The sequence below is a fragment of the Roseivivax marinus genome, assembly GCF_900109705.1.
Lineage (GTDB): Bacteria > Pseudomonadota > Alphaproteobacteria > Rhodobacterales > Rhodobacteraceae > Roseivivax > Roseivivax marinus.
In genome coordinates this window covers 57,672-285,352 of record NZ_FOAI01000003.1, presented here as the reverse complement: position 1 = coordinate 285,352, position 227,681 = coordinate 57,672, and the positions used below count along the sequence as shown (strand labels likewise).

Here is a 227,681-nt window from a genome sequence, read left to right as displayed (position 1 = left end):
CGCCTTGCGGAACTTCACCGGCTCGCGGTCGAAGAGGCCGGGATCGGTCAGCAATTCGTTGAGCTTGGCGATCTCGGCCTCGAGCCGCGCGATCACCTTGGGCAGCTCCTCCAGCCGGTGCTTCTCGGTGAAGCTGAGGCTCGGCTGCGCGGCCTTGCGCGGCTTGGCCGGGGCGGCATCGCCGCCCTGCCCGTTCGCCGCTCCACCCTTCTTCGCGGACTTGCCCTTCGGCTCGGCCGCACCGGTTCCGCTGCCGAAACCGCCCCGGTCGGGGCGCTGGCTGCGGTAGTCCGACCAGCCGCCGGGATAGACCGTGGCCTCGCCATCGCCTTCCATCGCAACGGTGGTCGTCGCCACGCGGTCGAGGAAGTCGCGGTCGTGGCTCACCAGCAGCACGGTGCCGTCGTAGTCGCCGATCAGGTCCTGCAGAAGGTCCAGCGTCTCGATATCGAGGTCGTTGGTCGGCTCGTCGAGGATCAGGAGGTTCGACTCGCGCGCCATGATCTTGGCCAGCAGCAACCGCGCCTTCTCGCCGCCCGAGAGCGATCCCACCGGCGCTCGGGCGCGGCGCTCGTCGAAGAGAAAATCCTTGAGGTAGGCGACCACGTGGCGCGGCTCTCCCCGCACCAGCACCTGGTCGGCCTTGCCCGAGACGCGCATGTCGGGATCGCCGGTCAGGCTGTCCCAGAGGCTCATGTCGGGATCGAGCTGTGCGCGGGTCTGGTCGAAGAGCGCGGGCATCAGGTTGGTGCCCGGTGTCACGGTGCCGGCATCCGGCTCGGTCTGACCGATCAGCATGTTGATGAGCGTCGTCTTGCCCACGCCGTTGGGGCCCACGAAGGCCACCCGATCGCCACGCAGGACCCGCAGCGAGAAGTTCTTCACGATGGTCTTGCCGGCGAAGGACTTGGCGAGCCCCTCGGCCTCGATCACCTTCTTGCCCGAGGCCGGTCCGCCCGACAGCTCCATCGCCGCGGTGCCCTGGCGACGGATCATGTTGGCGCGCTCGGCCCGCAGGTCCTGCAGCGCGCGGACGCGGCCCTGGTTGCGCTTGCGGCGCGCCGAGATGCCCTCGACCGCCCAGCGGGCCTCGGACTTGATCTTGCGATCGAGCTTGTGGCGCTGCTGGTCCTCTTCCTCCCAGACCTTGTCGCGCCACGCCTCGAAATGCTCGAAGCCCTGCTCTTGCCGGCGCACGGCCCCGCGGTCGATCCAGAGGGTCGCGCGGGTCAGTTCGGACAGGAACCGGCGGTCGTGGCTGATCAGGACGAAGGCCTTGCGGGTGGACTTGAGCTCGCGCTCGAGCCAGCCGATCGCCTCGATGTCGAGGTGGTTTGTCGGCTCGTCGAGCAGCATCAGCTCGGGGTCTTCGGCCATCAGCCGCGCCAGCGCCGCCCGGCGCCGTTCACCGCCGGAGGCGACCTCGGTCGCGCGGGCCGGGTCGAACTTGAGCCCCTCGGCCACCGCCTCGACCTTGTAGGCCTCGGCCGGGTCGAGCCGCGCGCCGGCGAAGTCGCCGAGCGTGGCGAAACCCGAAAGGTCGGGATCCTGCTCCATGTAGCCGACGGCCGCGCCGGGCGGGACCACGCGGTCGCCGCGGTCGGTTTCCACGAGGCCGGCCATGACCTTCATCAGGGTGGACTTGCCCGACCCGTTACGCCCCACCAGCGCCACCCGGTCTCCGGGTTGCACGATGAGGGACAGGTCGTCGAAGACGGGCTCGCCACCGAAGGTCAGCGAGATGTCGGAAAGCTGGAGAAGCGGGGGCTGTGCCATGCCGGAGCCGCTACCGCGCGCCCGGCGAAGCGTCAACGGGGCGCGTGCGGCTCAGGCCGCCACCGCGCGCAGAAGACGCTTGCGGGCGGGCGGGATGCGGCCGATTTCGACGCCGGTGAAGACATGCAGGGTGCCCATGTCGCGGTCGACGACCGCGTGGTCGCTGACCCAGCCGCCCATCATCAGGTAGGTCCGCAGCAGGGGCGGCATCGCCAGCATCGCCTTCTTCGCGTCCGGCCGCCGGCGAAGCCGCTGGGCAAAGCGCACAACGTCCGGCGCCTTGATCCGGGGCAGCCAGCGTGCGGGGCCGAGATGCCGCGCCTTCAGCATGGCGAGCGCGTCGCCGTGCACGGCCCAATCCGTCCCGGCAAAGGAGGCGCAGCCGAACAGCAGTTCCACGCCCGCGCGGTCCACGTAGTCGGTTATCGCCCCCCACGCGACGCGCAGAACATCCGGATCGTGCACCTCAGGATGGATGCAGAAGCGCCCGAGTTCCAGCATCGGGCCATCGAACGCCTCGAGCGCGGACAGCTCGTAGAACTGCGCGGCATAGGACCGGCCGATCTCGCGCCCGCCCGCCAGCGGAAGAAGACGGAAACAGGCCACCAAACTGCCGGTTTTCCGTATCTCGACCAGAACGTGCACGCAGACAGGATCGAAGGCGTCCACGTCGCGGCCGTCCTCGTCCCCGCGAAAGCACAGGTGCCGCAGCCGCTGCGCGCGGGCCACGTCCTCCGGGTCAGCGGCCACGCGCACCCGGTACCGTCCCTTGGTGAGGTGAAGCATCCCCGTGCCCCGGTGGTCGATCCCAGCTTGCGCGCCACGGATGACCGGCGCGCACCCCAGGACGATGACAGCGCCACGGGAGGGCGCGCAAGACCGGACGTCACGCGCCCGGCCGGGATCAGTTGGAGAGCAGGTCCGAGGCCTGAAGCCGTCCGATGTTGCCGAACAGGCGGCGGATGAAGCCGATGTCGCCGCCGGCATTGTCGGTAACGCGTCGCGTCAGTGGCACGACGCGGCCATCCTCGAGGTCGTAACGCTCGATCCCGCGGACCACGCCGCCGTCGGTGAACGAGATCGCCACGACCTCCCGGTCGACGACTTGCGGCGCGCGCCAGGCAAACCGCGACATGGTACTGGAGATGTAGTAGTAGCCGCTGTCGTTCAGCACGCCCGCGGACGACGGCACGCCGATCACTTCGGTGACGGTGTCGCGAGTGTCGATGCCGGGAACGATCCGAGCGAGATCCTCCTCCGGCGGAACGTAGCCGTGGTTGCTCACCTGCGGCGCACAGCCTGCGAGAACCGCCGACATTGCGAGCCCGATAAGAAGGACACGTCCCTTGGCGCCCTTACGCTCTGCCCTGCCCCACATGCTCGGTCCCTTGTTTTCCGCCGTTCCGGACTTTTATTGCGGATATACAAGCTCTGCACCACGTTCAAGTGAAGGAAACCCGACCCGCATGTCCCCGACCGACACCGGCGCCTCCGCCGGACCGTTCCGCACCGCCGACCTTTCGCAGACCAAAGCGACCCGCTTCGCCCTGTCGCCGGACGCCTCCGCGCGCGCCGCGCTGGCCGAGGAACTCGGCGTCTCGTCGATCCGCAAGCTCGTGTTCGACGGCGAAATCCGGCCCGCGGGCAAGAACGGCTTCACGCTCGAGGGCACGCTCGGCGCCACGGTGGTGCAGCCCTGCGCGGTGACGCTGGCGCCGGTCACGACACGAATCGACAGCAAGGTGGTGCGCCGGTTCCGTCCCGAAGAACGGCTCGAGAGCTTCGAGGCCGGCTCCGAGGTCGAAATGCCTGAGGACGACACGGTCGAGCCGCTGGGCGCATCTATCGACCCCGCCGCCGTGATGGCCGAGGCGCTGTCGCTCGAGATCCCCGACTATCCGCGCGCCGAGGATGCGGACGAGGGCGACGGCGACGCCGAAACGCGCCCGGCCGGGGCCGAGCCGATCCGCGACAACGACCTCAAGCCCTTCGCGGGTCTCGCGGGCCTGCGCGACAAGCTCGCCGGCGGCGGCGAGGACAGCGGGTCGGGCAGCGCGTAGGCGCCGCGCCGCCGGGGCGCTCGCGCAAGCGGGGCAATTCCGGTTGCTATTTGCAATTTCGCGCGTATGTTCGCGCCCTCACGAGAGATTCAGGGTTGTCACCGCCCCTCTCCCCGCACTATGTGCGCGGTGATTTCCGACATTTATCGGGTGTGCGTTCCGCCGCGTGCGGGGCCGCGCCCGCCACAGACAAGCACCGAGGTTGAGACATGGCCGTCCAACAGAACAAAGTATCGAAGTCGCGCCGCAACAACCGCCGGGCCCATGACGGGCTGGTGGCCGCGAACCGCAACGAGTGCGACAACTGCGGCGAGCTCAAGCGCCCGCACCACATCTGCCCGTCCTGCGGCCACTACGCCGAGCGCGAAGTGATCGCCAAGGCCGACGAGATCGACCTGGACGACGACGCCGCCTGATTTTCCGACGCGCGGGAAGGCCCCCTTCCATGAGCTCTGAGGCGGAGACACCCAAGGCGGGCCACGCGCCGATCGTCATTTCGGTCGACGCCATGGGCGGCGACCGGGGTCCTGCCCCGGTGATCGCGGGCATCGCGCAGTCGGCAAAGAAGAACCCGGACATCCGCTTCATCCTTCACGGGGATGCGGACGAATTGAAGCGTCTGGCCGCCAAGCGGCTGAACGCGCGCCACCTCGACGGGCGGTGCGAGTTCCGGGACGCGTCCGGCGTCGTCAAGATGGACGACAAGCCCAGCCAGGTGATGCGCCGAGGGCAGGACACGTCGATGTGGTCCGCGCTCGAGTCGGTGCGCAACAAGGAGGCCACCGTCGCGGTCTCCTGTGGCAACACGGGCGCGCTCATGGCGCTGTCGATGGTGCGCCTGCGAAAACTGCCCGGCGTCAACCGCCCGGCCATCGCGGTGCTCTGGCCCTCGCGCAATCCGCAGAATTTCAACGTCATGCTGGACGTCGGCGCCGACATCCGCGCCGATGCCGAGGACCTTCTGCAATACGCGCTGATGGGCGCCTCCTACGCCCGCAACGGTCTTGCGCTGACTCGTCCGCGCGTCGGCCTTCTCAATGTCGGCACCGAAGAGCACAAGGGCCGCGCCGAGATGCAGGCGGCGCACGCGCTAATGGAATCTGCCTCGGGCAACGCGAACTTCGAGTTCGTGGGCTTCGTCGAGGGCGGCGACATCCCCGGCGATCGTTGCGACGTGATCGTCACCGACGGTTTCACCGGCAACGTCGCGCTCAAGACCGGCGAAGGCACGGCCAAGCTGATCGGCGATTTGCTGCGCGAGGCGTTCAAGTATTCGCCGCTGTCGCGCTTCGCCTCGGTTCTTGCCCTGACCTCGCTGCGGCGCTTGCAGAAGCGCATCGATCCGCGCCGCGTCAATGGCGGTGTGTTCCTCGGCCTCAACGGCACCGTCGTGAAGTCGCACGGCTCCGCCGACGCCACCGGGATCTCCGCCGCGGTCAAGCTTGCCTTCCGCCTCGCGCAGTCCGGATTCTCGGATCGCCTCGCCGAGCGGGTTGCATCCGCCGCCGAACAGGCGCACGACATCACGGACACGACCGGGCCGGCGACGGACGCCGCGCCGAGGGACGGGACCAACGCATGACGACACGCGCCGTGGTCGCAGGATGCGGCCATTACCTGCCGGAGAAGGTGGTCGAGAACGCCGAGTTCGAGGCCACGCTCGACACCACCGACGAATGGATTCGCGCCCGCTCGGGAATCGAGCGGCGCCATTTCGCGGCCGAGGGCCAGACCACCTCGGACATGGCGGCACGCGCCGCCCGCGCCGCGCTGGCCGATGCCGGCTGGGAGGCAACGGACCTCGACGCGCTGATCGTCGCGACATCGACCGCCGACCTTACCTTCCCGTCCGCCGCGACCATGGTGCAGGCCGAGATCGGCATGACCAAGGGCTTCGCCTTCGACGTGCAGGCCGTCTGCGCAGGCTTTGTCTACGCGCTGGCCAATGCTAACGCGCTGATCGCATCGGGCCAGGCGCGCAAGGTGCTGGTGATCGGCGCCGAGACCTTCAGCCGGATCATGGACTGGAGCGATCGCTCGACCTGCGTGCTGTTCGGCGACGGCGCCGGCGCGCTGCTGCTCGAGGCGCAGGACGGCGCGGGCACGTCCGACGACCGCGGTATCCTTGCCACCGACCTCAACTCGGACGGACGCCACCGCGATATCCTCTACGTCGATGGCGGCGTCTCGACGCAATCCACGGGCCACCTGCGCATGAAGGGCCGCGAGGTCTTCCGCCATGCGGTCGAGAAGCTCGCCGAGACCGCCGAGGCCACGCTCGAGAAGGCCGGGGTCACCGCGGACGATATCGACTGGGTGGTTCCGCACCAGGCCAACATCCGCATCATCCAGGGCACCGCGAAGAAGCTCGGCCTCGGGATGGATCGCGTCGTCGTCACCGTTCAGGACCACGGCAATACCTCGGCCGCGTCGATTCCGCTGGCGCTGTCCGTGGGCCGCGACAACGGCCAGATCAAGCAGGGCGACCTGATCGTCACCGAGGCCATCGGCGGCGGTCTCGCCTGGGGTGCTGTTCTGCTGCGCTGGTAGCGGCGGGACTTCGCCTCTCGTGTCGCGCGAGGCGTGTTTCCCAAGCCGTTGATATTGACTCTGAAAACCCGGGGCTTCATCGTTCACGCAAACGGGAGGACCGGATGGGCGAAAAAACTCTCACGCGCATGGACTTGAGCGAGGCCGTCTTCCGCGAAGTCGGCCTGTCGCGCAACGAAAGCGCCGACCTCGTCGAGGCGGTGCTCGGGCATATGTCCGACGCGCTGGTCGACGGCGAACAGGTCAAGATTTCGTCCTTCGGGACTTTCTCGGTGCGCGACAAGGCCGCGCGTGTCGGGCGCAATCCGAAGACCGGCGAAGAGGTCCCGATCCAGCCGCGCCGGGTGCTGACCTTCCGTCCTTCGCACCTGATGAAAGAACGCGTCGCGGCCGGCAACAAGGCCTGATCGCGGCATGGCGAAGTCCCCCGACGCGTTCCGCACCATCAGCGAGGTGGCCGAGTGGCTCGGCACTCCGGCCCACGTGCTGCGATTCTGGGAAAGCAAGTTCACTCAGGTGAAGCCGGTGAAGCGCGCCGGCGGGCGGCGCTACTACCGCCCCTCGGACATGGAACTCCTCGGCGGTATCAAGAAGCTGCTGCACGACGACGGCATGACCATCAAGGGCGTGCAGAAGATGCTGGCCGAGCGCGGCGTCCGCGCGGTGTCCGCTTATTCTCAGCCAGTGGACGCCGAGACGCTCGAGGGCACCGCGGCCGCGCCGGAAGACGCCTACGCCGAGACGGGGATCGAGGGCGCGCCTCCCGAGATGGACGCCAGCTTTGCCGAGGTCGAGCAGGAGCCGCAGGAAGCGACGATCCTGCCCTTCCACTCCCGTGATCCCGAGGCGCGCCCGTCCACGGAGGACGAGGCGGTCGAGGTCCACTCCGCGCAGGCTTCGCCCGACGCGCCGGCCGAAGCGCCCCAACCTGACGAGATCGCCGCGACGGGCGCACACGAGGAAGACGGCGTCTCGGCTGACGCTAGCCCAAGGCCCGCAGACGGTCCGCCGGACGAGGCGGGCGCCCGGACGGATCAGGACCCCGGGACCGAGGCTGCCGCCGCCGAGGGCCATGACAACGGCCAACAGGGGGAGCTATTCCCGCTCGAACAAGGCCCTGTGCCCGACTTCCTGTCGATGCCCCTCGCCGACCGCCTGAGCCAGCCCCACCGCATCCTGCATGTGCCGGGCGCGGCTCCGGAGGCGACTGCGGGCGCGGGCGAACAGGACGGAGCGGCGGACGAAGAGCTCCTTGGCGGAAAAGACCTTGCAACCTCGGACGCAGCCCCGCCCGAGGACGCGCCGGAGGTGTCCGACGGCGATCCGCAGGAGATCGGCCCGGACGAAACGGAAGCTCCCTTCGCCCTGTCCGAAGGCCCTGACGCGGACCCTGCGACGCAGGAAGAGGCTGTCCCTGCGCCAGAGCCCGACGTAGACACCGCCCAGACGGACGGCATGGACGCGGCGGATCCCGGCCTCGACGAGGCACCGGCCGAGGCGCTCGCACACGACGATCCCACCCACGACCCCGAATCTGACAACGCGATGCCGGAACCACTTGTCTCGGACGAGACAGGCACGGGTCTGTCGTCGCCCGACGCAAGCGAGGACGACGACGCTCCGTCCGAGGGCGAGCGCCGGGGCTACGGAGCGACGGAGGACGCCACGGACGCGGACGCGCCCGAGGAGGCTACGGACGCCGCCACCGCCGACGAGACGGAAGAGACCGCCGAAGCCCGGGCCGGCGTGGACGCAGCGGACGAAATGGAGGACGGGATCGATCCGACCACCGATGCGGCCGGGTCCGAAGAAAGAGAAGAGGCCGCCAGCCCCGTACCGTCGGATACAGAGGACCACGCAACTGGCGAAGACCCCGCGGCCACACCAGCCGCCGCGGCCATTGCCGCCACGCTCGCGGACGAGGTGGAGGACACCGAGCCTGCGCCCGGCATCCTTTCGCGCGTGGCAGCCCTGCACCGGATCGACCCCGATACCGCCGCGCGGATCCGGCCTCTCGTGGCGCAGCTGCGGGACCGGCTCGAGGCGTGATGACGTGAGGGCCGACGCACGCTTTTTTCGCGTTGCGGGGGGTTGCTCCCGCGCGCGGGTCATGTATGACACGCGACACCAAGTCGGGCTATGGCGCAGCCTGGTAGCGCGTCCGTCTGGGGGACGGAAGGTCGCAGGTTCGAGTCCTGCTAGCCCGACCAAATTCTCCCCCGCCCGCCGGTCCGGCCCCCTTGTTCGGGAAGCCACGTGATGACCGGCGTATTCGCCTCGCAGCAGATCGAAACCCTTCTCCGCGACGGCGGCCTTGCGGCCGACGCGCCGATGGTCGAGGGACAGGTGCAGCCCGCCAGCGTGGACCTGCGGCTGGGGCCCGTTGCGCACCGCGTCCGCGCCTCGTTCCTCGCGGGCGAAGAGCGCAGCGTCGCCGACCGGATCGCCGAGTTCGAGATGCACCGGATCGACCTGTCGGACGGCGCGGTGCTGGAGAAGGGCTGCGTCTACGTCGTCCCTCTGATGGAGCGCCTCGCCCTGCCCGACGGCGTGCAGGCCGTGGCCAATGCCAAATCCTCGACCGGACGGCTCGACCTGCTGACACGCGCCATTGCAGATGGCGGGACCGAGTTCGACCGCATCCCCGCAGGCTATCGCGGTCCGCTTTACGCCGAGATCTGCCCGCGCTCGTTCTCGGTGCTGGTCCGGCCGGGGATGCGTCTGAACCAGATCAGGTTCCGCCGGGGCCGCGCCGTCCTCGACGACGACGCACTCTCCGCGCTTCACGAGGCCGAAACACTGGTCACCGGCGGCCCGGCCCTGATCCGCGACGGGCTGGGGTTCTCGGTGGACCTCGAACCCGGCCCCGATGGGCTCGTGGGCTACCGTGCGAAGCCCCATACCGGCGTCATCGACCTCGATCGCATCGGCCAGTACGACCCCGCCGAGTTCTGGGAGGCGATCCGGACTTCGGACCGGCGCATCATCCTCGACCCCGACGCTTTCTACATCCTCGTCAGCCGCGAGGCGGTGCATATCCCGCCCGCCTACGCCGCCGAAATGGCCCCATACCTTGCCATGGTGGGCGAGTTCCGGGTGCACTACGCCGGTTTCTTCGATCCGGGCTTCGGCCACGGCGCCGCCGGGGGCACCGGGTCACGCGGCGTGCTGGAAGTGCGCTGCCACGAGGCGCCTTTCGTCCTGGAACACGGGCAGATCGTCGGCCGACTGGTGTACGAGCGCATGGAAGAACCGCCCCGGACCCTCTACGGCGCGGACATCGCGTCGAACTATCAGGGCCAGGGATTGAAACTTTCGAAACATTTCCGGGGCTAACCGGACGATCTTCACTGCGGATGGCGCGGGAACCTGCCCGTTCGGGCGGACATCGGCGGAAGTGCGCCCATGACCGCGATGGCAACCGGAACGAATTGATATCGCCGCGGCTTGTCCAGCCATGCAGCGGCAGGCGGAGGAGCCTGTCGCGCCAGATTGGACAAGGAAGATCGAAATGCTTCGCAAGACCATGCTTCTCGGCACCGCCGTCGCCGCCATCACCGCAACGCCCCTGCTGGCACAGATGAGCGCGTCCACCACGACCGACCTGAACTTCCGCGCAGGCCCCGGTCCGCAGTATGCAGCGCAGGGCGTGATCCCCGCCGAAACCGCCGTCGATGTGGCAGGCTGCCTCGAGAACGGCGAGTGGTGCCAGGTCTCCTATGATGGCACCACCGGCTGGGCCTATTCGGCCTACCTGACCACGCCGGTCGAGAACGAGCCGGTCGTCCTCTACGAGGCGCCGTCGACCGTCGAGATCGAGACGGTGACCTACGAGGAACCGGCCGGTGAGCAAGCCGCCGAAGGCGCCGTGGGCGCAGGCTGGGGTGCCGCCGCAGGGTCGCTGCTGGTGGGTGGTCCCGCCGCCGTCGCCGCAGGCGCGATCGTTGGTGCGGCAACTGCGGCGGGCCCGGACGTCCCCGAACCGACCGTCACCTACGTGCGCGAGAACCCGGTCGAGCCCGTCTACCTGAACGGCGAAGTCGCAGTGGGCGCGGGCATCCCGCAGGACGTCGAGATCTACTCGGTGCCCGAGGCCCAGTACCAGTACCTCAACGTGAACGAGCAGTACGTGGTCGTGGATCCGGAGACCCGCCGCATCGTGCAGGTCGTGCGCTGATCGGCTGACGCGAAGACAGGAACGGGGCCGTGGGTGGAGACACCCGCGGCCCTTTTTCGTTGCGTGGAGACGTCGCCCCGCAGGCCGCGGTCAGAGCCGCGTCATCCGCCGGGCTGCGCGGGTCGCCTGTTTGGCCTGCCGCCGCGCCTGTCGGGCCTGCTGCGCCTGACGCCGCTCTTCGGGCGTCATGGGGCCGTTGCGCTTGGCCTTCCCGCCGAACGCCTTGTCGATGCCGGCATTCACTCCGCGCGACACCAGTTTCCGCATGACCATGCGGACGACCATATTGATGAGGCTGTTCGCGTTCATGCCGCGTCTCCTGTCTGCTCGGGGACCGACGCTAGCCGCGAAACGTGCGGAAAGTTTGGCCTCAATCCTCGAAAAGTTCGCTCTGGCCGGTATCGGGTGCTTCTTCGGCGTCCACGTCGCCCTCGCCCGCGCCGGGCTGGCCCACGGGCGGACGACTCTCCAGCAGGCCGGCCGCGCGCAGCTCCTTGAGCCCCGGCAGGTCGCGCGCGCTTTCCAGTCCGAAGTGATCCAGGAACGCCTCGGTCACGACGAAAGTCACCGGGCGTCCGGGAGTCATCTTGCGGCGCCCGAAGCGTATCCACTCCATCTCGAGCAACTGGTCCACCGTGCCACGGCTGACCGACACGCCGCGGATCTCCTCGATCTCGGCGCGGGTGACGGGCTGGTGGTAGGCGATGATCGCCAGCGTCTCGATTGCCGCGCGCGACAGCTTGCGCGTCTCGACGGTTTCCTCGCGCATGAGAAAGCCCATGTCCGGGGCCGTCCGCAGCGCCCAGGAATCGCCCACCCGGACGACCTGCACGCCACGACCCTCGTAGCGGCGGCGCAGGTGGACAAGCGCCTCGGCGGCGTCGCAGCCTTGCGGCATCCGCGCGGCCATCTGCGCGGCGGTCAACGGCTCGGCCGAGGCGAAGAGCATGGCCTCGACCATGCGCTCCTGCTCGGCCATCACCGGCGCATCGAAAAGCGTCTCACGCGGCGGGGCGGCGGGCGTGTCCTGCGGTGAGCCCTCGGAGCCGGGCGAAGGAGCGCCAGTCTCGGCAGAAGGCTCCGCCCCCGCATCCCCGAGGGCGCGGTCCCCTCCTGTTTCCGGGCCGTCCGGGTCCTTGTCCTCTCGGTCGTGCCCGGTCACGAGGGCCGCTCCGTGCGCCGGATCTGGATCGGTGCGAAGGTGTCGGACTGGCGGATGTGCACGTGCCCCTCCTTCACGAGTTCCAGAGAGGCCGCGAAGGTTGCCGCCGTCGCCGAACGCCGCTTGACCGGGTCGTCGTGCCAGCCGTCGGGCAGGTAGGACACGATGTCGGTCCACGTGCCCGCGAAGCCGATCATCCCGCGCATCCGCTCCAGCGCCTGCTCCATCGTGAACACGCGGTCGCGGTCCATCACGAAGGGGCGGAACTCGTCACGGGTGCGGATCCGGGCGTACCCCTGCATGAGGTCCAGAAGCGTCGCGGTGTAGCGCACGGACTTCGTGCGCTCGATATGCTCGGGCAACCCGCGCGGAAACACGTCGCGGCCCAGCCGGTCGCGCGCCATGAGTTGCGCGGCACGGTCTCGCATGGCCTGCAGCCGTTCGAGCTGGAACGCGAGGTGCGCGGCCATGTCTTCGCCCGTCGGGCCCTCGTCCTCGGGATCCGGGGGCAGCAGAAGACGCGATTTGAGGAAGGCCAGCCACGCCGCCATCACGAGATAGTCGGCGGCCAGCTCGATCCGCAGCTCCTTGGCCTTCTCGACGAAGGTCAGGTATTGCCGGGCGAGTTGCAGGACGGAGATCCGGCGCAGATCCACCTTCTGCGTCCGCGATAACGTAAGCAGAAGGTCCAGCGGCCCCTCGAACCCGTCGACGTCCACGATCAGCGCCTCGGCCTCGAGCCGTTCGGCCACGCTCATGTGCGCCACGGCCGCGTCGCGGTCGTCGTCGGTCCGGCTCTCGTCGCTCATCAGGCCGCGTCCCGCGGCAACGCCTCGAGCTCGGCGGCCAGCTCTTCGATGTCGGCGTCGGGGGGCGTGCGTCGGGATGCGAGAGCCGCCTCGGCCCGGCGCTGCGCGATATCGGACATCTCGCCCGCGCGGCGCATCAGTGCCAGCATCTCGGTCATCTCGCCGTTGCAGTGCAGGACGACATCGCAGCCCGCATCGAGGCTCGCGCGGCCGCGCTCGGCCACGGTGCCAGACAGCGCCTCCATCGAGATGTCGTCGGTCATCAAGAGTCCACCGAAGCCGATATCCTCGCGGATCAGGTGGATCATCCCCTCGGACACCGTCGCCGGCGCGTCGTCGATGGCGCGGTAGACGAGGTGCGCGGTCATCCCAAGCGCCATGTCCGCGAACGGCCGGAAGGCGGCGAAGTCCACCGCGTCGAGCGCCTCGCGCCCGGCCTCGATGACCGGGAGGTCAAGGTGGCTGTCCAGCCGCGCGCGGCCGTGTCCGGGGATGTGCTTGATCACGGGCAGAACGCCGCCCTCGTCGAGGCCGCGCGCCACGGCCTGCCCGATGGCGACGACACGGTCGACGCTCTCGCCGTAGCAGCGGTTGCGAAGGAACCTGTGGGTCCCGGGCTCGGCCACGTCCAGCATGGGCGCGCAGTTGCCGTCGATCCCGAGATCACGCAGTTCCGCGGCGATGATGCGGTAGCGCAGGTACATCGCCTGCTCGGCCTGGTCGCCATAGGCGCGAACATGGTCGAGCGGCGCAGGCCAGTCGCGGGCCAGGGGCGGGCGAAGCCGCTGCACGCGTCCGCCCTCCTGATCGATGAAGATCGGCGCCTCGTGTCCGGCGGCCTCGCGCAGCTCGTCGCAGAGGGCGCGCACCTGATCGGCGTTCTCGATATTGCGGGCGAACAGGATGAAACCGAACGGCGTCACGTCCCGGAAGAACAGCTTTTCCGCGCCCGACAGGCGCGTCCCGGCGCAGCCGAGTATGGCAGCGCCGAACCGGGTCACCGGGTCACCAGCGGGATGCAGTCGGCGTTTTCGGCCACGAAGGCCGCGCAGAAGCGGCGAGCGTCCGAGAGGTCCTCGAAGCCATGAGCACGCAGACGGTAGAAGGTCTTGCCGCCCGAGGACGCCTTCTCGATCACGCGGGCATGGCCGTCGAGGAAGTCGCCGAAGCGCGCGGCGAGACGGTTCCATTCGGAGCGCGCGGTCTCGACGCTGTCATAGGCGCCGAGTTGGACCAGACGGGTGCCCGCGGCGACCGAGTCGGCGTCCAATTCCTCGACCTCGGCGGGTTTCAGAGGTTCGGGCGGGGCAGCCGCGGCGACGCGACGGGCCAGCGCGGCTGGGCGCGGCGCGGGACGCAGCGACACCGAGACACCGGGCACGCTGGCGGGAATGATGCGCGCCTCGGCCACGGTCGCGACGGCCTTGATCGGCGCGGTCTCCTCCGGCATCGCCACGCCAAGCGCGGCCAGCGCGCTGCGGACCTCGGGCGGCGTGTCGTCCAGGTCGTCGCCGGCGGGCGCCAGCGGTGCAACCCCGGCCGACAGACGGTCGGCCAGCTGATGGATCGCTTCGGTCGGGTTCTCCGCATCGCCCGTCAGTTCGGCCAGTGTCGGCAGCGGCGCGGTTTCGGAAGCCTCCGCCATCGCCTGTGTCGGGACGTCCGGCACGACATCGGCAAAGGCCACATCCTCGTCGGTCAACGCATCATCGACGGGCGCGAGGCGGAGCGTATCCGCGGGCGCAGCCGCGATGCCGAGCCCGGCCACGTCGTTGACCGACAGCCCGAGATGCGCCGCCGGCTGACCGCCAGGCTGTTCCGGCGCGATCCGCATCGGGCCTTCGGCGGCACGAACCACCGGAATGCCGCTCATGTCGCGCATGATAAGCTTGGTGCCCCAGACGCCCACGCCGACCATCAGCGCGATCGACGCGGCTGCGCCGGCATAGTTGGTCCAGCGCGCGACGGAGCGCCCCGCAGTTTGCATGAAGCTCGGCCCGTCCGCCGGGCCGGGAGAGTAGGTATCCGCCATCGCTGCCTCTTGCCGGCCGGGCCGGGCACGAGGGTGCGCGGCCGCCGGTTCACTGCCTCTGCTCAAGGCCCCGGCGGCGTGCGCGTCTCTGTCAGCGCATTTCTTCCATCGGGGTTACGCCAAGGATACCCAAGCCGGCCGAAATGACAACCGACACCGCCCGCGCCAGCGCGATTTTCGACTGGCTGTGCTTCGGGTCGTCCTCCTGCAGGAAACGCAGCGTCGGCTCGTCGTTGCCGCGGTTCCACAGCGCATGCAGATCCGATGCCAGATCGTAGAGGAAAAAGGCCACGCGGTGCGGCTCGTGCCCCTTCGCGGCGATCTCGACCAGACGCGGCCACTCGGCCAGTTTCTTCGCGACAGCCAGCTCGGCCTCGTGGGTCAGACCCGAGAGGTCCGCTGCGGCAAGTACGGGATCCTCCACGTCGATCCCGGCCTCGCGGGCCTTGCGCAGAACCGAGTGCACCCGCGCGTGGGCGTACTGCACGTAGAAGACCGGGTTTTCCTTCGACTGCTCCAGCACCTTGTCGAAGTCGAAATCGAGCGGCGCGTCGTTCTTGCGCGTCAGCATCACGAAGCGGGTCACGTCCGGGCCCACCTGGTCGACCACGTCGCGAAGCGTGATGAACGTGCCCGCGCGCTTGGACATCTTGAACGGCTCACCGTTCTTGTAAAGCTTCACCAGCTGGCAAAGCTTGATGTCGAGCGGCACGCGGCCCTCGGACAGCGCCGAAACCGCCGCCTTCATCCGCTTGACGTAGCCGCCGTGATCGGCGCCGAAGACGTCGATCAGGTGGTCGTAACCGCGGCCGATCTTGTCCCAGTGATAGGCGATATCGGGGGCAAAGTAGGTCCACGCGCCATCCGACTTCATGATCGGCCGGTCGACGTCGTCGCCATGCGCGGTCGACCGGAAGAGCGTCTGCTCGCGCGGTTCCCAGTCCTCGGGCGTCTTGCCCTTGGGCGGCTCGAGCGTGCCGCGGTAGATCAGGTCACGCCCCCGAAGCGTCTCGATCGCCTCCTCGATCCGGCCCGTGCCGTAGAGCGACTTTTCCGAGAAGAACTCGTCCATCTCGACGCCGAGAAGCCGCAGGTCCTCGCGGATCAGGTCCATCATCTTCTCGGTGGCGAAGGCGCGCGCCTTGTCGAGCCAGACGTCCTCGGGCTGGTCGACCCAGGCGTCGCCGACCTCGTCCTTCAGGGCTTCGCCGACCTCGATCAGGTACTCGCCGGGATAGGTTCCGTCGGCGAACTCCACCTCGTGCCCATGCGCCTCGAGGTAGCGCAGGTAGACCGACCGCGCGAGCACGTCGACCTGAGCGCCACCGTCGTTGATGTAATATTCCCGCGTCACCTCGTGGCCGGCGTAATCCAGCAGCGATGCCAGCGCGTCGCCGAAGACCGCGCCGCGGGTGTGGCCCACGTGCAGCGGCCCGGTCGGGTTGGCCGAGACATACTCCACGTTCACCTTGCGGCCGGCCCCCATGGCCGACCGGCCGTAGTCGGCGCCCTCGGTCAGCACGGTGCGCGCCACCTCCTGCCAGACCGCCGTGGCGAGCCGCAGGTTGATGAAGCCCGGACCGGCGACCTCGGCGCTTTCGATGCGCGGGTCCTCGGCCAGACGGGGCGCCAGCGCCTCTGCGATATCGCGCGGCTTGCGGCCGGCGGGCTTGGCCAGCACCATCGCGGCGTTGGTCGCCATGTCGCCATGCAGCGGGTCTCGCGGCGGCTCGACCGTCACCGGCCCGAGGTCGAGCCCCTCGGGCAGCGTGCCGTCCGCCTGCAGATCCCCGATCGCCCGTGTCACGAGCGTGCCGATGTCGGTGAAGAGGTTCATCCCGGTGTCCTGTTGCCTGATCGCGCGCGGTCTAGCCCTGCCCCGGTCCGGGGTCAATCGACGCGGTGGCCTCGGACCGGGGGCCTACGCCGAGGCGCGCCGCTCCTTTCGCGCCGGGGCCAGGGCGATCAAGTGGACGCCCTCGCCCTTCTCGACGTCATCCTCAGGACCGACGAAGCGCAGGCCACCGGCCTCGGAATACTGGCCGAGCGGCACCGCGTCCGGGTGCTCCGCGCGCCAGGCATCAAGGTCGAACTGCTCGGACAACCGCGTCGTGCGCACCTCCCAACCTTCGGCCAGCCGCGCCTCGACCTGGTAGAAGGTTTCGTCGGGGCCGATGGGACGGCCGCCCAGGGTTGCGGGCAGCGCGTGGCGGCGCGAGCTGTCGCGCGAACGGCGCAGCTGGTAGACCTTCTCTCGTCCGAACTCGGGGGCGAGGTCGGTGGTCACAAGCGTGTTGTAGGCGTCGTTGTCGCTGGCGGCGATAACCATCTCGTAGCGCACGAGGTCGAGCCTGTGCTCGGCTTCCTCGGACAGCACGTCGCCGAAGAACGTCTCGATCCCCGCCTCCCGGGCGCGCCGCAGGTGGGCGTGGTTCGGATCGGCGATCATCACCGGCAGGTCGAGCTTGTCGAGAGCGCGCGCCAGCGCCAGCGAGAACGCGGAGCCGCCGACGATCAGCACGCCCGGCCGCGTCGCCGCCGTGAGTTTCAGCGCGCGGGCCAGGGGACCGAGGGCGAAGCCGTGCAGCACCACCGTCGCGCCCACGAGCGCGAAGGCGAGCGGCGCGATGCGGGCACCGTCCGCGACGCCGATCTCGGCCAGCCGTTCGCCGAAAAGACCCGCGACCGCGACCAGCACAACCCCGCGCGGGCCGGTCAGCGCCACCAGCAACCGTTCGGCCCAGGGCACCGGGGAGCCGATCAGGGACACGAGCACCGCCAGCGGTCGGGCGATCAGCACGACGGCCGCGACGAACAGCACCGCGCGCCAGTCGAGCGCGGCCAGCGTGGCGCGGTCCATGTTGGCGGCGAGCAGGATGAAGACGCCCGACACCAGCAGCACGGTCGCGTGCTCCTTGAAGCGGCGCAGCTCGACATAGGACGGCAGCTCGACGTTCGCGATCCAGAGCCCCATGAGCGTGACCGCCAGCAGGCCGGACTCATGCAGGACCGAGTCCGAGACCGCGAAGACCAGCAGGACCGACCCGAACAGCACCGGCACCTTCATGTATTCCGGCACACGTCCCGTGGCGAAGGCCCGCGCGAGGCCCCAGCCCGCCGCGAGCCCCAGTGCCGAGGCCACGCCGATCCCGATCGCGAAGTCGAGCGCCGCGTGCCCTGCCCCTGCGGACGTGTTCAGCACAAGCACGACCTCGAAGGCCAGCACCGCCGCCAGGGCGCCGACCGGATCGTTGACGATCGCCTCCCATTGCAGAAGCGCGGCGGGACGGCGCCTGAGCCGCGCCTGCCTCAGAAGCGGCGCGATCACCGTGGGGCCGGTGACGATCATGATGCCGCCGAAGACCGAGGACGTCGCCCAGTCGAGCCCGGCCACGTAGTGCAGCGCCGCCGCGGACGCCGCCCATCCGAGTGGCGCGCCGATAATCACCAGGCGTCGCACGCCGGCGGCCGCATCGGCAAGGCTGCGGACGTTCAGGCTCAGACCTCCCTCGAACAGGATGATGGCCACCGCGATGGCGACAAGCGGCTGCAGAAGGTCCCCGAAATCACGTGACGGATCCAGAAGGCCGAGGCCCGGACCGACGGCAAGGCCCGCCGCCAGCATCAGCACGATGGCCGGCATACGCAGCCGCCACGCCAGCCACTGGGAGCCGACGCCAAGCGCGCCGACGAGCGCGAATCCGAGAACGGGGTCGAGGCCGGTGGCCGCGGCAGTCGCCATGCGCGGGGATCCTTTCTGGGCTGGGCGAGAACGCTTACAGCCGGTCTAGCACCCCGACGGCAAAAGGCGAGGGTCGGGGTCGCGAACGTGTGCGTGCCGTGGGATCGGCGCCCCGCGCCGGGGGCGCTCAGGTCGCGTCTGCCAGCACGTCGCGGCCGGTGAGCCGGGCGTGGCTCTGAAGTGCGAAGCGGTCGGTCATGCCGGCGATGTAGTCGGCGACATGGCGCGCGATGGCGGTCTCGTCCGCCGCCTCGGCGATATCGGCCTGCCAGCGATCGGGCATGAGATCGGGGCGCGCAAGGTAGATCGGGAAAAGCTCTTCGACCGCCTGCGTGACCTGCGCGCGCTGCGCCATGACGCTGGGCGCGCGATACATCCGTCCGAACAGAAAGGCGCGGACCTCGCGCAGGTCCTCGAACATCCCGTCCGAGAACACGATGACCGGCCGCCCGAGATGTCGCACCGCCGCCGCGCTGTCCGGCGACGCGGCCTCGAGGCGGGCGCGCGACGTGTCGATCACGTCCGAGACCATCGCGCCGAAGACGCGTCGCAAGGCTTCGTGCCGCCGGCGCGACCGGTCCAGCCCCGGATACAGCCGGTCGACCTCGGCATAGGCCGGACCGACGATGGGCAGCGCGGCGATGTCGTCCTCGGTGAAAAGGCCCGCCCGCAAACCATCGTGCAAATCGTGGTTGTTGTAGGCGATGTCGTCGGACAAAGCGGCCACCTGCGCCTCTGCCCCGGCATGCGTGCCGAGTTCGAGGTCGTGCCGGGCGTCGTATTCCGCCAGGGCGTAGGGCAGATCGCCCTCGACCGGGCCATTGTGCTTGGCGATCCCCTCGAGCGTCTCCCACGTCAGGTTCAGTCCGTCGAACTCGGCGTAGTGGCGCTCCAGCCTGGTGACGATCCGCACGGTCTGTGCGTTATGATCGAACCCGCCGTAGGGCGCCATCAGCGCGTCGAGGGCGTCCTCGCCGGTATGGCCGAAGGGCGTGTGGCCGAGGTCGTGCGCCAGCGCCACCGCCTCGGTCAGGTCGGTGTCGAGCCCGAGCGCGTTGGCGATCGTGCGCGCCACCTGCGCGACCTCGATGGAATGGGTCAGGCGCGTGCGGAAGAAGTCGCCCTCATGCTCGACGAAGACCTGCGTCTTGTGCTTGAGCCGGCGAAACGCCGAGGCGTGGATGATGCGGTCGCGGTCGCGCTGGAAACACGAGCGGAAGGCGCTTTCCTCTTCCGGAAACAGCCGCCCGCGCGATTGCGCGGGATTGCTCGCATACGCGGCCTTGCCCAATGGATGTCCCTTCCGCCTCTGCGCCCGTCTTGTGGGGCGTCGCTGCGGCCCATATATTGCAGGCAATCCGCGATGGAAACTGGTTCCGGGGGTCCTCCTATGCAACTGCCACCGAAAGTCACCGACCGCGCCTTCGCCCGTCTCAACGAGATCGGCGCAGCGAAGGACGGACGTGCCCTGCGCGTCGCCGTCGAGGGCGGCGGATGCTCGGGCTTCCAGTACGACATCCGCCTGGATGCCCCCGAGGATGGCGATCTGGTCCTCGAAGGCCAGGGCGAGAAGGTCGTCGTGGACGAGGTGTCCCTGCCCTTCCTCGAGAACGCCGTCATCGACTTCACCGAAGAGCTGATCGGCGCGCGCTTCGTGATCGAGAACCCCAACGTCGCCAGCGCGTGCGGCTGCGGCACCAGCTTCGCGATGTAAGACTGCACCGGGCGCTTGCGCCCGGCTCGCGTCGCGTCATACGTTCCGGGCGGCCACGACATCCGGAGACGCGGCGATGCTGAATTTCCTGAAATTCGTACGTCGCGGCGGCGCCAACGCAGCACCGGGCGCGGCGCCCGTGGCGCCTGCCCTTGCGCGCGTGCCCGATGGCCTCACCGTCGAAAACGACGTGCTGATCGGCGCCAATGACCGGCTCTACATCTATCAGGGCGCCCACAAGATCTGGGACCAGGCGCGGGGCGCCCGACCGATCCCACAAGAGGCGATCGACGCCTTCGATGCGAACCTCCGGAGCAGGCGCGCGGCCTGCGAGGGGCGCAAGATCCCGTGGTGCCATCTTCTCGCTCCCGACAAACAGACGGTCGCCCACGCGGACTACCCTCTCGACGAGGTACACAGCGTCGGGCGAACCATCGACGCGAGCGCGCGGGACTGCCTGTGGCCGGCTGATCATCTCGGGGCGGACGACTACTACCTCACCGACAGCCACTGGTGCCCCTCGGGTCAGGTCATCGTCGCGGGCCTGCTGCTGGAGCGCTGGGGCCTCGACCGCGCGGTTCTCGACGCGCGCGACCTGCCGGGTCGTATGAAGATCCGCGGGTTTCACGGCGACCTCGGCGTCAAGCTCGACCCCAAGCGCAAGGAGCGGGTGGCAATGCTGCCGCCCAACCCGAAGATCAGCCGCGCCTCGAACGGGATCGAGAAAACCGGAAACGAAGGCATTGTCGAGGTTCTGACCAACCGGGACCCGTGCGTCCGCCAGACGCTGCTGGCCTTCGGTGACTCGTTTACCCGCGTGATGCTGCCGGTGCTGTCCGAGATCTTCGAGGTCGTCGTCTTCTGCCGCACACGCTACCTGCACCCGGAGGTGCTGGACATGGTGCGACCGGACGTCTGTTTGACGCAGAACCTCGAACGCTACTTTGCCACCACCGACGCCGACGAGAATGCCGTCCCGTTCTTTATGGTGCCCCACCACAAGGGCCGCAGCCCGGCCTATACGCCCGAGTCGCTCGACATCGTGACCGCGGCGTTCTCGCATGGCAGCCCGCGCCACGCGGCGCTGCTGGAGCGGTTGCGCTGAGGCCCCTTTCGGGCGGCGCGCGGGTGCCCTAGAACCGGGGCGCACCCGCCGCCCGCATCCCGTCCCAGCCCCGGAAAGGCCCGCCCATGAAGATCGCGACCTTCAACATCAACGGCGTCAAGGCGCGGATCGCGACGCTCCTGGACTGGCTCGACCGGTCCGAGGCCGACGCCGTGCTGCTGCAGGAGATCAAGTCCGTCGACGAGGCCTTCCCCCGCGCCGAGATCGAGGATCGCGGCTGGAATGTGGAGACCCACGGCCAGAAGGGCTTCAACGGCGTGGCGATCCTGTCGCGCAGCCCGCTCGAGGACGTCACGCGTGGCCTGCCGGGCGACGACGGCGATGAACAGGCCCGCTGGATCGAGGGCACGCTGGTGGGCGAAACCCACGCGGTGCGGCTCTGCGGGCTCTACCTGCCGAACGGGAACCCGGTCGAGTTCGACGCGGGCGGGCGCCCGGAACGGACCGGCAAGTACGGCTACAAGCTCGACTGGATGGACCGTCTGCACGCCCGCGCCGCGGCGCTGATGGCGGCCGAGGCGCCGGCGGTTCTGGCCGGTGACTACAACGTGATCCCGCAAGCCGAAGACGCGGCCAAGCCTGCACAGTGGGAGACGGACGCGCTTTTCCTGCCGGACACGCGGATGGCGTTCCGGCGCATCCTCAATCTGGGCTTCACCGAGGCGTTCCGCGCCCGGCATCGCGGTCCCGGCCATTACACGTTCTGGGACTACCAGGCGGGGGCGTGGGACAAGAACAACGGCATCCGCATCGACCACGCGCTGCTGACGCCCGAGGCAGCGGATCTGCTGCGCGACGTGGGGATCGACCGCGAGGAACGCGGCCGCGAGAAGCCGTCGGATCACGTGCCGCTCTGGATCGACCTCGCGGCCTGAGCCTACCCTACGACCGGCCCGCCCGGCCCGCGCCGGTCCCTTGTGCGGGGCCCGCGCATTCCTTACATTTCCCAACAATACCGGAACGGAGCAGCACTACATGGCCATCGAGGCGCAAGAGATCGAGACCCTCATCCGCGACGCCTTTCCCGACGCGAAGATCACCATCACCGACCTTGCCGGCGACGGGAACCACTACGCCGCCGAGGTCATCGACGAGAGCTTCCGCGGGAAGAACCGCGTCCAGCAGCAGCGTGCGGTCTACGCGGCGCTCGAGGGCAAGATGGACGGCTCGCAGGGCGAGCTGCACGCGCTTGCTTTGACCACGAAGGTCCCGGAATGAGCTTGGTTCTCGTCCTGACGGCAGGTCTCGCCGGGATCGCGGGCCTTGCCGCCGCCCTGCCCCGGCCCGAGCGCGCGACAGCCGCGGCCCCGGCCCGCCAACCGCGATCGTCGCGCCGCTGACGCGGCCCCGGCGACAGATTCGACATTCAGAAAGGCTCTGACGACATGACCACCACCGACGCACAGACCCAGATCGAAGAAACCGTGAAGGCCAACGACGTGGTGCTCTTCATGAAGGGCACCAAGACCATGCCGCAGTGCGGGTTCTCCAGCCGCGTCGCGGGCGTCCTGAACTACATGGGCGTGGAATATGCCGACGTGAACGTGCTGTCCGACGACGGCATCCGCCAGGGCATCAAGGATTATTCCGACTGGCCGACGATCCCGCAGCTCTATGTGAAGGGCGAATTCGTCGGTGGCTGCGACATCATCACCGAGATGACGCTCTCGGGCGAGTTGGACCAGCTGTTCGAGCAGAACGGCGTGACCTTCGACAAGGACGCGGCCGACAAGATCCGTCAGGCCAACGGCTGAGACGTCCCTGCGTCGCGCGGCCCCTCGGGCGCGCGCGACGTCGCGGTTTTACGGCGTTCCGCATGCACGGTGCGCCGGACCGGCATCGACGGCGGCGGTCCGCAACGCGGCCCCACCTCTACCCTCACCCCTGCTTTTCCTTGCAATCCGAGTAGATCACCGTCTCCTCGCCGGTCGCACCGTCGCGCCAGAAAAGCTGTGCGGTGTCGCCCTTGCTCCACCAGATGTAGTGCGAGCCGTCCGACGGCCATCCGTAGCGCGCGCCGGACCCGCTGCGTTCGACCTCCAGCGTGACAAGCGCGCCTTCCACCGACAGGATCGCAATCGCCGGCTCCACGCCATTCACGTAGACCACGGGGATCTCGACGCCGCGCTCGCAGGCATAGCGCGCGGATTGCCAGTCCCGAGCCACGGCCGGCTCTGCCGCGAGCAGGCAAAGCGCCGCCGCGGAGCCAGCCAAGACCCTCATTTCCCGGCCTTTTCCTCGACCTCTTCGGCCAGTGCCTCGGCGCGGGCGGCAAGCTCGGCCATGGTATCGGCAACGCCTGCGGGCAGGACTGGCACCTCGATGCGTTCGGGTTCGGGCGCCTCGGGAGAGGGCGCGTTCTGAAGCCGCGCGATCTCGTCCAGAAGCGCGGCCTCCCGGGCCTCGGCGGCCTTGGCGCGGTCCTCGAGACCGGCGGTCTTGTCGGCCAGCATCAGCCCCGCCATCAACAGCATCCGCGCCTCGGGCACCCGTCCCATTTGGTCCACGAGAACCGAAGCCTCGGTGTCGAGCATGGCAGCGGCGGAGAGCAGGAACTCCTCCTCGCCCTCCTGGCAGGCGACGGCGAAGGTGCGGCCCCCGATATTGACGTCGACTTCGGGCATCAGGCGCCCTCCTCTTCGGTCTGGCGGCGATCCTCGGCCTCGGTCAGGAGCGGCTCGAGCGCGGCAATCAGCGCGGCATTCTCGGCGAGGTCGGCGGCGCGCGCGGCGCGAATGCTTTCCAGTTCGGCCAGCATCGCCTTGTTGACGAGATGCGGCTCGCCGATCTGCTCGGCCAGCGCGCCGGTCAGTTCCTCGTTGGTGGCGCGCAGCTGGTCGTTGGCGCGCCGAAGTCGGCCAAGCTCGGCATCAAGCTGGGACAAAGCCTCGCGGCTCGCCGCGACCTGCTCGCGCAGCTCGGCCACCTGTCGCTCCTGCTTGTCGCGGATGCCGCGCACACGCTCTTCGAGCTGCGCGTTGGCGAGCCGCTCTTCTTCAAGCGCCTCGGTCAGGCGGGCGATCTCGCCGGTATCCGCGGCCGGCGCCTCAGGCTCCGGGGCCGCCTCCGGCGCGGTCTGCGGGCGGTCGAGCGCCTCGACACCCCGCGATATCCGCTCGAGCGCGGTGCCGATCCGGCTGTGCAAAGCGTCGATGTCGGTCATCGGTCCAGTCCCTTCTGCCCGCCGTGGCGGCCGTTCTTTCGCCGAACGCCACCCGACGCGTCATGGCGGGGCGGCGCTCGAATCGCGCCCCTGCGGCATGGCCCGGCAGCGTGGTCCGATGCAAGTCAGTCCGCCGTGGGCTGTCAAGGCATTAAGGCGCACGCTTGATCTTCGGCCCCGGCTTGGTAAGAGCGGGAGCAACGCCCGCACCTTCGCGCAAAGGACGACCCCTTGGTGGATATCGAGACGCTTCGCACCCGCAATCCCGATCACTGGATGGCCGCCGCGGCGATCCGGACCCTGACGCTCGACGCCGTGGCCGCGGCCAATTCGGGCCATTCCGGAATGCCCATGGGCATGGCCGACGTGGCGACCGTGCTCTATTCCAAGCACCTGAAATACGACGCGAGCGCACCGGACTGGCCCGACCGGGACCGGTTCATCCTGTCGGCGGGCCACGGGTCGATGCTGATCTATTCGCTGCTCTACCTCACCGGCGATCCCGAGATCACCCTCGACGAGATCAAGAACTTCCGGCAACTCGGCTCCCGGACGGCGGGTCACCCCGAGAACTTCCTCGCCCGCGGGATCGAGACCACGACCGGCCCCCTGGGCCAGGGCCTTGCCATGTCGGTGGGCTTCGCCATCGCCGAGGAGTCGCTGCGCGCGCGCTTCGGCAAGAAGCTGGTGGATCACAACACCTACGTCATCGCCGGTGACGGCTGCCTGATGGAGGGCGTGAGCCAGGAGGCGATCACGCTGGCCGGACGCCAGCAGCTCGGCAAGCTGGTGGTCTTCTGGGACAACAACCAGATCACCATCGACGGCAAGGTCGACATCGCGGACCGCACCGATCAGCCCAAGCGCTTCGAGGCTGCCGGCTGGCACGTGCAGGAGATCGACGGCCACGACCCCGAGGCCATCGACGCGGCGATCGCGGCGGCCAAGGCCGATCCGCGCCCGTCGATGATCGCCTGTGCGACGCACATCGCGCTCGGTCACGCGGCGCAGGACACGTCCAAGGGCCACGGCGCGCTGACCGACGGTCAGCAGCTGATCGACGCCAAGGAGCTCTACGGCTGGACCTCCGGCCCGTTCGAGGTGCCCGACGACGTGAAGTCGGCCTGGGAAGGCTGGGGCAAGCGCGGCGCCGGGGAGCACTCGGCATGGCAGGAGCGGCTTTCCGCCGCCTCGGCTTCGCGGCAGGCCGAGTTCCGCCGCACGCTCGAGGGCAGCACGCCCAAGAAGCTGTCGGCGACGATCAAGGCGCTGAAGAAGCAGACCTCTGAAAGCGCCCCCAAGGTCGCCACCCGCAAGGCATCCGAAAACGTGCTCGAGGTGCTGAACCCGATCCTGCCCGAAACCATCGGAGGCTCGGCGGACCTGACGGGGTCGAACAACACCAAGACGCCCGATCTCGGGGTGTTCGACATCGAGGACCGCAAGGGCCGCTACGTCTACTACGGCATCCGCGAGCACGGCATGGCCGCCGCGATGAACGGCATGGCGCTGCACGGCGGCATCCGGCCCTACGGCGGCACGTTCATGTGTTTCACCGACTATGCCCGGCCCGCCATGCGCCTTGCCGCGCTCCAGAAGGTGCCGACCGTGTTCGTGATGACCCATGACAGCATCGGTCTCGGCGAGGACGGCCCGACCCACCAGCCGGTCGAGCACCTCGCGATCAGCCGCGCGACGCCGAACACTCTGGTGTTCCGCCCCGCCGACACCATCGAGACCGCCGAGGCGTGGGAGCTGGCGCTGACCCAGTCGAGCCGCCCGTCGGTGCTGTCGCTGACCCGCCAGGGCCTCCCGACCGTTCGCACCGACCACAAGACCCGGAACCTCACCGCGCAGGGCGCATACGTCCTTGCCGAGGCCGAGGGCAAACGGCAGGCGATCCTGCTCGCCACCGGCTCAGAAGTGTCGCTGGCGCTGTCGGCGCGAGAGATGCTGCAAGCCGAGGGCATCGGCACCCGCGTCGTCTCGATGCCCTGCTGGGAGCTCTTCGAGGAGCAGGACGAGGCCTACCGCAAGCGGGTGCTGCCCGGCGGCCCCGTCCGCGTGGCGGTCGAGGCCGCGGCGCGCATGGGCTGGGACCGCTGGCTGTGTGGCGAGCGCGGCCGCGCGCAGAAGTCCGGTTTCGTCGGCATGGAGGGCTTCGGTGCCTCCGCTCCCGCCGAGGTCCTCTTCGAGCACTTCGGCATCACCGCCGAAGCCGTGGCGGGACGCGTGAAGGCCCTGCTGTGAGCCGGAACGCCTCCCCGTCCCTGCCCTCGCGGATCGTGTCGCGCCTGCGCGGCGCGAAGCGCCGGCTGTCGCCGCCGGACACGTCGCGCTACAAGCTCGTGGCGCCCACCGGCGGCGCGGGCGAAGGCAGCTTCGCCTTTCAACGCACGCTGATGACGGTCCGGCCCGACCTGATCGAGGAACGCCGCGGTTCGGAAACGCTGATCGTCTGCGGCGCCGCGCGCGGGATGACCTCGGCAGCGGCCCACGCGCTGTTCGAGCTGGACATGTTCCTGGGTGAGCGGCTTCAGAAGCACAACTTCGAGGACGTGGACCTGCGCCAGGCCATGCCCTCGAAAGAGCTCATGCGCGGCCCGCTGGCCGACCGCGCCGACTTTTGCCGGATCGTCGAAGAGCGCAACGCCAGATATGACCGCTGGGGCTTCAAGATTCCCCACGCGGTCGATCACCTGCCCGAGCTGACATCGACCCTGCGCAACCCGGTGGTGCTGCTGTGCGTGCGCAACCCCATCGGCACAGCGAAGTCGGTCGCGCAACGGTCCGAGACCGATTACGGCGGTCTCGAACGCCTGGTGCACTCTTCTCTCGCCTGGGTGCCGGCGTTGCAGTTCCTGCTGGCGGACCGCGGCGTGCCCGCGCTGATCGCCGACATGGACATCGTGCGCCGCCGGCCCGTGGCCTTCGTGCGCGACCTTGCCGAAACCTTCGGCCTCGACGGCGACATCGAGGGCATCGGCGCGCAGCTGTCCAAGCGCGGCTACAAGCTGACCGAGGCCAAACCCGGCATGGAGTTCGTCAGCCTCTCCGAGGTCTGACCCCCGCTCGGTCCACCCCGGCCTGACGACCATGTGATCGACAGGCCGGGGTGCGCCCTACCTCTCCCTCAGCACATCCAGAGGGAGACCACCATGCGATCCAGAGCGATCCTGATGGCCGGCGTCGCGGCGCTGTCCGCCGCCGCCTGCGCCCAAGCCCAGACATTCGAGCGCGGCACAAAGAACGCCGATTTCGAACCGGCCTTCGACAACCAGACCCGCGCTCCCCTTGTTGACAGCGACGTGTCGATGACCGTCGAGACGCTGGCCGACGGCCTCGTCCACCCCTGGGGGATCGAGGTTCTGCCCGACGACGCGGGCTACCTCGTCACCGAACGCCCCGGACGACTGCGCGTGGTCGCCCGAGACGGCACCCTGTCCGAGCCGATCTCGGGCGCGCCGGAGGTCGTCGCGCAGGGACAGGGCGGGCTTCTCGACGTGGCGCTCGCCCCCGATTTCGCCGAGAGTCGCCGCATCTACCTGTCCTACGCCAAGCCGGTGGACGATGGCCTCTCGGCCACCGCGGCAGCATATGCGACGCTGTCCGAGGACATGACAGCGCTCGAGAACCTCACAGACATCTTCGTGCAGGAACCGGGCTCGTCGGTCACCAAGCACTACGGCAGCCGGGTGGTCTTCGACGGCGAAGGCCATGTCTACGTCACCACGGGCGAGCATTCCTCGGACCGCACCCGCGTCTACGCGCAGGACCTCGACAAGACCTACGGCAAGGTCGTGCGCGTGACGCCCGAAGGCGAGACGCCGGAGGGCAACCCGTTCGCCGGGCAGGAAGACGCCATCGACACGATCTGGAGCTACGGGCACCGCAACGTGCAGGGAGCGACCATGCGCGACGGCCAGCTCTGGACGATCGAGCACGGCCCCCGCGGCGGCGACGAGCTGAACATGGTGGAGCCGGGTCTGAACTACGGATGGCCCGTGATCTCCTACGGCATCCGATACGGCGGCGGCGACATCGGCTCGGGCGAAGCCGTGCGCGAGGGCATGGAACAGCCGGTCTATTACTGGGACCCGGTGATCGCGCCCGGCGGAATGCTATCATACGACGGCAGCGCGTTCTCCGACTGGCAGGGCGATCTGCTGATCGGCTCGCTCTATCCCGGCGGCATCGTGCGCCTGTCGCTGGAAAACGACCGGGTGACCGAGGAAGAGCGGATGCACATGGACCTCGGCCGCGTCCGGGACGTGGAGGTCGACAGCGACGGTGGCCTCCTGGCGATCACCGATTACGAAGACGGCCGACTGGTGAAGATCACACCTGCAGAGTCGAGCTGACCGCTGGCCGGACGCCGGCCCCGGACGTGACAAGGCCTCGCCACCTCGGCGGGGCCTTTCGCGTTTCGATCAGACGCTTTGCTCGGCTCTGATCGCAAGCTGGACGTCCCTACCTCAGTGACCGCCGCTGTCGGCGGCTTTCTTGCCCCCGAAGACCGATGTCCAGAGCGGGCCGATAACCTTGCTGGCGAGCGGGATCAGGGCGAACCCCAGCGCCACGCCGAGGATGCCGTCGCAGGTGGCGGTCACGATCCACTCTACCGCGCCGTGCAGACCCTCCGGGAAGCCATGCGCCACCGACACCGCGATCTGGTGCACGATCTCTTCGGGCGCGTGCCAGCCGAGCTGTGCGAGCCCGTGGACGATGATCTGACCACCCACCCACAGCATCGCCGCGGTGCCGACCACCGAGAGGATCTTCATCACGATGGGCATGGCCTTCACGATCCCGCGCCCCAGACCGCGCCCGACCCCGGTCGCACCGTTCTCGGCCAGCCACAGGCCGATGTCGTCCATCTTCACCAGAAGCGCGACGGAGCCGTAGATCGCCACGGTGATGAGCACCGCCACCGCCGCCAATGTGCCCGCTTCCATCCAGAATCCCTGCTCGGGGATCGCGGACAGGGCGATGGTCATGATCTCGGCCGAGAGGATGAAGTCCGTCTTGATCGCGCCCTGCACCTTCTGCTCTTCCAGGTGCTGGTCGCTGAGCGCCTGCTTCTCGGGATCGGGCTTGTGATCTTCCTTGTGAAAGAACGCGTGGTGCAGCTTCTCGGCGCCCTCGAAACAGAGGTATGCCCCGCCCAGCATCAGAAGCGGCGGGATCGCCCACGGCGCGAAGGCCGAGAGCGCCAGCCCGACGGGCAGCAGGAAGACCATCTTGTTGAACAGCGAGCCGCGCGCGATCTTGGCGATGATCGGCAGCTCGCGCGCCGGAGGGAAGCCGGTCACGTATTTCGGCGTCACCGCCGCGTCGTCGATCATGGCGCCCGCGGCCTTGGAGCTGGCCTTGACCGCCCCCGCCGCCACGTCGTCCACAGATGCCGCTGCGACCTTGGCGATGGCCGCCACGTCGTCGAGTAGTGCGAGAAGTCCGCTCATCCTGCCCCTCCTTCGGGTCGCGGGCACGGTAGCCCGCTTCAGCCCCCGCGCAAGTCCCCAAGCCGGTAGCGCCCCGCCCCGTGCGCGGCAAGGCACAGGCAGCCGCCGGCGATGGCCCAGTTCTTGACGAAGATGCTCATCTGCCACGGGTCCGAGGGGATCAGGTGAAAGACGCTCGTCGCGGCGCAATACCCCGCCAGCATCGCGGCGGCGCTGCGGACCCGCCACCCCGCGATCAGCGCGAGCGCGGCCCCGAGGTTGAACGCCGCGGCGGGCCAGATCAGGACGCCCGGCAAGCCTCGATCGGTCAGCAGGGTCATGGCGGGCACGGGGTCCGCGACCTTCTGCACGAAGCCAGCGAGAAACAGCAGCGCGATCAGAACGCGCCCGACAAGGACGGCAAGGTCGGACATGGGCGATTCTCTCCCGGCCGGAAGGGCCGTCCGTTCGTTAGCGCAAACCGCGCCCCGGGGTTAGCGCCACCATGCGAGCGGTGTGAAAGTTTATCGCTAACATCATGAAGATATTGCCGAATTCGCTTTGCGCTGCGGCGCGGCGCGGGCTACCCGGTATCCAACCGCATACGAAACAAGAGGGACAGGTCATGACCGTCACGCTCGGGATCAACGGCTTCGGACGCATCGGCCGCTGCACGCTCGCCCACATCGCGGAAAGCGCGCGCAACGATGTCCAGGTCGTCAAGATCAACGCCACCGGCCCGATCGAGACGAATGCCCACCTGCTGCGCTACGACAGCATCCACGGCCGCTTTGGTGGCGATGTCCGCGTCGACGGCGACACGCTCGACCTCGGGCGCGGCCCGATGCAGGTGTCCTCGACCTACGACCCGCAGGAACTCGACTGGAGCGGTTGCGACGTGGTCCTGGAATGCACGGGCAAGTTCAACGACGGCCACCGCGCCGACGTGCACCTCGGCCGCGGCGCCCGCAAGGTGCTGATCTCGGCGCCCGCGAAGAACGTGGACCGCACCGTGGTCTACGGCGTGAACCACCGCGAGATGCTGGCCGAGGAGCGGATGATCTCCAACGGCTCGTGCACCACCAACTGCCTTGCGCCGCTGGCCAAGGTGCTGGACGAGGCGATCGGCATCGAGGGCGGGATCATGACCACGATTCACTCCTATACCGGCGACCAGCCGACGCTCGACCGCCGCCACGACGATCTCTACCGCGCCCGCGCGGCGGCGATGGCGATGATCCCCACCTCGACCGGCGCTGCGAAGGCCATCGGCGAGGTGCTGCCCGGGCTCGCCGGCAAGCTCGACGGCTCGGCGATTCGGGTGCCCACGCCCAATGTCTCGGCGGTGGACCTGACCTTCGAGGCCGGCCGCGACGTGACCGTTGAGGACGTGAACGAGGTGGTGCGCGAGGCGGCTGCCGGCCGCATGGGCGCGGTTCTCGCCTACGATCCCGAGCCCAAGGTCTCGGTCGACTTCAACCATACCACGGCCAGTTCGATCTTCGCGCCCGACCAGACCAAGGTCATCGGCCGCCGCCTCGTACGCGTGCTGGCATGGTACGACAACGAATGGGGCTTCTCGGCCCGCATGGCCGACGTCGCCAGCGCCATGGGCCGCCTGCTGCACTGACGGCCTCACGGTCGGGTGCGACGTGGCGCGCGCCCGACCGCGATCCTTCCAAGGCGTGCCGTCACTGCCCCAAGGCCAGCGCGTGCCAGCCCTTCTTCTCGTGCCAAGTACTCCGGGAGCGCGAGGGCAGCGCCCTCGCTCCGACCTCGCCGCCGGCAAGCCCCGGCTCAGTAGGTCGACAGCACCGGCCGCGCGCCGGTCTCGCGGGCGCGCTTGAAGGCGAAGACATCGCCGCGGGCGGCCCAGTCGTAGTCGGGATCCTCCGTCACCGGCGACCAGAATAGACGGCCACCCCAGCGCCACGGGTCGAGGATGATGCCCGACGTCCATGGCGCACCGGCGCGGGTGACGATCACGGTGGAGTGCTCGATCCGCAGGGCCTGATCGGCGTTGGCGATGGCGCGGTGGAGTTCCAGTCCAGGGGTGTCGAGCGTCTCGAGCCGCGCCTCGAGGTCATCCGCCCACTGGTAGCACAGACCACGAGGGCGCGTGCCGCTGTTCACCTTCATGTTGTGGATGATCGGCGGATCGGTGATCTGGTAGCTCTCGGCCAGTTGCAGCGGGTAGAGATAGGCCGTGCGTGCCGTCGCGGCGGCCTCTTCCGGGTCCACGTCCGCGCCCAGCGACAGGATCGCCTGCTCGAGCGCGGCGATCTCGGACGAGGTCGGCTCGGGCGGGCCGTTCTCGTAGCTCGGACCGCAGGCGGACAGCGCCGCGGCTCCCGTCACCATCACGAGCACCGCGCAGATCCGTCTCCAAGCCCGTCCCATGTCCGCTCGCCCCTTGTCTTTCGCGTGATTGCGATCAGAGCTAGCGCTGCGCCGTGCCGGTGTCGAGGCACCCGGTCGACGCCATCGCCGGGCGTGTCTAGGGTGCCCCGGACCACCCGGCCCGGAGGTATCCAGATGCGCCTGTTCCGCTCTTTCGCCGCCCTCGCGCTTGCCGCGGGGATCATCGCGGCGGCACCGCCACTCCAAGCGCAGGACCGCGCAGCGGTCGAGCGTCAATTCCGCGGCTGGCTGGAGGACACGGTCTGGCCGCGCGCCGACGCCGAGGGCGTGTCGCGCGGGACCTTCACGGACGCGACGGCAGGCATCACGCTCGACTGGGACCTGCCGGACCTCGTGCCGCCGGGATCGGCGCCGGCCGTGCCCGAGCGGCAACGCCAGTCCGAATTCGGGGCTCCGGCGCGCTATTTCACCCCGGGAGGCCTGTCCGCCGCAACCTCGGTCGGGCGCGAGATGGCGCGCCGCCATGCCGGTGCGCTCTCTGCGGCCGAACGGGCGACAGGCGTGCCGGGCCACATCGTCCTGGGCATCTGGGGCCGCGAGAGCGGTTACGGGCGCGCGTCGATCCCCCACGACGTGTTCCGCGTGCTCGGAACCAAGGGCTTCATGTCGACCCGCGCCGACTACTTCACCGACGAGCTGGTCGCCGCCCTGCGCATCGCCGAGGCCGGCCACGCCCCGGAAGGCGCGATGAAGTCGAGCTGGGCCGGGGCGCTCGGCCAGCCGCAATTCATGCCCACGAGCTTTCTCGAGCACGCCGCGGACGGCGACGGCGACGGGCGCGCGGACATCTGGCGGTCGGATGCCGACACGATCGCCTCGATCGCCGCCTACCTCGCGCATCACGGTTGGGTTGCGGGCCGAGACTGGGGCTTCGAGGTAGAGGTGCCGGCCTCGGTCTCCTGCGCGCTGGAAGGCCCGGACCAGGGCCGACCGATCCGCGAATGGGCCGACATGGGGGTCGCCCGCGTGTCGGGCCGCGCCTTTCCCGATCATGAACTGGCGGGCGAAGGCTACCTGATGATGCCGGCCGGACGGCTCGGACCCGCGTTCGTGGTCACGCCGAATTTCTACGTCCTCAAAGACTACAACATGAGCGATCTCTACGCGCTTTTCGTGGGCCACGTGGGCGACAGGATCGCCTACGGCTCGGGCAACTTCTCGGAGGATTGGCAGGACGTGGGGCGGATGCTGCGCTCGGACGTGGCGGACATCCAGAGCGGGCTCGTGGCGCAAGGGCACGACGTGGGCGGCGTCGACGGGCTGGCCGGGTTCAAGACCCGCCGTTCCATCGGGCGCTGGCAGGAGGCGCGCGGCGAACGGGCGACCTGCTTCCCGGCGCCCGGCATGGCCGAGGCGCTGCGCTGAGCGCCAGTCCGACGCTGACAACAACCGAAGCCGACAGATGACCCGGCGCGGCGTGCATGGTGCGCGTGTCCGAAGGTCGGCTGGCGCAAGACGCGCCCGGATCGTCGCCTCGCAGAGAGCCCCGGTCCGCACAGTTGGCCACCACAGACGTGCGGCCGGCGCTTGATGAGCCGGCGCATTTGCCTCCGACACGGCGACTTTCTCCCCCCTCTGTGACCATGTCACCGTCGATCTCACCCGCGCGCGCTATACAGAGGCCATAGCGATTCCCGCGGAGGATGAGATGACACGCAACATGGGACGTCTTGATCGTGGCGCGCGGCTCGTGGCCGCCGTCGTTCTCGCCTGGCTGGCCTTCGCGCTGCCGGTCCTCGCGGCCGGCGCGCTGCACTGGTTGGTGCTCGTCGTCGCGGCGGTGCTCGCGCTGACCGCGCTTCTGGGCAACTGCCCCCTCTATTCCGTGGCAGGTCTGCGCACCTGCCGCGACTGCTGAGCCCCGGAGGAGACCGCATCATGTCCGACACCAGACTTCACCCCGAGGTCACCGGCTTCTTCGATCCGGCGACCAACACGATCAGCTACGTGGTCAAGGACCCCGGCAGTGACGCCTGCGCCATCGTCGATTCGGTGATGGACATTGACTACGCCGCCGGCCGCATCTCCTACGACCATGCCGACGAGATCATCGCCTACATCCGCGACAAGGGCCTGAGCGTCGAGTGGCTGATCGAAACGCATGTCCACGCCGATCACCTTTCGGCCGCGCCCTATATCCAGGGCAAGTTGGGCGGCAAGCTCGGCATCGGGCGCAACATCACCGTGGTGCAGGACACCTTCGGCAAGGTGTTCAACGAGGGCACGGAGTTCCAGCGCGACGGCTCGCAGTTCGATCGGCTCTTCGACGACGGCGACACCTACAGCGTCGGCGCCATGGAGTGCCGCGCCATCCATACGCCGGGCCACACCCCGGCCTGCATGACCCATGTCATGGGCGATGCGGCCTTTGTCGGCGACACGCTGTTCATGCCCGATGGCGGTTCGGCGCGCGCGGATTTCCCCGGCGGCGACGCGGGCCAGCTTTACGACTCGATCCAGAAGGTGCTGGCCCTGCCGGACGAGACCCGGCTGTTCATGTGCCACGACTACGGCCCCAATGGCCGCGACATCCGGTGGGAGACCACCGTCGCCGACGAGAAGGCCCACAACATCCACGTGGGCGGCGGCAAGACCAAGGAAGAGTTCGTGAAGTTCCGCACCGAGCGGGACGCGCAGCTCGACATGCCGAAGCTCATCATCCCGTCGCTTCAGGTGAACATGCGCGGCGGAGAGCTGCCGCCCGCGGACGAGGACGGCAAGCGCTTCCTCAAGGTTCCGCTGAACGGTCTCTGACGTTCCCGCTTCCGTGACCACGGGCGGCCCTGCGATGCGGGGCCGCCCTTGCCCCACATCGTGCTGCCCCGGGAGGAGCGCCATGGACATCCGCAAGATCGACGACCGGCTGTCGGTCAGTCCCCAGATCACGGCCGACGACGTGACCGCGCTGGCCGCCGAGGGCTATCGCGCGATCATCTGCAACCGCCCCGACGGCGAAGGCTCCGACCAGCCCTCGTTCGAGGAGATCGAGCGCGCCGCGCACGAGAACGGCATGGAGGCGCGCTACATCCCCGTCACCTCCGGCATGGTCGAGGACGGTCACGCCCGCGCCTTCGACGCGGCGCTGCGCGAATTGCCGGGCCCGGTGCTGGCCTATTGCCGCTCGGGCACCCGTTCGGCGACACTGTGGTCCTTGGCCGAGGCCGAGGACCGCCCCCTGCCCGAGATCCTCGCGAAGACAAGGGCCGCGGGCTACGACATGTCCGGCGTCGCGCGCCGCATCGCCAATGGCGGCAAGACGCCCACCGACACCGGCGACGCGCACTACAAGGTGGTGATCGTCGGCGCGGGCGCAGGCGGTATCGCCGTCGCGGCCAGCCTCAAGGCGCGCAAGCCCGGTCTCGAAATCGCGGTGATCGACCCCGCCGACATCCACTACTACCAGCCCGGCTGGACCATGGTCGGCGGCGGCATCTTCGAGGCCTCCGACACCGCCAAGACAATGGGCAGCCTGATCCCCCGCGGCGTGCACTGGATCAAGGCCGCCGTCGCTGCCTTCGAGCCCGACCGCAACGCCGTCATCCTCGACGGCTGCCGGGTGGTGACCTACGACCGGATGATCGTCTGCCCGGGTCTCAAGCTCGACTGGCACAAGGTCGAAGGCCTGGTCGAGACGCTGGGCCGGAATGGCGTGACGTCGAATTACCGTTACGACCTGGCGCCTTACACGTGGGAGCTCGTGCAGCGCACGACCTCCGGCTCCGCGATCTTCACCCAGCCGCCCATGCCCATCAAGTGCGCCGGCGCGCCGCAGAAGGCGATGTATCTCTCGGCCGATCAATGGAACCGGACCGGGCGTCTAAAGAACATCGACATCCACTTCTGCAATGCCGGCGGCGTCCTCTTCGGCGTGAAGGACTACGTGCCCGCGCTCATGGAGTACGTGCGGAAATACGATGCCACCCTCGACTTCTTCCACAATCTCGTGGCGGTGGACGGCCCCGCGAAGACGGCGACCTTCGAGGTCACGGAGCCCGATGCGGAGCCACGCCGCGTGGAGATGGAGTTCGAGATGCTGCACGTCTGCCCGCCGCAGACGGCGCCGGACTTCATCCGTGTCTCGCCGCTGGCCGATGCCGCGGGCTGGGTCGATGTCGACCAGTCCACCCTGCGCCACAAGAGCTACGACAATATCTGGGCGCTCGGCGACGTGATGAACGCCCCGAACGCCAAGACCGCCGCGGCCGCGCGCAAGCAGGCGCCCACGGTGGCCGAGAACGTGATCGCCGACATTCGGGGCGTCGCGCCGAAGGCGCAATACGACGGCTACGGCTCGTGCCCGCTGACGGTCGAGCGCGGCAAGATCGTCTTGGCCGAATTCGGATACGGTGGCACCCTGAAGCCGTCCTTCCCGAAGTGGCTCATCGACGGCACCAAACCCACCCGCGCCGCATGGCTCCTGAAGGAAAGAATGCTGCCGCCGATCTACTGGCAGGCGATGCTGCGCGGCCGGGAATGGATGGCAAAGCCCGAGCCGCTGAAGGTCGCGGCGGAGTGACACTGGACTGTCGGGCCGCGGCGCCCGACGCTCCCACGCCCCACGGAGACCCCCATGATCCGCTTTCTTTCGATCCCGGTCCTCGGCCTCGGCCTTGCCGGCGCCGCCCCGGCGCAGGACGCGTCGCCCTATGCCGGTCAGGACACGCGCGCCATCGCCGGGCTGTCGGAGGAGCGGACCGAGGGCCTGCGCACGGGCGCCGGTCTCGGCTATGCCCGCGCGGCCGAACTGAACGGCTGGCCGGGGCCGCTGCACGTGCTCGAACTGGCGGATGAGCTGTCGCTCGACGCGCGGACGCGCGACGCGGTCGAGGCGATCCGGCAGGACATGCTCGCCGTCGTCCGGCCCCTCGGCGAGGCACTGATCGCCGCCGAGGCCGACCTCGACGCGCTGTTCTCGGGCGACACTGCCCCTTCGCCGGACGACGTCACGCGGGCCACCGCGCGCATCGGCGCCGTCGAAGGCGATCTCCGAGCAGCCCACCTCGCCGCGCATCTGCACACGGCGCCCCTGCTCGACCGGCACCAGACCATGCTCTACGCCCGGGCGCGGGGCTACGAGACCGACCATTCCGGGCCGGGCCACCAGCACGGCCAGTGAGGATCACCTGAATGCCCCGCACCCTCAGCCGCTACCTGCCCATCCTCGACTGGGGACGGCGCTACGACCGCTCGGCGCTGACCAACGACATGATCGCGGCGGTGATCGTGACGATCATGCTGATCCCGCAATCGCTGGCCTACGCGCTGCTCGCGGGCCTGCCGCCCGAGGCCGGCATCTACGCCTCGATCGCGCCGATCCTGCTTTACGCGATCTTCGGGACCTCGCGCGCGCTGGCCGTGGGTCCGGTCGCGGTGGTGTCGCTTCTCACCGCCTCGGCGGTGGGCCAGGTCGCCGAACAGGGCACGGCGGGATATGCGGTCGCGGCCCTGACGCTGGCCGGACTCTCGGGCGGGTTCCTCGTCCTTCTGGGCGTCTTCCGGCTGGGCTTTCTGGCGAACTTCCTCAGTCACCCGGTGATCGCGGGCTTCATCACGGCCTCGGGGATCCTGATCGCCACCAGCCAGCTCAAGCATATCCTCGGCGTCGAGGCGCACGGTCACACGCTGATCGAGATGGTGGGATCGCTGCTGTCGCACCTGGGCGGGATCAACCCGATCACCGTGGTCATCGGCGTCGCCGCGACCGCTTTCCTGTTCTGGGTCCGGCGCGGGCTCAAGCCGCTGCTGCGCCGCATGGGTGCGGGGCCGCTCGCAGCCGACATCGCGACCAAGGCCGGGCCCGTGGCGGCGGTCGTGGTGACCACGCTGGCGGTCTGGGCCCTCGGACTGGCCGACCGGGGCGTGGCCGTCGTGGGTTCGGTGCCGCAGGCGCTGCCGCCGCTGACCATGCCGGGCCTCTCGGCCGACCTTGTCCGGCAGTTGCTGATCCCGGCAATCCTGATCTCGGTGATCGGCTTCGTGGAGTCGATCTCGGTCGCGCAGACGCTGGCCGCCAAGAAGCGCCAGCGCATCGATCCCGACCAGGAACTTATCGGCCTCGGCGCCGCAAACCTCGGCGCGGCCTTCACCGGCGGCTATCCCGTCACCGGCGGGTTCGCGCGCTCGGTGGTGAACTTCGACGCGGGCGCCGAAACGCCCGCCGCCGGCGCCTTCACCGCGGCAGGCCTCGCCATCGCCGCAGTGGCGTTGACGCCGCTGGTCTACTACCTGCCGAACGCCACGCTGGCGGCGACCATCGTGGTCGCGGTCCTGAGCCTCGTCGACCTGTCGATCCTGCAAAAGACCTGGAGCTATTCCCGCGCCGACTTCGCCGCGGTCGCCGCCACGATCCTGCTGACCCTGACCATGGGTGTCGAGATCGGCGTCGCCTCCGGCGTGATCCTGTCGGTCCTGCTGCACCTCTGGACCACCTCGCGCCCACACGTGGCCGAGGTCGGGCTGGTGCCCGGCACGCACCACTTCCGCAACATCGACCGCCACGATGTCCACACCGATCCGCGCGTCCTGACGCTGCGCATCGACGAAAGCCTCTACTTCGTCAACGCGCGCTTCCTCGAGGACCTGGTGCAGGACCGCGTGACCGAAGGCTGCGAGGTGCAGCACGTGGTCCTGATGTGCTCCGCGGTGAACGCCATAGACTACTCCGCGCTCGAGAGCCTCGAGGCGGTGAACCATCGGCTGGCCGACATGAACGTCGGCCTGCACCTCTCGGAAGTGAAGGGACCGGTGATGGACCGGCTCAAGACGACGCACTTCCTCGACCAGTTGAACGGGCGCGTGTTCCTGTCGCAATACGACGCCTGGACAGCACTGGCGCAGCGGCCCGACCGGGCCGACGCCGCAGAATGAACCGGAGACTACCTGCATGAGCATCCCCCATTCCGTCAGCCCCTCGCGCGGCCCCGGCAGCCCGAAGGTCGTCGGCTTCTACGACAAGGCCAGCGGCAGCTGCCAGTACATCTGCATCGACGAGGCGACGTCCAGATGCGCGCTGATCGACGTGGTGCTCGACTTCAACCCGGCCCGTGCGCGCACCTCGACCGAAAGCGCCGACTGGGCGCTGGACTGGATCGCGCGGGAAGGTCTCACGCTCGAGTGGATCCTCGACACCCATCCCCATGCCGACCACATGATGGCGTCCTCCTACCTCAAGGAGAAGACCGGCGTGCAGACCGCCATCGGCGAGAAGGTGCGCGAGATCGCGGGCCTCTGGCGCGACTTCTACCACGAACCTGACGCCTTCGATGTGGATTCCGACTTCGACCGTCTCTTCGCCAAGGGCGACACGTTCCGCATCGGCGATCTCGACGCGACAGTCCTGCTGTCCCCGGGTCACACCTTGGGGTCGATCACCTACGTGGTGGGCGATGCGATCTTCGCGCACGACACCTTCATGCAGCCCGACAGCGGCACGGCCCGGGCGGACTTCCCCGGCGGATCGGCGGCGATGCTCTACGACTCGCTGATGGAGATTCTGTCCTACCCCGACGAGCACCGCATCTTCATCGGCCACGACTACGGTGCCGAGGGCCGCGACGATCCCGCCTGGGAAAGCACCGTGGCCGAGCAGAAGGCCCACAACACCCATCTCGGCGGCGGCGTGTCGAAGGAGAAATACGTCGAAGTGCGCGAGGCCCGCGACGCCACCCTGAACCTGCCCGACCGGATGCTGCACGCCCTTCAGGTCAACCTGCGCGGCGGCCGCCTGCCCGCTCCCGAGGCGGACGGCAACAGCTACTTCAAGATTCCCGCAAACCGCTTCTGAGCGGGCGGCCCGGCCTCGCCCGCCTTGGGCGGGGCCTGTTATCCTGACGGCACAAGAAGAAGGAGGAGATTCGACATGCCCGACATTCGGCGCAGGACGGTTTTGACATGGCTCGGCGCGGCGGCGGGGTGTGCCTCCGTTGGCGGCATTGCCACGGCGGTGGTGGCCGAGACCACGATCGGCAGCGGCACGCTGCGAACGGTCTCTGACGGGCACCTGGTGCTGCCCGAGAGCTTCGTGATCGGCGACCTGCCCGCGGACGAGGCGCGCGCGATCCTCGAAGCGGCGGGGATCGAGCCGGGCGCGGCCCGGGCACCGTGCAACCTGACGCTCTGGACCTCGGGCGACCGCCGCGTGCTGTTCGACGCGGGCTCGGGCGCGGGTTTCATGCCGACCGCCGGCGAGATCACGGCAGGCCTCGACGCCCTCGGCCTCGCGCCGGACGACATCACCGACCTGGTCTTTACCCATGGCCATCCCGACCACCTCTGGGGCGCGCTCGACGATTTCGACGAACCGCTCTTCGCGAATGCCCGCCACGTCATGGCCGAGACCGAGGCCGCCTACTGGACCGATCCGGCGACGGTCGATGCGCTTGGCGAGGCGCGCCAGAGCTTTGCCGTCGGCGCCGCGCGACGGATCGAGACGCTGGGCGATCGGCTGGAGCGGGTGGCGGAGGACGCCGAAGTGATGCCGGGCCTGCGCCTCCTGCCGCTGCCGGGCCACACGCCGGGCCATGTGGGCGCGCGGATCACGGACGGCGACGCCTCGGCGCTGGTCGTCGGCGACGCCATCGGCAACGGCCACCTCGCGCTGGCGCGGCCCGATTGGCCGAGCCCCGCGGACCACGACCCGGAGCGCGGGATCGAGACACGCACCACCCTGCTCGCGGAACTGGCCGATAGCGGCGAGACCTTCGTGGGCTTCCACCTGCCGGACGGCGGCCTCGGAACGGTTTCGCGCGACGGCGAGGCCTACCGCTTTTCCCCGCTCTGAACGGACACGCGGACCGCGGCCAGCGCGGTCAGCCACCACCCTGCCGGCGCGGGCTCAGCTGCCGCCCGCCTCGGCGACGATGGTGGACAGCAGGTCCTCGACCTGCTGCATGGCGCCGTCGGGATAGGACCGGTGCAGGATCATGACCGCGCCGTCGCGCTCGGTCACGGCGATGCTGTAGGGACAGTGCACCACGTTCAGGGGATCCGCCTCCATCACCTCACGGCTCACCACCGCCGAGCAGAACTGGAATATGTCGGCCCCGGTGAAGAGCTCCTGCGCGCTGCCCACGTCTTCGCCGGTGCGAGCCAGCATGTCGCCCACGTGGCTGACGGAGTCGATCACGAGACCCTGGTTCACGATGGCGTTCTCGACGGCGAAGGTCGCGTCGTCGAACGAGCCCTCGAAGTCGTATGTGATCGCGTCCTGCGCGGCGAGAGGCGCGGCCAGCCCCAGCGCGAGGCAGGTCGCGGCGGCTGCGATACGAACGGACATGGCGTATTTCCTTTCTGCTGTTGGCTCCCGGGATCCCGACCGCCGGCAAGGGCGCGGCCGCTCCCCTTCTTATTGGCCTCGATATCCCCGCCGGAGGCAGACGGGCCGTTCGGTTCGGACATGTGGCTGGCCCGCGGGCGCGGACGGCGCGATCCGGCGCCGCGGGACCACGCCTCAGCCGAACATGTCCGCCGTGATCGCGGCATACCAGCCAAGGCTTTCCTGGTAGGTCTGCGCGCGGGTCTCTGCGTCCTCCCCGGGCTGGCTGATGAAGCTGTCGATGGAGGCGATCTTTTCCTCGGTCGCCTCGTAGGTTGCGCCGACCTTCACGCCGTCCTCGGGCGCGATGAGCGACCAGCAGGTGTTCGAGAACCGCGCCGGGAAGACACGGGCGTCGGTGAGAGCGCCGAGCACGGCGTTAGCGCAGACCTTGGCCTGGCTGTTGGCGGCGAAGCCAGATTTCGGCATGTCGCCTTGCGCCGCGGAGTCGCCGAGGATGTGCACGTCTGGATCCGTCTTCGAAGAGAGGTCGTCCGCGTTCACCGGGGCCCAGTCGCCATCGGTCAGGCCGGCGGCGTGCACGATATGCCCGGCCTGCTGCGCCGGGATCACGTTGCAGACGTCCACGCTCTCGACCTGACCGTCGATGTCGATGGTCATCTCTGCGGGATTGACCGACACGTTGGTGCCCCCGAAATCCGGACCGATCCGCTCGATCATGCCGCCGTAGTGCGCCTGCCAGCCCTCCTCGAACAGGGCCTGCTTGGAGTAGCCCTCCTTGGGATCGACGATGAGGATCTTGGCCGAGGGGTTCACCTCGCTCAGCGTGTGGGCGACCATCGAGACCCGTTCGTAAGGGCCCGGCGGACAGCGATAGGGGTTGGGCGGCGTGACGATCGCGAAGGTGCCGCCCTCGGGCATCGCCATCACCTGCGCCTTCAGAAGCTGCGCCTGCGTGCCGCCCTTGTAGGCGTGCGGCATGGCGGTCTGCGCGGTCACGTCCCAGCCGGGAACCGCACCCTCCTTGAAGTCGATGCCGGGCGAGAGGATCAGCTTGTCGTAGGGGATCGATCCGCCCGAGGCGAGCGAGACGGTTCTGGCGTCGCGGTCGACGCCCACGGCCCAGTCGTGCACGACGTTGATGCCATACTCGGCGGCCAGCGTGCCGTAATCGTGGCCCAAGCTGTCCATCTCGCGCAGACCGCCGAGATAGAGGTTCGAGAAGAAGCAGGTGTAGTAGCGGCGCGTCGGCTCGATCAGCGTGACGCTCACCGCGCCCTGCGATCCCTTGGCGATGTAGCGCGCCGCCGTGGCGCCCCCGGCGCCGCCGCCGACCACCACGACGCGCGGGACGCCCTGCGCCATCACCATCGGCGCGGAAAGCGCCGCCGCGCCGGCGGCGAGCCCGCCGATCACCGTCCGTCTGTCGAAAGTCATGGCCGTCCCTCCCTGAAGCGCGAGGCGTCAGTCGGCCTCGCCCAAAAATGCGGCCAGCGCGGCGATCTCCTCATCGCCGAGCCTGCGCGCGATCGTCTCCATGACCTGATGCTGCCGTGCGCCGCGCCGGTAGTCCACCAGAGCCGCCACGATGGTACCGGTCGGCAGATCACGGATGCGAGGAATCCCCTCGGCGGCCGCATCGGCGTGACAGCTTGTGCAGTCCGACGCGAGGTAGGCGCCGTAGCCAAGGTCGGGTTCGAGGGCGAGGATGCCGGCGATCTCGTCGCCGCCGGGCGTCATGGCCGCCTCTGCATGGGACGTCTCGGCCCGCGCTCCCGCACCACCGGCCGCCATAGCCAGCGCCGCGAGAGCGAGGAGCCCGGCGCGCGTCACTCGGCGCCCTCGGCTTCGATGTAGGCGGTGACCGCCTCGATGTCCGCGTCGTCCTTGAGACCGGCAAAGGACATCTTGGTGCCAGTGTAGGTGCCGCGCGGGTCGGCGAGGAACTCGGCAAGATGCTCCGCCGTCCAGACCTCGCCCGCGTCGTGGGCCTTCTCGAAGGTGTTGGAATAGCTGAAGCCCTCCGCGCTGCCCACTGTCCGCCCGAGCAGACCGTTGAGCTGCGGGCCCACGCGGTTCGAGGCATCTGCGCCGACCTGGTGGCAGGCCTGGCACTTGCGGAACACCTTGGCGCCGTCCTCGATCAGGGCGGGATCGGCGGCGACGATCCGGATGTCTTCCGGCGCATCCTCGGTCTCGGAAGTCGAAGCGCTTTCGGGCGCGGCGCCGCCGGAGGCAGTCTGCGCGGTCTCGGTCTGTTGCTCCTCCGCCGGGGCCGCGTCGTTCGCAGAGGCCTCGTCCGACGCAGCGTGGTCGCCGCCGTCCATCGCCTCTTCCGGCGCCGCAGCCTCGTTCGGGGCGTTTTCGGCATCGTCGCCGCCCTCGGGAGTCACGTCGAGAACGCGGGCCCGCATGGTGATCTTCACGTCCTCCTTGCAGTTCTCCATGCACACCTCGCGAGAGAACTCGGGCAGCTCGGTCTCGGCGCGATCGTCCATGTAGAAGGCCCCGGCATTCGGCATCTCGACCTCGGCGAAGCTGTCGGAAGACAGGACGAAATCATCCTCCACGATCTCGTTGAGGTAAAGGATGTAGGCGGTGATCGCGTAGACCTCGTCATCCGACAGCGACTGCGCATTGCCGAAGGGCATGGCGCGGTGCACGTAGTCCCACACCGTCGAAAGATAGGGCCAGTACGAGCCCACGGTCTTCACCGGGTCATTGCTCGTCAGCGTTCCCGTGCCGAGCGCGAGCTGCGGCCAGCGGCCCGCCCCCTCGCCGAAATCGCCGTGACACATGGCGCACTGCGCGACGAAAAGTTCCTCGCCGGTCCAGACGTCGCCCTCGCCCCGGGGCAGGCCCTGCCCGTCGGGCCGGATATCGATGTCCCAGGCCGCGATTTCCTCGTCGAGGGCCGGACGGCCGAGGCCGTATCCTCCCTCGTGCGAGGATGCCGCGGCCGCGGACCCGTCGGCCTCGGCGGACGCCGTGTGCATCTCGGCCTCGGGTGCGGCGTCACCGGCGTCGGCGCGCGACGTGGCGGCCGCGTCGTCCATCCGCGCCGCATCGGCGGCCCCGTTCGGAGTCGCGGCCTCCTGCGCGTTCGCGGCCGGGACGATCTCGAACCCACCGCGGGCGGGGGCGGGCAGGTCCACGACGAACTGGTCGGCGAGGATGTAGGCACCGGCCAGTGTCGCCGCGATCCCGCCAAGTGTTGGCACGAGCGGATTAAGAGGAGACTTCGACATTCTCGGCGACCCCCTGTTCGTTGACGGCCCAGGTCTGGATGCCGTTGTTGTGGTAGATCGAGTTCTCGCCCCGGATCTCGCGCAGCATGTCCTTGGTTGGCTGCACGTAGCCCGTGGAGTCGTGCGCGCGGGACTGCAACAGCAGCGGCCGGCCGTCCCAGTCGAACTCGTGGTAGAAGCGGTGCATCGACTTGTCGAAGCTCGGGCCCGACATGCGTGCCTGCACCCAGCTGTTGCCGCCGTCGAGTGTCACGTCCACGCGCGGGATGGTGCCCCGGCCCGACCACGCCACGCCCGACAGCACCATGCGACCCGGCCCGTGGGTGATCGGCGCCTGCGGGCTGGGATTGGTGATGACGGACTTGGCGTCCATCTCCCAAGTGAAGCGGCGGGCCTGCCCGTCGGGGAAGAGGTCGGTGTATTTCGACGTCTCCTCTCGGTGATGCCACGGCTGATCGCCGACCTCGATCCGGCGCAGCCACTTCACCCACATGTTGCCTTCCCAGCCCGGCACCACGAGGCGCACCGGGTAACCCTGCTCGGGGCGCAGCATCTCGCCGTTCATCTTGAACGCCACGAGACAATCGTCGAGCGCCTTCTCCATCGGGATCGAGCGGGTCATGGCGGAGGCGTCCGCGCCCTCGGCCAGAAGCCAGGTGCCCGCGGTCTTCACGCCCGCTTCCTCGAGCAGCAGGCGCAGTGGCACGCCGGTATACATGACGTTGTGGATCATGCCGTGAGTGAACTGGCAGCCGTTGAGCTGCGCGCCGCGCCACTCCATGCCGCTGTTCGCCGCGCATTCGAGGAAGTGGATCCGGTTCTCACGCGGGAAGCGCATGAGATCCTGCAGATCGAAGACCAACGGCGTATCGACAAGGCCGTTGATCATCAGCCGGTACTCGGCCGGATCGACTTCGGCGACGCCGCCGTGGTGGCGCTCGAAGCACAGGCCGTTCGGTGTGATGATCCCGTCCAGTTCGTGCAGCGGCGTGAAGTTCACCGAAGAGGTCGCATCGGCGGTCAGCCACGGCACGTTGCGGCGCACCACGTGGGCCTCGTACTGCGACGGCATCCCGTAGGGCGCGGCATCGACGCCTTCGCCCAGATATTGCTGCCAGGGAGGCAGCTCGGTGATCGCGGGATCGGGCGTCTGCGCCATCGCGCGCCCGCCCACGGCCGCACCGGCCCCGGCCAGCGCCGCGCCGCGCAGGAAATTGCGTCGGGACGTATCGGTCATCCTCGGGTCCTCCGTCTCACGGCCGCACGTAGGCGTAGCCGTCTTCCTGAAGTTCGATCAGCCGCACCACGCCCGAGGGCACGATTTGCGCCTCGTCGAGCAGCTGGGGCTTCTGGCCGGTCTTCTTCTCCATTCCGGCCATCGTGTTCGCGCATGCCGAGAAGGTCAGGTCGCCGGCCTCCAGCGACATGGTCGAGATGCGGGCGGCGACCGGGCTGCCGGCGGTCAGCATCGTGAGACCGGGGCCGTAGGTGACGACCTCGACGGTCACCTCGTCACCCTGCTCGGCGTAGTAGCTTTGCAGGTTGGCCACGTTGTTCAGCGCCATGTTCATCACGTGCAGATCGCTCGCGTCGACGTGGACCGCGACCTTGTGGGTCTCGCCCTCGGCCGACGCCACCGTGCCCATCGCCACGAGAGCGCATGCCGCGAAAAGTCTCCGTGCCTGTTTCATCCCGCCACCACGTCCACACTCTGGTTGGGGTCGATGCTGACCGTGCCCTGCCGACGGATGTGGTTCTCGACCACCTCCCAGATCGGCGGCCCCTCGGTGCCCTCGTTGACGCTGGCCCAGCCGGCGACGACGTAAGTCTTCGACGGATCGATGGCTTCGCCCGTGCTGAGCAGGGTCATCTCGGTGATCCGCTCGCCCTGAGCCTTGGCCACGTCGATGCGGTAGCCCATACCGCCCACGCGGACCATGTCGCCGCCCTGCTGATAGTAGGGGTCGGGATTGAAGAGGTTGTCGGCCACGTCCTCCATGACCGTGTGGAGGAATTCTCCGGTCATCTCCGTACGGTAGGCCTCCGGGTAGCTCATGGCGGTGACGTTGAAGACGTCCTCGCGGGTGATCTCCTGGCCGGGGATCATCGAGGCGCCCCAGCGAAAGCCCGGCGACAGCGCGATGTCGGCCTCGCGCTCCGCGATGAGCGCGTTGCAGATCAGGTCATCCCAGGTGCCGTTGAAGTTGCCCCTACGGAACAGAAGCGAGTCGGTGGTGCCCAGCACCTCGGACATCTCGTCGGCGAAGGGGGCGCGGGTCTCATTGACCAGCGCGGCCATGTCGGCGTCGGGTTCGATCACGTCCGAGAAGATCGGGATCAGCCGGTGCTCGATCCCCTTCACACCACTCGCGTCCACGTCAAGATCGACCCGGCTGACGAACTTGCCGTGGCTGCCCGAGGCGATCAGGGCGGTCTTGCCGACCATCACCGGCTCGGGGATCGCGTCGTGGGTGTGTCCGGTCAGGATCACGTCGATGCCGGGAATGTCCTCGGCAAGTTTGCGGTCCACGTCGAAGCCGTTGTGGGACAGCAGGACCACCGCCTCCGCGCCCTGATCCCGGGCGGATTGCACGACCTCGGCCATGCGCTCCTGCCGGATGCCGAAGGACAGCTCGGGGAACATCCAGCCGGGGTTGGCGATGGGCATGTAGGGAAAGGCCTGCCCGATCACGGCGATCCTGGCGCCGCCGCGCTCGAACATCTTCATCGGTTCGAAGGCCGGCTCGTCCCACTCCGCGTCGAAGATGTTGGCGCCGAGGAAGGCTGGGTCGAGCTCTCCCTCGACGATCTCGCGCACCCGCTCGGAGCCCAGCGTGAATTCCCAGTGCGAGGTCATCGCCTCGGTGCCGAGCGCGTTGAACAGGCGCACCATGTCGGCACCCTCGGTCCGGAGCGCGGGCAGCGAACCCTGCCAGGTGTCGCCGCCGTCCAGCACCAGCGCGTCGGGGCGGTCGGCCTTGATCGCCTTGACCACGGTGGCGATGCGGTCGAGGCCGCCCATCCGGCCGTACGCCCGGGCGAGCGACACGAAGTCCTCGCTGGTCAGCGCATAGTCGCGGGGGCTGCCGTCCTTGATCCCGAACGCCTTGCGGAAGGCCGCGCCGGTGATGTGGGGCGGAAGACCGGTCACCGCGCCGACGCCGAGGTTGATCTCGGGCTCACGGAAATAGATCGGCTGTGTCTGCGCGTGGATGTCGGTGATGTGGATGAGCGAGACGGTGCCGCTGCCCGGCCCGCCGATCAGGTCGTCCTGCGTCAGGCTCTGCTGCGCGGCGAGCCGCGCCCAGTTGCCGAAGCCCGAGGCGCCTACGAGCGCCGAGGCGGCAAGTCCGGCCTGGAGGAAGTGGCGGCGTGCGATCATCGGTGTATCACAATCATATCTGTGAATGGGTTTCGGACGAAAAGGCCCCCGCGCACCGCACGGAGGCCTCTTTTCGGTTCAGTTGCGAACGGCGGGGCCTTCGACAGACAGACCGTTGCCGCGCGACGCTACGTAAAGCTCCAGCGCCACGAACTCGGGCGAGCCCGGAGAGAACGTCTCGGCCCGGGTGTCGCGCACGCAGCCCTTGAAGCGGCCCTGCACCGAGTTGAGCTTGGCATTCTTCAGGCGATAGGTCGGGAAGCCGTTGATCTGGCCCTGGCTCAGGTGGTCGGCCCGGATCATGTTGTCGTAGTTGTCCTCGTGGCAGTTCGCGCACGAAAGCTCCAACTGACCATACCGGGTGTAGTAGATCTCCTTGCCCTTCTCCCACGTCTCGGCAGCCGGCCCGTCGATGGCGACGTTCACCGCCTCGCCGCGCGACACGAAGGACATGAGCGCGGACATGTCGATCATCTCGCCGCTGTCGTAGCCCCAGGCCTCGGCGCCCGCCCGTTCGGTGATGCACTCGTTGATCTGCATCTCGATGGTCTGGACCGCCCCGGCGTCCGCGTCCCACTTGGGGTAGACCGCGCGCACGCCCGCGAGTTCCTCGGGGCTCTCGTGGCAGCCCGCGCAGCTCTCGCCGTTGCCGAGATCGGCCGAAAACGCCTCGCGCGCCGCTTCGACCCCGAGAGTGCCGGGATTGTCGAAGTCGTCCATCTGCATGGTCTGCGTCTCGGGCGACCGGAAGGTCCAGCCGGACCGGATCGTCGACATGTTCTCGAGATGCGCGGGCGCATCCGCCTCGGTGACGATCTCGATTTCGCCGTTGATGACGAGCTCTCGGTCGGCGGCATCGTCCTGCGCGGTCACGATCGCCGGCGCACAGAACATCAGTGCTGCGGCGGCGCACCCGCCCAGCCATACGGACTTCGACATCGGTAGCTCCTCCCTTTGCTGCCGTCGAACGGGCTCAGCCCACGGTGATCTCTTGCGAATCCTCGTAGACGGAGCCGTCGTCGTCGTACCAGGTGAAGCTCATGGTCCCGCTCTCGGGGATCTTCGCCTGGAACTCGAAATACGGGTTGGTCGAGATGGCGGGCTCCATCTTGACGTCCACCACGGTCTCGCCGTTGAACTCCGCCACGAAGCGGTTGATGATCGACCGCGGGATGGTGTTGCCCTCGGAATCCTTGCGTTGACCGGATTCCATCTGGTGGCTGATGAGCGTCTTGATCGTCACCACTTCGCCGGCCGAGGCGGACGAGGGGACGCGGACGCGGGGTTTCACATTCTCTGCCATTGTCTCTCTCCTCTGGTCCGGATCAGCCGCCGCAGCCGCCGATGGTGACCTTCACTTCCTGGCGCGCCTCGACGAACGAGCCGTCCGACATCTTGGCGATGGCGATCACGTCCTGCGTGCCCGCAAGACGGATCCGCGTGGACGCGGTGTGCGCGCCGGCCATCGGGCCGAAGTTGAAGGTCGCGACGTCCGGGTTGGGATTGCCGGCGGCGAGGATCAGGACCGACTCGGCGCCCGGGGCGTCGATCTCGATCGGCACCGTGTTGCCGTTCTCTGCGATCTCGGGGGCCGTCAGGGTCAGGTCGCCCTGGCCGAGTTCCGCGCCACCGGTGAACGCGGCGATGGCATCCTCGGTCGCGGCGGTGGCGATCTTGGGCAAAACGAAGCTGGCGGCGAAGGCGCCGAGGCCGAGGGCCAGCGTCTCTCTTCGGGACAAAGTCATCGGAGCGTGCTCCTCTCTGGGTGTCATTCGGGATAGGTGTCGAGCGTCATCAGGAAGGCCACCACGTCCTCGACGTCCTGCGCCGTGAGCAGCGGATCGAGTTCGCCCTGCGCGGCCTTGCCGGTGTAGCCGTCACCCGGCCGCTCGTAGGGGCCGGTCTTGTAGAAGGACGGCATGATGGTCCCCGGGAACGTTTTCTTGGCGTCGGCCACGATGCCGCGGATCTGCGCCTCGTCCCAGCGCTCGCCCACACCGTCGAGGGACGGCCCGACCTCGCCGTGAAACGGCAGGTCGTTCAGAGCGGTCACCTGGTGGCAGGCGATGCAGTTGCCCGCGCCCTTGTTCATCAGGGCGGCGCCGTTCTCGACATCGCCGGGGGTGCCGCTCAGCGACTCCGCGATTCCGCCGACGTCAGTGAAGTTCACCGCGTCCGGAGCCACGGCCTCCGCCGCCCACAGCGGTGCGGCGGCAATGAGTGCGGCGATCGCCGCGCCGACAGCGCGTCGTTCAATGCGAGTCATGTCTCCTCCCTTCGGGCCTCCCTGCCCTTGTGTCCTAGCGTAGACGCGGGGTTCGCGCGTTGGCAACCATCAATATCACGTCTGTGAATATATTTATTCGTTGACTCCCGCCTCCTCGAGCTTGCGCGCGTGATACTTCTGGAACGGCTCGTCGGTCTCGTAGACGTGGTCGGTCACGAACGTCATCAGGTTGTGCGTGGTGTTCTTGCTGAAGGCGCCGGGCATGGTGGCGACGGCGGCCTCGGCGGCGGTGGCATCCTCGGCGACCTCCTCGGGCAGGAACATCATCGTCGGCGTGAAGAGCAGACCCCAGCGCTTCGATATTTCCTTCTCGGGCATGGTCTCACCGTCGAAATCGGTCACCTCGATGTCGCCGAACATGTTGATCTGGAGCACGAAGAAATCCTCGCGAATGGCCTGTTCGACGTTCGGCGCTGTGAACACCTCTTCGTGCATCTTGCGGCAGTAGGAACAGCCGCGCTGCTCGACGAGGATCAACAGGCGCTTGCCCTCGGCATTCGCCTCCGCGAGGTCCTCGCGCAGGTCGAGGAAGGTCTCCCGCAGCCAGTCGGGTTTGTGCAGGCCGTCGTCGCCCATGGGCACCTCGGCAAAAGCGGGGACCGTGAGCGCGGCGGCCGCGGCGAGACTCAGGAACAGGCGTCGGATCATCGGAAGGCTCCTTCTGGTGAGGTCAGCCGTAGCGCGAGAACACCGGGAAGGTCTCGAGCATCCACTGGGCGATGAGGTTGACTGAATTGGTGGCGATGAGCAGGCCGAAGACAACAAGCATCCCGCCGGTGACCTTCTCGACCGTGCCGAGATGCCGCCGGAAGCGTGCCATGAACCGCTGGAACGGCCCGACGAAGGCGGCGGCCAGGACGAAGGGCGCGGTCATTCCGATGCCGTAGGCAAGGAGAAGCCACGCCCCCTGTCCGGCCGTCTCGGTGCCCGCGGCGGTGAAGAGGATCGCTGCCAGCACGGGGCCGACGCACGGCGTCCAGCCAAAGGCGAAGGCCAGTCCCAGCACGAAGGCCATGGGCAGCGACAGCGCGGTGACGTCGCCGGGTTCGGCCCGGAACTGGCGGTAGAGCACGCCGATCCGAAGCACGCCCAGGAAGTGCAGCCCCATCACGATGATAAGCGCCGCCGCGATCCAGCGCAGCACGTCGAACCACTGCCGCACGAACTGGCCCGCGAACGAGGCCGAGGCGCCGAGCGCGACGAACACCACGATGATCCCGAGCGAGAACAGGATCGCCGGCAGGAAGGCCGGGCGCGCGGCCGCGGCTGTCCCCGACGACGCGCCGCTTTCGGCGCGTTCGGCCCCGGCGCCCGCGAGGTAGCCGATGTAGAACGGCACAATAGGCAGTATGCAGGGCGACAGGAACGACAGCAGGCCGGCCAGCGCGGCCCCGCCGAGCGTGACTTCGAACAATTCGCGACTCCTCCCCTTGCCGCGTCGATATCAAAACATTATTATCTGTGAATTAGATTGGGTCAATCGGACGCTTCGACTTTTGGGACGCACCACCTTTGCCATCATCGCAAGCCTCGTACTCGGGGCCGCCTGCCTGCCGCGCGACGCGGCGGCCGAAGTGCGACTCGTGATGGTGGAGGAAGAGGGCTGCATGTGGTGCGCCCGCTGGGAGGCCGAGGTCGGCGACGCCTACCCCAAGACCGACGCCGGGCGTGCTGCGCCGATCCGGCGGGTCGACATCACCCGGCCCATCCCCGATGACCTAGACCTCGTCTCGCCTCCACGGCTGACGCCCACCTTCATCCTCGTGGAGGACGGGACTGAACACGCGCGCATCGAAGGCTATCCCGGAGAGGATTTCTTCTGGCCGATGGTCGAACGCATGTTGACAGAGGCCGACCTCTGGGGTCCAGACCAACAGGATGCCGGCCGTCCCGCGACCGTGGACGCCGATCCATGAACACGCCGAACGTCCCCGAGAGCGCGGAGAACGGACCCATCGCCTCGACCAGCCCCCTGCCCCGCTTCGATGCGGACATGCCCGACGCCGACCTCGAGCGGATGATGACGCAGGCCCGCGAGGCCGCCGACTTCCTCAAGACGCTCGGTCACGAGGGCCGTCTGATGATCCTGTGCCACCTCGCCACGGGCGAGAAGTCCGTGGGCGAGCTCGAGCGCATCCTGTCGGCGCGGCAGGCGGCGGTATCGCAGCAGCTCACCCGGCTGCGTCTCGAGGGGCTGGTCCAGCCCCGGCGCGAGGGCAAGACGATCTACTACAGCTTGACCGACGACAAACCCCGCCGAATGATGGAGACGGTCTACGAGCTGTTCTGCAAGGACGACGACGGCTGAGACCGCGCCCGGAGGCGCCGACCGCGTGCGGCGCGCCCCGTCCGGGCAGGGAGGAGACATGCTGGACCTGATGTCGGGCGACGCCGCGAGCGTCGTCGTCGGCGCATTCGGTGGCCTGCTTCTGGGCCTCTCGGCGCGGCTCGGCCGCTTCTGCACGCTGGGCGCGCTCGAGGATTTTCACCTGGCCGGAGACGCGACGCGCCTGCGGATGTGGGGCGTGGCGCTGGGCGCCTCGATCCTCGCGTTGCACCTCGCCGCGGCCCTGGGCTGGGCCGACCCGACCGCGTCGGTCTACCTCGCGCAACGCGCCGACCTCGCCGCGGCAGCCATCGGCGGACTGACCTTCGGGATCGGCATGGCGTTGGCCGGCAACTGCGGCCTCGGCGCGCTGGCGCGGCTCGGCGGCGGTGAAATGCGCTCCTTCGTGATCGTCATCGTGATGGGCCTTGCGGCGCTGGCCACCCTGTCCGGCCCGCTCAGTCCGCTGCGCGTGGCACTGTTCCCGCCGGTGCTCGCCGACAGCCCGCAGGGCATCGCCCACGGCATCGGCGCTCTCCTGTCGATCCCCGCGTCCGTCGTCGGGATCGTGTCGGGCGGCCTGCTTCTGCTCGTGGCGCTGCGCGGCGCGTCCCGACGTGCGCTCTGGGGTCTGCCCGTCGCCTTCGCCATCGTCTCGGGGTTCGTCGGCACGACCTACCTCGCGGCGACAAGTTTCGACGCGGTGCCGGTGCGCTCGCACACGTTCTCGGCGCCCTTGGGCGAAACGATGGTCTGGCTCATGCTGTCCAGCGGCGTGCCCCCGGGCTTCGGCGTGGGGTCCGTCTTCGGCGTTCTCGGCGGCGCATGGATCGGCAGCCGCGTGCGCGGCGTCTTCCGCTGGGAGGCGTGCGACGACCACCGCGAGCTGCGCCGCCAGATCGGGGGCGCCGCACTGATGGGCGTGGGCGCGGTGCTGGCGGTGGGGTGCAGCATCGGCCAGGGGCTCTCGGCCTTCGCGCTGCTTGCCTACACCGCCCCGGTCGCGTTGGGCGGCATCTGGATCGGAGGCGCGATCGGCCTCAAGCTGATGATCGAGGGCCGCGCGGCGTTCTTCCGGGTGTGACACCGGGCCCCGGGTTCGGCGGCCCCTGCCCCTTTGCCAGCGCCGCACGCGGATTGTATCCCTGTCCCGAACCAACGACGGAGACCAGACGCCCATGACCACGGCCCCCGCCACGACGAGCTGGATCGACAGGTTTCCGGGTCTGAGCCAACTGCCCTCCGACCTGCGCGCGGACCTCGTGGCCGGAAGCTCGGTGGTCGAGGTGCCCGCAGGCACCCAGATCTTCGCACCGGGCCAGACGCCGGACAACCTTCTGCTGCTGCTCGACGGCACGGTCCGCGTGCAGCAGAAGTCCGAGACCGGCCGCGAGGTCTTTCTCTATCGCGTTCACGCGGGCGAAAGCTGCGTGCTGACAACAGCCTGCATGCTGGCGTTCGAGGACTACGCGGCCGACGGTATCGCCGAGACGGACGTGACCGCGGTCGCCATCCCCCGCGCCACCTTCGACGACATGGCCGCACGTTCCACCGTTTTCCGACAGTTCATTTTCACCGCCTACTCCCGGCGGATCACAGATCTTTTCACCCTGATCGACGACATCGTCTTCCAGCGCATGGACGTGCGGCTGGCGGCCAAGCTGCTGCAGCTGTCGGCCGACGGCGATGTGGTGCACGCCACCCACCAGACGCTGGCCAACGAGCTTGGCACGGCGCGCGAGGTGATCTCGCGCACGCTGGCCGAGTTCCACCGCCGCGGCTGGGTCGAGCAGGCCCGCGGTGAAGTCCGCCTGACCGGACGCGAGGGCCTGTCGCGGCTGGCCCGCTCGGCAGGCGAAGCCTGACCACGACCGCGCGCACCGACGACCGTCCGCGTCCGGCGCCCTAGCCCTTGGGTGCGACCGGCTCGACCGGTCCGCCGGCCTCGCGCCATGCGGTGAAGCCGCCGCCAACATGCGCCGCGCGGGCCAATCCCATCCGCCCCGCCACCTGCGTCGCCAATGCCGAGCGCCAGCCCGACGCGCAGTAGAAGACGAAGCGCGCGTCGCGGTCGAAGATGTCACGGTGATAGGGGCTATCGGGGTCGATCCAGAACTCCAGCATCCCGCGCGGGCAGTGGAACGCGCCGGGCACCCGGCCCTCGCGCTCCAGCTCGCGGCGGTCGCGCAGGTCCACGAAGACCACGTCCTCGGCGCTGGTCAGCGCCACGGCCTCCGCCGCAGGAACGGTCTCGATCTCGTCCTCGGCTGCCGCGACCAACTCGCGGCTGGTCATGCGGTCGCCTTCCCTGATGGTCATTGTCGTAGTCCCCGTGGTTCTGCGTCGTCCCGACCCTCGCACCACGCGCGGCACAAGGCCAGCACCAGCGGAGGCCCCGCGGACCGTGTTAGAGACCGAGCCCCGCGCGGAACCGCGCCATCTCGGCCGGAGTGGGCGCCGCGCCGGCAAATGTCTTCACGTAGTCGGCCACGCGGGTCAGGCGTTCCTCGCGCGTCTCGCGCACCTGCATCGAGATGTAGCCGATCTGCACGAGGTAGACGGTGCGCGCCCGCACGTCTGCCTCGTCGGACGGAATGCCGAACCGCTCGAACATCGCCCTGATCGCGTCGAGTCGCCGAGCGTCCGCCCGGTTCACCCGCGTCATCACCGCGTCCGAGCCGTGTGCCCAGCCACGCACTGCCAGCTCGAAGCGCGGCTCGAAGCGGGCCTCGTCGATGAAGAGGGCGATCACGTTGAGCACCGCCTCCGACACCGTCTCGGCATAGGCTTCCGTGGCCGCCACGAGGGCGTCGGTGTTCTGCACATCCCAAAGGTCCAGCAGGGCGTCGAGAATCGCCGCGCGGTCGCGGAAGAACCAGTAGAACGACGTGCGCGACAACCCGAGCCCCGCGGCGAGCGGCTGGATGCGCACCGCGCCGAGGCCGCCGTCGAGGAACGCCGCCTTGGCCGCGGCGAGCCAGACGTCGCGGGATCCGCGCCAGCCGCTGTCTGCGGAAGGGCCGGAGGGGCCGTCTGTTCCGGATGTGCTCATGCGGCGTTTCCTAGGCCAGCCCGGGCGCCTCCGCAACGGGAATATACATCGGTGAACTCAAACTTGACACAGATGAACATTCTGCCACGACTGGTTCCATCACCGCCCCCCGAGTCGAGGCCCGCGCCATGTCCAACGATCCCCTCTTCCAGCCGTACCAGCTCAAGCACCTGACGCTGAAGAACCGGCTGATGATCTCGAGCCACGAGCCGGCCTATCCCGAGGACGGGATGCCCAAGGACCGTTACCGCGCCTACCACGTGGAGCGGGCGCGCGCGGGCGTCGCGCTGACCATGACGGCCGGGTCCGCGGCGGTGTCCCGCGACAGCCCGCCGGTGTTCAACAACATCCTGGCCTGGAAGGACGAGGTCGTGGGCTGGATGAAGAAGCTCACCGACGAGTGCCACGACCACGGCTGCGCGGTGATGATCCAGCTCACCCACCTCGGCCGCCGCACCCGATGGGACAAGGCAGACTGGCTGCCCGCAGTCTCGGCCGGACATGAACGCGAGCCCGCCCACCGCGCCTTTCCCAAGAAGGCCGAGGACTGGGACGTGGCGCGCATCGTCGGCGACTACGTGGACGCGGCCGAGCGCATGAAGGCCGCCGGCCTCGACGGGATAGAGCTGCAGGCCTACGGCCACCTCATGGACCAGTTCTGGTCGCCGCTGACCAACGACATGGATGGCCGCTACGGTGGCAGCCTCGACAACCGGCTGCGTTTCACCTTCGAGGTGCTCGAGGGCATCCGGGCCCGCTGCGGTGAGGATTTCCTCGTGGGCGTGCGCTACACCGGCGACGAGGACCTGCCCGGCGGACTGACCGCCGAGGACGGCATGGAGATCTCGCGCCGCCTGAAAGACAGCGGTCTGGTGGATTTCCTCAACGTGATCCGCGGCCATATCGATACCGACGCGGGTCTGACCGACGTGATCCCGGTCCAGGGCATGCGCAGCGCTCCGCATCTCGACTTCGCCGGAGAGATCCGCAAGGCGACCCAGTTCCCCACCTTCCACGCCGCCAAGATCCAGGACGTCGCCACGGCGCGCCACGCCATCGCGTCGGGCAAGCTCGACATGGTGGGGATGACCCGCGCGCACATGGCCGATCCGCACATCGTCGCCAAGATCATGCGCGGCGACGAGGACCGCATCCGTCCTTGCGTCGGCGCGAACTACTGCCTCGACCGCATCTACCAGGGCGGCATGGCGCTGTGCATCCACAACCCGGCCACGGGCCGCGAGTTGGAGCAGCCGCAGGAGGTTCAGCCGGGCGAGACGCGTCGCAAGGTAGTGGTCGTGGGCGCCGGCCCGGCGGGCCTCGAGGCCGCGCGGGTCGCGGCAGCGCGGGGCCACGACGTGACGGTGTTCGAGGCGGCGGCCCAGCCCGGCGGGCAAATCCGCCTGACCGCGCGCAGCCCGCGCCGGTCCGAGATGATGCAGATCGTCCAGTGGCGCGAGGCCGAGTGCGCCCGCATGGGCGTCACCTTCCGCTTCAACACCTATGCCGACGCCGAGACGGTGATGGCCGAGGCGCCCGAGGTTGTGATCGTTGCCACCGGCGGAATGCCCCACACCGAGATCCTGACCGACGGTGACGACCTCGTGGTGTCCGCATGGGACATCCTGTCGGGCGACGCGCAGCCCGGCCGCGACGTGCTGATCTACGACGACGCCGGCGACTACCCTGCCCTTCAGGCCGCAGAGGCCATCGCCGCCACCGGCGCGAAGGTCGAGGTGGTGTGCCGCGACCGCACCATCGCCGCCGAGGTCATGTCGATGTCGCTGACGCCGGCGCTTCGCGCTCTCCAGGCGCAGGACGTGACATTCACCGTGACATGGCGCCTCGACCGTGTGGCCCGCGAGGGCAACGGCCTCGTGGCCACGCTCGGCAGCGATTACGGCGGGGTGAGCCGCACGCGCAATGTCGACCAGGTGGTGGTGAATCACGGCACGCGGCCGCTCGACGAGCTTTACTTCGATCTGCGCGCCGGTGCTTCGAACGAGGGCGAGGTCGACTACGAGGCGCTGATCGAGGGACGCCCGCAGGAGATCGTGCGCAATCCCGAGGGCACCTACCAACTGTTCCGGATCGGCGACGCCGTGGCGGCGCGCAACACGCACGCCGCGATCTACGACGCGCTGCGTCTGGTCAAGGCGGTTTGAGCGCGGCGCGCCGTCAGGACGCCGACAAAGATCCAGCGTAGCCCGTGCGGCCTTCCGCCAGCGAAGCGGCCTGTGCCTCGGTCAGGCCCAGCACCCGCGCCATAAGGGCGGACTCGGCGTTCAGTCGGTCGGCGACGATGCGTTTCGCCCGATCCGGCGCCCCGGCGCGGGCGTGGCCGCGCGCTTCTGCGATCGTTCTCCACCGCGACAACAGGAGATGAAGGAGCAGGTCGACCGCCGGCCCCGTTTCGGCATCCGACATGGAGAATGTCCCCTCTGCCGCCCCCGCCCGCACCAATGCGACGAGCGCCGGGCGCAGATGCTCGATGGCGTTCTCCTGCAGTCGCCCGAAAAACGGATCGTTGCCGCGCTGCGCTGCGATCCGGGCGATCTGATCGAGGGTTTCGGCGCGCGCCGACTCCCAGTCGAGGCCTGCGGTCACGAACGCAGTGAAGCGCTTCAGCGCGTCCCCCTCCGTGGTGTCCAGCGCCCGCACCGCGGAGTCGAGGCCGGACGCGGCCAAATCGCGTATCACCGCCTCCATCACCGCGTCCTTCGAAGAGAAATGGTGATAGAAGCCCCCCTTCGAGATCTCGGCCGCGTCCACGATCCCGGAGACCGTGACCGTGTCCCAGCCGTGCCCGGCCATGAGTTCCGTCGCAGCGGCAAGGATCGCCGAGCGCCGCGCCTCGGGCGGCATGCGTCGTCTGAGGCTCATCTGTCGTCCACCTCGCATCATCGCGAGGCCCCCTTGATTACCGACCGGTGGTCGGTATGTAACCCCAGAGCCGCGGCCGCAAGCGATGACGGGAACACGAATTCATGAACGACCACAGCGATGCGGGCGGAACGCCCCGCCATCTGAGCTTCGAGACCGACCGGGGCGCCTCTCGCTCGATCTGGATCGCAGCCGGTCTCGTCTTGGCCATCGTGCTGTGGATGGGAAGCGGCTTCGTTCTGCCTTCGGAAGATCCCGAACCGGTGCAGCAGACCGAGGCAGAGCCGCCCGCGGTCGTCGTCCGCGAGACCACTGCCGAACCGGTGACCCTGCGGTTCTCGGCCGAAGGACAGGCCCTGCCCGAGCGTGACACCGTGCTGAGCGCCGAGGCCAGCGGCACGGTCGCCGCCCTACCGGTCGCGCGCGGCGATACCGTGGAGGCCGGCGATGTGGTCGCGCGGCTCTCGGCGGCGCAGGCGGACGCGACCCTCGCGCAAGCCGAGGAAGAGCGCACCCGCGCGCAGCGTGAACTGGACAACGCCCGCCAGCTTCTCGAACGCGGCGCCGGCACCGTGGACCGGGTGTCCGAGGCTCAGGCCACGCTGGCGGCCGCCGAGGCGCAGGTCGCCACCGCCGAGCAGGCGCTCGACAACCTCGTTGTCACCGCGCCCTTCCCCGGACGCATCGAGAGCCTGCCGATCAACGACGGCGAGTACCTCGCCATCGGCGACGAGGTCGCGCGGCTCGTGGACAATTCCCCCCTGACCGTCGCGATCCAGGTGCCGCAGCAGTCGCTTGCGCGGATCCGGACCGGGCAACCCGCCACGGTCGACTTCATCACCGGTCAGACCCGCGAAGGCGAGGTCACCTTCGTCGGAACGGCCGCGGTCAGCGAGACGCGCACCTTCCTCGTGGAGATCGAGGTTCCGAACGAGGACGGCGAGATCCCCGCGGGCATCTCCGCGGAGGTCACGATCCCGACCGGCGAGCGGCAGGCGCATTTTGTCCGGCCCTCCATCATCTCGCTGGACCCCGACGGCGCGCTCGGGATCAAGACGGTCGAGGACGGCCGCGTGAAATTCCAGCCGGTCGAGATCGTCTCCACCGCCATCGACGGCGTCTGGGTCACGGGGCTCGAGGACACCGCGACTATCATCACGGTGGGTCAGGGCTTTGTCCGCGACGGCGAGGCGGTGCGCGCCCAGCCGCAGGAGGAGGCCGGCGGCGCTCTGGCCGCGGCCCCCGGCGACGAGGCGATGCCGGCCGCCGCGGAGGCCACGGAATGAACACCCTCATCGACGCTGCCTTTTCGCGCAGCCGCGCGGTGATGATCCTCTTCGCGATGATCCTCACCTTCGGCGCCATTTCCTACGTGTCGATCCCGAAGGAGGCCAATCCCGAAGTCCCCCTGCCGCTGGTCTACGTCTCGACCGGTCTCGAGGGGATCAGCCCGACGGACGCCGAGCGGCTTTTGCTCGAGCCGATGGAGGCCGAGTTCGGCGCCATCGAGGGGCTCGACCAGATGTCGTCCGAGGCGACCGAGGGCTTCGCCAGCGTCCAGCTCGAGTTCACCGCCGGCGACGATGTGGACGAGGCGCTCGACAAGGTGCGAGAGGCCGCCGACCGGGTGCAGCCCGACCTGCCCGAGGACGCCGACGAACTGACCGTCACCGAGATCAACACCGCGCTTTTCCCCATCGTGACCGCGGTGCTGTCGGGTCCCGTGCCCGAGCGCACGCTCAACGACCTTGCCGAGCAGGTTCAGGACGAGGTGGAGGCCCTGCCCGGCGTGCTCGAGGTCGAGATCGGCGGCGCGCGCGAGGAGTTCCTCGAGGTGCTGATCGACCCCACGGTGTTCCAGACCTACAACCTCGGTTTCGACGAGCTCATCAATCAGCTTCAGCGCAATAACCGCCTGATCGCCGCGGGCGCGATCGAAACCGGCGGCGGGCGCATCGTGCTCAAGGTCCCCGGCCTGATCCAGGACCTAGAGGACGTGATGGCGATGCCGGTCAAGGTCGACGGCCAGACCGTCGTGACATTCGAGGATGTGGCGACTGTTCGGCGCACCTTCGAGGATCCGTCGGGCTTCGCGCGGATCGACGGCCAGCCGGCACTGGCGCTGGAGGTCACGAAACGCTCGGGCGCCAACATCATCGACACCGTCGCCGCCGCCCGCGCGGCCATCGAGGAAATGCGCGTCGACTGGCCCGACAGCGTCGATGTCACCTATCTTCAGGACCAGTCCGAGCAGGTGAAGACGCTCCTCTCGGACCTCGAGGCCAACGTGATCGCGGCTATCGCGCTGGTGATGATCGTGATCGTCTTCGCGCTGGGTTTGCGGTCCGCGATCCTCGTGGGCCTGTCGATACCGGGGGCGTTCCTGGCCGGCGTCGCGCTCCTGTGGGTCATGGGCAACACGATGAACATCGTCGTGCTGTTCGCGCTGATCCTCGTGGTGGGGATGCTGGTGGACGGCGCCATCGTGACGGTGGAGCTGGCCGACCGCCGCCTGCAGGAGGGCGCCCGTGCACGCGCGGCCTATGCCGAGGCCGCCAAGCGCATGGCGTGGCCGATCATCGCCTCGACCGCGACGACCCTGTCCGTGTTCTTCCCGCTGCTCTTCTGGACGGGGACCATCGGCGAGTTCATGAAGTTCCTGCCGCTGACGGTGATCCTCACGCTGATCGCGTCGCTCTTCATGGCGCTGATCTTCATCCCCGTCATCGGCGGCCTGATCGGCAAGGTGCAGCCTCAGACCGCCTCCGCCAAGGCCGCGCTTCATGCCGCCGAGGCGGGCGATCCGCGCGACATCCGGGGCGCCACCGGCATCTACGTGCGGATGCTGGAACGCGCGATCCTTCGGCCCGGCACGACTGTCCTGCTGGCCGTCGCGCTGCTGCTCGGCAGTTTCGCGATCTACGGACAGTTCGGCCGCGGCGTGTCGTTCTTCCCCTCGGTCGAGCCCGAGTTCATGCAGGTTCAGGTGCGCGCCCGCGACAACCTCTCGATCTACGAGCGCGACGACCTCGTGCGGCAGGTCGAACGGCGCCTGATCGGCCGAGACGGCGTCGAAAGCGTCTACGCCCGAACGCTCATGGGCGCGGGCCAGCAGGACGAGGACGTGATCGGGACCATCCAGCTCGATCTCGTGGACTGGCAGGACCGCCCGCCCGCGGCCGAGATCGGCGACGAGATCCGACAGGACATGGCCGGGATCGGCGGAATCGACGTGCAGGTGCAGACCGACTCGGGCGGACCGGCCTCGGGCAAACCCGTTAACCTGCGGGTGTCGGCCCGCGATCCCGAGGCGCAGGCTGCCGCAACCGAGCAGGTGCTGACGGTGATGGACCGCGTGGGCGGCTTTACCGACGTCACCGACACCCGCGCCCTGCCCGGCGTCGAGGTCGCGATCAACGTCGACCGCGCACAGGCCGCGCGGTTCGGCGCGGACGTGAGCCTTCTGGGCCAGGCGCTGCAGCTCCTCACGCAGGGCATCACGGTCACCAACTACCGCCCCTCGGACGCGGACGGAGAGCTCGACATCCGCGTGCGCTTCCCCAGCGACGACCGGACGTTGGCGGAACTGGGCAACCTGCGGGTGCCCACCGAGGCCGGACTGGTGCCGATCTCGAACTTCGTGTCCTTCGATCCCGAGGAGCGCGTGGGCGTCATCCGCCGCGTCGACGAGCAGCGCGTGACCACCATCGAGGCAAACGTCGCGCAGGGCGCGCTGGTGGCCGATCAGATCTCGGCATTGCAGGCCGCGCTCGCCGGCACCGAACTGCCCGGAGGCGCCAGCGTGACCTTCGCCGGCGAGACCGAGGACCAGCAGGAAAGCATGGTCTTTCTGGGCAGCGCCTTCGCCGCGGCCATCGTGCTGATGGCGGTGATCCTGATCGTGCAGTTCAACAGCTTCTACCAGGCCTTCGTGGTCATGACGGCCATCGTCTTCTCCATCGCGGGCGTGCTTCTGGGACTGATCGTCACCGGCCGTCCCTTCGGGATCGTCATGGGTGGCGTGGGGGTGATCGCGCTCGCCGGGATCGTGGTGAACAACAACATCGTTCTGATCGATACCTACAACGAGCTGCGCGCGCAGGGCCTTTCCCCTCTGGAGGCCGCGCTTCGCACCGGGGCGCAGCGCCTGCGCCCGGTGGTGCTGACGACAGTGACGACGGCGCTGGGGCTTCTGCCGATGGTGATCGGGCTCAACATCAACTTCTTCACCCGAACGATCCTCTACGGCGCGCCGTCCACGCAATACTGGACCGAGCTGTCGAGCGCGATCGCCGGCGGCCTACTGGTGGCCACGCTGCTGACGCTGCTGGTCACGCCCGCCATGTTGATGCTGCGTGACCGGCGTTTGCCGAGGGCCGAGCGCAAGGCGGCAAAGCGCGGGAAGAGTGAGGCGGCGGCCTGAAACGGCCACCGCGCCCCTCGGGATGCGCGGTCAGCGGCCGGTCACACCCTCGATCCCGCGCGGCGGCGAAGGGCGCGTGACGAGGTGCGGGCGGCGCTTTTCGTAGAACGCGTTGCCCCCCGTGCTGAGCACGTAATGCATGTTGTTGTAGCCGGCGTTGTACGTCGCCGCGTGGAAGAACCGCGCGTTCTGGACCATCGGATGCCGTTCGCCGCGCAGGACAGCCCGCGCGGAGCTGCGCGCCAGCTCCGAGCCACCGCCGTCCATGCTGCGACGCAGGACGCCCGGGGCGAACTGGTTGCGCTGGCCGACGACGCCGCAGACCGTATCGGGGAAATCGTCGGACTCGACGCGGTTCATCACCACGCTGCCCACGGCGACCATGCCGTCGCGGCTCGACCGGATCGACTCGAAATACATGGCCCGCGCCATGCAATCGACCTCGCTGTGTTGCAGAAGCGGGATCCGCACGCGCTCGCGCTGCCCCCCACAGGCCGCGAGCGACGCCATGAGCGCCGCCGCCGCGACCAGTTTCACTGTCCTGACTGTCATCGACGGTATATCCCGCTTTCTTGCCTCGGCCGAAGATTAACCCCACCGGCCCCGACCCCGCAACGGCGCCGGTTGCCGCAGCGGTGACGCAACGGCGGCCGGGCGCTCATGCGCGCCGACCTGCGGCGTTGGCACCGCGCGGGTAAACCGTTCAGGAAGCATCGCAGGTCCCCGCGTTGGTTGCTTGAAACGAAAACGGCAGGCGCCTCGTCGGAGGTCCTGCCGTTGGTCGCAAGTCGCGCGTCACACCGCCGTCGCCGGTGCGCTCGGGGGGAGACGCACCGGCTCGGGCCGCATCAACTGCAGCCGGAGGTCCCGCCGCAGGTGTTGCACTTCATGCAGGTGCCATTGCGCACCAGCGTGTAGTTGCCGCATTCACCGCAAGGATCGCCCTCGAAGCCCTGCATGCGGGCCTTGGTGGCCGCGTCCACGCCGGTCTTGGCCTTGGACTTGACCGCCACGGTGGTCTCGGCCTCGCCGACGACAGCCGAAAGCGCGGAGGAAGAGCTGTCGGGCTGCGCGAAGCTGACGGTCTGGTTGCCGCCCTGCAGCACCACCAGCTCCTGCGGGAGGCGCTTGCGCAGGTAGCCCGACGAGCTGATCTGCTTGAGCACCTCGAGCGACTTCGACGCGGTGGTCTCGGACAGCTCGCGGACGTTCGACACGCCCTCCTCTTCGCCGCGGCCGAGGTCGTCGAACGTGGCGCCCTGCGGCTTCACGTGCGCCAGGTCGGTGCGGTCGAGGTAGGACACCGCCAGCTCGCGGAAGATGTAGTCGAGGATCGACGTCGCGTTCTTGATCGAGTCGTTGCCCTGAACCATGCCCGCGGGCTCGAACTTCGTGAAGGTGAAGGCGTCGACGAACTCTTCCAGCGGCACGCCGTACTGGAGGCCCACCGACACCGCGATGGCGAAGTTGTTCATCATCGCCCGGAAGCCCGCACCTTCCTTGTGCATGTCGATGAAGATCTCGCCGAGGCTGCCGTCACCGTATTCGCCGGTCCGCAGGTAGACCTTGTGACCGCCGACGATGGCCTTCTGCGTGTAGCCCTTGCGACGCTCGGGCATCTTCTCGCGGCCGCGGGCGACCTCCTTGATCACCACCTTCTCGACGATCTTCTCGGCCAGCACTGCCGCCTTTTCCTGGGCCGAGCCGGTCTCGAGCACTTCGGCGGCCTCGTCGTCATCCTCGACGAGGGCGGCGGCCAGCGGCTGGCTCAGCTTGGAGCCGTCGCGGTAGAGCGCGTTCGCCTTGGTGCCGAGCGACCAAGACAGCTCGTAGGCCTTCTGGCAGTCCTCGATGGTGGCGTCGTTGGGCATGTTGATCGTCTTAGAGATCGCGCCCGAGATGAAGCTCTGCGCCGCCGCCATCATGTGGATGTGGCTTTCGACCGACAGGTAGCGCGTGCCCTTCTTGCCGCAGGGATTGGCGCAGTCGAAGATCGCGTAGTGCTCCTGCTTCAGGTGCGGCGCGCCCTCCAGCGTCATGGTCCCGCAGACGTGGTCGTTCGCCGCGTCGATGTCCGCCTTCGAGAAGCCCAGGTGCCGCAGCAGATCGAAGGTCGGGTCGGTCAGCTTCTCGGCCGGGATGCCGAGGACGTTGGTGCAGAACTCCTCGCCCAGCGTCCACTGGTTGAAGACGAAGCGGATGTCGAAGGCCGAGGCCAGCGCGCCTTCCACCTTCTCGATCTGCGCCGGTCCGAAGCCGTGGCCGATCAGGGCGGTGTGGTTGATCCCCGGCGCGTTGCCAAGCGAGCCGTGGCCGACCGCGTAGGAGACGATCTCCTCGATCTGGTTCGACGGGTAGCCGAGCTTTTCCAGCGCCGCAGGGACCGACTGGTTGATGATCTTGAAGTAGCCGCCGCCGGCGAGCTTCTTGAACTTGACCAGCGCGAAGTCGGGCTCGATGCCGGTGGTGTCGCAGTCCATGACAAGGCCGATCGTGCCGGTGGGCGCGATGACCGAGGTCTGGGCGTTGCGGTAGCCGTGCTGCTCGCCGAGACGCAGTGCCTCGTCCCACGACGACTGCGCCAGTTCGACAAGGCGCGCGTCGGGGCAGCCGGCGTGATCGAGAGCGACCGGCTTGACCGCCAGCTTCTCATAGCCGTCGGTCTTGCCCTGCGCCGCGGTGCGGTGGTTGCGGATGACGCGGAGCATGTGCTCGCGGTTGCGCTCGTAGCCCGAGAACGCGCCCAGCTCGCCGGCGATCTCGGCCGAGGTGGCGTAGGCCACGCCGGTCATGATCGCGGTCAGCGCGCCGCAGAGCGCCCGGCCCTCGCGGCTGTCGTAGCTGTAGCCCATGTTCATCAGCAGGCCGCCGATGTTGGCGTAGCCGAGGCCCAGCGTGCGGAAGTCATAGGAAAGCTGCGCGATCTCCTTCGAGGGGAACTGCGCCATCGTCACCGAGATCTCGAGCGTCAGCGTCCAGAGACGGGTGGCGTGCATGTAGCTTTCCGCGTCGAACACGCCGTCCTTCAGGAAGGTCAGCAGGTTCATCGACGCGAGGTTGCACGCCGTGTCGTCGAGAAACATGTACTCCGAGCACGGGTTCGAGCCGCGGATCTCGCCGTCTTCGGGGCACGTGTGCCAGGCGTTGACGGTGTCGTGGAACTGGATGCCCGGATCGGCGCAGGCCCACGCGGCGTGACCCACCTGTTCCCACAGGTCGCGCGCCTTGATGGTCTTGGCGACCGTGCCGTCGGTGCGGCGGATCAGCTCCCAGTCGGCGTCATCCTTCACGGCCTGCAGGAAGCCGTCTGTGACGCGGATCGAGTTGTTTGAATTCTGGCCCGAAACCGAGGCGTAGGCTTCGCTGTCCCAGTCGGTGTTGTAGGTCGGGAACTCGATCGAGGCGTAGCCCTGGCGTGCGTAGTCCAGCACGCGCTTGACGTAGGTCTCGGGGATCTGGCCGCGCTTGGCGGCGCGCACGGCATCCTTGAGCGCGGGGTTGCTCTTGGGGTCATAGGCGTCGTCCTCGGCGCCGTCCCAGGACCGGATCGCGGCGAAGATGCCGTTGAGCATCTGCTCGTGCATCTTGGAGCCCGCGACGATGGACGCGACCTTCTGCTCCTCGCGGACCTTCCAGTTGATGAAGTCCTCGATGTCGGGGTGGTCGGCGTCGCAGATCACCATCTTGGCCGCGCGGCGCGTGGTGCCGCCCGACTTGATGGCGCCCGCGGCGCGGTCCCCGATCTTGAGGAAGCCCATGAGACCCGACGAACGGCCGCCGCCCGACAGCGACTCGCCCTCGGCGCGCAGCGACGAGAAGTTGGTGCCGGTGCCCGAGCCGTACTTGAACAGGCGCGCCTCGCGGACCCACAGGTCCATGATGCCGCCGTCGCTGACGAGGTCGTCCTTCACCGACTGGATGAAGCAGGCATGCGGCTGCGGGTGCTCGTAAGCGGACTTCGAGCGGGTCAGCTTGCCGGTCTTGTGGTCGACGTAGTAGTGGCCCTGGCCGGGTCCGTCGATGCCGTAGGCCCAGTGCAGACCGGTGTTGAACCACTGCGGCGAGTTCGGCGCGGCGGTCTGGCTGGCCAGCATGTGCCGCATCTCGTCGTAGTAGGCGCGCGCGTCCTCCTCGGTCGAGAAGTAGCCGCCCTTCCAGCCCCAGTAAGCCCAGGCGCCGGCGAGACGGTCGAAGACCTGCTTGGCCGATGTCTCGCCGCTTTTCTCGGTGTCGGCCGACGCCGGGACCGAGCGCCACAGGAACTCGGGCACGTCCTTCTCGGCCACGCGCTTGAGGGCGACGGGGACGCCGGCCTTGCGGAAGTACTTCTGTGCGATCACGTCGGAGGCCACCTGGCTCCACCGCGCGGGCACCTCGACGTCATCCAGCCGGAACACGATCGTGCCGTCGGGATTGCGGATTTCCGACGCGGTGGTGACGAAGTCGATCCCCGCATAGGCGTCCTGTCCGGCCGTGGTGTAATGACGTTCGATCTTCATGTGCCCCGTATCCCTCTTCTGACTGTCTGCGCGTTTGTCCCCACCGCGTCCGGACACGCCTCCAGGGTCCGCCGCACCCTGAGGACGGCGACGATCGGTCGGACCGGTCTGGCTGTCATGCCCGCGGGGCCATACCACATCTAGTGGATCGCTCCGGCGGCCAGCACAAACTGCCGCGACTCGCGGGCGATCGTCAACGAGTATTTCGCTATATTTGGTGTTGACTGCGCGAAGGGCCACACTCCCTGCCCGCAGGCTTTGAGTCTTGCACAAGTCCCCACCCACGGGGTTGCGGGGAAACCCGGCGAAATACGCGGTTTTCCACAGGGCTATCCCCGGGTCTGCAAGAGCTTCAGGGACGGATCGGTCAAGCGCCGAACCATGCCTGAAATGGAGGCACACAAGCTTAGCACCGGCCCGCGCGTGCCCGACTCAGGTGCTGGTGAGTCCAGATGTGGTAGCGGGGTCACGCCTGCGCGCCCGAGATCGGATGTCAGGCGTCCGTGGTCAGCGCCTCGATCCGGCGGCGTAGCGCGCGGATGTCAGGCACCGCGTCGCGCAGGCCGTTGCGTCGAGCATAGGTCTCGAGGTCGGCCAGAACCTCGCTCACCCACGCATGTTCGCGGGCCACTTGAGGGACGGCGGGATCTTCGGTGTCTTGCGTCATCGCCCCTAAACACGATGCGGGCCGCGCCGTGGTTTCAGCGGTGATGAAGGACGTTACGTCAGCCGGCCAGTGTCACGCAGAGCGCAGGAAGCGCTGCTTCGGAGGCGGCATCTGCGCTGCCTGCGCCTCTTCCTCCTTGCGCCGTGCCCGGGCCAGCTCGCGATTGCGGTTCAGCGTCTCGGTCTGAAGCAGTGTCAGAGCGTGCGACAGTTGCTCGGCCTCCTGGGAACTCACGCGGTCCGACGGATAGCTGACGATACCGTGCGCCAGGTCGTCGACTCCACGGGCAAGGCCCGCGATGCACCGCGTGAGAAGGAAATTCACAAGGTAGACGATGCCCAGCATGCCACCCACGATCGCCAGTCCCAGCACGACGCCCCAACCCGGTTGGGTCGCATCGATCAGCGCCGGCGACCGTTCGGGCACACGCACGATCAGGTCCCAGCCCAGAGACGGATTGTTCGGTCCAGAGAAGTTGGGAACCAGTGCCGAGACGAACCCGTCGCCCGAAATCCCGTCGACCACGAGCCCGCGCTCCATCCGTAGCCGTTTTGTCATGATCTCGCGATCGGTCAGTGGCGAGGCGTGGTTGGGCAAATGACGGGACACCACGCTGTTCTGGGCGTCCACGACAAAGGCGTCGATTCCCAGCGTATCGGCGGCATCGGCGACGTAGCGCTCCACCCAGTCCGTGCTGATGCGGTAAACGACAACGCCGAGCGGCTCTCCCGCAGCGTCCAGAACCGGCGTGGAGAGGTTCACGAACCCTTCGGCCTCGGCGTCGTCGGGCCGGTAGACGGTTCCGGCATTCGGGCCGCGCAGGCCTTCGCGGAACCAGCGCCGACCGGAGACATCGTCACCTTCGCGCATGCCCCCTGCCCCGGCGATCACCACACCGTCCCGCCCGGCAATCCCTGCCCAGGCGACACTGGAGCTTGCGTCCAGCACCGCGTCGGCAAAGCTGCGTGCCGAGGCATAGTCGGTCGGGTCGATCTTGGCGGCAACGGCGCGAAGGCTTTCCCATTCACGATCGATCGCCTTCGAGAAGGTCAGCGCAACGGCCCGGGCGGTCTTGAGAGCGTGATCTTCCTGGATGCGGTTCCCCAGATCATCGACGTGGCGGTGGCTTCCGACGAACACCGCGACCGCGACGATTGCCAGGAAAAGACCGTTCCAGAAGGTGAGTGCCAGTGAGAGTCGAGGTAACCGCCGCCGTGTCATCGCCGTCCCTTTCCGGGATTTGTTCTATTTGGTTAATATTGGCCAAGAGAGGCGACAATTTGACAGGCGTAAACAATTTCTGCGGGTCAGCGACGGTAGCCGGAAGAAGGCCAGTCACCACGTGTGAGTCGCCTGCAAAATCTTGCTTTTCCGACCTGACGCGCCCAAACATCCCTCGAACCCGATGTCCCCGCTTGAGGTGGCTCATTACCTTCGAGTTCGAGAATGCGACAGTTTCGCGGCGAACCGTGCCGCCGGACGCCGACATTTCTCGCGCCGCGCCGGAAACCGTGGCGCGGTGCCCGAATAGTGAGGAAAAGCAATCATCTAGGAGGGATGGTCGGGGCGAGAGGATTCGAACCTCCGACCTACGGTACCCAAAACCGTCGCGCTACCAGGCTGCGCTACGCCCCGACACCGGCCCCTTTAGCGGCGCCGGCCGGGTTTGAAAAGGGCCGTTTCAGCCTTCGGGCGTGACGTCGTCGCAGGCCCACGCGGCGTCCGAGATGGCCGGGTGCTGCATCTGCGCGCCGGGCGCGATCCCCAGCGTCTCGGCCATGCCGCCGTTGATCTCGAGCACGTACTGGATGCCGTCGCCGCCCGGAATGCCGGTCAGGTCGCCGGGCACCGCCTCGGCATGGACCCGCTGCACCACGCCGCGGGCATCGGCGAAAACCATGTCGAGCGGGATCAGCGTGTTCTTCATCCAGAACGCCACCGGCTGCGGCCGGTCGTAGACGAAGAGCATCCCAGCGAAGCGCGGCATCTCCTCGACGAACATCAGGCCCTGCGCCCGCTCCTCGACGGTGTCGGCCACGTCCACTTGAAAAGCCACGTTGCCGAAATCACCACGCAGAGCGATGCGGTCGGCCGCGCACTCGGCCGCGACGGGTCCTGCCAACATCAGCGCGGCCAAGGCAGCCCCCGTGCGGATCACTCCGAAACCGCGGTTTCCCATGCGCTCACCTCCGTCGCCATGCGGCCGCGCTTGCCGTCGACCACCCGGATCGCCAATGCCTCACCGGGCTGCAGGTCCGCAAGTCCGGAGCGCCGCAACACCTCGATGTGAACGAACACGTCCTCGCGCCGGCCGAACACGTTGGCGAACCCGAAACCCTTCACCTTGTCGAACCACTTGACCCTTGCGGCCTCCAGCGGCGCGGCGGCCAGAATGTCGTCATCGATCTCGTCGACGTCGCTCAGGGGTTGGGAAGAGCTTTCTTCGGGCGGCGCGATCGACAGGATCTGCACGGCCTGCTTGCCGCGCTCCGTGCTCTGCACGGCGATGTCGATGCGGGCCCCGTCCGTGACCGAGTTCTGGCCGAAATTCCGCAGCACGTTGGCATGGAGCAGGATGTCCGGCCCACCGGCATCCGCCACGACGAACCCGAATCCCTTTCCGGGGTCGAACCATTTCACCGTTCCGGTGATCGTCCGCTGGTCATCGAAATTAAGATCGTGTTTCACGCGCCGTTCACCAATTACGAAACAACAGGTCACGACACGAATTTGGACACATTCAAAGATGGGCGCAATACACTTATTTACGATAAGCGTTCATCGGCAGAATTACGTGAATGCCCTCAAGGATTCAGCCGCTGAATCGCCCATTCGGCCCCTGTACCGTCCCGCCGCCACCGGAACCGGTCGTGCAGGCGAAACGCGCCGTCGGCCCAGAACTCGATCTCGGTCGGCACGATTCGAATGCCGCCCCAGAACGGCGGCCGCGGCGGGTTCGGCCCCAGCCGCGCGGTCACCGTCGCGACCTCGGCCATGAGCGCCGTGCGGCTGTCCAGCGGCTCCGACTGGCGCGACGCCCACGCCCCGAGCCGGCTCTTGAGCGAGCGGCTCTTGAAATAGGCATCGGCCTTCTCGCCCTCCTCGCGCTCGGTGAGCCCGCGCACCCGGATCTGGCGCCGGAGCGATTTCCAGTGCAGCACGAAGGCGGCCTTGCCGGCGGCCTCGATCTCGCGCGCCTTGGCGCTGCCGTAGTTCGTGTAGAACACGAAGGCCCCGTCCTCGATGTCTTTCAGAAGCACCATCCGCGCGTTTGGCAGACCATCCGGGTCCACCGTCGACAGCGCGATGGCGTTGGGGTCGTTGGGCTCGGACGCCTCGGCCTCGGCCAGCCAGGCCCGCGCGATCTCGAAGGGGTCGTCGCCCGCGAAAATGCCGCCGCGTTCGCTCATGGTCTTCCTGCTCCGGTCTCCGCGCCGCACCGGGCGGCGCCCTTGATGGTCGCACATCCATGTCCTAAAGGACGAGCACTGGAAAGTCGGTCGGAGATTGCGGATGTCAAACGAACTCATGGCGGGGAAACGCGGTCTCATCATGGGGCTGGCCAACGACAAGTCGATCGCCTGGGGCATCGCCAAGGCCTGCGCCGATGCCGGCGCGGAGCTCGCCTTCTCCTACCAGGGTGACGCCCTTAAGAAGCGCGTGGCGCCGCTGGCCGAAAGCCTCGGCTCCGAGATCGTTCTGCCCTGCGACGTGGGCGACTGGGATTCCATCGACGCGCTTTTCGAAGGGCTGCGGGAGAAATGGGACCGGCTCGACTTCATCGTCCATGCCATCGGCTATTCCGACAAGTCCGAGCTGCGCGGTCGCTACGTCGACACCTCGCGGCAGAACTTCCTGTCGACGATGGACATTTCCGTCTACTCGTTCACCGCCGTGACCAAGCGTGCGGCCGAGATGATGACCGAGGGCGGCTCGGCGCTGACCCTGACATACTACGGCGCCGAGCGCGTGATGCCGCACTACAACGTCATGGGCGTCGCCAAGGCCGCGCTCGAGGCGTCGGTGCGCTACATGGCCGAGGACCTCGGCCGCGACGGCATTCGCGTCAACGCGATCTCCGCCGGCCCGATCAAGACGCTCGCCGCCTCGGGCATCGGCGACTTCCGCTACATCATGAAGTGGAACGAACTGAACTCGCCCATGCGCCGCAACGTGACCACCGAAGATGTCGGCAAGTCCGCGCTCTACCTGCTGTCGGACCTCGGCTCCGGCGTCACCGGCGAGACCCACCACGTCGACGCGGGCTATCACATCGTCGGCATGAAGGCGCCTGACGCCCCCGACATCGAAAAGGCCTGACGGGGGCGGCGCTGGCATGGACTGGCCCCACCTTCTCGCGTTCAACCTGACGCTGCTGGCGGCGATGGCGAGCCCCTGCCCGGCGCTCTTGCTTGCCCTGCGCACGGCGCTCGTCTCCGGCCCGCGGGCCGGGATCGCGACCGGGCTGGGCCTCGGCACGATGGCGGCCGCCTGGACCGCCGCCGCACTTCTGGGGCTCGACGCGCTCTTCGCGCTGGTCCCCTGGGCTTATGTCGTGATGAAGGTCGCGGGCGCGCTGTACCTGCTGTGGCTGGCGCGGACGATGTGGCGCGATGCGCGCCGCCCGCTCGAGGCCTCGGGCACGGTGCCGGCCCGGGCCTTCCGCACGGGTCTGCTGGTGAACCTCGCCAATCCGAAATCCGTTCTCTTCGCCGCTTCGGTCCTGCTGGTGATCTTCCCGCAGGGCCTGACCGGGTGGGAAAAGGTCGTGATCGTGGCCAACCACCTCGCGGTCGAATGGACGGTCTACGCCGCCGTCGCGCTCGGTCTGGCCACCGGCCCCGCCCGCGACGGCTACCTCGCGCTCAAGCCCGCTCTCGACCGCGTCGCCGCGGCGATCCTCGGCGCGCTCGGGCTCCGACTTCTGATCGACAGGTAAGAACACACATGGACCGACTGCCGCACGAGAAGGGATTTCACGTCAGCTGGGACCAGCTGCACCGCGACGCACGCGCGCTGGCCTGGCGCCTGCAGGGCCACGGGCCGGCCGATGGCGGCTGGAAGGCCGTGGTCGCGATCACCCGCGGCGGCATGGCGCCCGCGATGATCGTCAGCCGCGAACTCGATATCCGCACCGTCGATACGATCTCGGTGAAATCCTACAATCACCAGACCCAGGCGGAGCCGCGCATCATCAAGTCCCCCGACGCCGAAGTGGTGGGCGACGGCACCGGCATCCTGATCGTCGACGACCTCGTGGACACCGGCAAGACGCTCGAAGTTGTGCGCGCCGCGATGCCGAACGCCCATGTCGCCACCGTCTACGCCAAGCCCCAGGGCAAGCCGCAGGTCGACACCTTCGTGACCGAGGTCAGCCAGGACACCTGGATCTTCTTCCCGTGGGACATGGCGCTGCAATACGTCAAACCCTACCACGGCGCCGACGACTGAGCCGCGGCCCGGCCGCCCCTTCTTCTCGTCGCGAAATACTCCGGGGTCCGGGGCAGCGCCCCGGTCCTCTCCTCTCCAACCGGAGAAACGCCATGACCAGCCGCACCGCCACCACCTTCGCCCCGCCCGTGATGGAGGCGCGCCGCTGGCTTGAGGGCGTCACCTTCCCGCCCGAGCGGCCGCTCCTGAACGTGAGCCAGGCCGCGCCGGTGGACCCGCCCCCGCCGGAACTGCGCGCGGCGATGGCCGAGGCGCTGAACGACCCCGCCACGCACCTCTACGGCCCCGTGCTCGGCCACCCCGAGCTGCGCGCCGCACTGGCCGAGGCGTTCACCGCCGGCTACGGCGGGGCCGTGGCGTCGGAGAACGTGGCGATCACGGCGGGCTGCAATCAGGCCTTCGCGGCAGTGGTCGCGGCGCTTTGCACCGAGGGCGACGAGGTGCTGCTGCCGGTGCCGTGGTACTTCAATCACAAGATGTGGCTCGACATGTCGGGCGTCCGCGCGGTGCCGCTCGGCACCGGGGCCGACCTGGTTCCCGACGCCGAGGCCGCCCGCGCTCTCGTCACGCCCCGCACCCGCGCGATCGCGCTGGTCTCGCCCAACAATCCCGGCGGAGTCGAATATCCCGCCGCCACGCTCGCGGCCTTCCGCGATCTCGCCCGCGAGACCGGGCTGCGGCTGATCGTTGACGAGACCTACCGGGACTTCGACAGCCGCGACGGCGCGCCGCACGACCTTTTGGCGGGCGGCGTGGACGAGACGCTGGTGCAACTCTACTCGTTTTCCAAGGCCTATCGCCTGACGGGCCACCGCGTCGGCGCCATCGTCGCGGACACGCGCCTTCTGGCCGAGACCGAGAAGTTTCTCGACACCGTCGCGATCTGCGCGCCGCAGCTGGGCCAGCTTGCCGCGCTGCACGGGCTGCGCCATCTGGGGTCCTGGGTGGCCGGCGAACGGGCCGAGATCCTGGCGCGCCGGGCGGCGATCGAGGCGCAGATGCCGGTACTGGAGGCGCGCGGCTGGCGGTTGATGGGCGTGGGCGCGTATTTCGCCTATCTCGCGCACCCGTTCGACATCGCCTCCGACGCCCTAGCCCGCGACCTAGTGCGCGAGGCCGGGGTCCTGCTGCTGCCGGGCACGATGTTCCGTCCCGAGGGCGATCCCGCCGGCGCCCGCGAGGTCCGCATCGCCTTCGCGAACGTGGACGCGGACCAGATCGCCACGCTCTTCGCGCGCCTCGCGGCGTTCGAGCGGCCCCTTGCGAGCCCCCCTGACAGCCACTAGACAGCGCCGGACCGACTTATCCGAGACAGCGGCAGAGGGGAACGCGCGGACATGGCACTCAAGGCCAAGGGCCTCTCCAAGGTCTTCATGTGGGGCCTCATGGGCCTCCTCTTCCTGGGTCTGATCGGCTTCGGCGCGACCAGCTTCACCGGCTCCTCCGGGTCGGTGGCTTCGGTGGGCGACACCGAGGTCGAGGCGCAGGATTATGCCCGCGCGCTGCAGAACCAGATCAGCCGCATCCAGCAGCAGAACGGCCAGGCGGTGTCGATTTCGGACCTGCGCAATGCAGGCGTCGATCGGCAGGTGCTGGCGCAATTGGTGACCGAAACGTCGCTCGACTGGGAAGCCGACCGCATCGGCCTGTCCGTGGGCGACGAGGTGCTGGCCGACCAGCTCGCCCAGATCGGCGCGTTCCAGGGCCCCGACGGGCAGTTCGACCGCGAGGCCTACCGCTTTGCGCTGCAGAACTCCGGTCTTTCAGAGGGCGAATTCGAGGAAGACCTGCGCGCCGAAACCGCGCGCTCGCTCCTTCAGGGCGGGATCGTCGCCGGGCCCCGGATGCCGCAATCCTACGTCGACACCATCGTTGCCTACGCCGCCGAGACACGCGACGTCACCTTCGCGAGCCTCGACCGCTCGGACCTCGACCAGGAGGTGCCGGAGCCGTCCGAGGAGGACCTCCAGACCTATTACGACGAGAACATCGACCGGTATACGCGCCCCGAAACCAAGCGCGTCACCTATGCCTGGGTGACCCCCGACATGCTGGTCGACACCGTCGAGATTTCCGAGGATCGCCTGCGCGCCGCCTACGAGGAGCGCGAGAGCGAATTCAACATGCCGGAGCGTCGCCTTGTCGAGCGACTGGTCTTTTCGTCCGAGGACGCCGCACAGGACGCCGCGGGCCGGATCGAGGCCGGCGAAACCGACTTCGAGACGCTCGTGGAGGCACGCGGGCTGGACCTCGCCGATACCGATCTCGGCGTGGTGTCGCGCGACGATCTCGGTGACGCGGCCGACGCGGTGTTCTCGGTGGGCACCGGCGAGGTCGCGGGCCCCGCACCCTCGTCGCTTGGCCCCGCGCTCTTCCGCGTGAATGCGCAGCTTTCGGCCCAGTCCACTTCTTTCGAGGAGGCCAAGCCCGCCCTCCGGGACAGCCTGGTTCTGGACGAATCGCGCCGCGCGATCCAGGCCAACGCGTCGGACTTCGACGACCGCCTCGTCGGCGGCGCAACGCTCGAGGATCTGGCCTCGGAGACCGACATGGAACTCGGCGAGGTCGATTATGCCGGCCAGAACGGCGACGGCATCACCTCTTACCCGGCGTTCGGCGAAGCCATCGCGAGCATGGCCCCCGGCGAATATCCCGAAATCATCGAGCTCGGCGACGGCGGCGTGTTCGCGGCGCGTGTCGACGAGGTTCTCCCCGAGGCGCCCCGCCCGCTCGACGAGGTGCGCGACCAGGTCCGCACGGGCTGGCAGCGCGCCCGCGTGACCGAGCTCTTGCAGGGCCGCGCCGAGGAGCTCGCCGATGCAATCCGCGGCGGTCAGAACTTCGAGGCCGCGGGTCTCACGCCAAGCTCGCTTGACGCGGTCGCGCGCTCGACCACCGTGGACGGCCTGCCCGAGGGCGCCGTGGCCGAGGTCTTTGAGATGGAAGAGGGCGATGTCGCCGTTCTGCCCGGACTTGGCCGGGTCGCAATCGTCCAGCTCGACCGCGTGGTCGATGCCGACATGGAGAGTGACGAGGCTGCCGCGATCGCCAATCGCCTGCGCAACCAGGCGGCGGAGGACATCGCCGCCGGTCTGTTCGAGGCCTTCGTGACCGACATCCAGTCGCGCGCCGGTGTCCAGGTGGACGAGCAGGCGCTCAACGCCGTCGCGACGCAGTTGCAGTAAGATGGCCGCGCTCGTCCCCGCCTTCGATGCCTTCGCCGAGCGCCACGCGCGCGGCGAGAACCAGGTTGTCTATGCCCGGCTCGCCGCCGATCTGGACACGCCGGTGTCTCTGATGCTCAAGCTCGCAGGCGGCGCGGCCAACGCTTTCGTGCTCGAGTCGGTCACCGGCGGCGAGGTGCGCGGGCGCTACTCGATCGTCGGGATGAAGCCGGACCTGATCTGGGAATGCCGGGGCCGGACGAGCCGCGTGAACCGCGCAGCCCGCTTCGATCCCGACGCGTGGGACGACCAGGGCAACGATCCCCTTTCGGCCCTGCGCGCCCTGATCGCCGAAAGCCGCATCGACCTGCCCGACGATCTGCCGCAATCGGCGGCGGGCCTGTTCGGCTATCTCGGCTACGACATGATCCGGCTGGTCGAGCGTCTGCCCGAGCCAAACGCCGACCCGCTGGAGCTGCCCGACGCGGTGATGCTGCGGCCTTCGGTGGTGGCCGTGCTCGACGGCGTGAAGGGCGAGGTGACGGTTGTGGCACCCGCCTGGGCCGCGGACGGACTGTCGGCCCGGGCTGCCTACGCTCAGGCGGCAGAGCGGGTCATGGACGCGGTGCGCGACCTCGAACGCGCCATGCCGCAGGCCAGCCGCAACCTCGGTGAGGCGCGCGAGGCGGCGCCGCCGGTGTCGAACTTCACGCCAGAGGCCTACCGCGCCGCGGTCGAGACCGCCAAGGACTACATTCGCGCGGGCGACATCTTCCAGGTGGTGCCGTCGCAGCGCTGGACGCAGGACTTCCCCCTGCCCCCCTTCGCGCTCTACCGCAGCCTCCGGCGCACCAACCCCTCGCCGTTCATGTTCTACTTCGACTTCGACGGCTTCCAGGTGATCGGCGCGAGCCCGGAGATCCTCGTGCGGGTCTTCGGCGACGAAGTCACAATCCGGCCCATCGCCGGCACCCGTCCCCGCGGCGCCACGCCCGAGGAGGACCGCGCGCACGAGGCCGACCTGCTGGCCGACCAGAAGGAACTGGCCGAGCACCTGATGCTGCTGGACCTCGGCCGCAACGACGTCGGCCGGGTCTCGAAGATCGGCACGGTGACCCCCACCGAGAAATTCGTGATCGAGCGCTACAGCCACGTCATGCACATCGTGTCGAACGTGACCGGGGAACTGGCCCCGGACCAGGATGCGCTCTCGGCGCTGCTGGCGGGACTTCCGGCCGGCACGGTGTCGGGCGCACCCAAGGTCCGCGCGATGGAGATCATCGGCGAACTGGAACCGGAAAAGCGCGGCGTCTACGGCGGCGGCGTGGGCTATTTCAGCGCGGGCGGCGACATGGACATGTGCATCGCGCTGCGCACAGCCATCGTGAAGGACGAGAAGCTCTACATCCAGGCGGGCGGCGGCGTGGTCTACGACAGCGATCCCGAGGCCGAGTACCAGGAAACGGTGCACAAATCGAACGCCATCCGGCGCGCGGCCGCCGATGCGGCCCGGTTCGGAGACGGCGGAAACGGCTGAACGGGCACGGCGAACAGGTCGGGCGAGATCCATCCTCCGCCTTACGGCTGCGAGCGTGAGTGCCTTTCACCGATAACGACGGGCGGCAAACGAACCCGGCGCCGAACGTCCGTCAGGACAAGATCCGCAGGCGGGAAACCGTTCCCCCCTCGACTCAGGCCGCCTCGGCCGCAATGCCCCGGATACGCTCGATCATCGCGCGCAGCCCGTTGGAGCGCTGCGAGGACAGGTTCTCTTCCAGTCCCAGACGGCCCAGTTCGGCCTTGGCGTCGACGTTCACCACGTCGCCCACGGCCAGCCCGTCATAGAGCCGCCGCAGCAGCGCGATCAGCCCCCGCACGATCACGGCATCGCTGTCGCCCTCGAAGTGAAAGCGGCCGTCCTCGATCCGGGGGTGCAGCCAGACCTGGCTCGCGCAGCCCTCGACCTTGGTGGCAGGCACCTTCAAAGCGTCGGGCAAGCCGTTCATCTCTTTGCCCATTTCTATGACCATGCGGTAGCGGTCTTCCCAGTCCTCGAGGAACTCGAAGTCTTCCACCACTTCCTCGAATGCCGCCTGTGCCATGGGGACGTCCTTCCTGTTCCGGGATCAGGCGTGACCTAAGAGGCCCGGCGCCCGGCGTCCAGCCCCCCTCCCGCCCGCCGCCGCTTTTCAAAGCGGTGCGGATGGGCTACGCCGGACGGGCCGTGCGGGTGACCGGCCCGGCAACGGCGCACTGCGGGCAACGGACGGATACCGGCGATGAAGACCTCTGTGGGCGTTCTGCTGATCTCGGCACTCACGGTCGCGGGCTGCGGCACCGTGCGGGACAGCCGGCTCAACCCGTTCAACTGGTTCGGCCCGGCGCGCACCGTGGCGGTGGACGCGGCCCCCTCGCAGGCGGCCGCCGGCCGCAACGCGCTGATCCCCGAGCGCAATCGCGCGGGCTCGATCTTCCGGCGCAATCGCGAGGAGGGCGTCTATGCCGGGCGCCCCATGGCCGTGATCGACGAGATGCTGATCGAGCGGCGCCCCGGCGGTGCCATCGTGCGTGCCACCGGCATCGCGAACCGCGCCGGCCCCTTCGACGTACGGCTCGTGCCCGACGAGGCGGCACCTGCCGGTGTCCTGCGTTATACGCTCTCGGCCTATCAGCGCCCCGGTCCGCGCAACGTGGGACCCGACGCGCGCAAGGCCACCGCGGCCGTCTGGCTCACCGACAACGACCTGGCGACGATCAGCCGGATCGAGGTCGCGGGCCGAGAGAACGCCATCGCCCGCAGCCGCTGAGCCGCTGGATGCGGATCCCGCTTTTCCGATCGTGATTGCTTCGGTGGCGGCCCGGGCCTCGACGCGCGGCGCGTCCTGATGACGGGCGACGGGGCAAGAGGGCGCTGCCCTCTCTTGGCCTTCGGCCAATTCACTCCCGGAGTATTTCGACCGAGAAGAAGGGCCGGGTACACACCGCGCCCAACCGGGCGCTCAGATGTCGATGACCGTGAGGGTCCGCCCCTTGGCCGACAGCGCGATGCGGCCCTCGCAAAGCTTCATCGCATCCTCGCCGAAGACCTCGTAGCGCCAGCCCTTCATCGCTGGAAGGTCGCGGTCGCCGCAGGCGATGGCGTCGAGGTCCGAGGCACTGGCGATCAGCTTGGGCGCGACGCCCGAGGTCTCGGTCTTGGCCTTCAGGAGAACCCGCAGGAGATCCGCCAGCGCCGGGTTGTTGTGCTGCCGGTCGCGGCCCTGCTCGGCCTGCGGAAGCTGGTCCTTGGGCCGGTCCATGCCGCGCTTGACCGCGGCGAGGATGCCCTCGGCGATGTCGCCCTTGCGCGCCTCGCGTAGGAGCAGCCGCGACCGTCCGAGATCCTGCATGGTCTGCGGCTTGGTCGAGGCGAGCTCGGACAGCGCGTCGTCCTTGAAGACGCGATTGCGGGGGATGTTGCGCTCCTGCGCGTAGGATTCGCGGAACTGCGCGAGTTCCTGCACCAGCGCGAGGAAGCGCGGGCTCGACGAGCGCGTCTTGATGCGCTGCCAGGCGTCCTCGGGGCGCGTGGTGTATGTGGCCGGATCGGTCAGCGTCTCGATCTCCTCGACCACCCAGCGGTGGCGCCCCGTGTCGCGCAGGCGCCGGTCCAGATACTCGTAGATGTCGCGCAGGTGCGTGACGTCCGCGAGCGCGTATGTCTTCTGCGCGTCCGACAGCGGCCGGCGCGACCAGTCGGTGAAGCGCGACGACTTGTCGAGCTGCGCCTTGGCGATGCGCTTGACCAGCGTCTCGTAGCCCACCTGTTCGCCGAAGCCGCAGACCATCGCCGCGACCTGCGTGTCGAAGAGCGGGTCCGGGATCACGCCGTGATCGACGTAGAAGATCTCGAGGTCCTGCCGGGCGGCGTGGAAGACCTTGACCACCGAGGTGTCACGGAAGAGCTCCATCAGCGGCTCGAGCGACATCTCCGCGCCCTCGATCGGGTCGACCAGCACCGCGTCGTCCTCGCCCCGCGACGGCAGCGCGAGCTGGATCAGGCAGAGCTTGGAATAGTAGGTCCGCTCGCGCAGGAACTCGGTATCGACGGTGACGTAGGGCTGGCCTTGGGCGCGCTCGCAGAACGCGCGAAGATCTTCGGTGGTGGTGATCGTGTGCATCGCGTCCCGTTGAGGTGCGGAGAAGGTTGGGCGACCGTAGCGGATCGCGGTCGGGCGTGCAAAGCCGGACTTTGGCGAGACCACCGCCCGGTCGGCGGGGTCAGAGGTCCAGCCGGTCACGCCTGCCCTCGACGAAGCGGCGCAGGACCGCCGGGTAGAGCCGGTGCTCCTGCACCAGCACCCGAGCGGCAAGGGTTTCGGGCGTGTCGTCGGCCTCGACCGGCACCCGCGCCTGGCCGAGGATCGGACCGTCGTCGAGTTCGGGCGTGACCAGATGGACCGAGCAGCCATGCTCGGCATCGCCGGCCGCGATGGCGCGCGCATGAGTGTCGAGGCCGCGGTATTTCGGCAGGAGCGAGGGATGGATGTTGAGCATCCGGCCCGCCCACCGCGTCACGAAGTCGGCGGTGAGAATACGCATGAAGCCCGCGAGGCAGATGACGTCGGGCGCCGCCGCCTCGAGCCGACTGGTCAGTTCGGCCTCGAAGCCCGGACGGTCGCCGCGATAGGGGCGGTGGTCGACCGTCTCCGTCGGGATGCCCCGTGCCGCGGCCTTGGCCAGACCGCCGGCCTGCGGATCGTTCGCGAGGACCAGGCAGGGCCGCGCCGGGTGGTCGCCGGTCATGCTGTCTGCCAGCGTCACCATGTTCGACCCGCCGCCCGAGATCAGGATGGCGACGCGCGTCATGCCAGGGAGCCGGTGTAGGCGACCCCCTGCCCCGGCACCACGTGACCGAGCCGCGAGACGCTCTCTCCGGCAGCGTCGAGCAGCGCGGCGATGGCGTCGGCGCGCGCGACGTCGACCACGAGAACCATGCCGATGCCGCAATTGAAGGTCTTGAGCATCTCGGCCTCGGCCATGCCGCCCTCTTCGCGCAACCAGCGGAAGACGCCGGGCGGCGTGAAGCTTTCGAGGTCGATCTCGGCGCCGAGGCCCTCCGGCAGCACGCGCGGCAGGTTTTCCGTCAGGCCGCCACCGGTGATGTGCGCCGCCGCGTGCAGGCCGCCCGCGCTGAGCGCCTTGAGCACCGGCGTCACGTAGAGGCGAGTCGGCGTCAGGAGCGATGCCCCGAGGGACGTGTCGGCATCCCACGGGCAGGGTGCGTCCCAGCCGAGGCCCGAGGCCTCGACCACGCGCCGCACGAGGCTGTAGCCGTTCGAGTGCACGCCGTCCGAGCCAAGACCCAGCAGCACGTCGCCCTCGGTCACGCCGTCGGGCAGCGCGGTACCGCGCTCCATCGCGCCGACGGCAAACCCCGCGAGGTCGAAATCGCCGGCCGGGTACATGCCGGGCATCTCGGCGGTCTCGCCGCCGATCAGCGCGGTGGTGGCGGCCTCGCAGCCCGCGGCGATGCCCTCGATCACCTGAGCGGCGGTCTCGGTGTCGAGCGTGCCGGTGGCGAAGTAGTCGAGGAAGAACAGCGGTTCGGCGCCCTGGCAGACGAGGTCGTTCACGCACATGGCGACGAGGTCGATGCCCACCTGCGAGACGTGGCCAGTGTCGATGGCGATCCGCAGCTTGGTGCCCACGCCGTCGGTGGCCGCCACGAGGATCGGATCCTCGAAGCCCGCCGCCTTGAGGTCGAACAGCGCGCCGAAGCCGCCGAGCCCGGCCATCGTGCCGGCGCGGTCGGTCCGCTTGGCCGCCGGCTTGATCCGCTCGACGAGCGCGTTGCCCGCATCGATGTCGACGCCTGCCTCGGCGTAGGTCATCCCGGTTCGCCTGGTCATCTCTCGCTCCCCGCGCTGGTGTTCGCTGCGCGGGTAAAGCGTTTCACGCCGCTCGGCAATGCCGTTGCGCCGCACGCCGGTCCCGCCCTTGACGAGGCGCGCACGGACTGCAACATGCCCGCACCCTGGGGGCCTGTAGCTCAATTGGTTAGAGCAGAGCGCTCATAACGCTTTGGTTGCGGGTTCAAGTCCTGCCGGGCCTACCAGGATCGCGCCTTCGCCCCGGCGCACTTCACCCCGACACCGTGACCTGCACCGTGCTCAGCCCGTCGACGGTGCCCACCGCAACGTCCCCGGGGGCCAGCGGTCCGACGCCCGACGGCGTGCCGGTCATCACCAGGTCGCCGGGCGCCAGCGTGTAGAGGGTCGAAAGGTAGGCCAGAAGTTCGGGCACCGACCAGATCATGTCCGCCAGCGCGCCGTCCTGCCGGACCTCGCCGTTGACCTCGAGCCGAATGCTCGCCCCTTCGAGGCTCCCTGCGTCCTCCGCGCGGGTCAGCGACCCGATCACCGCGGACCCTTCCACGTCCTTGGCCGCGTCCCAGGGATGGCGCCGCTCCTTCGCGCGGGCCTGCAGGTCGCGGCGTGTCAGGTCCAGGCCGACACCGTATCCGAACACGGCCGCCGCGGCATCTTCGGGACCGGCGTCGCGCAGCTCGGAGCCGAGTGCCACCACCAGCTCGACCTCGTGGTGCAGGTCCTCGGTGCCCTGCGGATAAGGCAGGAGCGTTCCCGAGGCCGCAAGGTGGTGGCTGGACTTGGTGAAGAAGAACGGCCGCTCCCGGTCCACCTCGTTGCCCATTTCGGCGGCATGGGCGGCATAGTTGCGCCCGATGCAGAAGATCCGCCCAACCGGGTAGAGCCGCGCCGCGCCTGCGACCGCGAGCGCCGGCTGCGGCCGAGGTTCGAAAAAGGTGTCCATGTGTGCAATCTCCCGTCGGGACCGCGCCCAACGTGGCCCGCCACGGCCGGAATGAAAAGCCCCGGCACCGGAACGTCCGTCGGCGCATCGCGTTTCATGGCCCAAGCCCGCAAGAACGAGAACACTGGAAAGGGACGCTCATGGCCGAGGCCAAGACCAAGTCGAATTCGAACGGCAAGACTTCCTCCTCCGCAAAATCCGCGGCGTCCAGGTCGTCGAGATCCAACGCATCGAAGGGGACCGACGGCCCCGACGAGAGCCAGTTCACCCCCGTGCAGCGCCTCGGCGACCGGGTCGACGAATTCAGCGAACTCGCACAACTCTACGCCAGCAACGCTTGCGTCATGCGCCCGGACAAGCTGACCGGCCATGCCCGGCGCATCCACGTTCGCAAGACGATCATCGAGGACCATGCCTTCCGCATCGACCAGAAGGCGGAGGGCGCAGAGGAGAAGTTTTACAAGCTTGCGGGGTCGCTGTTCTCGTTCTTTCGCGGGACCTCGCTGCTGTTCCACCGCGACATGGCCGGCGATGACGCCAGGATGCCCACCGTTCTGGCCCTCGGCGACGTGCACCCCGAGAATTTCGGCGTCATGCCCAACGCCGACAACGTGCCGATCTTCGGGGTCAACGATTTCGACGACGTGCTCTACGCGCCGTTCACATGGGACCTCAAGCGTGGCGCCACAGGCTTCCTCCTTGCGATCGAGGAAGAAGGCGGCATGGACCGCAAGAAGCAGCTGAAGATCGCGTGCAAGTTCCTGAAAGGATACCGCGACGGCATTTCGTTCTATGCCCGCAACGACACCGAATCGCGCGAGCAGATGCGACCCGACAACGCGCCCGACGTCATCAAGGAGCTGTTCAAGCGCTCGCGCAAGGGTCGGAAGAAGTGGCTGTGGAAGCGCTACCTGAACGAGTCCGGCCGCGGCTTCCGGGCGAATGACGAGCTGACGCCCGTGTCCAGCCGCGTCGAGGAATTCCAAGGCCACATCGACAAGCTCGCCAAGACAAACAGGGTGACCGACACCCCCCGCGTCGGCTCTCTCAAGGTCAAGGACGTGGCGATCCGGCACGGCCAAGGCACTGCGTCGCTGGGCCTCGCGCGCTACTACGTCCTGCTCGAGGGCCCGAGCGAGGACGCGACCGACGACCTCATCATCGAGTTCAAGCGCGCCCGCCGGTCGGCGCTCGCGGGACTTGTGCCCGAAAACGACTTCGACGCCGGTGACAAGGGCGACCGCATCGCCCACGGACAGGCGGTGCATCTCGCCGCGGGCGACGTGTTCTACGGCGCGGCCGAGATCGACGGGATGAGCTTCATGTCCCGCGAGCGGGCACCGTTCCGCAACGATATCGACCTCGACGACCTCTCGAAGAAGTCGTGGAAGCAATATGCCCGCGCCTGCGGCATGGCCCTTGCGCAGGCACACGCGCGCTCGGACGATGCGGGCCAGCTCGACTACCGGATCGAGCCGCGCATCGTCGAGGCGATGGAGCCGCAGGAACTGTTCTTCGAGGACATCCTGAACTTCGCCGAGGAAGCGGTGGAGCGCCTGCGCCGCGACCACGACTTCTACCGCAAGGACTGGAAGCTCGGCGCCTTCGACATGACGCTGAAGCTCTACCGCTGATGCCGCAGGACCGCGACGCCGCCCCGCACCGGCGCTTCTTCGTGATCACCGGCGCGTCGGGGGCGGGGAAATCCGCGCTTGTGGCCGAACTGGCCCGGCGCGGCTTCGCCACCGTGCCCGAGCCCGGCCGCCGCCTTGTCGAAGGCGGCGCGGCGACGCCGTGGGACGACCCCGTGGGGTTCGCGCAGGCCGCGATCCGGCTGGCGGTGGACGACTACGAAAAGGCGCGCGATCTCGACGGGCCGGTCTTCTTCGACCGCGGCCTGATCGACGCGCTGGTGGCCCACGCCCATGCGAGCGGTGGTCCGTTCCTCGAGACGCTGGTGCGCGCGCATCCCTACGCGCCCACGGTGCTGTTCGCGCCGCCCTGGCCCGACATCTACGAACAGACGCCAGAGCGGCGCCACGACATCACCGAGGCTGCGGCCGAAGCCGACCGGTTGGCGGCAAGCTATCCCTCGTTGGGCTACCGGCCGGTCGAGTTGCCGAAATCAGACGTGGAGGACCGCGCCGACTTCGTGCTGGCGCGAGTCTCGTGATCGAAGGGCGGCGCGGGCACCCCGCGCCGCCCCTCAACCGCGCTCAGGCGGCCGCCGCGACGCCGCGCCTGGTCATCACGGGGATGAGGTGCGCCCGGTATTCGGCCGTTCCGTGCAAGTCGGCGATCATGTCCGAGGCCGGCGGCGCGGTGACGCCCGAAAGAGCATCGGCCGAGAAGTTTCCGGCCAGCGCCTCTTCGGCCTCGGTCCAGCGGAACACGCCGTCGTTCGATGCGCCGGTGACGCCCACGCCCACCCGGTCGGAGAACTTCGCGACGAAGACCCCCACTAGCGGGAAGCGCGATGCGATCTGCTCGAACTTCATGTAGGCCGACTTCTCGGGAATCGGGAAGCGCACCTCGGTGACGATCTCGCCCTCTTCCAGCGCCGTGGTGAACATGCCCTGGAAATAGTCGTCGGCCGCGATCTCGCGGCTGTTGGTGACGATGGTCGCGCCGCAGGCCATCGCCGCCGACGGGTAGCAGGCCGAGGGATCGTTATTGGCGATCGAGCCGCCGATGGTGCCGCGGTTGCGCACCGCCGGGTCGCCGATCTTGCCGGCCAGTGCCGCCAGTCCCGGAAAGTGCTCTGCCGCCTCGCGCGCGATCCGCCCGTGGGTCGTGCCGCCGCCGATCACCAGAACGTCGCCGTCGCGGCGCACGTATTTCATCTCCTCGATGCCCGCGAGGCTCACCAGCTTCGACGGCATCGCCAGCCGCTGCTTGAGCGTCGGGATCAGTGTCTGCCCGCCGCCCAGCGGCTGCGCCTCGTCCGCGCTCAGCGCCGACACGGCGTCGGCTACCGATGTCGGGCGTTCGATCTCGAAAGCGTACATGCTCAGGTCTCCTTCGACCGCCAAGAGGAAAGGCGCGCGCCCTTCTTCCTGGCAAAAATATCCCGGGGCCCGGGGGCAGCGCCCCCGGTCCGCCCTTCTGGTTCAGCCCTGCATCGCGGCCCAGACGCGGTTCGGCGTCGCGGGCATGTCGATATGCGTGACGTGGGTGTGACCGCCCGACTGCAGCGCGTCGATGACCGCGTTGATCACCGCCGGCGGCGAGCCGATCGCCCCGGCCTCGCCGCAGCCCTTCACCCCCAGCGGGTTGTGGGTGCACGGCGTCTGGCAGGAATGGTCCACGGTCACCATCGGCACGTTGTCCGCGCGCGGCATCGCGTAGTCCATGTACGAGGCCGACAGCAGCTGCCCGGTCTCGTCGTAGGCGCAGTTCTCGAGCAGCGCCTGCCCGATGCCCTGCGCGACGCCGCCGTGGACCTGGCCCTCGACGATCATCGGGTTCACCACGTTGCCGAAATCGTCCGCCGCGGCGAAGGCCACCACATCGACCTTGCCGGTGTCGGGGTCGACCTCGACCTCGCAGCAATAGGCGCCCGAGGGGTAGGTGAAGTTCGACGGGTCATAGAACGCCGTCTCCTCCAGACCCGGCTCGATATCCTCGAGCGGGTAGTTGTGGGGCACGTAGGCCGCCAGCGTCACGTCGCCCCAAGCCACCGACTTGTCGGTGCCCGCGACCGAGAACGCGCCGTCCTTCAGCTCGATGTCGGCCTCGGAGGCTTCGAGCAGGTGCGCCGCGATCTTCTTGGCCTTGTTGATGATCTTTTCGGTTGCCCGCACCATCGCCGATCCGCCGACCGCAAGGCTGCGCGACCCGTAGGTGCCCATGCCCATCGGCGTGTTGGCGGTGTCGCCATGGACGATCTCGACCATGTCCTCGGGGATGCCGAGCATCTCGGCCACCACCTGCGGAAAGGCGGTCTCGTGCCCTTGGCCGTGGCTGTGGCTGCCGGTCATCACGCTGATCGAGCCGGTGGCGTTCACCCGCACCGTCGCGCTTTCGTAAAGCCCCGCGCGCGCGCCCAGCTGACCCACGAGGTTCGACGGCGCGATGCCGCAGGCCTCGATGTAGCTGTTGATGCCGAGGCCCCGCAGCTTGCCGCGGCCCTCGCTCTCCTTGCGGCGGGTCTCGAAGTTAGCCAGGTCCGCGATCTCGATCAGCTTGTCCATCGTCGCGTTGTAATCGCCGGTGTCGTACTCCACCGCGACCGGCGTGGCGTAGGGGAACTCGGTGATGAAGTTCTTGCGCCGCAACTCGATCGGATCGACGCCCAGCTCGCGGGCGGCCTTGTCCACGACGCGCTCCAGCTGGAACGTCGCCTCGGGCCGTCCGGCGCCGCGATAGGCGTCGACGGGGACGGTGTTTGTGAACACCGCCTTCACGTTCACGTAGATCAGCGGCGTCTTGTAGTTGCCCGCCATCAGCGTTCCGTGCAGCCATGTCGGCACCGACGGCGCGAAGGTCGACAGGTACGCACCCATGTTGGCGTAAGTCTCGGTCCTGAGCGCGGTGAAGTTGTGATCCTTGTCCAGCGCGAGCTCGATCTTGGTCACATGGTCACGCCCGTGCGCGTCCGACATGAACGCCTCGGACCGCGTCGACGTCCACTTCACCGGACGCTTCAGGGCGCGCGCGGCGAAGGTGCAGAACGCCTCCTCGGCATAGTGGAAGATCTTGGTGCCGAAGCCACCGCCCACGTCCGGCGCCACGACCCGCAACTTGTGCTCGGGGATGCCGAGGACGAAGGCGCCCATCAGCAGCCGGATTACGTGCGGGTTCTGCGAGGTGGTGTAGAGCGTCGACATGTCGCCCGCCGCCTCGTAGCTGCCCACGGCCACGCGCGGCTCCATCGGGTTGGCCACCAGACGGTTGTTCACCAGCTCGAGCGTGGTGACGTGCGCCGCCTCCGAGATCGCCTTGTCCACGGCCTCGCGGTTGTCCTCGACGAAGCCCCAGTCGTAACAGAGGTTGGTGCCGATATCGTCGTGCACCAGCGTGTCGGACGAGGCCACGGCGGCCTTCATGTCGACCACGGCCGGCAGCTCTTCGATGTCGGCCATCACCGCCTCGGCGGCGTCGCGCGCTTCCTGAAGCGTCTCGGCCACCACCGCGGCGATCGGGTCGCCCACGTGGCGCACCTTGCCATGCGCGAGCACCGGGTGCGCGGGCTCCTTCATCGGCTCGCCGTGCCGGTCTGTGACCTGCCAGCCGCAGGGGATCGACCCCACGCCCTCGAAGTCCGAGCCGGTGAAGACGCGCAGGACGCCCGGCATGGCCGCGGCCTCCGCGGTGTCCACGGACTTGATCCGCCCGTGCGCCACGTCCGAGCGGACGAAGGCAACGTAGGCCTGCCCGTAGACGTTGATGTCGTCGGTGTAGTTGCCGGTGCCGGTGAGAAAGCGCACGTCCTCCCGGCGCTTGCTGCTGGCTCCGATGCCATGATCCTTCGGCATGTCGATCCTCCCTGGGTGGCGGCGCCATGTCCGCCCGATGCCTTGGTCCTCTCCGGCGCGCCGCGCGGGCGCGCCCCCTACTCTCCCCGGCCCGCGGTCGCGCCGCTTGGCGCGTCTCCCGCGGGCGTCGGCGTCACTCGGCCGCGACCGCCGGCGTCTCCTGCCCGGACGCGGCCATGATCGCGCGGACGATATTGTGGTATCCGGTGCACCGGCAGATGTTGCCCTGCAGGTGGTGACGGATCTCCTCCTCGGTGGGCTTGGGGTTGTCCTTGAGCAGCGAGGCCGCCGACATCACCATGCCCGGCGTGCAGAAGCCGCACTGCAGCCCGTGGTAGTCCTGGAAGGCCTGCTGGATCACGTTGAGCGAGCCGTCCGCGTTGGCCTGACCCTCGATCGTCGCCACCTCGGCGCCGTCGGCCTCGGCCGCGAACATGGTGCAGGCCTTCACGAGCTCTCCGTTCACGTGAACGCAGCATGCGCCGCACTGGCTGGTGTCGCAGCCCACGTGGGTGCCGGTCAGGCGCAGCTGCTCGCGCAGGAACTCCACGAGGAGCTCGTTGCCACGCACGCTGCGCGTCACCTTGCGGCCGTTCACGTTCATCGTCACTTCAGTCATCTATTCCTCCCGTCGGATGGCCAATCGGCTGTCTTGTCAGTAGCTTGCCCCCGGAGGTGCCCCCGGTGTCAAGCGGCGTTTCCTCAGGCCCCGGTCATGCGCTTGAACCAGCCCTTCTTCTTGTCGCCGGGCGTCTCCTCGGCCTCGGGCGCCTCGCTCTCCTCCGCGGGGCCCTCGATGGCCTCCTGCAGGCGCGTGAAGAACTGGTCCGCCATCTTCTTGGCGAAGCCGTCGATCACGCGCGAGCCCAGCTGCGCGAGCTTGCCGCCGACCTTGGCCTCCACGTCGTAGTGCAGGCGCGTGCGTCCGGGCTCGATTTCCTCGAGCCGCACGTTTGCGTCGCCCTTGGCAAAGCCCGCGGCACCGCCCTTGCCCTCGCCCGAGAGCGTCACCTTCTCCGGCTCGACCCGGTCCGACACGGTGACCTGTCCCTTGAAGGTCGCCTTCACCGGTCCGACCTTCTGCACGACCGTGGCCTCGAAGCCCTCGTCCGGCGTTCCGGTCAGCTCGGTGCAACCGGGGACGCATTCCTTCAGCACGTCGGGATTGAGGATCGCCGCCCATACCGTCTCGCGCGGGGCCTCGATCTCGCGGGAATCGCTCATCTGCATCGGGGTGGTCCTTCCTTGATCTGGCCGGAGGTTAGGGTCTCCGTCCGGCACGGGATATTAGACCATTCTCCTAGAGAGCGGCCCGAAGGTCGACCACCTCCGCCGCCCCCTTCGATGGTGGCCCTTTCCCCCGCCCCGCGTCTGCGTCTAGTCTGCCCGGCGGAAGAGGGACCGAGGGAGGCAGGACGTGACCCGGACGGGCGGCCTGAACGTGCGCGACGTGACTTTCCGCTACGGGGCGAAGACCGCGCTCGACTGCGCGGGCTTCGACGTGGCGCCGGGGCGCTTCGCGGCTCTGCTCGGCCCGAACGGTGCGGGCAAGTCGACGCTCTTCGGCCTGCTCACTCGGCTTTTCACCACCGCGGAGGGCCGCATCTCGGTCGCCGGCCACGACATCGCGCGCGAGCCCCGCGCGGCGCTGGCCCGCATGGGCGTGGTCTTCCAGTCGCCGACCCTCGACCTCGACCTGACGATCCGCCAGAACCTGCGCTACTTCGCGGCACTGCACGGGCTGTCGGGCCGCGACGCGGCGCGCCGCATCGACGCCGCGCTCGAGCGGCTCGACATCGCGGAACGCGCCGGCGAACGGGCGCGCGACCTCAACGGCGGTCACCGCCGCCGGACCGAGATCGCCCGCGCTCTGATCCACGGCCCCGATGTGCTGCTTCTCGACGAAGCGACCGTGGGTCTCGACGCGGCCTCGCGTCACGCCATCGTCGACCACGTCCACCGCCTCGCCGCCGAGGACGGGCTGACCGTGCTCTGGGCCACGCATCTCACCGACGAGGTGCGCGACACCGACCGGCTCATCGTGCTGCACCGGGGCCGCATACGCGCCGACGGCGAGGCCGGCGAACTGCGCGGCGCGCAGAGCCTCACCGACTACTTCCTCGCCACCACCGGAGAGGACGCATGAGCGCCTACCTCACCGCGCTCCGGGCCATCGTCCTGCGCGAGGCGCTGCGCTTCGTGCACCAGCGCGAGCGCTTCCTAGCCGCGCTCGTGCGCCCGCTCGTGTGGCTGCTGGTCTTCGCGGCAGGCTTCCGCGCGGCGCTGGGGCTGTCGATCATCCCGCCCTACCAGACCTACATCACCTACGAGACCTACATCGTCCCCGGCCTGTGCGGGATGATCCTGCTCTTCAACGGGATGCAATCCTCGCTGAGCCTGGTCTACGACCGCGAGACCGGCTCCATGCGCCTGCTTCTCACGGCACCGCTGCCGCGCGGCTGGCTGCTGTTCTGCAAGCTCCTGGGCTCGACCCTGATCGGCATCCTGCAGGTCTACGCCTTCCTGGCGGTGGCATGGCTGTTCGACATCGAGATGCCGGCCCTGGGCTACGTGGCGGCCCTGCCCGCGTTACTGATCGCGGGGCTCATGCTGGGCGCGCTCGGCCTCGCGATCTCGTCCTTCATCAAGCAACTCGAGAACTTCGCGGGCGTGATGAACTTCGTCATCTTCCCGATGTTCTTCCTCTCGACCGCGCTCTATCCGCTGTGGAAAATGGCCGAGAGCTCGGACCTCCTGCGCGACATCTGCGCGGCGAACCCGTTCACCCAAGCGGTCGAGCTGATCCGCTTCGCGCTCTATCTCGACTGGAACCTCGCGGCGCTCGGCTGGGTCGCGCTCTCGCTCGCGGCGTTCCTCGCGCTCGCGCTCTGGGGCTACGATCCCGCCCGCGGTTTCGTCCGCCGCAAGGGCTGACCCCGTCCCTTCTTCTCGTTCCAAATACTCCGGAGAGCGCGAGAGGCAGCGCCTCTCGCACGTCTCGGGGGCGCGGCCCGCCGCGCACCCGATGCAAAAGGGCGCGCGCCCGCACAGGGCGCGCTCCGCATGACGACTTACAGCGCCGCGTCGAGCGCGCGCTCGAGACGCGCCACGGTGCCGTCCACGTCGCGCAGCTTGTCGAGCCCGAAGAGGCCGAGGCGGAAGGTCGAGAAACCTTCGGGCTCGTCCACCTGCAGCGGCACGCCGGCGGCGATCTGGGTCCCGGCCTTGGCAAAGGCCCGGCCCGACTGCACCTCGGGGTCGTCGGTGTAGGCCACGACCACTCCCGGCGCGCCGTACCCGTCGGCCGCCACCGAGGCGAGGCCGCGTGCGGCCAGCGTCTCGCGCACGCGGGCGCCCAGCTCGAACTGCCGGTCGCGCGCCGCATCCAGCCCGAACTCGCGGGTCTCGGCCAGCGCGTCGCGGAAGGCACGGAGCCCGTCCGTGGGCATGGTGGCGTAATAGGCGTGACCGCCGTTCTCGTAAGCCGCCATGATCGCGCGCCATTTCTTGAGGTCCGCCGCGAACGAGTTCGACGCGGTCTCCTCCATGCGCGCGGCCGCGCGCTCGGACAGCATGACGAGGCCGGCCGATGGCGTCGACGACCAACCCTTCTGCGGTGCCGAGATCAGCACGTCCACGCCGGTCTTGCCCATGTCCACCCAGGCGCAGCCCGAGGCGATACAGTCCAGCACCATCAGCGCGCCGACGTCATGCGCCGCCGCGGCGAGGCGGGTGATGTAGTCCTCCGGCAGGATGATCCCGGCCGAGGTCTCGACATGCGGCGCGAAGACGACCGATGGCTTCACCTCGGCGATGCGTGCCTCGACCTCTTCGATCGGCGCGGGCGCGAACGGCGACTGCGTCGCGTTGCCCTGCTGGCGGGCCTTCATCACCGTCACTTCGCCGCCGAACCCGCCGGCCTCGAAGATCTGCGTCCAGCGGTAGGAGAACCACCCGTTGCGCACGACCAGCATGTCCGCGCCCTGCCCGAACTGGCGCGCGACCGCCTCCATCGCGAAGGTACCGCCGCCGGGCACGATCGCCACTGCGTGGGCGTTGTAGACCGACCGAAGCCCCTCCGAGAGGTCGCGCATCACCTGCTGGAAGGCCTGCGACATGTGGTTGAGCGAACGGTCGGTGAAGACCACCGAGAACTCGTCGAGGCCCTTGGGATCGACGGTGTCGAGCAGTGCCATGGCAGCATTCCTTTCATGTCTCGTGTCGCGCACAGGGCTACTCCGCGCCACGCGGTGCGCCAAGCGGAAACCGGGCCCCGGCTTTCAGCCGAGCGGACCAGGCCTTCGCTCCTCCGACAGCAGCACGTTGGCATCGACGCTGCCCACGCCGGGCAGCGCCATGATCCGCCGCCGGAGCACCCGTTCGAAATCGGGCACGTCGCGGGCGACCACGCGCAGGCGGTAGTCGTACATCCCGAGGATGTGCTCCACCGTCTGCACCTCGGGGATCGCCTGCACCGCGCGTTCGAAGTCGCCGAGACTCGCGCGGCCCTTTGCGGCCAGCTTCACGCCGAGAAAGACGGTGACGCCGAACCCCAGGGCCGCGCCGTCGAGGTCGAGCCGCGCGCCGCGAAAGACGCCGGCCTCGCGCAGACGCTTGATGCGTCGCCAGGCCGCCGGCTGGGACAGGCCCAGCTCGCGCCCGAGCGCACCCGCCGACAGCGTGGCGTCGGCGGCCAGCGCGCGCACGATGGCGCGGTCGGTCTCGTCGAGTTCGATCATACCGGCAGGGTCTCGTCGCCCTTGAGGCGCGCGATATGCATGAGCGCCTCGAGATCGGTCATGTGCGGGAGCGCCAGCAGCTTCTCGCGGTACAGTTCCTGATAGTGCGCGAGGTCACGCGCGATCACCGACAGCCGCACGTCCACTTGCCCGAGGAAGGTCTGGATCTCGATCACCTCGGGCACCTCGCGGGCCCGAGCGAGAAACTCGTCGAAGGCGCGCGGAACGGATTTGTCGAGGGTCACCCGCAGCGACACCTCCACCGCGTAGCCCAGCACCTGCCAGTCGATCACGCCACGCACCCCGCGCAGGACACCCGACGCCCGCAGCCGGTCGAGCCGGCGCGAGAGCGTGGTCGCGGTCAGCCCGCAACGCTCCGCAAGGTCCGACATCGGGGCCTCGGGCGTCGCCTGGTACTGGCGCAGGATACGGCGGTCTGCATCGTCGAGCATGATCCGTGCAGTATCCTGCCTATCTGCGAATGGAAAGTGCGCAGATGATCGTTATACTTCTGATTTTGCAATCCCCCTCTCGGCCGGACGCCTAGTGTGCAGGCAGAATGAAAACCCGGGAAGGAGACTCCAGATGCGCGTCTACTACGATCGCGACTGCGACATTAACCTTATCAAGGACAAGAAGATCGCGATCCTCGGCTACGGCAGCCAGGGCCACGCGCACGCGCTGAACCTGCGCGACTCGGGCGCCAAGAACGTCGCCGTCGCCCTGCGCGAAGGCTCGCCGTCGGCGAAGAAAGCCGAGGGCGAGGGCCTGCAGGTCATGGGCATCGCCGAGGCGGCCGCGTGGTGCGACCTCATCATGTTCACCATGCCCGACGAGCTTCAGGCCGATACCTACAAGAAGTATGTCCACGACAACCTGAAGGAAGGCGCGGCCATCGCCTTCGCCCACGGTCTCAACGTGCACTTCGGCCTGATCGAGCCCAAGCCCGGCGTCGACGTCATCATGATGGCGCCCAAGGGCCCCGGCCACACCGTCCGCGGCGAATACGTCAAGGGCGGCGGCGTGCCCTGCCTCGTGGCCGTCGAGAACGACGCCACCGGCAAGGCGATGGAGCTCGGCCTGTCGTACTGCTCGGCCATCGGCGGCGGCCGCTCGGGCATCATCGAGACGAACTTCCGCCAGGAATGCGAAACTGACCTCTTCGGCGAACAAGCCGTGCTCTGCGGCGGCCTTGTCGAGCTGATCCGCATGGGTTTCGAGACCCTCGTGGAGGCCGGCTACGAGCCCGAGATGGCCTATTTCGAGTGCCTGCACGAGGTGAAGCTCATCGTGGACCTGATCTACGAGGGCGGCATCGCGAACATGAACTACTCGATCTCGAACACCGCCGAGTACGGCGAGTACGTCTCCGGCCCGCGCATTCTGCCCTACGAGGAGACCAAGAAGCGCATGAAGGAGGTCCTGACCGACATCCAGACCGGCAAGTTCGTGCGCGACTTCATGCAGGAAAACTCGGTCGGCCAGCCGATGTTCAAGGCCACCCGCCGCCTGAACGACGAACACCAGATCGAGCAGGTCGGCGAGAAGCTGCGCGAGATGATGCCGTGGATCTCGGCCGGCAAGATGGTCGACAAGTCCAAGAACTGATGTCTTGATCGGCGGGGGCGCGCGCACCGCGGTGACGCGTCCCCGCCACGATCACGACGCCAGCGTCCGGCCGGGACATCCGGCCGGCGACGCACGGCGCAGCTTGCGGAGCCCGCGCCATGGACCTCAGACTGAGGCACCAACCCACCCAGCCCTACCTCGCGCTGCCCGTCGTCTGCCCGTGGGACGCTGTCGCGATCGCCACGTCCGTCAGTGCCGCTTTCGCCGACCTGGCCCGCCGTCTCGCGTCTGCGGGAATCACGCCCGAGGGTCCGCCCGTGGCGATCTACCACCGCAAGGACAGCGGCCAGTTCCGCGCGACCTGCGCCCGGCCGGTGTCCGAGGAGGATGCAGAGGCCGCACCCGACGGGCTTCAGGTCGGTGTCCTGCCGGGAGGCGAAGTCGCCCGGATGCTGCACGTGGGTGCATATGACCGCCTCCCCGAGACCCACCATGCGCTCGACACCGCCCTGCGCGCCGAAGGCCGCGAGCCGGGACAGCCGGTCTGGGAGGTCTATCTCGACGATCCGGCCCGCGTGCCTGCCGACAGGCTCCGGACCGAGGTCGTCCGACCGGTGGGCGCCGCACCCGCGACGCATACAAAAAACGCCACGTAATTCGCCAGACGCGCCCGCTTTCGCGCCGCGATCCGCCCAAAACGCGCTGCCGGGCAGCAGTCCTCCGCCCAATGCCACTTTAATACACTTTTTCCGGGAGCCTTTTGCGCTCTGGCGCATTGCGCTTTTGTGCAGGGCTGCGCAGAGGAGTGCGCGGTCCATCACCGGAGACTGCCATGCGCCTAACCATATTCGACGGGTTCCGCGGGTTCTTCCTGCTGTTCATGATGATCGCCCATACCACGGGCGAGTTCCGCTCCATCCTCGGACGCTGGAATCACCACGCTCTCGGGTTCGTGGAAGACGCGCAGGGCTTCGTCTTCATCTCGGGCTTCGTGGTGGCGCTGGTCTACACCAAGCGCATGGACCGCAAGGGCGTGCGCAGCATGGTCGGCGGTGTCTTCGGGCGCATGAAGACGATCTACACCTACCAGGCCGCGATGATCCTCGGCTTTGCCGCCGTTGCGCTGGCACTGGCCTACTGGGGTTTCGAGCCGCGCGTCCTGCGACAGTACGTGGCCGAGCCGATCACCTTCACGCTGGCCTCGCTCGGTCTCGTGACCGGCTCGATGCATCTCGGCATCCTCGCGCTTTACCTCTGGATGATGCTGCTGACACCGCTCGCGCTGCTGGCGTTCGCCAAGGGGCACGCCAAGTGGGTCTTCGTTCTGAGCGCCGCTGCGTGGGTCTTTGCCCAGACAGGCATTCCCGATGACGCGCAACGCCCGGTCGAAGGTCTCCTGCGGGACATCGGCACGCCGATCAACATCGGCATCTACTTCAACGTCTTCGCCTGGCAGACGATCTACTTCCTGGCGCTTTACCTCGGCTTCCTGTTCGCACGGGACAAGCTGGATACCAGCTTCTTCCGGACCGTGTGGGGCCGGCGTGCGTTCTGGGCCGGCGTCGGCGGCATGGTGGTCTTCGCGCTCTTCGACCGCGCGGTGAATCTCGGCTGGCTCGACATCGAGCTGCGCCGCCTGATCTGGGACCGGCTCGACCGCGGCAATCTCGACGCGATCTTCCTCGCGAACTTCCTGCTGGACCTCTACGTGATCTCGTTCCTCGTGGCGGTGGGGCCCGAAAGCGCGAACCGCGGTATCCGCGCAGTGGGCCGCGGCCTGACATGGCTGATGACGCGGCGCCCGCTGGTGTTCCTCGGCCAGCATTCGCTGCAGGTGTTCACCGCGCACGTGGTGCTGGTCTACCTCATCATGTGGGGAATGGAGGGCCGCTCGGCCGGACCCATCGTGTCGAACCTCGCCGTTCTGGCGTCGGTCCTGCCGCTCTTCGCGGTGGCATGGTGGCACGCCCGGGTCACCAGCGCCCGCAAGGCGCGCGCAGACATGTCCGTCCGCCACGGAGCGGCCCCGGTGGCAGCGCGGTGACCGGTTGACCGGAAAGAGCTTGAAGTGACATCGGCGGGGTGCGGGCTTTCGGGCTCGCGCCCCGTTTGACGTTTATTCGCGGCCTGATCGCCGCGGACCTGTACGCAGCGGGGAGCAATCCTCATAGGCTGCGCCCCACGCCGAGCGGCCGAAAAAGCCGGACAGAAAGCGTGGCCTCGTTTTCTCTCGAGCAGTTGCGGAGCCTGGCCACCCGCCGCGACGCTGGACCGGTTCATGGGCGACGCGGAGGCGCTGACGGACGTTCAATGTCGGTCCGCGCTTTGGACACCTGCCAGAAAATTCCACCCACACGGCAAAAAGCCCGCATCGCTGCGGGCTCTTCGTCCTTCACGCGGCTGCACTGGTTCAGCTGCGCGGTTTCGGGCCATCGGCGGCCGGCGCGCTGTTGGGATCGTTGGGATCCTGCCGCGCCTTCTCCACGTCGCGTTGCGACTTCATGGCGAACAGGATACCAGCCAGGATCGTGATCAGGGCCAGGATGGGAACGATGAATGCGGCGTCCACGGGGATACTCCTCCGGTTGTGGTGACCCTAGGGAAACCTCACCGGCGCGCGCCCGTTCCTTGCCCTGTCCTCACATATCCTTGCGTAGCTGCAGAACGCAGAATGCGAGGAGGCCAAGCAGGATGAGAAGCGGAAGAATGAAGAATGCGTCCATGATGTCCTCCTGTCACGCGGTAGCGTCCCGAGCCTAACCGCGCATTGCCCATCCGCAAAGACTTTTGCCGCCCCGTGCCGGGGCGATCCCCCTCGGAGGCCCATCCTTGCACCATCCCGCACCCCCGCGTCCCGCCGCCACCGACTGGCTGTCGGTCGTGGCCCTCGGCATCGTCTGGGGCGCCACGTTCCTCGTGACGGAACTCGCACTCGCGGGTGTCACGCCAGCCTGGCTCGCCGCCGGGCGTGTCGTGACGGCCGCGACCGTCACGGCCGCGATCTGGCGCCTCGCCGGCAGCGGACGGCTTTTCACCACCGCGGCGCGCAGTCCGGGCGGGCTGGCCATCGTCGGCGCCTTCTCGACGGCGGTTCCGTTCCTGCTGTTGGCCTGGGCCCAGACCCACGTGACTTCGGCCTTCGCGGGCGTGTCGATGGCCGCAATCGCGCTGATCGTTCTGCCGCTGTCACACCTGCTGCTGCGCGACGAGGCGCTGCGTCTCGACCGGGTGGCGGGGCTGCTGGTGGGTTTCGCCGGCGTGGCGCTGCTGCTGGGCGGAGACGCACTTCGGGCGACCGGAGACCCGCTGGAACCAGTGGGGCGGCTCGCCTGCATCGGCGCGGCATGCTCCTACGGGGTGGCCTCGGTGACGATCCGGCGGCTGCCCCCGGTCGATCCTCTGGGCCTCGCCGCGACGAGCCTGCTGATCGGGAGCGCCGTGGTGGTGCCGCTGGCGCTTCTGCTGGAAGGTCCGCCCGCCCTGCCCGACGCGGTCACGCTGGGCTGGATCGTGCTTCTGGGCGTCGTGCCGACCGCGGGGGCGAACATGCTGCGGGTTCTGGTGGTGCGTCGCGCCGGCCCTGTGTTCATGAGCCTCACGAACTACCAGGTGCCGGTCTGGTCGGTGATCTTCGGTGCCGTCATCCTTGGCGAACCGGTGCGACCCGGCCTATTTGCCGCAACGGCACTGATCCTCGGCGGCATCGCACTGAGCCAGCGGCGAGCGCTGGCCGCGATCTTCGCGCGCCGCCGCGCGGGATAGGTCCCGCGGGGCAGCACGCGCGGGGCCTGCCCGCGCGCCGCGATCAGTCCCAGCAGCTCACCAGCACGGTCATGCCGCTCGCCACCGCGCCCAGGTCCTCGGGTGCCATGGCAGCCTCGCCGCGGGTCTGGCCGATCTCGATGCCCGCGCCGTCCGCGAACGCGGCCAGCGCCTCGGCCTTGGCGGCGAAGCTCACGCTGTCGGGGAGCTCACGGCCGCTGCGATCCTCGGGCAACAGCATCCCCAGCACCGCGCCGCCGGTGTCGAGCACCGGGCCGCCCGCGTCGCCGGACTCGGCCGCCAGCGCAAGCCGCTTGAGGGTGTCGTCACCGTCGAGGCCGCGCACGTCCTCGAGCTGGCCATAGGTCACAGTGGGCCCCGGCAGGACGCCGCCGAACGAATAGCCGGCGACCGCGATCTCGGATTTCAGGCGCGGCGCATCGGTGCGGAACGCCGCGACCTCGCGCGGGGCGAGCCTCGTGCCCGACCGCAGCAGCGCGGCACCGAGGCCGTCATCCTCGGCCAAGACCTCGGCGTCGTAGGCACCCTCGAGCGTGATGCGACCGCAGGACGCGACCGTGTCGGAGGCGGTCATCACGGTGCCCGCGTCGTCGACGTAGAAGCCCGAGGCCGACACCCGCGGCTTGCGGATGGCGAGGCCCGAGACGAGGTCCACGGCCTGCTCTTCCTCCTCGACCGTCGCGGGATCGAGAACCGTGCCCGGCACCGGCTCGAAGGTCGAGCGCATCTCGGCCAGCACCCGCGTGCGGCGCTCCTCGTCGCCGGCGGGCCAGATCAGCGTAAAGCCCTTGATCGCCCCGTCCGCGACGCGCGCCTCGGTGTGGCTGACGATCTCGTCGTTCTGTCCGGTCAGGGTGAAACTGTTGCTGTCGCGCGACCGCTCGCCCTCGGTCGGGACGATCTCGAGGGTCTGCATGATCTCGTAGAGCCCTGCGAGCGTGCGGCTGTCGCCGGGCTCGGAGATCAGCAGGACGCGCACCGGCAGATCGCCGGTAGGCGCGTAGCGCACGAAGGGACTTGCGGCGGTGTCGAAGGCCACGACATCTGTGGGCATGGCGATCCGCACACCGGCGCGGTTGTCCGTCACGACCTCCATGCCAAGACCTTCGAGCACGGCGTTGTACTGGCGCAGAAGCTCGGCGCGCTGGCGCGTGGTCAGGACGCCCGTCGCCTCGAACCCGGCCTCTCGCTGCCAGCCCGCCATGGCGTTGCGCGTGCCCTGTCCGAAGGCCGCGTCGATGGGTCCTTCATAGGTGCCGGCCCACCGCAGTGCGACCTGAAGCTGCTCGCGCTCGGCGCGGGTCAGCTCGGCCTCGCTGGCACGGGCCTGACGCGGTGTCTCGTCGACGGGCTCGGCAGGCTCCTGCGGCTCGGCCGCGGCTTCCTGTGCCTGATCGGTCGACGGCTGCGCGGCCTGCGCGCCGGCATCGACGGTCGAGCCAACGGGGAAGAAGCGCTGGCGGTAGCGGTTGGCCTCCTCGACATAGGAGTCGCCCGGCACCTGGCCGTTCGAACGCAGGCGCGACAGGATCTGGCGGGCCTCGGCGGGCTCGAACGGTCCCAACGCCACGCCGTACCAGCCGCCACCGAGGGCGAAGCCGTTCACGTCCGACAGGTAGCTCGCATAATCCCGGACCCGGTCCTCGGCGCGCGAGAGCGACGGCTGCGCCTCGATCTGGATATACACATTCTGTGCCGCCACGGGTCCGGCGGCGAGCCAGAGCGTCGCGCCAAGGGTCCAAAGCTTTCGTTTCATGCGTGTCCTTCGCCCTTCGTCTTTCGGTCGATTGTTCGGTCCGTTTCAGGCACGCTTATCAAACGGCGACGCGCGTGCACGTCAAAATGCAGCGAGGGATGGAATTGACCCCCCGGCTGTGGCCGCCTAATCAACCGGCACGCAGGAAAAGTGGACGCAGACATGGCAGAGACGCAGAAACCGCGCAGCTTCCAGGAGATCCTCCTGCGGCTCCAGACCTACTGGGCCGCCAAGGGGTGCGCCGTCCTGCAACCCTACGACATGGAGGTCGGTGCCGGCACCTTCCACCCGGCGACGACGCTGCGGGCGCTCGGCTCGAAGCCTTGGGCCGCGGCCTACGTGCAGCCCTCGCGGCGGCCCACCGACGGGCGCTACGGCGAGAACCCCAACCGGCTCCAGCATTACTACCAGTTCCAGGTTCTCATCAAACCGAGCCCGCCGGATCTGCAGGCGCTCTATCTCGGCAGTCTCGAGGCGATCGGCATCGACCTCGGCCTGCACGACGTCCGCTTTGTCGAGGACGACTGGGAAAGCCCGACGCTCGGCGCCTGGGGCCTGGGATGGGAGGTCTGGTGCGACGGCATGGAAGTCTCGCAGTTCACCTATTTCCAGCAGGTCGGCGGTCACGACTGCCATCCTGTCTCGGGCGAACTGACCTACGGGCTGGAACGTCTGGCAATGTACGTTCTGGGCATCGATCACGTGATGGACATGCCCTTCAACGACCCCGACGCGCCGCAGCCCCTGAGCTACGGCAACGTGTTCCGCCAGACCGAGCGGGAATATTCGCGCTGGAACTTCGACGTGGCCGACACCGAAACCCTGTTGCGCCACTTCGAGGATGCCGAGGCCGAGTGCCGCCGCATCCTGGAGGCCGAGCCGGTCGATCCCAAGACCGGGCAGGCGATCGTCATGGCGCACCCGGCCTACGACCAGTGCATCAAGGCGTCGCACCTCTTCAACCTGCTCGACGCGCGCGGCGTGATCTCGGTGACCGAGCGGCAGGCCTACATCGGACGGGTGCGGGCGCTGGCCAAGGCCTGCGCCGACGCCTTCGTGACCACCGAGGCCGGCGGCGCGGAGGCCGCCGCCTGATGGCCGCGCGCGGCGGCACCGGGGTCGGCGCGGCGTGGCGTCGCCTCCGGTATCGCTGCCTCGCGCATCTGCCCGGGCCGCGCGGCCTGCATTATCGCACGAAGTACCGCAAGACGCTCACCCCGCTGGCAGAAGCCGCCTTCGAGGCGGCTCTGGCCCGCGTCGAAGGCCGCGCCTGCATAGACCTCGGCGCCAATCTCGGAACGGTGTCGCGGCGCATGGCCCTGACCGCGGGTCGCGTCTACGCCTTCGAGCCCGACCCCTGGACCGCCACAGAACTGCGCACCCGTGTCGCGGATCTGCCGAACGTCGAGGTGATTGAGGCCGTCGCCGGGTCCGAGGCCGGCACCGTCACGCTCTACCGCCGGACCGGCTTCGACACAGACCGCGAGAAGCTGTCGCAGGGCGCCTCCACCCTGGCGGACAAGCGCAACGTCGATCCCGACTGCGCCATCGAGGTGCCGCAGGTCGACTTCCCGGCCTTCCTGGAGGCGCTCGACGCGCCGGTGGCGATCCTGAAAATGGATATCGAAGGGGCCGAGGTCGCTCTTCTGGAGGCGCTGTTCGACCGGCCCGCCTTCGCGCGCATCGACCATGTCTTCGTCGAGACCCACGAGGACCGCCTGCCCGCCCTCGCCGCCCGAACCGAAGCGCTGCGCCGCCGCGCGGCGCGCACCGACAGACCACATATCGACATGAACTGGCGCTGATACCCAATGACCGGACGCACCCTCATCCTCATCCTGCTTTTCGCCGCCGTTCTGGCCGGTGGCTCGATGTACTACCTGCAGGTCTACGCCTTCTACGACGAGGTGCCGGCGGACAACGCGCAGATCTCGCTCACGCCGCTCGGCTCCGACACGCCCGAACCGATCGAAATCAGCAACTTCGAAGGTATCGACTCGGAAAGCTCGCCGATCCGCTACCGCGCCTGCTTCCGTACCGAGCTTCCGCTCGAGGAAGCGGTGGACACCTACAAGCTCTATGACGATGCCTCGCCGCGAGTGGCACCCGGCTGGTTCGGCTGCTTCGACGCCCCCGGCATCGGCCAGATGATCGAGGACGGGCGTGCCGACGTCTTCCTCGGCGAGCGGAACTTCGAATACGGCATCGACCGCGTGGTCGCGATCACCGCCGAAGGTTTCGGCTACGTCTGGCACGAGATCAACGATTGTGGGGAGACCGCCTATGACGGCACCCCCCTCGGCGAGGACTGCCCGCCCCCGCCCGAACGCTGACCGGCCCCGGGGACGGAACCCGGCACGCCTCCCGCGCGCTGTATCACTGCAACGCGAGGAGACGTGAACATGGCCGACAAAGCACCCGCCTGGGTGGTGCCCGTAATGCGCGCGGGATACACCTCCCGCGCCATCGTCTACACCGTCGTGGGGGGCCTGGCCCTTGCCGCGGCGCTTGACGGGGGGCAGGCCGAAGGCACCACCGGCGCGCTCGCCGACCTCAAGTCCGAACCGTTCGGCACCGCCCTGCTCTGGGTCATCGCCGTGGGTCTCGTCTGCTATGCCATATGGCGCTTCATCGCGGCCGCCCTCGACCTCGAACGCCGCGGGGACGATTCGAGCGGCCTGTTCGCGCGCGGCGGCCTCGTCGTCACTGGTCTCATCCACGCGGCCCTCGGCGTATCGGTCGCGGGTCTCGCCCTTGGCGGCGGTGGCGGTGGTGGCAGCGGCGCCGAGGACTGGACGGCGCGGCTGATGTCCTGGCCCTACGGCCGCTGGATCGCCGCAGCGATCGCCCTGGGGATCGCCGGCGCGGGCGTCTACTACATCCACAAGGGCATCGCGCAGAAGTACAAGCGCACGATGCGGGTGACGCCCACCACGCAGAAGCTCGACCCGGCCTTGCAGGCGGGCTTCATCGCGCAGGGCACTCTGATCGCCATCGTCGGGCTACTGATGGGCCTCGCCGCCTTGCAGTCGAACCCTGAACAGGCCGGCGGTGTCGGAGACGCGCTCGCCCAGGTACGCTCGGTGCCCTACGGGCGCGTCGCGCTCGGGGTCATTGCCCTTGGCGTGCTGGGCTTCGCGCTCGAGAACCTCGTCGAGGCACGCTACCGCATCGTCCCTGCACGGGCGGGATCGGACGTCGAGACGCTGGCCCAACGCGCCAAGCAGAAGGCGCAGGACGCACAGAAGCGAAGAAGGCGGCCCAGGGCAACTAGGCCGCCGTCCCCGTGGGCCGACCTGCTGGACGACAGCCCGGCAGGCCGGTATCCACCCCGCGACACACCGAAACCGGCGCTGCGCGGAACCCATTATGCCCGACCTTCTGATCGAACTCTTCTCCGAGGAAATCCCGGCGCGCATGCAGGCGCGTGCGGCCGAGGACCTGAAGGCGCGCGTCACCGACGGCGTGGTCGAGGCGGGCCTTACCTACGCCCACGCCGCCGCCTTCGCGACGCCACGCCGTCTGACGCTCGCACTGGAGGGGCTGACCGACCACTCGCCCACCCTTCGCGAAGAACGTCGCGGTCCCAAGGTCGGCGCGCCCGAGAAGGCGATCGAGGGCTTCCTGCGCGGCGCGGGCGTCGCCCGCGAGGACCTCGTCGAGCGCGAGGAAAAGAAGGGCACGTTCTACTTCGCCACCGTCGAGACGCCGGGTCGCCCGGCGGACGCCATCGTGGCCGAGGTGCTGGAAGGCGTCATCCGCACCTTCCCTTGGCCCAAGTCCATGCGCTGGGGCGCGGGCAGCCTGCGTTGGGTTCGTCCGCTGCACCGCATCCTCTGCATCCTCACCGATGAGGCCGAACATCGCGTGGTGCCGCTGAACGTCGACGGGATCGAGGCTGGCGACGTGACAGAGGGCCACCGCTTCATGGCCCCCGCGCCGTTTTCCGTAACTGGGTTCGAGGATTACTCGGCGAAACTGAAGCGCGCGAAGGTCATTCTCGACCCCGCCGAACGCGCCGAGATCATCCGCAACGACGCCGAGCAGCGCGCCTTCGCGAGCGGGCTCGAGGTGGTCGAGGACCAAGGCCTCCTGGCCGAAGTCGCGGGCCTCGTGGAATGGCCCGTGGTGCTCATGGGCGATATCGGAGCCGAATTCCTCGACCTTCCGCCCGAAGTGCTGATGACCTCGATGAAGGAGCATCAAAAGTTCTTCTCTGTCCGCAATCCCAAGACCGGCCGGATCGAACGCTTCGTGACCGTCGCCAACCGCGAGACCGCCGACGACGGCGCGACCATCCTCGCCGGCAACCAGAAGGTGCTCGCCGCCCGCCTGTCGGATGCGAAATTCTTCTGGGACAATGACTTGCGCGTCGCGGTTGATGCCAAGATGCAGCCGTGGACCGACCGTCTTGCGGACGTGACTTTCCACAACAAGCTCGGCAGCCAGGCTGCGCGCATCGACCGTATCGCCGCGCTCGCGCGCGAGCTGGCGCCGCAGGTCGGCGCGGACGCCGATCTAGCCGAGCAGGCCGCGCGCGTCGCCAAGGCGGACCTGTCCTCCGAGATGGTTTACGAATTCCCTGAACTTCAGGGGCTTATGGGTCGATATTACAGCGAGGCGGCCGGCCTGCCCGCCGAGGTCGCCGCCGCGTGCGAGGACCATTACGCCCCGCTCGGTCCCTCGGACGCCGTGCCCACGGCGCCGGTCTCGGTGGCCGTGTCGTTGGCCGACAAGATCGACACGCTGACGGGGTTCTGGGCGATCGACGAGAAACCCACGGGCTCCAAGGACCCGTTCGCTCTGCGTCGCGCCGCGCTGGGTGTGATCCGGCTCGCGCTGGTGAACGACCTGCGCCTGTCGCTGGAGGCCGAGGACGGTCCGTTGATCCGCGGCCTTTCCGCTCAGCCCGGAATGGACGACGACAGCGACCGCACCGCGCGGGCGACCGACCTCCTCGCCTTCTTTCATGATCGGCTCAAGGTCCACCTGCGCGGCGAAGGCGTGCGCCACGACGTGATCGATGCCTGCCTTGCCATGCCCGGCTCGGACGACCTGACGCTTCTGGTGAACAGGGCGCGGGCGCTGCAGGGCGTGGTCGACACCGAGGACGGCACGAACCTCGTGCAGGGCTTCAAGCGAGCGAACAACATCCTGATCCAGGCCGAGGACAAGGATGGCGTGGAGTATCGCTTCGGCGCCGATCCGAAATTCGCCGAGGCCGACGAGGAAAAGGCGCTGTTCGCCGCGCTCGACGCCGCCGAGGCCGAGATCGCCCCCGCGATGGAGCGCGAGGACTTTGCCGCCGCGATGTCCGCGATGGCCGGGCTTCGCCCCGCCGTGGATGCGTTCTTCGAGGCGGTGCAGGTCAACGCCGAGAACCAGATCGTTCGACGCAACCGTCTGAATCTGCTGGCCCGCATCCGCGAAGTCTGCCTGCAGGTGGCCGACCTGACCCGGCTCGAGGGGTGAGCACGTCCGCACCACGGACGCCCGGTCTACGACCAATGCACGAGGCGACGTCGCGTGTCGCCCCTTGCCGGACGTCCTCTCAGGCGTATCCTGATGGCGATGGATGATGCCGCACCGCAGAAAGACCGGGTCGAGGACCGTCACGTCACGCTGATCACCCCTACCGCGCCGGTCCAGTCGCCCACCCACGGGGGCCGGGCGAAGTGTCTCCAGCGCCTCGTGCGGCTCGATCTGCCGGTGCCGCGGACCGTGGCGCTGTCCTTCGACGCCGTGCGCGGGATCGCCGCGGGGCGGATGCCCGACCTTGATGCGCTGCTGGCCGGGTTCGACCCTGCGGCAGTGCTGTGCGTAAGACCGTCCTCGGAGGTGCCCGACTGGGGTGGCCCCGGCGCAATCCTGAACCTAGGGCTGACCGACGAGACCCACGAGGTTCTATCGCGCCGCATCGGACAAGAGGCCGCCACGCGTCTTTATACCCGGTTCGTCCACGCCTACGCGGTCGACGTGGCCCGGCTCGACGCCGACGCCTTCGCGGAACTGCCCGCGGAAGGCCCGGCCGGACTGGCTGCCGCACTGGACACCTACGAGGCCGAGGCCGAAGAGCCCTTCCCTCAGGACCGCGCCACGCAGTTGGCCGAAGTGCTCCGTTCCATGGCACGGGCGTGGGAAGGCACGACCGCACGCCTTCTGCGGCAGGCCAAGGGCGCGCCCGCGGATGCCGGGCTGGGCCTCGTGGTGCAGGAAATGGCCCTTGGTCTCGGCCACGGCGAATGCGGCTCGGGCGTGCTTCAGCTGGTCCATCCCGGCACTGGCCTACCGCAGATCACCGGGCGATACCTGAGCCAGAGCCAGGGGCGCGAGGCGCTCGCCAAGGATGCCGCCTCCCTCTATCTCGAGCGGGACCCACGCGGGCCCTCGCTGCAGGAACTGGCGCCCGAGGCCTTCGACGCGCTGGTGGAACATGCCGGACGCGCCCGCCTCCGGCTCCGCGCCGAGATGCAGATGGAATTCACCATCGAGAACGGGCGCCTCTTCATCCTCGACGGCGTGGTGGTCCCGACCACCTCGCGCGCGGCGGTGCGGATCGCCGTGCGTCTGGCCGAGGACGGCATCATCACCCGGCAGGAGGCACTGCTGCGGATCGAGCCGCGCGCCCTGTCGGAACTCCTGCACCGGCAGGTGAACCCGATGGCTGTGCGCGACCCGATCGGACGCGGCATCGCCGCGTCTCCGGGCGCCGCCACGGGCCGTATCGCGTTCTCCGCCGCCGAGGCGCAGGCCATGGCCGCGCGCGACGAGGCCTGCATCCTCGTGCGGCGCGAGACCTCGCCCGAGGACGTGCGGGGGATGCACGCGGCCGTGGGCGTGCTGACCGAGCGCGGCGGCATGACCAGCCACGCGGCGGTGATCGGCCGCGGCCTCGGCCTGCCCTGCGTGGTGGGGGCCGGGCGGATGGGATTCCACCTGCGACGCGGCCAGCTCGTCGCCGAGGACGGCCGCGTCTTCCGCGCCGGCGACACGATCACGGTGGACGGCTCGGACGGGACGGTGCTGGCGGGCGCGCCGGGCATGGTCGAGCCGATGCTTGACGATTCCTTCCGGACGCTGATGGCCTGGGCCGACGCCGAGCGCGACATCGGCATCCGCGCGAACGCCGACACGCCCGAGGATGCCCAGACCGCGCGAAACTTCGACGCGGGCGGCATCGGGCTTTGCCGGACCGAGCACATGTTCTTCGATCCGCGCCGCCTGATCGTCATGCGCGAGATGATCTTCGCCGACGGCCCCGAGGACCGGCGCGCCGCGCTGGACCGGCTTCTGCCCATGCAGCGTGACGACTTCGTGGAGCTGTTCCGGACGATGACCGGCCTGCCGGTCTGCATCCGGCTCTTCGACCCTCCGCTGCACGAGTTCCTGCCATCGGACCGCATCGGTCTGCGCGACCTCGCCGAAGCGCTGGACCTGCCGGTGTCGGACGTGACCCGCCGGGCCGAGGCACTGGGGGAATACAATCCCATGCTGGGGATGCGCGGCGTACGTCTCGGGGTCACGATCCCCGAGATCTACGACATGCAGGCCCGCGCCATCTTCGAAGCGACGCTGGAGGCCAGCCGCGAGGACGATCCCGTGGTGCCCGAGGTGATGATCCCGCTGGTTTCGACCCCGCGCGAAGTCGAGATCGTGCGCGCCCGCATCGACGCTGTGGCCGCGGAGGTTCGCGCCGAGCGCGGCCGCGACTTCACCTATCGTCTCGGCGTCATGGTGGAAACGCCGCGCGCCTGCCTCCTGGCCGACCAGGTGGCGCGACACGCGCACTTCCTCAGCTTCGGCACGAACGACCTGACGCAGATGACCTACGGCCTGTCGCGCGACGACGCCGGGCGGTTCATGTCGGACTACGTGGCGCAGGGCGTCTTTGCCGAGGATCCGTTCCACGTGCTCGATGCCGAAGGCGTCGGAGAGCTTCTGCGGATCGGCGTGGCACGCGGCCGGCAGGGGCGTGCGGGCATCACGTTGTCGATCTGCGGGGAACACGGCGGCAATCCCGAATCGATTGCCCACTGCCGCGCGGCCGGGGTGGACTATGTCAGCTGCTCGCCGTTTCGCGTGCCGGTTGCCAGACTTGCCGCCGCGCAACTGGCCATTCGGGACAAGATCGAGTTGGGCTGAACAGCTAAACTCGCAACATCTATGCAAGATTGACCTCGCGTCGGCGGTACATTGCCGACATGCGATGTCGCAAACTGGACACGCCCGGGCCGTCTGCTTTACGTCGCCGGAAGCTTTCGGAGGCGCCCCGGAAAGAGGGTCCCCGAGACGGTTACGCAAAGAGGTGTGCAAATGTTCCGCGTGCTTTTCATGGCATTCGCGGCCGTCTTTCTGGCGGCCCAAGTCCAAGCCGATACGTCTGACGACAGCATGGAGTCGCTGATCCGCCAGGAGTCCCGTGCCCTGAACGCGGCAAGCTCGGCGCATCTTCAGCGGCTGGTGACACCGGCGTCCGCCAGCTCGGTGAAGTCGATGCGCTACGACGCCAACTGGCTCGCCGCGCAACCGGTCGAATCCGGCGGCCGCGACTGGACCTGCCTGACCGAGGCGCTCTACTTCGAAGCGCGCGGCGAATCCATCAAGGGCCAGGTGGCCGTGGCCGAGGTCATCCTGAACCGCGTGGACAGCCCCCGCTATCCCGACAGCGTATGCGGCGTCGTGAACCAGGGCTGCCAGTTCTCGTACACCTGCGACGGACACAGCGAAGCGATGCACGAAAGCGGCGCCGAGGCGCAGGTGGGCAAGATCGCCGCCGTCATGCTCGAGGGCGCCCCGCGCGAACTGACCGACGGAGCGACGCACTACCACACCGTCGCGGTGAACCCCCGCTGGGCCTCGGCCTTTCCGATGACGGCACAGATCGGCGTGCACCGGTTCTACCGCCAGCCGCTGCAGATCTCGATGAACTGAGCGGCCGCCTCTTCCGAGCGAACCACCGACGCGCGTCCCCTGGGGCGCGCGTTTCTCGTCGGCCCAGGGCCTTCTCGACCGCCTGCCGGGCGGGCGTACCCCGCCCGCTCGGGCAAAAACCGCCCCACCCGCGACCGAAGTCTGCGTCGCGGCTCTGGCCCAGCGGGGCCGCGATGCGGTAAGCGAAGCGGACCCAACCCCCGAGGACGCGCCATGGCCTCAGAAATCCGCCTCGCCTTTTCGCATCCCGCCGAGCGCAGCGTGGCGACCGCGCCCGATGCGCCGCACGATCGCATCAGCCTGCGCGACCACATCCGCGAGGTGGAGATCGGCGCCTTCCAGGCCGAGCGCGGCATCACCCAGCGGATCAACTTCAACATCGTGGTCGAGGTCGCGCCCTTCACCGGGCCGCTCGACGACGACGTGGACCGCATCCTTTCCTACGACCGGGTGACCGAGGCCATCGGCGCCGAACTGGCGGCACGCCGGGTCAACCTTCTCGAAACGCTGGCCGAGGGCATTGCCGAACGCATCCTCGCCGAACCGCAGGCGCTGCGGGCCTTCGTGCGGATCGAGAAGCTCGACCGTGGCCCCGGCGCCCTCGGCGTCGAGATCGTGCGCGAGGCCGGCACCGGGCGACGCGAGGCGGAACCGGCCAGTGAACGCCCCCACCCGCGCGTGGTTTACCTCTCGGACGCGGCCATCGACGACGACCGCCTTCCCGGCTGGATCGACGCGCTTTGTGCCGACGGCGTTCCGCTGATCCTCTGCGTGGGGCCGCACGGACTGCCGGTGCCGCAGGTGGGGCACGCGCTGGTGCAACGGCGCATCGACCTGCTGGCGATCGAGCAGAACGGCTGGCGGCTTGCCGCGCACGACGCCCGTGCCAAGGTCGTCGCCACCCGGACCGAGCTCGACTGGGCGATGAAGAACGGACAGGTCTGCGTCTGGGCTCCGTCGAAGATCGTGCTCGATGCGACGCAGGGGCCATCAGGCCCCTCGCGCGATGCGGTGGGACTGTCGCTGTGGTTCGCTGCCGAGCTGGGCGCACGCGAACTGGTGGTGATCGACGCCGCCGCACCTGACGCCACCGACGCGCCCGCCCTGCCCGTCCGCCTCGTGACGCCGGGCGAGCCGGTCCTCTGACGCCTCGCCCTTGCGTTCGGCGCGGGCTTCGCCCATCCCGAACGGCATGAGAGATTACTACCGCCCCCTCGTCCAGTCCGGGCTCGCGCGCCCCTCGGGCGCCCTGCCGCTTGCCGGCGGGCCGTACTGGTTCAGTCACGTCGCCCGCCACCGCCGGGACGCGCCGGTGGAGGTGCTGCCGGCCATGGCCGTGCCGGACGACTGGCACGCCGCCCTGACAGCGCCCCGGCCCGACGTGGCCGGGCTCGGCATGGACCGGGTGCGGATCATGGGCATCCTCAACGTGACGCCCGACAGCTTCTCGGACGGTGGCCGACACGATGCGCCCGATGCCGCCGTGGCCCATGCCGAGGCCATGCGGACCGCGGGCGCGGACATGATCGACATCGGCGGCGAGTCGACCCGGCCCGGTTCGGCCGAGGTCCCCGCCGAGGAGGAGCGCGCGCGCACCGAGCCGGTGATCGCCCGCCTCAGGGCCGCCGGCGCGCCGCCGATCTCGATCGACACCCGCAAGCGCGCGGTGGCCGAACCGGCGGCGGACGCGGGCGCGGTGCTGGTCAACGACGTGTCCGGCCTGACCTTCGATCCCGGCCTCGCCACCTTCTGTGCCGGGCGCGACCTTCCGGTCTGCATCATGCACACGCAGGGCGGCCCCGAGACCATGCAGCAGGACCCGCACTACGAGAACGTGCTTCTTGACGTCTACGACTGGCTCGCCGAGCGCATCGCCGCGGCGCGCGACGCGGGCATCCCTCACGCGCGAATCGTGGTCGATCCCGGGATCGGCTTCGGCAAGACGATCGCGCACAATCTCGCGCTGCTCGAGGGAGTGTCGCTGTTTCACGGCCTCGGCACGCCCATTCTCGTGGGCGCCTCGCGCAAACGCTTCATCGGCACCATTACCGACGCGCCGGAGGCCGGCCGGCGGATGCCCGGCTCGGTCGCCGTGGCTCTTGCCGTGGCGGCGCGCGGCGTTCAAATTCTGCGCGTTCACGACGTGGCCGAAACACGCGCGGCCCTGTCGATGTGGCACGCGATCGATCTTGGGGACCGCTATGGGACGTGAGCTTTTCGGAACCGACGGCGTGCGCGGACGCGCCAACCAGCACCCGATGACCGCTCAGATGGCGCTGGCCATCGGCGCCGCCGCCGGGCGCTATTTCCGCCGAGAACAGGGCGGCGTCCACCGCGTGGTGATCGGCAAGGACACCCGCCGTTCGGGCTACATGTTCGAAACCGCGCTGACCGCGGGCCTGACCTCGACCGGCATGAACGTGCTGCTGCTCGGACCCGTGCCGACCCCGGCCGTGGGTCTCCTGACGCCGTCCATGCGCGCGGACCTCGGGATCATGATCTCGGCCAGCCACAACCCCGCCCACGACAACGGCATCAAGTTCTTCGGCCCCGACGGCTTCAAGCTGTCGGACGAGGCCGAGGCCGAGATCGAGGCGCTGGTCGCCGCCGGCGTGGAGCCCGCGCAGGCCCACAACATCGGCCGCGCGCGCCGCATCGACGACGGCCGCTTCCGCTACCAGGAACGGGTGAAGTCCACCTTCCCGCAGGGCATGCGCCTCGACGGCATGAAGGTGGTCATCGACTGCGCCAACGGTGCCGCCTACCGCGCCGCGCCCGAGGTCCTGTGGGAGCTCGGCGCCGAGGTGATCCAGGTCGGCGTTTCCCCCGACGGCTACAACATCAACGACGAGTGCGGCTCGACGAAGCCGCGCGTCGCCGCGGAGACCGTCGTCGCCCACGGCGCCGACCTCGGCATCTGCCTGGATGGTGACGCCGACCGCGTGATCCTTATCGACGAGCGTGGCACCGTCGCCGACGGCGACCAGCTGATGGCGCTGATGGCGGCCCGCTGGGCCGAGGAGGACCGTCTGCGCGACGGCACGCTGGTGGCGACGGTGATGTCGAACCTCGGGCTGGAGAAGTACCTCCAGGGCCGCGGCCTGCGGCTCGAGCGCACCGGCGTCGGCGACCGCTACGTGGTCGAAGCCATGCGCCGCGGCGGCTGGAACCTTGGTGGCGAGCAGTCGGGCCACATCGTGATGACCGATTTCGCCACCACCGGCGACGGCCTGATGGCCGCGATCCAGTTCCTCGCCGAGATGGTCCGCAGCGGGTCCCCGGCCTCGGCGCTCGCCTCCAACTTCGAGCCCGTGCCGCAGCTTCTGAAGAACGTACGCTACACGCCGGGCAACGCACCGCTGGAGACGGCCGCGGTGCAGCAGACCATCCGCGACGCCGAGGGCCGCATGGGCAGCAAGGGGCGCGTGCTGATCCGGAAGTCAGGCACCGAGCCGCTGATCCGCGTCATGGCCGAATGCGAGGACGAGGGCCTTCTGCACGAGGTCGTGGACGGGATCGTGGCCGAGGTCGAGGCGGTGGCCTGAGCCACGGCTCCGCGCCGCGCGCGGGCGGTGACCGGTGGAAGCGAGGGGCCAGCCCCTCGCGCTCCCCGGAGTATTTGAACCGAGAAGAAGGGCCGCTGTCGGATCGACTTGTTGGGCGCAGTGTGTCGCTTGACGGGGCGCGCGCCAAAGCCGGCGGGTCTTAGGCAAGGTTGCGCCACGCGCCAAGCGGATGGCACAGCCACATCCGGAATGTGCCGGCGGGCGCGCCTTGGGCGGCGCGCCCGCTAAGCACTCTCAGAGCTTGCCTGCGTAGATCTGCGCGAGCTTCGTCACCGCCTGATCGGGCGCCAGTTCCTCGCTCTCGCCGGTGCGGCGCGAGGTCAGTTCGACCACGCCGTTCTTCAGCCCGCGCGGGCCTACGGTGATCCGCCACGGCAGGCCGATCAGGTCCATGGTCGCGAACTTGGCGCCGGCGCGGTCGTCGCCGTCGTGGTAGAGCGGTTCGAGCCCGGCCTCGACCACGGCGTTGTAGATCTGGTCGCAGGCGAGATCTGCGGCCTCGTCGCCCTGCTTGAGGTTCACGATACCCACGTGGAACGGGGTCACGCCCTCGGGCCAGATGATGCCGTTGTCGTCGTGGTTGGCCTCGATGATCGCGCCCAGAAGGCGGCTGACGCCGATGCCGTGCGAGCCCATGTGGACCGGCACGCGGTTGCCCTCCGGATCGACGACCGTGGCGCCCATCGGCTCGGAATACTTGGTGCCGAAGTAAAAGATCTGGCCGACCTCGATGCCACGGGCACGACGGCGGCGCTCTTCGGGGACCTGCGTCTCGAAGGCGCTCTCTTCGTGGGTGTCGTCGGTGCGGGCGTAGCGCGAGGTGAACTCCTCCATCACCGCCTGACATTCCTCGACGCTGTCGTAGTCGATCCTGCGGTCACCGAACTTCAGGTCGGTGATCTCGCTGTCGTAGAAGACCTCCGACTCGCCCGTTTCTGCCAGTACGAGGAACTCGTGGGTGTCGTCGCCGCCGATCGGGCCCGACTCCGCGCGCATGGGGATCGCCTGGAGACCCATCCGCTCGTAGCTGCGCAGGTAGCTGACCAGGTGGCGGTTGTAGGCGTGCAGCGCGGCCTCGCGGGTGAGGTCGAAGTTGTAGCCGTCCTTCATCAGGAACTCGCGACCGCGCATGACGCCGAAGCGGGGGCGAATCTCGTCGCGGAACTTCCACTGGATGTGGTAGAGCGTCAGCGGCAGGTCGCGGTAGCTGCTGACATGGCTGCGGAAGATGTCGGTGATCATCTCCTCGTTGGTCGGCCCGTAGAGCAGGTCGCGGTCCTGGCGGTCGCGGATCCGCAGCATTTCGGGGCCATAGGCGTCGTAGCGCCCGCTCTCGCGCCAGAGGTCGGCCGATTGCAGGGTCGGCATCAGCATCGGGATGTGCCCGGCGCGCTGCTGCTCTTCGTGGACGATCTGCTCGATCCGCCGCAGTACCTTGTAGCCCAGCGGCAGCCACGAATAGATGCCCGCCGAGGACTGCTTGATCATGCCGGCGCGCAGCATCAGCCGGTGCGAGGCGATCTGCGCCTCGGACGGCGTTTCCTTGAGGACGGGCAGGAAGTAGCGGCTCAGACGCATGGCGGGTCCCGGATCGGTCGTGGAAAGGGTCGCGCCCACCTCTAGGCAAGCCCCGGACCGAAGGCAATGCGGGGCGTGGCGCCGCCGCGGTTGACCCGCCTGCCCGTCTTGGCGAGATGTGACGCTTTCATGACGCGCGCCACCCGAAGCCTCGGGCGCGCCTGCGGGAGGGGCCATGACACGAACGGTAAGCGAACCGGCGCGCGAGGTGCCGGTGATCCTCGAGACCGACGTGCTAGTGGTGGGCTCGGGCCCCGGCGGGCTGGCCGCGGCGCTGGCGGCGGCGCGCGAGGGCGTCGAGGTGGCGCTGCTCGAACGGTTCGGCTGCATGGGCGGCAACATCACCGTGGTCGGCGTCGAGGGCTTCGCCTGGTACCGCCACGAGGCCACGGTCGAGGCCGGCGGCCTCGGCTGGGAGTTCGAGAGCCGCGCCAGGGAGATGGGCGCCGCCACCCCCGAGAGCCAGTCGCTGAGCCACGAGCTCGACAGCGAGGGGTTCAAGCTGGTGGCCGACCGGCTGGTCGAGGAGGCCGCCGTGCGCCCGCTGTTGCACCGGCAGTTCGTCGCCCCGGTGATGGACGGTGACGCGATCCGCGGCGTCATCGTCGAGAGCAAGGCAGGCCGGGAGGCGATCCTCGCCAGGCGCGTGATCGACGCCACGGGCGATGCCGACGTGGCCCACCGCGCCGGTGCGCCGACGCGCAAGACGCCGGTCGAGGAGATGCAGGCCGCGAGCGTGATGTTCCACATCGCCGGCGTCGACAAGGCGCGCTTCCTTGAGGGCGTGAAGGCCGATCCGCAGACCTATGGCGACTGGTCCTCGGGCGAGTGGACAGTGGAGACGAGCGGCAAGGAAGACGCGATGTATTCGCCCTTCCTCGGCAAGCCGTTCGACAAGGCCCGCAAGGAGGGCCGGCTGCCCGCGCATCTCAATACCATCGGAGGGACCTGGGGTGCGGTCCACGATTCGGGCGAGATGACCTACATGAACCTCGTCCACCTCGCAGGCTGCGACGGCACCGATCCAGACAGCATGACGCGCTTCGAGATCGAGGGGCGCGCGCAGGCGATGGCGGCGATCGAGGTGCTGAAGCATTACACGCCGGGCTGCGAGGGGGCGCGGCTGCGCAACTTCGGCATGTCCATCGGCATCCGCGACACGCGCAAGATCGCCGCCGTCTACGACATGACCGAAGCCGATGCGCGCCACCAGGGACGCTTCGAGGACTCGGTGGGCATCTACCCCGAGTTCATCGACGGATACGGCGTGCTGATCCTGCCCACCACGGGGCGCTACATGCAGATCCCCTACCGGTCACTGCTGCCGCGGCGCGTGCGGAACCTGCTGGTGGCGGGACGCGCCATCGGTGGCGACCGGATCGCCCACGCGGCGACGCGCAACATGGCCTGCTGCGCCGTGACCGGTCAGGGCGCCGGTGTCGCGGCGGCGCTGTCGGTGAAGGCCGACCGGGCGCTCGACGAGATCGATACGCGCGCGATGCAGGCGGCGCTCGAGCGGCAGGGCGTTCGCGTGGCGTGAAACGGCCGCCCGCACCGGATCGCGCGGCGTCCATGCCTGTGCCCTGCCCGCCCCACGGTCCGCGCCGCCCAGGCATACGCCGCGACCGTATCGCCGCTTGCATCGCGGGCGAGGGGATCGCAGAAGGAAAAGACCAGACCCGAGGCACTGACCGATGACCCTGCCGATGCGTTCGCAGCTGAAATACTGGGGGATCGCCGCGGCGATCCTCATCGTCGTGCTGTGGTTCCTCGGCGACGTGCTGCTGCCGTTCGTGGTGGGTGCCGCCATTGCCTACTTCCTCGACCCGCTTGCCGACCGGCTCGAGGCGTGGGGCTGCTCGCGCAGGCTCGCCACGGCGATCATCACCGTGGGGGCCATCCTGCTGTTCATCCTGCTGGCGCTTCTGGTGATCCCGACGCTGGTGCAGCAGACAACCCAGCTCGTGCAGACTGCCCCCGAGCTGTCGCGGAACCTTCAGAACTTCCTCGCGCAGCGTTTCCCGGACGTGCTGGCCGAGGACGGCGTGTTCCGCCAGACCATGACGAGCCTCGGACAGACCATCCAGGAACGCGGCGGAGAGCTCTTGCAGACCGCGCTGACAAGCGCGCGGTCGCTGGTCTCGGTGCTCCTGCTGTTCGTCATCGTGCCGGTCGTGGCGGTCTACCTGTTGCTCGACTGGGACCGGATGGTCGCGCGCATCGACGAGCTTCTGCCGCGCGAGCACGCGCCTACGTTGCGCCAGCTGGCCCACGACATCGACGACACGCTGTCGGGCTTCATCCGCGGCATGGGCACGGTCTGCCTGATCCTCGGGACGTATTATGCGCTCGCGCTGATGCTGGTGGGGCTTCAGTTCGGCCTGGTGGTGGGCGTCGTCGCGGGCTTCCTGACCTTCATTCCCTATGTCGGGGCGATCGTCGGCGGCGTGCTGGCCATCGGCCTCGCGCTCTTCCAGTTCTGGGGCGAGTGGTACTGGATCGTCGCCGTCGCGGTGATCTTCCAGCTGGGCCAGTTCATCGAGGGCAACGTCCTGACGCCCAAGCTCGTGGGCGATTCGGTCGGTCTGCACCCGGTGTGGCTGCTTCTGGCGATGTCGGTCTTCGGCACGCTCTTCGGCTTCGTCGGTCTGCTCGTGGCGGTGCCGGTGGCCGCGGCGCTCGGCGTGGTCGCCCGGTTCCTCGTGACGCAGTACAAGAATTCAGCGCTCTACCTCGGAGGCGATCCCGATGGGCCACGTTGAACGCGCACGCCAGATCCCTCTCGAGCTTCCGGTCCGCCCCGCCCGCGGGCGGGGCGACTTCTTCGTGGCCGAGGCCAATGCCATGGCGGTGGGCGGCATCGACACCTGGCGCACCTGGCCGGGGTCGAAGTTCGCCATCGTGGGTCCCGAGGCATCGGGCAAGACCCATCTCGCGCACGTGTGGGCCCGCGACAGCGGCGCGCGGATCGTCCCCGCGACCGACCTTGCCGGCGCCGAGATCCCCGATCTCTGCGATGCACCGGTCTGCGTCGAGGACGTGGACGCCATCGCCGGCGAGGCCGCGGGCGAGGCCGCGCTGTTCCATCTGCACAACCTTGTGCTGAGCGAGGGACACGCGCTGCTTCTGACGGCAGCGGCACCGCCGGCGCAGCTGGGCATCGCGCTGCCCGATCTCGCAAGCCGGCTGATGGGCACGCCCTTCGCACGGCTCGGCCCTCCCGACGACATCCTGCTGACGGCGGTGCTTGCCAAGCTCTTCGCCGACCGCCAGATCGTGCCCGCCCCGTCGCTGATCCCCTACCTCGTGCCGCGCATGGGACGGTCCTTCGGGATGGCACAGCGTCTCGTTGCCGAGATCGACCGCACCTCGCTGGCCCGTGCCCGCCCGGTCAGCCTGCGAATCGCCCGCGAATGCCTCGCGCGCCTCGAAGCGGAGGATGACGACAATGGCGAATGAACGCGCCTCCGGCCGCAAAATCGATCCGACCCACGACCTGCCCGGCGCGGCGCAGGAGGTTCATCAAAGCGTCATCGGCGCGACGGATAACCGCCCCATGCCTCAAGCCGATTTCCTGACCGCCCCGTTCCCCGACCCGATCGAGATCCCCGATTTCGATCCCACCGGACCGGACCGCTTCTTCAATCGCGAGCTGTCCTGGCTCGGATTCAACTGGCGTGTCCTCGAAGAGGCCGAGAACCCGCGCGTGCCGCTGCTCGAGCGCGTGCGTTTCCTGTCGATCTCGGCCTCGAACCTCGACGAGTTCTACAACGTCCGCGTGGCCGGCTTGCGCGAGCTGACCCAGGCGGGCAACACCACGCCCGCCGCCGACGGCCTGACCCCGGCGCAACAGCTCTCGAAGATCAACGTGATCGCGCGGGACCTCATGGCCGCGCAACAGCGCGTCCTGACCGAACTGCGCGCCGATCTGGAAGAGGCCGGCATCCACATCCTTCATCGCGACGACCTGACCGAGTCCGACCGCGTCCACCTGCGCGAATACTTCGTGGACCAGGTCTTTCCGGTCCTGTCGCCGCTGGCCATCGATCCGGCGCATCCGTTCCCGTTCATCGCCAACCTCGGCTACTGCCTCGCGCTCCAGCTCGACCGCGCACGCGGTTCGGGAAAGGGTCTGCAGGCGCTGCTGCCGATCCCGGCGCAGATCGACCGCTTCGTGCGACTTCCTTCGATCGACGGCGCGATACGCTTCGTCTTCCTCGAGGACGTGCTGCTGCTGCACATTGAGGCCCTGTTCCCGGGCTACGTCCTGCGCGACCATTTCGGCTTCCGCGTGCTGCGCGACAGCGACCTCGAACTCGAGGAAGAGGCCGAGGATCTCGTGCGCGAGTTCGAGGTGGCGCTCAAACGGCGGCGCCGCGGCGAGGTGGTGCGGCTCACCATCTCGGTCGGCGCGCCCGAGGCGCTCAAGCGCATCGTCATGCGCGAGCTGCAGGTCCGCGACGACGAGATCGTCGAGCTCGACGGCATGGTCGGTGTCGTCGATACGAAGGAGCTGGTCCTTGACGAGCGGCCAGACCTTCTGTGGCCGTCCTACACCCCGCGGGTGCCAGAACGTGTACAGGACCACGACGGCGACATGTTCGCCGCGATCCGCCAGAAGGACATGCTGCTGCACCACCCCTACGAGACCTTCGACATGGTGGTCCGCTTCCTCAAGCAGGCGGCGACCGATCCCGACGTGGTGGCGATCAAGAACACGCTCTACCGCACGTCCCGCAACTCGCCGATCGTGGAGGCGCTCTGCGAGGCGGCCGAGGACGGCAAGTCGGTGACAGCGCTGGTGGAGCTGAAAGCCCGCTTCGACGAGGCCGCCAACATCCGGCAGTCGCGGCGGCTGGAGCGGTCGGGCGCCCACGTGGTCTACGGCTTCCTCGACTGGAAGACCCACGCCAAGATCGCCATGGTCGTCCGGCGCGAGGGCAAGAAGCTGGTGACCTATACCCATTTCGGCACCGGCAACTACCACCCGATCACCGCGAAGTTCTACACCGACCTGTCCTTCTTCACCTGTGACGGCGCGCTCGGGCGGGACGCGGCCAAAGTCTTCAACTACCTGTCGGGATACGCCTATCCCGAGGGCCTCGAGAATCTCGCGATCTCGCCCCACACGCTGAAATCCTCGCTGATCGAGATGCTTGAGGCGGAGGCCGAACACGCCCGCGCCGGACGGCCGGCGCAGGTCTGGGCCAAGATGAACTCGCTGATCGAGCCCGAGATCACCGACGCGCTCTACAAGGCGAGCCAGGCCGGCGTGAAGATTGAGCTTGTGGTGCGCGGCATCTGCGGGCTGCGCCCCGGCGTGAAAGGCCTGTCCGAAAACATCCGGATCAAGTCCATCGTCGGGCGCTTCCTCGAGCACAGCCGGATCATCTGCTTCGGCAACGGGCACGGCCTGCCGCACGACAAGGCGCGGGTGTTCATCTCGTCCGCGGACTGGATGGGCCGCAACCTCAATCGCCGGGTCGAGCACATGACCGAGATCCACAACGACACGGTGAAGGCGCAGATCGTCAGCCAGGTGATGGCCGCGAACCTCGCCGACGTGGCCCAAAGCTGGGTGATGAAACCCAACGGTGATTTCGTGCGGGAAAAGGTGCCGGAGGGCGAATTCGCCTTCAACTGCCACAAGTTCTTCATGGAGAACCCGTCGCTGTCGGGCCGCGGCTCGGCCGGGGCGGCGGACGTGCCGCGCCTGACCCACACCGCCGACGGAACAAGACCCCCTGACGCCGGGTAAGCCGTCCGTCTCGCTTGACCAACCGGGCGCAGGACTGCACTGCGGCAGGGAGGACTGGTCCGGGGTTGAAACGGAAGGCCTATGAACGCCGACGCGGAACACGCCGACTGGGGGCCGTTCGGTCGCCCGCTCTTCGCAGATCCAGAAGCCCGCGCGCTCAGTCGCGTGGGCGTGGTCGACATCGGGTCGAACTCGGTGCGGCTGGTGGTATTCGACGGAGCCGCCCGGTCGCCTGCCTACTTTTTTAACGAAAAGGTCATGTGCGGGCTCGGCGCCGGCATGTCCGAGACCGGGCGCCTGAACCCCGAGGGCCGGGTGCGCGCGCTGTCCGCGATGCGCCGCTTCGCGCTTCTCGCTGACGGCCTTGGCGCGGCGCCCCTGTCCTGCGTCGCCACGGCGGCGGTGCGCGAGGCCGAGGACGGCCCGGACTTCTGCGACGAGGTCCTGCGCGAGACCGGGGTCAAGGTCCACGTCATCGACGGCGACGAGGAGGCGCGGCTCTCGGCACAGGGCGTGCTTCTGGGATGGCCGGGCAGCTACGGCCTTGTCTGCGACATCGGCGGCTCCTCGATGGAATTGGCCGAGATCTCGGGCGGCAAGGTCGGCAAGCGCCTGACCTCCCCGCTCGGTCCGCTGCGATTGATGGACATCGAGGGCGGCAAGAAGGCCCGCGAGAAGCACATCAAGGACGTGATGACCGGCCTTGCCAAGACCATGGGGGCGCAGCGCGACCGGCTGTTCCTCGTGGGCGGCTCCTGGCGCGCCATCGCCCGCATCGACATGGAACGGCAGGGCTACCCGCTGCACGTCCTTCACGAATACCGCATGGACGCAGATGCCGTGCTCGAGACTGCGAAGTTCATCGAGAAGGCGGACCTGGAGGTCCTGCGGCAGGCCTGTTCGCTGTCCTCGTCGCGGATGTCGCTGGTGCCTTACGCCGTCGATGTGCTGAAGCGGCTGGTGCAGGCGTTCACCCCGGCCGATATCGCCATCTCATCCTACGGCATCCGCGAGGGACTGCTTTACGAGCAGATGCCGCAGGCCCTGCGCGACCGCGATCCTCTGATCGAGGCGTGTTACTTCGCCGAGGCCAAGGATGCCCGTGTGCCGGGCTTCGGCCGGCGGCTCTACCGGTTCGTGCGACCGCTGTTCGAGAACGCGCCCGACACCAAACTGCGCCTGGTGAAGGCCGCATGCCTGCTGCACGACGTCAGCTGGCGGGCCCATCCCGACTACCGCGCCGAGACCTGTTTCGACAACGCCACGCGGGCGAACCTTGGCGGCCTCAAGCACGGAGAGCGACTGTTCCTCGGTCTGGCGCTGTTGCATCGCTACCGCAACAAGCGTGAGGGCTCCCGGTTCGAGGATCTCGCCACGCTCCTTCCGCCCGAGCAGCAGGCCGAGGCCGAGATTCTCGGCAAGGCCCTGCGCTTCGGTGCGATGCTCTACCTGTCCGACAACGGCACAGCGGGTGCGCAGCTCGACTGGAACGAGGCGACCCGCACGGTTCGTCTGGAACTCAGCGAACACGCCGCCGATCTCTTCGGAGAGGTGGCCGAATCGCGGTTCCGATCTCTGGCCAACGCGCTCAATGCCAAGACCGAGGTCCGCACGAGCTGAGGGCTTGCGTCACAGGTCGATCTCGCCCTCGTCGTCCGGAACAAGTGCGTCCGGTTCGGGGGCATTCTCTGGCAGCGGCTCCCTCCGGCGCAGGATGATGTCGCCGTTGGGCAGGCGTTCGGGCGGATGATACGCCGACCAGTCCTCGACCTCTTCCAGAAGCTCGCGCAGCGCCGGTCCCATCTCGACCACGAAATCGCGCAGCGCCGGTTCGACGCCGTCGGCGAATTCGCGCAGTTCCTGAAGCGCGGGCTCCATTTCGGACATCAGGCCACGAAAGAACATCTCGGCCCCCTGCTCCATCAGCGAGCGGCCCTCGTCGGGCGCCTGCGCGGCGGCGGGCGATGCGGCGAGAGCGAGGCAGAGCGTGGCGGTGCGCAAGGTCATGTCCTGAATATGGGCGGCGGGCCGCGTCGCGGCAACGCCCGCGCGGCCTCAGTCAGGCAGCCGAGCGACCAGAGATCTCCTCCCAGGCGCGGTTGATCGCCACGAGCCGCTTCTCCGACATCTTGACCGCCTCCTCGGGCAGCCCGCGCGCGATCATGCGATCGGGGTGGCTGTCGCGCACCAGCCCGCGCCACGCCTTCCGGATGTCGTCCAACGGGGTGTCGGGCGCGACGCCCAGCACGGAATAAGGATCGGGGTCGGCTTCGGGCACGTAACGGGTCCGCAACGCGCGAAAGCGCGTGTCGCCAAGCTCGAAGATCTCGGCCACCTTGGCGAGGAAGGCATCCTCGTTGGGGTGATAGCGCCCGTCGGCCATGGCGATATGGAAGAGCCCTTCCATGAGGTCGCACAGAACGTCCGTGCGGTCGCCGAACATCGAGCGGATGCGCCGGGCGTATTCCTCGTAGCCCGCGACGTCTTGCCGGGCGAGGTTGAACACCCGCGCGGCCCCGGCCTCGGCCTCAGGCGGGATGTGGAAGACCTCGCGGAAGGCCGCGACTTCGGAGCGCTTCACCAGTCCGTCTGCCTTGGCCATCTTGGCCGACAGCGCGATCACGGCGATTGTGAACGCCACCGAGCGTTCCGGCGGCGTGCGCAGGCGGTCGAACACCGTGGCGAGGCTTTCGCCCTTCGCCAGCGCCGCGACGGCTTCGGATATGCGGGACCAGATTGACATGGAGCGAGTGTAGGGCGCGGCGGTTGTGTTGTCAGGGCGCGGCGTGGAGCATTTTCTGCATCAGCACAAGATCGATCCAACGCCCGAACTTCCATCCCGCCTGCGAGAGCCGCCCCGCATGAGCGAAGCCCTGCCGGTCGTGGAAGGCGAGGCCGGCTGCATTCTCGGCACTTATCGCGGCAATCAGCGAATGTGCGTCCGCCGCCCGGGCCGCCTCCTCGATCCGGCGCAGAAGCGCGGGACCCATGCCGCGGCCCCTCGCCTCGGGCGCCAGCATGATCGTGTGCTCCATCGTGCGGGCGTATCCGGTGCCGCCCCTGAAGGCCGCGAAGGTGCCGAGGCCAAGGATCGCGTCACCTTCGACCGCCACGAAGACCGCGCCCGGTCGCGCCGCGATGAGGGCGGCGCACCACGCCGCGTCACGCACCGTGGCATCGAAGGTGGCCGTGGTGCTCTCGGCGATCGGACCCACCACGGCGGCGAGCGCCGCGGCGTCCGCGGCAACCGCATCCCGCACGATCATTGCAGGATCCGCGCGCGTCCGTCTGACGAGAGAGCCGCGCGCAGGGCGGGCACGGTCTCGGGGCGGAACAGCACGACCTGCTCGTCGAAGAGCGGCGTCAGCAGGCGCGACAGCTCGGCGGCCTCGGGATGGGCGACCTCCAGCCGGTCGATGGCCAGCCCGGTCGAGGACAGCGACGTTCCCGGCGGCACCGGGCTGCGCCACTCGATCAGCGCCGGGAAGACGCCGTCGAAGGGCAGCGCGCCGTCCTCTGGTACCGCCATGCGCCATTCGAGCCGCCCGCGCGACATCTCCACCGGGCACCCCGCCATGGGCAGCCTTGCGACAGCCGCGTCGAGGTCCGGCACCCGGCACACCCACGCGGCAAGCCGTGCCGGCCCCCGGAAGGTGTCGAACCCGAACCAGCGCGGCGCCTCCGGCGGCGGCGCGCCGGGGTCGATGGCAATGGCTTCGAGGTAGTGACCGCGGTCAAGGCCCGCGACCCGGTTGTGGGTGCCGAAGCGCGCGTGCTTGCCGCCGTTCTGCATGGGCAGGCCCAGCGACGCCTCGGCGTGCGCCACGGCCTCTTCGAGGGTCTCTCCGGCGACGACGAGGTGGTCGAGCCTCAGCACGTCGCGGCGTCCTGTCGCGTTCGATCTATCATGTCGCGACTATGTGACCGCGCGCCGAGATGCGCGAGCGGAAAATGGCGACCGACCCGCCCGCCTTTGGTCGCAGACCTCACCGCGCCTTGAACAGCCCGCCGAGGACGCCGCGCACGAGGCGCCGTCCGGTGGTCCCGCCGAGTTCCTTCACCACGGCGCGGGTCAGCGCCGCACCGATGCCCGCGGCGGCGCCGCGTCGGGTCGGCGCGGACGAAGACCGCCCCACTCGAGGCCCGGTATAGCGGCGGGCGGCGGAATAGGCGCGGGGCGCGGCGGCCTCGGTTTCGGCCTCCGTGCGTTCGGCCTCGGCAGCGGCGCGGGCGGCATCCTCGGCACGGGCCTTCAGTGCCTCGAAGGCCGAGTGCCGGTCGAGCGGCGTGTCGTAGCGCCCGCCGAGATCCGAGGCGGCGACATGCGCGGCGTGCTCCTCGGGCGTGAGCGGCCCGAGCCGCGAGGACGGCGGGCGGATCAGAGTGCGCTGGACCACGCCGGGCGCGCCCTTCTCGGCCAGGAACGAGGTCACCGCCTCGCCCACACCGACCTCGCGGATCGCCGTCTCGGTGTCGAAATCGGGGTTGTCGCGGTAGGTCTCGGCCGCGAGCCGCAGCGCGCGGCGGTCACGCGCGGTGAAGGCGCGCAGCGCGTGCTGCACACGGTTGCCCAGCTGGCCCAGGACGTCCTCGGGGATGTCGTCGGGCGACTGGGTGACGAAGTAGACACCCACGCCCTTCGAGCGGATCAGGCGCGCGACCTGCTCGACCTTCTCGATCAGTGCCGGCGGCGCGTCGTCGAACAGCAGGTGCGCCTCGTCGAAGAACACCACGAGCTTGGGTCGGTCGGGATCGCCCACCTCGGGAAGGGTCTCGAACAGTTCGGACAGCAGCCACAGAAGCACGCTGGCATAGAGCCGCGGCGACGACATCAGCCGATCCGCCGCAAGGATGTTGACCATGCCGCGCCCTTGCCCGTCGTGGCGCATGAGATCCGCAAGATCGAGAGCGGGCTCGCCGAAGAAGGACGACGCGCCCTGCCCCTCGAGCACCAGCAGCCGGCGCTGGATAGCACCGATCGAGGACACCCCGATATTGCCGTAGCGCAGTGACAGCTCGGTGCGCATCTCGCCCACGCGCACGAGCATCGCCTGCAGGTCCTTGAGATCCAGAAGCGCCAGCCCCTCCTCGTCGGCGAGCCGGAAGGCCACGTTGACCACGCCCTCCTGCGCCTCGGTCAGCTCCAGCATCCTCGAAAGCAACAGCGGCCCCATCTCGGCGACGGTGGCGCGGACCGGATGGCCGGCCTCTCCGAAGATGTCCCAGAAGGTCACGGGCGGCGCGGCATAGGCGAAGTCGGTCAGCCCGATGGTCGCGGCGCGCTCGCGGAAGGCACCGTCGAGCTTGTGGTCGGCTCGTCCAGCGTGTGCGAGGCCCGAGAGATCGCCCTTGGCGTCCGAGAGCAGGACCGGAACGCCGGCGGCCGAGAATGCCTCGGCCATGATCTGCAGCGTGACGGTCTTTCCGGTGCCCGTGGCGCCCGCGATCAGGCCGTGCCGATTGGCGTAGCGCAGCGAGAGGTGCTGGGGCGTGCCGTAATCCGGGCCGCCACCGCCGATGAAGATGCCAGACCCGTCCGTCATGTCGCCCTGCCCCCGTGCCGCGCACCCCGCACGCTTCGACCATACAAATTTAACGCCTTCATGCCAGAGTGATGACTGTCCGGTCCTCATGTCCTCTTCGGGCCGGACGACTTCCTCCCTGTCAGACTGGCCGCGCCTTCGGGCGCGGCTTTTTTCATGAACCGAATATGCCGGATTTCGGCACGATTTTGCCTGTTGACCGACCCGAGGTGTCATCGTAGCGTCCCAGTCAATGACAAAGTCGGCCGGTCCGACGGGGAGAGAGCCGGGCGATCAACGCCACGGCAAGAATTCGGAAAAGGAGCCTTCGGGCTCCTTTTTCACGTTCCGACGCGCCCGGCTCGCGCGCCGCTCGCCCGTCCGTGAGACCGGCGTGGGCGGCGCGACTTCCCCCCTGACACCGGGAATCCGCCATGCTATGCGCAGGCCCGACGGAATGACGACGACAGCTCGGAGGAGCGCATGACGATCAGACTGACCCACCTCTCGCTCATTGCGGCACTGGCGGCCTCGCCCGCCCTGGCGCAGGACGACGGCGCAGCCGACACCGCGACCGAGGACACCCCGGCGGCGGCGGCACAGGCCGACGATGCCGGCACCACCGCGGAGGCCGGCGCCGACGCAGGCACCGAGAGCGAGGCCGAGGACGGCGCGCCCGCGACCAACGAGGCGGACATGGGCCTTCAGCCGACACAATCGCAGGCGGCCCAGTCCGGCCAGTCCGAGGGCCCACAGGCCTTCGTGAAGTCCGAAGAAGGCGACTGGCAGGTTCAGTGCGTGCGCTTCCCCGACGGGACCGAGGCGCAGTGCCAGCTGTTCCAGCTGCTCAACGCCAGCGACGACAACCCGATCGCCGAGACGTTCTTCTTCAAGCCGCCGGAAGGCTCGCAGTTCGAGGCCGGCCTAAACATCCTCGTGCCGCTCCGCACGCTGCTGACCCAGCCGCTCTCGATCTCGATCGACGGCGGGCAGGCACGCCAGATCCCGTACATGATGTGCACCGGCGAAGGCTGCGTCGCGCGTGCGGGTATCTCCTCGCAGGAGCTGAACCTCTTCAAGCGCGGCGCGTCCGCCGAGGTGACGATCATCCCTGCCGACGCCCCGGACGAGCGCGTGGTCGCGGAAATGTCCCTGTCGGGCTTCACCGCGGGCTTCGAGTCGCTGACGCCGATGCAGCAGCCCCGCGCGCCGCAGCAGTAAGCGGACTGAACCAGACAGACGAAAGGGCCGCCGGAGCGTTCCGGCGGCCCTTTTCTTTTGCGTGTCGTCGGCGAATTTGGCGCCCCGTGTGGAAGTCGTCGATGCGATGCAGGGGCTGACGTGGCCGTCACCGATTTCCTTTTGCGAGAAGAGCCAAGTTCACCGGGCGAGCGCGCGCCGCTCTCGCCAAGTCGCTACCTGCACACCGGCCGGGCAAGCCGTCCAGCGCCCGTACCGCCGCTCGAACCCGCGAAGCATCAAACGCCCTCAGCCGCGGCCCAGCCCGTCCAGCACCGCCGCCGCCGCGCGGTCGGCCATGGACGGTCCGTCCCGGCCCAGCCGCTTCATCGTGGTCTCGAGCGCGCGCATCTGCGCTTGCGGCGCTTCCAGCACCGACAGGAGCGCCGGGGCTATGGCCTCCGGTCGGCATCTGGCGCCGATGAACTCGGGCACGGCACGGGTCTCGGAGACGAGGTTCACCAGCGTCACCGTGTCGGTCAGCAGCATCCGTCCGATGATCTGCCGCGACAGCCAGCCCATGTCGTAGGCCACCACCATCGGGGTGCCTGCGGCGGCAAGCTCCAGCGACACGGTGCCGGAAGCCGCCAGCGCCACGTCCGCCGCACCGAACGCCGCCCGCTTTTCGCCAAGCGCCGCGTCGCCAAGGTCACGCGGGTCGATAACCACGGCGCGTCCGGGCCAGCTCTCGGCCATCTGCTGCACCTCGCCCGCCACCGCCGGCGCCGCGGGCACCACGAAGCGCAGGTCGGGCCGCGCCTCGTGCACCCGTTCGAGCGTGCGCCCGAAGACCGGCCCGAGCCGCGCGACCTCGGACCGACGCGAGCCGGGCAGCACCAGCGCCACCGGCGCCTCGCCCAGCCCGTGGGTCAGGCGGAACCGCGCGACCTCGGCCGCACTCGCCACCGGCTCGCGCGCCACGGGGTGCCCAACGAAGTCGCAGCGGATGCCGGCGGCCTCCATGTAGGGTGGCTCGAACGGCAGAAGCGCAAGCACCTGGTCCACGTGCGCGGCCATTTTCTCGGCGCGTTTCGGACGCCAGGCCCAGACCGTGGGCGCGACGTAGTGCACGATGCGGATGTCCGGCGCCCGTTCTCGGACGATCTTCGCCACGCGCAGAGAGAATTCCGGCAGGTCCACGGTGACCAACACGTCGGGCCGCGCGTCGATCACCGCCTGTGCGGTCTCGCGGATGCGGGCCTTGAGCGCACGGTAGTTCGACAGGATCTCCACGATGCCCATGATCGAGATCTCGTCCATCGAGAAGATCGAGCGCAGTCCCTCGGCCTCCATCAGCGGACCGCCGACACCGTCGAAGCTCACCTCTTCGCCCGCCTGCGCGCGCAGGCCCCGCATCAGCGAGGCACCGAGCCGGTCGCCCGACGGCTCTCCCGCGGTCACGAACACGCGCATCAGACAGCCTCCCCACGCACCCAGAGCCAAAGGCCCGCCGCGTCCAGACGGCGGATCACCTCGGGACGGTCGAGAACGATGACCCCGCCCGCCTCGATCACAATACCGCGCAGTCCGGCACGCACGGCCCCGGCAGCGGTTTCGGGGCCGATGGTCGGCAGGTCGGCGCGACGGTCCTGCCCGGGCTTCGGCGCCTTGTAGAGCACGCCGCCACGGGCGTGACCCGGCAACCCGCGCAGCATGGCATCTGTGCCGCTGTCGTCCTCGCGGGCGATCACCGCGCCCTCGGCCACCACGCAGGCCTGTCCCAGATCGGCGCGGCCCATGTCCTCGATCACTGCGTCGCCGATACGCGCGTCCGCGCCAGCGCTCGTGTCCGGATGAGTCCGGGTCGGCACGCCGGCGGCCGGCAGCAGCTCCGGCGCCGCCTCGTGAGCGGCGACCACGGTGAAGCCCCGCGCCTCGAAAAGTGCGATCACCCCGCGCAGCGCGCCGTCGTCGCCACGGGCCAGCGCGCGGCGCATTTCGGGCAGCATGGCGAGCGTCCGCAGGTCGAAGGCGAGCGGGCTGATGTGCGGGCGGTCGACTCCGCCACAGAGGCAGACACGATCCACGCTGCGCCGCTTCAGCGTTGCCATGAGTCCACCGAGCCGCTCCAGCCGGAAGGTGATGTCGGGGGTCAGGCCCTCGGGCGCGTGGCCGGTCAGCGCGCAGACCAGCGGGCGCGCATCCTGCGCCTCGGCCACCGCGCGCGGCAGCTCTCCCCGTCCGGCGATCAGCGCGAGCATGGGTGGATCAGCCCGGCGTGAGGAAGTGACGGTCGCTCTCGGCCAGCACGAAGTCGGTGATCTCGCGCACGTAGTCGCTCTGGGTCTCGTCGCGCAGGCGGCGGGCGCGGTCGGCAAAGGCACCCTCCCCCTGGGCAAGCATCTGGAAGGCGGCGCGCAGCGCGGTGATGTCCGAACGCGCGACGCCACGGCGCTTGAGGCCCACGAGGTTCAACCCGTCGAGCTTGCCGCGCGGCGCCTGCACGAGACCGAACGGGATCACGTCGTTGGTCACCATGGTGACGGCGCCGATGATCGCGCCGCGCCCGATCCGGACCCACTGGTGGACGCCGGACAGGCCGCCGACGATCACGTCGTCCTCGAGCACGCAGTGCCCGGCCAGCGCGGCGTTGTTCACCAGGATCACGCGGTCGCCCACCTGCGCGTCATGCGCGACATGGCAGCCCGCCATGAAGAGTCCGTCATCGCCCACGCGGGTGGTGCCGCCGCCGCCCTCGGTGCCGCAGTTCATTGTGACGTGCTCGCGGATGCGGTTGCGTTTGCCGACGACCAGCCGGGTCTTCTCGCCCCGGAACTTGAGGTCCTGCGGCACCTCGCCGATCACCGCGAAGGAGAAGATCGTCGTCTCCTCGCCGATCTCGGTGTCGCCGGTGACGACCACGTGGGACTTCAGCACGCAGTTCGGCCCGAGCTTCACCATCGGGCCGATATGGCAGAACGGGCCGATTTCGCAGCCCGGCCCGATCTCGGCGCCCGGTTCCACGACCGCGCTGGGGTGGATCGTCGCCGCCTCGGTCACGAGGGCAGGTCCATCATCGCCGTGAACTCGGCTTCGCACGCCATGTCGCCCTCGACCTCGGCATGGCCCCGGAACTTCCAGACCTTGCCGCCCGGCTTGCCGCGCAGCGTTTCGAGGGTCATCCGAAGCTGATCGCCGGGGATCACCTTGCGGCGGAACTTGCAGTTGTCGATGCCCATGAAGTAGATGAGCATCTCCTTGTCCTCCAGTTCCATCGTCACGCCCACCATCACGGCGGCGGTCTGGGCCATCGCCTCGACGATGGTGACGCCGGGCATGATCGGTGTGCCCGGGAAATGTCCCTGGAAGTGCGGCTCGTTCATCGACACGTTCTTGATGCCGACCGCGCGCGCGGTGCCGTCGATCTGCTCGACCCGGTCCACCAGCAGGAACGGGTAGCGGTGCGGCAGGATCCGCTGGATCAGCTGGATGTCGGCTTCGGTACGGGTGTCGGTCATCGGGCTTTTCCTTGCGGTCGTATCGAGGCACAGCCCTAGCAACGGGGGGCTGCGGCGGCAAGCGCGACGCACCGCGGACCGCGGTCGCGCGCTCAGTCCTCGGGCGCGGTCTCGGGAAAGATCGAGACGTCCGGTGCGCCGTCGAGACCCTCGTCCTCGGGCTCGGCGGAGGCATCGGGATCGGCCTCGAGCGGCGCGGTATCGAGGTCGCTGCCGTCGCCGATGCGCTGGTCGAGCCGCTCGATCACCAGGTCGGTCACGTCCGTCACGTCGAGGCTGAAGATCGTCTGGCGCCGGTCCAGAAGCACCGCGGCGCCCGCCTCGCGCATGATGTCGGTCATCATCGGCTCGGCGGCGGCGAGGATCGCGCGCCGCGCCTGTTCGGTGCGGGCCGTGAATTCCTGCGCCTTCTGGTCCTGTTGGGCGCGCAGGCGGCCGACCTTCTCGTTGAAGTCCTGCGCGGCCTCACGGAAGGCGGCGGGCTCCATCCGGTCGCGCGCCTCGGTCAGCGCCAGCTCTTCCTCGCGCAGTTCTTCGGAAATGCGCTCGCTTTCGGCGGCGATGGCATTGCCCTCCGCCTCGATCTCGGAGAGCACCCGCCGACCATAGGCACTTTCGTCGATGACGCGCTCTCGCTCGATGGTCAGGATCGGGCTGCGGACGGGGCCGCCGCCGTCCTCGGACGTGCCTTCGGACCGCAGCGGGCCGACGCCCTGCATGGGCATGAGGCCGGTCGGATCCGATCCGCCACCCTGCCCTTGCTGCTGCGCTGCGGCCCCGGCGGCAAGGCCGAGGCCAAGGCAGACCCCGAGAACCGCGCGCCCGATCCCCATCAGAAGTCGGTGGAGATCGTCAGCTCGAAGTTCTGCTCTTCATCCTGCGTCTCTTTCGAGAGCGCCTCGGAGAAGTTGAACCGCAGCGGCCCGAGCGGAGTGTCCCAGAACAGCGAGACGCCGACCACCTGCCGCAACGCGCCGTCCTCGTAGAGGACGTTCGAGTTGGTCGAGTCGAGGCCCCAGAGGTTGCCGACGTCGTAGAACACGCCGCCGGTGATGCCGTACTCGTCCGGCAGGCCCAACGGGAACTCGGCCTCGAAGCGGGCGACGGCGAAGTAGTTGCCGCCGAGCGCGTCGTTGATGCCGTTGGCGTCGTCGAACTCGCGCGGGCCGATGCCGCCCGGTTCGAAGCCGCGCATCCGGCTGGAGCCGAGGAAGAAGCGGTCCGTCACGCGGCTGCCGTCGCCGTCATAGGCCAGCGCGCCGGCTTCGACCGTGGCACGAAGCGTGACCTCTTCGTTGAACGCGAGCCGCTGCGCCACGGCGCGGGCCGATGTCTTGACGAAGGTGGTGTCGCCGCCGAGCCCGCCGAAGTCCTGGCCGAACTCGAGCAGCACGCCCGCATTCGGGTCGAGCCCGGTCCGGCGCGTATCGTAGGACAGGGTGTAGCCCACCGAGCTTTCGATCAGCTCGCCGCGATCGGCCTCGGCCCGGACGAGCGAGCCGACCTCGCTTTCGTCGGGGATCGTCAGGTCGGTGTAGCGCGCGGTGTAGCGGAACTGCAGCCGGCTGTTCTCGGAGACCGGGAAGGTCAGCGACGGCGAGAACGTCCCGATGGACGTATTGTATTCCGCGTTGTCCTGATCGGTCTCGGCATAGCTGAGGTCGATCCCGAGCGCGAGGTCGCGCCCCAGAAGCGCCGGTTCGGTGAAGTTGAACGAGTACCGCTGGTTGTCGACGCCGGTATTGAACTGGAGCCCGAGCCGCTGACCGCGGCCCAGGAAGTTCTCCTCGCGGAAGCCGAGCGCCAGACCGAAGCCGTTCGAGGTCGAATACGAGCCGCCGAAGCTGATCGAGCCGGTGGGCTGCTCCTCGACGTCGACATCGACGATGACCTGCTGCGGCGACGAGCCCTCACGTGCGTTCACGTCGGCATTGGCGAAGAAGCCGAGCGCACGGATGCGCTCTGCCGCGGCGCGGATTTCGCGCGGGTTGAACGGGTCGCCCTCGACGGTATCGAACTGACGCCGCACCACGCGGTCGAGGGTGGTGGTGTTGCCCTCGATGTCGATGCGTTCGACGAAGACGCGCGGCCCACGGGTCAGCACGTAATTCACGTCGAGCGTCAGGTCGCGGTCGTTGCGGGTGATCTGCGGATCGACTCGGATGAAGTCGAGGCCTTCGCGGATCGCCAGTCGCTCCAGCCGGGCGATGTCACGCTCGACCAGCGCGGGCGAATAGGTCTGGCCCGGGCTCACCCGGATGGCGTTGCGGAACGCGGCGGGATTCACGCCGTTCACGTCCGAGGACACGTTGACCGCCCCGAAGTTGAACTGCTGCCCCTCCTCAACGTTGAAGGTCAGGAAGTAGCCGTCGCGCTCGCGCGCCAGCTCGGCGTTCACGCCGGTGATGCGGAAATCGACATAGCCGCGCGAGGAATAGAAGTCCTGCAGCAGCTGGCGGTCGAACTGGATGCGGTCCTCGATGAACGTGTCCGACCCGATCAGGGCGCGCAGGAGGCCCGCCTGCTTGGTCTGGATCGCGCGGCGCAGCCGGCGGTCCGAGTACTGGTCGTTGCCGACGAAGCCGATGCGCTCGATCTCCGCGACGCCGCCTTCGAACACCTCGAACACGAGGTCCACGCGGTTGTCCGAGCGGCGGATCAGCCTCGGTTCGACCCGGGCTGCGATGCGACCCTGTTGCGAGTATGCTTCGACGATTGCGTTCGCATCGGCCTCGGCCTGGGTCGGGCTGTAGACCCGCCGCGGCTGAGAACTGACCTGGGGCAGCAACGCCTCGTCGTCGATGCGGCGATTGCCCTCGATCGCGATGTTGTTGACCGTCGGAAACTCGACCACGCGGATCACCAGCGTGTTGCCTTGCGGCACGATTTCGACCTGCTCGAACAGGCCCGAATTCTGAATTCGCTGATATGCCGCGTTCAGCTCTCCGCCCGACACCGTCTCGCCGCGGGCGATGCCCGCGTAGCTGAGGATCGTGCCGCTTTCGATGCGCTGGTTGCCCTCGATCGACACGTTGGTGAACGTGTAGCTCTGCGCGGCGGCAGGCGTTGGATACGTCCCGTAGACCGTGGAAGTAGCAAGCGCGATGATCGCCGCACCGGTCGCAAGGCGCCGGCGCACTGGCTGAGCAGCCGCGCGGCGGGCGTTTTTCTTGTCGGTCATGCCGCCTGTCCCGTCAAAATCCCTCGTGGGATCCAGTATCGGGATCGCCGCACCTTGTCAAAAGCCTAAGCCGGCCGCGAAGGCCACCTGTGGCCCTTTGGATCAGAGCGTGGCGACGTACGAGCCGAGCGCCAGCGCGGCGGCGATAGCGGTGCCGTAGAAGGCCAGGTCCCAGTTCAGCGCACAGACGAGGCGCGGGCCGCTGAGACGGTTGAAAAGGGTGGTCATGGTATCGTGGCTCCCAACTCGGATCGGGGGCACGATAGACGGCGAATGCGGCAAATATTCGACACGTTTGCCGGGATGTCACGATCCGCGAGACTTGCGCCACGGTCGCGGCCGGGCCGCTTCGCCACGCGATATCAGGGGCAGAAGATGTCGTTGGTCAGCGCAAAGACCATCAGGCCCAGAACCAGCGTCACCCCGATGGACATCAGCACCTTGAGGGCGCGATCCGACGGCGGACGGCCACGCAGCGCCTCGTAGGCGTGGAAGCACAGGTGCCCCCCATCGAGGACCGGCACGGGGAAGAGGTTCAGAAGACCGACAGCAGTCGACAGCACCGCGATGAACCAGATGAAGCTTTGAGTGCCCTGGCTCGCCATCGCGCCGGAGGTCTCGGCGATACCGATGGGGCCCGAGAGGTTGCAGGTCGAGATCGCGCCGGTGAGCATGTGCCACAGGCCCGACAGCGACCCGCGGATGATCTCGCCCGTCTGGCCGACGCCCGCGGTGAACGCATCCACCGGGCTTGGCGTCTCGGTCGCAGGATCGAAGAACAGACCGCCGGCGATGCCGATGCGGTAGACCGTGCGGAACGCCCCGCCCGGCTGCGGCTCGTCCACCCGGCGCGGCTCGAGCGTGAGGTCCAGCGTGTCCCCGTCTCTCCATACGCTGAGGTCGACGGGTGCACCTTCGGACCCCTCGACCGCCTGACGCAGTTCGCCGAAGTCCACGATGTCCCGCCCGTCGATCCCTAGGATGACGTCGCCGGGTTCGAGCCCTGCCTCGGAGGCCGCAGACAGCGGCAGCACCTGCGTGGCGAGCGGCACATGGACGTAAGGCCCCTGCACCACCATCTCGGTGCCATCGCGGATGATCGTGTATTCTAGTGTCTCCTGAACCGGCAGCGAGTCGAGGTACTCGTCGAAGCCCGCGTCCTCGAACGGCGGCAGCGGCTCGCCGGCGATGGCGATGATCTCGTCGCCGGCCTGTAGCTCCTGCTGGCTCGGAAGGTCGTAGATCTCGCCCACCGTCAGCGGCTCGGACGTGACGCCGCGCGCCATGAAGATCGCTGTGAAAACGATGATCGACAAAACGAAGTTGAAGACCGGGCCGGCCGCGACTGTGGCCGAGCGGGCCCAGAGCGGAGCGCCGGACATGGTGCGGCGGCGCTCGGCTGCGGTCAGACCCTGGATGGCTTCCTCGTCGGTGCCGCCCGAGGGGTTCGCGTCCCCCTTGAACTTCACGTAGCCGCCAAGCGGCAGAAGCGCGAACTGCCAGCGGGTGCCGCGCTTGTCGACGCGGGAGAACAGGACCGGTCCGAATCCCAGCGAGAACACGTCGGCGTCGATGCCGGACCAGCGCCCCACGATGTAATGACCGTACTCGTGAATCGCGACGATGACCGACAGGGCGACGATGAACGCGAGAAGGGTCCAGATCAGGCCGCCGAACTGCGGTAGCAACGTCACGATGTCCAAGGGCCCGGTTCCTCCTAGCCTGATCGCAGCTCAGAGCCGCGCCATGATCTCGTCGGCGGTATACCGCGCGAGATGGTCTGCCTCGAGCACCTTATCAAGGTGGATCGCGTCATCAACAAGGCGTGCGTGCGACCCGATGCTGTCGAGCGTGGCCTCGACGACCTCGGTCATCTGCAGGAATCCGATGCGCCGGTCGATGAACGCGTCGAGCGCGCGTTCCTTGGCGGCGTTGAACACCGCCCCCGAAAGACCGCCCGCCTGCATGACCTCGCGGGCAAGTCGCAGGGCCGGCCACCGCGTCTCGTCGGCGGGCCGGAAACTGAGGCTGCCGATGGTCGCGAGGTCGAGCCGCTCGACCGGCACGTGCCGACGCTCGGGGTAATGCAGCGCAAAGCCGATGGCATGGCGCATGTCCGGCGGGCCGACATGCGCCATGAGCCCGCCATCGGCAAATCCCACCAGCGCATGGACGAGGCTTTCGGGGTGGACCACGGTCTCGATCCGCTCGGGCGGAATGCGGAAGAACTCATGGGTTTCAATGAGTTCAAGCGCCTTGTTGAACATGGATGCGCTGTCGATGGTAATGCGCTGGCCCATGTCCCAGTTGGGGTGTGTCGCGGCCTCCTCGGGGGTGGCGGCGGCCAGCCGCTCCAGCGGCCAATCGCGGAAGGCGCCGCCCGAGGCGGTAATGATGACCCGCTCGACCGAGCCCACATCCTCGCCCAGAAGGGCCTGGAACACCGCCGAATGTTCGCTGTCCACGGGCAGGATGCGCCCGCCGTGCGCCCGCGCCTCGGACAGCATCAGCGGCCCCGCGCAGACCATGCTTTCCTTGTTCGCCAGGGCCAGCGTCGCGCCGGTCCGCAGCGCCGCGAGCCCCGGAGCGAGGCCCGCCGCGCCGACGATGGCCGACATGACCCAGTCCGCAGGGCGGGCCGCCGCTTCGATCAGGGCCGCCTCGCCCGCCGCGGCCTCGACCCCGGTGCCGGACAATGCTGACCGAAGCGCGTCGAGGCAGTCGCCGTGTGCGGTCACGGCGATCTCGGCACCGAACTCGGCAGCGTCGGCGGCCAGCTGAGCGATGTTGCGCCCTCCGGTCAGCGCCACGACGTGATAGGCCGCCGGGTCGCGCCGCACGAGGTCGAGCGTGCTTTGCCCGATGGACCCCGTCGTACCGAGTATGCTGATCCGCCGAGGCGCGCTCATGGGAGGGTGCCGGGCGGGAAGCCCACGACCTGCGCCGATATGAGGATAAAGACCGAGGCGCCGAGCATCCCGTCGAAGCGGTCGAAAAGACCGCCATGGCCCGGGATCAGGTCAGAGCTGTCCTTGACCCCCGCCCGACGCTTTATCGCGCTTTCGGCGATGTCGCCGATCTGGCTGGCGATGGAGGCCGCGATGGACAGGGCGACGATGCCGATGTCGGCCTCGGTGCCGAAGACGTATCCCACGCCGACGAGCGCCGCGGCGACCCAGCCGCCCACGGCTCCGGCCCAGGTCTTCTTGGGGCTGACGCGGGGCCACAGAAGCTTGCCGCCGATGGAGCGACCGGCGAAGTAGCCGGCGATATCGGTGACCACCACCACGCCGATCAACCAGAGTAGCCATTCGATCCCGTAGCGGTCGCGCAACTCGACCATGCCGTAGCCCGCAAGAAGGATCAGCGCGGCGAAGCTGGCGTAAGTGACGCCGCCCCGTTCCATCTGGCCGAGGCCCAGCATGGAGGGCACGAGCACCAGGAGCAGCGCGAATTCGGGGGGCACCTCGCTCGCGACGAGCATCGCGATCCCGGCGGCGACGCCAAGGATCAGGGGAGACCGCTCGCGCTTGGCATCGAGCATCGACACCAGTTCCCAGACCATGATGCCCGAGATCGCCGCGACGAGAATGTGAAAGACGATGCCGCCAAGCCAGACGCCGGCCACGCCGACGCCTATCAGGACCGCACCCGAGATCAGGCGTTCGCCGAGATCATGCCACTTGGAACGTGCCGTCATGCAGGAACGGCACCGAACCGGCGGTCCCGGCCTCCGAAGCCCTCGGTCAGCTTGGCAAATTCCCCGGCCGTGAAGTCGGGCCACAGCGTATCCACGAATTCGTACTCCGCGTAGGCCGATTGCCACAGCAGGAAGTTCGAGATCCGCGCCTCGCCGCTGGTTCGGATCACGAGGTCCGGATCCGGCAGGAAACAGGTGTCGAGATAGCGCGGCAGAGTCTCTTCGCCGACCTCGGCGGGGTCGAGCCGGCCGGCGGCCACATCCTCGGCCAGCCGCCGGGTGGCGCGGGCCACCTCGTCGCGGCCGCCGTAGTTGAGCGCGATGGTCAGGCTGACGCCGGTGCAGTGCGCCGTCGCGGCCTCGAGCTCGTCCATGAGCGTGCGGAGCTTCTCGTCGAGCTTCACGCGGTCGCCGATGAAGCGCACCCGCACGTTCTCGTCGCGCAGGCTCCGCGCTTCCTTGATGATGTAGCGCCGGAAGAGGCTCATCAGGCCGGCCACCTCGGACTGGGTGCGGCGCCAGTTCTCGGTCGAGAAGGCGAAGATCGTCAGGTGCGTGACGCCCGCATCCGGGCAGCCCTCGACGATCTCGCGGACGCGGCGCGCCCCGGCCTGGTGGCCGAACAGGCGCGGACGGCCGCGCTGCGTCGCCCAGCGGCCATTGCCGTCCATGATGATGGCGACGTGGCGCGGACCGGCTCCGTCGCGGTTGGGTTTGGGCATTGCCTGGCCGTCCTCTCCCTGAAGGCTTTGGGGCGATGGTCCGTGCGCTGCGGCGCGGACCGGATCGCTCAGACCTGCATGATCTCTTCCTGCTTGGTCTCGAGCGCCTTGTCGACCTTGGCGATGTAGGTGTCCGTGAGGGTCTGGACCTCGCCTTCCCAGAACTTCTGGTCGTCCTCGGACATGCCGTCCTTGTTCTTCTTGATCTGCTCCATGCCGTCGCGACGCACGTTGCGGATCGCGACGCGCGCGCCCTCGGCATACTGGCCGGCGACCTTGGTCAGCTCGCGGCGGCGCTCTTCGTTCAGTTCGGGGATCGGCAGCATGATGATGGTGCCGTTCATCTGCGGATTGATGCCCAGGCCCGACTCGCGGATCGCCTTTTCCACCTTGTTCACCATCGACTTGTCCCAGACGTTGATGGTGACCATGCGCGGCTCGGGCACGTTCACTGTGCCCACCTGGTTGATCGGGGTCATCTGGCCGTAGGCTTCGACCTGCACCGGCTCGAGCATGGAGGCCGAGGCCCGGCCCGTCCGCAGCGAAGCGAATTCGGTGCGCAGGTTGCTCATGGCGCCATCCATGCGCCGCGTGAGGTCGTCGAGGTCGAGTTCGTAGTCGTCAGCCATGTTCGTCCGTCTGTTGCCTGCTGTCGGGGCGATGCGCCCGCATGTTGGCGCGACCATATCCGTATCGCGAGGCAAATGTATAGGGCCGGGGCCGCCACCGCCTGCCGACGCAGCGCTTTTGCGCCCTCTCGGCGGCGTGAAGCCGATCGGCCAGGGGCGATGTTGCACCGCGGCACGGCCCGGGTCTAGATTCGGACAAAGGCACGCACCGTCATGGTGCCGCCTCAATAGCCCGGCAGCCTGTGCCGGATCGCCCTGTCGTATCATCGTGTTATCGCCCGCCCGGAGGGCCTGCGTCCATGCTCGACCCGACCCGCCTCGACGACGACCGCCCGGTGCTGATCGCCGGGCCGACGGCGAGCGGGAAGTCGGACCTTGCGCTCGCCATCGCCGAGGCGCGGGGCGGCGTGGTGGTGAACGCTGACGCGATCCAGGTGTTCGACGACTGGCGCGTGCTGACGGCCCGGCCCTCGGCCGAGGACGAGGCCCGCGCACCCCACGCCCTCTACGGCCACGTCCCCGGCGACACGCCCTATTCCGTCGGCCGCTGGATGCGCGATCTCGCGCCCATCCTCGACGGCCCCGAGCGGCCCATCATCGTCGGCGGCACCGGGCTCTACTTCGCCGCGTTGACCGAGGGACTGGCCGAGATCCCCGAGACCGACGCCGCCACACGCGCCGAGGCGGATGCCCGGCTGTCCGAGGACGGCCGCGAGGCTTTGCTGTCGGAGCTCGACGCCGAGACCCGCGGGCGGATCGACCCGCTCAACCCGATGCGCGTGCAGCGCGCATGGGAGGTGCAGCGGATGACCGGACGCGGCATCGCCGCTTGGCAGGACGACACCCCGCCGCCACGGCTGCCGCTCGGGGACGTCCACGCCTTGGTGCTCGACGCGCCGAAGGACTGGCTCGATCCGCGAATCGAACGTCGCTTCGCCGCCATGATGGACGGCGGCGCACTCGACGAGGCACGCGCCAACGCCGCGCGCTTCACCCCTGCCCGCCCTTCGTCCAAGGCGATCGGCGCAGCCGAGCTCGTCGCGCATGTGCGCGGCGACATGACCCGGGAGGACGCGCTGACCCGTGCGGTCACGCTCACCCGACAATTTGCAAAACGCCAGCGCACATGGTTCCGTGCCCGCATGGGCGCGTGGCACGCGCTGAGACCGGCCGAGGAGGCCGCCTGACATGACCGGACCCGCATTCCTGCGAAAGCCCGCGCGCATCCACGCGCCGGTCGAACCCCGCGTCATACGCTGCCGACCCTTCGCGCAGCTGGCCGGGACCGAACCGTGGCGGATGCAGCTGCTGCACGACCGGACCGACGACCTGCTGCTGTGGATCACCCGCGGCCAGGGCCGGATCGTCATCAACGGCGTGCGTCGCGGGCTTGGCGTCAACAACGCGATCTTTCTCCCCGCCGGCACGCTGATGGCAGTCGAAATGGGCGCCCAGAGCCTCGGCCAGGTGATCCAGAGCCCGCCCGGCGCCAGCCCGCTTCTCCCCCGCGAGCCGCTCCACCTGCGGCCGCGCGACACCTTCGCCCAGGCCGAGCTGACCTCCGAGATCGAGGCCATGCAACGCGAGATCGCCCGCGACCGGCCGATGACCCAGGACGCGTTGGCCGCGCACCTGACGCTGGTCTCGGTCTGGCTGGAACGGCAGACCTCCGAAAGCCCGGTCGACGCGCCGCGCGAGACCGCGGGCGACCGTCTGGTGCGCCGCTTCGCCGCCGCACTGGTCGAGCACTTCCGCTCGGACATGGTGATGGCCGACTATGCCGAGATGCTCGACGTCACGCCCACACACCTCACCCGCGTCTGTCGCGCCGCCTGTGGCAAGAGCGCCGCGGACATGCTGACCGAGCGCGTGGTCTACGAGGCCCGCGTGTTGCTCTGCGATCCCGATCCGGCGATCCAGGATATCGCCAGTGCCCTCGGCTTCTCGAGCGCGGCGTACTTCGCGCGATTCATGCAGCACCACACCGGCGAGACACCCACGGCCCTGCGGGCGCGTGCCGCGACAGGCGGACGTCCGGCGCCCGCGCTCGTCGGACGCCGCGCATGAGGCGCACGCACCCGGCGGTCCCGGGCCTTGTCCGGGGCCTTTCCTCCGGCCTGCTCTCGCGCCGCGAGTTCCTGACCCGCGCCACGTCGCTGGGCCTGACTGCCGCCACGGCCTCTGCGCTCGGGGGGCTTGCCGCGCCTGCGCGGGCTCAGACCCCGACACGCCGCGCGGGCGGGACGCTGCGGATCCAGCAGGACGTGCGTCCGCTCAAGGATCCGCGCACCTACGACTGGCCGGAGATCGCCAACGTCTCGCGCGGCTGGCTGGAATACCTCGTGGAATATCGCGGCGACGGCAGCCTGCGCGGGATGCTCCTGGCGGACTGGGAGGTCGACGATACCGCGACCGAATACCTCCTGCGCGTGCGAGACGGGGTCACGTGGTCCGACGGCACGCCGTTCGGCCCCGAGGACGTGGCCCGCATGTTCTCGTACTGGTGCGACGCCGGTGTCGACGGCAACGTCATGGCGGCGAGCCTCTCGGCCCTCGTGGACCCGGTCTCCAAGTCGCTGGTCGCCGGGGCCGTGACGGTCGAGGACGGCGCCGTGCGCGTGCGCCTGTCGCGGCCCGACGCGACCTTCATCGCCGCGCTTGCCGACTATCCTGCCGCCGTGGTGCCAGACGGCTTCGACCCCGCGACCATGGCGGAAAATCCCGTCGGCACCGGCCCCTACCGCCCCGAGGAGATCGTGCCCGGCGACCGAGCCGTGCTTGTGCGCGCCGAAGGGCACGACTGGTGGGGCGAGAGCCTCGACGACTGGGGACCGGCAACGCTCGACCGGATCGAGTTCCTCGACATGGGCACCGATCCGGCCTCGTGGATCGCGGCGATCGTGGCGGACAGCGTGGACATGCTCTACGAGAATGTCGGGCGCTTCATCGAGATCGCCACCGAGCTTGGCTGGGAGGTCTCGGAGGTCGGAACCGCGGCCACCGTCGTTTTCCGCGGCAACCAGAATGCCGAAGTGAACGGAGAAACCGTCTATGCCGACCACCGGGTGCGCGAGGCTCTGGCGCAGGCGGTCGACAACGGCATCTGCCTCGAACTGGGCTACGCCAACCATGGCGAGGTCGCGGCGAACCACCATGTCGCGCCGGTCCAGCCCGACTATGCCGACATCGGCCCGGCGGTCTTCGATCCCGATCATGCCCGGCAACTGTTGATCCAGGCCGGGCGGCACGACATGACCCACCGGATCGTCACCCTCGACGACGGCGTCGGCCGGCGCACCGGGGCCGCGATCGAAGCGCTTCTACTCGACGCCGGCATCAAGGCCGAGCACGTGGTCCTGCCCGGCTCGCGGTTCTGGTCGGAATGGAAGGACTTCCCGCTGTCGATCACCGAGTGGTACCACCGCCCGCTCGGCATCCAGACGCTGTCACTGGCCTATCGCTCGGGCGCGGTCTGGAACGAGACCGGTTACGCCAATCCGGAGTTCGATGCCGCGCTCGACCGCGCGCAGACACTCGCCGATCCCGAAGAGCGGACCACGGTCATGGCCGAGCTGGAAACCATGCTGCGCGATGACGCGGTGATCGTGCAGCCCTACTGGCGCTCGCTTTTCCGGCACGTGCGGCCCGGCGTCGTCGGGGCCGACATGCACCCCGCATTCGAAATTCATCTGTATGAATTGGGCTACGCCGACGACGCCTGAACGGCGCGGAGCGCAGGGCGATACCAGCGGCGGTGGACTTCGGGAGCGATGAACCGGGGGACCGAGCCGCACGGCTCGGCTCCTGCCCTGTGCGCCAACCGCGCCCGGGGCGACGGATCAACCGCCCCAGATGATCTTCACGTAGTTCAGCGTTTCCTTGTAAGGCGGCACCCCGCCGTACTTCTCGACCGCGCCGGGGCCGGCATTGTAGGCCGCCAGCGCCAGTTTCCACGACTTGAACCGCTCGAACTGGGCCTTGAGATAACGCGCGCCGCCTTCGAGGTTCTGCGCGGGATCGTTGGGATCGACCCGCAGTCGCGCCGCGGTGCCGGGCATCAGCTGCGCGAGGCCGAGCGCGCCCTTGTGCGACTTTGCCGATGGGTTCCAGCCCGATTCCTGCTGAACGAGCCGCAGGAACAGGTCCTCCGGAACACCGTGACGCCGCGCGGCCTGCCGGGCCACGGGCAGGAATGCCCCCTTGTAGCGGCCGGTATAGGCCGGCGCGGTGGCGGCGTCGCCTCCGGTCGGTCCCCATTTGGTCGGGGTCACGACCTGCGGCGGCTGCAGCCGGACCGAGTTGTTGTACTGCTGGGCTGCGCGGCTATCGAGCACGCGCGTCTGCGACGAGAAAAGTCTGGCCCGGCCCTGGGTCGAGAGCGTGTCGGCGAAACTTGGTGTTGCAGGCAGGGCGACGCAGAGGGCCACCACGGCGCCCGCAAGGCGCAAGGGTCCTGTCATTGTTCCTCACTGTCCCGAGACCGCGGCGTTGTCCGCCTGCGGATTGGGCGCACTGTAGCCGAGCCGCGCGCCTCCGTCACCCCCGGCAGCGTCACGGCCCCCCGGAACGTGATCGACCGTCCGCAGAGCAATCATGCGCCGGCAACCTCAGGTTAACTACCGATCGGCTTCCATCTTGGCGGCATATCAGGTTCCGCAGCACCGGCGGCTAGTGTAGACCGGGGAAAACGGGAATCGCGGCCCGCGCTTCGGGCCGCGCGGGTCGTCGATGCGGACGGCCCCAGCACAGGAAGAGAGGGCACATGGCCGGATCGGTGAACAAGGTCATCATCGTGGGCAATCTCGGGCGCGACCCCGAGACCCGGACATTTCAGAACGGCGGCAAGGTCTGCAACCTGCGGGTGGCCACGTCCGAGAACTGGAAGGATCGCAACACCGGCGAGCGTCGCGAGCGGACCGAGTGGCACTCGGTCGCGATCTTCTCGGAGCCCCTCGCGCGCATCGCCGAGCAGTACCTGAAGAAAGGCTCCAAGGTCTATATCGAGGGCCAGCTCGAGACCCGCAAGTGGCAGGACCAGTCCGGCCAGGACCGCTATTCGACCGAGGTCGTGCTCCGCCCCTACCGCGGTGAGCTGACGCTGCTCGACAGCCGCGCCGATGGCGGCGGCGGTGGTGGCGGCTACGGCGGCGGTGGCGGTGGCGGCGGCTACCGCGACGACGATTACGGCGGCGGTGGCGGCTACGACGGCGGCCCCTCGGGCGGCGGCTCGGGCCCGTCGCGCGCGCCGTCGCGCGACATCGACGACGAGATCCCGTTCTGATCCCGGATCGAACCGGCACCAAGACGAAGCCCCGCCAGACCGGCGGGGCTTTTTTCTGACGGCCGACAATGCCGGCCACCTGAGGCACCGAGCGACCCGGTTGCGTAGTCGGGGACGGACGGATGAATGCCGGCATTAGCTGCGCGTCCGGGATTTTGCCCTTCTCTGCATCCGAAGGAGCGCCGGTCAGCCGCGACCAACAGCCTGCCAGGCGACGACGTTTGGAGCTTCGAACTCACGCACATGCGTCTTGGCCATCGGCCGGTCGCATCGCGTATGACAAAACCGATCCCGCTGTCTCCGGCCGCACCGACGATGGCGGAAACGTTCACGCGGAGTCCCTCCGAGTTGCTGAAGGGGTCCGGCTCTGCCCCGGCTGACGCCGTCTTGCGGACTTCCTCCGCGTCCGGGACCCTTCGCCCGGCCCGCTTGGCACCCTATGTCAGGGTGAACACCCCAGACAGGGAACCTCGATGACCTGGTCCTTCTCCATCGGGCGGCTCCTCGGCTCCGAGCTGCGCGTGCACGTCACCTTCTTCCTGTTGATCGCCTACGTGGGTTGGTCGGCCTGGTCCGCCGGAGGCGCGGTCGCCGCGGCGCTCAACGTGGCCTTCGTGCTGGCGCTCTTCGCCTGCGTCGTCGCGCACGAGTTCGGTCACGCGCTGATGGCGCGGCGCTTCGGTATCCGCACACCGGACATCACGATCTTGCCCATCGGCGGGGTCGCACGCCTGATGCGAATGCCGCACAAGCCGGGACAGGAGATCGCCGTCGCGCTCGCCGGACCGGCGGTGAACGTCGTGATCGCGGGCGTTCTCTACCTGGTGGTGGGGCGTCTCGACATGATCTCGGTGCTTGCCTCGGACGGCACGCTCAACGGGTTCCTCAGCCGACTGGCCGCGGTGAACGTGTGGCTGGTGCTGTTCAACCTGATCCCTGCCTTCCCGATGGACGGCGGCCGGGTGCTGCGCGCGATGCTTGCCTTCTTCACCGACCGGCGCCGAGCCACGCGCATCGCGGCCTTCGTGGGCCAGGCCATCGCCGTCGTGTTCGCCGCTTACGGCGTCTACACCGGCTGGTTCCTGCTCGTGCTCGTGGCGGTCTTCGTGTTCATGGCCGCGCGGGCCGAAAAGGCATTCGCCGCGCCCTGAGCAAGCGGGATCAGCCCCGGGCCGCCAGCGCCTCGTCCAGCACATCGCGCACCGCACCGCGCGGCACGTCCGAGGTCACGAAGGCGTCGCCGATGCCACGCGCGAGGATGAAGCGCAGGCGGCCGTCGATCACCTTCTTGTCCTGCGCCATCAGCTCGAGCAGCGCGTCCGCGTCGGGCAGCGCGCCGGGAATATCGGCCAGCGTCGTGCGCCCGCCCATCTCGGTCAGGTGCGCGGCAACGCGGCCCGGCGCCTCCTGCGGGCAGAGCCCGAGCCGCGCGGACAGCGCGAAGGCCAGCGTGCACCCGATCGCGACGCCCTCGCCGTGCAAAAGCCGGTCGGAATAGCCGGTTGCCGCCTCGAGCGCATGGCAGAAGGTGTGCCCGAGATTCAGAAGCGCGCGGTCGCCCTGCTCTGTCTCGTCGCGCACCACGATGTCGGCCTTCATCTCGACAGAGCGCCGCACGGCGCGCGCGCGCGCGGCCGCGTCGCCGTCCCGCAGCGCGGGACCCTCGGCCTCGAGCCATTCGAAGAACGCCGCATCGCCCAGAAGCCCGTATTTCATCACCTCGCCGTAGCCCGCGAGGAAATCGCGCGGTGCCAGCGTGTCCAGCGCGGAGATATCCGCGAGCACCCGCGCAGGCTGGTGGAACGCGCCGACGAGGTTCTTGCCGTGGCGCGTGTTGATCCCGGTCTTGCCGCCGACCGAGCTGTCCACCTGCGCGAGCAGCGTGGTCGGCACCTGCACGAACCGCACACCGCGGCGCAGGATCGCAGCGGCGAAGCCCACAAGATCGCCGATCACCCCCCCGCCGAGGGCGACCACAATGTCGCGGCGCTCGACCTTCTGGTCCAGCAGCCATTCCACGGTATGGGTCAGGTGCTCCCAGCTCTTGGTGCTCTCGCCCGCGGGCAGGACCAGTGCCTCGCAAGCGATCCCGTGCGCGGCCAGGCCCGCGCGCAGGGGCTCCAGATGCAGGTCCGCCACGCGGGCATCGGTGACCACGGCGACCCGGTCGCGGGCCAGCAGATCGCCGATCTCCTGCCCGGCGCGCGCGATCAGCCCGGGGCCGATGCGGACGTCGTAGGCGCGCTCGCCGAGCGACACTCGCACGGTGTCGGACGCGTGGAGTGTGTCGGTCATGGCGATCCCTTCAGAACGTCGGGGCGAGTGGCCAGCGTGTCGATCACGCGGCGGGCGGTGTCGTCGACCGAGTAGCGCGGCTCCGCCCGTACCACCAGATCGGCGCGCGCGTAAACCGACGCTCGGCTCGACAGCAGGTCGCGCAGCGTGCCGTAGGGATCGGCGGTCTTCAGGAGCGGCCGCGTCGGCTTCTGACGCACCCGCATCCACAGCAGGTCGAGGTCTGCGTCCAGCCAGACCGACACGCCGCGCTGCGCGATGGCCGCCCGGTTCTCGGCCCGCAGGAACGCGCCGCCCCCGGTCGAAAGGACCTTGGGCGGGCCACTTAGAAGCCGGGCGATCACCTCGGCCTCGCGGTCACGGAAGAACGCCTCGCCGTCGCGGGCGAAGATTTCGGCCACGGTCATGTTCGCCGCGGCCTCGATCTCGTGGTCGGAATCGACGAAGGGGACGCCCAGCCGCGCGGCGACGGCCCGCCCCACGGCGGTCTTTCCGGCGCCCATCATGCCCACCATGACGACGGGTTTCAGCAGGGCGATCCCGGGTGTCGCTGTTTGTTCGGCCATCGCTTGCCCAATTTCCGAATTTCACGCGTGAATGACGTGAACTCGGCGGAAAGGCCAGTTATAAGTGCGAAAAATACTGGGCCGAGGGACGGGCAGAACGATGGGCCGCATTCTGAAATGGTTGTTTTATCTCGTGGTGCTCGCCGTGGCTGCGCTGGTTGTCTACGCCTATGCCGCACCCTTCTTCGGCGTGAGCTTCGCGCCGGAGCCCGAGCCGATCAGCGTGCCGGTCGAACTGGATGTCGACTAAGGCCGCGCTTCTTGTACTGACGCTTGCGGCACCCGCGTCCGCCGAGGCGCCGCTGTCGGCAATCGACTGGTTGGGGCAAGATCGCGCGGAGCCGGCCATCGCGCCGCCCGCCGGCACGACCGAGGCACGCGCCCACGACACCCAGCCGCCGCAACAGCCGCGCCGCATCGACGAGCCGCCGGTGACATCGGACGCGACAGCGCCCTCGGTCCGCGAGCAGTCCCTCGGAGAGCCCGTCGCGGGCGCCGCGGGCCTCTTGCCGATGTCGGTGACGGGCCTGCCGCGCTCCATGTGGCAGGGGTCCGATCCCGGCCGGCTCGTGCGGCTGATCGAGGACGCCGATCCCGCGGTGCCGGCCCTGTCGGCGCTTCTCAACACGCTCATGCTGGCCGAGGCCGACCCGCCGGAGGATGGCGGCCGGCTGCTCGCCGCCCGCGTGCGGCGACTGATCGAGGATGGCGCGCTCGACGCGGCCGAGGCGCTGCTGGATCGGGCCGGTCCCGCGCGACCGGCGCTTTTCGAAGCCTGGTTCGACGTGGCGCTCCTCGGCGGGTCGGAGGACCGGCCCTGCGCCGCGCTGACCGAGAACCCGGCGCTCACACGGGATGTCGGCCCGCGAATTTTCTGCGCGGCACGCGAGGGCGACTGGCCGCGGGCCGCGCTTGCGCTCGAAAGCGCCCGTGCCCTCGGCGAAGTGTCAGGCCGCGAGGCCGACCTGCTTGAGCGGTTCCTGTCGCCCGAGATCGCCGAAAGCCTGCCCAGCTTGCCCCCCGCCACCGAGCCGACACCGCTGACCTACGTTCTGGCCGAGGCGGTGGGCGAGCCGGTCCCGACGAGCGCCCTGCCCCGTGCCTTCGCCGTGGCCGACCTGTCGGGAGAGCATGGCTGGAAGGCTCAGATCGAATCGGCCGAGCGCCTGGCCCGCGCCGGGGCCCTGTCCGACAACCGCCTGCTCGGCATCTACACCATGCGGGAACCTGCGGCCTCTGGCGGCGTCTGGGAGCGGGTCGAAGCCGTCCAGGAACTCGACGCCGCCATCTCGCGCGATGACGCAAAGGCCACGGCAGAGGCGCTGCGCACGGCCTGGCCGATGATGGTCGAGGCCGGACTTGCCGTCCCGGTGGCGCAGATCTTCGGCCCGGACCTCGCCGCCATGGATCTCGACGGCGCCGCAGCTCGCTACGCCGAGCACGTGGCGCTACTGTCCGAGGAATACGAAGCACTGGCGCCGCCCATCGACGACGGCCCGGCCGAGTTGCGGTTCCTCGGTGCTGTCGCCCGCGGCGAGGCGCCCCCGGTCATCCCGTCCGACCTGCCGCACGCCGCCGCCATCGGCCGCGCCTTCGGATCAGCCGCTCGGGGCGACACCGACCTGCTGGCGCTGTCCGGGGAGGACCGGCTGGGCGAGGCGATCCTGCGCACCATCGACCGGTTCGGCACCGGCGCGGCCGGCAACGGAGACGACCTGACCGAAGCGCTGGCGACCCTACGGGCGCTGGGGCTGGAGGATACCGCCCGGCGTGCGGCGCTGCAGCTCGCGATCCTGACCGAGGACACGCTGAGGTGAGCGAACGCTGGGTCTCGGCCTTCCTCGAGGCCGCCGCCGCCGAGCGCGGCGCGGCCACCAACACGCAGTTGGCGTATGGCCGCGACCTGATGGACTTCTCCGGGTGGCTGGCGACGCGCGGGCGCGGCTTTGCCGAGGCCGACCGCGCCGACGTGGAAGCCTACCTCGTGCATTGCGATGCCCAGGGCTTTGCCACGTCGACCCGTGCGCGCCGGCTCTCGGCGATCAAGCAGCTCTACAGGTTCGCGTTCGAGGAAGGCTGGCGCGCCGACAATCCGGCCATCCAGATCTCCGGGCCCGGCCGCGACAAGCGCCTGCCCAAGACCCTGAGCATGGAAGAGGTCGACCGACTTCTCGATGCGGCCACCACCACCGGCCGCACCGCCGACGACCGGCTGCGCAATGCCTGCCTGATGCAGGTGCTCTACGCCACGGGAATGCGGGTGTCGGAGTTGGTGTCGCTGCCGTTGACCGCGGCCAAGGGCGACCCGCGAATGCTGCTGATCAAGGGCAAGGGCGGAAAGGAACGGATGGTCCCGCTCAGTCCGCCCGCCCGTGCGGCTCTCGCCACCTGGCTCGATCGGCGCGATGCGCAGGAGGCGCTTGCCCGCAAGGGGGGCCGCGCCACCAGCCCGCACCTTTTCGCCTCGCGCGGCAAATCCGGGCACCTCACGCGCCACGGCTTCTACGTGCTCATCAAGGACATCGCAGTCGCCGCGGGTGTCTCGCCGGCCAAGGTCACGCCACACACGCTGCGCCATGCCTTCGCGACGCATCTGCTGGAGAACGGTGCGGATCTCCGCGCGATCCAGACCTTTCTCGGCCATGCCGACCTCGCCACGACCGAGATCTACACCCATGTGCTCGAGGAACGGCTGAAAAGCCTGGTGCTCGAACACCATCCGCTCGCGCGCGAGCCTTGAAGCCGGGCGCGCCGGACCACATACACGTCAGAACCGCCACAACCGAGACAAGGACCAAATGGACGCCGCCTTCTGGATCACTTCAGCCGCCATCATCGGGCTGCTCTTTCTGTCGGGGTTCTTTTCGGGATCGGAGACGGCACTGACCGCGGCCTCGCGCGGCAAGCTCCGCGCGGCGGTCGACAAGGGCTCGAAGGGCGCCGAGCGCGCGCTTCAGATCACCGAGGACAACGAGAGCCTGATCGGCTCGGTCCTCCTGGGCAACAACCTCGTGAACATCCTCGCCACCTCGCTGGCGACGGCGCTCTTCACCCGGCTTCTGGGCGAATCCGGCGTGGCGCTGGCGACGCTCATCATGACGCTGCTCGTCCTGATCTTCGCCGAGGTGCTGCCCAAGACCTACGCCATCACCAATCCCGAGACCGCCGCGACGCGCGTGGCGCCCGTCATCGCGCTGGTGATCCGGGTGTTCTCGCCCGTCGTGGGCGCGGTGCGCTGGTTCGTGCGGGTGATCCTGCGCCAGTTCGGCGTGCAGACCGACCCGGACAGCCAGATCCTCGCCGTGCGAGAGGAGATCGCCGGCGCGCTGCATCTCGGCCACTCCGAGGGGGTCGTCGAGAAGGAGGACCGCGACCGCATCCTCGGCGCGCTGGACCTTGCCGAGCGCACGGTCGAGGAGGTCATGCTCCACCGGTCGGCGATCGAAATGATCAACGCCGACCACGACCCGCAGGACATCCTGCAGCAGTGCCTCGAATCCAGCCACACGCGCCTGCCGGTGTTCAAGGATGACCCCGAGAACATCATCGGCCTGATCCACGCCAAGGACCTGCTCCGGGCGATGTACAAGCTGATGGAGGGAGCCGAGAGCTCGATGGACGCGCTGCGGTCTTTCAAGATCGCCGACGTCGCGATGGAGCCCTACTTCGTCCCCGACACGACGTCACTCGACGACCAGATGCGCCAGTTCCTCAAGCGCCGCACCCACTTCGCCCTGGTTGTGGACGAGTACGGCGCCCTGCAGGGCCTCATCACGCTCGAGGACATCCTCGAAGAGATCGTGGGCGAGATCACGGACGAGTTCGACCCCGATGCCGATCACACGATCACCGTGGCCGAGGACGGCAATTTCTGGATCGACGGGCAGATGACGATCCGCGACTTTAACCGCGCGACCGACTACAATCTTCCCGACGACGAGGCGAACACCGTCGCGGGCCTCGTCATTCACGAAGCGCAGATGATCCCGACCGTGGGACAGGCTTTCAGCTTCCACGGCTTCCGCTTCGAGGTCGCGGGCCGCGAAAACAACCGCCTCACTCGGCTGAAAATAAGACCTCTCGAGGCCCCGCTTCGGCAGAACCGGGAGGCGTGACCAGCTCGAGCCGGTAGCCGTCGGGCGTGCCTTGCAGGTCCATGTGACCGCCGAGCTGCTCGGCGGCGCTTTCCATCAGCCGCATGCCGATCGAGGTTACCTCGTCGTCGGCAGCCGTGAGCGACTGCGCCTGGTTGCCGATGCCGTTGTCCGAGCACACGAGGTGGATCGCATCTTCCTCATCACGGTAAAGCGACACGGTGATGACGCCCTCGCGGCCGTCGGGGAAGGCGTGCTTGATCGCGTTCGCGGCAAATTCGGACACGATCATCGCGAAGGTCGCCGCCTTGCGGGAATCCACCCGCACTGGCGCCACATGGGTTCGCATGGTGACCCCGCGAGTGAACGACCCGCGCAACAGGTCGGTAACCCGGTTGAGATACGTGTCGAGCCGGATCATGTCGAATTCCGACGTACGGTAGAGCTCGTTGTGTAGCTGGCTGATCGCGTTCACCCGGCGCCCGATGGCGGCCAGCGCATCGCACGTCTCCTCCGAACGGGCCCGCGCGCCATAGAGGCGGATGAACGAGGCCACGGTCTGAAGCGAGTTCTTCACGCGGTGGTCGATCTCGTTGCGCAGGATCGCCTCGTTCCGAAGCGCCCGGCGCAGGTCGAGCTGCCGCATGACCTGCCGCGCCAGCGTCTTGAGCGCCTGCTTCTGCACGTCCGTCAAGCGGCGCGGCTTGGTGTCGAGGATGCAAAGCGTACCCAGCACGAAGCCCGACCCGCTGACCAGCTGCGCGCCGGCGTAGAAGCGCATGGGCTCATCGCCGTCGCGGCAGATCGGGTTGTCGACGGTACGCGGGTCTTCCCAGGTGTCGGGAATCTCGAGCACGTCGTCCTCGAGGATCGCGTGGGCGCAGATCGACATCTCGATGGGCGTCTGCGGCGGCGCGAAGCCGACACGCGCCTTGAACCACTGGCGGTCCTTGTCCACGAGACTGATGAGCGCCACCGGCACGTCGCACAGCTGGCGCACGAGCGCGACGACCTCGTCAAAGCTCTCCTCCGGCCCGGAGTCGAGGATTCCGTAGCTCTCGAGTTCCTCGAGTCTGTCGGCTTGGTTTTCCGGCGTAGGTGCGCGCATCTGGGCTCGATCTCGGGGTGTCGTGTCGGCAAGCCGACAGTGAACCGACGCAACGTGCGCCGAAACGGTCTTTCGCATGTCTGGTGAGGGGCCGCGATGCTACTGTTAACGGGTTTGACAGAGCAAGTGCCCCCATGTCAACAGAACATGGGGCATACCGGCGTCCGACGGTGAACTTCGAACGAAATTTCAACGTCTATTCAACGCACTCCCGGGGAATGGGAATGAGCCCGATATTGTGTCACGTCCTCGTTCTGGCCGCGGGTGTCGGCCGGCGGATGCGGGGAACGGGAGACAAGCTCCTCCAGACGGTCGAGGGCGCACCGCTGCTGCGCACGCTGGCTCTGCGTGCCCTGGCGAGTGGGCGACCCGTCACGATCACGTTGCCACCGGGTGAGGACGGGGCGGCCCGCCGGGCCGCTCTCGCCGGGCTCGAGGTGACGCGCGTCCCGGTTCCGGATGCAGCCGAAGGCATGGCCGCCTCCATCCGCGCAGGCGTCGCCGCCCTGCCCGCCTCGGCCGCCGCGGTGATGATCGTGCCGGCGGACATGCCGGAGCTGACGGAGGACGACCTGCGGCGGATCGCCGATGCCGCCGAGAGGCCCTCCGATCCGCCGCGCGTCCTGCGCGCCATCGCCGCCGACGGCACCCCCGGCCATCCCGTCGCCTTCCCGCGCGCGGCATTTCCGGCCCTGGCGGAGCTGTCGGGCGATCACGGCGCGCGCCCCGTCCTATCCGCCTGGTCAGTGACCTGCGAGACCATCGCCCTGCCCGGCCGCCACGCGATCCTCGATCTCGACACGCCCGAGGCCTGGGCAGCCTGGCGCTCCGATCGCGCGGACTGACCCCGCCGGAACGAAACAGGGGTGGCCGAAGCCACCCCTGTCCGTCTGCCGGCGCGCACGGGGCGCTCCGGCCAGCTGCATATGCCGTTACTTGGTCAGAAGCTCTGCCTCGTGGCGCTTCAGCGACCGGCGCGCCGAGGCGTAGGCACGAATGCCCTGGTCGTGCTCCAGCTCCGGGAACAGCTCGAGGATTTCCGTGCGCTGCGCGTTGCCGATGCCCTTGAGGCTGTAATCGCCGGGCTGGAAGCTCTCGGTCCACGCGCCGTTCGACAGGACCACTTCGTGGGCGTCGAACATGAAGTGGATGTAGCTCACGCCGAGCGCCGTCACCTCGTCCACGCCCTCGAGCCCGGTGAGGTGCTTGGCCGCCGCGAGAACCTCGCGCTCTTCGAAGTAGAGCGCGGTCCTGTCGTTGTTCACGAGGATCCGGTGGTTCGGCGATACGAGCATGTCGTGGGTCGGCAGGCCATTGCCGAGAGCGCCCTTCTGGATCAGCACCGGCTTCATGTGCGGCTTGCGCGCGAGTTCGAACGGGGTGAGGTCCTTGCGACCGGTCCAGCGGATCTCCTGGATGCCGTTGTCGCGGGTGATGACCTTGTCGCCTTCGCGCAGGTCCTCCACCAGCCGCTCGCCCTGCGGCGTCGCGATCAGCGTGCCGGGGGTGAAGCAGGGGATGACCTCCTCGATGTTGAAGAAGTCCATCGAGCCGGTCACGTTGCCCTCGCCGTCGAGGAACTCGACGGTGCCGTCGATGCCGTTCGACTCGCGGTCCGGGCCGTCGTCGTCGGGACGCACGTTGGTCAGGCGGAAGCCATCGCGGCCAACGCCGGTCAGATCGAGCACGTCGTTGTCGTCGCCCTCGGAGCCGCCCTGCACCACGTCGCCCGCGCCTTCCTCGGCGCTCGCCACGGTGATGACGTCGGCATCCGCACCGCCTAGGATCGTGTCGACCCCCGCCCCGCCATCGAGCGTGTCACTGCCCTGCCCGCCGATCAGCGAATCCGCACCGTCGCCGCCATAAACGAGGTCGTCGTCGATGCCCGCGTCGATGGTATCGTTGCCGGCGCCTCCGTAGACCGTGTCGTCGTCGTCGCCGGTCTGGATCAGGTCGTTGCCGGCGCCGCCGTCCACCAGGTCGCGGCCGTCGTCGGTGTTCGGGTCGCCCTCGAAGCCGAGCGGTGCCGGGAACTCGTCCGTCGGCTCGTCGGTATAGGTGTCCGTGCCCGCAATGATCGTGTCGTCGCCGGCCCCGCCATAGATCGTGTCGGCGCCCTGCGCGTCGGTGATCAGGTCGTTTCCGTCGCCGCCGTAGACGAGATCGTCGTCCACGCCGCCCTCGATCACGTCGTTACCCGCGCCGCCGTAGATCGTGTCCCGGTCGTCGCCGGTGTAGATCGTGTCGTTGCCCTCGCCGCCATCGACGAAGTCACGGTCGTCCTCGGGGTCATCATCCTCGTCGAAGCCGTTGAACGGGTCGTCGGCCTGGGTGAAGGGGCTGCCTTCGGGCAGATCCTCGACCGGGATCACGTCGGTATCGATGGCGCCCGCACTGAACGGCTGGCCCGTGTTGATGAGATCGTCACCGGCGCCGCCCTCGACCGAGTCGGAGCCCGGGCCCGAGTTGACGGTGTCGTCGCCATCACCCGCCACCACGCGGTCGTCGTTGGGCGCGTCGTCGTCGAGGATCGCGTCCTCGTTGTCGATGCGGTCCTTCGGCGTGTCGGGATCGCCAAGGTAATCCTCGTCGATGAGGTCGTCACCGGGCGTGCCCTCGACGATGCCGTCGCGATTGCCCTCGACAGTAACGGTGATCTCGGCGGTGTCGGTGCCGCCCTGCCCATCGTCCACGGTGTAGGTCGCGGTCTCGGTGCCGACGAAGCCTTCGTTAGGCGTGTACGTGACCGTACCGTCGGCGTTCACCACGAAGCCGTCGGAGTCCGAGGTAAGCCCCGTGACGGCCAGCGGGTCGCCGTCCGGGTCGGTGTCGTTCGACAGGACCGGGATCGTGACGGGCGTGTTGGCCGGGGTGCTGATGCTGTCGTCGCCCGCGCTCGGCGCGCCGTTCTCGCCTCCGCCCACGTTCACGGTAACGGTGGCCTGGCCGAAATCGGTCCCGCCCTGGCCGTCATCGACCTCGTAGACGAAGGTGTCGGTCCCGGTGAAACCCGGGTTCGGCGTGTACACGATGGGTCCGAGCGGATCGGCCTGCGTCACGGTGCCGTTCTCCGGCATCCCGATGAAGGACACGCCAAGGATGTCGTTGTCGGGATCGGTGTCGTTGGCCAGCAGATCGGCCTCGACCGCGGTGCCCTCGGTGGTCTTGAAGGCGTCGTCAACGGCGGTCGGCGGCGCGTTGCCGTCGCCGTCGTTCGAGACAGTCACGTTGACGGTCGCGGTGTCGGTGCCGCCGTTCCCGTCGTCGATCTCGTAGGTGAAGCTGTCGAAGCCCGTGAAGTCGTCATAGGTCGGCGTGTAGGTGATCGTGTTGTCGTCGTTCACTACGACGCTGCCATTGCTCGGCATGCTGACGAAGCTGATGCCCAGGATGTCGCCGTCTGCGTCGCTGTCGTTGTCCAGAACGGAGATGGTGACCGGCGTGGCCGTCTTCGTGTTGACCGCGTCGTCCTGGGCGTCCGGGGCCGTGTTTCCAACTTGATCAGTCATCTATTGACCCTCTCCACATTCAGATCCGGGGCATCCCCGAGGCCGCACGAATGCGGCCGCCGCCTGGGCGACGTCGATTTCCACGTGCGTCTTTCCGGAAAGGAACCGGCGGGACTCGTGTCCCCGCGCCCATTGCTGACGACAGGCAAGACCTGTCAGGGCGGGTCCCGGAGCAAACCGGGCCACACGAGCCGGCCGATCCGGCGGACCGACGTTGATTTGGTGTGGCCACCCCCTGGCCAGCAGTCATCGCCCCCCAGTTGGGCTTGGGTCAGTGATAGCGCCGGGGCGAAGCCCGACAAAGGAAAAAATGGCGCAATCGCGGCAGCTTGCCTTGCCAGCGCCACCATTAAGGGTGTTGTAAGCGACGCCTTCTTGCAGGGGTTGCGCGACTGTTTCCGGTCAAGCGATCCAATCGCCCAGCATTTGCTGGAAATTTGCTGATTTTAACGTGTTTAGGATTTACACGTTTCCTGATCGGAAACTTGGGCAGTCGGTCTTGGCAAAACCACATTTGCGCGGAAATTGGCGCGCCAGACACCGCAGTGTTGTCCACCCTGCGGCGCCAATATCGCATCTGCCGGGGAATTGCGGGGCCGCCACCAAACATTGAAAGGACGCATCCCGATTCGACGCGCGAACTGCCGCTCCGAGGACACAAAGGCGCCCTCTTCGTATTAGGCCCCTACCCTCGTGCGCCGCTCAGTCATTGTGTCGTGTCGTTCAAAGCGGCAAGGCGAACCGCCTTTTCAGAACAGGTCGACCTCGCCCGAGCCATCCCGCTCGGCCGTCCGCGTCGGTGCGGCCCCGACCAGCGCCTCGGTCAGGTCGCGCAGCCGAACCCCGCGCATCGCATCGTGCAGATCGAGGATCGGAGGCGACTCGATGTCGCGCGCCAGCACGTCGAAGAGCAGTCCCAGCTCGACGAGCGTCTGCAAAAGGCGGTCGAGGTTCTGGAGCGCGGCCGACACCTGCGGGGTGACCACGTCACGCTCCTCGAGCGCATGCGTGATCCAGCCCTCGAGCCGCAGCCCGTCGCATTCAAGCTGACGCATCTCGGCGGCGAGCCGCCCGAACAGCACGTCGAGCGGCACGGACGTGTCGCGCTGGTTCAAAGGGGCCCCACCACCGCCTGCAGGCATGTCTTCATTTGAGGGGTGTCGAACGGCTTTGTAATGAAGTTGTTGAGACCCAGCTTTTTCCCGGTAGTCAGAATCTCGTTGTCGAGCTTGCCGCTGACGAGGATGAAGCCGATGCGGCTGGTCAGCTTGTTCTCACGCAGGGCCTTGAGCAGCTGAAGCCCGTTCAGCCCCGGCATGTTGTAGTCCGAGATCACCAGATGGACCGGGCTCGCCGCGATCTTCTGCAACGCGGTCTGGCCATCCTTGCAGAAGTCGATCTTGCGGATGCCGATCTGTTCGAGGGCCATGAGGATCAGGCTGCGGCTAGTGCTCATGTCGTCCACCACCATCACCGAAAGAGAGTCCTTGAGTGCCATGTCAATTCATCCTGCAGTCTTGAAGAAGCGGCCGTCATCGGGCCGGCAGAAAGTCGTCTTGCCGCACAATTCGAGGCGCCCGCGGAATTCCGCGCCCAGGCGCTCGGAATGACCTATGAAAAGCACACCGTCGGGCCGCAGCACGGATTCGAGCCCGGCCCAGATGCGGGCTTGCGTGTCCTCGGCCATGTAGATCGCCACGTTGCGGCAGAAGATCGCGTCGAAAGCGCCAGAAACCGGCCAGGGCTCCATGAAATTGAGATACCGGAAGCTCACGAGGTCGCGCACCGGCTCTCGGATGCGGGCCCACTCCGTGCTGCCTTCCGGTTCCGCCAGGATGCCCGCAATGCCCGGCGGAAGCCCCTCCATCGCACTGGCGCGGTACCGGCCCTGCTCGGCCGTGGCGAGCACGTCCCGGCTGACATCCGTGGCGAGGATCCGCACGTCGTGGCGGACAGCCTCCGGGAAGGCCTGAAGGACGGTTGCCGCGATGGAGTACGCCTCTTCCCCGGTGGAACAGCCCGCCGACCACATTCGCACGCGCGCGCCCGCTCGGGCCTTCTCGGACAGCGCCGGCAGGAGGACGTCGCGCAGGATTTCGAAATGCTCGCCCTCGCGGAAGAACCGCGTCGTATGCGTCGTCAGGGCGCAAACCATGCGGTATCGCTCGACTGCCTGATCGGGTCGCGCCACGAGGTCGGCATAGTCGCCGAACGAGCCAAGCCCGAGACGCCGCACATGCTTGTTCAGCCGCGAGAACACCAGCTTGCGGCTCTCTTCTCCCAGGCGAATCCCGGTATCGGCCAGCAGCATCTCCGCGATGGCGCGGAAATCCCGGCTTTCGAGATCCGGCGCAGTGCCGGGAGGCCAGTGCGCGGCAGAGACGGTGCCGGTCATCATGCGGTCTCTGGCATCTGGATGCGCGGCAGTACGGAGGCGAGGTTCAGGATCCGCAGCATCCGCTCGTCGCTGGCGATTACGCCCTCGATAAAGCCCGCTGTCGGATCGGATGCGATACGTGGGGGCGGCTGGATCTCGGAGGGTTGCGCGCCGAGGATGTCGGACACCGCGCTGACGAGGAATCCCACCGTCTGGTCGCCGAGGACCGCAATGATGATGACATGTCTGGAGGTCGGCTCAAGCGGCGGCAGCCCCAGGCGCGACGCCAGGTCGACGATAGGAACCACGGCGCCGCGCAGGTTGATCACGCCGAGTATATAGGACGGCGCGTGCGGCAGCATGGTGACGTTGGTCCACCCACGGATTTCGCGCACCAGCATGATATCCATACAGAAATCCTGATCGCCGATGGCGAAGGAGACGAGTTCGCGGCTGGACGTGCCGTTGGGATCAGCGTGTTCGGACATGTCACTCTCCTGCGACAGCGAGTTCGAGAAGCCCGGCCGGATCGCGTTCGGCCATGCGGGCGGTTTCTTCCGGGTCGATGATGAGGGCGATCTTTCCGTCGCCCAGTATGGTCGCGGCGGCCACGCCGGGGACGTGGCCGTAATTGCCCTCAAGGCTCTTGATGACCACTTGCCGCTGGTCGATGATCCGATCGAGCGCCAGCGCCCAGCGCTCGCCCTGTTCCGTTTCGATCAGGAGCAGCACGAGGTCGGTGAACGGCACCGCACCGCGGCGGTATCCGAACGCCACACCCAGATCGACGATCGGAACGAGCGTTTCGCGTACCTTGATCACCTGCGTCGACGCGCCGATGTGATGCAGGTCCTCGGGGGTGGGTCGGATCGTCTCCACAACCGCGGTGATCGGCACCACCATGGTCTGACCGGCCACGTCGACCACCATGCCGTCCAGCACAGCCAGGGTAAGCGGCAGGCTGATCGACAGCGTGGTGCCCCGGCCCGGCGTAGAATTGATGGATATCCGACCGCCCAACTTCTGGATGGCACTGCGCACGACGTCCATCCCCACGCCGCGGCCACTGAGGTCAGTCACGGCTTCCTTCGTGGAGAAGCCCGGCATGAACAGAAGTCGATCAACCTCCGCGTCGCTGAGCTGCGCGTTCGCGTTTACAATCCCCTTCCCCACGGCGATGTCGAAAACCCGCGCCCGATTGATCCCGGCCCCGTCATCCGTCACCTCGATCAGCACCCGACCCGAGCGGTGCGTGGCGGAAAGACGAACTACGCCACGGGTGGGCTTCCCGAGCCTCTCACGATCCTCGCCGGTCTCGAGTCCGTGGTCGATCGCGTTGCGCAGGATATGCGTCAACGGCTCGATGAGGCGCTCGATCACCGTCTTGTCGATCTCTGTGTCCTCGCCATCCGTTTCAAAGACCACGGCCTTCCCGGCGACCGCCGAGGTTTCGCGAACGATGCGCGCCATGCGTTGAAACAGCTGCTTGACCGATTGAGCTCGCAACGACATGACGCTGTCCTGAATCTGCAGCGCGAGGCTTTTGTATTCGTCGAGCGAGTTGCCGATGTCGGCACGATTGGCGACATTCGCTTCCGAAAAGCTCTGGGTCAGGACGGACTGGTTGATGACCAGCTCGCCCACGATGTTGATAAGCGAGTCCACGAGGTCCAGATCGACCCGCACGGTGGATTTCGGCGCCTTCGTTGCAGCGACAGGCTGATCCGATGCTTTGCCGGGCGTCTCGTGTACGGAAGTCTCCGGACTCGGGTCCGTGGCGCCATCCACCGGCGCGGACTGCATCGGAATCACGTCGCCGTCGCAGCCCAGTGAGATCGGCGATGAATTTTCGCGCTGGGGAGGAGTGTTCGCCACTGACGCAGCGAGGTCGAGTTCGGCCAGCCCGTCGACGAATTCGAAAACCTCGCGGATATCTTCTTCGGAAGCTTCGCCCTCAAGCTCAAGGCGCCACCTGAGATAGGGTATGTTTGGAGTGACATCCTCAAGGGAAGGCAGCAGGTCGGTCTCTGCCTTGATGCTGAGATCACCAAGAGCGGCGAGTTCTCGGAAAAGATGAACCGGATCATGCCCCGTGGCGAACAGAGATTCCGTTGGAGTGAACACGACCTCGAACCGCCGGGCAGACTCTTGATCCTGTGGTTCGGCGAGGTCGATTCCGAGAGCCAACGGTGCAAAGGACAAGCCTGTGTCCTCGGGCACTTCCGGAGCTGCGTCATTTTGCTGATCCGGCTCGGGCTCTGGCTCCGGCGCCACGGGGACCGCCCCTATGTCGTTCAACACTCCCAGCTGGTCGAGAAGCGGACCTGATGCAGCGATGTCCGGAGACTCATCGGCCCGCCCGGCCGTCACCAGGTCGGAGAGGTGATCGGCACAACGGTGAAGCACGCGGATGCTTGCTTCGTCTGGCGTCAGTGTCCCCGATCGCATGCGATCCAGCACGGTCTCGAAAGCATGAGAGAAGCGCACCAGCGCATCCAGCCCGAAGGACGCCGCGCCACCCTTGATCGAATGCACGTTGCGAAAAACGGCGTTGATGACCTCGGGATCGAGTGCTCCGGAAGTTAGTGACGCCTCGATGTCCGTCAGACCGTCATTGAGCGCCTCCAGCAGCTCATCGCATTCCAGGAAGAACATCTGTTTGATATCGTCGAGCGAAGACATGGCACCCTCACGTGGCAGCGATGCGGCGGATTGCGGCGATCAGCTTGACGTCATCGAACGGCTTCACGATCCAACCGGTCGCGCCGCTTTCACGTGCGCGCTGCTTGAGGTCCTGCGCGCTCTCGGTGGTCAATACGAGGATCGGCAAGGCGCTCCATTCCTCCATGGCCCGGATCGCGCTGATCACTCCGAAACCATCGAGCCGCGGCATGTTGATGTCGGTAATCACGACATCCGGCCCCACGTCCCTGAGTGTTTCAAGACCAGCGACCCCATCCTCGGCGGTGTGAACATCGAAGCCGGCCTTGGCGAGGCACATCCGCAACATCTCTCGAATGGTCCGAGAGTCGTCGATTGCGAGGACCTTCAGGCTCATGTGTCGTCCCCTTCCGAAATCAGCATGGGCGCAAGGCCCAGCAGGTGAATATCGGCGCGCATGGCCTCAGAAGCCTCTAGGCTGAATGCCGAACCGATGCGGCGTCGATCGAGGCAGCATGCGAGGATGATTTGCGCACACAGAGCCCCTAGGTTTTTCACGCCTTGCCCGTCGAGGACGAGATCCTCGGTCGCGTTCGCAAGGAGAAGGTCCTGAAGCCCGGGAGCGGCGCCAGTGTCGAGTTTCTCGGGTAGAGCAAGTCTTGCGGTCATCTGAACGGTCCTAGAAAAGATCGACCTCGCCCTGGTTCGGGCGGGCGGGGCGCGCGGGCGCTGGTGCAGGCGGAACGTGTTCGCGAACGAGCAGCATCTGCGCTTGACCGGTGGTCGGCACGTAGCGAATACGCCGCGCCTGGGTTCCACCGAGCGAGCTGCCGGCAATGGGAATCTTTTCGGTGGCAAAGTAAGACAGCGCGAAGGCGCAGTTTTCTTCTCCGATCCTGCCCATCCGGCCGGCCATCATGGCACCACCGAAGACCTTGGCCTCCAGACGGGATTTTCGCGCGCCTAGTTTCAGCAGACCGTTGATAAGCACTTCCATTGCGTAGGAGCCGTAACGCTCGTTGCGTGCGCTCTCGCCCTCGCCTGCTGCGAGGAGAAAATGGTTCATGCCCCCGACGCGCGTGACAGGATCGAAAAGGCACGTCGCGATACACGAGCCAAGAAGCGTTGTAAGCACGATGCACGGGTCGTCGGAGACGTCGTACTCGCCCTGCACCACCAGCCGGGAAACGCGCGGTCTTGCGGGATCGGTCATGTTCAGATCGCTCATCTGCGCGGCTCCGGCTGACGCGAAGGAATGGATCGCAAGGATCGGGCGATCAGAAGTCTGCCCACTTCTCTGCGCTTGCCGCTGGCGGCAGACTTGCTGCTCGTGGCGCCGAATTCACGACCTTGGCGTTCGCAGACGCGGCAAGCACCGTCCGCGACGGCATCTCGCCGCGCGACCCCGCGACGCGGAATTCGGACAATGTTTCAACGAGCGAAACCGCGTTGTTCTTCAGCGCCTCACTGGCGGCCGTCGTCTCCTCGAGCCGTGCCGCAACCTGCTGTGTCGACTGGTCGAGCTGCGTCACGGAGCCGTTGATCTCATCGAGATTGAGAGACTGCTGCTGCGCGGACCCGGCGATTTCGGAGACAAGACCGGAAATCTCGGTGACGGAGTTCGCGATCTGGCGCAGCGCCTTGCCGGTGCGCCCGACCAGGTCGACGCCTTTCTGCACCTGCGAGCCGCTCTCGGCGATCAGTTCCTTGATCTCCCGCGCCGCGTCGGACGACCTCTGCGCCAACGCGCGCACTTCGGAGGCCACAACAGCGAAGCCGCGTCCCGCATCGCCCGCACGGGCGGCTTCCACCCCGGCGTTCAGCGCCAGGAGATTGGTCTGGAAGGCGATGTCGTCGATGACCTTGATGATCGAGGTGATCTCGTCGGACGACGCCGCGATCTGGTCCATCGCCGCGACGGTGTCGAGAACGACCGCGCCGCTCTCTTCGGCGTTCACCCGCGCGGCGCTGACGGCCTTGTCGGCCCTCGTGGCGCCATCGGCTGTGTCCCGGACCGACTTCGTGAGCATATCGAGCGCGGCGGCTGTCTGCTCCAGCGTGGCGGCGGTGCTTTCGGTCCGGCGCGAGAGAGAGTCGGCCGTGGTCGAGATATCGCCGGTTTCGCTGCTGATATTGGAGGCGCTGTCAAGAATACCCACGAGCGCGGTCTCGTAGTTCTCGACGGTGGCGTTGAAGTCTTGGCGCAGGTCCTCGAAAGAGGTGGCGAAGGGCGTCCGCAAGCGCACGGTCAGATCGCCACAGCGCAGGGCCTGCAGGCCTGTGCGCAAGCCTTCCACGACCTCGGCCTGCTCGGCCAGGACGCGCTTGCGGTCTTCGGCAGACGTGGCGGTCCGACGCGCGGTCTCGGTCACGTCCTTGCCGATCAACAGGATTCGCACCGGTGCCCCGGCGCGGTCCCGCATGCAGGTCACCCCGGCCTCGACCACCGCGTCCGTGCCGCCCGCAGCCTTCATGTGTAGTTCTCCGTAGAACGCGGAGCCGTCACAGACTTCGGCGATCATCGCCTCGACGGAGCGTCCGGTCTCGCCCACACGGGCCACGAGCGGGCCGAGCGGCATGCCCCGCAATGTTCCCGCGTCCCGACCGAGGCAGGTGGCAAAATGAGCGTTGGCGCGGGTGATGCTGCCGTCGAGCGCCACTTCGCAGGTGAGTTGCGAGGCGTCGATTGCATCGGCCATCGCGGCCTTGAACCACAATTCCGTCACGTCGATCCATTCGAAGACGTAGCCGAAGACAGTGCCTGTCTCGTCCTCCGCGCGGTTGATGCGCAGATTGACGCGTGCATTGCCGAGCACGACCTGCAGGTCCATTGGCCCGTCCCCGTGGGCTTCGATGCGGCTTCTGATCTGGCCGTGATTTCCGTGGAAATGTTCAACCGAAAGGCCGATCAGGCGGTCCGGATCGAAACGCTTGCCGCTTTCGGCCAGCGCCTTTTGTTGCTCACGCAGCAGATCCACGAGCGGTTTATTCAGGTCGCGGATCCGGAAATCCTTGTCGAGCAGCATGATGGCTGCCGAGGTGTTGCGGAAGGCAGCGCTCTGGAACTCTGCCTCCTGGCGCACATTCTCGGCCAGAACCAGGTCGTCGCGCAGTCCTTCCAGCGAACGGGCGATGGAGCCGAGTTCGTCCCCGCGTTCCTGCATGGGCACCTCGGAGACGTAGTCGCGTGCCGACAGACGTTCGATTGCGGCGCGAGCGGCGCGCAGGGGGCCGACGACCGTCAGCTCGAAGAGGCCCAGGGCGATCGCGACAGCGAGCAGCAGCACGACTCCGGCCGCAATGAACGAGCCGACCAGGACAGAGCGGATGGCGGCCTGAGCCTCGGCCGTCGTCCAGCTTCCGACAACGGCGCCTATCGGCACATCGCCGCCATGGACAAGCGGAACGGCCAAGGCGTTGGTCGCTTCGTCCGTAACAACGCTGCCGTCCGCAATGGCCGCCTGTGCCAGAGCCTCGGCACCCGACGGTATCGCGCCCCCCCAGCTGCCGAGGCGCTCCCCGGCCGCGTCGAGCGCGACGACGCCCGATATCGTGTCGTCCAATCCCTCAAGGAGCTTGGCGAACGTGGATTGAACGTGCTCGGGGTTGCCGAAGCGTACCGGGGCCGCGACGGCGTGGCCGACCAACTCGATGATGCTGGCGGATTCCTCGGCGATGGTGATCTCGGTCGCCTTGGTCGTACCGCGCGAGAACACGACGGCGACCGTGGCGGAGACCACGAGGCAGGTGACGGCGCAAATGAGCGCGATCTTCACGAAGACGGACCGCAGGGAGAGCGATTCAGAGATACCACGCATGGGTCGAGTTCCTGTTGGCGATCGGGAATGGGCGGCGTAGCCGTTCAGAAGGCGTCGACGTCGAGACCTACGGTCACGGCGCCCACCGGGTCGCCGGCGGCGCCGAGGACCGGAACCGAGACCTGCACGTGGTAGATCTGCATGGACTCGTCGAACTCGATCTCGCTTTGGTGGACGGCATCGGAGCCGGCAGGGACCGTTTTGAGGAATTTGGCCTCGTCACCCTGCCAGTAATCGGAAGTCACGGAACTGATCGCGACGTTGAGGCCGCGAGTGTCCATGAGGATGATTTCGGTGATACGGCCCGACGCGTCGGCCACGGCCTCACGCAGGATCGCGCTTGCCTCGGATTCGGTCACAGCGTCGATGACGGGCGTCTCGGCCGCCCCGATTTCGGCCTGCCACGCCGCGTCGAGGTCGTCGATCTCGGCCTGGGTCAGGTCCGCGTGGCGCCGGTTCGCCGTGGCGAGGGCGCGAGAGATGACAGGATCGGCGGCCCACGCGCGGGCGTGCTTGGTGACGAAGCTCGTCATCGCGGCGTTGCCGCCTTCGGCGAGGGCCACAACCGGTGCGAGGAAAGCGGCCAGCGCGAGGATGCGGAAAGGTTTGGCGGTCATTGGGGGATCTCCGTTTCCCGGACGGCGGACGCCATCGATGGCCTGACCTACCGTCCGGCCCATTAATTCCGGGTAAAGCCGCACCGAATTCCGCGCGGCGAGCGTCCCTGCCACCTCGTCCCGTGCCGCAGGCCGCTGAAAAATATCGCCTACTTTGGGAACCGTCCCGCCCCGATCCGCGTTCCCTGCCGAGAAATGCGGCCCAAAGCCGCGTCCAAGGGACAGCGGGGATATCTACACGGTGACGGCACGTCCTTCCCAGGCGGCTCGTTTGCGCCGCCGAACGTGGCAGCGACGCGGTGCGTCCCTCCTTCTTCCCGGCCTTCTCGCGGGCTGTTCCGGCGTACAGTCCATCCTCGCCCCCGCGGGCACCGACGCGGCGTTCCTCTCCAACTTGTTCTGGGTGATGCTGGCCGGCGCGGTCGTACTCTGGTTCTTCATGAACGGGCTCATGGTCTACGTCTGGCGGGTCAACGTCGGGCACATGTCGTCGCGCAAGGCCGAGGCGCTGATCATCGGCGGCGGCATCGTCTTTCCCACCGTGGTGATCGGCGTGCTGCTCTCGGTCGCACTGAACGCCATGCCGGACATGCGCGCCGAAGGCACCGGCACACGCCTGAAGGTGACCGGAGAGCAATGGTGGTGGCGGGTGGAATACTGGCCCGAAGGCGCCGAGGCCCCCATCGTCAGCGCCAACGAGATCGTGCTTCCCGCGAACAGCCGCTCCGAAATCGGGCTGACCGCCGACAAGGTGATCCACTCGTTCTGGGTGCCCGCGCTCGGCGGCAAGACCGACATGTTCCCCGGCCGCGAGACGCGGATGTCGCTGGAGCCCCTGAAACCCGGCACCTATCGTGGCCAGTGCACCGAGTTCTGCGGCGAGAGCCACGCCTGGATGGCGTTCAACACCGTCGTCCTGCCGCAGGACGAGTACGACGCGTGGCTTGACGCGCAGGCCGAACCGGCGGCCGCGCCTGCCTCCGAGTCGGCCGAGCGTGGACAAGCGGTGTTCCTGTCCGAAGGCTGCGGTGCCTGCCACGCCGTCCGTGGCACCGCCGCCGCGGGCAAGGTCGGTCCCGACCTCACGCATCTGGGCGCGCGCACCTCGCTCGCCGCCGGCACGCTGCCCATGACGCAGGACGCGCTTGTGCGCTGGGTGCGTGACGCCAAGGCCGTGAAGCCCGGTGCCGAGATGCCCGCCTACGACCACCTGACCGAGGACGAACTGTCCGACCTCGCCGCCTACCTGGAGGGCCTGACATGAGCACGACCTGGGGCGGCGGCCGCATCGAGGACGAAACCTTCGTCAGCGCCGAGGGCGAGCACGGACCCTACGGCATCTACCCTCCGACCGAGGACATGCTGAACGAGCCCGTCGATCCGGAGGTCTCGAAGGCGCAGGAGGACCGGCTTCGCCGTGCCTGGGCCGCGCCGAAGGGCTGGAAGGTGATCTCTGCGGTGAACAACGAGTTCGTGGGCAAGTGGTACTGCCTGACCGCGTTCTCGTTCATGCTCTGCGCGGGCATCCTCGCGTTGCTGATGCGCGTCCAGCTCGCGGTCCCCGAGAACGAGTTCCTGAGCGCCGACCGCTTCAACCAGTTCTTCACCATGCACGGCTCGGCGATGATGTTCCTTTTCGCCGTGCCGATGTTCGAAGCGCTGTCGATCCTGCTTCTGCCCGAGATCCTGCGCGCGCGCGACATGCCGTTCCCGCGCCTGTCGGCCTATGGCTACTGGTGCTTCCTGATCGGCGGCATCTTCGTGATGAGCTCGGTCCTGTTCGACGCCGCGCCCTCGTCCGGCTGGTTCATGTACCCGCCGCTCTCGACCATCGAGGAAGGCGTGGGCCCCGACATCTGGCTTCTCGGCCTCTCCTTCATCGAGGTGGCCTCGATCGCCGCGGCGGTCGAGCTGATCGTCGGCGTGGTGAAGTGCCGCCCGCCGGGGATGCGCGTGAACCTGATGCCGCTCTACGCCTGGTACGTGCTGGTCGTGGGCGTGATGATCCTCTTCGCCTTCCCGCCGCTGATCGCGGGCGACTTCCTGTTCGAGATGCAGCGATCCTTCGACTGGCCCTTCTTCGACCCGGAGCGTGGCGGCGACCCGCTTCTGTGGCAGCACCTGTTCTGGATCTTCGGCCATCCCGAGGTCTACATCGTCTTTCTGCCGTCGATCGCGCTGGCGGCGATGATCATCCCGACGGCGGCGCAGCGCCCCATCGTGGGCTACAACTGGATCGTGCTGTCGGCGGTGGGCGTGGGCTTCCTGAGCTTCGGGCTCTGGGTCCACCACATGTTCACCACCGGGCTGCCGATGCTGTCACTCGGCTTCTTCAGTGCCGCGTCCGAGGCAGTGGTGATCCCAACGGGCGTCCAGCTCTTCGCCTTCGTGGCCACGCTTATGGTGGGCCGGGTCAAGATGATCCTGCCGATGCTTTGGATCGCGGGGGCCATGGCGGTGTTCACCGCGGGCGGGCTGACAGGCGTGATGATCGCGCTCGCGCCGTTCGACTGGCAGGTCCACGACACCTACTTCATCGTCGCTCACCTGCACTACACGCTGTTCGGCGGCATGATCTTTCCGATCATCGGCGGGGTCTATTACTACTACCCGTTCTTCACCAAGAAGATGATGTCCGAGCGGCTCGGCCGCTGGTCGTTCTGGCTGATCTTCACGGGCTTCAACCTGACCTTCCTGCCGATGCACTGGACCGGCCTCGCTGGGATGCCGCGGCGGGTCTACTCGTATCCCGGCGGGATCGGCTGGGACCTGCCCAACATGATCTCGACCGTCGGCGCGTTCGTCACCGCCGCGGGCGTCGCGGTCTTTGCCTGGGACCTGCTGCGGCCCAAGAGCCACCAGCCCCGCGCGCCGCGCAACCCATGGAAGGCGGGCACGCTGGAATGGGCCGACGACCCCAACGACGAACAGTGGGGCGTTCGTTCGGTGCCGTTCATCACCACGCGTTACCCGCTGTGGCAGCAGCCCAAGATTCTCGAGCGCATCGACGCGGGCCGCTACTACCTGCCCGACGCGCAGGAGGGCCTGCGCGAGACGATCATCACCTCGGCGGTGGACGCGCGGCCGCAAAGCGTGACCGCCGTGACCGGCCCGGCATGGTGCACGATCTTCGCGGCGATCTTCACCGGCGGCGCGTTCATCTTCCCGACGTTCTCGTGGTACCTGCCGGCAATCATCTCGGGCGCCTTCGCCATCGCCTGCGTGATCTACTGGCTCTGGACCTCGACCGCGCAGGTGCCGGCGGCCCCATCGAAGGACGTGAGCCTCGGTCTCCGGCTGCCGGTCTACGTCTCGGGCAACAAGGCGCCGGGGTGGTGGGGCGTGTTCATCTCCATGCTGGGCGACGCCACGGCCTTCGCGTCGCTGATCTTCGGGGTGTTCTTCTACTGGACCTCCAGTCCCGACTTCCCGCCCGAAGGGAGCGCCCATGCCGACCCGATCTGGATCGCGGGCGCAGCGGTGCTCTACGCATTGGCGTGGCTTTTCGTGCGCACCGCGCGCGGCGTGAACCGGGCCGGTGCCGTGACCACCGGGCGCGCGCTTCTGGTCGCCGCGCCGCTTGCCGCCCTTGGCGCTGGCGCTGCGCTCTGCTGGTCGCTGATCGCGCTCGACCCGACCAGCCACGCCTACCCGGCGATGATGTGGGCGGTCGCGGTCTGGACCTGCGTGCACACCGCGGCGGGGGTCATCATGATGTGCTACTGTCTCGCCGGCACGATCTTCGGCAAGCTGACGCCGCGCTATGACGCCGACCTGTGGAACACCACGCTCTTCTGGCACTTCCACGGGACCTCGGCGATCATCGCCTGCGCCGTGATCGGCTGGCTGCCGCGGGTGCTGGCATGAGCGTGTTCGGCATCGAGCGCAGCCGCAGCCTGTGGCACCTGATCCTCGCTCCGACGATCTGGGCGATCCACTTCTGCGTCACCTACGGGATGACCGCGATCTGGTGCGAACGCGCGCCCGCCGCATCCGGCGACCTGCGGCTGTGGATCCTGATCGTTACAGCGGTCGCCCTGGCCATGATCCTCGGCGTCGCATGGCGGGCCTGGCGGCAATGGGACTATACCGACGACTACGATTACGAGCATGACGGGCCCACCATCGAAGACCGGCGCGAGTTCCTCGGGCACGCGGGCTTCCTTCTCGCGGTCGTGTCGGTCATCGGCGTGATCTACGTGGCGCTGCCGGCCGCATTCGTGGGAAGCTGCGGGTGACCGCGATCCGCGCCCTGCCCCTCGGCCTCGGCGTCGCGGCCATCGCGGGGGCCTATCTCCTGCCGTGGCGCGCGTGGCTGGGCTTCTTCCCCGAACACATGGTCCAGCACATGACGCTGGTCGCCATCGCCGCACCGCTTCTGGTGCTGGGCGCCGCGCCGCGCGGGCGCGCGCCGGGCATCATGCTGGCGGCGGTGCTCGAGGCTGTGGTCGTCTGGGGCTGGCACCTCCCGGCCGCGCACGGGCTCGCATGCCTCGGTGGACCGTGGAAGCTGCTGGAGCAGGCGACGTTCCTCGGCGCCGGACTGCTGGTGTGGTGGAGCGCGCTGTCCGCCGAAGAGCCGCTCACCGGAGCCCTCGGCCTGCTGCTCACATCGATGCACATGACCCTGCTGGGCGCGCTGCTGACGCTGGCGCCGCAACCGCTCTATTCCGAGACCTGCGCGCTCTGCGGCGCCCTCGACGGCCAGCGGCTTGGCGGTTTGCTGATGCTGGGCATCGGCACGCCGATCTACCTTCTGTGCGGGCTGTGGCTGACCGTACGCGCCCTCGGCCCCGATCCCGCGGAGGGCGCGGCATGAGCGCGCCCCGTCTCCCCGCCTGCCCCAAAGTCACGGAGCCTTGCCGATGAAACGGCCCGACCTCGACCCCGAAACCGTGGCCTGGACCCTTGGCGGACTGGCCGTCGCCGGCGCGATCGTCGGCGCGGCTGTGGTCTTTCTCGGTCTCTACAACGTGTCGGCGAAGGTGGGACACTTCCCCGGTGTCGGCTCGGTCCTGCACACGACCTTCCGCAACTCGGTGGACCTGCGAGCCATGTCCGTGGACGACGTGCCCGAGCTGACCGACGAAATGGCCGCGCTCGGCGCCAAGCACTTCGACGCGGCCTGCGCCGACTGCCACTCGGCCCCGGGACGGGGCCGCACCGCGACCATGCGGGCGATGTCCCCCCTGCCGCCGCACATCACGCAGGCCGTGGGCCACTGGAACCCCGCCGAGCTGCACTGGATCGTGCGCGAGGGCGTGAAGATGTCGGGAATGCCGCACTGGCCCGCCGACCGCGACGAGGAGGTCTGGCCGGTCGTCGCCTTCCTGACGCGCGTGCAGGAGGGCATGGACGGCGCGGCCTACACCGAGATGACCGGCATGGAGAAGACCGCGGCGCGGGACTTCGCCTACTGCACCTCGTGTCACGGAGAGCGCGGCGCGACGGACAACCCGCACATTCCGCGCCTCGACATCCTGTCGCGCGCCTACATGACCGAGGCGCTTTCGGCCTATCGCCGCGGCGCGCGCGACAGCGGCATCATGGAGCACGCCGCCACCGAGGTAACGCCCGCCGCGCTGGCCGAGTACGCCGAGCGCTTCGCGGGCTTCGCGCCCGAGGGCGGCAGCGTGAACGGTGCGGACGGCGATCTTGTCGCCCGCGGCCGGGCGCTGTCGCGGGCCGAGGACAGCACCCGCGTGCCGGCTTGCGCCGCCTGCCACGGGCCGTGGCCGGACCAGCTCGACGAGGCCTTCCCGTCGCTCGCGGGCCAGAACCAGTCCTATCTCGGCCAGCAGCTGACTCTCTGGCGCGATGGCCAGCGCGGCGGTGGACGCGTGCGCGAACTGATGCACCTCGCAGCAGAGGAGCTGACCGATGCCGATATCGAGGCGCTGGCGGCCTATTACGCCTCGCTTGCCCCGGCGACGCTGAACGAGACCGCAGAGGCGGAGTGATCGCGACCGACGCGCAGCCCGGCACCTGACAGCGCCCCTCGGCGGCTTGCCGTCACGGCCCCGCCGCACGGTCACCGGGGAACGTGTTCCGCCAAAGCTCGATGAACAAGCGCCGCTTGGCCGCGTCGGTCGTAAGAAGCAGAACCGGGGTGAGCGGGATCGGGCGGATCGATACGTCATCCTCGACACCAAGCCCGTCGATGCGGGGGATCAGGTGGTTGGCGCGCAGGACAGCGCGCCCCTGCCCCGACAACATAAAGTCCACGAGCCGGCCCGCCGCCTCGGGACGTGCGGCGCCCGCGGGGATGAACGCCGCGCGCGACAGCATCAACGTGTAGTCCTCGGGTGCGACAATGGCGATCTCGTCGCTCTCGGCGGCGCGCGCCTCGGCGTAGGAGCCGAGCACGTTGTAGGCGAGGTCCCAGCGCCCCTCGATCACGCCGTCGATCAGTTCGGCCGAGCAGCATGTCGCCACCGCGCCCGAGCGGTCGAAGGCCTCGATCAGGCTGCCGAACGTGGTGGCCTGCAGCGAATCCATGAAGGCAAAGAGGTAACCCAGGCCGCTCTCCTCGATGTCGTAGGTGGCGACGCGCAGGCTCTCGCGCGCGCCGCCGGGCCGCAGCATGTCGATGAGGTCGAAACGCGTGACCGGGGCGTCGGGCACCGCGGCGCGGTTGACGACCATGACGGCCGGCTCCTGCGTGATGCCGAAGACCTCGTCGCGCCAGAGCTGCCCCGCGGGCAGCGTAGCGGTTTCCTCCGAGACATGGGCCTGCGCGCAGCCATCATTGGCAAGCCGCACGACGCTGTCGACCGCGGAGCTGACCAGAAGGTCGGCGGCCTCGGCGCCGCCGGCGCAGGCCTCGGTCGCGCGGGCGAACAGGTCGTTCGATCCCCATTGCTCGTAGCGGATCGCGAGGTCCGGCTCGGTCGCAAGAAACGCGCGCAGGACCGGCAGGAAGATGTCGGCGTCGGTGGTGCCGCGCACGATCAGCGCGGGCGCGTCGGCGGGCCCGATCCGGACCTCGGCCTCGGTCTGCGCGACGGCGGGCGCCGCGACGATAGAGGCGATCAGGGCCAGCACCAATCCCGGGACCAGCGCTCGGTGCTTACGTTCGGGGTCGTGGCGCTGCCCGGAATCCGTGGCGTGGCAGGCTCCTTGCGGTTTCGCCCCGGCGCGACGTGCCGCTGCGACGACACAGACCCAGGTGAAATTTCCTGCCCATCTCATGCCCCGGCCCCCAGCATCGGCATTTCCAGCGTGGCGTGGAACCGCACGCCGTCATGCGAGAACCGGAGCGTGCCCTCGTGCGCTTCGGCGACGGAAGCGACGATGGAAAGGCCAAGTCCCGCGCTCTCGGCCGAGACGCCGCTGCGCCCGGCGAAACGAGACATGGCGTCCACCCACTGGCCTTCGGGGATGCCCGGCCCGGCATCGAGGACCTCGATCCGCGCACGTCCCTCCGCGCCCGAAACCGAGACAGCCACCGGTGCCGTCCCGTAGCGCAGCGCATTGGCCAGCAGGTTCTTCACTGCCTCCCCAAGCGACAGCGCGTCACCCGCCACCCGCACGGCATCCTCGGGCAGGTGCAAGCCCACGCCCGCGCCGCCACCCAGATGATCCACTTCGTCCACCGCCCTCATCGCCACCTCTCGCAGATCGACCGGCGCACGCGGCACGGCGTCGGCCCGGTGGATGATCATCGCGCGGCTCAGCATCTGGTCCGCCAGCCGCCCCAGGTTCAGCGCGCGCTGATGGATGCGGGTGACCATGGCACGCAGCTTCTCGGGGTCGCGTTCCTCGCGCGCGAGTTCGGCATGGGCACGGATCGCAGCGATGGGCGTGCGAAGCTGGTGCGGTGCATCGCCGAGCAGCGCCTGCGTCGCCGAGACCTGCCGCTCGACCCGCGCCATGAAACGGTCGAGCGTGTCCACGAGGACCCCGATCTCGCGCGGGACCTCGACCGGGACGGGCCGCAGATCGTGCGCCTCTCGGGTCGAAAGGTGCCGTGCCAGCCGGTCCAGCGGCGCCAGCGCGCGCCGCACCGCGACCAGCGCGAGACCGGCCATGAAGAGACCCGCGATCCCCGACAGCAGGACAGCCCGGCCGGCGATCTCGCGCGCGAGTTCGGTCCGGGCCTGCGTGGTCTGGCCGACGACCACCGTCACCCGCCCCGTCAGCGCGCGCTCGGCCAGGAGACGGTCGATCCGGACGAAGCGCGCGTCGGCGCCGGTGATCTCGCCATCGTAGATGCCTTGCGTTTCGGCGCGGGGAAGGTCCGGGTATCCTGTCACCAAGGCCCCGTCGGGCGCCGTCACCGCGTAGACGATGCGGTCGTCCGCGGCGAGCGACAGAAGCTCGAACGCCGAAGCGGGGATGTCCACGATCAGCCGCCCGCCGCGCACCGCGACGGCCTCGGCAATCTGCTCGGCCGCGCCGATCAGCAGCCGATCGAAGGAGCGGTCGGCGGCGGTCCGTCCGTAGGCCAACGCGGCGATGGCGATGGCGGTGCCGCCGCCCACGAAGATCGCCGCCAGCGTCAGCGCCAGCCGGGTCGTGATCGACCGGCGGCGGCGCGGGACGGCGGAGGCCTCAGCCATGCTCGGTCATCTGGTAGCCGAGGCCGCGCAGCGTCTTGATCTTCACTCGGCTCGCGTCGAGCTTCTTGCGCAGGCGGGTCATGTGGATCTCGACCGCGTTGAGCGCGACGTCCTCCTCGTCGAACGAGAACATCCGTTCATAGATGCGCTCTTTCGAGACGATCCGTTCGCGGTTGGCCAGCAGCACCTCGAATAGTGTCGTCTCGCGCCGCGTCAGGCCGGCGGGCACACCGTCGATGGTCAGGATACGCCCTGCCGGATCGAACACGAGATCGGCATAAGTGACAGCACCGCCCCTGTCGGAGCCCGTTCGACGGGCCAGTGCCCGCACCCGTGCGTGCAACTCGCGCAGGTCGAACGGCTTCACGAGGTAGTCGTCGGCACCCTCGTCAAGCGCGGCGACCCGGTCCTCGATGCCGCTCTGTGCGGTCAGGATCAGGATCGGCATGGGGTTGTCCGCATCGCGCGCCGCGCGCACCGCGGCGCGGCCGTTGCCGTCCGGCAGAGAGAGGTCGAAGATGCCGACATCGAAGCCCTGCACCGCGATGCAGTCCACCGCCTCGGAGACCGACCGGACGTGATCCACCGCATCGCCCTGCCGCGCAAAGCTCGCGCGGATCGCCTCGGCCACGTCCTCGGCATCTTCCAAGAGCAGCACGCGCATGTGGTGATCCCTCCCCTCCGGTCCGTCCGGATCCCCGGGCGGATGCCGGAGGTTTTGCAGAATGGCAAGATTCGCCGCCCGTCGAAAGCTCCGTGACAGGTTCGCGGGATAGGAGGAGCCATTCCGCGAGCGCATGGCCGCAATGCGGATAAGACACTTCGAGGAGGAGACGAACCATGGCGTCCATCGCACGTCGCACCACCCTTTCGCTTCTGGCCGGCACCGCACTGGTCATCGCGGCGCCCGTCGCGGCCTTCGAGCCCGAGCGCACCGAATGCATCGCCCCGGCGAACCCCGGCGGCGGCTGGGACTTCACCTGCCGCCAGGTCGGCAAGACGCTGCAGGATCTCGACCTGATCCCCGGCACCATGCAGGTCACCAACCTGTCGGGCGGCGGCGGCGGCGTCGCGTTCGCGCAGGTCGTGAACAAGCGCAACGACGACGACAACCTCGTGGTCGCGGCCTCGACCGCCACCGCGACCCGCCTCGCGCAGGGCGCCTACCCCGGCAACTCGATGGACCAGGTCCGCTGGCTCGGCACCATCGGCGCGGATTACGGCGTGATCGCCGTGGCCGCCGACAGCGAGTACGACGACCTTCCGTCGCTGCTGGACGCGATGCAGGAAGACCCGACCTCGATCTCCGTGGGCGGCGGCTCCGCCGTTGGCGGCTGGGACCACCTCAAGGTCCTGATCGCGGCGCAGGAATCCGGCATCGAGGACGTCCGTTCGGTCAAGTACATCGCCTTCCCGGGCGGCGGCGAGGCAGTGACCCAGCTGCTGGCCGGCTCGCTTCAGGCGTTCTCGGGCGACCTGTCGGAAGCCAAGGGCTTCGTCGACTCCGGTGACATCAAGGTGCTGGCGGTTCTCTCGCCCGAGCGTCTCGAAGGCGAATTCTCGGAGTTCCCGACCGCCACCGAGCAGGGCATCGAGGCGATCGGCGCCAACTGGCGCGGCTTCTATGCGCCCGGCGAGATGTCGGACGACGCCTACAACTGGTGGGTCGATCAGCTCGACACGATGTACGACACCGAAGAGTGGAAGGCCGTCATGGAGACCAACGGCCTCGCGCCTCTCGACCTGCACGGCGAGGAGTTCGAAGCCTTCGTGAACGACTCCATCAGCCAGATCGAGACTCTCTCGAAAGAGATCGGCCTCATCAACTGATCCCCCCGGACGATCCGGCCCTGGATCGCCCGCGCGCCCCCGGCCCAAGCGCCGGGGGCGCACATTCCCTTTCCGCGACACATCCCAAGGAGTGCCCGCCATGAGCGACCGCATCTTCGGAGGGATCGGGCTGGTCATCGCGATCTTCTTCGCGTGGCAGGCCACCCTGATCCAGACAAGCTTCATCAGCGACGCCGTCGGCCCCAAGACCTTCCCCATCCTGCTGGCGGTCCTGCTGGGCATCTCGTCCGTCTACTTCCTGCTCAAGCCCGACCCCGAGCCCGACTGGCCGCGCGCCGGCCGCTTCGCCGAGATCGCCTTCGCCGCGCTCGTGCTGCTGGCCTATGGCCAGCTTCTCCCCGAGATCGGTTTCGTCATCGCGACCGCGCTGACCGCCGGCTACCTCGCCTGGCGGCTGGGATCGAAGCCGCTCGAGGCGGTGATCGTGGGCGTCGGAACCTCGCTCGGAATCTTCGTCATCTTCAAGCTCCTGCTCGGCCTTTCGCTGGCCGAGGGGCCGCTGGGCTTCTGAGGAAAGGCTGACCCATGGAACTCCTCGCTAGTCTCGGCGACGGCTTCGCAATCGCCATCTCCTGGCAGAACCTGCTCTACGCACTGCTGGGCTGTCTTCTGGGCACGATCATGGGCGCGCTGCCCGGCCTCGGGCCGTCGAACGGCGTCGCCATCCTGATCCCGCTCGCCTTCACGCTGGGCCTCGACGCCACCGGCGCGCTGATCCTGCTGACCTCGGTCTACTATGGCGCGATGTACGGCGGCCGGATCTCGTCGATCCTGCTGAACATCCCCGGCGACGAGCCGGCCATGATGACCTGTCTCGACGGCTACCCGATGGCCCGCAAGGGACAGGCCGGCGAAGCGCTGGCGTTGTCGGGCATCGCGTCCTTCGTCGGCGCGTTCCTGTCGACCTGCGGTCTCGTTCTGCTGGCACCGCAGCTCGTGAAAGTCGCGCTGCTGTTCGGCCCGGCGGAATACTTCGCCCTCTTCGCGCTGGCCTTCGCCACGCTCGGCGGCATTTCGGCCAAGAACCAGGCCAAGTCGCTGTTCGCCGCGGCGCTCGGCATCATGCTGGCGATGATCGGTGTCGACACCCAGACCGGCGTGCCGCGCTTCACCTTCGGCGAGGTCCACCTCTACGACGGCATCGACTTCCTCGTGGCGATCGTCGGCCTCTTCGCGCTGTCCGAGGTGTTCATCTTCCTCGAGCATCGCGGCACCGAGAAGGACGCGACCACCGGTCCGCGCATGGAAATCGGACGCATCACGCCGACCTGGCCGATGATCCAATCGTGCATTCCGACCATGGGCCGCACCTCGATCCTCGGCTTCATCTCGGGCGTCCTGCCGGGCGCGGGCGCGTCTCTGGGCTCGTTCGTGTCCTACTCGATGGAAAAGAAGCTGGTCGACCGTGACGGCACCTTCGGCACCGGCGACCCGCGCGGCGTCGCGGCGCCCGAGACCGGCAACAACGCGGCGGCAGGCGGCGCACTCGTGCCAATGCTGGCGCTCGGCGTGCCGGGATCGGGAACGACGGCGGTGCTGCTCGCGGTGCTGCTGGCGCTCAATATCACGCCCGGGCCGCTGCTGTTCCAGCAGAACCCCGACGTGGTCTGGGGCCTGATCGCGGCGCTCTTCATCGGTAACTTCATGCTGCTCGCGCTGAACATCCCGATGGTGGGGCTCTTCACCCGCGTGCTGATGGTGCCGCCGCGCATCCTTATGCCGATCGTCGCGATGATCTCCTTCGTCGGCATCTACGGCATCTCGGGATCGAGCTTCGATTTGATGGTCATGCTGATCTTCGGGGTCGCCGGATGGGCGCTGCGCAAGCTCGAGGTGCCCCTCGTGCCCATCATCCTCGGCACTCTTCTTGGCAACGAGATGGAGGTGAATTTCCGCCGTGCCGTCACCATCGCCGACGGCGACTACTCGGTGCTGATCTCCTCGCCGCTGACCATCGTGCTTTGGGCCATCGCCATCATCGGCTTCATCATCCCGATCTTCGTCTCCTCGACGCTGCGCCGGAAGATGAAGAAGGATGAGCGCGACCTGACGGACTGAGCCCGTCCTCTTCCCGGGTCCATCGCCCCCGTCCGGCACGCGCCGGGCGGGGGTTTTCGTTTTCCGTGCTGCGCCGCCCGATCCGGCGGCCGCCACGCGGGTTGACGGGGTGACCGGTCCGGCTATCACGGCGACGTGGAACGGAGCACCGGCATACGCGACGGACACGGAGCGGTGGCCGTCGAATGTGCGCCAGTCCGGGAAACGTGATCGTGTCCGGTCCTGATTGTGGCGCGACCTCAGCAAGAGCGGGAAGGTATGGGTCAATGACGAAAACACTTCTAATCAGCGGGATAGCCGCGATACTTCATGTTTCCACCCTCGTGCTCCCGGCCTCCGCACAGGACGATCTCGGAGCGCGCCTGTCGATCGAGCTGAACCAGACCGAGTCGCGTGACGCCGGGTGCACGCTCTCCTTCCTCGTTCAGAACGGCCACCCCGCGGACGTGACCCGCGCCGTGTTCGAGACCGTGCTCTTCGACGCCGCCGGTCAGGTCGAGCGCCTGACCCTCTTCGACTTCGACACCCTGCCCGCCGGCCGGCCCCGCGTTCGCCAGTTCGTCGTGCCGGATGCCATGTGCGAGGACCTGGGCCGCGTGCTCATCAACGGGGCCGAGACTTGCGAGGCGGAGGGCCTGCCCGCAGATGCTTGCACGCGAGACCTGCGCCTCGACAGCCGTGTCGGGATCGAGGTCATCGGATGAACGTTGCCCTTCAGTCCATTGAAGCCATTGTTGAAATCGGCGGGCCCGTCGTCGCCGTTCTGGTCGCGATCTCGGTCCTGACGCTTGCCGTCGTGCTCTACAAGCTCTGGCAGTTCGCGCGCGCGGGCGTCGGCCGGCATCGCGCCCTGACCAGCGCGGTGGCGGCATGGGACCGTGGCGACCGTGCCGCGGCACGAAGCGAACTTGCATCCTCGCGCAGCTACCTCGCCCCGGTGGTGGACATGAGCCTTTCCGCCGGGCCACGGGACGTCGCCCGCCTCGAAGCGGAGGCCGAGGCACGCTTCGCCCGGCTCGAGCGGGGCTTCCGCTTTCTCGACACGGTGGCGCAGCTTGCGCCGCTACTCGGGCTCTTCGGCACCGTGCTCGGCATGATCGAGGCGTTCCAGGCGTTGCAGGACGCTGGCGCGCGGGTGGATCCCTCCGTCCTCGCCGGGGGCATCTGGGTGGCGCTGACCACCACCGCCGTGGGCCTTCTGGTTGCCATGCCCACTGCCGCCGCCCTGAGCTGGTTCGAAGCGCGCATGGATGCCGAGCGCGTCACCGCAAGCCGCGCGATCCACACCATCCTGTCGCCGCGCGAGGGATCGCCCGCCGCGACTGCGACCGCACACCATGCGTAGACACCGCCTTCGGCGGCGGTTGTCGATGACGTCGTTGATCGACGTGATCTTCCTGCTGCTGCTGTTCTTCATGCTGACCTCGACCTTCACCCGGTTCTCGGAGATCGAGCTGACCACCGCCGCGCGCTCGGCCACGCCCGGCAGCGAGGCGGCGCCGCTGTTCCTGCAACTCGCCGCCGACGAAGTCCGGCTGAACGGCGACACGGTATCGCTGGCGGCGCTGGCCGAGGCGGTGGAGCGCGCGGCTGACGCCCCCGCCGATGCCCCGCCCCGACCGGTGCTCGTGTCATTGCGCGACGGGGTGACGGCGCAGCGGCTGACCGACGTTCTCGTCGCGATCCGCGGCGTTCCCGGCATCGCGCCCACGGTGCTCGGGGCTGCGTCGTGATCCGCCGTGCCACCCGCCCGCGCCGGACCCGCGAGCCGACCATCGCGCTGATCAACATCGTCTTCCTGATGCTGGTCTTCTTCATGGTGGCCGGCACGCTGGCAGACCCGCTGGACGGTGGCCTCTCGCTCGTGCGCACCGCCGAGCTGGAGGGCCGCGCGCCGGGCGATGCGCTGGTGATCCACGCCGACGGGCGGCTGAGTTTCCGGGGGGATACGCTGTCCAGCGCCGCCGACTACGCCGAGCAAATGGCGGCCGAGGACGAGGAAGCCGGGCGGACGCTCCGGGTGGTGCCCGACCGCGACCTGCCCGCCGCCACGCTGGTCACCATCTCGGGCGAATTGCGTGCCGCCGGGGCCGACCGGGTCCTCATCGTGACCGAACGGGGCCTTGAATGAGCGTCGCGGCAACGGACATCCCTTCCGGCGGCATCGGCAAGGCGCTGGCCCTTGCCGGCGCGGTGCTGGTGCACGCGGCGGCCGGCTGGGCCCTTCTCGACCGCGCCCCGGACATCAAGATCGAGGCGGGGCGTGGCGGGGCCGCCGCCCGGCTCGGCACGTTCGCCGACCTCGCGGTGGGCACGCTGAGCGCCGAGAATCCCCGCGAGATCACTCGTGCAGAATCCGCCGGGCAAAACGCGCCCGCCGCGACGGCGCCACGGCCGGAACCGACCGAACCGATCCGCGCCGCGCGGGCGGCGGAGGTCATCGAGGCCGGACGGTCCGAAGCCACGCCCACACGCTCCGAGACCGCGGCCACCCAGGCCCCGGTGCGTGCGGACGGCATGCTCTCCGCCGGGTCGGCAGCGGTCCCGGAGGTTTCGCGATCCGACAAGGCGGAACCGGCCGCCCGGCCCGATCCCGCCGCAGCTCTGACGCCAGAGGCCCCGACCTCCGCTCTTGCCGCCGACAGTCCCGATACCGCCGCCGTGGCCCGCTCGCTCCGGCCCGCCCGGCGCAGCGCCGCGTTCGAGGCGCGGCACAGGCCAGCCCCCGAGCCGGAGCCCGCGCCCCGACGCCAGGCCGAGCCGCAGCGTCAGGCGCGCCCGGAACCGGCCGCGCCCCCGGCCGCCGGCACGGCCGAACGCAACACCCGGCGCGGCGCAACCACGGAAACCCCGAACTCGAACGCCACGCAACAGGGCACGCGCTCTGGACAGGGCCAGCAAGCCGGGAACGCGGCGGCCAGCAACTACCGCGGCGCTGTGATGCGCCGGATCTCGCGGCTCGGACCGTTACGGACGAACCGCTCCGGCACGGCGCAGGTCCGCTTTACCGTCTCCGGGTCCGGCGCGCTCGCGGGGATCGAGATCGCGGCGAGTTCGGGCTCCGGTGCGCTCGACGGCGCGGCGCTCGCACATATCCGGCAGGCGGCACCGTTCCCGCCGCCCCCGGCCGGCGCGCCGCGGACGTTCACCATCAGGCTGGCCGCAAGACGCTGATCGGGCGCCGGCGATTTTTGATCAGATCACCGACTTTCCCCTCGCGGACTGCCCCGAACAGGGCCTAAGGTCGGCCGCGACACGAAGGCGACAGAGGCGACCATGACAGAGGCGACGGGACGGCACATCGCGGTGATCGGTGGCGGCATCATGGGTGTCAGCGCGGCAGAGGCGCTGCTGCGGGATGGCCACAAGGTCACCATGATAGAACCCGGCACGTTCGGCGGCCCGCAGGCGGCGAGCTTCGGCAACGGCGCCTTTCTCAGCCCGGCCTCGAACACCCCGGTCTCGATGCCCGGTCTCTGGGCCAAGGTGCCCGGCTATCTGCGGGATCGCGAAGGCCCGCTGACGATCCGCTGGGCGCACCTGCCCCGTTTGGCCCCGTGGCTTCTGCGCTTCCTCGCCGCTGGCTGGACCGAGGCCCGAGTGACGCGCACCGCCGCCGCGCTCGGCGCGCTTCTCGACGATGCGGCCGGGCGCCACTCCGCTCTTGCCGCGCGAGTCGGTGCGCCGGACCTGATCCGTCGCGAGGGACTGATCTACCTGTATCGCGACCGCGCCGCCTACGAGGCCGAGGCGCTGGCCTGGGGCCTGCGCCGGGACGCGGGCGTTCGCGCCGACCTGCTCGAGGGCGAAGCGCTGGCAGCGCGGGTGCCGGGACTGTCCCCGGACTATCGTTTCGGGGTGCTGCTGCACGACGGCGGCCATTGCACCGAGCCCGGCGCCTACGTCGCCGCCATCGCCGACTGGTGTCTGGCGCAGGGCATGAGCCACGTCGGCGCGCGGGCGATTGGCCTTCGGACCGAGGGCGGACATGTGCGCGCGGTCCGGACCGAGACGGATGACATTCCCTGCGACGGCGCCGTTGTCACGGCCGGCGTCCATTCCGGCGCCCTCGTCCGCGCCTGCGGCGACCGGGTCCCGATGGAGGCCGAACGCGGCTACCACATCGAGCTGACCGAAGGCGCGCCGGATCTGCAGACCCCGGTCATGCCGCAGGACCTCAAGGTCGCGATCACGCGCACGCGCACCGGCCTGCGCGTCGCGGGCCAGGTGGAGCTGGCCTCGACCTCGACCGCCCCGGACTGGCGCCGCGCCGACCTCCTGCGCCGCGCGCTGCTGGAGTGCTTTCCCGGCCTCGGCACCGATCCGGATGCTCTCACGGTCACGCGCTGGCAGGGCAATAGGCCCTCGCCCGCGGACGGCGTGCCTGTCATCGGCCCGGCCCGCGTCGGCGGCGTCACCTATGCCTTCGGGCACGGGCATTTCGGCCTCGTCGCCGCGCCGATGACCGCGGCGCTGGTGGCCGACATGGTGGCCGGCCGTGCACCCGCGATAGACGCCTCGCCCTTCTCGGTCGCGCGGTTCCGCCGAAGCGGACGGACCCGCCGGTCACCCGCGCACCACGCGCGCGCCACCGCGACCGCCCACGGCGGCTGAGCCGCGTCCCGGCCTCCCCTCGGGAGCGCTGGCAAGTCGCCTCGGAAGCGGGCACCATGCGGCCAAAGTCGCACGCGGCATGTGGCACGGCATTTCCTTCGTCGACCGCCTCTGGCAGCGTCGGCGCACATTCCAAGAGGCCGCGCGCCCCGCCCCGGGGCCGAACGGTCCGATACTGAAGACGACCAACGGAGAGGACGATCCATGAAACTAGCCACGACATCGCTGACGGCCCTGACGCTGGCCCTGGCCGGCGCCGCGAGCGCGCAATCCTGGGACATGCCGGTGGCCTACCCGGCCTCGAACTACCACACCGAGAACGCGCAGGCCTTTGCCGACGCGGTGTCCGAGTGCACCAGCGGCGAGCTCGAGATCACGATCCACGCGGGCGGTTCGCTCTTCAAGGGCGACGAGATCAAGCGCGCGGTTCAACTGGGCGAGGCCCAGATCGGCGAGCGCCTGCTGTCGGCCCACGCCAACGAAAACCAGATCTTCGCCTACGATTCCGTGCCTTTCCTCGCGACCTCGTTCGAGGCCTCCGAAGAGCTGCGCGCGGCCGCCGAGCCGGTCCTGACCGACGTGCTGGGCGACCAGAACCTGCGCCTGCTCTACTCGGTGCCGTGGCCGCCGCAGGGCCTCTACTTCTCGCAGCCGGTCAGCTCGCCCGAGGAGATGGAGGGCAAAAAGTTCCGCGCCTACAACGCGATCACCGCGCGTGTGGCCGAGCTCGCGGGCATGGTGCCCACGCAGATCGAGGCCGCCGACCTCAAGCAGGCGCTGGCCACCGGGGTCGTGACCTCGATGATCTCGTCGGGTTCGACCGGCGTCGATGAAAGCGTCTGGGAAGACATGACCAACTTCTACGACGTGCAGGCCTGGCTTCCGCGCAACACGGTCTTCGTGAACTCGGAGGCCTTCGACAGCCTGTCCGAAGAGGCGCAGACCTGCGTGACCGACGCCGCCGCCGAGGCCCAGACCCGCGGCAGCGAGACTGCCGCCGAACTCGCCGGCGGCTTCGTGGACACGCTGGCCGAAAATGGCATGGACGTGAATCCTCCGAACGAGGCGATCAGCGCCAAGCTGCAGGAGATCGGCGAGACCATGACCTCGGAATGGCTGGAGCAGACCGGCGAACAGGGTCAGATCATCGTCGACGCCTACCAGTCCGAGTGAGCCACCGGGCCGCGGGCCGTGCAATGGAGCGCGGGTCGCGGCCTCCGGCATCTCCGGGGGACGGTTTCGCAAACGTCCCCCGCGCCAGGTCTGTCCCGGCCCCTCTCTCCTCCGCGCCCCGCGCCCCATCACCGAGGCCCGCGCCACCATGCATCCCACCTCTCCCCAGCCCGCGCCCCGAGGCGGCGCCGCCGGCGGCGCCTTGCGCCGCGCGATGACCGGTCTCTACGCCATCTCCGGCTACGGCGCGTCGCTCGCGCTCGTCGCGATCCTGTGCCTCGTGGTGGCGCAGATGGTCACGCGCTGGATGGGAATCCTGCTGCCCGGCGGCGCGAACTACGCGGGTTACGCCATGGCCACGGCATCCTTCCTCGCCATGGCCGACACGTTCCGCCGCAACGAGCACATCCGCGTGGGAATGGTCGTGGAGCGCAGCGGCAATGTCCGCCGGGGCGTCGAGATCTGGTGCTACACCATCGCCGCCGCCGTGGCGCTATTCTTCGCGTGGTACGCGGTGCAGACGCCGATCCTGAGCCACCGGATCAACGATGTCTCGCAGGGACAGGACGGCACGCCCCTGTGGATCCCGCAGATCTCGATGGCCGTGGGCGCGGTGCTGCTGGCGATCGCCGTGCTCGATCACCTTGCCGGCATCCTCTTCACCGACAACCTCGGCGTCGACGCGCCGGCGCGCCCGCCCCTGCGCGACCTCCTGTCCTCGGTGCGCGCGCGGCTCGTTCTGTTCGCGGCTTGTGCCCTGATCGCCTACGCCGCAATCCGCGCGATGACGGGCTTCGACAACGACGCGGTGGGCCTCAAGATCGGCGTCTTCCTGTTCGTGTTGTTCTTCCTGCTGGGATCGGGCCTGTGGGTCGGGCTGGCGCTGATGGGCGTGGCCTATATCGGCATGATCGGCTTCACCCCGCGCAATCCCGGCACCTCCATGAGCATCACGGTCTGGACTTCGGCCTCGAGCTGGACCCTGACCTCGCTGCCGCTGTTCATCTGGATGGGTGAAATCCTCTATCGCACGCGCCTGTCCGAAGACATGTTCAGGGGCCTCGCGCCATGGCTCTCGCGCTTCCCGGGCGGGCTTCTGCATTCGAACGTGGTAGGCTGCACCGTCTTTGCCGCCGTGTCGGGCTCGTCGGCGGCGACGCTGACCACGGTGGGCAAGATGTCGATCCCCGAGCTGCGCAAGCGCGGCTACCCGGAGTTCATGATCATCGGCACCCTCGCCGGCGCCGCGACGCTCGGCCTGATGATTCCGCCGTCTCTTACGCTGATCGTCTACGGCGTCACGGTGAAGGAGAGCATCACCGCACTCTTCATGGCGGGCGTGATCCCGGGCATGGTGCTGGCGGCGATGTTCATGGGCTACATCGCGCTCTGGTCCTACGTGTTCCGCCGCGACAAGTACGCCGAGGAGCCGAAGATCTCGTTCATCGACAAGCTGCGCTCGTCGACATTGCTGATCCCGGTGATCCTCCTGATCCTCGTGGTGATCGGCTCCATGTACGCGGGCATCGCCACCGCGACCGAGGCGGCGGCCTTCGGCGTGATCGGCGCGCTGATCCTTGCAACGGTGCAGGGGTCGCTCACATGGGAGGCTTTCCTGCAAAGCCTCTTCGGCGCGACCCGCACCTCGGCGATGATCGCCTTGATCCTCATGGGTGCCGCGTTCCTGACGCTGGCGATGGGCTTCACCGGGGTCCCGCGCGCGCTGGCGGGCATGATCGCCGCGATGGAGCTGTCGCCCGTCGCCCTGATCGCCGCGCTGACCGTCTTCTACATCATCATCGGCATGTTCCTTGACGGCATCTCGGCGGTGGTGCTGACCATGGCGATCATCGAGCCGATGGTCCGCGCGGCGGGCATCGACCTGATCTGGTTCGGCATCTTCGTCGTGGTCGTGGTCGAGATGGCGCAGATCACGCCGCCGGTGGGCTTCAACCTCTTCGTGCTGCAGGGCATGACCAAGCACGACATGAGCTACATCGCCAAGACCGCCGCGCCGATGTTCCTGATCATGGTGCTGATGGTCGCGATACTCGTGGTCTTCCCCGGCCTCGCCACGTGGCTGCCCGAGACGGTGGCCGCATCGCGATGACCGCGCTGACCTGGCTCGGCCGGCACGCCTCGGCGCTGCTCCTCCTCGGGCTGGTGACGGTGCCGTTCGTGCCGGTCTCGCCCGAGCGGCTGAAGCCGCTGCTGCCTGTTCTCGTCTCGCTGGTCACGGCGCTGGCCATTGCAAGGCAGCCCCTGGGACGCGACGATCTCGCGCGGCTCTTTCCGCCGCTCGGGACGGCCCGGCTAGTGGGGTGGCTGATCGTCTCGCAACTCGGCTTCTCGGCGGTGGCGGTTCTGATCTCGCACCTGCTGGGAATCGCGCCGTGGCTCGCGTTCCTGCCAGTCGCTTTCTTTTCGACAGCGCCGCTGGGATCGGCCCCGAACGTGGCGGCGATGGTACGCTGCGACGTGAGGCTGGCGTTGCGCCTGACGCTGCTGGGAGTGGTGCTGGCGCCGGTTCTCATGCCGCTCGCGCTGTCGTTCACCGGCGCGACGCTCGACGCGACCCCTTGGGAAATGGCCCGGCGGGTTCTGGCGATGCTCGCCGCGGGGATCGCGGGCGGCATCGCGATCCAGAGGACTGCCGGCCTCGACCGGATCGAGCGCAACACGGACGTTCTGAACGGGCTCTCGGCGCTGGCGATGATCGGCTTTCTGTTTCCACTGCTGTCGGGCACGGGCGCGGCCATCGCCGCGGACCCGGTGCTGGCCGCGGGGCTGTTCACGCTGGCCTGCGCGCTGAACTTCGGCGGACACCTGGTGATCCGCGCCGCCGCGCGGCATGTCGTCCCGCCCGAGACCGCGGCCGCGGCGGGACTGGTCTTTGGCAACCGCAACATGTCGATCGTCCTGGCCGCCCTGCCCTTCGACCCCGTCCTGACCCTGTTCGTGGCGCTCGCGCAGGTGCCGATCTACGCGACGCCCTACCTCTTCACGCCGCCCGACCGGAGGGATCCCGCGCCCGCATGTCCCGCTTCATCGGAATCCTGAGCCTCGACACCGCGTTTCCCCGCATCGCGGGCGACGCCGGCAACCCCGAGAGCTACCATCTGCCTGCGCGGGTATCTGTCGTCGCAGGCGCCGGCAGCACCGAGATCGTGCGCGACGGAAGGCCCGATCCGGAGCTCGTGTCGGCCTTCCGGGCCGCAGCGGAGACGTTCGTGGCGGAAGGGGCGTGCCTCGTCACATCGACCTGCGGGTTTCTCGTGACGGTGCAGGCGGACGTGGCGCGCGATCTCGGCGTTCCCGTGCTGCTTTCAGGCCTCAGCCTCGTGCCGCTGGCGCGCGCGGCGACCGGCGGGGCGCCGGTGGGCGTGCTGACCGCTTCGGCGGCGGCGCTCGGTCCCGGTGCGATCCGTGCCGCAGGAGCCGAGCCCGAGGACGTACGGATAGCGGGGCTGGACGGCGATGCGCTTTTCGCTTCGGTGTTCCTCGCCGCACGGGCGGCGCAGCGGGACAGCTTCGATCGATCTGAAGTCGAAGGCCGCGTTGCCGCCGCCGCCGAGGCGCTGGTGACCCGCGCGCCCGAGATCGGGTCGATCGTGCTGGAATGCGGAAACCTGCCGCCCTACGCCGAAGCCGTACGCCGCGTAACGGGCCGCCCGGTCCTCAGCATCCTCGACGGTGCGAGACTGCTGGCGCCTGCCTGAACCTCGCAAATCCTCCGACAGATGACCGGCCGCACGTCCGACAGGAGTGGCGGCGCCCCGGTCCTCGGCCGCCGCTTTCTAGCTCCGGCACGACGCGAGAGCCCACACCGATGCTGCCAAACCGAAAACGCGCCGGACCTCGGGGCCCGGCGCGCTCGTAGCGTTCAGATGTCGTGGCGGCTTACTGCTGCCAGGACTGCACCAGCTCGTCGTACGAGATGGTCTGCGGCTCTTCGTCCTCGTTCTCGAGGGCAGGCTTCGGCGCGCCCGGCTGCTCGAGCCAGTACTCCGGGTCCTGCTCTTCGTTCAGGACCGGGCCGAGATCGCCTTGCACGCCAGCCCGCTCGAGGCGCGACATGACGTCTTCCATGTCGGCGCAGAGCTGATCGAGGGCTCCCTTCGCGTCCTTCGCACCCGACATGGCGTCACCGATGTTCTGCCACCACAGCTGCGCGAGCTTCGGGTAGTCGGGAACGTTGGTGCCGGTGGGCGACCACTGGGTGCGCGCGGGCGAGCGGTAGAACTCGACGAGGCCGCCGAGCTTGTCCGCACGCTCGGTGAAGTGGTCCGAGTTGATGGTGGAGTCGCGGATGAAGGTCAGACCCACGTCGGACTTCTTCACGTCCACGGTCTTGGAGGTCACGAACTGCGCGTAGAGCCATGCGGCCTTGGCGCGGTCGGTCGGGGTGGAGTCGAGGATGGTCCACGAGCCCACGTCCTGGTAGCCGACCTTCATGCCCTCTTCCCAGTAGACGCCGTGCGGCGAGGGTGCGAGGCGCCACTTGGGCGTGCCGTCCTCGTTCATCACCTCGGGGCTGTCGACCAGCGGCGCGACGAACGTGGTGTACATGAACATCTGCTGGGCGATGTTGCCCTGACCCGGAACCGGACCGGCCTCGGAGAAGGTCATGCCCATGGCGGACGGCGGCGAGTAGTTCTGCAGCCACTGGATCGCCTTGTCGACGGCGTAGACCGCTGCCGGCGAGTTGGTCGCCCCACCGCGATCGACGCAGGCGCCGACGGGCTGGCTGTTCTCGTTGACGCGGATGCCCCACTCGTCCACCGGCAGGCCGTTCGGCTCGCCCTTGTCGCCCATGCCGGCCATGGACATCCACGCGTCGGTATAGCGCCAGCCGAGCGAGGGGTCCTTCTTGCCGTAGTCCATGTTGCCGAAGATTTCCTGATCCACGCCCATGTGGCTCAGGTCGCGACCGGTGAAGAATTCGGCGATGTCCTCGTAGGCCGCCCAGTTGACCGGAACGCCCAGCTCGTAGCCGTATTCTTCCTGGAAGTCGGTCTGGTTCTTCTCGTCGTTGAACCAGTCGTAGCGGAACCAGTAGAGGTTGGCGAACTGCTGATCGGGCAGCTGGTAGAGGTTGCCATCAGGCCCGGTGGTGAACTGGGTGCCGATGAAGTCCTCGAGATCGAGGGTCGGCGATGTGACGTCGGCGCCCTCGCCTTCCATCCATTCGGTCAGGTTCCGCGCCTGGCCATAGCGCCAGTGGGTGCCGATCAGGTCGGAGTCGTTGACGAAGGCGTCATAGACGTTCTGCCCCGACTGCATCTGGACCTGCAGACGCTCGACCACGTCGCCCTCGCCGATCAGGTCGTGGTTGACCGTGATGCCGGTGATCGCGCTGAACGCGGGGGCCAGAACCTGGCTTTCGTATTCGTGCGTGGTGATCGTTTCCGAGACCACGTTGATCTCCATGCCCTGCATGTCCTGCGCGGCATCGATGAACCACTGCATCTCGGCTTCCTGCTCCTCGCGGGTCAGGGTCGAGACGTCGCCGATTTCCTCGTCAAGGAAGCTCTGCGCGGCCTCCATGTCGGCGATCGCCGGGCCGCAGAGCAGCCCCAGCGCCACCGCCATGGCGGTGGTGGATTTCAAGGTCACGTTCATAAGTATCCTCCCTGGTTCTGAACGTTCGAAGTTGGCCGTCACACGAAGCGGAAGACCGCCGCCGCGAGGACGAGACACGCGATCAGCGCGTAGGGCTGCGGGGCGATCCCGAAGCCCAGCCACGCGAGATTGAGAAACGCCGAGCCGAGCAGCGTGATGAAGAGCCGGTCGCCGCGCGTCGTCTCGATCCCGAGAACGCCGCGGCGCGGGGTCTCGGGGAACTTCACGGCGAGAACGGTGAAGGTGACGAGCAGCGCGGCGATGACCGCGAAGAAGGCCGCCGTGGGCCATGTCCAAGCCATCCAGGCCATGTCAGATTTCCGTGCGCGCAAAATACGGCGGGGTTTGTCCATCACTTTCGCCAAGAACCCAGCGCGACATTACCCGAGCGAAAAGAGGCTGCTTTTCTATGCCTTCGGCACCAGGCAAGCGTTGGGCAAACGCGTTAGAAAGCGCAGGGCCATACCTGCCATTCTCGGAGATCGTTTCCCATTCGTCTTTGGTGAATAGGTCGGCGATGTTGAATTCCCGATCTGAGCCGTCAGCAGTACGTTCGTCCACCCGATGCTGTATGAGCTCTCTCCATTCCACGATCTTCTCGTCGGATATCGACATAACTCGTCCTTTCGAGGTCTTTCTAAACACGTCCCAGGGCAAAGCCCTTCGCGATGTAATTCCGCACGAAATAGATCACGAGCGCGCCGGGGATGATGGTCAGCACGCCGGCCGCCGCCAGCACGCCCCAGTCGATGCCCGCCGCGCCGACGGTGCGGGTCATGGTGGCGGCGATGGGCTTGGCGTCGACGCTCGTCAGCGTGCGCGACAGCAGCAGTTCCACCCACGAGAACATGAAGCAGAAGAACGCCGCGACACCGATGCCCGAGGAAATCAGCGGCATGAAGATCCGCACGAAGAAGCGCCCGAACGAGTAGCCGTCGATATAGGCGGTCTCGTCGATCTCTTTCGGGACCCCGCGCATGAAGCCCTCGAGGATCCAGACCGCCAGCGGCACGTTGAAGAGGCAATGCGCCAGCGCCACGGCGATATGCGTGTCGAAAAGACCGACCGAAGAGTAGAGCTGGAAGAACGGCAGCGCGAAGACCGCCGGCGGCGCCATGCGGTTGGTGAGCAGCCAGAAGAACAGGTGCTTGTCGCCCACGAACGAATAGCGCGAGAAGGCGTAGGCCGCCGGCAGCGCCACGGCGAGGGAAATCACCGTATTCATAAGCACGTAGATCAGAGAGTTCACGTAGCCCATGTACCACGAGGCATCCGTCAGGATGGTCTCGTAGTTCTGGAACGTCAGGTCGCGCGGCCAGAGCGAGAAGGACCCGAGGATCTCGGTGTTGGTCTTCAGGCTCATGTTGATGAGCCAGTAGATCGGCAGCATCAGGAACAGCAGGTAGAGGCCCATGACGATGGCCGACCCGCTGGGGCGGAAGCGGCGCGCGGTGGTGGCGCGGTTGCGGGCGGCGCTCACGTCTCCGGGGATCGACGCGGCTCCGGGGGCTGCGGTCGTGTCGGACATCAGCGGCCCTCCCTTTTGTCGAGGTTCACCATCACGGTGTAGAAGACCCAGCTGATCGCGAGGATCACGAGGAAGTACATCAGCGAGAAGGCGGCCGCCGGTCCGAGGTCGAACTGTCCCAGAGCCATCTTCACCAGGTCGATGGACAGGAACGTGGTGGCGTTGCCGGGGCCACCGCCCGTCACGACGAACGGCTCGGTGTAGATCATGAAGCTGTCCATGAAGCGCAGCAGGATCGCGATCATCAGCACGCCCATCATCTTGGGCAGTTCGATGTAGCGGAACACGGCCCACCGGGAGGCCTGGTCGATCTTGGCCGCCTGGTAATAGGCGTCGGGGATCGACTGGAGGCCCGCATAGGCAAGCAGCGCCACCAGCGACGTCCAGTGCCAGACGTCCATGACGATGACGGTCGTCCAGGCGGCGTAGAAACCCTGCGTGTAGTTGTAGTCGATCCCGAGCGCATCGAGGGTGTAGCCCAGCAGACCGATGTCCACGCGGCCGAAGATTTGCCAGATCGTGCCGACCACGTTCCACGGGATCAGCAGCGGCAGGGACATCACGACTAGGCAGAACGAGGCCCAGAATCCCTTCTTCGGCATGTTGAGCGCGACGAAGACGCCGAGCGGCACCTCGATCGCGAGGATGATGGACGAGAATACCACCTGACGGCCGAGCGCGTTCCACATGCGCTCGGAGTTCAGCATGTCCTCGAACCACATGATGCCGTTCCAGAAGAACACGTTATTCCCGAACGTGTCCTGCACCGAGTAGTTGACCACGGTCATCAGCGGGATCACCGCCGAGAACGCCACGAGGATGAGGACCGGCAGAACGAGGAACCAGGCCTTCTGGTTGACTGTCTTGTTCATCAGGCGGCCTCCCTCCGGCCGGACGGCGCCACGCGCCAGTCGTTCTCGTAGACATTGATACCGGCGGGATCGAACGTGATCCGGTCGGCGCCGGCGGGCACGGGCGTGCCTTCGGGAAGAAGTGCGTCCACCTCACCGCCGGCGGCGGACAGCCGCACGATCTTGTGGCGGCCCACATCCTCGACGCGGCGGACTTCGACGGGCAGCCCCTCGCCGCCCGCTTTCAGGCGCACGAATTCGGGACGGATGCCCAGCTGGGTGCGCCCGGTGCCGGTGGTGTGATGCGCGGGCAGTTCGACCACGGTCTCGCCGATCCGGGCCCTGGTGCCGTCCACCTCGGCATCGAAGACGTTCATGCCCGGCGAGCCGATGAAGTAGCCGACGAAGGTGTGGGCGGGACGCTCGAACAGCTCCTGCGGGGTACCGATCTGGACCACGCGGCCATCGTACATGACCACCACCTTGTCGGCGAAGGTCAGCGCCTCGGTCTGGTCGTGGGTCACGTAGATCATCGTGTGACCGAAATCCTGGTGCAGCTTCTTGAGCTGGGTCCGAAGCTCCCACTTCATGTGCGGGTCGATCACGGTCAGAGGCTCGTCGAAAAGCAGCGCGTTCACGTCCTCGCGCACCATGCCGCGCCCGAGGCTGATCTTCTGCTTGGCGTCCGCCGTCAGCCCCCGCGCCTTGCGGTCGAGCTGGGCCTCCATGCCGATCATCGCGCCGACCTTCTGTACCAGCCGCTTGATCTCGTCCGCCGGCATCCGGCGGTTGCGCAGCGGGAAGGCGAGGTTCTCGCGCACGGTCATGGTGTCGTAGACCACCGGGAACTGGAACACCTGCGCGATGTTGCGCTCGGCGGTGGCCTGGTCGGTCACGTCGTGGCCGTCGAACAGCACCCGGCCATGGCTCGGGCGCAGAAGCCCCGAGATGATGTTGAGCAGAGTGGACTTGCCGCAGCCGGAGGAGCCGAGCAGCGCGTAGGCTTCACCGTCCTGCCAGTCGTGATTCAACTCCTTGAGGGCGAAGTCGTCCTCGGACGTGGGGTTCGGCAGGTAGGAATGGGCGAGGTTGTCGAGGGTGATCTTGGCCATGTCAGGCGGCCTCCGCATAGGGCGCGGCCTTGGCCAGCGCGCCCGTGTCGTCGAAGAGGTAGGCGTGTGCCGGATCGAGGTGCACGGTCAGCGCCTGCCCCGGGCGCAGATCTCGCACGCCGTGGATCAGGCCGACCCAGCGCTCGCCGTGGTGATCGAGATGCACGAAGGTCTCCGACCCGGTGATCTCGGTCACGCTTAGCGTGGTCTCGAAGCTCATCGCCTCACCGTGCGGCGACTCCAGTTCGAGATGGTTCGGGCGGAACCCCGCGGTGTAGGTGCCGTCCGCCACGTCCCCGGCGATCGACGCCGCGGGCACCGACTGCCCATCGGGAAAGGTGAAGCGGTCGCCGCGCTTCTCGATCCGGAGGAAGTTCATTGGCGGGTCCGAGAACACCCGCGCCGTGGTGACGTCGGCGGGCTTGCGATAGACGGTCGGCGTCGGGCCGAACTGCGTCACGCGGCCCTGCCAGAGCGTCGCGCAACGCCCGCCCAGCAAGAGCGCTTCTTCGGGTTCGGTGGTGGCGTAGACGAAGATCGAGCCGGATTCCTCGAAGATGCGCGGGATCTCGGCGCGCAGTTCCTCGCGCAGCTTGTAGTCGAGGTTCGCAAGCGGCTCGTCTAGCAGCACGAGGCCGGCGTTCTTGACCAGCGCGCGAGCCAGCGCACAACGCTGCTGCTGGCCACCCGACAGCTCCAGCGGCTTGCGGTCGAGCATCGGCGACAGCTTCATCAGCTCCGCCGCCTCGCGCACCTTCGCTTCGATCTCGTCGCGCTTCAGGCCCAGAAGGCGCATGGGCGAGGCGATGTTGTCGTAGACGGTCATCGACGGGTAGTTGATGAACTGCTGGTAGACCATCGCCACCTTGCGGTCCTGCACCCGCTGGCCGGTCACGTCCTCGCCCTGCCACAGGATCCGCCCCGTCGACGGCTGGTCGAGCCCCGCCATCAGCCGCATCAGCGACGTCTTTCCCGCCAGTGTCGGCCCCAGGAGCACGTTTATCGTGCCCGGCTCCAGCACCATGTCGGTGGGATGGATGTGCGTCTCGGTCCCGACGACCTTCGAGACGTTCTCGAGCGTCAGCGTCATTCCTGTCCTCCCCCGGTCCCGGCTACTGCGCCGCGACCCGCGACGCGGTCCCGCGCGTCACCATGTAGTCGTCCAATGCCGCGGCTTGCGCCGCGTTCAGTCTCAGGCCCAGCTTGGAGCGACGCCACAGCACGTCCTCCGCGCGCAGGGCCCACTCTTTTTCCATCAGCCAGATCACTTCCGACTCCGACAGCGTAGCACCGAAATCACGCCCGAGTGCACCCTTGTCCTGCGCCCCGTCGAGCAATGACCAAGCGTCACGACCGTAGGCGCGGATCAGCCGCCCGGCCCAGGCCTCGGTCAGGAACGGATGATCGGCGCGCAGGCGCGCGATCAGGTCCGCCACCCCGTCCACCGGGAAGTCTCCGCCGGGCAGCGGCACGCCCGCGGTCCAGTGGCCCGGCAGGCCCGGGAAGTGCGCGCCGATCTTCTCGAGCGCGCTTTCGGCGAGGCGGCGATAGGTGGTGATCTTGCCGCCGAACACGTGCAGCACCGGCGCGCCCCCCGCGGCGTCGACCTTGAGCGTGTAGTCCCGCGTGGCCGCTGTGGCCGAGGACGCGCCGTCGTCGTAGAGCGGCCGCACCCCGGAATAGGACCAGACCACGTCATTGGCGCCGATCGGCGTCTTCAGGTAGGCGTTCACGAAGTCGATCATGTAGTCGCGCTCGGCATCGGTGCAGCCGGGGCAGCGGTCAGCGCCGTCATGCTCCTGATCGGTGGTGCCGATAAGGGTGAAGTCCCGCTCGTAGGGGATCGCGAACATGATGCGCCCGTCCGTCCCCTGGAAGAAATAGCACTTGTCGTGATCGAAGAGCCGGCGGGTCACGATGTGGCTGCCGCGCACGAGGCGCACGCCCTCGCGGCTGTTCGACCGGATCGTGCCGCGGATCACGTCGCCGACCCAAGGACCGGCGGCGTTGACCAGCATCCGCGCGCGCATCTCGCGCCGGCCGTCCGCGCCCTCGAGCGAGACGCGCCAGATGTCGCCCTCGCGCTCGGCCGCGATCACGCGGGTCCGGGTCATGATACGCGCGCCGCGCGCTTCGGCGTCGCGGGCGTTCAGCGCGACGAGTCGCGAATCCTCGACCCAGCAATCGGAATACTCGAACGCCGTCTCGAACCGGTCGTCTAGCGGCCTGCCCTCGGGCGCCTCGCGCAGGTCGAGCGTGCGCGTCGGCGGCAGGATCTTCCGCCCGCCGAGATGGTCGTACATGAACAGGCCGGCGCGGATCAGCCAGGCCGGGCGGCGGCCCTTCATCCAGGGCATCACCGTCGACAGAAGCTTCGACACCGGCGTCGTGCCCTCGAAACGCATGTCGCGATGCACCGGCAGCACGAAGCGCATGGGCCACGAGATGTGCGGCATGGCACGCAGGAGCGTCTCGCGCTCTTCCAGCGCCTCGCGGACGAGCCTGACCTCGAAGTACTCGAGGTACCGCAGTCCACCGTGGAACAACTTGGTGGAGGCCGACGACGTGGCCGAGGCGAGGTCGTTCATCTCGGCCAGCGCGACCGACAGCCCGCGACCCGCGGCGTCACGCGCGATGCCGCATCCGTTGATGCCGCCGCCGATGACGAACAGGTCGTGGATATCGTCGTGCGCTGTGGTCACCGAGCCCTCCCAAGCCCGTTTTCTCCTCGTCCATATTGGTAGACGGGCCGGTCGCGGTTTGAAAGCGTAAATTTTCGTTTTTCTTCGTTTCGAACATGCGCGCCGCGTGCCTCCCGCGAAATCAGCAACATACGCGCTCCGCGCGAGACGCATTCCATTCGCGTTGACAAAAGCGAAAACGATGGAACACATGGAGACCGGAGGGGGAAGTCATGTCGCAATCCATTCGCTATCCCGAGATCCTCGAGATCGCGCGGCGGGAGGGCAAGGTCACGGTCGAGGGCCTCGCCGACCATTTCGGCGTCACGCTGCAGACCATCCGGCGCGACCTGTCGGACCTGGCCGACTCAGGCCGGCTGGAGCGGGTGCACGGCGGCGCGGTGCTGCCGTCCGGCACCACCAACATCGGTTACGAGGACCGCCGCGGCCTCAACCCCGAAGGCAAGACCGCCATCGCGCGCGCCTGCGCCGCGCAGATCCCGCACGACTGCTCTGTCTTTCTCAACATCGGCACGAGCACCGAGGCAGTGGCGGACGGGATGCTGGCGCATCGCAATATCCTTGCCGTGACCAACAACCTCAACGTGGCCGCGACGCTGGCGCGGAACCCCGATTGCGAGGTGGTCGTCACCGCCGGGTCGCTGCGCCGCGCGGACGGCGGCCTCACCGGGGACCTGACCGAGACCACGATCCGCCAGTTCAAGTTCGACATCGCGGTGATCGGATGCTCGGCGCTGGACGAGGATGGCGACATCCTCGACTTCGACATGCAGGAGGTGGGCGTCACGCGCACCATCATCGAGCAGTCGCGGAGGGTCTTTCTCGTGGCAGATCACACCAAGTTCCGGCGTCAGGCGCCGGTTCGCGTGGCGGCGCTGTCGGACCTGTCCGCGTTCTTCACCGACCGTCCGCCGCCCGCAGCGCTCGCGGCACGCTGCCGCGAGATGGGCGTCGCGGTGCACGTGGCCGAGGGCGACTGAACCCCGGCCCGCTCACCACTTGCAGATGCGAAAGAGCCGTCCCGGCCCCGGGCGATCGCCGGGGATGCGCGCGATGTCGAGCGTGGCCCAGAACACGACCTGGTTGGAGCTCAGAACCGGCTTGCCCAGCCGGGCCTCCAGCTCGGCGATGAGCGGCACAGCCGGCAGCGCGGTGCATGACAGGAACAGCGCGTCGGCATCGGGATGGTCGGCGGCGGTCACGCCCTCGATGATCTCGCCCGGCATCAGCCGCGCCATGTCACGGTCGTCGGCGAAGCCCATGGCGTGGCGCGCGACGATCTCGATCCCCTGCCCCTCGAGATAGCCGGCCACGAGGTCCGCCGTCTCGGGCAGGTAGGGCGTCAGCAGGCCGATCCGACGGATATCGAGGGTCTCCAGTGCCCGCAGCAGCCCGCCCACCGGCGTCACCACGGGCGCGCGGCCGCCGATCTCGGCCTCGACCGTGTCGCCGAGCGCGGCCGCCGCCGAGGTGCAGCCAAAGATCATCCCGTCGAGCGGCACGCCCGGCACGATCAGGTCGGCCGCCGCGCGCAGGCGCGGTCCGCACCGGCGCAGGGTCTCGGGCGTGGTCGGGTTCTCGAACGCGATCCTCGTGGTGTGCAGCTGCGTGCCCACGGGCATGATCCGCGCCGCGTCCCCCTCTATGGTGAGGTCGGTGGCGAGCGCGATCAGCCCGAAGCGGCGGACGGGATCGGTCCGCACCCCGCGCCTCAGACCACGAGGACGGGAACGTCGGTCAGGCTGGTGACCTTGTGGCTGACCGAGCCCAGCAGATAGCCCTCGGTCGAGCCGAGGCCGCGCGCACCGATCACGATAAGGTCGCATTTCCGCTCGCTCGCGAAAGACACGATGGTCCGGGCCGAGGGGCCGTTCTTGATGAAGGCCTGCACCGACGGCACGCCCATCTCCTGCGCGTGGGTCTTGGCCTCTTCGGCCGCCTCGCGCGAGACCTCGCGCATGACGTCGTCGAGGTTGTGATTGGTGTCGCGCGCGCCGCGCACCATCGACAGCGACGCCTCCAGCATCGAGTGGTGCCGGTAGCAGGTCAGCACCGTGAGGCCCGCGCCGGTAAGCTTGGCCAGATCCGCCGCCTTCTCGAGCGCGGCATAGGCGCCCTTGGAGCCATCGTAGGCCGCGAGGATGGATGTGAACATGGTCCCTGCCCTCCCTTATTCCGCGAACGCAAGGTCGCGCAGGAACAGCGCGATCTGCGGGAAGAAGATCAGCAGAACCGCCACCGAGATCAGCATGAAGATGAACGGCGGCGTGCCGCGGATGACCTCCATGTAGGGCCGCTTGAACACCGCGATCGCCGTGAAGATGTCACAGCCGAAGGGCGGCGTGGCGCTGCCGATGGCCACCTGCAGGGTGATGATCGTGCCCACGAGCACCGGGTCGAGACCGGCGCTTTCGACCACGGGTGCGAAGATCGGCACGAAGATCAGGATGACCACGATCGGGTCCACGAACATGCAGCCCACGAAGAAGGCGATCGAGATGGTGAACAGGATCCCGTAGGGGCCCATGTCGTCGATGCCGATGGCGCCCAGCACCTGCTGGGGGATCTGCGCGAAGCTGATGACGTAGGAGAACGCCGCGCCCGCCCCCACCAGGATGAACACCACCGCGGTGATGAGGCCGGTGGACTTGGCCGTCGAGTAGAGCTGCTTCAGCGACATCTCGCGGAACACGACCATCTCGAGGAACAGCGCGTAAAGCACACATGCCGCCGCCGCCTCGGTGGGCGAGAAGATGCCCCCGTAGATGCCGCCCACGATGATGACCGGGAAACCCAGCGGCCAGAGCGCGCGCCGCACCGCGGAGCCGCGTTCGCTCCAGCTCGACTTCTGCTCGACCGGGACGTTGTTCCGGTGCGCGTAGATGTAGGAGTAGATCGAGAACATCAGCAGGATCAGCAGGCCGGGCCCGATCCCGGCAATGAACAGCTCCGAGATCGAGGTGCCCGAGACCACGCCGTAGATGATCATGCCGATGGATGGCGGGATCAGGAACGCGATGTCCGAGGAGTTCACGATGAGGGCGAGAACGAAGCTGTCCTTGTAGCCAGCCTTGAGCATCCGTGGGCGCAGCGGGCCGCCGACCGCGACCACCGTGGCCTGCGTCGACCCCGAGACCGCGCCGAAGAGCGTGCAGGCGGTGGCGGTCGACACCGCGAGCCCGCCCTTGAGGTGTCCCACGAAAGCCATCACGAGATCGATCAGCCGCCCCGCCGACTGGCCGCGCGTCATGATGTCGGCGGCAAAGATGAACATGGGCACGGCGATCAGGCTTGCCGGGCGGATGCCGGCGAGGATCTGCTGCACCATCGTATCGAGCTGACCGACCCCGCCGAACAGTGACACGAACCCGATCAGAGACCCCGCGATCAGCGGGATCATCATCGGGAAACCCAGGAGAAGCAGCACGATCATCGTGCCGAAGATGGCGACGCTCATGGCTCAGACCTCCTCTTCGCGGGTGTCGTCGTAGCCTTCCATCGTCGAGGTGGAGAGCCAGATGTTCTCGTGCACGACGTTCTTGATGGCGGTCAGCGTGTATTGCAGCCCCGTCAGGAAGAAACCCAGCGGCGCCCAGACGATGATCCACCAAACCGGGATCTGGAGCGCCGGCAGAAGCCGCCCGCGTCCTGCCTGGCTGAGCACGTATTCCACCGAGAACCATGTCAGCATGAACATCGCGGCCGCCGTCACCACGGCAATCAGGATCATCAGCGGCTTGCGCAGCGTCGGGTTCAGCGCGTCGAAGATCGCCGACATCCGGATGTGCCGCCCGTGCCGCGCGGCATAGGAGATGCCGGCGAAGGTGATGAGGATGATGAGCGCCTGGTTCAGCTCTTCCGAGAAGTAGAGCGAGTTTCCGAAGACGTAGCGCCCGACCACGTTGGCGATGGTGTTGACCGCCATCAAGAGGACGCCGACCGCCAGAAGGATCGCCTCCAGTTTCGCGATGGCCACGTCGACGACACCGAGGATGCCCGGAAGTCCGGAGACGTACCGGGAATCGTCGATGTCGTCGTCCTCGGCCGGGACCTGCACCTCGGCCATCATGTGCGGATCGGGTTCGGGATGTCTGTCGCGGGGGTCAGCTGGCATGAGATGCCTTCCTTGATCGGTCGTCTGAGGGGCCGGGTCGTGGCGCACCGGGCCGCGCGCGCCTGCGGCGCGGCCCGGTACGAAAGGCATGGTCGGCGCGGATCAGCTGCCCGAGCCGGAGGCCACCGCTTCGAGATCGGCCTTCATCTGTTCGAGGATTGCCTCGGCCTGGTCGCCGCCGATCTCGAGGAACTCCTGCTCCACCTCGTCGGCGGTCTCCATGAAGGGCTGGCGCTGCTCCTCGGTCAGCTCGGTGATCGTGATCGAGGGCTTGGCCTCCTTGATCTTCTCGAGCGACTCCTCGGTCAGGCCGTCCTGGTACTCGATGATGTGATCGAACGCGACGTCGATGGCGTCCTGGATCATCGTCTGCTCTTCCTCGGGAAGGCCCTCGTAGAACTCGAGGTTGGCCATGACAGCAGTGGTGAAGTTGTTGTGGCCGGCGCGCGTGATGTAGTCGGTCACCTCGTACATCTTCGTGGACTCGATGAAGAACGCGGGGTTCTCCTGGCCCTGGATGATGCCGGTCTGGAGACCGCCGTAGACCTCACCCCACGGCAGCGGCGTGGGCGTCGCGCCGAAGGCTTGATAGCTTTCCACCAGCAGCGGGTTGGTCATCACCCGGAACTTGACCTCGTTGAGGTCCTCGGGGCTCTCGACCGGCTCCTGCGTGGTCATCATGACCTCGCCCTCGGGGAACATGGTCAGAAGCTCGAGGCCCTGCTCCTCGTAGAGCGGCGGGAACATCTCGTTGATCGCCTTCGACTCCTGGAAGAAGGTCGCGAGCTGCTCTTCGTCCTGGGGCAGCAGATAAGGCACGAAGAAGACTTGCGCCTCGGGGATCAGCGCGCCGGTGAAGCCCGGTGACTGGTCGACGAACTGAAGGATGCCAGACTGCGCCTGCTCCATGATGTCGGCGGACTCGCCCAGCGTGCCGAACGGAAAAAGCTGGACAGTGTGGTCGGAGTTGGCCTCGACCTCTTCCTTGAACTTCTGCGCGAAGATGCCCTGCACCTCGTCCATCGCCTCTTCGAACGCATAGCGCCAGGTATCGGCGCTGGCCGAGGTCGTGGCGGCCCCCAGGGCGAGGATGCTTGCGGCAAGGATGTTGCGGCGTTTCATGAAGTATCTCCCAGCTTCGGGCGCTCTCGTCGTGGCAGCACGAACGAGCGCCGATTGGTTGTGGCGGGTCCCGGAGACCCGCGCGGGGTGCCCCAAGGTTCCGGCGCGGCGCAGGGCAATGTCAACTTATTGTTCAGGATTCTCGTATATGTTTGCCGGCTTTGCGTCGCCGCGCCCGGAGCTTGATCGACACAATTCAGGACGCCAATGACGGGGTTTACGGCGCATCGACCAACCTTCGGATGATCGCCGGGTCGCGGGTCGGACACATCGTCGCGACCACCACGACTGCTGAAAAATTGTTCATGTGCAAATGGGTATAAGGCGACGTTGCAGTTCTGCATCCAGTCCGCCGTGGTGCCGGTGCGGTCCGTGGGGCGCCCCTTTCCCAAGCCTGTCCGCGGACGTGCAAGGGGCCCCGCACATGGCGGGGCCCCTGCTGTCTGTCGGCCGGCCCCGTCGCGGGGACCGGAGGTTCACCTTAGACGAAGACGAAGTCGTCGGCGCCCAGTTCGTCGGCTGCGACACCCAGAAGGACGATCTCGCGCGCGCCGTCCTGGATCACCGCACCGTCCGCGGTCGCGGTGATGTCCAGTGCCTCGAACGGATTGCCCGCACCGCGTGGCATGGTCATCACCAGCACGTCCTCACCGATGGTGAAGTCGGTGACAAAGTCCGTCTCGCTGCCGGTTGCGGCATCGAAGAAGAACTCGTCCTCCCCGTCACCGCCACTGAGCGTGTCGTTGCCACGGCCGCCGTTCAGGACGTCGTTCCGGCCGCCGCCCGACAACAGGTCGTCGCCGTCGCCGCCAAGCAGGGTGTCGTCGCCCAGACCGCCGCCCAGCACGTCGTTGCCGGAGCCGCCATCGAGGAGATCCTTGCCCGCGCCGCCGCCGATCCGGTCGTCGCCGGAACCGCCGAGGACGGTGTCGTCGCCCTGACCGCCCGAGAGGTGGTCGTTGCGACCGCCGCCGGAGATCAGGTCGTTGCCGTCCTCGCCGGCGATGCTGTCGTCGCCGACCCCGCCGCCGATGGTATCGTCGCCGGAACCGCCGAGCATGAAGTCGCGGCCCGCTCCGCCGCCGAGATTGTCGTTGCCGTCCTCGCCGTGGATCGTGTCGTCGCCGCTCCCGCCAGAGATGGTGTCGTCGCCGGCACCGCCGCAAAGCATGTCGGCATGGGCGCCGCCGTCGATGAAATCGTCGCCGTCGCCGCCGCAGAGGTCGTCCTCCCCGGCCCCGCCGATCACGGTGTCGGTGCCGGCCCCGGCGACGTAGGTGTCGTCACCGAGATCGAGCTCCATGTAGACCGCTTCGAAGTCCACCTGCGGGCTCGGTTCGGCCCCGCCGCCGGTTCCGGACGGTGCCGCTGTCTGGCTGCCGCTGCCGGAGGTCGGCGTCAGCGTCGGTGCGGCGGGATCGTCGCCGTCCTCTGCGTCCACCGGGTCGTTGACGACCGGGTCATTCGAAGGCGCCACCGACTTCTCGACAGTCGGGGTTTGCGGGCTGCTCCCCCCGGTGTCCGTCTCTTCCGGCGTCGCGGTCGGGCTCACCGTCGGGGTCGGCGCCGCCAGACCCGCCACGGTCGGAACCGCGGTCAGCGAGAACGACCGGAAGTCGAGGATGTAGCCGTTCGTCGCCGCCGATCCCTGGAAGGTGAAGCGCAGCGTCTGCACCCCGGCCTCCAGCTCCACGTCCACCGTGCCGGTCTCGGCGAAGGTGGTGCCGCCGAACCCGTTCGACGTGCCGTTGCTGTCCGGCAGCGCGAAGGTGTTGAGCGGGGTGCCGTCCGACAGCGATACCGCGATGGAGTTGCCGCCGATCGGCGTCTTGGCGTTGACGCTGAGGGCGTAGGTGCCGGCCTCGGCCACGTTCACCGTGTACTCGACCCACTCGCCCGGCAGGACGTAGCCGATGTCCGCGGTGGTGCCCACGAGTTCGACATCGGTGTCGCCCCGCAGCGGGTGCGACCCGTCACGGCCCGGATTGTCGTTCCACGACACTCCCTGCCCGCCACTGTCGAAGTTGGCCGCGGCCACCGTGAGGCTGTCGTCGAGCAGCGGTGCGTCCGGTCCCGGGAACGGCTGCTGCAGCGTCTGCTGCGTCAGCGTGAAGGACCGGAAGTCCTGGCTGCCGCCCTGGAAGGTGACGCGCACGATCTGCGCGCCGCCCTCCAGCTCGATCCCGTCGGCCGAACGCTCGAGGAACGTGCCCCAGCCTCCGGTCTGCGGGTTGGCGATGGAGCCCGAGCTGGCATAGGGCGTCGACTCGCCGGGACGGTAGAAGTCCACGGTTGCCGAGCGTCCGCCGCCCCCTGCGTTGGACAGCAGCAGGTCGAGGTCGTAGAGCCCGTCATCAGGCACGTTGACCGTGTACTCCGTCCAGTCGCCCGGCGCGAGCCAGCCGATATCGCCCGACGAGGTCTGCTCCACGTCGCTGCCGGTCCTGCCGCCGTCGTTGCCGCCCTGCAGGCCGGCAGCGTCGTTGTAGGCCACACCCTGACCGCCGTTGTCGTAGTTCGACGCATCCACCGTGAGGCTGCCGCCCGAGAAGTCGGGAGCATCCGGGCCCGGGAACGGCGTCTGGCCGGTCACCACGTTCACCGGATCGAGGGTGAACGACATCAGGTCCTGCAGCGCGTTGTCGAAGTTGATCCGCAGCACGTTGGTGCCCGCGTTCAACATGACCGACAGCGCCTCGGTATCCGAGTAGCTGGTGTAGGCACCGGTGTTCGGCACGTCGATCTCGAGCGTTTCGTAGACCACGCCCGACTGGGCGAAGGTCGCGGTCAGCTCGCGGCCGTCGTTGGGCGAAGAGGCGTTGACGAAGAACTCGTATTCGCCGGCCGCCTCGACATCGATGGTGTATTCCAGCCACTCCCCGGCGACGGTGTAGCCCACCGCCAGAGTGTTGAAGGAGATGTCCACCGTCTCGCCGGGACGGACGCTCTGGTCGCCCTCCTTGGTGCCGTTGTCGTTGTAGGCGACCCCGTTGCCCCCGCTGTCGAAGAGGTTGGCCATCAGCGTCAGGCCGCCCGTTCCGACTGCCCAGGGCGTGCCGGTCTCGTTGAAGGCCTGCTGGTCGCCGGAGGGCGGCGGCGTCACGTCGGGATCGTAGAAGTCCGCCGTGCCGTCGTTGTCGCTGTCGGTGACCAGTGCGTCGTTGACCCCGTCGCCGTTCGCGTCCTCCTCGTCCGAAAGCTCGTAGCCCTGGACATTCTTCACGATGAACATGTGGTCGTTGTAGTCGAAGTTCGACCCGCCGGGATAATCCTGGATCCCGATATAGGTGCCTTCGATCACCTCTCCTGCCTGATCGATCGCCTGGAAGTAGCGGATGTAGTGGCCCTCGTTGCCGCCGCTGATGTTGTAGGTGTCGTCGTAGAAGTTGGCGTTCGGGTCGGACCAGGCCGAATACGTCGGCTGGCCGTCCACCGTCACGCGCAGACCGAAGGCGTCGTCACGGTCGATGACGGCACGCGCCACTCCGTTCTGGGCGCCCGGCCCGACCTGCAGCCCGTCGGGCAGCAGCGTCTGGTACTGGTTGTCGTCCTGCGCGTAGAGCTCGGTCAGCGCGCCGCTTTCGACCTCGTGGAGGCTCAGGCGGCTGATGCCCGCGCTCAGGTAGGCGGCGATCTGGATCACCTCCACCGGCTGCGACGGATCGAGCCGCTGGAGATAGGGCAGAAGCACCTCGTCCCCGACCTGTTCGATCGCCCCGCCGCCGTTGAGCTGGCCCTGCGCCACGTTCGTGGAATAGCCGAAGGCCTCCACGATCTGCGCCACGGTCGGCTCTTCGCCGCCCTCGGACTGGATTTGCGCCAGGCCCGAAAGCGCGATCTCGGTCACGCCGGCATCGCTGCCGATGGTAAGCGAGCCGTCATAGGAGACCGCCTGGTTGTCGTCGGACGGATCGGTGCCGGTGAAGGTCACCGTCAGATCGACGCTTTCGCCCGCGGCGAGGATCTCGCCGTCGGCGAGCCCCGAGACCGTGAAGGCACCCGTCACCGCGATATCGTCTATGGTCAGTGCGCCGATGCCGTCATTGGTGACGGTGATCGTCGCGCTGTCGCGGAACGCCTGGTTGCCGTTCGCGGGGTTTTCGATCCGCGAGAACACCAGCCGGTCGTCGGCCGCCGCATCGTCCAGCCCGTCCACGGTGAGCACGCCGCCGTCAAAGACCGGCGCTACGCCCTCGATGATGAACATGTTGTCGTTGTAGTCGTAGTTGATGCCCGTGTAGTCCATCACGCCCAGGTAGACGTTCTCGATCACGTCGCCGTCCGCGTCGACCGCCTGGAACATCCGGACGGTGTAGCCGTCCGACACCGGGTTGCCGTCGGGATCGAAGACCTGCTCGCCGGTCACCGTGTAGCCCGGATAGAGCGCGTCGAGTTCGGCCTGGCTCGGCGCTCCGGCCCCGGTGGGGTTGAGCGTCGGGTCGGTCGAGAGGTTGGCGACCTCGATCCCGAAAAGATCGTTGCCGGCCCACCCGTCGGGAATGTCCGCGGCGCTGAACACCGAGGTGGCGAAGTTGCCGTTGCCCAGGAGCGGCAGCAGCGTCTGGTTGTTGCTGCTGGCATGGTTCGTGAAGATCACGTCCGCGCCCTTGTTGCCTGGAGCATGGATCCCGAGCGTCGCGCCCGAGGGGCTGTGGAACGCGGCGATCTGGGTGATCCGCGCCTCGCTCACCCCGTCGGCCAGTCGCCAGTACGGCGACAGGACCTCAGTGTCGTCCACCGGCAGGTAGACATCGTAGAAGTCGAGCTCGTCGTCCTCGCCGCCGCCGATCAGGGTCAGGCCCTCGATCTCGTTACCGAAGCCGAAGACATCCCACACCTCGTTGATGTTGGGCTCCTGCCCGCCCTCGTCGCGCGCCTGCCAGAAGCCGGCGAGATCGACGGTGGCAACCGGGCTGTCGGCGTCGTTGGTCCGCAGCTCGAGCGCGCCGGTGAAGACGCCGGTCACGCCGTTGCCCCCGGAGGTGTAGGCGTCACGGTCGAAGAGCACCGTCACCTCGATCGACTCGCCCGCCGCGAGGGTCAGGCCGTCGAACACGTCCGGATCGGCCAGTTCGAACGGACCCGACAGGTCGCTTTCGAGGATTTCCAGCGTCTCGGTGCCGGAGTTCGAGATCGTGACCGTCGCGCTTTCCTTGTAGTCGCGCGGGTTGTCCGCAACGACCGCGGTCGGGTTGTCGATCCACGAGAAGTGCAGCCGGTTGTCGAAGTAAGTCGGATCGTTGCTCTGCACTTCGATATCGGCGTTCTCGTTGCCGGGCGCGGGACGCACGTCGAGATAGTCGATCGCGCTTGCGCCGGGCTGGTCCGAGATGGCGATGACGCGATACTGCACCCCCGCCTCAAGTTCCACGTAGGCCGTGGTCTCGCCCGCTTCGCCCTCTCCTGGGAAGCCGTTGTCGTCGATCTCGACCGGCTGGGCGCCGTCGGCGCTCAGGAACACGGTCAGACCGCCGCCATCGGGCGCGCCCGGGTTGGCCGCGAAGTCCAGCGCGTAGGTGTCGTCGGCATCCACGGTGAAGTAGAATTCCACCGTCGAGGCGTTGACCGTCCGCGTGGTGTCGTCGGTGGCCTCGAGCTCGATCCGGCCCTCGCCGGTGATGTCGGCATAGGACGGCACGAAGGTGTCCACCGGCGCTTCGGAAACGCGCAGGTAGTCGATGTTCGCACCGTTGGCCTCGGGCACCGCGATCGAGATCGTGTTGATCCCGGCGCTCAGCGACACCTGGGCGCTCTGCGGCCCCCAGACGTTCTCGGCCGCCGTGCTGTTGGGCGCGAAGGGCAGCGAGCCCTGGTCCACGCCGTTCACCAGCAGAGTTGCCGGCCGCGCTTCCTTGGTGGTCGACAGCGCGTAGAGGATGTCGATGCCGTAGGTACCGTCCTCGGGGGCGGAGACCGTCCACGTGATGGTCTGGGTGCCCGTGCCGTCGAAGTCGACGAACTCGCCGCCGCGCTGGTTGCGCTCGTCAGTGGTGTCGGAGACGATTACCGGCCCGTCGAGCAGCGCGTTCTCGGCCTCGTAGATGAGGTAATCGACCCCCGCGACGCTCTCGGTGCCGTCGTTCGGCACCGTGGCCACGTTCGGCGTGATCGTCACGCTGTCGATGTTCGGGCCGCCGGACGCCGCCAGCTGCTCGATCACCACGGTGTTCGGACCCGCCGAAAGGTCGAGGGTCACCTCGAAGTCCTGCCAGGTCGAGAAGCTGCCGGTCTGGGTGTTGTCGATGGTGACCGTCTGCGTGCCCGCCTTGATGGCGATCGGACGCTCGAGCGTGCCCGAGGTGGTGCCGTTGGCGATGCGGAACGACAGCGTGTAGCTGCCGGCCTGCGCCGCGTCGTAGACGAAGGACGCCTTGTCCTCGGCCCCGCCGTTCATGTCGAGGTAACCGGCCCCGTCATACCCGTCGTTCATGCCGTCGCCATTGGAGTCGTACTGGTCGCCGTCATGGGTGGACGGATCGCTCAGCAGACGGATCAGCGTGCCGTCGTTGGTGTCGAGGACGGTGAAGGCCTCGGCATCGATGAAGTTGCCGCTGGCCGTGTTGCCGGGGGTGAAGCCCGCCTCTGCCGTCGCCGTGTTGCCATTGTCGTCGAAGACCGACAGCACCGCCGAGACGGCACCCTCCGTGCCGCTCAGGTCCGCGGTGAAGCGGTTCTGCGCGTCGAGGGTGACGGTCTGCGCCGGACCGCCGTCGAAGCTGACGGTGATGGTCTGGATGTCGGCGTCGAGGCCGGCGACCTGGAACAGCACTTCGGACTCGTCGGTGGCGCTGACCACCAGCAGTGCGAGGTTGCCGCCCTCGTCGGCGGTGACGTCCTCGACCTCGCCGCCCGGCGCCGCGTCGAGCCGGATGATCTGGCTGACACCGTTGCCGCGGTTGAGCGTGAGCATGTAGAGCGCGCCGTTCGCACCCTCGATCACGTCGAGCGGGTCAACGTAGCTGATGATGTTGCCGTCCGTGTTCCGCAGGATGAAGTCATCCGACACGGTGCCGTCGTCGTTGAACAGCACGGCCCGCAGGTTGTCGCCGCTGGAGTATTGCGTGAAGATCACGGCGTTCTGCAGCGAAGAGCCGAAGTTGTTGCCGAGATACTCGATCGCGCCGTTGGGCGAGCGGTTGTTCGACAGCGAGTAGACGCCCTCCAGGTCGTAGCCCGGATCCGGCAGAGTGCCGACGGGATAGTCGCCCACCTGGTTCGGATCGACACCTGCGGTCGGGTTCGCACCGTTCAGGATGTACTGGTCGTGCAGCGGGTTCGGGTGGCCGTAGTAGCCGCCCTCGACCATCCGGAAGAGATAGTCCGCCTGCAGCCCCACGCCGTTGATGGACTCGTCCTCCGGCGTCGACGGATCGTCCGGCACGTTGCCGCCCGCGGCCGAACCGTTGGTGGGCACGTAGAGATAGCCGTTGGAGTGCCACACCAGGTCGTAGGCATTGCGGTTGCCGGTGGCGAAGATGCTCAGCACCGCGTCCTCGGCATACGGATCGTAGAACCGCTCGATCAGGGCCGAGCCGGCGTCTTCGCCCTCGCGGACCTCGGCCACGCCCTGCGCGTCGAAGTGCAGGTAGTTGCCGGTGAACTCACCGCTATCGATGAAGATGCCGCCGTTCTTGAGGTCGTTGTCGTTATCCGCGAAGCGACGGTTCTGGCCGTCCGCCGGCAGCGGCTCGGTCGAGACGTCAAAGCCGCCGTCGGGGGCCTCCTGGCTGCGGTCGATCTCGAGGATCGCCGCGTTCAGCAGGCGTTCGGGACGGAAGCCCCAGGCCGAGTCCGGCTCGCCCATGGCCGAGTTGGAGCCCTGCGTGAGGTAGAGCAGGTGCTGCGGCTCGTCGCCGCCCGGCACGTAGTCAGGGTTCACGCGGAACTCGAGGCTGTTGGTGACGTGGTCGCCGTTCGAGCGCGGCAGCCCAGAGATGTAGGTCTCGATCTCGGCGTCCGCGAGCGAACCGCCCTCACCCAGCGTGACCTTCGAGATGCGGCCCGAGAAGTCCGGCACCGAGTTCGAACGACCGTTGAGCGGGATCGGGTAGTTGTCCGAGATCCAGATGGTGTTGGGATCCTCGGGATCGAAGGCGATGCCGACGATACCGCGGCGTCCGCCGCCCTCTTCGAAGTCGCCGCCCGGTGTAAAGACCTCCTTGGTCGACTGGTCGAGCGAGCCGTCATCGTTCACCGCCCAGCGGGTGATCGAGCCGGTGATCGACGTCACGTAGAGGAACTGCTTGTCCGGCGACATCTCGATGGAGGTGTAGCTCTCGCCCAGCATCGGGTTCGAGGACAGCTCCACGGTATCGACGAAGGCGACCTCGCGGGCCTCGACGACCGGGGCTTCGCCCGTGACGAAGGTGGTCGAGAACTTCTGGAATTCGCGCGTCGGCGCGGACGGGTCTTCGTTGTCGCCCCGGTCGCGGAAGCCGTCGATCACCACGGTGTAGCTGGTGAACGCCTTGAGATCCGCCGACGGCGCGATGGTCACGGAGTCGAAGCCGCCGGTCGTGTTCGCGCTGTAGGCGACCTCTTCGCCGGTCAGCGTCTCGTAGATGCGGATGGAGCCGTCCGAGAGGCTTTCCAGCAGGGCGCCGCCGCGGCCGTCGACCACGTCGATGCCAAGCACGATGTCCGACGTCGGGTCGATGCCCACGGGCAGAGCGCCCTCCTGCACGCCCAGATCGACCTCGCCGTCGGCCGAAACCGCCCGCGGCGCGATGAACGCCGCATAGTCTTCGGGGGCCTCGTTGCCGTCCTCGGGCGTGAGGTCGGGCAGCGCGCGGATGTCCACGTACTGCATCTCGGTGATGGAGCCGTCCGGCGCCGCCAGCGTCAGGTGGCCGTCCTGGACGTTCGCCAGCACGGTGACGAGCTCGGACTTGAAGGCCGCCGTGGGCGTCCATGCCGCCGCGAGCTGGCCCTCGATCTCGAGCGCGTTGTTGCTGTCGTTCGGACCGCCGGTGTCGCCCACCGCGACGGTCACCTCGTACCAGCCGTTTTCAAGCGCGATCTCCCACGCCACCCGCTCGGGATAGCCGCCGAGATCGAAGTGCGCGTAGCCGGTCAGGCGCGGATCGTAGGCGTCGAAGTTCACCGCCAGCTGGTCCGCCGGCAGCGTGCCGTCATCGGGCAGCGTGCCGGTGCCGGTCCGCTCGTTGATCGCCACGGCCGGGAAGCCCCCGCCGATCGGCGTGTTGGTGGTGCCGTCGGCGTCGAGCACCGAGGTCTCGGTGACGAAGCCGTAGGTCAGGCCGTTGGACTGCTCGCCGTATGCGGTGAAGTTCCCGACAAGATAGCCCGGTGCATCCGGCGTGGTGCCATCCTGGAAGTTGATCCGGATGGTCTCGCGCGGGCCCGGCTCGGTGACCGGCGGCGGCGGAGTGATGTTGTTCTCCACCACGACCTGGTCGAGGTTCGGGCCGGTCGCAATCGTGTTGGCCAGAGCGATCGTGTTCACGCCCGCGGCCAGTTGGACCTCGACCTCGACCTCTTCCCAGACGTCCCAGTCGGCGGTCGGCGCGAACGCCACCGTCTCGACCACGGTACCGCCCACCGAGAACGCCATCGGGCGGTCGGTGGTGCCACCGTTGCCGTAGCGGATGGTGAAGGTGTAGGTGCCCGCCTGCGGTGCGTCGATCTCGAACTGGACCGCGTCACCGATATTGGTGCCCATGTCGAGATAGCCGTCGCCCTCGAAGTTGTCCCACAGGTTGTCCGGCCCGCGCTGCGGATCCGGGGTCTCCGGGTTCAGCGGGTCACGCGGCTGCGTCAGTCCGGCACCGTCGGTGCCCGGCGTGTCGTCGATGATGGTCATCGACCCGTCGCGTGCCTCGAACTGGAGGGTCTGCGAGAAGGGCTCGGGCACATCGCCGATGGCGATGGTGGCAGATGTGAACGCGGTGTTGCCCGCGTCGTCCGTCACCTCGAAGATCACGTCCACCGAGGGATCTGCTGCGAACTCCGACAGATCCAGCGTCGCGATGCCGTTGACCGGCGTGACGGCGGTGAAGGTGCTGCCGCCATCGGTCGAGTAGGCGTAGCTCACGATGTCGTCGTCGACTCCGGTCAGCTCGAAGGCCACCGCGCCAAGCGACGCGGGATCGACGATCTCGTCGGCATCGACGTCGAGGTTGCCGTCCTCGTCGGCGCTGAGGTCCGCGTCGGCGTAGGTGAAGGTGGCCTGGTCGATGTTCGGGCCGCCCGCCGCGCCGGCAGGGACCTCGAGCGACAGCGTGTTCGCGCCGGCCGCCAGCTCCACCTCGACGGTGATGTCGGACCAGGACTCCCAGGGCTCGACGCCGTTGTCGGTGAACGGGAACGATTGCAGGGTCGCGGTGCCGCCGTTCACGGCCAGAAGCAGCGGCCGGTCGAGGCCATCGCCGTCACCGTTGGCGTAGCGGAACGTCACCTCGTAGGTGCCCGCCGCCGGGGCGTCGATCTGGAACTCGATCGAGTCGCCGGGGTTCGAGCCGAAGTCGAGGTAGGAGCCGCCCACCGCGCCCTCGCGGTAGTTGCCGTAGTCGTCGGGGTTGGACTGGCTGACCGCGCGGGTCACCTCGCCCTGGCTGCCCTCGCCCACGTCGTCGATGACGACGAGGTCGTTGTCCTCGGCCTGGATGGTGAACGGCTCGACCGAGGGTGCCCCCACGGTCACGCTGAACACCACCGGGTCGGATTGCAGGGTGCCGTCGGAGGCGGACACCGCAATGCCGTAGGTGCCGGCCGGAGCGTCAGAAGGCACGATCAGGTCGGTGCCGGAAACCTCGAAGCCCGCGGGAAGCGTGCCGCCGCCGGTGGCCGCGATGACGTAGGTCACGGTGTCGCCCGCGTCCTCGTCCGCCGCGCCGAGGCCCGACAGATCGATCGTCGTGCCCGCTCCGCCGGCAATCGCGACGTTGTCGAGGCTCGCGCCGTCGGCCAGGGTCGGCGCGTCGTTCACGTCGTTGACCGCGATCACGAGCGTCTGGGTGACCGACTGGCCGGTCTCGTCCGTTGCGGTGACGTCGACCGAAACGGTCTCCTCGGTCTCGAAGTCGAGGCTCGCGCCGGTCACGAGGTTCAGCTGGTCATCGCCATCGACCTCGAACCGGTCATCGCTGACGGTGAAGGACACCGCGGTGCCTTCGGGATCGAGCGAGGACAGCGTGCCGACGACCGCGCCGTCCGCGTTCTCGTCGATGGTCGCGTTGGTCAGGACCGGAGCCGAGGGCGCCTCGTCCACGTCAGTCACGGCGATGGTGAGGGTCGTGGTCGTGGCGTCACCGTTCTCGTCCGTGGCGGTCACATCGACGTCGACGGTCGCGCCTGCCTCGAAGTCCAGCGCGACGCCGTCCTTGAGCTTGAGCGCACCGTCCACGATCTCGAAGTCGGAGGCCGGATCGACGCTGTAGACGATGTTGGCGTCGTCGCCGTCGGGATCGGTGGCCGACAGCGCGCCGATGACGGCGCCCTCGGCATTCTCGGCCACGCTCGCCGCATCGATGGTCACGGCGCTCGGCGGGTCGTTCGGCTCTTCGGTCCGGGTGAAGGTGAACGCGTCGGTCCTCAGCAACTCGCCGTTCGCGGTGCCCGACAGGGTCAGGATCGTGCCGGCCGAGATGAAGACCGGCTGTTCGAAGGTGATGGTCTTGAGGTTACCGGACTGGCCCGCGTTGCCGCGTGCGTTGCCGTTGTCGAACGTGTCGTTCGCGGTTTCGGTATCCGGCGTTCCGTCGAAGGCCGCATTCTCGGCCAGCACGGTGTCGCCGATGGAGAGCGAGTAGGTCGCGCTTCCGTCGGTCTCGTCGTAGCGCGTCATCGAGACGGTGTACCATCCCTCGATCAGGCCATTCTGACTGAGATCGGTGGTGATGAGGCCCGTGTCGCCGCCAGCACCCACGCGGATCAGCTGGTTGCCGGACGCACCCGGCTGGGCGGTGGCGTAGAAGCCCTCGGCCTCGGGCAGACCCGTGAAGTTCTCGGCCTCGACCACGATCTGGTCACCGATCTGGCCGCCTTCCACGAGGAAGGTCAGCGGGAGGGTCACCGAAAGCCCGTCGGGGTCTGTGGCGCGGACGAGAACGGTGAACTCGCCTCCGACAACCGGCGTCCCGGTGATGACGCCTTCGGCATCGACGCTCAGCCCCGCGGGCAGGTCTTCGGCGCTGAGGGTCAGCGCGTCGCCGTCGGCGTCGGTGAAGAAGGGCGCGAACTCTGCCAGATCGATCCCGTCCATGGCGTTGCCCGCCTGGAGGAAATACGGCTCGAGCGCGGGATCGCCCACAAGCTCGGGCGCGTCATTCACGTCGGCCACGGTCAGCGTGAAGCTGGTCTGGGTGGTGGTGTTGCTGCCATCCGCATCGGTCGCGGAGACGGTCACGGTGTAGACGCCCGGATCGGTGGGCGCATCGCCGCTCAGGACCATTTCGTTCAGCGACAAGCCGTGCGCGGTGTAGACCTCGCCCCCGGCATCGGTGATCTCGAAGCTGTAGGTCAGCGCGTCGCCGTCGGGATCGACGAAGGGCAGGTCGATCTCGACGGGACGATCCTCGTCCACGGTGAAGTCGGCGATGCCGCCGCCCACGACAACCGGGGCCGCGTTGTCGCCGCCGGTATCGTCGCCCTCCTCGAACAGCTGGACGTTGGAGAAAGTGACCGAGCCCTGCCCGTTGCCGAAGTTGTCGTCGTCAGACACCACGGTCAGCGAGTCGATGGTGGTGCCGGCGTGCTGCGACAGGTCGATGACGAAGCGCAGAACGCCGTTGCCGAGGTCCTCGCCCTGCCCCCGCAGGTCGACGAATCCGCCTTGCGACTGGGTGCCGGCGATCTGATAGTTGGACTGGTCCGAAAGCTCGAACGGCAGATCATCATCGTCAAAGCCGATCGACACGATCTCGGGCGTCGCGTCGCCGATCTCGATGTCCACGGTGATGCGCGAATTGCCGGTGAGCGTGTAGCTCTCGTCGAGAGCCACGCGCTTCCAGAAGTTGCCGTCGAGGGTCAGCGCGGTGCCGTCCTCGGAGACGGTGACCGCGCCACCGTCCTCGGGCTGGTCCTGGGCATCGTTGTAGGGCGTGATCCCAGCCTGCGAGAACAGCACATCGAGCAGTTGCACTTCGGAAACGTCGAGGACCGAGGGGCTGAACGGATCGGAGGACAGCGCGCCCAGCGATACGGTCACGCTCGGCAGGGCCGCCTCGTAGTCCAGCGCCACACCGTCGATCAGCTTGAGCTGCACGCCGCCCGCGCCGTCCACCAGTTCGAACAGCTCGGAGTCGGCGCCCTCGACCAAAAGATCCGCAGCCGCGTAAGTGGTGTCCGGATCGGTCACGGCCACGTCTGCCACGACGGCGCCGGCGACGTTCTCCTCCACGTCGATCGCGGTCAGGGTGATGGCCGTGGCGGGCGCGTCCTCGACCACGTCGGTGACGGTGATGTTGAGCTTCTGGCTGGCCGAAAGAGCGCTGTCGGTCGCGGTCAGCGTCAGCTCGTAAAGGTTGTCGCCGTCGAAGCTTGCCGGGTTCTCGAAGTCCGGCGCGGCCACGAATTCCAGCGTGCCGGTCGCGGCGTTGAACTCGAAGAATTCGGCGTCGTCACCACTGAGGGTGTAGGTCAGGTCGTCGTTTTCGCCGTCCGCCGCGCCGATACCGGTCGCGACGACGAGCTGTCCTTCACCGACGTCGAGATCGACAGTCTCCTCGGCGAAGGTCGGCGCGGTGTTCACCGGCGGGAAGGCCGGCGTGGCCCCGACGCTGGTCAGCGCGACCGCGTCGACGTTCGGGCCATTGCTGAACCCGGCCGGCACCGCGAGCGCGATGGTGTTCACGCCCGCCTGCAGCTCGACCTGCACCGGGGCGCGTACGACCCAGTTGGCGAAGCCGTCGCGATTGGGGAAGCCGATGGATTCGCCAAGCGCGTCAGTGCCGTTCACCAGCACGTCCAGCGGCCGGTCCGGATCAGCCGCGGTGGTCGAAGCGTAGCGGATGTGCAGGTCGTAGAGACCGGCCTCGTCCACCTCCACCTGCCAGGTGATGACCTCGTCGCCATCCGCGCCGGCGCCGCCGAAATCGGTGTAGCCGAAGCCGCTGTAGCCCACGCGCAGCCCGAAGCCGTCGGTGGGATCGTCGCCGGCCCCGGTCTCGACGCTGGCCTCGTCACCCTGAACGCGGTGGAAGGTGGTCGCGCCACCCACGAGTGCCGCGTCCTCGCCCTGAAGCACGATCGTTTCGATGCTGGGCGTGGCGAGCTCGGGCTCGACATCGGTCACCGCGATGGTGATGTCCTGGGTGACGGTGACCGCCCCGTCCGAAACTTCGACGGTCACGTCGTAGACGCCGTCCTCCCCGGCATCCGTCGGCGCCTCGAAGTCCGGCACCTCGGTCAGGGTCAGCTGTCCGGCGGCGTCGATGGCGACCTTGTCGGAATCGGGTCCGCTCAGCGAATAGGTCAGGTCCGCGCCGTCGAGGTCCTGCGCCTCGACCTGGCCGACGACCGTCGAGTTCTCTTCGACGGTAAACGCGGCCGCGCTGGTGATCTCGGGATCGACGAAGCTGATCGGAGTGCCGGTTTCGGCGATGGCGATGGCGTCAATGTTCGGCGCGCCGCTGCCCTCCTGCGCGAGGATCACGGTGTGGGTGCCGTCGGTCGTCACCTCGAACGTGAAGGTCTGGGTCGTCCAGTTGCTCCAGCCGCCGGTGTCGGTGTTGGCGATCTCCTGCTCCGCGCCGCCATCGACGCGCAGCGAGATCGGACGCGGCGTGCCGTCGCCGTTGGCGTAGCGCACCACGATGTCATAGGTGCCCGCGACGGCGACGAAGCTGAACGACAGCTTGTCCCCTGCGCCGCCATTGATGTCGACGTAGCCGGTACCGGTGTAATTGTGACGCAGGCCGAAGTCGTCGTAGTCGTTACCTTCGCTCTGCGGACCGGTGTTGTCGCCGGTGCCGCCTTCGACCGCGCCGCTTTCGGGATTGCCCGAGGTGGTGCGCGCGACCGTATTGTCCGACGGGTTCACGATGGTCAGGTCCGACGCGTCGAGGAACGTGGTCTCGAAGGTCTCATCGGGCGCTTCGACCACGGAGTAGCTCGGCTGCGCGTCGAAATCGGCGGGCGCGTTGAGGCTCAGCGCGCCGGTCGCCGGATCGATGCTGACCGCCTCGGTGTCGCCCCCGGTGATCGCGAACGTGATACCGTCGCGTGCGGGCGCGTCGGGCGAGGTGTCGTTGGCAATGTCGAATGCCGCGACCGAGCCGATGGCGGTATCGGACTCATCGATCGAGAATGTGGTCTGTCCCGTGAACGTCGGGAGCGAGAAGTTCGCCACAGTTCCGACATCATGGATTGCGATCGCGTCGATGTTGGGGGCGCCGACAGTGGTATCCTGAAGGATGTTGAAGTCGTACGTGCCGGGACCGCTAAGGGTGATGGTGACGGTCCGGGTTTCCCAGTAATAGAATTGCGGCGTCGCGGAGTCGGAAATGGTATAGGTCGTGCCTTCGATATCGATCGTAATCGGCCGGGGCGTTGTCGAGGCAACGCGCAGTGTCAGCAGGTAATCCCCGGCTTCGCCGCTATCGGGAATAGTAAAGCTGCCACTCGCCTGGGGACCGGTATCCGAGCCGTTGATATCGAGATAGCCCCAGGTGTCCGGATCGCCCTCTCCGGTATAAAGCGGGCGCAGTCCGTATTCGTCGAATTCCGGATCGGGAAGCTGGGCCTGCGTGCGTTCCTGGTTCTGCGTACGCGTGCGGGCAACGTTGGGGCTGGCCTCGCCGTCCGCCGAAAGGTTCGTCAGGTTCTCGCCTTGGATGAGAATTTGCTCGATGGGCATTTTACGTTCCAACCATGTCTCGCGGCGCGCGGCCAAATCCATTCCCGGACCGTGCACACAGCGCGCACGGACGACCCCCACAGCGTGGGGTGTATTCAATTTCGACTGCTCAGGACTTTCCGCTTGTGCGGAATTGGTGGAGGCTTTTTGCCCCTATTCGAGATGCACCGCGCGGCCGAGACCGCGTGGGACCAGAGCATCATCTTCGAGATGACTTTGTTTTTGTGGCACCGCGCTCTTTGAAAAGGGGCCCGGGATGCTTCCCGAAATTGAAAACAGAAACATGGCGGTGCGCAGCGGGTCCCGGAAAAACTCCGGACCCCGGCATCGGCCACATTGAGCGAAAACATGTTTCTGCCGCAATTACTTTTTTTATGACGATTTAAGGGCGGCGTTGCGGCAACACGCGCCGATAGAGTGCCCAAAACAGGCGATTATTATAGCGCGCACGATACTTTCAGCAGCGCGGATGGCTGTTAACCTTCTGTTAACCAGTGCGAAAATTCGAATTTGGGTGGAAGCTGCCGCTGAACAGCGACGGGCAAGGTGTCCCCTCAGGGTTGCACACCGCGATTCTGCGGACGAAACAGACAGTTTCGCAACGGCGCACTTCCCGCTTCGGCAGCCGACGGCAACCCGGTTGTGCGGTGCCGAGAGTGATTCGGATCAGCCGTCGGGGAGGCGCGACTCATAGGCGCTCAGTGCCCGCGGAAGAGCATTCGAAACAGGGGGAAAGGGCGACCCTGGCGCCGCGCTCAGAAGCCGCTGATTTCCGGCAGCCAGGTCGAGAGCGCCGGCACGAAGGTGATCAGCAGAAGAGCCAGACCGAGCGCAACGAAGAACGGCGGCATCTCCCGGATCAGCCGAGACGGCTTGAGCGACACCGCGGACGAGACCACAAAGATCAGGCTGCCCACCGGTGGCGTGGTCAGTCCCAGCGTCAGGTTCACAATCACCACGATGGCGAAGTGGTCGGGGTCGATACCCAGCGCGAAGGCGATGGGCGCGAGGATCGGCACCAGGATCATCACCCCCGGCAACGGGTCCATGAACAGGCCGAACGCCAGCAGCAGCAGGTTCACCGCCAGCAGGAACACCAGAGGCGACAGGTCCCAGGAGATGATGGTCTCGGCCAGCATCTGGGGAATGCCCTCGATGATCAGCACCCAGGCGAAGGCCCGCGCCGCGCCGAGGATCAGGAGCACCGCCCCGGCGACGATCGCCGCGCGCAGGATGGTGTCGGGCAGGTCCCGCAGACGAAACGAGCGGTAGACGAACATGCCCACGAAGAGCGCGTAGAACACCGCGATGACCGACGCCTCGGTGGGCGTGAACACACCGAAGCGGATGCCACCCACGATCAGCACGATCAGCAGGAGCGCCGGAACGGCGTGCAGGAAGATGCGCACGATCTCGGGCAGCGACGGCATCGGCGCGCCGGAAGCGTAGCCCCGCGCCCGGCTCACCCGCGCATTGGCGAGCAGCACCAACAACGTGATCAGAACACCCGGCAACACCCCCGCCATGAACAGCGACCCCACGGACACCCGCTGGTCCTGCATGGCGTAGATGATCATGGTGATCGACGGAGGGATGATGGGCCCCACCACGGAACTGGCGATGGTCAGCGCGCCGGCATAGGCGCGGTCGTAGCCGCCCTTCTCCATCATGCGGACCATCATCGCTCCCGGCCCCGCCGCGTCCGCAAGCGCGCTGCCCGAGATACCGGCGAACATGGCGGAACTGACCACGTTGGCGTGGCCCAGCCCGCCGCGCAGGTGCCCGACGAGGGATTGCGCGAGGCGCAGGATCGCCATGGTCACCGCACCCGCGGTCATGATTTCGGCCGCGAGGATGAAGAACGGCACGGCAAGCAGCGGAAAGCTGTCGAGGCCCGAGAACATCTCCTTCACCACGACGAGGTTCGGGTAGCTCGAGCCGAAGCTCAGGGCGACGAAGACCGCGATCGCCATGGCAAAAGCGACCGGAAGCCCGAGCGCGAGCAGCACGAAGAGCGCAGGAAAGAGGATCTCAGCCATTGGCGCCCTCGCGCAGCGCCGCGTCTTCGTCGCCGGGGCCGGACCCCTTGTAGGTTCCGGCCCGCACGAATTGCGGCGCGATCAGCAGAAGGTGGACGATCAGCAGGGAGAACCCCACCGGCATCGCGGCGTAGACATAGAGGAACGGGATCCGCAGCGCCGGGGTCAGCTGGAACTGCATCCGCTGGGCATACTCGATGCCCACCGACACCATGAAGCCGAAGAAGATCAGAAGGACGAGGACAAGCGCGCCACGCAGAAGCTTCTGGCCCGTGGTGGGAAGCGCGTCCTGCAGGTTGGTGATCGCGACATGCGCGCCGAGACGCAGCGCGAGGCCCGCACCGACAAACGTCATCCAGATCATGAGATAGCGCGCGGCCTCGTCGGCCCAGGACAGCGAATGCCCGGTGAGGTAGCGCAGCGCGATGTTCGCGCCCACGATCAGGGGCATCGCGCCCAGGATCAGGATCAGCGCCCAGCCGTTGGCGCGGACAAAAATGCGTTCGAGCCGCTTCACGCTAGGCCCCCTGTCGGCGCCGGCGCCCGCCCGGGGCGCCGGCACTCGGTCATTCGAAGTTCACGATCGAGTCGACCAGGTCCTGGCCGTAGGTCTCGTAATAGCCCTCGTAGGCCGACGAGATCTCTTCCTGGAACTGGGCTTTCTGCTCGGCGGAAAGCTCGTTCACCTTCATGCCGCGCTCCTTCAGCGTCTCGACGCCGGTGGTCTCCACGTCATCCACGAAACCACGCATGGCGGTAACGGCCTCGTCCGCGGCGGTCTCGAAGGCCGCCTTCTGCTCGTCCGAGAGACCGTCCCAGAAGGGCTTCGACACCAGCAGCATCGCGGGCGAATAGACGTGGCCCGACAGCGTCAGATATTCCTGCACCTCGTCGAGCTTCACCGACACGATCACCGACAGCGGGTTCTCCTGCCCGTCGATCACGCCCTGCTGAAGCGACGAGATCACCTCGGGCCAGGCCATCGGCGTGGGCGCGGCGCCCATCGCGTTGAACGCCGCCTGGTGGACCGGGTTCTCCATGGTGCGGATCTTCAGACCCTCGACGTCGGCCGGGGTCTCGATGGCGTTGCGGTTGTTGGTGATGTGGCGGAAACCCTGCTCGCCCCATGCGAGGCCGTGCAGGCCCACGTCGTCGAACTTGGCGAGAATCTCCTGCCCGATCTCGCCGTCGAGAACGGCGCGTGCATGCTCCAGGTCGCGGAACAGGAACGGGATGTCGAAGACGCCGGTGTCGGGCACGAAGTTGGCCAGCGTGCCGGAGGACACGATCGTCGCCTCGACGGTCCCCAGCTGCAGGCCCTCGATCACCTCGCGCTCACCGCCGAGGCCGGACGAGGGGAAGTGCTTGAAGCTGAACGCGTCGCCTGTCTGCTCGGTGACGACTTCTTCGAAGGTCTGTGCCGCGACGCCGTAATGGCTGTCGGGCGCCAGCGCGTAGCCGATCTTGACCTCGGTTTGCGCGAATGCCGGACCGGCCGCCGCAACAATCGCACCGGCTGCGACGAGCCCGCTGAAACGATACGTCATGTGTTCCTCCCTGGAATTTCCCGATGTTGCTACACGCGGCTTTTTGGGGTGGCAACCCCGCCCGCGTGAGCGCTATCGCCTGCGCGTCACGCGCCGCCGCTCTTGCGGAAGAGACGGACCAGTTCGGGCACGTAAGCCTGCCCGCCCTGCCCCTCGGACACGCCGTGGATCGCCGACGACACTCCGTCCGCGACGGTGCGCTGTGCGCCTGCGGCCTCGGCCATGTCGCGGTAGTAATCGATGTCCTTGGCGGCGTTCGACACCGCGAACGGCAGGCCGCTGCGGTCGTTATCCACGATGAACGGGGCGAGCCGGTCGAGCGCAGCGCTCGCGCCACCTCCGTTGGCCAGCACGTCCACCAGCACCGCCGGATCGACACCCGCATCGGCCGATTGCGCGGCGGCCTCGGCGAGTAGCGTCATGAACCCGACCGAGACGAAGTTGTGCAGAAGCTTGAGCCGGTGCCCGTGGCCGAGCGGTCCGACATGGGTGACCGTCTCGGTGAAGCTGTCGAGGATCGGGCGCACCCGTTCGAGCGTGTCGGCCTCGCCCCCCACCAGAAGAATGAGCGTGCCGGCATGGGCGTGCGCCGCCGTTCGGGTCATCGGCGCGTCGAGATAGGCCCCGCCGACCTCTTCGGTACGCGCACCCATCCGCAGCGTCGTCTCGGGCAGCGAGGTCGAGCAATCGACCACCACCGTGCCGGGGCGCAACGCGGGCAAAAGCCCCTCCATCACCGCCTCGACCTGCGGCGCGCCCGTGACGCAAAGCAGGATCACGTCGCACTCGGCCGCGATCTCGGCCGGGCTCGAGACCGACCGGCCGCCCAGCGACACGATCTCGTCGGTCGGCTGGTTGCCCGGGTGGTCGAGGAAGGACAGCGCGTGGCCACCCCGCGACAGCACGTTGCGTGCGATGCCATGGCCCATGAGGCCCACGCCGATCAGTCCGACATTCATGGTGAACTCCCCCTCCTGGGTCTGTGCGCGGATCGCGCCGCGCGCCCGGCCCTCAGTCCGCGTTGATCCAGATCGCCTTGGTGTCGAGATATTCCTCGACATGTTCCGCGCCGCCCTCGCGGCCGTAGCCCGACATCTTCATGCCGCCGAACGGCACCGCCGGGTCGATGGCGTGATACATGTTCACCCAGACCGAGCCCGCCTTGAGCCGGTGAGCCAGCTTGTGGGCGGTCCCGAGATGCGTCGAGAACACGCCCGCCGCCAGCCCGTAGGGCGTCGCGTTGGCGCGGGCGACCACCTCGTCGAGCGTGTCGAATGGCATCGCGGAAATCACCGGGCCGAAGATCTCTTCGCGCGCGACGCTCATCTCGTCGGTCACGCCGCCGAAGACGGTGGGATGGAAGAAGTGCCCCCCGTCGAGCCCCGTGCCGGTGGCGCGCCCGCCGCCGGTGACCACCTCGGCGCCCTCCGCCGGACCGGCCGAGAGGTAGCCCTCGATGCGCTCGGCCTGCCGGGCCGAGATGATCGGGCCGATGTCGGTATCAGTGGCGATGCCGTGACCGATCTTCAGCTTCGAGGCGTAGTCCGCCACGCGTCGCACGAACTCGTCGTGGATCTCGCGCGCCACGAAAAGCCGCGATCCCGCGATACAGATCTGGCCTGAATTGGCGAAGACCGCCATGGCGGCCACGGGCACCGCCTTGTCCATGTCCGCATCGCGGCAGACGATGACCGGGGACTTGCCGCCCAGTTCCAGCGATACGCGCTTGAGGTTGCCGGTCGCGGCGCGGGCGATGGCCTGCCCGGTGGCGGTGGAGCCGGTGAACACGATCTTGTCGACGCCCGGATGCTCGGCCAGCGCGGCGCCCGCCTCGGCGCCGGTCCCGGTCACGATGTTGAGCACACCGTCCGGCAGCCCCGCCTCCTGCATGATCCGGGCAATCATCAGCACGGTCAGCGACGCCTCCTCGGACGGTTTCAGCACCACCGTGCAGCCGGTGGCGAGCGCCGGCGCGATTTTCCAGACCGATCCCGCGATCGGGGCGTTCCACGGGATGATCGCGCCCACCACGCCCACCGGCTCGCGCACGGTGGACGAGTAGATGTCGCCCGGAAACGAGTTCGGGATGGTCTGGCCGTGCACGCTGACCGCCTGGCCCGCGTAGAAGCGCAGCATCCCCAGTACGCGGCGCTGGTTGGCGAGCGTGCGCTGGATCGGCATCCCCATGTCGAGGGTGTCGGACAGGCACAGCGTCTCCCACTCGGCCTCGAACCGCTCGGCGATCCTGAGCAGGAGGTTCTGGCGCTCGTAGGGGGTGAACTTGGACCATGGCCCCTCGAAGGCGCGGCGGGCGGCGGCGACGGCGTCGTCGATATCGGACGCATCCCCGCGCGGCACCGTGGCAAGGCGTGTGCCGTCCGCGGGGTTCGTCGCCGGCATCTCGCGCTCGGACCGGGCCGCGCGCCAGGCGCCGTCCACGAACATCGGTCGGAACGATCCGTCGTAGAGCGTTGCCACGGATGCCTGCCAATCCTTCATGTCGCTGTCCCCTCGCTGCACGGTGCCGCGTTGATGGCCGGAGCCGGCGCCGGGTGCAAGTCGATGGAACTGCGCTTTGTGCCGGGGCGAGGCAGCGGCCCCGCCCCGGTGGCGCGGATCAGATGAAGATGAAGTCCTCCAGTCCGAGATCCGCCGCGCTTACGCCCGTGACCTCGATGACGTGTCCGTTGAAGCTCATCGTCACTCCGCCGCCCGCCGCGTCGGAGATCTCGAGCGCGTCGACGAAACCCTGCAGCCCCGAGCCCGGCGCATTCTCCACCCCGACCATGCGGAAGCGATCGACACCGTCCTCGAAGCCCACCACCCGGTCCACATCGCCGGGGGTGAAGTCGTTGAAGACGAACAGGTCAGCCCCGGCGCCGCCCACCATCGTGTCGTCGCCCGCGCCGCCGTTGATCGTGTCGTTGCCCGGGCCGCCGACAATCGAGTCGTCGCGGCCGCCCCCGGCGAGGAAGTCGTTGCCCGCACCGCCGATCACGGTGTCGTCGCCTTCGCCCCCGCCGATGGAGTCGTTGCCCGTACCACCGTCGATGCTGTCGGTGCCCGTGCCACCGCCGAGGCTGTCGTCGCCGCCCTGCCCCAAGACCGTGTCCGCGCCGAACGAAGCGCCCATGGTGTCGTCGCCGGCCCCGCCCTCGACAAGGTCGTCGCCAGGACCGCCCGCGGCCACGTCGTCGCCGATGCCCCCCGCGAGCGCATCGTCACCCTGCCCGCCGCCAAGCGTGTCCGATCCCTCGCCTCCAAGGAGCGTGTCGTTGCCCAGACCGCCACCGAGGAAGTCGTTCCCGTCGCCGCCATCGACCACGTCGTTGCCATCCGAGCCCGCGATGTTGTCGTCGCCCGGCCCCCCCGACCAGCGAATCGTCGCCCGCCTCACCCAGAAGGCCGTCATCCCCCGCCGCGCCGTCGAGGGTGTCGTTGCCATCGCCGCCGAGGATCCGGTCGCCCTCCGGCGTGCCGGAGATGACGTCGGCGCCCGGAGTGGTCGGCGCCAGGTCAATCAGCCCGTCCGCCGCCCCGGTCACGGTCTCGGGTTGGCCCAGGCCGTCGGTGAAGTTGACGGCCACCGACAGGATGCTGCCGATATCCGCGGTGACGGGCGTGTAGCTGGTGCCTGTGGCACCCGCGATCTCGGTCGTGCCGCGCAGCCACTGGTAGGAGAACGGACCAAGGCCATTGGCGTCGGCCAAGTCGGAGGCATCGACAGAAAGTGTCTGTGTCGCCCGCAGAACGCCGTCGATCTCCACGGTGCCGGTGGCGGGAACCTGAAGCTCCACGGGCTCTTCCTCGGCGTCTATCACGGTCAGGCGCTGCTCACCGAACTGGACGACCCCGTCCGCAGTCGAGAAGGCGCTGAGGGTGCGGGCGCCGTCGCCGCTGTAGGTCTCGTCCCCCACCACGGAGATCCGGGCGAAGCTCACCTGCTGCCCGGCGGCGAAGGTGACCGCGTCGTCGATCAGCGACAGCCCCGGCCCGCCCGAGCCGGACAGGACGACCGACAAGGTCAACTCGCCCTCGGCCGGGCGCGAGAGGCGGATCGGCACGGCGTATTCCGTCGTCACCGAGGCGACCTCGGCCAGGGTCACCGGCTGGCCGAGCACGATCTCGTCACGGGCGTCCCCGTCGTCGTCGAGCACGAGACCCGGCATGCGGATCGAGCCGACGCCGTCGGGCAGCGCCGCGTTGGCATTGGCGAACACCTCAAGGATGACGGCCTCATCGGTCTCTTCCTCGGAGTCGCCGTCGATCCGGATGAATGCCGTCGTTCCGGTGGCACCCGGCGCAATGGTCCGAAACCGGTGGTCGACCCCCGAACGTCCTCTCCGACCGAGGCGGTGCCGCCCAGGAACGAAAAGCCTACCTCCACCGGGTCGCCAGACGGCTCTGACAGGGCAATCGAGTAGATCAGGTAATTGGGATCCTGGATGCTCGTCGCCTCGAAGTTCGAAACCGGAGAGATCGACAGCACCGGCAAGTCCTCGACACCGTCGTCATCGAGGATGCGCAGCGCCCCGACCGAGCTTGACGCCACCGCGTCGGGGGCACCCACGAAAATCTCGACACTCTCGTTCGCCTCCGGCGCCTCGTCTCCGACGACGCCCACGGAAAACCCGTTTTCGGTCTGGCCGGGGGCGAAGGTCAGCGTGCCGGAACCACCCGTCACATCCGCACCCTCCTGCGCCGAGCCATCGAGCGTGCGGTAAACCACGTCGAACGGGGCATCGGGCGCGCGGGACAGGAACAGGTCTATACCGACCTCGCGGGTTCCGGAATCGCCTTCAGGCACGCCTTGTCCCGGCGAGAACAGGGCTCGCTTGGTGCCGCTGCCGTCGTCATCGAGAACCCAACCGATCGTCCGCAGCGTCGGGGCGCCGTCCTCGAATTCCGCGTTCGACAGGCCGTAGAGTTCCAACACGACCGCCTCGTCGGTTTCCTCGACACTGTCGCCGTCGATCCGGATGGAGATCCGGCCGGCCGTCTGCCCGGCAGGGATCGTAAGGGTTCCGGAAGTGGAGCCTCTGACGTCGGTGCCCACGGAGGCCGTGCCACCCGTGATGGACCAGCCAATGGCGGTCGCCTCGTCCGAGGCCTCGGACAACGACACCGTCCAGTTGAGATAGTTCGGATCCTGAATGCTGGTCGCTTCGAAATTGGATGTGGGTGCGACTGTGACTATGGGCATGTGGGGCCTCTCCCGGTGCTGAAAATTCGATCTAAAATGCCGGTCCGAAGACCGTGGTGCCGAAAGGTCGGCTCCCGTCGCCTCTCGCGGACGCGGCACGAACGGATTGTTCGGTGCACACGGGTTCGGGGACGGGGCGAAGCTCTGCGCGGACGCCCGCCCGACATTCGGGTCAGAGCGAAAAGGATAGCACCGCGCGGAAGTCGGATGGCGATCGTGGGCCAAGCGTCGGCCCCTGCGCCATGCGCCGGGCCGACCGGAAAATCGACGGGTCAGAAAATCCTAATATTCGCTGGATTGACCCATATTGTTGACGATTGGTCAACCCTGCGATGACGCACCTTTCGGGATTCCCGCTTTACGCGAACTCGGTATGCGGCCTCGCACCAGCAACCAAAGTGCGAACCCGATCTCGGCCAGCGTCACAATAGCTAACAGCGCCACCCCGATCCCCGTCAGCACGTCGGAGCCCGGCGCGGCCACCGCGCGCACACTGTCCACGAGGTAGCCCGTGCCGCCCACGACCAGCCCCGCCGCCAGCACGCGCGGCACCGCGCCCGACCGCCAGGCGAGCAACCCGAGCAGCCACAGGTGGAGCGTGAAGAACACCTGCCAGACCCAAACCCCGGCATCATGCGCCTGGCGCAGCACCCACGCGAGTTCGGCGCGCTGGACTGCGTCGAGCGCGACGAGCGGCGCCTCGTGCGACGCCAGCGCGAGGATCCCTGCCTGGGGCAGCAGCATGGCCGCCATCACCGCGGCCATCATCAACCGCGCGACCATCGCGGCCAGCGCGAGCACGGCACCGAACGGTCTGAACATCGCGTAGAGCATGACCGACAGCACGGCTTCGGCGGTCATCATCACCGCGTCGCCGCCGACGCTCGCGAGGAAGAGTCCCCGGTTCTCCGCGACCTGCGCGGCGGTCGCGGCCGGGTCGCCCGGGACCGTGAGCTGCGACGGCACCCAGAGGATCGAGAAGAACCCCGCCGCGGCGATGACGAGATAGAGCGCCCCGGCACCCTTAGCGAAGCTGCGAGAGGCCGGGTCGGCGGAGATTGGAAAACGGACGGGCATGAGGGACCTCCCTTCTGGGCAAGGCGTGTCGGATGTCGCCTGCCTACTTCGCCGCGGCCTCATGCGATATTGCCCGATGACGCCGAACTGATATGCATATTCGCATGGATTGGCGGGCCGTGACCTTCGACTGGAACCGGGTGCGGGCGTTTCTCGTCACCGCAGAGGAAGGCTCGCTCTCTGCCGCCGCGCGCGCTCTCGGGCTGGCGCAACCTACCCTGGGTCGCCAGGTCGAGGCCCTCGAACGGGAGCTGGGCGTCGCGCTGTTCGAGAGAACGGGCCGCGGGCTGCTGCTGACCCCGGCAGGGCACGACTTGCTGGGTCATGCCCGGGCGATGGGCGACGGCGCCGGCGCTCTGGCACTTTCGGCCGCGGGCCAGACCGATGCGCTGGATGGCGAGGTGGCGGTGTCGGTCTCGGACATCGATGCGGTCTGTCTCCTGCCCCCCATTCTTGCGCGTCTCTACGCGACCCATCCCGGCATCCGGGTGGAGATCGTCGTCGACAACGCCCTGTCCGACCTGCGGCGTAAGGAGGCCGACATCGCCATCCGTAACGTCCGCCCGACCGAAGGCGACCTGGTGGCGACGCGGCTGCGCGACGCCGCGGCGCGGTTCTACGCGGCATCGACTCTGCTCGAGCGCCTGGGACGCCCCGAGGTTCCCACGGGCTTTGCCGGGGCGCCCTGTGTCGAGATCGACCGCACGGGAGCCGCGCGCGCTCTGCTCGCCGCGCGCGGCTTCCCCGTGGAGGCGATGCGGTTTCCTTGGCGGACATCGCATTTCGTCACGGGATGGGAGCTGGTGCGCAGGGGCATGGCGATCGGTGTCGTGGACGACCGTATCGGCGACGCCGAGCCGGGGGTGGAGCGTATCCTGCCGACCCTCGACCCGGTCCCCTTTCCCGTCTGGCTGACCGCGCATCGCGACATGCGCCGCTCGCGCCGGTTGCGCGCGGTGTGGGACAGTCTCGCCGAGGGACTGAGCTGACAAGCTGGCACCCTCCGAGAAAATCGAATCAAGTTCGAATTATTCACCCGTCACACGATTGCCGCGGGGCAGGCCTCATCTTTTGGGTGCAATCTTGGCGCAGACACAACCCGGGGTTGCCGTTT

204 protein-coding genes, 3 tRNA genes and 4 pseudogenes (1 of these 211 only partly in view) are annotated in these 227,681 nt (G+C 68.3%); 98 read left to right on the top strand and 113 right to left on the bottom strand.

Translation table 11 applies throughout. The features are described 5' to 3' along the window. From BMX29_RS05785 to BMX29_RS05775, 3 genes are all read right to left on the bottom strand, one after another. On the bottom strand, positions 1–1,776 hold the 5' portion of the coding sequence (locus BMX29_RS05785) for an ABC-F family ATP-binding cassette domain-containing protein (protein WP_092811128.1). Its footprint begins 90 nt before the window's first position; only the first 1,776 of its 1,866 coding nucleotides appear in the window; its start codon is at positions 1,774–1,776; the stop codon falls past the left edge of the window. 51 nt (positions 1,777–1,827) lie between these two features. Further along, on the bottom strand, positions 1,828–2,562 hold the full coding sequence (locus BMX29_RS05780; RefSeq protein ID WP_092811126.1) for a GNAT family N-acetyltransferase: 735 nt from the start codon (positions 2,560–2,562) through the stop codon (positions 1,828–1,830). A 118-nt stretch (positions 2,563–2,680) separates the two neighbouring features. Further along, complete coding sequence (locus BMX29_RS05775; RefSeq protein WP_244889156.1) at positions 2,681–3,154, bottom strand: outer membrane protein assembly factor BamE; 474 nt, start codon at positions 3,152–3,154, stop codon at positions 2,681–2,683. An 88-nt stretch (positions 3,155–3,242) separates the two neighbouring features. On the opposite strand from BMX29_RS05775, the gene BMX29_RS05770 reads away from it, so the two are divergent. From BMX29_RS05770 to BMX29_RS05730, 9 genes and pseudogenes are all read left to right on the top strand, one after another. Beyond that, positions 3,243–3,836, top strand: a complete 594-nt coding sequence (locus BMX29_RS05770) for a YceD family protein (protein ID WP_092811122.1) — start codon at positions 3,243–3,245, stop codon at positions 3,834–3,836. Positions 3,837–4,045: 209 nt separating this feature from the next. Continuing rightward, positions 4,046–4,252, top strand: a complete 207-nt coding sequence (gene rpmF / locus BMX29_RS05765; RefSeq protein WP_043841159.1) for a 50S ribosomal protein L32 — start codon at positions 4,046–4,048, stop codon at positions 4,250–4,252. 29 nt (positions 4,253–4,281) lie between these two features. Then, positions 4,282–5,418, top strand: coding sequence for a phosphate acyltransferase PlsX (gene plsX / locus BMX29_RS05760; RefSeq protein ID WP_092811120.1), 1,137 nt, complete (start codon positions 4,282–4,284; stop codon positions 5,416–5,418). Continuing rightward, a complete protein-coding gene (locus BMX29_RS05755) occupies positions 5,415–6,386 on the top strand; it encodes a beta-ketoacyl-ACP synthase III (RefSeq protein WP_092811118.1) in 972 nt (323 codons plus the stop codon). The genes plsX and BMX29_RS05755 overlap by 4 nt, the downstream gene beginning before the upstream one ends. A 104-nt stretch (positions 6,387–6,490) precedes the next feature. Then, entirely contained in the window at positions 6,491–6,793 is a 303-nt protein-coding gene (gene ihfA / locus BMX29_RS05750; protein ID WP_043841154.1) for an integration host factor subunit alpha, read from the top strand. 7 nt (positions 6,794–6,800) lie between these two features. Next, positions 6,801–7,053: pseudogene (locus BMX29_RS19850) on the top strand (MerR family transcriptional regulator); the annotation flags it as partial. 1,466 nt (positions 7,054–8,519) lie between these two features. Further along, positions 8,520–8,596, top strand: a tRNA-Pro gene (locus BMX29_RS05740). Between the two features lie 49 nt (positions 8,597–8,645). After that, a complete protein-coding gene (locus BMX29_RS05735; protein ID WP_092811116.1) occupies positions 8,646–9,722 on the top strand; it encodes a 2'-deoxycytidine 5'-triphosphate deaminase in 1,077 nt (358 codons plus the stop codon). A 175-nt stretch (positions 9,723–9,897) separates the two neighbouring features. Then, positions 9,898–10,563, top strand: coding sequence for a DUF1236 domain-containing protein (locus BMX29_RS05730; protein WP_092811114.1), 666 nt, complete (start codon positions 9,898–9,900; stop codon positions 10,561–10,563). Between the two features lie 90 nt (positions 10,564–10,653). Here BMX29_RS05730 and BMX29_RS05725 read toward each other — a convergent pair whose 3' ends face one another. The 8 genes from BMX29_RS05725 to BMX29_RS05695 all read right to left on the bottom strand — a co-directional run bounded on the left by BMX29_RS05725 (position 10,654) and on the right by BMX29_RS05695 (position 19,599). Next, a complete protein-coding gene (locus BMX29_RS05725; RefSeq protein WP_092811112.1) occupies positions 10,654–10,872 on the bottom strand; it encodes a hypothetical protein in 219 nt (72 codons plus the stop codon). A gap of 61 nt (positions 10,873–10,933) precedes the next feature. Continuing rightward, complete coding sequence (gene scpB, locus BMX29_RS05720) at positions 10,934–11,542, bottom strand: SMC-Scp complex subunit ScpB (protein WP_092811302.1); 609 nt, start codon at positions 11,540–11,542, stop codon at positions 10,934–10,936. Positions 11,543–11,721: 179 nt separating this feature from the next. Further along, entirely contained in the window at positions 11,722–12,534 is an 813-nt protein-coding gene (locus BMX29_RS05715; RefSeq protein ID WP_175471137.1) for a segregation and condensation protein A, read from the bottom strand. Next, the gene (gene nagZ / locus BMX29_RS05710; RefSeq protein ID WP_244889154.1) at positions 12,534–13,535 is read right to left on the bottom strand and encodes a beta-N-acetylhexosaminidase; all 1,002 of its coding nucleotides are present in this window, start codon (positions 13,533–13,535) and stop codon (positions 12,534–12,536) included. The genes BMX29_RS05715 and nagZ overlap by 1 nt, the downstream gene beginning before the upstream one ends. Then, on the bottom strand, positions 13,532–14,566 hold the full coding sequence (locus BMX29_RS19550) for an SPOR domain-containing protein (protein ID WP_244889153.1): 1,035 nt from the start codon (positions 14,564–14,566) through the stop codon (positions 13,532–13,534). The genes nagZ and BMX29_RS19550 overlap by 4 nt, the downstream gene beginning before the upstream one ends. 91 nt (positions 14,567–14,657) lie before the next feature. Further along, positions 14,658–16,403: an arginine--tRNA ligase gene (gene argS, locus BMX29_RS05705; RefSeq protein ID WP_092811108.1), complete on the bottom strand. Its 1,746-nt coding sequence runs from the start codon at positions 16,401–16,403 to the stop codon at positions 14,658–14,660. A gap of 84 nt (positions 16,404–16,487) precedes the next feature. After that, complete coding sequence (locus BMX29_RS05700) at positions 16,488–18,308, bottom strand: cation:proton antiporter (protein ID WP_092811106.1); 1,821 nt, start codon at positions 18,306–18,308, stop codon at positions 16,488–16,490. A 127-nt stretch (positions 18,309–18,435) separates the two neighbouring features. After that, positions 18,436–19,599 carry a deoxyguanosinetriphosphate triphosphohydrolase gene (locus tag BMX29_RS05695; protein WP_092811104.1) on the bottom strand — a complete coding sequence of 388 codons (1,164 nt, stop codon included), beginning with the start codon at positions 19,597–19,599 and terminating at the stop codon, positions 18,436–18,438. Positions 19,600–19,698: 99 nt separating this feature from the next. Between BMX29_RS05695 and BMX29_RS05690 the strand changes: the two genes are divergently transcribed. The 6 genes from BMX29_RS05690 (at position 19,699) to grxD (ending at position 22,902) form a co-directional block, all read left to right on the top strand. Further along, positions 19,699–20,022: a HesB/IscA family protein gene (locus tag BMX29_RS05690; protein WP_043841130.1), complete on the top strand. Its 324-nt coding sequence runs from the start codon at positions 19,699–19,701 to the stop codon at positions 20,020–20,022. Positions 20,023–20,098: 76 nt separating this feature from the next. Next, positions 20,099–21,127 carry an alginate O-acetyltransferase AlgX-related protein gene (locus BMX29_RS05685; protein ID WP_092811102.1) on the top strand — a complete coding sequence of 343 codons (1,029 nt, stop codon included), beginning with the start codon at positions 20,099–20,101 and terminating at the stop codon, positions 21,125–21,127. An 86-nt stretch (positions 21,128–21,213) separates the two neighbouring features. Continuing rightward, positions 21,214–22,023 carry an exodeoxyribonuclease III gene (gene xth, locus BMX29_RS05680; protein WP_043841126.1) on the top strand — a complete coding sequence of 270 codons (810 nt, stop codon included), beginning with the start codon at positions 21,214–21,216 and terminating at the stop codon, positions 22,021–22,023. Positions 22,024–22,123: 100 nt separating this feature from the next. Beyond that, complete coding sequence (locus BMX29_RS05675) at positions 22,124–22,366, top strand: BolA/IbaG family iron-sulfur metabolism protein (RefSeq protein ID WP_092811100.1); 243 nt, start codon at positions 22,124–22,126, stop codon at positions 22,364–22,366. Further along, positions 22,363–22,488, top strand: coding sequence for a hypothetical protein (locus BMX29_RS19745; protein WP_280513610.1), 126 nt, complete (start codon positions 22,363–22,365; stop codon positions 22,486–22,488). The genes BMX29_RS05675 and BMX29_RS19745 overlap by 4 nt, the downstream gene beginning before the upstream one ends. A 45-nt stretch (positions 22,489–22,533) precedes the next feature. Continuing rightward, positions 22,534–22,902, top strand: a complete 369-nt coding sequence (gene grxD / locus BMX29_RS05670) for a Grx4 family monothiol glutaredoxin (protein WP_043841122.1) — start codon at positions 22,534–22,536, stop codon at positions 22,900–22,902. Between the two features lie 124 nt (positions 22,903–23,026). On the opposite strand, the gene BMX29_RS05665 is transcribed toward grxD, so the two are convergent. The 3 genes from BMX29_RS05665 to BMX29_RS05655 are packed head-to-tail and all read right to left on the bottom strand — an operon-like array spanning position 23,027 to position 24,311. After that, on the bottom strand, positions 23,027–23,362 hold the full coding sequence (locus BMX29_RS05665; protein ID WP_175471136.1) for an MliC family protein: 336 nt from the start codon (positions 23,360–23,362) through the stop codon (positions 23,027–23,029). Positions 23,363–23,367: 5 nt separating this feature from the next. Then, complete coding sequence (locus tag BMX29_RS05660) at positions 23,368–23,772, bottom strand: cell division protein ZapA (RefSeq protein WP_092811097.1); 405 nt, start codon at positions 23,770–23,772, stop codon at positions 23,368–23,370. After that, positions 23,772–24,311, bottom strand: coding sequence for a hypothetical protein (locus BMX29_RS05655; RefSeq protein ID WP_043841117.1), 540 nt, complete (start codon positions 24,309–24,311; stop codon positions 23,772–23,774). The genes BMX29_RS05660 and BMX29_RS05655 overlap by 1 nt, the downstream gene beginning before the upstream one ends. Before the next feature lie 234 nt (positions 24,312–24,545). Here BMX29_RS05655 and tkt point away from each other — a divergent pair, with 234 nt between their 5' ends. The 3 genes from tkt to BMX29_RS05640 all read left to right on the top strand — a co-directional run bounded on the left by tkt (position 24,546) and on the right by BMX29_RS05640 (position 28,672). Then, positions 24,546–26,561 carry a transketolase gene (gene tkt, locus BMX29_RS05650; RefSeq protein ID WP_092811298.1) on the top strand — a complete coding sequence of 672 codons (2,016 nt, stop codon included), beginning with the start codon at positions 24,546–24,548 and terminating at the stop codon, positions 26,559–26,561. Then, positions 26,558–27,376 carry a hypothetical protein gene (locus tag BMX29_RS05645; RefSeq protein WP_092811095.1) on the top strand — a complete coding sequence of 273 codons (819 nt, stop codon included), beginning with the start codon at positions 26,558–26,560 and terminating at the stop codon, positions 27,374–27,376. Before tkt ends, BMX29_RS05645 begins: the two co-directional genes overlap by 4 nt. A 93-nt stretch (positions 27,377–27,469) precedes the next feature. Further along, a complete protein-coding gene (locus BMX29_RS05640) occupies positions 27,470–28,672 on the top strand; it encodes a PQQ-dependent sugar dehydrogenase (protein WP_092811093.1) in 1,203 nt (400 codons plus the stop codon). Positions 28,673–28,786: 114 nt separating this feature from the next. On the opposite strand, the gene BMX29_RS05635 is transcribed toward BMX29_RS05640, so the two are convergent. After that, a complete protein-coding gene (locus tag BMX29_RS05635; protein ID WP_092811091.1) occupies positions 28,787–29,773 on the bottom strand; it encodes a DUF808 domain-containing protein in 987 nt (328 codons plus the stop codon). Positions 29,774–29,811: 38 nt separating this feature from the next. Further along, entirely contained in the window at positions 29,812–30,186 is a 375-nt protein-coding gene (locus BMX29_RS05630) for a DoxX family protein (RefSeq protein ID WP_092811089.1), read from the bottom strand. A 191-nt stretch (positions 30,187–30,377) separates the two neighbouring features. On the opposite strand from BMX29_RS05630, the gene gap reads away from it, so the two are divergent. After that, positions 30,378–31,382, top strand: a complete 1,005-nt coding sequence (gap, locus tag BMX29_RS05625) for a type I glyceraldehyde-3-phosphate dehydrogenase (RefSeq protein WP_043841108.1) — start codon at positions 30,378–30,380, stop codon at positions 31,380–31,382. Between the two features lie 167 nt (positions 31,383–31,549). On the opposite strand, the gene BMX29_RS05620 is transcribed toward gap, so the two are convergent. Then, on the bottom strand, positions 31,550–32,152 hold the full coding sequence (locus BMX29_RS05620) for a hypothetical protein (RefSeq protein WP_092811087.1): 603 nt from the start codon (positions 32,150–32,152) through the stop codon (positions 31,550–31,552). Between the two features lie 135 nt (positions 32,153–32,287). Between BMX29_RS05620 and BMX29_RS05615 the strand changes: the two genes are divergently transcribed. The 8 genes from BMX29_RS05615 to BMX29_RS05580 all read left to right on the top strand — a co-directional run bounded on the left by BMX29_RS05615 (position 32,288) and on the right by BMX29_RS05580 (position 40,952). Next, the gene (locus BMX29_RS05615) at positions 32,288–33,538 is read left to right on the top strand and encodes a lytic murein transglycosylase (RefSeq protein WP_092811085.1); all 1,251 of its coding nucleotides are present in this window, start codon (positions 32,288–32,290) and stop codon (positions 33,536–33,538) included. A 283-nt stretch (positions 33,539–33,821) separates the two neighbouring features. Then, positions 33,822–34,031, top strand: a complete 210-nt coding sequence (locus tag BMX29_RS05610) for a YgaP family membrane protein (RefSeq protein ID WP_043841104.1) — start codon at positions 33,822–33,824, stop codon at positions 34,029–34,031. A 20-nt stretch (positions 34,032–34,051) separates the two neighbouring features. Continuing rightward, positions 34,052–34,927 carry an MBL fold metallo-hydrolase gene (locus BMX29_RS05605; protein WP_092811083.1) on the top strand — a complete coding sequence of 292 codons (876 nt, stop codon included), beginning with the start codon at positions 34,052–34,054 and terminating at the stop codon, positions 34,925–34,927. Between the two features lie 82 nt (positions 34,928–35,009). Then, positions 35,010–36,689 carry a bifunctional protein tyrosine phosphatase family protein/NAD(P)/FAD-dependent oxidoreductase gene (locus BMX29_RS05600; RefSeq protein WP_092811081.1) on the top strand — a complete coding sequence of 560 codons (1,680 nt, stop codon included), beginning with the start codon at positions 35,010–35,012 and terminating at the stop codon, positions 36,687–36,689. 54 nt (positions 36,690–36,743) lie between these two features. Then, positions 36,744–37,289: a hypothetical protein gene (locus BMX29_RS05595; RefSeq protein ID WP_092811079.1), complete on the top strand. Its 546-nt coding sequence runs from the start codon at positions 36,744–36,746 to the stop codon at positions 37,287–37,289. A gap of 11 nt (positions 37,290–37,300) precedes the next feature. Then, positions 37,301–39,040 carry a SulP family inorganic anion transporter gene (locus BMX29_RS05590; protein ID WP_092811077.1) on the top strand — a complete coding sequence of 580 codons (1,740 nt, stop codon included), beginning with the start codon at positions 37,301–37,303 and terminating at the stop codon, positions 39,038–39,040. Positions 39,041–39,056: 16 nt separating this feature from the next. Beyond that, a complete protein-coding gene (locus BMX29_RS05585) occupies positions 39,057–39,956 on the top strand; it encodes an MBL fold metallo-hydrolase (protein WP_092811075.1) in 900 nt (299 codons plus the stop codon). A 75-nt stretch (positions 39,957–40,031) separates the two neighbouring features. Next, positions 40,032–40,952, top strand: a complete 921-nt coding sequence (locus BMX29_RS05580) for an MBL fold metallo-hydrolase (protein WP_092811073.1) — start codon at positions 40,032–40,034, stop codon at positions 40,950–40,952. Between the two features lie 54 nt (positions 40,953–41,006). Here the strand turns inward: BMX29_RS05580 and BMX29_RS05575 are convergent, their stop codons facing one another. The 13 genes from BMX29_RS05575 to BMX29_RS05515 form a co-directional block, all read right to left on the bottom strand. Further along, on the bottom strand, positions 41,007–41,447 hold the full coding sequence (locus BMX29_RS05575; protein ID WP_092811071.1) for a DUF302 domain-containing protein: 441 nt from the start codon (positions 41,445–41,447) through the stop codon (positions 41,007–41,009). A gap of 174 nt (positions 41,448–41,621) precedes the next feature. Next, positions 41,622–42,884 carry an NAD(P)/FAD-dependent oxidoreductase gene (locus BMX29_RS05570; RefSeq protein WP_092811069.1) on the bottom strand — a complete coding sequence of 421 codons (1,263 nt, stop codon included), beginning with the start codon at positions 42,882–42,884 and terminating at the stop codon, positions 41,622–41,624. A gap of 27 nt (positions 42,885–42,911) precedes the next feature. After that, a complete protein-coding gene (locus BMX29_RS05565; RefSeq protein WP_092811067.1) occupies positions 42,912–43,280 on the bottom strand; it encodes a c-type cytochrome in 369 nt (122 codons plus the stop codon). Then, positions 43,277–44,695, bottom strand: coding sequence for a c-type cytochrome (locus tag BMX29_RS05560; RefSeq protein WP_092811065.1), 1,419 nt, complete (start codon positions 44,693–44,695; stop codon positions 43,277–43,279). The genes BMX29_RS05565 and BMX29_RS05560 overlap by 4 nt, the downstream gene beginning before the upstream one ends. Further along, positions 44,676–45,932, bottom strand: coding sequence for a sulfite dehydrogenase (gene soxC / locus BMX29_RS05555; RefSeq protein WP_092811063.1), 1,257 nt, complete (start codon positions 45,930–45,932; stop codon positions 44,676–44,678). Before soxC ends, BMX29_RS05560 begins: the two co-directional genes overlap by 20 nt. Positions 45,933–45,948: 16 nt before the next feature. Next, positions 45,949–46,386, bottom strand: a complete 438-nt coding sequence (locus tag BMX29_RS05550) for a DsrE family protein (RefSeq protein WP_092811061.1) — start codon at positions 46,384–46,386, stop codon at positions 45,949–45,951. After that, positions 46,383–48,077: a thiosulfohydrolase SoxB gene (gene soxB, locus BMX29_RS05545; RefSeq protein ID WP_092811059.1), complete on the bottom strand. Its 1,695-nt coding sequence runs from the start codon at positions 48,075–48,077 to the stop codon at positions 46,383–46,385. The genes BMX29_RS05550 and soxB overlap by 4 nt, the downstream gene beginning before the upstream one ends. A 78-nt stretch (positions 48,078–48,155) precedes the next feature. Continuing rightward, positions 48,156–49,016, bottom strand: coding sequence for a sulfur oxidation c-type cytochrome SoxA (soxA, locus tag BMX29_RS05540; protein ID WP_043841088.1), 861 nt, complete (start codon positions 49,014–49,016; stop codon positions 48,156–48,158). A 34-nt stretch (positions 49,017–49,050) separates the two neighbouring features. Continuing rightward, the gene (gene soxZ, locus BMX29_RS05535; protein WP_043841086.1) at positions 49,051–49,380 is read right to left on the bottom strand and encodes a thiosulfate oxidation carrier complex protein SoxZ; all 330 of its coding nucleotides are present in this window, start codon (positions 49,378–49,380) and stop codon (positions 49,051–49,053) included. A gap of 22 nt (positions 49,381–49,402) precedes the next feature. Next, the gene (gene soxY, locus BMX29_RS05530) at positions 49,403–49,822 is read right to left on the bottom strand and encodes a thiosulfate oxidation carrier protein SoxY (RefSeq protein WP_043841084.1); all 420 of its coding nucleotides are present in this window, start codon (positions 49,820–49,822) and stop codon (positions 49,403–49,405) included. 23 nt (positions 49,823–49,845) lie between these two features. After that, positions 49,846–50,343: a sulfur oxidation c-type cytochrome SoxX gene (gene soxX / locus BMX29_RS05525; protein ID WP_092811057.1), complete on the bottom strand. Its 498-nt coding sequence runs from the start codon at positions 50,341–50,343 to the stop codon at positions 49,846–49,848. A 93-nt stretch (positions 50,344–50,436) separates the two neighbouring features. Next, entirely contained in the window at positions 50,437–51,012 is a 576-nt protein-coding gene (locus BMX29_RS05520; protein WP_092811055.1) for a thioredoxin family protein, read from the bottom strand. Between the two features lie 22 nt (positions 51,013–51,034). Next, positions 51,035–51,778, bottom strand: a complete 744-nt coding sequence (locus tag BMX29_RS05515) for a cytochrome c biogenesis CcdA family protein (RefSeq protein ID WP_092811053.1) — start codon at positions 51,776–51,778, stop codon at positions 51,035–51,037. A gap of 82 nt (positions 51,779–51,860) precedes the next feature. Here BMX29_RS05515 and BMX29_RS05510 point away from each other — a divergent pair, with 82 nt between their 5' ends. The 4 genes from BMX29_RS05510 (at position 51,861) to BMX29_RS05495 (ending at position 54,555) form a co-directional block, all read left to right on the top strand. Further along, the gene (locus BMX29_RS05510) at positions 51,861–52,280 is read left to right on the top strand and encodes a hypothetical protein (RefSeq protein ID WP_244889150.1); all 420 of its coding nucleotides are present in this window, start codon (positions 51,861–51,863) and stop codon (positions 52,278–52,280) included. Continuing rightward, positions 52,277–52,672, top strand: coding sequence for an ArsR/SmtB family transcription factor (locus tag BMX29_RS05505; protein WP_051487299.1), 396 nt, complete (start codon positions 52,277–52,279; stop codon positions 52,670–52,672). Before BMX29_RS05510 ends, BMX29_RS05505 begins: the two co-directional genes overlap by 4 nt. Positions 52,673–52,730: 58 nt before the next feature. Further along, positions 52,731–53,774 (top strand): YeeE/YedE family protein, encoded by a 1,044-nt coding sequence (locus BMX29_RS05500; protein ID WP_051487298.1) that lies wholly within the window; start codon positions 52,731–52,733, stop codon positions 53,772–53,774. Positions 53,775–53,868: 94 nt separating this feature from the next. Further along, a complete protein-coding gene (locus tag BMX29_RS05495) occupies positions 53,869–54,555 on the top strand; it encodes a Crp/Fnr family transcriptional regulator (RefSeq protein ID WP_092811051.1) in 687 nt (228 codons plus the stop codon). 40 nt (positions 54,556–54,595) lie between these two features. Here the strand turns inward: BMX29_RS05495 and BMX29_RS05490 are convergent, their stop codons facing one another. Then, positions 54,596–55,009: a rhodanese-like domain-containing protein gene (locus tag BMX29_RS05490; RefSeq protein WP_081749569.1), complete on the bottom strand. Its 414-nt coding sequence runs from the start codon at positions 55,007–55,009 to the stop codon at positions 54,596–54,598. A gap of 88 nt (positions 55,010–55,097) precedes the next feature. Beyond that, positions 55,098–55,742, bottom strand: a complete 645-nt coding sequence (locus BMX29_RS05485) for a TetR/AcrR family transcriptional regulator (protein WP_092811049.1) — start codon at positions 55,740–55,742, stop codon at positions 55,098–55,100. 128 nt (positions 55,743–55,870) lie between these two features. Between BMX29_RS05485 and BMX29_RS05480 the strand changes: the two genes are divergently transcribed. After that, a complete protein-coding gene (locus tag BMX29_RS05480; protein WP_092811047.1) occupies positions 55,871–57,907 on the top strand; it encodes an NADH:flavin oxidoreductase in 2,037 nt (678 codons plus the stop codon). 13 nt (positions 57,908–57,920) lie between these two features. On the opposite strand, the gene BMX29_RS05475 is transcribed toward BMX29_RS05480, so the two are convergent. After that, positions 57,921–58,625 (bottom strand): TetR/AcrR family transcriptional regulator, encoded by a 705-nt coding sequence (locus BMX29_RS05475; RefSeq protein ID WP_175471135.1) that lies wholly within the window; start codon positions 58,623–58,625, stop codon positions 57,921–57,923. Between the two features lie 104 nt (positions 58,626–58,729). On the opposite strand from BMX29_RS05475, the gene BMX29_RS05470 reads away from it, so the two are divergent. Both BMX29_RS05470 and BMX29_RS05465 read left to right on the top strand, forming a co-directional pair. Further along, on the top strand, positions 58,730–59,911 hold the full coding sequence (locus BMX29_RS05470) for an efflux RND transporter periplasmic adaptor subunit (RefSeq protein ID WP_092811043.1): 1,182 nt from the start codon (positions 58,730–58,732) through the stop codon (positions 59,909–59,911). After that, the gene (locus tag BMX29_RS05465) at positions 59,908–63,048 is read left to right on the top strand and encodes an efflux RND transporter permease subunit (protein WP_092811041.1); all 3,141 of its coding nucleotides are present in this window, start codon (positions 59,908–59,910) and stop codon (positions 63,046–63,048) included. Before BMX29_RS05470 ends, BMX29_RS05465 begins: the two co-directional genes overlap by 4 nt. A gap of 30 nt (positions 63,049–63,078) precedes the next feature. Here BMX29_RS05465 and BMX29_RS05460 read toward each other — a convergent pair whose 3' ends face one another. From BMX29_RS05460 to pdxH, 7 genes are all read right to left on the bottom strand, one after another. After that, on the bottom strand, positions 63,079–63,600 hold the full coding sequence (locus BMX29_RS05460; protein ID WP_043841071.1) for a cell wall hydrolase: 522 nt from the start codon (positions 63,598–63,600) through the stop codon (positions 63,079–63,081). A 296-nt stretch (positions 63,601–63,896) separates the two neighbouring features. Next, positions 63,897–67,547, bottom strand: coding sequence for a vitamin B12-dependent ribonucleotide reductase (locus tag BMX29_RS05455; RefSeq protein WP_092811039.1), 3,651 nt, complete (start codon positions 67,545–67,547; stop codon positions 63,897–63,899). 739 nt (positions 67,548–68,286) lie between these two features. After that, positions 68,287–69,435, bottom strand: coding sequence for a cache domain-containing protein (locus BMX29_RS05450; RefSeq protein ID WP_092811037.1), 1,149 nt, complete (start codon positions 69,433–69,435; stop codon positions 68,287–68,289). A gap of 337 nt (positions 69,436–69,772) precedes the next feature. Then, a tRNA-Pro gene (locus tag BMX29_RS05445) sits at positions 69,773–69,849 on the bottom strand. Positions 69,850–69,895: 46 nt separating this feature from the next. Further along, positions 69,896–70,393: a DUF192 domain-containing protein gene (locus BMX29_RS05440; protein ID WP_092811035.1), complete on the bottom strand. Its 498-nt coding sequence runs from the start codon at positions 70,391–70,393 to the stop codon at positions 69,896–69,898. Next, positions 70,369–70,902 (bottom strand): cold-shock protein, encoded by a 534-nt coding sequence (locus tag BMX29_RS05435; protein ID WP_051487296.1) that lies wholly within the window; start codon positions 70,900–70,902, stop codon positions 70,369–70,371. Before BMX29_RS05435 ends, BMX29_RS05440 begins: the two co-directional genes overlap by 25 nt. Before the next feature lie 116 nt (positions 70,903–71,018). Further along, positions 71,019–71,624: a pyridoxamine 5'-phosphate oxidase gene (pdxH, locus tag BMX29_RS05430; protein ID WP_092811033.1), complete on the bottom strand. Its 606-nt coding sequence runs from the start codon at positions 71,622–71,624 to the stop codon at positions 71,019–71,021. 103 nt (positions 71,625–71,727) lie between these two features. On the opposite strand from pdxH, the gene fabI reads away from it, so the two are divergent. The 6 genes from fabI to trpE all read left to right on the top strand — a co-directional run bounded on the left by fabI (position 71,728) and on the right by trpE (position 78,366). Continuing rightward, on the top strand, positions 71,728–72,534 hold the full coding sequence (gene fabI, locus BMX29_RS05425) for an enoyl-ACP reductase FabI (RefSeq protein WP_043841065.1): 807 nt from the start codon (positions 71,728–71,730) through the stop codon (positions 72,532–72,534). 16 nt (positions 72,535–72,550) lie between these two features. Then, positions 72,551–73,153, top strand: coding sequence for a LysE family translocator (locus BMX29_RS05420; protein ID WP_092811031.1), 603 nt, complete (start codon positions 72,551–72,553; stop codon positions 73,151–73,153). Positions 73,154–73,161: 8 nt separating this feature from the next. Continuing rightward, positions 73,162–73,665: a xanthine phosphoribosyltransferase gene (gene gpt / locus BMX29_RS05415; RefSeq protein ID WP_043841061.1), complete on the top strand. Its 504-nt coding sequence runs from the start codon at positions 73,162–73,164 to the stop codon at positions 73,663–73,665. A gap of 92 nt (positions 73,666–73,757) precedes the next feature. Then, positions 73,758–74,951 carry an aminotransferase gene (locus BMX29_RS05410; protein WP_092811029.1) on the top strand — a complete coding sequence of 398 codons (1,194 nt, stop codon included), beginning with the start codon at positions 73,758–73,760 and terminating at the stop codon, positions 74,949–74,951. A 51-nt stretch (positions 74,952–75,002) separates the two neighbouring features. Continuing rightward, positions 75,003–76,850 (top strand): peptidyl-prolyl cis-trans isomerase, encoded by a 1,848-nt coding sequence (locus BMX29_RS05405; RefSeq protein WP_092811027.1) that lies wholly within the window; start codon positions 75,003–75,005, stop codon positions 76,848–76,850. 1 nt (position 76,851) lies between these two features. Continuing rightward, the gene (gene trpE / locus BMX29_RS05400; protein WP_092811025.1) at positions 76,852–78,366 is read left to right on the top strand and encodes an anthranilate synthase component I; all 1,515 of its coding nucleotides are present in this window, start codon (positions 76,852–76,854) and stop codon (positions 78,364–78,366) included. Positions 78,367–78,520: 154 nt separating this feature from the next. Here the strand turns inward: trpE and BMX29_RS05395 are convergent, their stop codons facing one another. Then, positions 78,521–78,931: a SufE family protein gene (locus BMX29_RS05395; protein ID WP_043841052.1), complete on the bottom strand. Its 411-nt coding sequence runs from the start codon at positions 78,929–78,931 to the stop codon at positions 78,521–78,523. A gap of 177 nt (positions 78,932–79,108) precedes the next feature. On the opposite strand from BMX29_RS05395, the gene BMX29_RS05390 reads away from it, so the two are divergent. Beyond that, positions 79,109–79,636, top strand: a complete 528-nt coding sequence (locus tag BMX29_RS05390) for a hypothetical protein (protein WP_092811023.1) — start codon at positions 79,109–79,111, stop codon at positions 79,634–79,636. Positions 79,637–79,828: 192 nt separating this feature from the next. Here BMX29_RS05390 and rnd read toward each other — a convergent pair whose 3' ends face one another. The 3 genes from rnd to purM all read right to left on the bottom strand — a co-directional run bounded on the left by rnd (position 79,829) and on the right by purM (position 82,720). Beyond that, positions 79,829–80,989: a ribonuclease D gene (gene rnd, locus BMX29_RS05385; RefSeq protein WP_043841048.1), complete on the bottom strand. Its 1,161-nt coding sequence runs from the start codon at positions 80,987–80,989 to the stop codon at positions 79,829–79,831. 100 nt (positions 80,990–81,089) lie between these two features. Next, positions 81,090–81,677, bottom strand: coding sequence for a phosphoribosylglycinamide formyltransferase (gene purN, locus BMX29_RS05380; protein WP_092811021.1), 588 nt, complete (start codon positions 81,675–81,677; stop codon positions 81,090–81,092). Next, positions 81,674–82,720 (bottom strand): phosphoribosylformylglycinamidine cyclo-ligase, encoded by a 1,047-nt coding sequence (gene purM, locus BMX29_RS05375; protein WP_092811294.1) that lies wholly within the window; start codon positions 82,718–82,720, stop codon positions 81,674–81,676. The genes purN and purM overlap by 4 nt, the downstream gene beginning before the upstream one ends. A 129-nt stretch (positions 82,721–82,849) precedes the next feature. Here purM and BMX29_RS05370 point away from each other — a divergent pair. Further along, a tRNA-Ile gene (locus BMX29_RS05370) sits at positions 82,850–82,926 on the top strand. Positions 82,927–82,952: 26 nt separating this feature from the next. On the opposite strand, the gene BMX29_RS05365 is transcribed toward BMX29_RS05370, so the two are convergent. Then, positions 82,953–83,642, bottom strand: a complete 690-nt coding sequence (locus BMX29_RS05365; RefSeq protein ID WP_092811019.1) for a fumarylacetoacetate hydrolase family protein — start codon at positions 83,640–83,642, stop codon at positions 82,953–82,955. A 140-nt stretch (positions 83,643–83,782) separates the two neighbouring features. On the opposite strand from BMX29_RS05365, the gene BMX29_RS05360 reads away from it, so the two are divergent. Both BMX29_RS05360 and BMX29_RS05355 read left to right on the top strand, forming a co-directional pair. Then, entirely contained in the window at positions 83,783–85,276 is a 1,494-nt protein-coding gene (locus tag BMX29_RS05360) for a DUF2252 domain-containing protein (RefSeq protein ID WP_092811017.1), read from the top strand. Then, on the top strand, positions 85,276–85,815 hold the full coding sequence (locus BMX29_RS05355) for an AAA family ATPase (protein ID WP_092811016.1): 540 nt from the start codon (positions 85,276–85,278) through the stop codon (positions 85,813–85,815). The genes BMX29_RS05360 and BMX29_RS05355 overlap by 1 nt, the downstream gene beginning before the upstream one ends. Positions 85,816–85,858: 43 nt before the next feature. Here the strand turns inward: BMX29_RS05355 and BMX29_RS05350 are convergent, their stop codons facing one another. From BMX29_RS05350 to BMX29_RS05335, 4 genes are all read right to left on the bottom strand, one after another. After that, positions 85,859–86,650 carry an FAD binding domain-containing protein gene (locus BMX29_RS05350; RefSeq protein ID WP_043843853.1) on the bottom strand — a complete coding sequence of 264 codons (792 nt, stop codon included), beginning with the start codon at positions 86,648–86,650 and terminating at the stop codon, positions 85,859–85,861. A 102-nt stretch (positions 86,651–86,752) separates the two neighbouring features. Next, positions 86,753–89,119, bottom strand: a complete 2,367-nt coding sequence (locus tag BMX29_RS05345; RefSeq protein WP_092811014.1) for a xanthine dehydrogenase family protein molybdopterin-binding subunit — start codon at positions 89,117–89,119, stop codon at positions 86,753–86,755. Positions 89,120–89,252: 133 nt separating this feature from the next. Beyond that, a complete protein-coding gene (locus BMX29_RS05340) occupies positions 89,253–89,738 on the bottom strand; it encodes a (2Fe-2S)-binding protein (RefSeq protein ID WP_043843849.1) in 486 nt (161 codons plus the stop codon). Between the two features lie 83 nt (positions 89,739–89,821). After that, complete coding sequence (locus BMX29_RS05335) at positions 89,822–90,349, bottom strand: SRPBCC family protein (protein ID WP_092811012.1); 528 nt, start codon at positions 90,347–90,349, stop codon at positions 89,822–89,824. Between the two features lie 187 nt (positions 90,350–90,536). On the opposite strand from BMX29_RS05335, the gene BMX29_RS05330 reads away from it, so the two are divergent. Together BMX29_RS05330 and BMX29_RS05325 are read left to right on the top strand one after the other, a co-directional pair. Then, positions 90,537–91,265, top strand: a complete 729-nt coding sequence (locus BMX29_RS05330; protein WP_092811010.1) for an ABC transporter ATP-binding protein — start codon at positions 90,537–90,539, stop codon at positions 91,263–91,265. Then, positions 91,262–92,053 (top strand): ABC transporter permease, encoded by a 792-nt coding sequence (locus BMX29_RS05325; protein ID WP_092811008.1) that lies wholly within the window; start codon positions 91,262–91,264, stop codon positions 92,051–92,053. Before BMX29_RS05330 ends, BMX29_RS05325 begins: the two co-directional genes overlap by 4 nt. Positions 92,054–92,190: 137 nt before the next feature. Here the strand turns inward: BMX29_RS05325 and BMX29_RS05320 are convergent, their stop codons facing one another. The 3 genes from BMX29_RS05320 to BMX29_RS05310 form a co-directional block, all read right to left on the bottom strand. Further along, positions 92,191–93,315 carry an aminotransferase class V-fold PLP-dependent enzyme gene (locus BMX29_RS05320; RefSeq protein ID WP_092811006.1) on the bottom strand — a complete coding sequence of 375 codons (1,125 nt, stop codon included), beginning with the start codon at positions 93,313–93,315 and terminating at the stop codon, positions 92,191–92,193. An 84-nt stretch (positions 93,316–93,399) separates the two neighbouring features. Continuing rightward, a complete protein-coding gene (locus tag BMX29_RS05315) occupies positions 93,400–93,858 on the bottom strand; it encodes an Lrp/AsnC family transcriptional regulator (protein ID WP_043843839.1) in 459 nt (152 codons plus the stop codon). Beyond that, a complete protein-coding gene (locus tag BMX29_RS05310; RefSeq protein WP_043843837.1) occupies positions 93,855–94,310 on the bottom strand; it encodes an Lrp/AsnC family transcriptional regulator in 456 nt (151 codons plus the stop codon). The genes BMX29_RS05315 and BMX29_RS05310 overlap by 4 nt, the downstream gene beginning before the upstream one ends. Before the next feature lie 133 nt (positions 94,311–94,443). Here BMX29_RS05310 and ilvC point away from each other — a divergent pair, with 133 nt between their 5' ends. The 3 genes from ilvC (at position 94,444) to BMX29_RS05295 (ending at position 97,471) form a co-directional block, all read left to right on the top strand. Beyond that, positions 94,444–95,466 carry a ketol-acid reductoisomerase gene (gene ilvC / locus BMX29_RS05305; RefSeq protein ID WP_092811005.1) on the top strand — a complete coding sequence of 341 codons (1,023 nt, stop codon included), beginning with the start codon at positions 94,444–94,446 and terminating at the stop codon, positions 95,464–95,466. Positions 95,467–95,585: 119 nt separating this feature from the next. Then, a complete protein-coding gene (locus BMX29_RS05300; protein ID WP_092811003.1) occupies positions 95,586–96,083 on the top strand; it encodes a GyrI-like domain-containing protein in 498 nt (165 codons plus the stop codon). A gap of 176 nt (positions 96,084–96,259) precedes the next feature. Further along, on the top strand, positions 96,260–97,471 hold the full coding sequence (locus BMX29_RS05295) for an OpgC family protein (RefSeq protein WP_092811001.1): 1,212 nt from the start codon (positions 96,260–96,262) through the stop codon (positions 97,469–97,471). A 366-nt stretch (positions 97,472–97,837) separates the two neighbouring features. Here BMX29_RS05295 and BMX29_RS19145 read toward each other — a convergent pair whose 3' ends face one another. Continuing rightward, positions 97,838–97,996, bottom strand: a complete 159-nt coding sequence (locus BMX29_RS19145; RefSeq protein ID WP_175471134.1) for a hypothetical protein — start codon at positions 97,994–97,996, stop codon at positions 97,838–97,840. A 260-nt stretch (positions 97,997–98,256) separates the two neighbouring features. Between BMX29_RS19145 and BMX29_RS05290 the strand changes: the two genes are divergently transcribed. Continuing rightward, entirely contained in the window at positions 98,257–99,189 is a 933-nt protein-coding gene (locus BMX29_RS05290) for a DMT family transporter (protein ID WP_092810999.1), read from the top strand. A gap of 43 nt (positions 99,190–99,232) precedes the next feature. On the opposite strand, the gene BMX29_RS05285 is transcribed toward BMX29_RS05290, so the two are convergent. After that, complete coding sequence (locus tag BMX29_RS05285) at positions 99,233–100,966, bottom strand: trypsin-like peptidase domain-containing protein (protein WP_092810997.1); 1,734 nt, start codon at positions 100,964–100,966, stop codon at positions 99,233–99,235. 162 nt (positions 100,967–101,128) lie between these two features. On the opposite strand from BMX29_RS05285, the gene BMX29_RS05280 reads away from it, so the two are divergent. From BMX29_RS05280 to glmM, 11 genes and pseudogenes are all read left to right on the top strand, one after another. Continuing rightward, a complete protein-coding gene (locus tag BMX29_RS05280) occupies positions 101,129–102,061 on the top strand; it encodes a glycine--tRNA ligase subunit alpha (protein WP_092810995.1) in 933 nt (310 codons plus the stop codon). Continuing rightward, entirely contained in the window at positions 102,061–102,771 is a 711-nt protein-coding gene (locus tag BMX29_RS05275) for an FkbM family methyltransferase (RefSeq protein ID WP_092810993.1), read from the top strand. Before BMX29_RS05280 ends, BMX29_RS05275 begins: the two co-directional genes overlap by 1 nt. 6 nt (positions 102,772–102,777) lie before the next feature. Continuing rightward, positions 102,778–103,299, top strand: a complete 522-nt coding sequence (locus BMX29_RS05270) for a DUF6446 family protein (protein ID WP_043843825.1) — start codon at positions 102,778–102,780, stop codon at positions 103,297–103,299. Positions 103,300–103,368: 69 nt separating this feature from the next. Next, positions 103,369–103,800: pseudogene (locus BMX29_RS19790) on the top strand (DUF1206 domain-containing protein); the annotation flags it as partial. A 174-nt stretch (positions 103,801–103,974) separates the two neighbouring features. Beyond that, positions 103,975–104,076 (top strand): annotated as a pseudogene (locus BMX29_RS19785) (DUF1206 domain-containing protein); the annotation flags it as partial. A 259-nt stretch (positions 104,077–104,335) separates the two neighbouring features. Further along, on the top strand, positions 104,336–106,438 hold the full coding sequence (gene glyS / locus BMX29_RS05260) for a glycine--tRNA ligase subunit beta (protein ID WP_092810991.1): 2,103 nt from the start codon (positions 104,336–104,338) through the stop codon (positions 106,436–106,438). 93 nt (positions 106,439–106,531) lie between these two features. Next, on the top strand, positions 106,532–109,108 hold the full coding sequence (locus tag BMX29_RS05255; RefSeq protein ID WP_092810989.1) for a putative PEP-binding protein: 2,577 nt from the start codon (positions 106,532–106,534) through the stop codon (positions 109,106–109,108). 171 nt (positions 109,109–109,279) lie between these two features. Then, positions 109,280–109,897, top strand: a complete 618-nt coding sequence (locus BMX29_RS05250; protein WP_092810987.1) for a cell wall hydrolase — start codon at positions 109,280–109,282, stop codon at positions 109,895–109,897. A gap of 213 nt (positions 109,898–110,110) precedes the next feature. Continuing rightward, a complete protein-coding gene (locus BMX29_RS05245; RefSeq protein WP_092810985.1) occupies positions 110,111–111,043 on the top strand; it encodes a dihydroneopterin aldolase in 933 nt (310 codons plus the stop codon). Positions 111,044–111,089: 46 nt separating this feature from the next. Further along, positions 111,090–112,109 carry a dihydropteroate synthase gene (gene folP, locus BMX29_RS05240; protein ID WP_092810983.1) on the top strand — a complete coding sequence of 340 codons (1,020 nt, stop codon included), beginning with the start codon at positions 111,090–111,092 and terminating at the stop codon, positions 112,107–112,109. After that, positions 112,099–113,442 (top strand): phosphoglucosamine mutase, encoded by a 1,344-nt coding sequence (glmM, locus tag BMX29_RS05235; RefSeq protein ID WP_092810981.1) that lies wholly within the window; start codon positions 112,099–112,101, stop codon positions 113,440–113,442. The genes folP and glmM overlap by 11 nt, the downstream gene beginning before the upstream one ends. Before the next feature lie 255 nt (positions 113,443–113,697). On the opposite strand, the gene proS is transcribed toward glmM, so the two are convergent. Next, the gene (gene proS, locus BMX29_RS05230; protein WP_092810979.1) at positions 113,698–115,041 is read right to left on the bottom strand and encodes a proline--tRNA ligase; all 1,344 of its coding nucleotides are present in this window, start codon (positions 115,039–115,041) and stop codon (positions 113,698–113,700) included. Positions 115,042–115,216: 175 nt separating this feature from the next. On the opposite strand from proS, the gene BMX29_RS05225 reads away from it, so the two are divergent. The 5 genes from BMX29_RS05225 (at position 115,217) to BMX29_RS05205 (ending at position 122,419) form a co-directional block, all read left to right on the top strand. Continuing rightward, the gene (locus BMX29_RS05225) at positions 115,217–116,581 is read left to right on the top strand and encodes an FAD-dependent oxidoreductase (RefSeq protein WP_092810977.1); all 1,365 of its coding nucleotides are present in this window, start codon (positions 115,217–115,219) and stop codon (positions 116,579–116,581) included. 154 nt (positions 116,582–116,735) lie between these two features. Continuing rightward, on the top strand, positions 116,736–117,803 hold the full coding sequence (locus BMX29_RS05220) for an AI-2E family transporter (protein WP_092810975.1): 1,068 nt from the start codon (positions 116,736–116,738) through the stop codon (positions 117,801–117,803). Beyond that, entirely contained in the window at positions 117,790–118,500 is a 711-nt protein-coding gene (locus BMX29_RS05215) for a P-loop NTPase family protein (protein WP_092810973.1), read from the top strand. Before BMX29_RS05220 ends, BMX29_RS05215 begins: the two co-directional genes overlap by 14 nt. A gap of 97 nt (positions 118,501–118,597) precedes the next feature. Then, on the top strand, positions 118,598–120,799 hold the full coding sequence (locus BMX29_RS05210) for an RNA degradosome polyphosphate kinase (RefSeq protein ID WP_043844016.1): 2,202 nt from the start codon (positions 118,598–118,600) through the stop codon (positions 120,797–120,799). An 81-nt stretch (positions 120,800–120,880) separates the two neighbouring features. Then, positions 120,881–122,419 (top strand): Ppx/GppA family phosphatase, encoded by a 1,539-nt coding sequence (locus tag BMX29_RS05205; protein WP_092810971.1) that lies wholly within the window; start codon positions 120,881–120,883, stop codon positions 122,417–122,419. A gap of 9 nt (positions 122,420–122,428) precedes the next feature. Here the strand turns inward: BMX29_RS05205 and BMX29_RS05200 are convergent, their stop codons facing one another. The 5 genes from BMX29_RS05200 to BMX29_RS05180 form a co-directional block, all read right to left on the bottom strand. Further along, positions 122,429–122,806: a hypothetical protein gene (locus tag BMX29_RS05200; RefSeq protein ID WP_092810969.1), complete on the bottom strand. Its 378-nt coding sequence runs from the start codon at positions 122,804–122,806 to the stop codon at positions 122,429–122,431. Between the two features lie 52 nt (positions 122,807–122,858). Further along, a complete protein-coding gene (locus BMX29_RS05195) occupies positions 122,859–123,542 on the bottom strand; it encodes a molecular chaperone DjiA (RefSeq protein WP_043843802.1) in 684 nt (227 codons plus the stop codon). Positions 123,543–123,573: 31 nt separating this feature from the next. Beyond that, positions 123,574–124,065, bottom strand: coding sequence for a GNAT family N-acetyltransferase (locus BMX29_RS05190; protein ID WP_092810967.1), 492 nt, complete (start codon positions 124,063–124,065; stop codon positions 123,574–123,576). Beyond that, positions 124,062–124,676, bottom strand: a complete 615-nt coding sequence (locus BMX29_RS05185; RefSeq protein WP_342342376.1) for a VOC family protein — start codon at positions 124,674–124,676, stop codon at positions 124,062–124,064. Before BMX29_RS05185 ends, BMX29_RS05190 begins: the two co-directional genes overlap by 4 nt. Positions 124,677–124,785: 109 nt before the next feature. Further along, the gene (locus tag BMX29_RS05180; protein WP_092810965.1) at positions 124,786–126,342 is read right to left on the bottom strand and encodes a helicase HerA-like domain-containing protein; all 1,557 of its coding nucleotides are present in this window, start codon (positions 126,340–126,342) and stop codon (positions 124,786–124,788) included. Between the two features lie 462 nt (positions 126,343–126,804). Between BMX29_RS05180 and BMX29_RS05175 the strand changes: the two genes are divergently transcribed. Beyond that, positions 126,805–127,542: an invasion associated locus B family protein gene (locus BMX29_RS05175; protein WP_092810963.1), complete on the top strand. Its 738-nt coding sequence runs from the start codon at positions 126,805–126,807 to the stop codon at positions 127,540–127,542. Positions 127,543–127,809: 267 nt separating this feature from the next. Here BMX29_RS05175 and lpxB read toward each other — a convergent pair whose 3' ends face one another. The 12 genes from lpxB to frr all read right to left on the bottom strand — a co-directional run bounded on the left by lpxB (position 127,810) and on the right by frr (position 139,250). Continuing rightward, positions 127,810–128,973 carry a lipid-A-disaccharide synthase gene (gene lpxB / locus BMX29_RS05170; RefSeq protein ID WP_092810961.1) on the bottom strand — a complete coding sequence of 388 codons (1,164 nt, stop codon included), beginning with the start codon at positions 128,971–128,973 and terminating at the stop codon, positions 127,810–127,812. After that, complete coding sequence (locus BMX29_RS05165; RefSeq protein WP_092810959.1) at positions 128,973–129,761, bottom strand: LpxI family protein; 789 nt, start codon at positions 129,759–129,761, stop codon at positions 128,973–128,975. Before BMX29_RS05165 ends, lpxB begins: the two co-directional genes overlap by 1 nt. A gap of 7 nt (positions 129,762–129,768) precedes the next feature. Further along, positions 129,769–130,560 carry an acyl-ACP--UDP-N-acetylglucosamine O-acyltransferase gene (gene lpxA, locus BMX29_RS05160; RefSeq protein ID WP_043843790.1) on the bottom strand — a complete coding sequence of 264 codons (792 nt, stop codon included), beginning with the start codon at positions 130,558–130,560 and terminating at the stop codon, positions 129,769–129,771. Beyond that, a complete protein-coding gene (fabZ, locus tag BMX29_RS05155; protein ID WP_043843788.1) occupies positions 130,557–131,018 on the bottom strand; it encodes a 3-hydroxyacyl-ACP dehydratase FabZ in 462 nt (153 codons plus the stop codon). The genes lpxA and fabZ overlap by 4 nt, the downstream gene beginning before the upstream one ends. Before the next feature lie 92 nt (positions 131,019–131,110). Beyond that, positions 131,111–131,851, bottom strand: a complete 741-nt coding sequence (locus BMX29_RS05150; protein ID WP_092810957.1) for an OmpH/Skp family outer membrane protein — start codon at positions 131,849–131,851, stop codon at positions 131,111–131,113. After that, entirely contained in the window at positions 131,851–134,199 is a 2,349-nt protein-coding gene (bamA, locus tag BMX29_RS05145; protein ID WP_092810955.1) for an outer membrane protein assembly factor BamA, read from the bottom strand. The genes BMX29_RS05150 and bamA overlap by 1 nt, the downstream gene beginning before the upstream one ends. Before the next feature lie 102 nt (positions 134,200–134,301). Next, positions 134,302–134,427 carry a hypothetical protein gene (locus BMX29_RS19740; protein WP_276202309.1) on the bottom strand — a complete coding sequence of 42 codons (126 nt, stop codon included), beginning with the start codon at positions 134,425–134,427 and terminating at the stop codon, positions 134,302–134,304. 134 nt (positions 134,428–134,561) lie between these two features. Continuing rightward, a complete protein-coding gene (rseP, locus tag BMX29_RS05140) occupies positions 134,562–135,902 on the bottom strand; it encodes an RIP metalloprotease RseP (protein WP_092810953.1) in 1,341 nt (446 codons plus the stop codon). A 30-nt stretch (positions 135,903–135,932) separates the two neighbouring features. After that, positions 135,933–137,108, bottom strand: coding sequence for a 1-deoxy-D-xylulose-5-phosphate reductoisomerase (gene dxr, locus BMX29_RS05135; protein ID WP_092810951.1), 1,176 nt, complete (start codon positions 137,106–137,108; stop codon positions 135,933–135,935). Continuing rightward, positions 137,105–137,899 carry a phosphatidate cytidylyltransferase gene (locus BMX29_RS05130; RefSeq protein ID WP_043843780.1) on the bottom strand — a complete coding sequence of 265 codons (795 nt, stop codon included), beginning with the start codon at positions 137,897–137,899 and terminating at the stop codon, positions 137,105–137,107. Before BMX29_RS05130 ends, dxr begins: the two co-directional genes overlap by 4 nt. After that, positions 137,896–138,621 carry a polyprenyl diphosphate synthase gene (gene uppS / locus BMX29_RS05125; RefSeq protein ID WP_092810949.1) on the bottom strand — a complete coding sequence of 242 codons (726 nt, stop codon included), beginning with the start codon at positions 138,619–138,621 and terminating at the stop codon, positions 137,896–137,898. Before uppS ends, BMX29_RS05130 begins: the two co-directional genes overlap by 4 nt. Positions 138,622–138,689: 68 nt before the next feature. Next, the gene (gene frr / locus BMX29_RS05120) at positions 138,690–139,250 is read right to left on the bottom strand and encodes a ribosome recycling factor (protein WP_043843777.1); all 561 of its coding nucleotides are present in this window, start codon (positions 139,248–139,250) and stop codon (positions 138,690–138,692) included. A 299-nt stretch (positions 139,251–139,549) separates the two neighbouring features. On the opposite strand from frr, the gene miaA reads away from it, so the two are divergent. The 3 genes from miaA to BMX29_RS05105 are packed head-to-tail and all read left to right on the top strand — an operon-like array spanning position 139,550 to position 142,972. Then, positions 139,550–140,437 (top strand): tRNA (adenosine(37)-N6)-dimethylallyltransferase MiaA, encoded by an 888-nt coding sequence (gene miaA / locus BMX29_RS05115; RefSeq protein ID WP_092810947.1) that lies wholly within the window; start codon positions 139,550–139,552, stop codon positions 140,435–140,437. Between the two features lies 1 nt (position 140,438). Then, the gene (locus BMX29_RS05110) at positions 140,439–141,317 is read left to right on the top strand and encodes a helix-turn-helix domain-containing protein (protein WP_081749703.1); all 879 of its coding nucleotides are present in this window, start codon (positions 140,439–140,441) and stop codon (positions 141,315–141,317) included. After that, a complete protein-coding gene (locus BMX29_RS05105; protein ID WP_092810945.1) occupies positions 141,314–142,972 on the top strand; it encodes an ABC transporter substrate-binding protein in 1,659 nt (552 codons plus the stop codon). The genes BMX29_RS05110 and BMX29_RS05105 overlap by 4 nt, the downstream gene beginning before the upstream one ends. A gap of 117 nt (positions 142,973–143,089) precedes the next feature. On the opposite strand, the gene BMX29_RS05100 is transcribed toward BMX29_RS05105, so the two are convergent. Beyond that, positions 143,090–143,710, bottom strand: a complete 621-nt coding sequence (locus tag BMX29_RS05100) for a lytic transglycosylase domain-containing protein (RefSeq protein ID WP_092810943.1) — start codon at positions 143,708–143,710, stop codon at positions 143,090–143,092. Between the two features lie 302 nt (positions 143,711–144,012). On the opposite strand from BMX29_RS05100, the gene ssb reads away from it, so the two are divergent. Both ssb and BMX29_RS05090 read left to right on the top strand, forming a co-directional pair. After that, positions 144,013–144,531, top strand: a complete 519-nt coding sequence (gene ssb / locus BMX29_RS05095) for a single-stranded DNA-binding protein (protein WP_043843769.1) — start codon at positions 144,013–144,015, stop codon at positions 144,529–144,531. A 473-nt stretch (positions 144,532–145,004) separates the two neighbouring features. Beyond that, complete coding sequence (locus BMX29_RS05090) at positions 145,005–145,682, top strand: site-2 protease family protein (protein ID WP_092810941.1); 678 nt, start codon at positions 145,005–145,007, stop codon at positions 145,680–145,682. 10 nt (positions 145,683–145,692) lie between these two features. Here the strand turns inward: BMX29_RS05090 and aroB are convergent, their stop codons facing one another. Together aroB and BMX29_RS05080 are read right to left on the bottom strand one after the other, a co-directional pair. Then, on the bottom strand, positions 145,693–146,826 hold the full coding sequence (aroB, locus tag BMX29_RS05085) for a 3-dehydroquinate synthase (RefSeq protein WP_092810939.1): 1,134 nt from the start codon (positions 146,824–146,826) through the stop codon (positions 145,693–145,695). Then, on the bottom strand, positions 146,823–147,392 hold the full coding sequence (locus BMX29_RS05080) for a shikimate kinase (RefSeq protein ID WP_092810937.1): 570 nt from the start codon (positions 147,390–147,392) through the stop codon (positions 146,823–146,825). Before BMX29_RS05080 ends, aroB begins: the two co-directional genes overlap by 4 nt. Positions 147,393–147,492: 100 nt before the next feature. On the opposite strand from BMX29_RS05080, the gene BMX29_RS19140 reads away from it, so the two are divergent. From BMX29_RS19140 to BMX29_RS05065, 4 genes are read left to right on the top strand one after another with little or no spacing between them, the layout of a single operon-like run. After that, complete coding sequence (locus BMX29_RS19140) at positions 147,493–147,642, top strand: hypothetical protein (protein ID WP_164490714.1); 150 nt, start codon at positions 147,493–147,495, stop codon at positions 147,640–147,642. Further along, a complete protein-coding gene (locus tag BMX29_RS05075) occupies positions 147,632–149,209 on the top strand; it encodes a hypothetical protein (RefSeq protein WP_244889149.1) in 1,578 nt (525 codons plus the stop codon). The genes BMX29_RS19140 and BMX29_RS05075 overlap by 11 nt, the downstream gene beginning before the upstream one ends. Next, positions 149,206–150,132 (top strand): site-specific tyrosine recombinase XerD, encoded by a 927-nt coding sequence (locus BMX29_RS05070; RefSeq protein WP_092810935.1) that lies wholly within the window; start codon positions 149,206–149,208, stop codon positions 150,130–150,132. Before BMX29_RS05075 ends, BMX29_RS05070 begins: the two co-directional genes overlap by 4 nt. Before the next feature lie 58 nt (positions 150,133–150,190). After that, on the top strand, positions 150,191–151,507 hold the full coding sequence (locus BMX29_RS05065; protein ID WP_043843733.1) for an HlyC/CorC family transporter: 1,317 nt from the start codon (positions 150,191–150,193) through the stop codon (positions 151,505–151,507). On the opposite strand, the gene BMX29_RS05060 is transcribed toward BMX29_RS05065, so the two are convergent. Next, on the bottom strand, positions 151,449–152,594 hold the full coding sequence (locus BMX29_RS05060; RefSeq protein WP_175471133.1) for a histidine kinase dimerization/phosphoacceptor domain -containing protein: 1,146 nt from the start codon (positions 152,592–152,594) through the stop codon (positions 151,449–151,451). The genes BMX29_RS05065 and BMX29_RS05060 overlap by 59 nt on opposite strands. 224 nt (positions 152,595–152,818) lie before the next feature. Here BMX29_RS05060 and BMX29_RS05055 point away from each other — a divergent pair, with 224 nt between their 5' ends. Continuing rightward, entirely contained in the window at positions 152,819–153,439 is a 621-nt protein-coding gene (locus BMX29_RS05055) for a nucleotidyltransferase family protein (protein WP_092811288.1), read from the top strand. An 87-nt stretch (positions 153,440–153,526) separates the two neighbouring features. On the opposite strand, the gene BMX29_RS05050 is transcribed toward BMX29_RS05055, so the two are convergent. From BMX29_RS05050 to BMX29_RS05000, 11 genes are all read right to left on the bottom strand, one after another. Then, positions 153,527–156,103 carry an Ig-like domain-containing protein gene (locus tag BMX29_RS05050; RefSeq protein WP_092810931.1) on the bottom strand — a complete coding sequence of 859 codons (2,577 nt, stop codon included), beginning with the start codon at positions 156,101–156,103 and terminating at the stop codon, positions 153,527–153,529. Between the two features lie 749 nt (positions 156,104–156,852). Next, positions 156,853–157,218: a hypothetical protein gene (locus tag BMX29_RS05045; RefSeq protein WP_092810929.1), complete on the bottom strand. Its 366-nt coding sequence runs from the start codon at positions 157,216–157,218 to the stop codon at positions 156,853–156,855. Then, positions 157,215–157,601, bottom strand: a complete 387-nt coding sequence (locus BMX29_RS05040; protein ID WP_043843729.1) for a response regulator — start codon at positions 157,599–157,601, stop codon at positions 157,215–157,217. The genes BMX29_RS05045 and BMX29_RS05040 overlap by 4 nt, the downstream gene beginning before the upstream one ends. Positions 157,602–157,607: 6 nt before the next feature. Beyond that, entirely contained in the window at positions 157,608–158,501 is an 894-nt protein-coding gene (locus BMX29_RS05035) for a CheR family methyltransferase (RefSeq protein ID WP_092810927.1), read from the bottom strand. Then, positions 158,498–158,968, bottom strand: coding sequence for a chemotaxis protein CheW (locus BMX29_RS05030; RefSeq protein WP_043843728.1), 471 nt, complete (start codon positions 158,966–158,968; stop codon positions 158,498–158,500). Before BMX29_RS05030 ends, BMX29_RS05035 begins: the two co-directional genes overlap by 4 nt. Position 158,969: 1 nt before the next feature. Next, positions 158,970–161,162 (bottom strand): chemotaxis protein CheA, encoded by a 2,193-nt coding sequence (locus BMX29_RS05025; RefSeq protein WP_092810925.1) that lies wholly within the window; start codon positions 161,160–161,162, stop codon positions 158,970–158,972. A gap of 7 nt (positions 161,163–161,169) precedes the next feature. Continuing rightward, a complete protein-coding gene (locus BMX29_RS05020) occupies positions 161,170–161,538 on the bottom strand; it encodes a response regulator (protein WP_092810923.1) in 369 nt (122 codons plus the stop codon). Beyond that, positions 161,535–161,810, bottom strand: coding sequence for an anti-sigma factor antagonist (locus tag BMX29_RS05015; protein WP_092810921.1), 276 nt, complete (start codon positions 161,808–161,810; stop codon positions 161,535–161,537). Before BMX29_RS05015 ends, BMX29_RS05020 begins: the two co-directional genes overlap by 4 nt. A 10-nt stretch (positions 161,811–161,820) precedes the next feature. Further along, complete coding sequence (locus BMX29_RS05010; protein WP_217644375.1) at positions 161,821–162,369, bottom strand: chemotaxis protein CheD; 549 nt, start codon at positions 162,367–162,369, stop codon at positions 161,821–161,823. Between the two features lie 49 nt (positions 162,370–162,418). Beyond that, complete coding sequence (locus tag BMX29_RS05005; protein WP_175471132.1) at positions 162,419–164,788, bottom strand: methyl-accepting chemotaxis protein; 2,370 nt, start codon at positions 164,786–164,788, stop codon at positions 162,419–162,421. Positions 164,789–165,003: 215 nt separating this feature from the next. Beyond that, on the bottom strand, positions 165,004–165,576 hold the full coding sequence (locus tag BMX29_RS05000; RefSeq protein WP_092810917.1) for a hypothetical protein: 573 nt from the start codon (positions 165,574–165,576) through the stop codon (positions 165,004–165,006). 271 nt (positions 165,577–165,847) lie between these two features. Here BMX29_RS05000 and coxB point away from each other — a divergent pair, with 271 nt between their 5' ends. The 5 genes from coxB to BMX29_RS04975 all read left to right on the top strand — a co-directional run bounded on the left by coxB (position 165,848) and on the right by BMX29_RS04975 (position 171,536). Next, a complete protein-coding gene (gene coxB / locus BMX29_RS04995; protein ID WP_092810915.1) occupies positions 165,848–166,840 on the top strand; it encodes a cytochrome c oxidase subunit II in 993 nt (330 codons plus the stop codon). Between the two features lie 95 nt (positions 166,841–166,935). Next, positions 166,936–169,443, top strand: coding sequence for a cytochrome c oxidase subunit I (gene ctaD, locus BMX29_RS04990; protein WP_240094114.1), 2,508 nt, complete (start codon positions 166,936–166,938; stop codon positions 169,441–169,443). Next, a complete protein-coding gene (locus BMX29_RS04985; protein ID WP_043843719.1) occupies positions 169,440–169,814 on the top strand; it encodes a hypothetical protein in 375 nt (124 codons plus the stop codon). The genes ctaD and BMX29_RS04985 overlap by 4 nt, the downstream gene beginning before the upstream one ends. Beyond that, positions 169,811–170,395: a cytochrome c oxidase assembly protein gene (locus BMX29_RS04980; RefSeq protein ID WP_244889148.1), complete on the top strand. Its 585-nt coding sequence runs from the start codon at positions 169,811–169,813 to the stop codon at positions 170,393–170,395. The genes BMX29_RS04985 and BMX29_RS04980 overlap by 4 nt, the downstream gene beginning before the upstream one ends. Positions 170,396–170,441: 46 nt before the next feature. Beyond that, positions 170,442–171,536 carry a c-type cytochrome gene (locus tag BMX29_RS04975; RefSeq protein ID WP_092810909.1) on the top strand — a complete coding sequence of 365 codons (1,095 nt, stop codon included), beginning with the start codon at positions 170,442–170,444 and terminating at the stop codon, positions 171,534–171,536. Positions 171,537–171,588: 52 nt separating this feature from the next. On the opposite strand, the gene BMX29_RS04970 is transcribed toward BMX29_RS04975, so the two are convergent. From BMX29_RS04970 to BMX29_RS04960, 3 genes are read right to left on the bottom strand one after another with little or no spacing between them, the layout of a single operon-like run. Beyond that, positions 171,589–172,767 carry an ABC transporter substrate-binding protein gene (locus BMX29_RS04970; RefSeq protein ID WP_092810907.1) on the bottom strand — a complete coding sequence of 393 codons (1,179 nt, stop codon included), beginning with the start codon at positions 172,765–172,767 and terminating at the stop codon, positions 171,589–171,591. Then, a complete protein-coding gene (locus BMX29_RS04965; protein WP_092810905.1) occupies positions 172,764–174,137 on the bottom strand; it encodes a sensor histidine kinase in 1,374 nt (457 codons plus the stop codon). Before BMX29_RS04965 ends, BMX29_RS04970 begins: the two co-directional genes overlap by 4 nt. Continuing rightward, positions 174,130–174,801, bottom strand: a complete 672-nt coding sequence (locus tag BMX29_RS04960) for a response regulator transcription factor (protein WP_092810903.1) — start codon at positions 174,799–174,801, stop codon at positions 174,130–174,132. The genes BMX29_RS04965 and BMX29_RS04960 overlap by 8 nt, the downstream gene beginning before the upstream one ends. A gap of 176 nt (positions 174,802–174,977) precedes the next feature. Here BMX29_RS04960 and BMX29_RS04955 point away from each other — a divergent pair, with 176 nt between their 5' ends. The 14 genes and pseudogenes from BMX29_RS04955 to BMX29_RS04895 all read left to right on the top strand — a co-directional run bounded on the left by BMX29_RS04955 (position 174,978) and on the right by BMX29_RS04895 (position 187,552). Continuing rightward, positions 174,978–175,967, top strand: a complete 990-nt coding sequence (locus BMX29_RS04955) for a Bug family tripartite tricarboxylate transporter substrate binding protein (RefSeq protein WP_051487598.1) — start codon at positions 174,978–174,980, stop codon at positions 175,965–175,967. A gap of 100 nt (positions 175,968–176,067) precedes the next feature. Further along, a complete protein-coding gene (locus tag BMX29_RS04950; protein WP_043843711.1) occupies positions 176,068–176,499 on the top strand; it encodes a tripartite tricarboxylate transporter TctB family protein in 432 nt (143 codons plus the stop codon). Between the two features lie 14 nt (positions 176,500–176,513). Further along, complete coding sequence (locus BMX29_RS04945) at positions 176,514–178,046, top strand: tripartite tricarboxylate transporter permease (RefSeq protein ID WP_092810901.1); 1,533 nt, start codon at positions 176,514–176,516, stop codon at positions 178,044–178,046. Positions 178,047–178,312: 266 nt separating this feature from the next. After that, on the top strand, positions 178,313–178,750 hold the full coding sequence (locus BMX29_RS04940; RefSeq protein WP_092810899.1) for a hypothetical protein: 438 nt from the start codon (positions 178,313–178,315) through the stop codon (positions 178,748–178,750). Then, positions 178,747–179,391: a MotA/TolQ/ExbB proton channel family protein gene (locus BMX29_RS04935; protein WP_092810897.1), complete on the top strand. Its 645-nt coding sequence runs from the start codon at positions 178,747–178,749 to the stop codon at positions 179,389–179,391. Before BMX29_RS04940 ends, BMX29_RS04935 begins: the two co-directional genes overlap by 4 nt. Continuing rightward, positions 179,384–179,779, top strand: a complete 396-nt coding sequence (locus BMX29_RS04930) for a biopolymer transporter ExbD (RefSeq protein ID WP_092810895.1) — start codon at positions 179,384–179,386, stop codon at positions 179,777–179,779. Before BMX29_RS04935 ends, BMX29_RS04930 begins: the two co-directional genes overlap by 8 nt. Next, positions 179,779–180,177: an ExbD/TolR family protein gene (locus BMX29_RS04925; RefSeq protein ID WP_092811284.1), complete on the top strand. Its 399-nt coding sequence runs from the start codon at positions 179,779–179,781 to the stop codon at positions 180,175–180,177. Before BMX29_RS04930 ends, BMX29_RS04925 begins: the two co-directional genes overlap by 1 nt. Next, positions 180,174–181,220 (top strand): TonB family protein, encoded by a 1,047-nt coding sequence (locus tag BMX29_RS04920; RefSeq protein ID WP_092810893.1) that lies wholly within the window; start codon positions 180,174–180,176, stop codon positions 181,218–181,220. Before BMX29_RS04925 ends, BMX29_RS04920 begins: the two co-directional genes overlap by 4 nt. 102 nt (positions 181,221–181,322) lie before the next feature. Further along, positions 181,323–182,660, top strand: a complete 1,338-nt coding sequence (locus tag BMX29_RS04915; RefSeq protein WP_092810891.1) for an NAD(P)/FAD-dependent oxidoreductase — start codon at positions 181,323–181,325, stop codon at positions 182,658–182,660. A gap of 204 nt (positions 182,661–182,864) precedes the next feature. Then, the gene (locus tag BMX29_RS04910; protein WP_092810889.1) at positions 182,865–183,833 is read left to right on the top strand and encodes a TRAP transporter substrate-binding protein; all 969 of its coding nucleotides are present in this window, start codon (positions 182,865–182,867) and stop codon (positions 183,831–183,833) included. Between the two features lie 148 nt (positions 183,834–183,981). After that, positions 183,982–184,473: pseudogene (locus BMX29_RS19545) on the top strand (TRAP transporter small permease); the annotation flags it as partial. A gap of 144 nt (positions 184,474–184,617) precedes the next feature. Continuing rightward, on the top strand, positions 184,618–185,943 hold the full coding sequence (locus BMX29_RS04905) for a TRAP transporter large permease (RefSeq protein ID WP_043843975.1): 1,326 nt from the start codon (positions 184,618–184,620) through the stop codon (positions 185,941–185,943). After that, the gene (locus tag BMX29_RS04900; protein WP_092810885.1) at positions 185,940–186,893 is read left to right on the top strand and encodes a hypothetical protein; all 954 of its coding nucleotides are present in this window, start codon (positions 185,940–185,942) and stop codon (positions 186,891–186,893) included. Before BMX29_RS04905 ends, BMX29_RS04900 begins: the two co-directional genes overlap by 4 nt. After that, on the top strand, positions 186,869–187,552 hold the full coding sequence (locus BMX29_RS04895; protein WP_092810883.1) for an aspartate/glutamate racemase family protein: 684 nt from the start codon (positions 186,869–186,871) through the stop codon (positions 187,550–187,552). Before BMX29_RS04900 ends, BMX29_RS04895 begins: the two co-directional genes overlap by 25 nt. A 181-nt stretch (positions 187,553–187,733) precedes the next feature. Here BMX29_RS04895 and BMX29_RS04890 read toward each other — a convergent pair whose 3' ends face one another. The 8 genes from BMX29_RS04890 to glpD are packed head-to-tail and all read right to left on the bottom strand — an operon-like array spanning position 187,734 to position 195,648. Continuing rightward, complete coding sequence (locus BMX29_RS04890; protein ID WP_175471131.1) at positions 187,734–189,455, bottom strand: ABC transporter substrate-binding protein; 1,722 nt, start codon at positions 189,453–189,455, stop codon at positions 187,734–187,736. Between the two features lie 38 nt (positions 189,456–189,493). Next, entirely contained in the window at positions 189,494–189,766 is a 273-nt protein-coding gene (locus BMX29_RS04885) for a DUF2160 domain-containing protein (protein WP_043843696.1), read from the bottom strand. Position 189,767: 1 nt separating this feature from the next. Further along, positions 189,768–190,070, bottom strand: coding sequence for a hypothetical protein (locus BMX29_RS04880; RefSeq protein ID WP_092810881.1), 303 nt, complete (start codon positions 190,068–190,070; stop codon positions 189,768–189,770). A 22-nt stretch (positions 190,071–190,092) separates the two neighbouring features. After that, positions 190,093–190,983 (bottom strand): carbohydrate ABC transporter permease, encoded by an 891-nt coding sequence (locus BMX29_RS04875; protein ID WP_175471130.1) that lies wholly within the window; start codon positions 190,981–190,983, stop codon positions 190,093–190,095. Continuing rightward, on the bottom strand, positions 190,983–191,855 hold the full coding sequence (locus tag BMX29_RS04870; protein WP_043843694.1) for a carbohydrate ABC transporter permease: 873 nt from the start codon (positions 191,853–191,855) through the stop codon (positions 190,983–190,985). Before BMX29_RS04870 ends, BMX29_RS04875 begins: the two co-directional genes overlap by 1 nt. Next, complete coding sequence (locus BMX29_RS04865; RefSeq protein WP_092810879.1) at positions 191,855–192,946, bottom strand: ABC transporter ATP-binding protein; 1,092 nt, start codon at positions 192,944–192,946, stop codon at positions 191,855–191,857. The genes BMX29_RS04870 and BMX29_RS04865 overlap by 1 nt, the downstream gene beginning before the upstream one ends. Before the next feature lies 1 nt (position 192,947). Continuing rightward, positions 192,948–194,036, bottom strand: a complete 1,089-nt coding sequence (locus BMX29_RS04860) for an ABC transporter ATP-binding protein (protein ID WP_092810878.1) — start codon at positions 194,034–194,036, stop codon at positions 192,948–192,950. A 22-nt stretch (positions 194,037–194,058) separates the two neighbouring features. Further along, the gene (gene glpD / locus BMX29_RS04855) at positions 194,059–195,648 is read right to left on the bottom strand and encodes a glycerol-3-phosphate dehydrogenase (protein WP_244889146.1); all 1,590 of its coding nucleotides are present in this window, start codon (positions 195,646–195,648) and stop codon (positions 194,059–194,061) included. Positions 195,649–195,860: 212 nt separating this feature from the next. On the opposite strand from glpD, the gene BMX29_RS04850 reads away from it, so the two are divergent. Further along, positions 195,861–196,628 carry a DeoR/GlpR family DNA-binding transcription regulator gene (locus BMX29_RS04850; protein WP_043843687.1) on the top strand — a complete coding sequence of 256 codons (768 nt, stop codon included), beginning with the start codon at positions 195,861–195,863 and terminating at the stop codon, positions 196,626–196,628. 12 nt (positions 196,629–196,640) lie between these two features. Here the strand turns inward: BMX29_RS04850 and BMX29_RS04845 are convergent, their stop codons facing one another. The 15 genes from BMX29_RS04845 to BMX29_RS04780 form a co-directional block, all read right to left on the bottom strand. Beyond that, positions 196,641–197,351 carry a maleate cis-trans isomerase family protein gene (locus tag BMX29_RS04845; RefSeq protein ID WP_051487587.1) on the bottom strand — a complete coding sequence of 237 codons (711 nt, stop codon included), beginning with the start codon at positions 197,349–197,351 and terminating at the stop codon, positions 196,641–196,643. 8 nt (positions 197,352–197,359) lie between these two features. After that, complete coding sequence (locus BMX29_RS04840) at positions 197,360–197,803, bottom strand: universal stress protein (protein ID WP_043843968.1); 444 nt, start codon at positions 197,801–197,803, stop codon at positions 197,360–197,362. 15 nt (positions 197,804–197,818) lie between these two features. Then, entirely contained in the window at positions 197,819–199,105 is a 1,287-nt protein-coding gene (locus BMX29_RS04835; protein ID WP_043843685.1) for a TRAP transporter large permease, read from the bottom strand. 3 nt (positions 199,106–199,108) lie between these two features. Further along, the gene (locus BMX29_RS04830; protein ID WP_051487627.1) at positions 199,109–199,714 is read right to left on the bottom strand and encodes a TRAP transporter small permease; all 606 of its coding nucleotides are present in this window, start codon (positions 199,712–199,714) and stop codon (positions 199,109–199,111) included. A gap of 150 nt (positions 199,715–199,864) precedes the next feature. Then, positions 199,865–200,884 (bottom strand): TRAP transporter substrate-binding protein, encoded by a 1,020-nt coding sequence (locus BMX29_RS04825; RefSeq protein ID WP_043843683.1) that lies wholly within the window; start codon positions 200,882–200,884, stop codon positions 199,865–199,867. A 481-nt stretch (positions 200,885–201,365) separates the two neighbouring features. Then, a complete protein-coding gene (locus BMX29_RS04820) occupies positions 201,366–216,701 on the bottom strand; it encodes a carbohydrate-binding protein (RefSeq protein ID WP_175471129.1) in 15,336 nt (5,111 codons plus the stop codon). Between the two features lie 755 nt (positions 216,702–217,456). Then, a complete protein-coding gene (locus BMX29_RS04815) occupies positions 217,457–218,740 on the bottom strand; it encodes a TRAP transporter large permease (protein ID WP_092810872.1) in 1,284 nt (427 codons plus the stop codon). Next, positions 218,733–219,257, bottom strand: a complete 525-nt coding sequence (locus BMX29_RS04810; RefSeq protein ID WP_092810870.1) for a TRAP transporter small permease — start codon at positions 219,255–219,257, stop codon at positions 218,733–218,735. The genes BMX29_RS04815 and BMX29_RS04810 overlap by 8 nt, the downstream gene beginning before the upstream one ends. Positions 219,258–219,306: 49 nt before the next feature. Further along, positions 219,307–220,287: a TRAP transporter substrate-binding protein gene (locus BMX29_RS04805; protein ID WP_043843676.1), complete on the bottom strand. Its 981-nt coding sequence runs from the start codon at positions 220,285–220,287 to the stop codon at positions 219,307–219,309. An 86-nt stretch (positions 220,288–220,373) separates the two neighbouring features. Next, positions 220,374–221,246: an NAD(P)-dependent oxidoreductase gene (locus BMX29_RS04800; RefSeq protein WP_092810868.1), complete on the bottom strand. Its 873-nt coding sequence runs from the start codon at positions 221,244–221,246 to the stop codon at positions 220,374–220,376. 52 nt (positions 221,247–221,298) lie between these two features. Further along, positions 221,299–222,786, bottom strand: a complete 1,488-nt coding sequence (locus BMX29_RS04795) for an aldehyde dehydrogenase family protein (protein ID WP_092810866.1) — start codon at positions 222,784–222,786, stop codon at positions 221,299–221,301. A 118-nt stretch (positions 222,787–222,904) separates the two neighbouring features. Next, positions 222,905–223,612 carry a calcium-binding protein gene (locus BMX29_RS19735; RefSeq protein WP_092810864.1) on the bottom strand — a complete coding sequence of 236 codons (708 nt, stop codon included), beginning with the start codon at positions 223,610–223,612 and terminating at the stop codon, positions 222,905–222,907. Next, positions 223,509–224,456 (bottom strand): hypothetical protein, encoded by a 948-nt coding sequence (locus tag BMX29_RS19730; protein WP_175471128.1) that lies wholly within the window; start codon positions 224,454–224,456, stop codon positions 223,509–223,511. Before BMX29_RS19730 ends, BMX29_RS19735 begins: the two co-directional genes overlap by 104 nt. Continuing rightward, positions 224,390–225,490 carry a Calx-beta domain-containing protein gene (locus tag BMX29_RS04785; protein WP_092810862.1) on the bottom strand — a complete coding sequence of 367 codons (1,101 nt, stop codon included), beginning with the start codon at positions 225,488–225,490 and terminating at the stop codon, positions 224,390–224,392. Before BMX29_RS04785 ends, BMX29_RS19730 begins: the two co-directional genes overlap by 67 nt. Positions 225,491–225,811: 321 nt before the next feature. After that, a complete protein-coding gene (locus tag BMX29_RS04780) occupies positions 225,812–226,567 on the bottom strand; it encodes a DUF4386 domain-containing protein (protein ID WP_092810860.1) in 756 nt (251 codons plus the stop codon). A gap of 104 nt (positions 226,568–226,671) precedes the next feature. Between BMX29_RS04780 and BMX29_RS04775 the strand changes: the two genes are divergently transcribed. After that, the gene (locus BMX29_RS04775) at positions 226,672–227,556 is read left to right on the top strand and encodes a LysR family transcriptional regulator (protein WP_244889145.1); all 885 of its coding nucleotides are present in this window, start codon (positions 226,672–226,674) and stop codon (positions 227,554–227,556) included. Positions 227,557–227,681: the final 125 nt, after the last annotated feature.

Coding starts and splice junctions, on each gene's coding strand:
- BMX29_RS05780 (WP_092811126.1), bottom strand. CDS start 2,562: ATGCTTCACCTCACCAAGGGACGGTACCGGGTGCGCGTGGCCGCTGAC.
- BMX29_RS05775 (WP_244889156.1), bottom strand. CDS start 3,154: ATGTGGGGCAGGGCAGAGCGTAAGGGCGCCAAGGGACGTGTCCTTCTT.
- BMX29_RS05770 (WP_092811122.1), top strand. CDS start 3,243: ATGTCCCCGACCGACACCGGCGCCTCCGCCGGACCGTTCCGCACCGCC.
- rpmF (WP_043841159.1), top strand. CDS start 4,046: ATGGCCGTCCAACAGAACAAAGTATCGAAGTCGCGCCGCAACAACCGC.
- plsX (WP_092811120.1), top strand. CDS start 4,282: ATGAGCTCTGAGGCGGAGACACCCAAGGCGGGCCACGCGCCGATCGTC.
- BMX29_RS05755 (WP_092811118.1), top strand. CDS start 5,415: ATGACGACACGCGCCGTGGTCGCAGGATGCGGCCATTACCTGCCGGAG.
- ihfA (WP_043841154.1), top strand. CDS start 6,491: ATGGGCGAAAAAACTCTCACGCGCATGGACTTGAGCGAGGCCGTCTTC.
- BMX29_RS05735 (WP_092811116.1), top strand. CDS start 8,646: ATGACCGGCGTATTCGCCTCGCAGCAGATCGAAACCCTTCTCCGCGAC.
- BMX29_RS05730 (WP_092811114.1), top strand. CDS start 9,898: ATGCTTCGCAAGACCATGCTTCTCGGCACCGCCGTCGCCGCCATCACC.
- BMX29_RS05725 (WP_092811112.1), bottom strand. CDS start 10,872: ATGAACGCGAACAGCCTCATCAATATGGTCGTCCGCATGGTCATGCGG.
- scpB (WP_092811302.1), bottom strand. CDS start 11,542: ATGGCCGAGCAGGAGCGCATGGTCGAGGCCATGCTCTTCGCCTCGGCC.
- BMX29_RS05715 (WP_175471137.1), bottom strand. CDS start 12,534: ATGAGCGACGAGAGCCGGACCGACGACGACCGCGACGCGGCCGTGGCG.
- BMX29_RS19550 (WP_244889153.1), bottom strand. CDS start 14,566: ATGGCGGATACCTACTCTCCCGGCCCGGCGGACGGGCCGAGCTTCATG.
- argS (WP_092811108.1), bottom strand. CDS start 16,403: ATGAACCTCTTCACCGACATCGGCACGCTCGTGACACGGGCGATCGGG.
- BMX29_RS05700 (WP_092811106.1), bottom strand. CDS start 18,308: ATGGCGACTGCCGCGGCCACCGGCCTCGACCCCGTTCTCGGATTCGCG.
- BMX29_RS05690 (WP_043841130.1), top strand. CDS start 19,699: ATGCAACTGCCACCGAAAGTCACCGACCGCGCCTTCGCCCGTCTCAAC.
- BMX29_RS05685 (WP_092811102.1), top strand. CDS start 20,099: ATGCTGAATTTCCTGAAATTCGTACGTCGCGGCGGCGCCAACGCAGCA.
- xth (WP_043841126.1), top strand. CDS start 21,214: ATGAAGATCGCGACCTTCAACATCAACGGCGTCAAGGCGCGGATCGCG.
- BMX29_RS05675 (WP_092811100.1), top strand. CDS start 22,124: ATGGCCATCGAGGCGCAAGAGATCGAGACCCTCATCCGCGACGCCTTT.
- BMX29_RS19745 (WP_280513610.1), top strand. CDS start 22,363: ATGAGCTTGGTTCTCGTCCTGACGGCAGGTCTCGCCGGGATCGCGGGC.
- grxD (WP_043841122.1), top strand. CDS start 22,534: ATGACCACCACCGACGCACAGACCCAGATCGAAGAAACCGTGAAGGCC.
- BMX29_RS05660 (WP_092811097.1), bottom strand. CDS start 23,772: ATGCCCGAAGTCGACGTCAATATCGGGGGCCGCACCTTCGCCGTCGCC.
- BMX29_RS05655 (WP_043841117.1), bottom strand. CDS start 24,311: ATGACCGACATCGACGCTTTGCACAGCCGGATCGGCACCGCGCTCGAG.
- BMX29_RS05640 (WP_092811093.1), top strand. CDS start 27,470: ATGCGATCCAGAGCGATCCTGATGGCCGGCGTCGCGGCGCTGTCCGCC.
- BMX29_RS05635 (WP_092811091.1), bottom strand. CDS start 29,773: ATGAGCGGACTTCTCGCACTACTCGACGACGTGGCGGCCATCGCCAAG.
- BMX29_RS05630 (WP_092811089.1), bottom strand. CDS start 30,186: ATGTCCGACCTTGCCGTCCTTGTCGGGCGCGTTCTGATCGCGCTGCTG.
- gap (WP_043841108.1), top strand. CDS start 30,378: ATGACCGTCACGCTCGGGATCAACGGCTTCGGACGCATCGGCCGCTGC.
- BMX29_RS05620 (WP_092811087.1), bottom strand. CDS start 32,152: ATGGGACGGGCTTGGAGACGGATCTGCGCGGTGCTCGTGATGGTGACG.
- BMX29_RS05615 (WP_092811085.1), top strand. CDS start 32,288: ATGCGCCTGTTCCGCTCTTTCGCCGCCCTCGCGCTTGCCGCGGGGATC.
- BMX29_RS05610 (WP_043841104.1), top strand. CDS start 33,822: ATGACACGCAACATGGGACGTCTTGATCGTGGCGCGCGGCTCGTGGCC.
- BMX29_RS05605 (WP_092811083.1), top strand. CDS start 34,052: ATGTCCGACACCAGACTTCACCCCGAGGTCACCGGCTTCTTCGATCCG.
- BMX29_RS05600 (WP_092811081.1), top strand. CDS start 35,010: ATGGACATCCGCAAGATCGACGACCGGCTGTCGGTCAGTCCCCAGATC.
- BMX29_RS05595 (WP_092811079.1), top strand. CDS start 36,744: ATGATCCGCTTTCTTTCGATCCCGGTCCTCGGCCTCGGCCTTGCCGGC.
- BMX29_RS05590 (WP_092811077.1), top strand. CDS start 37,301: ATGCCCCGCACCCTCAGCCGCTACCTGCCCATCCTCGACTGGGGACGG.
- BMX29_RS05585 (WP_092811075.1), top strand. CDS start 39,057: ATGAGCATCCCCCATTCCGTCAGCCCCTCGCGCGGCCCCGGCAGCCCG.
- BMX29_RS05580 (WP_092811073.1), top strand. CDS start 40,032: ATGCCCGACATTCGGCGCAGGACGGTTTTGACATGGCTCGGCGCGGCG.
- BMX29_RS05575 (WP_092811071.1), bottom strand. CDS start 41,447: ATGTCCGTTCGTATCGCAGCCGCCGCGACCTGCCTCGCGCTGGGGCTG.
- BMX29_RS05570 (WP_092811069.1), bottom strand. CDS start 42,884: ATGACTTTCGACAGACGGACGGTGATCGGCGGGCTCGCCGCCGGCGCG.
- BMX29_RS05560 (WP_092811065.1), bottom strand. CDS start 44,695: ATGTCGAAGTCTCCTCTTAATCCGCTCGTGCCAACACTTGGCGGGATC.
- soxC (WP_092811063.1), bottom strand. CDS start 45,932: ATGACCGATACGTCCCGACGCAATTTCCTGCGCGGCGCGGCGCTGGCC.
- BMX29_RS05550 (WP_092811061.1), bottom strand. CDS start 46,386: ATGAAACAGGCACGGAGACTTTTCGCGGCATGCGCTCTCGTGGCGATG.
- soxB (WP_092811059.1), bottom strand. CDS start 48,077: ATGATCGCACGCCGCCACTTCCTCCAGGCCGGACTTGCCGCCTCGGCG.
- soxA (WP_043841088.1), bottom strand. CDS start 49,016: ATGTCGAAGTCCGTATGGCTGGGCGGGTGCGCCGCCGCAGCACTGATG.
- soxZ (WP_043841086.1), bottom strand. CDS start 49,380: ATGGCAGAGAATGTGAAACCCCGCGTCCGCGTCCCCTCGTCCGCCTCG.
- soxY (WP_043841084.1), bottom strand. CDS start 49,822: ATGACTTTGTCCCGAAGAGAGACGCTGGCCCTCGGCCTCGGCGCCTTC.
- soxX (WP_092811057.1), bottom strand. CDS start 50,343: ATGACTCGCATTGAACGACGCGCTGTCGGCGCGGCGATCGCCGCACTC.
- BMX29_RS05520 (WP_092811055.1), bottom strand. CDS start 51,012: ATGATCCGACGCCTGTTCCTGAGTCTCGCCGCGGCCGCCGCGCTCACG.
- BMX29_RS05505 (WP_051487299.1), top strand. CDS start 52,277: ATGAACACGCCGAACGTCCCCGAGAGCGCGGAGAACGGACCCATCGCC.
- BMX29_RS05500 (WP_051487298.1), top strand. CDS start 52,731: ATGCTGGACCTGATGTCGGGCGACGCCGCGAGCGTCGTCGTCGGCGCA.
- BMX29_RS05495 (WP_092811051.1), top strand. CDS start 53,869: ATGACCACGGCCCCCGCCACGACGAGCTGGATCGACAGGTTTCCGGGT.
- BMX29_RS05490 (WP_081749569.1), bottom strand. CDS start 55,009: ATGACCATCAGGGAAGGCGACCGCATGACCAGCCGCGAGTTGGTCGCG.
- BMX29_RS05485 (WP_092811049.1), bottom strand. CDS start 55,742: ATGAGCACATCCGGAACAGACGGCCCCTCCGGCCCTTCCGCAGACAGC.
- BMX29_RS05480 (WP_092811047.1), top strand. CDS start 55,871: ATGTCCAACGATCCCCTCTTCCAGCCGTACCAGCTCAAGCACCTGACG.
- BMX29_RS05475 (WP_175471135.1), bottom strand. CDS start 58,625: ATGAGCCTCAGACGACGCATGCCGCCCGAGGCGCGGCGCTCGGCGATC.
- BMX29_RS05470 (WP_092811043.1), top strand. CDS start 58,730: ATGAACGACCACAGCGATGCGGGCGGAACGCCCCGCCATCTGAGCTTC.
- BMX29_RS05465 (WP_092811041.1), top strand. CDS start 59,908: ATGAACACCCTCATCGACGCTGCCTTTTCGCGCAGCCGCGCGGTGATG.
- BMX29_RS05460 (WP_043841071.1), bottom strand. CDS start 63,600: ATGACAGTCAGGACAGTGAAACTGGTCGCGGCGGCGGCGCTCATGGCG.
- BMX29_RS05455 (WP_092811039.1), bottom strand. CDS start 67,547: ATGAAGATCGAACGTCATTACACCACGGCCGGACAGGACGCCTATGCG.
- BMX29_RS05450 (WP_092811037.1), bottom strand. CDS start 69,435: ATGACACGGCGGCGGTTACCTCGACTCTCACTGGCACTCACCTTCTGG.
- BMX29_RS05440 (WP_092811035.1), bottom strand. CDS start 70,393: ATGGGAAACCGCGGTTTCGGAGTGATCCGCACGGGGGCTGCCTTGGCC.
- pdxH (WP_092811033.1), bottom strand. CDS start 71,624: ATGAGCGAACGCGGCGGCATTTTCGCGGGCGACGACCCCTTCGAGATC.
- fabI (WP_043841065.1), top strand. CDS start 71,728: ATGTCAAACGAACTCATGGCGGGGAAACGCGGTCTCATCATGGGGCTG.
- BMX29_RS05420 (WP_092811031.1), top strand. CDS start 72,551: ATGGACTGGCCCCACCTTCTCGCGTTCAACCTGACGCTGCTGGCGGCG.
- gpt (WP_043841061.1), top strand. CDS start 73,162: ATGGACCGACTGCCGCACGAGAAGGGATTTCACGTCAGCTGGGACCAG.
- BMX29_RS05410 (WP_092811029.1), top strand. CDS start 73,758: ATGACCAGCCGCACCGCCACCACCTTCGCCCCGCCCGTGATGGAGGCG.
- BMX29_RS05405 (WP_092811027.1), top strand. CDS start 75,003: ATGGCACTCAAGGCCAAGGGCCTCTCCAAGGTCTTCATGTGGGGCCTC.
- trpE (WP_092811025.1), top strand. CDS start 76,852: ATGGCCGCGCTCGTCCCCGCCTTCGATGCCTTCGCCGAGCGCCACGCG.
- BMX29_RS05395 (WP_043841052.1), bottom strand. CDS start 78,931: ATGGCACAGGCGGCATTCGAGGAAGTGGTGGAAGACTTCGAGTTCCTC.
- BMX29_RS05390 (WP_092811023.1), top strand. CDS start 79,109: ATGAAGACCTCTGTGGGCGTTCTGCTGATCTCGGCACTCACGGTCGCG.
- rnd (WP_043841048.1), bottom strand. CDS start 80,989: ATGCACACGATCACCACCACCGAAGATCTTCGCGCGTTCTGCGAGCGC.
- purN (WP_092811021.1), bottom strand. CDS start 81,677: ATGACGCGCGTCGCCATCCTGATCTCGGGCGGCGGGTCGAACATGGTG.
- purM (WP_092811294.1), bottom strand. CDS start 82,720: ATGACCAGGCGAACCGGGATGACCTACGCCGAGGCAGGCGTCGACATC.
- BMX29_RS05365 (WP_092811019.1), bottom strand. CDS start 83,642: ATGGACACCTTTTTCGAACCTCGGCCGCAGCCGGCGCTCGCGGTCGCA.
- BMX29_RS05360 (WP_092811017.1), top strand. CDS start 83,783: ATGGCCGAGGCCAAGACCAAGTCGAATTCGAACGGCAAGACTTCCTCC.
- BMX29_RS05355 (WP_092811016.1), top strand. CDS start 85,276: ATGCCGCAGGACCGCGACGCCGCCCCGCACCGGCGCTTCTTCGTGATC.
- BMX29_RS05350 (WP_043843853.1), bottom strand. CDS start 86,650: ATGTACGCTTTCGAGATCGAACGCCCGACATCGGTAGCCGACGCCGTG.
- BMX29_RS05345 (WP_092811014.1), bottom strand. CDS start 89,119: ATGCCGAAGGATCATGGCATCGGAGCCAGCAGCAAGCGCCGGGAGGAC.
- BMX29_RS05340 (WP_043843849.1), bottom strand. CDS start 89,738: ATGACTGAAGTGACGATGAACGTGAACGGCCGCAAGGTGACGCGCAGC.
- BMX29_RS05335 (WP_092811012.1), bottom strand. CDS start 90,349: ATGCAGATGAGCGATTCCCGCGAGATCGAGGCCCCGCGCGAGACGGTA.
- BMX29_RS05325 (WP_092811008.1), top strand. CDS start 91,262: ATGAGCGCCTACCTCACCGCGCTCCGGGCCATCGTCCTGCGCGAGGCG.
- BMX29_RS05320 (WP_092811006.1), bottom strand. CDS start 93,315: ATGGCACTGCTCGACACCGTCGATCCCAAGGGCCTCGACGAGTTCTCG.
- BMX29_RS05315 (WP_043843839.1), bottom strand. CDS start 93,858: ATGATCGAACTCGACGAGACCGACCGCGCCATCGTGCGCGCGCTGGCC.
- BMX29_RS05310 (WP_043843837.1), bottom strand. CDS start 94,310: ATGCTCGACGATGCAGACCGCCGTATCCTGCGCCAGTACCAGGCGACG.
- ilvC (WP_092811005.1), top strand. CDS start 94,444: ATGCGCGTCTACTACGATCGCGACTGCGACATTAACCTTATCAAGGAC.
- BMX29_RS05300 (WP_092811003.1), top strand. CDS start 95,586: ATGGACCTCAGACTGAGGCACCAACCCACCCAGCCCTACCTCGCGCTG.
- BMX29_RS05295 (WP_092811001.1), top strand. CDS start 96,260: ATGCGCCTAACCATATTCGACGGGTTCCGCGGGTTCTTCCTGCTGTTC.
- BMX29_RS05285 (WP_092810997.1), bottom strand. CDS start 100,966: ATGAAACGAAAGCTTTGGACCCTTGGCGCGACGCTCTGGCTCGCCGCC.
- BMX29_RS05280 (WP_092810995.1), top strand. CDS start 101,129: ATGGCAGAGACGCAGAAACCGCGCAGCTTCCAGGAGATCCTCCTGCGG.
- BMX29_RS05275 (WP_092810993.1), top strand. CDS start 102,061: ATGGCCGCGCGCGGCGGCACCGGGGTCGGCGCGGCGTGGCGTCGCCTC.
- BMX29_RS05270 (WP_043843825.1), top strand. CDS start 102,778: ATGACCGGACGCACCCTCATCCTCATCCTGCTTTTCGCCGCCGTTCTG.
- glyS (WP_092810991.1), top strand. CDS start 104,336: ATGCCCGACCTTCTGATCGAACTCTTCTCCGAGGAAATCCCGGCGCGC.
- BMX29_RS05255 (WP_092810989.1), top strand. CDS start 106,532: ATGGCGATGGATGATGCCGCACCGCAGAAAGACCGGGTCGAGGACCGT.
- BMX29_RS05250 (WP_092810987.1), top strand. CDS start 109,280: ATGTTCCGCGTGCTTTTCATGGCATTCGCGGCCGTCTTTCTGGCGGCC.
- BMX29_RS05245 (WP_092810985.1), top strand. CDS start 110,111: ATGGCCTCAGAAATCCGCCTCGCCTTTTCGCATCCCGCCGAGCGCAGC.
- folP (WP_092810983.1), top strand. CDS start 111,090: ATGAGAGATTACTACCGCCCCCTCGTCCAGTCCGGGCTCGCGCGCCCC.
- glmM (WP_092810981.1), top strand. CDS start 112,099: ATGGGACGTGAGCTTTTCGGAACCGACGGCGTGCGCGGACGCGCCAAC.
- proS (WP_092810979.1), bottom strand. CDS start 115,041: ATGCGTCTGAGCCGCTACTTCCTGCCCGTCCTCAAGGAAACGCCGTCC.
- BMX29_RS05225 (WP_092810977.1), top strand. CDS start 115,217: ATGACACGAACGGTAAGCGAACCGGCGCGCGAGGTGCCGGTGATCCTC.
- BMX29_RS05220 (WP_092810975.1), top strand. CDS start 116,736: ATGACCCTGCCGATGCGTTCGCAGCTGAAATACTGGGGGATCGCCGCG.
- BMX29_RS05215 (WP_092810973.1), top strand. CDS start 117,790: ATGGGCCACGTTGAACGCGCACGCCAGATCCCTCTCGAGCTTCCGGTC.
- BMX29_RS05210 (WP_043844016.1), top strand. CDS start 118,598: ATGCCTCAAGCCGATTTCCTGACCGCCCCGTTCCCCGACCCGATCGAG.
- BMX29_RS05205 (WP_092810971.1), top strand. CDS start 120,881: ATGAACGCCGACGCGGAACACGCCGACTGGGGGCCGTTCGGTCGCCCG.
- BMX29_RS05200 (WP_092810969.1), bottom strand. CDS start 122,806: ATGACCTTGCGCACCGCCACGCTCTGCCTCGCTCTCGCCGCATCGCCC.
- BMX29_RS05195 (WP_043843802.1), bottom strand. CDS start 123,542: ATGTCAATCTGGTCCCGCATATCCGAAGCCGTCGCGGCGCTGGCGAAG.
- BMX29_RS05190 (WP_092810967.1), bottom strand. CDS start 124,065: ATGATCGTGCGGGATGCGGTTGCCGCGGACGCCGCGGCGCTCGCCGCC.
- BMX29_RS05180 (WP_092810965.1), bottom strand. CDS start 126,342: ATGACGGACGGGTCTGGCATCTTCATCGGCGGTGGCGGCCCGGATTAC.
- BMX29_RS05175 (WP_092810963.1), top strand. CDS start 126,805: ATGACGATCAGACTGACCCACCTCTCGCTCATTGCGGCACTGGCGGCC.
- lpxB (WP_092810961.1), bottom strand. CDS start 128,973: ATGCGCGTGTTCGTGACCGCGGGAGAGCCGTCGGGCGACCGGCTCGGT.
- BMX29_RS05165 (WP_092810959.1), bottom strand. CDS start 129,761: ATGCTCGCGCTGATCGCCGGACGGGGAGAGCTGCCGCGCGCGGTGGCC.
- fabZ (WP_043843788.1), bottom strand. CDS start 131,018: ATGACCGACACCCGTACCGAAGCCGACATCCAGCTGATCCAGCGGATC.
- BMX29_RS05150 (WP_092810957.1), bottom strand. CDS start 131,851: ATGGGGATCGGGCGCGCGGTTCTCGGGGTCTGCCTTGGCCTCGGCCTT.
- bamA (WP_092810955.1), bottom strand. CDS start 134,199: ATGACCGACAAGAAAAACGCCCGCCGCGCGGCTGCTCAGCCAGTGCGC.
- BMX29_RS19740 (WP_276202309.1), bottom strand. CDS start 134,427: ATGACCACCCTTTTCAACCGTCTCAGCGGCCCGCGCCTCGTCTGTGCG.
- dxr (WP_092810951.1), bottom strand. CDS start 137,108: ATGAGCGCGCCTCGGCGGATCAGCATACTCGGTACGACGGGGTCCATC.
- BMX29_RS05130 (WP_043843780.1), bottom strand. CDS start 137,899: ATGACGGCACGTTCCAAGTGGCATGATCTCGGCGAACGCCTGATCTCG.
- uppS (WP_092810949.1), bottom strand. CDS start 138,621: ATGCCCAAACCCAACCGCGACGGAGCCGGTCCGCGCCACGTCGCCATC.
- frr (WP_043843777.1), bottom strand. CDS start 139,250: ATGGCTGACGACTACGAACTCGACCTCGACGACCTCACGCGGCGCATG.
- miaA (WP_092810947.1), top strand. CDS start 139,550: ATGCTCGACCCGACCCGCCTCGACGACGACCGCCCGGTGCTGATCGCC.
- BMX29_RS05110 (WP_081749703.1), top strand. CDS start 140,439: ATGACCGGACCCGCATTCCTGCGAAAGCCCGCGCGCATCCACGCGCCG.
- BMX29_RS05105 (WP_092810945.1), top strand. CDS start 141,314: ATGAGGCGCACGCACCCGGCGGTCCCGGGCCTTGTCCGGGGCCTTTCC.
- BMX29_RS05100 (WP_092810943.1), bottom strand. CDS start 143,710: ATGACAGGACCCTTGCGCCTTGCGGGCGCCGTGGTGGCCCTCTGCGTC.
- ssb (WP_043843769.1), top strand. CDS start 144,013: ATGGCCGGATCGGTGAACAAGGTCATCATCGTGGGCAATCTCGGGCGC.
- BMX29_RS05090 (WP_092810941.1), top strand. CDS start 145,005: ATGACCTGGTCCTTCTCCATCGGGCGGCTCCTCGGCTCCGAGCTGCGC.
- aroB (WP_092810939.1), bottom strand. CDS start 146,826: ATGACCGACACACTCCACGCGTCCGACACCGTGCGAGTGTCGCTCGGC.
- BMX29_RS05080 (WP_092810937.1), bottom strand. CDS start 147,392: ATGGCCGAACAAACAGCGACACCCGGGATCGCCCTGCTGAAACCCGTC.
- BMX29_RS19140 (WP_164490714.1), top strand. CDS start 147,493: ATGGGCCGCATTCTGAAATGGTTGTTTTATCTCGTGGTGCTCGCCGTG.
- BMX29_RS05075 (WP_244889149.1), top strand. CDS start 147,632: ATGTCGACTAAGGCCGCGCTTCTTGTACTGACGCTTGCGGCACCCGCG.
- BMX29_RS05065 (WP_043843733.1), top strand. CDS start 150,191: ATGGACGCCGCCTTCTGGATCACTTCAGCCGCCATCATCGGGCTGCTC.
- BMX29_RS05060 (WP_175471133.1), bottom strand. CDS start 152,594: ATGCGCGCACCTACGCCGGAAAACCAAGCCGACAGACTCGAGGAACTC.
- BMX29_RS05055 (WP_092811288.1), top strand. CDS start 152,819: ATGAGCCCGATATTGTGTCACGTCCTCGTTCTGGCCGCGGGTGTCGGC.
- BMX29_RS05050 (WP_092810931.1), bottom strand. CDS start 156,103: ATGACTGATCAAGTTGGAAACACGGCCCCGGACGCCCAGGACGACGCG.
- BMX29_RS05040 (WP_043843729.1), bottom strand. CDS start 157,601: ATGGCACTCAAGGACTCTCTTTCGGTGATGGTGGTGGACGACATGAGC.
- BMX29_RS05035 (WP_092810927.1), bottom strand. CDS start 158,501: ATGATGACCGGCACCGTCTCTGCCGCGCACTGGCCTCCCGGCACTGCG.
- BMX29_RS05030 (WP_043843728.1), bottom strand. CDS start 158,968: ATGTCCGAACACGCTGATCCCAACGGCACGTCCAGCCGCGAACTCGTC.
- BMX29_RS05025 (WP_092810925.1), bottom strand. CDS start 161,162: ATGTCTTCGCTCGACGATATCAAACAGATGTTCTTCCTGGAATGCGAT.
- BMX29_RS05020 (WP_092810923.1), bottom strand. CDS start 161,538: ATGAGCCTGAAGGTCCTCGCAATCGACGACTCTCGGACCATTCGAGAG.
- BMX29_RS05015 (WP_092810921.1), bottom strand. CDS start 161,810: ATGACCGCAAGACTTGCTCTACCCGAGAAACTCGACACTGGCGCCGCT.
- BMX29_RS05010 (WP_217644375.1), bottom strand. CDS start 162,369: ATGAGCGATCTGAACATGACCGATCCCGCAAGACCGCGCGTTTCCCGG.
- BMX29_RS05000 (WP_092810917.1), bottom strand. CDS start 165,576: ATGACCGCCAAACCTTTCCGCATCCTCGCGCTGGCCGCTTTCCTCGCA.
- ctaD (WP_240094114.1), top strand. CDS start 166,936: ATGCTGAACGAGCCCGTCGATCCGGAGGTCTCGAAGGCGCAGGAGGAC.
- BMX29_RS04985 (WP_043843719.1), top strand. CDS start 169,440: ATGAGCGTGTTCGGCATCGAGCGCAGCCGCAGCCTGTGGCACCTGATC.
- BMX29_RS04975 (WP_092810909.1), top strand. CDS start 170,442: ATGAAACGGCCCGACCTCGACCCCGAAACCGTGGCCTGGACCCTTGGC.
- BMX29_RS04970 (WP_092810907.1), bottom strand. CDS start 172,767: ATGAGATGGGCAGGAAATTTCACCTGGGTCTGTGTCGTCGCAGCGGCA.
- BMX29_RS04965 (WP_092810905.1), bottom strand. CDS start 174,137: ATGGCTGAGGCCTCCGCCGTCCCGCGCCGCCGCCGGTCGATCACGACC.
- BMX29_RS04960 (WP_092810903.1), bottom strand. CDS start 174,801: ATGCGCGTGCTGCTCTTGGAAGATGCCGAGGACGTGGCCGAGGCGATC.
- BMX29_RS04955 (WP_051487598.1), top strand. CDS start 174,978: ATGGCGTCCATCGCACGTCGCACCACCCTTTCGCTTCTGGCCGGCACC.
- BMX29_RS04950 (WP_043843711.1), top strand. CDS start 176,068: ATGAGCGACCGCATCTTCGGAGGGATCGGGCTGGTCATCGCGATCTTC.
- BMX29_RS04945 (WP_092810901.1), top strand. CDS start 176,514: ATGGAACTCCTCGCTAGTCTCGGCGACGGCTTCGCAATCGCCATCTCC.
- BMX29_RS04940 (WP_092810899.1), top strand. CDS start 178,313: ATGACGAAAACACTTCTAATCAGCGGGATAGCCGCGATACTTCATGTT.
- BMX29_RS04935 (WP_092810897.1), top strand. CDS start 178,747: ATGAACGTTGCCCTTCAGTCCATTGAAGCCATTGTTGAAATCGGCGGG.
- BMX29_RS04930 (WP_092810895.1), top strand. CDS start 179,384: ATGCGTAGACACCGCCTTCGGCGGCGGTTGTCGATGACGTCGTTGATC.
- BMX29_RS04920 (WP_092810893.1), top strand. CDS start 180,174: ATGAGCGTCGCGGCAACGGACATCCCTTCCGGCGGCATCGGCAAGGCG.
- BMX29_RS04915 (WP_092810891.1), top strand. CDS start 181,323: ATGACAGAGGCGACGGGACGGCACATCGCGGTGATCGGTGGCGGCATC.
- BMX29_RS04910 (WP_092810889.1), top strand. CDS start 182,865: ATGAAACTAGCCACGACATCGCTGACGGCCCTGACGCTGGCCCTGGCC.
- BMX29_RS04905 (WP_043843975.1), top strand. CDS start 184,618: ATGACGGGCTTCGACAACGACGCGGTGGGCCTCAAGATCGGCGTCTTC.
- BMX29_RS04900 (WP_092810885.1), top strand. CDS start 185,940: ATGACCGCGCTGACCTGGCTCGGCCGGCACGCCTCGGCGCTGCTCCTC.
- BMX29_RS04895 (WP_092810883.1), top strand. CDS start 186,869: ATGTCCCGCTTCATCGGAATCCTGAGCCTCGACACCGCGTTTCCCCGC.
- BMX29_RS04890 (WP_175471131.1), bottom strand. CDS start 189,455: ATGAACGTGACCTTGAAATCCACCACCGCCATGGCGGTGGCGCTGGGG.
- BMX29_RS04885 (WP_043843696.1), bottom strand. CDS start 189,766: ATGGCCTGGATGGCTTGGACATGGCCCACGGCGGCCTTCTTCGCGGTC.
- BMX29_RS04880 (WP_092810881.1), bottom strand. CDS start 190,070: ATGTCGATATCCGACGAGAAGATCGTGGAATGGAGAGAGCTCATACAG.
- BMX29_RS04875 (WP_175471130.1), bottom strand. CDS start 190,983: ATGTCCGACACGACCGCAGCCCCCGGAGCCGCGTCGATCCCCGGAGAC.
- BMX29_RS04870 (WP_043843694.1), bottom strand. CDS start 191,855: ATGAACAAGACAGTCAACCAGAAGGCCTGGTTCCTCGTTCTGCCGGTC.
- BMX29_RS04865 (WP_092810879.1), bottom strand. CDS start 192,946: ATGGCCAAGATCACCCTCGACAACCTCGCCCATTCCTACCTGCCGAAC.
- BMX29_RS04860 (WP_092810878.1), bottom strand. CDS start 194,036: ATGACGCTGACGCTCGAGAACGTCTCGAAGGTCGTCGGGACCGAGACG.
- BMX29_RS04850 (WP_043843687.1), top strand. CDS start 195,861: ATGTCGCAATCCATTCGCTATCCCGAGATCCTCGAGATCGCGCGGCGG.
- BMX29_RS04840 (WP_043843968.1), bottom strand. CDS start 197,803: ATGTTCACATCCATCCTCGCGGCCTACGATGGCTCCAAGGGCGCCTAT.
- BMX29_RS04835 (WP_043843685.1), bottom strand. CDS start 199,105: ATGAGCGTCGCCATCTTCGGCACGATGATCGTGCTGCTTCTCCTGGGT.
- BMX29_RS04830 (WP_051487627.1), bottom strand. CDS start 199,714: ATGGCCGAGGTGCAGGTCCCGGCCGAGGACGACGACATCGACGATTCC.
- BMX29_RS04825 (WP_043843683.1), bottom strand. CDS start 200,884: ATGAAACGCCGCAACATCCTTGCCGCAAGCATCCTCGCCCTGGGGGCC.
- BMX29_RS04820 (WP_175471129.1), bottom strand. CDS start 216,701: ATGCCCATCGAGCAAATTCTCATCCAAGGCGAGAACCTGACGAACCTT.
- BMX29_RS04815 (WP_092810872.1), bottom strand. CDS start 218,740: ATGGCTGAGATCCTCTTTCCTGCGCTCTTCGTGCTGCTCGCGCTCGGG.
- BMX29_RS04805 (WP_043843676.1), bottom strand. CDS start 220,287: ATGACGTATCGTTTCAGCGGGCTCGTCGCAGCCGGTGCGATTGTTGCG.
- BMX29_RS04800 (WP_092810868.1), bottom strand. CDS start 221,246: ATGAATGTCGGACTGATCGGCGTGGGCCTCATGGGCCATGGCATCGCA.
- BMX29_RS04795 (WP_092810866.1), bottom strand. CDS start 222,786: ATGAAGGATTGGCAGGCATCCGTGGCAACGCTCTACGACGGATCGTTC.
- BMX29_RS19730 (WP_175471128.1), bottom strand. CDS start 224,456: ATGCCGGGTCTCGTGCTCGACGACGACGGGGACGCCCGTGACGAGATC.
- BMX29_RS04785 (WP_092810862.1), bottom strand. CDS start 225,490: ATGCCCATAGTCACAGTCGCACCCACATCCAATTTCGAAGCGACCAGC.
- BMX29_RS04780 (WP_092810860.1), bottom strand. CDS start 226,567: ATGCCCGTCCGTTTTCCAATCTCCGCCGACCCGGCCTCTCGCAGCTTC.
- BMX29_RS04775 (WP_244889145.1), top strand. CDS start 226,672: ATGGATTGGCGGGCCGTGACCTTCGACTGGAACCGGGTGCGGGCGTTT.